The organism is Ornithinibacillus sp. 4-3, assembly GCF_040958695.1.
Taxonomy (GTDB): Bacteria; Bacillota; Bacilli; order Bacillales; family Amphibacillaceae; genus CALAMD01.
Genome location: NZ_CP162599.1, coordinates 3,056,583 through 3,287,268 on the forward strand (window position 1 = coordinate 3,056,583; position 230,686 = coordinate 3,287,268).

Annotated in this window: 200 protein-coding genes, 9 pseudogenes and 1 riboswitch (1 of these 210 running past the window's edge); of the genes and pseudogenes, 36 read left to right on the forward strand and 173 right to left on the reverse strand. The window is 37.0% G+C overall.

What is annotated here, in order from left to right:
- Positions 1-62 precede the first annotated feature (62 nt).
- From AB4Y30_RS14915 to AB4Y30_RS14935, 5 genes and pseudogenes are all read right to left on the reverse strand, one after another.
- Positions 63-863, reverse strand: a complete 801-nt coding sequence (locus AB4Y30_RS14915; RefSeq protein WP_368653006.1) for an alpha/beta hydrolase — start codon at positions 861-863, stop codon at positions 63-65.
- Positions 864-2,659: 1,796 nt separating this feature from the next.
- A pseudogene (locus AB4Y30_RS14920) lies at positions 2,660-3,539 on the reverse strand (GyrI-like domain-containing protein).
- Between the two features lie 143 nt (positions 3,540-3,682).
- A pseudogene (locus AB4Y30_RS14925) lies at positions 3,683-3,903 on the reverse strand (MBL fold metallo-hydrolase); the annotation flags it as partial.
- A 425-nt stretch (positions 3,904-4,328) separates the two neighbouring features.
- Entirely contained in the window at positions 4,329-4,550 is a 222-nt protein-coding gene (locus AB4Y30_RS14930; RefSeq protein WP_368653007.1) for a hypothetical protein, read from the reverse strand.
- 22 nt (positions 4,551-4,572) lie between these two features.
- The gene (locus AB4Y30_RS14935) at positions 4,573-5,286 is read right to left on the reverse strand and encodes a GAP family protein (protein WP_368653008.1); all 714 of its coding nucleotides are present in this window, start codon (positions 5,284-5,286) and stop codon (positions 4,573-4,575) included.
- Between the two features lie 101 nt (positions 5,287-5,387).
- Here AB4Y30_RS14935 and AB4Y30_RS14940 point away from each other — a divergent pair, with 101 nt between their 5' ends.
- A complete protein-coding gene (locus AB4Y30_RS14940; protein ID WP_368653009.1) occupies positions 5,388-5,981 on the forward strand; it encodes a TetR/AcrR family transcriptional regulator in 594 nt (197 codons plus the stop codon).
- A gap of 257 nt (positions 5,982-6,238) precedes the next feature.
- Here AB4Y30_RS14940 and AB4Y30_RS14945 read toward each other — a convergent pair whose 3' ends face one another.
- From AB4Y30_RS14945 to AB4Y30_RS14960, 4 genes are read right to left on the reverse strand one after another with little or no spacing between them, the layout of a single operon-like run.
- Entirely contained in the window at positions 6,239-7,807 is a 1,569-nt protein-coding gene (locus AB4Y30_RS14945) for a recombinase family protein (RefSeq protein WP_368653010.1), read from the reverse strand.
- Position 7,808: 1 nt separating this feature from the next.
- A complete protein-coding gene (locus tag AB4Y30_RS14950; RefSeq protein ID WP_368653011.1) occupies positions 7,809-8,225 on the reverse strand; it encodes a recombinase in 417 nt (138 codons plus the stop codon).
- Positions 8,225-9,787 (reverse strand): recombinase family protein, encoded by a 1,563-nt coding sequence (locus tag AB4Y30_RS14955; RefSeq protein ID WP_368653012.1) that lies wholly within the window; start codon positions 9,785-9,787, stop codon positions 8,225-8,227. The genes AB4Y30_RS14950 and AB4Y30_RS14955 overlap by 1 nt, the downstream gene beginning before the upstream one ends.
- A gap of 53 nt (positions 9,788-9,840) precedes the next feature.
- Positions 9,841-10,068, reverse strand: a complete 228-nt coding sequence (locus tag AB4Y30_RS14960) for an SHOCT domain-containing protein (protein ID WP_368653013.1) — start codon at positions 10,066-10,068, stop codon at positions 9,841-9,843.
- Between the two features lie 314 nt (positions 10,069-10,382).
- On the opposite strand from AB4Y30_RS14960, the gene AB4Y30_RS14965 reads away from it, so the two are divergent.
- From AB4Y30_RS14965 to AB4Y30_RS14980, 4 genes are all read left to right on the forward strand, one after another.
- A protein-coding gene (locus tag AB4Y30_RS14965) for an IS3 family transposase (RefSeq protein WP_368652526.1) occupies positions 10,383-11,716 on the forward strand; the annotation gives its coding sequence in 2 pieces (ribosomal slippage) (positions 10,383-10,767 and positions 10,767-11,716; 1,335 coding nt in all).
- A 305-nt stretch (positions 11,717-12,021) separates the two neighbouring features.
- Positions 12,022-12,516 carry a MarR family winged helix-turn-helix transcriptional regulator gene (locus tag AB4Y30_RS14970; protein ID WP_368653014.1) on the forward strand — a complete coding sequence of 165 codons (495 nt, stop codon included), beginning with the start codon at positions 12,022-12,024 and terminating at the stop codon, positions 12,514-12,516.
- The gene (locus AB4Y30_RS14975; protein ID WP_368653015.1) at positions 12,497-13,852 is read left to right on the forward strand and encodes a serine hydrolase domain-containing protein; all 1,356 of its coding nucleotides are present in this window, start codon (positions 12,497-12,499) and stop codon (positions 13,850-13,852) included. Before AB4Y30_RS14970 ends, AB4Y30_RS14975 begins: the two co-directional genes overlap by 20 nt.
- A gap of 100 nt (positions 13,853-13,952) precedes the next feature.
- Positions 13,953-14,381 carry a GNAT family N-acetyltransferase gene (locus AB4Y30_RS14980; RefSeq protein ID WP_368655238.1) on the forward strand — a complete coding sequence of 143 codons (429 nt, stop codon included), beginning with the start codon at positions 13,953-13,955 and terminating at the stop codon, positions 14,379-14,381.
- Here the strand turns inward: AB4Y30_RS14980 and AB4Y30_RS14985 are convergent.
- The 6 genes and pseudogenes from AB4Y30_RS14985 to AB4Y30_RS15010 all read right to left on the reverse strand — a co-directional run bounded on the left by AB4Y30_RS14985 (position 14,371) and on the right by AB4Y30_RS15010 (position 17,873).
- Positions 14,371-14,517: a conjugal transfer protein gene (locus tag AB4Y30_RS14985; RefSeq protein ID WP_306068122.1), complete on the reverse strand. Its 147-nt coding sequence runs from the start codon at positions 14,515-14,517 to the stop codon at positions 14,371-14,373. The two genes, AB4Y30_RS14980 and AB4Y30_RS14985, sit on opposite strands and share 11 nt — an antisense overlap.
- Before the next feature lie 364 nt (positions 14,518-14,881).
- Positions 14,882-14,977, reverse strand: a pseudogene (locus AB4Y30_RS14990) (helix-turn-helix domain-containing protein); the annotation flags it as partial.
- Between the two features lie 233 nt (positions 14,978-15,210).
- Positions 15,211-15,357 carry a hypothetical protein gene (locus tag AB4Y30_RS14995; protein WP_230199681.1) on the reverse strand — a complete coding sequence of 49 codons (147 nt, stop codon included), beginning with the start codon at positions 15,355-15,357 and terminating at the stop codon, positions 15,211-15,213.
- Between the two features lie 181 nt (positions 15,358-15,538).
- Complete coding sequence (locus AB4Y30_RS15000) at positions 15,539-17,152, reverse strand: IS66 family transposase (RefSeq protein ID WP_368653016.1); 1,614 nt, start codon at positions 17,150-17,152, stop codon at positions 15,539-15,541.
- A gap of 48 nt (positions 17,153-17,200) precedes the next feature.
- Positions 17,201-17,557, reverse strand: a complete 357-nt coding sequence (tnpB, locus tag AB4Y30_RS15005) for an IS66 family insertion sequence element accessory protein TnpB (protein ID WP_153951384.1) — start codon at positions 17,555-17,557, stop codon at positions 17,201-17,203.
- Entirely contained in the window at positions 17,547-17,873 is a 327-nt protein-coding gene (locus tag AB4Y30_RS15010) for an IS66 family insertion sequence element accessory protein TnpB (protein ID WP_220158449.1), read from the reverse strand. Before AB4Y30_RS15010 ends, tnpB begins: the two co-directional genes overlap by 11 nt.
- Positions 17,874-18,194: 321 nt before the next feature.
- Here AB4Y30_RS15010 and istA (AB4Y30_RS15015) point away from each other — a divergent pair, with 321 nt between their 5' ends.
- Both istA (AB4Y30_RS15015) and istB (AB4Y30_RS15020) read left to right on the forward strand, forming a co-directional pair.
- Positions 18,195-19,661, forward strand: coding sequence for an IS21 family transposase (gene istA / locus AB4Y30_RS15015; protein WP_368653017.1), 1,467 nt, complete (start codon positions 18,195-18,197; stop codon positions 19,659-19,661).
- Positions 19,654-20,376, forward strand: coding sequence for an IS21-like element helper ATPase IstB (gene istB / locus AB4Y30_RS15020; RefSeq protein ID WP_368653018.1), 723 nt, complete (start codon positions 19,654-19,656; stop codon positions 20,374-20,376). Before istA (AB4Y30_RS15015) ends, istB (AB4Y30_RS15020) begins: the two co-directional genes overlap by 8 nt.
- Positions 20,377-22,000: 1,624 nt before the next feature.
- On the opposite strand, the gene AB4Y30_RS15025 is transcribed toward istB (AB4Y30_RS15020), so the two are convergent.
- Both AB4Y30_RS15025 and AB4Y30_RS15030 read right to left on the reverse strand, forming a co-directional pair.
- Complete coding sequence (locus AB4Y30_RS15025; protein WP_368653019.1) at positions 22,001-23,026, reverse strand: sensor histidine kinase; 1,026 nt, start codon at positions 23,024-23,026, stop codon at positions 22,001-22,003.
- Entirely contained in the window at positions 23,023-23,694 is a 672-nt protein-coding gene (locus AB4Y30_RS15030; protein WP_095239542.1) for a response regulator transcription factor, read from the reverse strand. Before AB4Y30_RS15030 ends, AB4Y30_RS15025 begins: the two co-directional genes overlap by 4 nt.
- Before the next feature lie 206 nt (positions 23,695-23,900).
- On the opposite strand from AB4Y30_RS15030, the gene AB4Y30_RS15035 reads away from it, so the two are divergent.
- Both AB4Y30_RS15035 and AB4Y30_RS15040 read left to right on the forward strand, forming a co-directional pair.
- Positions 23,901-24,668, forward strand: a complete 768-nt coding sequence (locus tag AB4Y30_RS15035; RefSeq protein ID WP_238472604.1) for an ABC transporter ATP-binding protein — start codon at positions 23,901-23,903, stop codon at positions 24,666-24,668.
- A complete protein-coding gene (locus AB4Y30_RS15040; RefSeq protein WP_368653020.1) occupies positions 24,655-26,580 on the forward strand; it encodes an FtsX-like permease family protein in 1,926 nt (641 codons plus the stop codon). Before AB4Y30_RS15035 ends, AB4Y30_RS15040 begins: the two co-directional genes overlap by 14 nt.
- A 205-nt stretch (positions 26,581-26,785) precedes the next feature.
- Here AB4Y30_RS15040 and AB4Y30_RS15045 read toward each other — a convergent pair whose 3' ends face one another.
- The 39 genes and pseudogenes from AB4Y30_RS15045 to AB4Y30_RS15235 form a co-directional block, all read right to left on the reverse strand.
- Complete coding sequence (locus AB4Y30_RS15045) at positions 26,786-26,932, reverse strand: conjugal transfer protein (RefSeq protein ID WP_158323784.1); 147 nt, start codon at positions 26,930-26,932, stop codon at positions 26,786-26,788.
- 364 nt (positions 26,933-27,296) lie between these two features.
- Positions 27,297-27,551 carry a helix-turn-helix domain-containing protein gene (locus AB4Y30_RS15050; protein WP_336253398.1) on the reverse strand — a complete coding sequence of 85 codons (255 nt, stop codon included), beginning with the start codon at positions 27,549-27,551 and terminating at the stop codon, positions 27,297-27,299.
- Positions 27,535-27,972 carry an RNA polymerase sigma factor gene (locus AB4Y30_RS15055; RefSeq protein WP_368653021.1) on the reverse strand — a complete coding sequence of 146 codons (438 nt, stop codon included), beginning with the start codon at positions 27,970-27,972 and terminating at the stop codon, positions 27,535-27,537. Before AB4Y30_RS15055 ends, AB4Y30_RS15050 begins: the two co-directional genes overlap by 17 nt.
- Before the next feature lie 408 nt (positions 27,973-28,380).
- Positions 28,381-30,852 carry an isopeptide-forming domain-containing fimbrial protein gene (locus AB4Y30_RS15060; RefSeq protein WP_368653022.1) on the reverse strand — a complete coding sequence of 824 codons (2,472 nt, stop codon included), beginning with the start codon at positions 30,850-30,852 and terminating at the stop codon, positions 28,381-28,383.
- A gap of 128 nt (positions 30,853-30,980) precedes the next feature.
- Positions 30,981-31,931 carry a VanZ family protein gene (locus AB4Y30_RS15065; RefSeq protein WP_368653023.1) on the reverse strand — a complete coding sequence of 317 codons (951 nt, stop codon included), beginning with the start codon at positions 31,929-31,931 and terminating at the stop codon, positions 30,981-30,983.
- Positions 31,932-32,376: 445 nt separating this feature from the next.
- Complete coding sequence (locus tag AB4Y30_RS15070) at positions 32,377-33,291, reverse strand: NAD(P)/FAD-dependent oxidoreductase (protein WP_368653024.1); 915 nt, start codon at positions 33,289-33,291, stop codon at positions 32,377-32,379.
- A 237-nt stretch (positions 33,292-33,528) separates the two neighbouring features.
- A complete protein-coding gene (locus tag AB4Y30_RS15075; RefSeq protein WP_368653025.1) occupies positions 33,529-33,930 on the reverse strand; it encodes an RrF2 family transcriptional regulator in 402 nt (133 codons plus the stop codon).
- Positions 33,931-34,289: 359 nt separating this feature from the next.
- Positions 34,290-35,132 carry a metal ABC transporter permease gene (locus AB4Y30_RS15080; RefSeq protein WP_368653026.1) on the reverse strand — a complete coding sequence of 281 codons (843 nt, stop codon included), beginning with the start codon at positions 35,130-35,132 and terminating at the stop codon, positions 34,290-34,292.
- Entirely contained in the window at positions 35,078-35,785 is a 708-nt protein-coding gene (locus tag AB4Y30_RS15085) for a metal ABC transporter ATP-binding protein (RefSeq protein ID WP_368653027.1), read from the reverse strand. The genes AB4Y30_RS15080 and AB4Y30_RS15085 overlap by 55 nt, the downstream gene beginning before the upstream one ends.
- Positions 35,786-35,938: 153 nt before the next feature.
- The gene (locus tag AB4Y30_RS15090; protein WP_368653028.1) at positions 35,939-37,465 is read right to left on the reverse strand and encodes a metal ABC transporter solute-binding protein, Zn/Mn family; all 1,527 of its coding nucleotides are present in this window, start codon (positions 37,463-37,465) and stop codon (positions 35,939-35,941) included.
- Positions 37,466-38,092: 627 nt separating this feature from the next.
- Positions 38,093-39,073, reverse strand: coding sequence for a metal-binding protein ZinT (locus AB4Y30_RS15095; protein ID WP_368653029.1), 981 nt, complete (start codon positions 39,071-39,073; stop codon positions 38,093-38,095).
- A gap of 74 nt (positions 39,074-39,147) precedes the next feature.
- A pseudogene (gene rpmG / locus AB4Y30_RS15100) lies at positions 39,148-39,320 on the reverse strand (50S ribosomal protein L33).
- A 620-nt stretch (positions 39,321-39,940) separates the two neighbouring features.
- A complete protein-coding gene (gene tnpA / locus AB4Y30_RS15105; protein ID WP_368652045.1) occupies positions 39,941-40,411 on the reverse strand; it encodes an IS200/IS605 family transposase in 471 nt (156 codons plus the stop codon).
- Positions 40,412-40,601: 190 nt separating this feature from the next.
- Entirely contained in the window at positions 40,602-41,102 is a 501-nt protein-coding gene (locus AB4Y30_RS15110; RefSeq protein WP_368653030.1) for an antirestriction protein ArdA, read from the reverse strand.
- 192 nt (positions 41,103-41,294) lie between these two features.
- A complete protein-coding gene (locus AB4Y30_RS15115; protein ID WP_341165799.1) occupies positions 41,295-41,828 on the reverse strand; it encodes a dihydrofolate reductase family protein in 534 nt (177 codons plus the stop codon).
- Between the two features lie 120 nt (positions 41,829-41,948).
- On the reverse strand, positions 41,949-42,170 hold the full coding sequence (locus AB4Y30_RS15120; RefSeq protein ID WP_047185293.1) for a hypothetical protein: 222 nt from the start codon (positions 42,168-42,170) through the stop codon (positions 41,949-41,951).
- Positions 42,171-42,296: 126 nt separating this feature from the next.
- A complete protein-coding gene (gene mobT / locus AB4Y30_RS15125; RefSeq protein ID WP_368653031.1) occupies positions 42,297-43,484 on the reverse strand; it encodes a MobT family relaxase in 1,188 nt (395 codons plus the stop codon).
- 228 nt (positions 43,485-43,712) lie between these two features.
- A pseudogene (locus AB4Y30_RS15130) lies at positions 43,713-45,052 on the reverse strand (FtsK/SpoIIIE domain-containing protein).
- The gene (locus AB4Y30_RS15135; RefSeq protein ID WP_368653032.1) at positions 45,052-45,432 is read right to left on the reverse strand and encodes a YdcP family protein; all 381 of its coding nucleotides are present in this window, start codon (positions 45,430-45,432) and stop codon (positions 45,052-45,054) included. The pseudogene AB4Y30_RS15130 and the gene AB4Y30_RS15135 overlap by 1 nt, the downstream one beginning before the upstream one ends.
- 13 nt (positions 45,433-45,445) lie before the next feature.
- Positions 45,446-45,760 carry a YdcP family protein gene (locus AB4Y30_RS15140; RefSeq protein ID WP_368653033.1) on the reverse strand — a complete coding sequence of 105 codons (315 nt, stop codon included), beginning with the start codon at positions 45,758-45,760 and terminating at the stop codon, positions 45,446-45,448.
- A 369-nt stretch (positions 45,761-46,129) separates the two neighbouring features.
- Positions 46,130-47,191, reverse strand: coding sequence for a DNA cytosine methyltransferase (locus AB4Y30_RS15145; protein ID WP_368653034.1), 1,062 nt, complete (start codon positions 47,189-47,191; stop codon positions 46,130-46,132).
- 91 nt (positions 47,192-47,282) lie between these two features.
- Positions 47,283-48,002, reverse strand: a complete 720-nt coding sequence (istB, locus tag AB4Y30_RS15150) for an IS21-like element helper ATPase IstB (protein WP_003320558.1) — start codon at positions 48,000-48,002, stop codon at positions 47,283-47,285.
- On the reverse strand, positions 47,999-49,498 hold the full coding sequence (gene istA / locus AB4Y30_RS15155; protein WP_368652493.1) for an IS21 family transposase: 1,500 nt from the start codon (positions 49,496-49,498) through the stop codon (positions 47,999-48,001). Before istA (AB4Y30_RS15155) ends, istB (AB4Y30_RS15150) begins: the two co-directional genes overlap by 4 nt.
- Before the next feature lie 344 nt (positions 49,499-49,842).
- Entirely contained in the window at positions 49,843-50,577 is a 735-nt protein-coding gene (locus AB4Y30_RS15160) for a hypothetical protein (protein WP_368653035.1), read from the reverse strand.
- Positions 50,578-50,771: 194 nt separating this feature from the next.
- Positions 50,772-52,493 (reverse strand): ATP-binding protein, encoded by a 1,722-nt coding sequence (locus AB4Y30_RS15165; RefSeq protein WP_368653036.1) that lies wholly within the window; start codon positions 52,491-52,493, stop codon positions 50,772-50,774.
- Positions 52,486-53,655 (reverse strand): SIR2 family protein, encoded by a 1,170-nt coding sequence (locus AB4Y30_RS15170; protein ID WP_368653037.1) that lies wholly within the window; start codon positions 53,653-53,655, stop codon positions 52,486-52,488. Before AB4Y30_RS15170 ends, AB4Y30_RS15165 begins: the two co-directional genes overlap by 8 nt.
- A gap of 635 nt (positions 53,656-54,290) precedes the next feature.
- The gene (locus tag AB4Y30_RS15175) at positions 54,291-55,259 is read right to left on the reverse strand and encodes a D-alanyl-D-alanine carboxypeptidase family protein (protein ID WP_368653038.1); all 969 of its coding nucleotides are present in this window, start codon (positions 55,257-55,259) and stop codon (positions 54,291-54,293) included.
- A gap of 96 nt (positions 55,260-55,355) precedes the next feature.
- Positions 55,356-56,492, reverse strand: coding sequence for a vancomycin resistance histidine kinase VanS (gene vanS / locus AB4Y30_RS15180; protein WP_368653039.1), 1,137 nt, complete (start codon positions 56,490-56,492; stop codon positions 55,356-55,358).
- On the reverse strand, positions 56,482-57,180 hold the full coding sequence (gene vanR / locus AB4Y30_RS15185) for a VanR-ABDEGLN family response regulator transcription factor (RefSeq protein WP_033826681.1): 699 nt from the start codon (positions 57,178-57,180) through the stop codon (positions 56,482-56,484). Before vanR ends, vanS begins: the two co-directional genes overlap by 11 nt.
- An 18-nt stretch (positions 57,181-57,198) precedes the next feature.
- Complete coding sequence (locus tag AB4Y30_RS15190) at positions 57,199-57,441, reverse strand: single-stranded DNA-binding protein (protein WP_033826682.1); 243 nt, start codon at positions 57,439-57,441, stop codon at positions 57,199-57,201.
- Positions 57,442-57,582: 141 nt separating this feature from the next.
- Positions 57,583-59,148, reverse strand: coding sequence for a recombinase family protein (locus AB4Y30_RS15195; protein WP_368653040.1), 1,566 nt, complete (start codon positions 59,146-59,148; stop codon positions 57,583-57,585).
- Positions 59,138-59,602, reverse strand: a complete 465-nt coding sequence (locus AB4Y30_RS15200) for a recombinase family protein (protein ID WP_368653041.1) — start codon at positions 59,600-59,602, stop codon at positions 59,138-59,140. The genes AB4Y30_RS15195 and AB4Y30_RS15200 overlap by 11 nt, the downstream gene beginning before the upstream one ends.
- Complete coding sequence (locus AB4Y30_RS15205; protein WP_368653042.1) at positions 59,572-61,131, reverse strand: recombinase family protein; 1,560 nt, start codon at positions 61,129-61,131, stop codon at positions 59,572-59,574. Before AB4Y30_RS15205 ends, AB4Y30_RS15200 begins: the two co-directional genes overlap by 31 nt.
- A 61-nt stretch (positions 61,132-61,192) precedes the next feature.
- A complete protein-coding gene (locus AB4Y30_RS15210) occupies positions 61,193-61,432 on the reverse strand; it encodes an SHOCT domain-containing protein (protein ID WP_205835865.1) in 240 nt (79 codons plus the stop codon).
- Positions 61,433-61,611: 179 nt separating this feature from the next.
- The gene (locus AB4Y30_RS15215) at positions 61,612-62,136 is read right to left on the reverse strand and encodes an N-acetylmuramoyl-L-alanine amidase (protein WP_368653043.1); all 525 of its coding nucleotides are present in this window, start codon (positions 62,134-62,136) and stop codon (positions 61,612-61,614) included.
- 147 nt (positions 62,137-62,283) lie between these two features.
- Entirely contained in the window at positions 62,284-64,155 is a 1,872-nt protein-coding gene (locus AB4Y30_RS15220) for an S-layer homology domain-containing protein (protein WP_368653044.1), read from the reverse strand.
- 516 nt (positions 64,156-64,671) lie between these two features.
- Positions 64,672-65,649 (reverse strand): serine hydrolase domain-containing protein, encoded by a 978-nt coding sequence (locus tag AB4Y30_RS15225; RefSeq protein ID WP_368653045.1) that lies wholly within the window; start codon positions 65,647-65,649, stop codon positions 64,672-64,674.
- Between the two features lie 170 nt (positions 65,650-65,819).
- Entirely contained in the window at positions 65,820-69,854 is a 4,035-nt protein-coding gene (locus tag AB4Y30_RS15230) for an S-layer homology domain-containing protein (protein ID WP_368653046.1), read from the reverse strand.
- Positions 69,855-69,985: 131 nt separating this feature from the next.
- Positions 69,986-70,162, reverse strand: coding sequence for a hypothetical protein (locus AB4Y30_RS15235; protein ID WP_368653047.1), 177 nt, complete (start codon positions 70,160-70,162; stop codon positions 69,986-69,988).
- A 246-nt stretch (positions 70,163-70,408) separates the two neighbouring features.
- Here AB4Y30_RS15235 and AB4Y30_RS15240 point away from each other — a divergent pair, with 246 nt between their 5' ends.
- Positions 70,409-70,918 (forward strand): O-acetyl-ADP-ribose deacetylase, encoded by a 510-nt coding sequence (locus tag AB4Y30_RS15240; RefSeq protein WP_368653048.1) that lies wholly within the window; start codon positions 70,409-70,411, stop codon positions 70,916-70,918.
- A 52-nt stretch (positions 70,919-70,970) separates the two neighbouring features.
- Here AB4Y30_RS15240 and AB4Y30_RS15245 read toward each other — a convergent pair.
- The 31 genes and pseudogenes from AB4Y30_RS15245 to AB4Y30_RS15395 form a co-directional block, all read right to left on the reverse strand.
- Positions 70,971-71,699: pseudogene (locus tag AB4Y30_RS15245) on the reverse strand (tRNA dihydrouridine synthase); the annotation flags it as partial.
- Position 71,700: 1 nt separating this feature from the next.
- Positions 71,701-72,027, reverse strand: a pseudogene (locus AB4Y30_RS15250) (major tail protein); the annotation flags it as partial.
- A gap of 3 nt (positions 72,028-72,030) precedes the next feature.
- Positions 72,031-72,372 carry a hypothetical protein gene (locus AB4Y30_RS15255; RefSeq protein WP_169187901.1) on the reverse strand — a complete coding sequence of 114 codons (342 nt, stop codon included), beginning with the start codon at positions 72,370-72,372 and terminating at the stop codon, positions 72,031-72,033.
- Positions 72,369-72,800, reverse strand: coding sequence for an HK97-gp10 family putative phage morphogenesis protein (locus AB4Y30_RS15260; RefSeq protein ID WP_061129992.1), 432 nt, complete (start codon positions 72,798-72,800; stop codon positions 72,369-72,371). The genes AB4Y30_RS15255 and AB4Y30_RS15260 overlap by 4 nt, the downstream gene beginning before the upstream one ends.
- 5 nt (positions 72,801-72,805) lie before the next feature.
- Complete coding sequence (locus tag AB4Y30_RS15265; protein ID WP_368653049.1) at positions 72,806-73,141, reverse strand: head-tail adaptor protein; 336 nt, start codon at positions 73,139-73,141, stop codon at positions 72,806-72,808.
- A 1-nt stretch (position 73,142) separates the two neighbouring features.
- Entirely contained in the window at positions 73,143-73,463 is a 321-nt protein-coding gene (locus AB4Y30_RS15270; protein ID WP_018664393.1) for a head-tail connector protein, read from the reverse strand.
- A gap of 26 nt (positions 73,464-73,489) precedes the next feature.
- Positions 73,490-73,702 carry a head fiber protein gene (locus tag AB4Y30_RS15275; protein ID WP_100330407.1) on the reverse strand — a complete coding sequence of 71 codons (213 nt, stop codon included), beginning with the start codon at positions 73,700-73,702 and terminating at the stop codon, positions 73,490-73,492.
- 12 nt (positions 73,703-73,714) lie between these two features.
- Positions 73,715-74,908 (reverse strand): phage major capsid protein, encoded by a 1,194-nt coding sequence (locus AB4Y30_RS15280; protein ID WP_368653050.1) that lies wholly within the window; start codon positions 74,906-74,908, stop codon positions 73,715-73,717.
- Positions 74,909-74,927: 19 nt separating this feature from the next.
- On the reverse strand, positions 74,928-75,617 hold the full coding sequence (locus AB4Y30_RS15285) for a head maturation protease, ClpP-related (protein WP_368653051.1): 690 nt from the start codon (positions 75,615-75,617) through the stop codon (positions 74,928-74,930).
- The gene (locus AB4Y30_RS15290) at positions 75,618-76,862 is read right to left on the reverse strand and encodes a phage portal protein (RefSeq protein WP_368653052.1); all 1,245 of its coding nucleotides are present in this window, start codon (positions 76,860-76,862) and stop codon (positions 75,618-75,620) included.
- 51 nt (positions 76,863-76,913) lie between these two features.
- Complete coding sequence (locus AB4Y30_RS15295; RefSeq protein ID WP_368653053.1) at positions 76,914-78,518, reverse strand: terminase large subunit; 1,605 nt, start codon at positions 78,516-78,518, stop codon at positions 76,914-76,916.
- 88 nt (positions 78,519-78,606) lie between these two features.
- Positions 78,607-78,795 carry a DUF5049 domain-containing protein gene (locus AB4Y30_RS15300; RefSeq protein ID WP_012102988.1) on the reverse strand — a complete coding sequence of 63 codons (189 nt, stop codon included), beginning with the start codon at positions 78,793-78,795 and terminating at the stop codon, positions 78,607-78,609.
- Positions 78,788-79,246 (reverse strand): gamma-glutamylcyclotransferase family protein, encoded by a 459-nt coding sequence (locus AB4Y30_RS15305; protein ID WP_368653054.1) that lies wholly within the window; start codon positions 79,244-79,246, stop codon positions 78,788-78,790. The genes AB4Y30_RS15300 and AB4Y30_RS15305 overlap by 8 nt, the downstream gene beginning before the upstream one ends.
- Before the next feature lie 38 nt (positions 79,247-79,284).
- On the reverse strand, positions 79,285-80,184 hold the full coding sequence (locus AB4Y30_RS15310; RefSeq protein WP_368653055.1) for an amidoligase family protein: 900 nt from the start codon (positions 80,182-80,184) through the stop codon (positions 79,285-79,287).
- Positions 80,185-80,319: 135 nt separating this feature from the next.
- Positions 80,320-80,547 carry a DUF4314 domain-containing protein gene (locus AB4Y30_RS15315; protein ID WP_019155121.1) on the reverse strand — a complete coding sequence of 76 codons (228 nt, stop codon included), beginning with the start codon at positions 80,545-80,547 and terminating at the stop codon, positions 80,320-80,322.
- The gene (locus AB4Y30_RS15320) at positions 80,547-81,335 is read right to left on the reverse strand and encodes a virulence protein (RefSeq protein WP_368653056.1); all 789 of its coding nucleotides are present in this window, start codon (positions 81,333-81,335) and stop codon (positions 80,547-80,549) included. The genes AB4Y30_RS15315 and AB4Y30_RS15320 overlap by 1 nt, the downstream gene beginning before the upstream one ends.
- A gap of 101 nt (positions 81,336-81,436) precedes the next feature.
- Positions 81,437-82,678: a site-specific DNA-methyltransferase gene (locus tag AB4Y30_RS15325; protein WP_265446332.1), complete on the reverse strand. Its 1,242-nt coding sequence runs from the start codon at positions 82,676-82,678 to the stop codon at positions 81,437-81,439.
- Complete coding sequence (gene metK, locus AB4Y30_RS15330) at positions 82,653-83,834, reverse strand: methionine adenosyltransferase (protein WP_368653057.1); 1,182 nt, start codon at positions 83,832-83,834, stop codon at positions 82,653-82,655. Before metK ends, AB4Y30_RS15325 begins: the two co-directional genes overlap by 26 nt.
- Before the next feature lie 17 nt (positions 83,835-83,851).
- Entirely contained in the window at positions 83,852-84,403 is a 552-nt protein-coding gene (locus AB4Y30_RS15335; RefSeq protein WP_368653058.1) for a P27 family phage terminase small subunit, read from the reverse strand.
- A 111-nt stretch (positions 84,404-84,514) separates the two neighbouring features.
- Positions 84,515-84,874, reverse strand: coding sequence for an HNH endonuclease (locus AB4Y30_RS15340; protein ID WP_048718009.1), 360 nt, complete (start codon positions 84,872-84,874; stop codon positions 84,515-84,517).
- A gap of 154 nt (positions 84,875-85,028) precedes the next feature.
- Positions 85,029-85,439: a DUF1492 domain-containing protein gene (locus tag AB4Y30_RS15345; RefSeq protein ID WP_035150326.1), complete on the reverse strand. Its 411-nt coding sequence runs from the start codon at positions 85,437-85,439 to the stop codon at positions 85,029-85,031.
- Positions 85,436-85,654, reverse strand: a complete 219-nt coding sequence (locus AB4Y30_RS15350) for a hypothetical protein (protein ID WP_254904789.1) — start codon at positions 85,652-85,654, stop codon at positions 85,436-85,438. The genes AB4Y30_RS15345 and AB4Y30_RS15350 overlap by 4 nt, the downstream gene beginning before the upstream one ends.
- A pseudogene (locus tag AB4Y30_RS15355) lies at positions 85,654-87,019 on the reverse strand (SNF2-related protein). The gene AB4Y30_RS15350 and the pseudogene AB4Y30_RS15355 overlap by 1 nt, the downstream one beginning before the upstream one ends.
- A complete protein-coding gene (locus AB4Y30_RS15360) occupies positions 87,016-87,495 on the reverse strand; it encodes an HNH endonuclease signature motif containing protein (RefSeq protein ID WP_257415085.1) in 480 nt (159 codons plus the stop codon). The pseudogene AB4Y30_RS15355 and the gene AB4Y30_RS15360 overlap by 4 nt, the downstream one beginning before the upstream one ends.
- A complete protein-coding gene (locus AB4Y30_RS15365; protein ID WP_368653059.1) occupies positions 87,473-87,757 on the reverse strand; it encodes a VRR-NUC domain-containing protein in 285 nt (94 codons plus the stop codon). The genes AB4Y30_RS15360 and AB4Y30_RS15365 overlap by 23 nt, the downstream gene beginning before the upstream one ends.
- Before the next feature lie 219 nt (positions 87,758-87,976).
- A complete protein-coding gene (locus tag AB4Y30_RS15370) occupies positions 87,977-89,383 on the reverse strand; it encodes a VapE domain-containing protein (RefSeq protein ID WP_368653060.1) in 1,407 nt (468 codons plus the stop codon).
- A complete protein-coding gene (locus AB4Y30_RS15375) occupies positions 89,365-90,342 on the reverse strand; it encodes a virulence-associated E family protein (RefSeq protein ID WP_368653061.1) in 978 nt (325 codons plus the stop codon). The genes AB4Y30_RS15370 and AB4Y30_RS15375 overlap by 19 nt, the downstream gene beginning before the upstream one ends.
- Positions 90,339-90,773 (reverse strand): DUF4406 domain-containing protein, encoded by a 435-nt coding sequence (locus AB4Y30_RS15380; RefSeq protein ID WP_368653062.1) that lies wholly within the window; start codon positions 90,771-90,773, stop codon positions 90,339-90,341. The genes AB4Y30_RS15375 and AB4Y30_RS15380 overlap by 4 nt, the downstream gene beginning before the upstream one ends.
- Entirely contained in the window at positions 90,773-91,525 is a 753-nt protein-coding gene (locus tag AB4Y30_RS15385; RefSeq protein ID WP_341300543.1) for a phage antirepressor KilAC domain-containing protein, read from the reverse strand. The genes AB4Y30_RS15380 and AB4Y30_RS15385 overlap by 1 nt, the downstream gene beginning before the upstream one ends.
- A gap of 384 nt (positions 91,526-91,909) precedes the next feature.
- Entirely contained in the window at positions 91,910-92,128 is a 219-nt protein-coding gene (locus tag AB4Y30_RS15390) for a hypothetical protein (protein ID WP_368653063.1), read from the reverse strand.
- A 25-nt stretch (positions 92,129-92,153) separates the two neighbouring features.
- On the reverse strand, positions 92,154-92,867 hold the full coding sequence (locus AB4Y30_RS15395) for a GAP family protein (RefSeq protein WP_368653064.1): 714 nt from the start codon (positions 92,865-92,867) through the stop codon (positions 92,154-92,156).
- A 103-nt stretch (positions 92,868-92,970) separates the two neighbouring features.
- On the opposite strand from AB4Y30_RS15395, the gene AB4Y30_RS15400 reads away from it, so the two are divergent.
- The gene (locus AB4Y30_RS15400) at positions 92,971-93,570 is read left to right on the forward strand and encodes a TetR/AcrR family transcriptional regulator (RefSeq protein WP_368653065.1); all 600 of its coding nucleotides are present in this window, start codon (positions 92,971-92,973) and stop codon (positions 93,568-93,570) included.
- Between the two features lie 284 nt (positions 93,571-93,854).
- On the opposite strand, the gene AB4Y30_RS15405 is transcribed toward AB4Y30_RS15400, so the two are convergent.
- The 6 genes from AB4Y30_RS15405 to AB4Y30_RS15430 form a co-directional block, all read right to left on the reverse strand.
- Entirely contained in the window at positions 93,855-95,789 is a 1,935-nt protein-coding gene (locus tag AB4Y30_RS15405; protein ID WP_368653066.1) for a DNA polymerase, read from the reverse strand.
- A 71-nt stretch (positions 95,790-95,860) separates the two neighbouring features.
- Complete coding sequence (locus AB4Y30_RS15410) at positions 95,861-96,409, reverse strand: DUF2815 family protein (protein WP_368653067.1); 549 nt, start codon at positions 96,407-96,409, stop codon at positions 95,861-95,863.
- Positions 96,410-96,413: 4 nt separating this feature from the next.
- Positions 96,414-97,550 carry a DUF2800 domain-containing protein gene (locus tag AB4Y30_RS15415; RefSeq protein WP_368653068.1) on the reverse strand — a complete coding sequence of 379 codons (1,137 nt, stop codon included), beginning with the start codon at positions 97,548-97,550 and terminating at the stop codon, positions 96,414-96,416.
- Positions 97,543-97,866: a hypothetical protein gene (locus AB4Y30_RS15420; protein WP_000034851.1), complete on the reverse strand. Its 324-nt coding sequence runs from the start codon at positions 97,864-97,866 to the stop codon at positions 97,543-97,545. The genes AB4Y30_RS15415 and AB4Y30_RS15420 overlap by 8 nt, the downstream gene beginning before the upstream one ends.
- The gene (locus tag AB4Y30_RS15425) at positions 97,841-98,059 is read right to left on the reverse strand and encodes a hypothetical protein (RefSeq protein ID WP_000682242.1); all 219 of its coding nucleotides are present in this window, start codon (positions 98,057-98,059) and stop codon (positions 97,841-97,843) included. Before AB4Y30_RS15425 ends, AB4Y30_RS15420 begins: the two co-directional genes overlap by 26 nt.
- Positions 98,060-98,105: 46 nt before the next feature.
- Positions 98,106-98,660, reverse strand: a complete 555-nt coding sequence (locus AB4Y30_RS15430) for an ECF-type sigma factor (protein ID WP_368653069.1) — start codon at positions 98,658-98,660, stop codon at positions 98,106-98,108.
- 682 nt (positions 98,661-99,342) lie between these two features.
- On the opposite strand from AB4Y30_RS15430, the gene AB4Y30_RS15435 reads away from it, so the two are divergent.
- The 6 genes from AB4Y30_RS15435 (at position 99,343) to AB4Y30_RS15460 (ending at position 104,229) form a co-directional block, all read left to right on the forward strand.
- Positions 99,343-100,464 carry an ABC-three component system protein gene (locus tag AB4Y30_RS15435; protein WP_368653070.1) on the forward strand — a complete coding sequence of 374 codons (1,122 nt, stop codon included), beginning with the start codon at positions 99,343-99,345 and terminating at the stop codon, positions 100,462-100,464.
- A complete protein-coding gene (locus tag AB4Y30_RS15440; protein ID WP_368653071.1) occupies positions 100,439-100,681 on the forward strand; it encodes an ABC-three component system middle component 7 in 243 nt (80 codons plus the stop codon). The genes AB4Y30_RS15435 and AB4Y30_RS15440 overlap by 26 nt, the downstream gene beginning before the upstream one ends.
- On the forward strand, positions 100,656-102,293 hold the full coding sequence (locus AB4Y30_RS15445; RefSeq protein WP_368653072.1) for a DUF2326 domain-containing protein: 1,638 nt from the start codon (positions 100,656-100,658) through the stop codon (positions 102,291-102,293). The genes AB4Y30_RS15440 and AB4Y30_RS15445 overlap by 26 nt, the downstream gene beginning before the upstream one ends.
- A gap of 11 nt (positions 102,294-102,304) precedes the next feature.
- The gene (locus AB4Y30_RS15450) at positions 102,305-102,523 is read left to right on the forward strand and encodes a helix-turn-helix domain-containing protein (protein WP_368655239.1); all 219 of its coding nucleotides are present in this window, start codon (positions 102,305-102,307) and stop codon (positions 102,521-102,523) included.
- A gap of 409 nt (positions 102,524-102,932) precedes the next feature.
- Entirely contained in the window at positions 102,933-103,103 is a 171-nt protein-coding gene (locus AB4Y30_RS15455) for a helix-turn-helix domain-containing protein (protein ID WP_368653073.1), read from the forward strand.
- A gap of 52 nt (positions 103,104-103,155) precedes the next feature.
- Complete coding sequence (locus AB4Y30_RS15460) at positions 103,156-104,229, forward strand: hypothetical protein (RefSeq protein WP_368653074.1); 1,074 nt, start codon at positions 103,156-103,158, stop codon at positions 104,227-104,229.
- On the opposite strand, the gene AB4Y30_RS15465 is transcribed toward AB4Y30_RS15460, so the two are convergent.
- The 24 genes from AB4Y30_RS15465 to AB4Y30_RS15580 all read right to left on the reverse strand — a co-directional run bounded on the left by AB4Y30_RS15465 (position 104,206) and on the right by AB4Y30_RS15580 (position 136,452).
- A complete protein-coding gene (locus AB4Y30_RS15465; protein ID WP_368653075.1) occupies positions 104,206-105,588 on the reverse strand; it encodes a DNA cytosine methyltransferase in 1,383 nt (460 codons plus the stop codon). The genes AB4Y30_RS15460 and AB4Y30_RS15465 overlap by 24 nt on opposite strands.
- 682 nt (positions 105,589-106,270) lie before the next feature.
- Positions 106,271-107,653 carry a 23S rRNA (uracil(1939)-C(5))-methyltransferase RlmD gene (rlmD, locus tag AB4Y30_RS15470; protein WP_368653076.1) on the reverse strand — a complete coding sequence of 461 codons (1,383 nt, stop codon included), beginning with the start codon at positions 107,651-107,653 and terminating at the stop codon, positions 106,271-106,273.
- Positions 107,654-107,720: 67 nt separating this feature from the next.
- Entirely contained in the window at positions 107,721-108,644 is a 924-nt protein-coding gene (locus tag AB4Y30_RS15475) for a diacylglycerol kinase (protein ID WP_368653077.1), read from the reverse strand.
- Positions 108,645-108,809: 165 nt separating this feature from the next.
- Positions 108,810-110,237: an Asp-tRNA(Asn)/Glu-tRNA(Gln) amidotransferase subunit GatB gene (gene gatB / locus AB4Y30_RS15480; RefSeq protein WP_368653078.1), complete on the reverse strand. Its 1,428-nt coding sequence runs from the start codon at positions 110,235-110,237 to the stop codon at positions 108,810-108,812.
- Complete coding sequence (gene gatA, locus AB4Y30_RS15485; RefSeq protein ID WP_368653079.1) at positions 110,234-111,703, reverse strand: Asp-tRNA(Asn)/Glu-tRNA(Gln) amidotransferase subunit GatA; 1,470 nt, start codon at positions 111,701-111,703, stop codon at positions 110,234-110,236. The genes gatB and gatA overlap by 4 nt, the downstream gene beginning before the upstream one ends.
- Positions 111,704-111,716: 13 nt before the next feature.
- Positions 111,717-112,007, reverse strand: a complete 291-nt coding sequence (gene gatC / locus AB4Y30_RS15490; protein ID WP_368653080.1) for an Asp-tRNA(Asn)/Glu-tRNA(Gln) amidotransferase subunit GatC — start codon at positions 112,005-112,007, stop codon at positions 111,717-111,719.
- A gap of 289 nt (positions 112,008-112,296) precedes the next feature.
- Positions 112,297-113,913 (reverse strand): ABC transporter substrate-binding protein, encoded by a 1,617-nt coding sequence (locus AB4Y30_RS15495; protein ID WP_368653081.1) that lies wholly within the window; start codon positions 113,911-113,913, stop codon positions 112,297-112,299.
- Positions 113,914-114,430: 517 nt separating this feature from the next.
- Positions 114,431-115,651, reverse strand: a complete 1,221-nt coding sequence (locus AB4Y30_RS15500; protein WP_368653082.1) for a CamS family sex pheromone protein — start codon at positions 115,649-115,651, stop codon at positions 114,431-114,433.
- Positions 115,652-115,670: 19 nt separating this feature from the next.
- Positions 115,671-117,686 (reverse strand): NAD-dependent DNA ligase LigA, encoded by a 2,016-nt coding sequence (gene ligA, locus AB4Y30_RS15505; RefSeq protein WP_368653083.1) that lies wholly within the window; start codon positions 117,684-117,686, stop codon positions 115,671-115,673.
- A 15-nt stretch (positions 117,687-117,701) separates the two neighbouring features.
- Positions 117,702-119,924 carry a DNA helicase PcrA gene (gene pcrA, locus AB4Y30_RS15510; RefSeq protein ID WP_368653084.1) on the reverse strand — a complete coding sequence of 741 codons (2,223 nt, stop codon included), beginning with the start codon at positions 119,922-119,924 and terminating at the stop codon, positions 117,702-117,704.
- A 22-nt stretch (positions 119,925-119,946) separates the two neighbouring features.
- Complete coding sequence (locus AB4Y30_RS15515) at positions 119,947-120,621, reverse strand: heptaprenylglyceryl phosphate synthase (protein WP_368655240.1); 675 nt, start codon at positions 120,619-120,621, stop codon at positions 119,947-119,949.
- 156 nt (positions 120,622-120,777) lie between these two features.
- Positions 120,778-121,074, reverse strand: a complete 297-nt coding sequence (locus AB4Y30_RS15520; RefSeq protein WP_368653085.1) for a YerC/YecD family TrpR-related protein — start codon at positions 121,072-121,074, stop codon at positions 120,778-120,780.
- A gap of 308 nt (positions 121,075-121,382) precedes the next feature.
- A complete protein-coding gene (locus AB4Y30_RS15525) occupies positions 121,383-122,414 on the reverse strand; it encodes a DUF3048 domain-containing protein (protein ID WP_368653086.1) in 1,032 nt (343 codons plus the stop codon).
- Positions 122,415-122,629: 215 nt separating this feature from the next.
- The gene (gene purD, locus AB4Y30_RS15530; protein ID WP_368653087.1) at positions 122,630-123,883 is read right to left on the reverse strand and encodes a phosphoribosylamine--glycine ligase; all 1,254 of its coding nucleotides are present in this window, start codon (positions 123,881-123,883) and stop codon (positions 122,630-122,632) included.
- Positions 123,884-124,024: 141 nt separating this feature from the next.
- Entirely contained in the window at positions 124,025-125,557 is a 1,533-nt protein-coding gene (purH, locus tag AB4Y30_RS15535; protein ID WP_368653088.1) for a bifunctional phosphoribosylaminoimidazolecarboxamide formyltransferase/IMP cyclohydrolase, read from the reverse strand.
- Positions 125,558-125,578: 21 nt separating this feature from the next.
- Positions 125,579-126,142, reverse strand: a complete 564-nt coding sequence (gene purN / locus AB4Y30_RS15540; protein WP_368653089.1) for a phosphoribosylglycinamide formyltransferase — start codon at positions 126,140-126,142, stop codon at positions 125,579-125,581.
- On the reverse strand, positions 126,139-127,155 hold the full coding sequence (gene purM / locus AB4Y30_RS15545; protein ID WP_368653090.1) for a phosphoribosylformylglycinamidine cyclo-ligase: 1,017 nt from the start codon (positions 127,153-127,155) through the stop codon (positions 126,139-126,141). Before purM ends, purN begins: the two co-directional genes overlap by 4 nt.
- 314 nt (positions 127,156-127,469) lie before the next feature.
- Positions 127,470-128,849 carry an amidophosphoribosyltransferase gene (gene purF, locus AB4Y30_RS15550; RefSeq protein ID WP_368655241.1) on the reverse strand — a complete coding sequence of 460 codons (1,380 nt, stop codon included), beginning with the start codon at positions 128,847-128,849 and terminating at the stop codon, positions 127,470-127,472.
- Positions 128,846-131,074, reverse strand: a complete 2,229-nt coding sequence (purL, locus tag AB4Y30_RS15555) for a phosphoribosylformylglycinamidine synthase subunit PurL (protein ID WP_368653091.1) — start codon at positions 131,072-131,074, stop codon at positions 128,846-128,848. The genes purF and purL overlap by 4 nt, the downstream gene beginning before the upstream one ends.
- Before the next feature lie 75 nt (positions 131,075-131,149).
- Positions 131,150-132,283 carry a 5-(carboxyamino)imidazole ribonucleotide synthase gene (gene purK, locus AB4Y30_RS15560; protein ID WP_368653092.1) on the reverse strand — a complete coding sequence of 378 codons (1,134 nt, stop codon included), beginning with the start codon at positions 132,281-132,283 and terminating at the stop codon, positions 131,150-131,152.
- Complete coding sequence (purE, locus tag AB4Y30_RS15565) at positions 132,270-132,761, reverse strand: 5-(carboxyamino)imidazole ribonucleotide mutase (protein WP_368653093.1); 492 nt, start codon at positions 132,759-132,761, stop codon at positions 132,270-132,272. Before purE ends, purK begins: the two co-directional genes overlap by 14 nt.
- A gap of 541 nt (positions 132,762-133,302) precedes the next feature.
- Positions 133,303-133,704 (reverse strand): PaaI family thioesterase, encoded by a 402-nt coding sequence (locus tag AB4Y30_RS15570; RefSeq protein WP_368653094.1) that lies wholly within the window; start codon positions 133,702-133,704, stop codon positions 133,303-133,305.
- 14 nt (positions 133,705-133,718) lie between these two features.
- The gene (locus AB4Y30_RS15575) at positions 133,719-134,849 is read right to left on the reverse strand and encodes a DSD1 family PLP-dependent enzyme (RefSeq protein WP_368653095.1); all 1,131 of its coding nucleotides are present in this window, start codon (positions 134,847-134,849) and stop codon (positions 133,719-133,721) included.
- Positions 134,850-134,862: 13 nt separating this feature from the next.
- Positions 134,863-136,452, reverse strand: coding sequence for an amidohydrolase family protein (locus tag AB4Y30_RS15580; protein ID WP_368653096.1), 1,590 nt, complete (start codon positions 136,450-136,452; stop codon positions 134,863-134,865).
- Positions 136,453-136,631: 179 nt separating this feature from the next.
- Here AB4Y30_RS15580 and dat point away from each other — a divergent pair, with 179 nt between their 5' ends.
- The gene (gene dat, locus AB4Y30_RS15585) at positions 136,632-137,474 is read left to right on the forward strand and encodes a D-amino-acid transaminase (RefSeq protein WP_368653097.1); all 843 of its coding nucleotides are present in this window, start codon (positions 136,632-136,634) and stop codon (positions 137,472-137,474) included.
- A gap of 67 nt (positions 137,475-137,541) precedes the next feature.
- On the opposite strand, the gene AB4Y30_RS15590 is transcribed toward dat, so the two are convergent.
- Positions 137,542-138,222 (reverse strand): DUF2179 domain-containing protein, encoded by a 681-nt coding sequence (locus tag AB4Y30_RS15590; protein ID WP_368653098.1) that lies wholly within the window; start codon positions 138,220-138,222, stop codon positions 137,542-137,544.
- A gap of 190 nt (positions 138,223-138,412) precedes the next feature.
- Positions 138,413-138,868: a RidA family protein gene (locus AB4Y30_RS15595; RefSeq protein ID WP_368653099.1), complete on the reverse strand. Its 456-nt coding sequence runs from the start codon at positions 138,866-138,868 to the stop codon at positions 138,413-138,415.
- Between the two features lie 562 nt (positions 138,869-139,430).
- Here AB4Y30_RS15595 and AB4Y30_RS15600 point away from each other — a divergent pair.
- Positions 139,431-139,847, forward strand: a complete 417-nt coding sequence (locus AB4Y30_RS15600) for a YrvL family regulatory protein (RefSeq protein ID WP_368653100.1) — start codon at positions 139,431-139,433, stop codon at positions 139,845-139,847.
- A gap of 11 nt (positions 139,848-139,858) precedes the next feature.
- Positions 139,859-140,581 carry an AAA family ATPase gene (locus tag AB4Y30_RS15605; protein WP_368653101.1) on the forward strand — a complete coding sequence of 241 codons (723 nt, stop codon included), beginning with the start codon at positions 139,859-139,861 and terminating at the stop codon, positions 140,579-140,581.
- A 41-nt stretch (positions 140,582-140,622) separates the two neighbouring features.
- Here AB4Y30_RS15605 and argF read toward each other — a convergent pair whose 3' ends face one another.
- Positions 140,623-141,558, reverse strand: coding sequence for an ornithine carbamoyltransferase (argF, locus tag AB4Y30_RS15610; protein ID WP_368655242.1), 936 nt, complete (start codon positions 141,556-141,558; stop codon positions 140,623-140,625).
- Positions 141,559-142,163: 605 nt separating this feature from the next.
- Between argF and arr the strand changes: the two genes are divergently transcribed.
- Entirely contained in the window at positions 142,164-142,580 is a 417-nt protein-coding gene (arr, locus tag AB4Y30_RS15615; RefSeq protein ID WP_368653102.1) for an NAD(+)--rifampin ADP-ribosyltransferase, read from the forward strand.
- 198 nt (positions 142,581-142,778) lie between these two features.
- On the opposite strand, the gene AB4Y30_RS15620 is transcribed toward arr, so the two are convergent.
- Both AB4Y30_RS15620 and AB4Y30_RS15625 read right to left on the reverse strand, forming a co-directional pair.
- The gene (locus tag AB4Y30_RS15620) at positions 142,779-144,353 is read right to left on the reverse strand and encodes a M14 family metallocarboxypeptidase (RefSeq protein WP_368653103.1); all 1,575 of its coding nucleotides are present in this window, start codon (positions 144,351-144,353) and stop codon (positions 142,779-142,781) included.
- A gap of 35 nt (positions 144,354-144,388) precedes the next feature.
- Complete coding sequence (locus AB4Y30_RS15625; protein ID WP_368653104.1) at positions 144,389-145,147, reverse strand: hypothetical protein; 759 nt, start codon at positions 145,145-145,147, stop codon at positions 144,389-144,391.
- Positions 145,148-145,453: 306 nt separating this feature from the next.
- On the opposite strand from AB4Y30_RS15625, the gene AB4Y30_RS15630 reads away from it, so the two are divergent.
- Positions 145,454-146,101, forward strand: coding sequence for a TetR/AcrR family transcriptional regulator (locus tag AB4Y30_RS15630; RefSeq protein WP_368653105.1), 648 nt, complete (start codon positions 145,454-145,456; stop codon positions 146,099-146,101).
- Positions 146,088-146,747, forward strand: a complete 660-nt coding sequence (locus tag AB4Y30_RS15635) for an MBL fold metallo-hydrolase (protein ID WP_368653106.1) — start codon at positions 146,088-146,090, stop codon at positions 146,745-146,747. The genes AB4Y30_RS15630 and AB4Y30_RS15635 overlap by 14 nt, the downstream gene beginning before the upstream one ends.
- Before the next feature lie 58 nt (positions 146,748-146,805).
- On the opposite strand, the gene AB4Y30_RS15640 is transcribed toward AB4Y30_RS15635, so the two are convergent.
- The 12 genes from AB4Y30_RS15640 to AB4Y30_RS15695 form a co-directional block, all read right to left on the reverse strand.
- A complete protein-coding gene (locus AB4Y30_RS15640) occupies positions 146,806-148,149 on the reverse strand; it encodes an aspartate aminotransferase family protein (protein WP_368653107.1) in 1,344 nt (447 codons plus the stop codon).
- Between the two features lie 96 nt (positions 148,150-148,245).
- Entirely contained in the window at positions 148,246-149,709 is a 1,464-nt protein-coding gene (locus tag AB4Y30_RS15645; RefSeq protein ID WP_368653108.1) for a CoA-acylating methylmalonate-semialdehyde dehydrogenase, read from the reverse strand.
- 436 nt (positions 149,710-150,145) lie between these two features.
- Positions 150,146-151,711 (reverse strand): hydantoinase/oxoprolinase N-terminal domain-containing protein, encoded by a 1,566-nt coding sequence (locus AB4Y30_RS15650; protein ID WP_368653109.1) that lies wholly within the window; start codon positions 151,709-151,711, stop codon positions 150,146-150,148.
- Positions 151,711-152,805 carry a DUF917 domain-containing protein gene (locus AB4Y30_RS15655; protein ID WP_368653110.1) on the reverse strand — a complete coding sequence of 365 codons (1,095 nt, stop codon included), beginning with the start codon at positions 152,803-152,805 and terminating at the stop codon, positions 151,711-151,713. The genes AB4Y30_RS15650 and AB4Y30_RS15655 overlap by 1 nt, the downstream gene beginning before the upstream one ends.
- A 64-nt stretch (positions 152,806-152,869) precedes the next feature.
- Positions 152,870-154,459 (reverse strand): ABC transporter substrate-binding protein, encoded by a 1,590-nt coding sequence (locus tag AB4Y30_RS15660; protein WP_368653111.1) that lies wholly within the window; start codon positions 154,457-154,459, stop codon positions 152,870-152,872.
- A 330-nt stretch (positions 154,460-154,789) separates the two neighbouring features.
- The gene (locus AB4Y30_RS15665) at positions 154,790-156,391 is read right to left on the reverse strand and encodes an amidohydrolase (protein ID WP_368653112.1); all 1,602 of its coding nucleotides are present in this window, start codon (positions 156,389-156,391) and stop codon (positions 154,790-154,792) included.
- A gap of 132 nt (positions 156,392-156,523) precedes the next feature.
- Positions 156,524-157,582, reverse strand: a complete 1,059-nt coding sequence (locus AB4Y30_RS15670) for a C45 family autoproteolytic acyltransferase/hydolase (RefSeq protein ID WP_368653113.1) — start codon at positions 157,580-157,582, stop codon at positions 156,524-156,526.
- A gap of 74 nt (positions 157,583-157,656) precedes the next feature.
- Entirely contained in the window at positions 157,657-159,267 is a 1,611-nt protein-coding gene (locus AB4Y30_RS15675) for an amidohydrolase (protein WP_368653114.1), read from the reverse strand.
- Positions 159,268-159,489: 222 nt separating this feature from the next.
- Entirely contained in the window at positions 159,490-160,452 is a 963-nt protein-coding gene (locus tag AB4Y30_RS15680) for a P1 family peptidase (protein ID WP_368653115.1), read from the reverse strand.
- The gene (locus tag AB4Y30_RS15685) at positions 160,453-161,835 is read right to left on the reverse strand and encodes an amidase (RefSeq protein ID WP_368653116.1); all 1,383 of its coding nucleotides are present in this window, start codon (positions 161,833-161,835) and stop codon (positions 160,453-160,455) included.
- A gap of 216 nt (positions 161,836-162,051) precedes the next feature.
- Positions 162,052-162,174, reverse strand: a complete 123-nt coding sequence (locus AB4Y30_RS15690) for a hypothetical protein (RefSeq protein WP_368653117.1) — start codon at positions 162,172-162,174, stop codon at positions 162,052-162,054.
- Positions 162,171-163,601, reverse strand: a complete 1,431-nt coding sequence (locus tag AB4Y30_RS15695) for a hypothetical protein (protein ID WP_368653118.1) — start codon at positions 163,599-163,601, stop codon at positions 162,171-162,173. The genes AB4Y30_RS15690 and AB4Y30_RS15695 overlap by 4 nt, the downstream gene beginning before the upstream one ends.
- A 309-nt stretch (positions 163,602-163,910) precedes the next feature.
- Between AB4Y30_RS15695 and AB4Y30_RS15700 the strand changes: the two genes are divergently transcribed.
- Entirely contained in the window at positions 163,911-165,485 is a 1,575-nt protein-coding gene (locus AB4Y30_RS15700) for a PucR family transcriptional regulator (protein ID WP_368653119.1), read from the forward strand.
- A gap of 79 nt (positions 165,486-165,564) precedes the next feature.
- Positions 165,565-166,269 (forward strand): DUF1028 domain-containing protein, encoded by a 705-nt coding sequence (locus AB4Y30_RS15705; protein ID WP_368653120.1) that lies wholly within the window; start codon positions 165,565-165,567, stop codon positions 166,267-166,269.
- Between the two features lie 224 nt (positions 166,270-166,493).
- Here AB4Y30_RS15705 and AB4Y30_RS15710 read toward each other — a convergent pair whose 3' ends face one another.
- Positions 166,494-167,849: an amidohydrolase family protein gene (locus AB4Y30_RS15710; RefSeq protein ID WP_368653121.1), complete on the reverse strand. Its 1,356-nt coding sequence runs from the start codon at positions 167,847-167,849 to the stop codon at positions 166,494-166,496.
- A gap of 241 nt (positions 167,850-168,090) precedes the next feature.
- Here AB4Y30_RS15710 and AB4Y30_RS15715 point away from each other — a divergent pair, with 241 nt between their 5' ends.
- Entirely contained in the window at positions 168,091-169,677 is a 1,587-nt protein-coding gene (locus AB4Y30_RS15715) for an ABC transporter substrate-binding protein (RefSeq protein WP_368653122.1), read from the forward strand.
- A 54-nt stretch (positions 169,678-169,731) separates the two neighbouring features.
- Here the strand turns inward: AB4Y30_RS15715 and AB4Y30_RS15720 are convergent, their stop codons facing one another.
- The 7 genes from AB4Y30_RS15720 to AB4Y30_RS15750 form a co-directional block, all read right to left on the reverse strand.
- Entirely contained in the window at positions 169,732-170,397 is a 666-nt protein-coding gene (locus AB4Y30_RS15720) for an AroM family protein (protein ID WP_368653123.1), read from the reverse strand.
- Between the two features lie 2 nt (positions 170,398-170,399).
- Entirely contained in the window at positions 170,400-171,341 is a 942-nt protein-coding gene (locus AB4Y30_RS15725) for a DUF1177 domain-containing protein (protein WP_368653124.1), read from the reverse strand.
- Between the two features lie 19 nt (positions 171,342-171,360).
- The gene (locus AB4Y30_RS15730; RefSeq protein ID WP_368653125.1) at positions 171,361-171,999 is read right to left on the reverse strand and encodes an aspartate/glutamate racemase family protein; all 639 of its coding nucleotides are present in this window, start codon (positions 171,997-171,999) and stop codon (positions 171,361-171,363) included.
- Between the two features lie 26 nt (positions 172,000-172,025).
- A complete protein-coding gene (locus tag AB4Y30_RS15735) occupies positions 172,026-173,492 on the reverse strand; it encodes a M81 family metallopeptidase (RefSeq protein WP_368653126.1) in 1,467 nt (488 codons plus the stop codon).
- A 334-nt stretch (positions 173,493-173,826) separates the two neighbouring features.
- The gene (locus tag AB4Y30_RS15740; RefSeq protein WP_368653127.1) at positions 173,827-175,443 is read right to left on the reverse strand and encodes an ABC transporter substrate-binding protein; all 1,617 of its coding nucleotides are present in this window, start codon (positions 175,441-175,443) and stop codon (positions 173,827-173,829) included.
- A gap of 180 nt (positions 175,444-175,623) precedes the next feature.
- Entirely contained in the window at positions 175,624-177,198 is a 1,575-nt protein-coding gene (locus AB4Y30_RS15745; RefSeq protein ID WP_368653128.1) for a PucR family transcriptional regulator, read from the reverse strand.
- A 23-nt stretch (positions 177,199-177,221) separates the two neighbouring features.
- Entirely contained in the window at positions 177,222-178,262 is a 1,041-nt protein-coding gene (locus AB4Y30_RS15750) for an aromatic acid exporter family protein (RefSeq protein WP_368653129.1), read from the reverse strand.
- Between the two features lie 248 nt (positions 178,263-178,510).
- Between AB4Y30_RS15750 and ggt the strand changes: the two genes are divergently transcribed.
- The 4 genes from ggt to AB4Y30_RS15770 all read left to right on the forward strand — a co-directional run bounded on the left by ggt (position 178,511) and on the right by AB4Y30_RS15770 (position 184,193).
- Positions 178,511-180,334: a gamma-glutamyltransferase gene (gene ggt / locus AB4Y30_RS15755; protein WP_368653130.1), complete on the forward strand. Its 1,824-nt coding sequence runs from the start codon at positions 178,511-178,513 to the stop codon at positions 180,332-180,334.
- A 79-nt stretch (positions 180,335-180,413) separates the two neighbouring features.
- The gene (locus AB4Y30_RS15760) at positions 180,414-181,604 is read left to right on the forward strand and encodes a M20 family metallopeptidase (protein ID WP_368653131.1); all 1,191 of its coding nucleotides are present in this window, start codon (positions 180,414-180,416) and stop codon (positions 181,602-181,604) included.
- A gap of 79 nt (positions 181,605-181,683) precedes the next feature.
- Positions 181,684-182,874, forward strand: a complete 1,191-nt coding sequence (locus tag AB4Y30_RS15765; RefSeq protein ID WP_368653132.1) for a M20 family metallopeptidase — start codon at positions 181,684-181,686, stop codon at positions 182,872-182,874.
- Between the two features lie 71 nt (positions 182,875-182,945).
- Entirely contained in the window at positions 182,946-184,193 is a 1,248-nt protein-coding gene (locus tag AB4Y30_RS15770) for a M20 family metallopeptidase (RefSeq protein WP_368653133.1), read from the forward strand.
- A 61-nt stretch (positions 184,194-184,254) separates the two neighbouring features.
- Here the strand turns inward: AB4Y30_RS15770 and AB4Y30_RS15775 are convergent, their stop codons facing one another.
- The 11 genes from AB4Y30_RS15775 to AB4Y30_RS15825 all read right to left on the reverse strand — a co-directional run bounded on the left by AB4Y30_RS15775 (position 184,255) and on the right by AB4Y30_RS15825 (position 199,053).
- Entirely contained in the window at positions 184,255-184,938 is a 684-nt protein-coding gene (locus AB4Y30_RS15775) for a phosphoribosylaminoimidazolesuccinocarboxamide synthase (protein WP_368653134.1), read from the reverse strand.
- Between the two features lie 68 nt (positions 184,939-185,006).
- Complete coding sequence (locus tag AB4Y30_RS15780) at positions 185,007-185,711, reverse strand: DUF1028 domain-containing protein (RefSeq protein WP_368653135.1); 705 nt, start codon at positions 185,709-185,711, stop codon at positions 185,007-185,009.
- Positions 185,712-185,912: 201 nt separating this feature from the next.
- Positions 185,913-187,514 (reverse strand): ABC transporter substrate-binding protein, encoded by a 1,602-nt coding sequence (locus AB4Y30_RS15785; protein ID WP_368653136.1) that lies wholly within the window; start codon positions 187,512-187,514, stop codon positions 185,913-185,915.
- A gap of 205 nt (positions 187,515-187,719) precedes the next feature.
- A complete protein-coding gene (locus AB4Y30_RS15790) occupies positions 187,720-189,315 on the reverse strand; it encodes an ABC transporter substrate-binding protein (protein WP_368653137.1) in 1,596 nt (531 codons plus the stop codon).
- Between the two features lie 361 nt (positions 189,316-189,676).
- A riboswitch (SAM riboswitch) is annotated at positions 189,677-189,794 on the reverse strand.
- A 93-nt stretch (positions 189,795-189,887) separates the two neighbouring features.
- Entirely contained in the window at positions 189,888-191,477 is a 1,590-nt protein-coding gene (locus AB4Y30_RS15795) for an ABC transporter substrate-binding protein (RefSeq protein ID WP_368653138.1), read from the reverse strand.
- 261 nt (positions 191,478-191,738) lie between these two features.
- Positions 191,739-193,316 carry an ABC transporter substrate-binding protein gene (locus AB4Y30_RS15800; RefSeq protein WP_368653139.1) on the reverse strand — a complete coding sequence of 526 codons (1,578 nt, stop codon included), beginning with the start codon at positions 193,314-193,316 and terminating at the stop codon, positions 191,739-191,741.
- Between the two features lie 57 nt (positions 193,317-193,373).
- Positions 193,374-194,954 carry an ABC transporter substrate-binding protein gene (locus tag AB4Y30_RS15805; RefSeq protein WP_368653140.1) on the reverse strand — a complete coding sequence of 527 codons (1,581 nt, stop codon included), beginning with the start codon at positions 194,952-194,954 and terminating at the stop codon, positions 193,374-193,376.
- A gap of 282 nt (positions 194,955-195,236) precedes the next feature.
- The gene (locus tag AB4Y30_RS15810; protein ID WP_368653141.1) at positions 195,237-195,830 is read right to left on the reverse strand and encodes a cysteine dioxygenase; all 594 of its coding nucleotides are present in this window, start codon (positions 195,828-195,830) and stop codon (positions 195,237-195,239) included.
- A 150-nt stretch (positions 195,831-195,980) separates the two neighbouring features.
- Positions 195,981-196,667: a GntR family transcriptional regulator gene (locus AB4Y30_RS15815; protein WP_368653142.1), complete on the reverse strand. Its 687-nt coding sequence runs from the start codon at positions 196,665-196,667 to the stop codon at positions 195,981-195,983.
- A gap of 368 nt (positions 196,668-197,035) precedes the next feature.
- Complete coding sequence (locus AB4Y30_RS15820; protein ID WP_368653143.1) at positions 197,036-197,848, reverse strand: VOC family protein; 813 nt, start codon at positions 197,846-197,848, stop codon at positions 197,036-197,038.
- Between the two features lie 41 nt (positions 197,849-197,889).
- Positions 197,890-199,053 carry an NAD(P)/FAD-dependent oxidoreductase gene (locus AB4Y30_RS15825; protein WP_368653144.1) on the reverse strand — a complete coding sequence of 388 codons (1,164 nt, stop codon included), beginning with the start codon at positions 199,051-199,053 and terminating at the stop codon, positions 197,890-197,892.
- A 174-nt stretch (positions 199,054-199,227) separates the two neighbouring features.
- Here AB4Y30_RS15825 and AB4Y30_RS15830 point away from each other — a divergent pair, with 174 nt between their 5' ends.
- Positions 199,228-200,703 carry a M81 family metallopeptidase gene (locus AB4Y30_RS15830; RefSeq protein WP_368653145.1) on the forward strand — a complete coding sequence of 492 codons (1,476 nt, stop codon included), beginning with the start codon at positions 199,228-199,230 and terminating at the stop codon, positions 200,701-200,703.
- Between the two features lie 26 nt (positions 200,704-200,729).
- On the opposite strand, the gene AB4Y30_RS15835 is transcribed toward AB4Y30_RS15830, so the two are convergent.
- From AB4Y30_RS15835 to AB4Y30_RS15865, 7 genes are all read right to left on the reverse strand, one after another.
- Positions 200,730-201,119, reverse strand: coding sequence for an SLAP domain-containing protein (locus AB4Y30_RS15835; protein WP_368653146.1), 390 nt, complete (start codon positions 201,117-201,119; stop codon positions 200,730-200,732).
- 82 nt (positions 201,120-201,201) lie between these two features.
- Entirely contained in the window at positions 201,202-202,011 is an 810-nt protein-coding gene (locus AB4Y30_RS15840) for a VOC family protein (protein ID WP_368653147.1), read from the reverse strand.
- Between the two features lie 17 nt (positions 202,012-202,028).
- Entirely contained in the window at positions 202,029-203,450 is a 1,422-nt protein-coding gene (locus AB4Y30_RS15845; protein ID WP_368653148.1) for an amidohydrolase, read from the reverse strand.
- Positions 203,451-203,541: 91 nt separating this feature from the next.
- Positions 203,542-205,116 (reverse strand): ABC transporter substrate-binding protein, encoded by a 1,575-nt coding sequence (locus tag AB4Y30_RS15850; protein WP_368653149.1) that lies wholly within the window; start codon positions 205,114-205,116, stop codon positions 203,542-203,544.
- A gap of 196 nt (positions 205,117-205,312) precedes the next feature.
- Positions 205,313-206,893: an ABC transporter substrate-binding protein gene (locus AB4Y30_RS15855; RefSeq protein ID WP_368653150.1), complete on the reverse strand. Its 1,581-nt coding sequence runs from the start codon at positions 206,891-206,893 to the stop codon at positions 205,313-205,315.
- A gap of 32 nt (positions 206,894-206,925) precedes the next feature.
- Complete coding sequence (locus tag AB4Y30_RS15860) at positions 206,926-208,647, reverse strand: thiamine pyrophosphate-binding protein (protein ID WP_368653151.1); 1,722 nt, start codon at positions 208,645-208,647, stop codon at positions 206,926-206,928.
- Positions 208,648-209,182: 535 nt separating this feature from the next.
- Positions 209,183-210,262 carry a M42 family metallopeptidase gene (locus AB4Y30_RS15865; RefSeq protein ID WP_368653152.1) on the reverse strand — a complete coding sequence of 360 codons (1,080 nt, stop codon included), beginning with the start codon at positions 210,260-210,262 and terminating at the stop codon, positions 209,183-209,185.
- Between the two features lie 409 nt (positions 210,263-210,671).
- Here AB4Y30_RS15865 and AB4Y30_RS15870 point away from each other — a divergent pair, with 409 nt between their 5' ends.
- Positions 210,672-212,075, forward strand: coding sequence for a LysM peptidoglycan-binding domain-containing protein (locus AB4Y30_RS15870; protein ID WP_368653153.1), 1,404 nt, complete (start codon positions 210,672-210,674; stop codon positions 212,073-212,075).
- 131 nt (positions 212,076-212,206) lie between these two features.
- On the opposite strand, the gene tnpA (AB4Y30_RS15875) is transcribed toward AB4Y30_RS15870, so the two are convergent.
- The 5 genes from tnpA (AB4Y30_RS15875) to AB4Y30_RS15895 all read right to left on the reverse strand — a co-directional run bounded on the left by tnpA (AB4Y30_RS15875) (position 212,207) and on the right by AB4Y30_RS15895 (position 214,831).
- Entirely contained in the window at positions 212,207-212,677 is a 471-nt protein-coding gene (tnpA, locus tag AB4Y30_RS15875; RefSeq protein WP_368652045.1) for an IS200/IS605 family transposase, read from the reverse strand.
- Positions 212,678-212,866: 189 nt separating this feature from the next.
- Complete coding sequence (solA, locus tag AB4Y30_RS15880; RefSeq protein WP_368653154.1) at positions 212,867-214,009, reverse strand: N-methyl-L-tryptophan oxidase; 1,143 nt, start codon at positions 214,007-214,009, stop codon at positions 212,867-212,869.
- A 145-nt stretch (positions 214,010-214,154) separates the two neighbouring features.
- Positions 214,155-214,289, reverse strand: coding sequence for a YvrJ family protein (locus AB4Y30_RS15885; protein ID WP_368653155.1), 135 nt, complete (start codon positions 214,287-214,289; stop codon positions 214,155-214,157).
- A 66-nt stretch (positions 214,290-214,355) separates the two neighbouring features.
- Complete coding sequence (locus tag AB4Y30_RS15890) at positions 214,356-214,571, reverse strand: DUF2922 domain-containing protein (RefSeq protein ID WP_368653156.1); 216 nt, start codon at positions 214,569-214,571, stop codon at positions 214,356-214,358.
- Positions 214,572-214,606: 35 nt separating this feature from the next.
- Positions 214,607-214,831 (reverse strand): DUF1659 domain-containing protein, encoded by a 225-nt coding sequence (locus AB4Y30_RS15895; RefSeq protein ID WP_368653157.1) that lies wholly within the window; start codon positions 214,829-214,831, stop codon positions 214,607-214,609.
- Positions 214,832-215,063: 232 nt separating this feature from the next.
- Here AB4Y30_RS15895 and AB4Y30_RS15900 point away from each other — a divergent pair, with 232 nt between their 5' ends.
- The gene (locus AB4Y30_RS15900) at positions 215,064-216,083 is read left to right on the forward strand and encodes an LCP family protein (RefSeq protein ID WP_368653158.1); all 1,020 of its coding nucleotides are present in this window, start codon (positions 215,064-215,066) and stop codon (positions 216,081-216,083) included.
- A gap of 70 nt (positions 216,084-216,153) precedes the next feature.
- Positions 216,154-216,861, forward strand: coding sequence for a DNA alkylation repair protein (locus AB4Y30_RS15905; protein ID WP_368655243.1), 708 nt, complete (start codon positions 216,154-216,156; stop codon positions 216,859-216,861).
- Between the two features lie 91 nt (positions 216,862-216,952).
- Here the strand turns inward: AB4Y30_RS15905 and AB4Y30_RS15910 are convergent, their stop codons facing one another.
- A complete protein-coding gene (locus AB4Y30_RS15910) occupies positions 216,953-217,249 on the reverse strand; it encodes a hypothetical protein (protein ID WP_368653159.1) in 297 nt (98 codons plus the stop codon).
- A 989-nt stretch (positions 217,250-218,238) separates the two neighbouring features.
- On the opposite strand from AB4Y30_RS15910, the gene AB4Y30_RS15915 reads away from it, so the two are divergent.
- Positions 218,239-218,661 (forward strand): helix-turn-helix domain-containing protein, encoded by a 423-nt coding sequence (locus AB4Y30_RS15915; RefSeq protein WP_368653160.1) that lies wholly within the window; start codon positions 218,239-218,241, stop codon positions 218,659-218,661.
- 12 nt (positions 218,662-218,673) lie between these two features.
- Positions 218,674-219,090, forward strand: a complete 417-nt coding sequence (locus tag AB4Y30_RS15920; RefSeq protein ID WP_368653161.1) for an ImmA/IrrE family metallo-endopeptidase — start codon at positions 218,674-218,676, stop codon at positions 219,088-219,090.
- Between the two features lie 163 nt (positions 219,091-219,253).
- Here AB4Y30_RS15920 and AB4Y30_RS15925 read toward each other — a convergent pair whose 3' ends face one another.
- The 7 genes and pseudogenes from AB4Y30_RS15925 to AB4Y30_RS15955 form a co-directional block, all read right to left on the reverse strand.
- On the reverse strand, positions 219,254-220,186 hold the full coding sequence (locus AB4Y30_RS15925; RefSeq protein ID WP_368653162.1) for an aldo/keto reductase: 933 nt from the start codon (positions 220,184-220,186) through the stop codon (positions 219,254-219,256).
- Between the two features lie 139 nt (positions 220,187-220,325).
- Positions 220,326-221,663, reverse strand: coding sequence for a teichoic acids export ABC transporter ATP-binding subunit TagH (tagH, locus tag AB4Y30_RS15930; protein WP_368653163.1), 1,338 nt, complete (start codon positions 221,661-221,663; stop codon positions 220,326-220,328).
- Between the two features lie 13 nt (positions 221,664-221,676).
- Positions 221,677-222,498, reverse strand: coding sequence for an ABC transporter permease (locus AB4Y30_RS15935; RefSeq protein ID WP_368653164.1), 822 nt, complete (start codon positions 222,496-222,498; stop codon positions 221,677-221,679).
- 29 nt (positions 222,499-222,527) lie between these two features.
- A complete protein-coding gene (locus AB4Y30_RS15940; RefSeq protein WP_368653165.1) occupies positions 222,528-224,042 on the reverse strand; it encodes a glycosyltransferase in 1,515 nt (504 codons plus the stop codon).
- A gap of 31 nt (positions 224,043-224,073) precedes the next feature.
- Positions 224,074-225,186, reverse strand: a pseudogene (locus AB4Y30_RS15945) (CDP-glycerol glycerophosphotransferase family protein); the annotation flags it as partial.
- A 92-nt stretch (positions 225,187-225,278) separates the two neighbouring features.
- Positions 225,279-227,402, reverse strand: coding sequence for a CDP-glycerol glycerophosphotransferase family protein (locus AB4Y30_RS15950; protein ID WP_368653166.1), 2,124 nt, complete (start codon positions 227,400-227,402; stop codon positions 225,279-225,281).
- A 207-nt stretch (positions 227,403-227,609) separates the two neighbouring features.
- A protein-coding gene (locus AB4Y30_RS15955; protein WP_368653167.1) for a GW dipeptide domain-containing protein crosses the window boundary here: on the reverse strand, positions 227,610-230,686 show its 3' portion. It continues 136 nt past the right edge of the window; only the last 3,077 of its 3,213 coding nucleotides appear in the window; the start codon falls outside the window, past its right edge; the stop codon is at positions 227,610-227,612.

Genomic DNA, 230,686 nt, shown 5'->3' on the forward strand with positions numbered 1-230,686 from the left:
TTAACATCGAAAAAACCATCTAGGTTACTTCTATCACACCATTTCGCACTATTAAGTCTTTTTTATGCCAGGTGCTTGGACAACCACTCCTTAATAAGTGGTAAAACGTAATCGGGCTGCATTGCTTTAGTATGATCCATTTCTTCACCTTGTAAAACCTCAACATCCCATCCTAATTGCCCTAACTCTTTTTTATTTCTTTCAATTAATCCAACAATATCTACGGTTACCCCTCCAAAATTATCACCATAAACAATGGTATCTTTTTCACCAACAAAGGAAAGTCTTGGTATGGTCAATAGGATTTGAATTGATTGATCATTAAAATTAACTAAGTTCTGATACAGCGTAACAAATTGCTTTGTCTGACCTGGATTCATTTTAATCTCAACATTTTCCCAATCAAATTCATCTGGTGTTTTATTTTCTGAATCAGTAAAATTAGAGTAATCATATGTGTTTTGATTACTTATAGATTGCTCGTAAGTTTTATTTGTTACAACTAACATTTCCTCATATGGGCCATCTAACGGAGGAAATCCTCCCATTATTAAACTTTCAAGGCGATCTGTTCTAATTGCCAATTGTAAACCTGAAAGAGCCAACCAAGAATACCCATAGTAACTAAAGTGGTCAACACCCATTTCATCTGCAATCAATAGAAAGTCCCTCACAATATTTTCGGGTGTAAGATGGTCGGGATTTGGATTACGTAAAAGGTGTCCTTCATAATCAAAATACAAAACCTTAAATTCATCTGATAGTCCATTAACAAAACGTTCCCCTAATTGAGGATCAACACCCCACATTTTGAGATTTTCAGCTTCACAACCGTAAACTGATTCCTTTGCTATTGGCAACATGATAACATTACATCTTCTTTTCCAACTAATCCTACTTCAATTTCTGTGCCATTAGATAACTTCACATTTTTAATTTCATTCAATTAAATCACTCCTAAACCTTTATTACTTCTATCATATAACATTCATGCAACATTTCGATTTCACGTTTGTTTATGCCTATATCATGCGTTTTCTGATTTGTTATGTTAATGTATCACTTGAATGTTTTACTTTAATTATTGGAAGGCAGGAATGAAAGTAAGATGATCTATTCCCCAAAGCAAATTGCAGAACATCTAAATGTCAGCACCACCACCTGTTGAGTCTAGTTTAGCAGTTACACAGTAAGCAATGGGCAAGATTTCAGGAAGTCAAGTGTATTGGGCAGGTATGAAAAAATCGGCTTCCTAATGAGGGAAACCAGTGAAAATATTGGATGGGCTAAAATGGGTGAAATCATGATTGTTTGCGAAAATATATGAAGACTCGTAAGTAGTAACACGCAGTCTCTAGTAGCTTATTCGAAGCGAGAGGCTACTCTATTACAAGTTTTATATAAAGAAACCACCCTTAGCTTTTGGTCTAGCGATTCGGCGTGATTTTCTTTTTTTATTAACTCATTCTTCTATTCTGTTGCCTTCCCAACTGTATCAATCCGAAGGGCTGGGATCCCTTCCGATGTTTTTTCAAAATTATTTCAATTACTTTCTCCACATTCATTCTTGATTTCCCCAAAAAAACTTGGAAATTATATGGATCGGACCCTATATCAGTATTTTCCTCCCGGTAGTATAGCGTTACAGTAATTCTACTATTCCTCCATCTTATATCCCAGGTTCCATATTGTGGATGAAGTATTACAAACCAAACTAAATTCTTCTCCCTACTATGTGTCCGTGTTTTATACATCACCGAAAACCCCCACCCAAACCCCGCATTCCTTCGTCCAAGTTAAAATAATGTTTTCCGACCGAACCCCAATTTCCATCCTTTTTTGGTTCAAAAATGCCCCTTTTTCACCTGTTTTTCACGTGTTTTGTTCACGTTTTTTCAGAGTCATAATAATCTTCTCCCAAAATGTTGCATAAGTGTGCCAAAATAATACTCTCCTCCGAAATCCACCACCCCAAACCCGCATTCCTTCGTCCGAGTTATAATAATGTTTTCCGCCAGACCCTCGTTTTTCATCCTTTTTCGGTTCAAAAACGCCCCTTTTCCGCCTCTTTTTCACGTGTTTTGTTCACGTTTTTTCAGAGTTAGAATAAAGTTCACCGATATTGGAGAGAAGAGATATTGGAGAAAAGAAGTTGGGAATGAAGAAGAAACTATTGGAAAAGCCGTTGGAATGATCTTGGGTAGTTCTTCGAGCTGTTATGAATAGATTATTGGATAAAGTGAGGAACCACAAGGGATAGAGGAGAAAAGAAGCTGGGAAAGAAGAGATGGTTTGGTGGTTTTAGGCTTGAAAAAATCCCGGAATCCTATTGAGGAAAACCGGGATTGTATTGAGTTAAACATGAGAATCGGAAATGTTTATTGTAATTGAAACAAGAAAAATTAGATTGAAAATCGGAAAAGTATATTATCTGTCGGTGATGTTTATTTTAGTTAGACAGTTTCTCTTTGTAGCAACGATACACACTCCACATGGGACGAGTTGATAGAATTGATGTATTTGCGTTTTTTAGCAAAACGGTCGTATACGGGAACATGTCGACTGTTTTGCATGTATGTGGGAACATGTCTACCAATCGTACCGTTTACGAAAAGGGCACTCTTGCTAGGAGTGCCCTCAATCATAAAAATCGGTGTAATTAATAGTCTTTTTTCTTTACCGGAATCCAGATTTCGCTTCGATACTTTGGATTTCCAGTGTCTGGACTCTCGTTCCACAAAATTTCTGGGCCTTCAACTAACTCATAACTTGAAGACGGAAACCACTCTGAGTATATTCTACCCCATACATTTTGAAGTGTCTCTGGGAATGGTCCAATCGATTCAAATACTGCCCAGGTACAAGCATCAATTTTTTAATACATCAAATTCTGCTGTTTCATCACCTGAAGTTGCTACCCCGATGTAATGATCCAACTCGCCCTTTTCTTCCATTCTTCCTTCTGAAAAATTAGTGGAAGCACTAATAATACCCATTGGTTCTACATTTGAGATTGCTTTTAATTGTTTAATAACCTCCGGTGTTAAAAATTCGGTCATTTGTGCAATCTCTTGATTGACACCTTCAAAAATAATTGGGACTCTCTTCTTAAATCCTACTAACTTAAAAGGCCCTTTCTCAACAATACGATAGTTCATTTCGCATCCTCCTTTAATTGATAATTGAAAGGTCATTCGTGGATAAGCTTTTAATTGTGTATTCTCACTCCTTGCCTCAGAAGGGAGAATACCATGCAGGGAATGAAAAGCACGGGAAAATGAATCAGCCGAATTATAGCCATATTTGACGGCTACATCAATTATTCTCAAATCCTTATCTTTCAAATCAATTGCAGCCAACGACAGTCTTCTTCTCCGAATATATTCTGATAAACTTATGCCTGCTAAAAATGAAAACATCCGCTTAAAATGATACTCTGAACAGTAAGCGATTTTAGATACTTCACTATAGTCAATTTCCTCTGTTAAGTTCTCTTCAATATATCCCAATGCATTATTCATACTTCTTAAAGAATCCATTGAACAACCTCCTTTCATCATCAACATTATCAAAGGGTGCGTTTTTCTATCCGACAATCTGTGCACAATATAGTCGAGTCTGTTTTAAAGGCAGTACCAGGTACGCAAACAATTCTGAATTGTGTCTGTATCTGGTACTACTAATTATATAAAGAACCAATATGATCGTCATCATAGTGAGTAATGATAATACTCTTTAAATCAATCATTTTATACTCATTTTTATAATTTCACTTTCAATTGAGGGTAGAAAATTGACATAACCAGTATCTACTAATAGCAACTTATTATTTGAAACAATTAAGCTAGGGATCCTATTGTGGAAAACCCGAATAATAGTTGAATTTTTTATAATCGTTTCAATTTAGGCCTACTACCATTTTTTAAAAACTTCAACGCCCAATGGAAAAAGTGCGTTGCAGGCCCAGTTAATGAAATAATCGTTGTCATATTTGTTCCTTTTAGCACCCCTAACGCTTACAAGCGGCTAACTGATCTGGGAAAAAGAAATTAAATCTTATTCTCAGCAAAGCGAAAATAACTAATCGGATGGGAACTACAATTTAAGAGATTCCCGAGCCATCTTTCTGGAATGATTTCTGAACTCCTTGTAATGTTTTTTCTCTTGATTCATTTTCTCACTTCTCATACAGCAAACTTGCTTCACTTTTATCATGACATCACCATTACATTTCTAGTCTAACATTGGCTACTAATAACGCTTAGACAAACATTTTTTACCTAAGTGTTCAATTTTTGTTACGATAAGCTGTGAATAGAGATAATTCTTTATTTACCATCTCTAGATGGACTTGACTTTTTCATGGATAATAAACCAATTACTCCACCAATAGCAATTAATAAAATGTCTATCGCAATTTCCCAACCTTGAAACGCATCAATATAATTCACTAAAAACCAGCTTTTTCCACCATTTGTCAAATGATTGATCAAACCTCCTACTCCTTGGATTAGGAAAAGTAAACTCATTCCACTAATAATTTCTTTCATATCAAACACCTCGTTAATTTTTTTAATGTAAAATACCTCTAATACCAATATTAAAAAATACAGCTCCTACTACACCTATTGCTACTAATAGTGAAGAAATCGGTGCTTCATTTAACTTTGTTTTTATTTTGTCCAAAAAATGCTGCAACTTATCTTTAAAAACAATACTAATCCCTATCAATAATAGAGAAGGAAGCACCATTACAAGATTATAGCCAATTATTACGACTATAGATGAAATCGAAGGGATTGACAGATGATTTAATAAAAAAATCGAATAGAAATAAGGCAATGCTGTTATAAATTCAATAAGAAACACAATAACCCCTAAAATAATAATTCCCTTTATTGTTGTCTGTCTAGGAATCCATGACGTAAGACGTTCTATTGTGTTCTCTTTTGGTTTTATGAAGCTAACTAAAACAAGAAGTGTTCCTGTAACAGTATAGAACCAATTGATAAAATCAAATTTAGATAAACTGTTAATCAATCCCAATAATGTATCTCCACCAAAGTACAGTAATAAACCAATCATAAAATAACCTAACTGAATAACAACTAAAAATACCAATAGACGGGAAGCTAGCTGATTAGGTTGTGTAAGTAATAAATAGCCCGTAATAGCCAGCACACCAGGACTTAATATATCAATTAAGGCACAAATGGAAATGATAAGTAGAGCTACGGACATATCTATTGATGAAGAAGGCATCATAGCTTCAATGATCTCAATCAAATCATTAGTCCCCCTTTTTAAATTGTGATATCATCTAAATAACACACTGTGCTAAAAAGATAATAACACACTGTGCTAAGAAAGGGAAGTGATATTTATCTATGTCAAAATTTGTTAATCATAACAAGAAACGAAAGTTAATTGCTGAAGCTGCATGGAATATTATTGAGAATGAAGGTATTGAGAAAGTATCCATACGAAGAGTCGCAGCTGAAGCAGGAATGTCCCCTGGTGCGTTAAGACATTATTTTTCAACGAAAGATGAAATGCTACTGTTTATTATCGAATACTTCATAGAAGAAGGAAAAAAGCGTTCTGATCAGAAAAATTGGTCAAAAAATCCATTACAGGCAGTTGAGGAAGTGTTACTGGAGCTTGTTCCAATCGACGAAGAAAAGAAAATTGAAGCTAATGTTTGGTGGATTTTTGCCCTCCGTTCCCTAACGAGTGATGTATTAAAAGAGAAGAAAGACGAAATGACTAATGGTACATATGATTTAGCAAATTCAATGATTAAGATATTAACTCTAAAAGGTATATTATCAGATTCAGTTAATGCTGATTTAGAAAGCAGTCGGTTATCTGCATTAATTGAAGGGCTGTCATTCCATGCTTTGATAAGACCTGATATTTATACCCCTGAAAAGGTGAAGGAAGTAATCAATTATCATTTAAAAACAATCTGTAATAAATAAACAGTACTCGGAAGTAGATAATTCATTCTCATTAGATTATCTACTTCCACCCTTATGGATATTAATATCGATTTCCTAAAATTGAAAAACCTTATTGAAAAGATATTGAAAAACACATAAAAATATTCGGTATCCTAATTAAAAAAACCAGAGTAATTGTTGAGTTTTATACTAAAATGGCAAATCTGTATTATGAAAAGCATTGGTGGTGGAATTAACAAAAGATTATTTTAACTAACACTCGTTGGGTATTCATATTATACTTCTTTGATAATTTCAATTCCTGACTTAAATTCAATCGTTAATTGTCTTTCATAAATCGTTATCTTTTCAATCAATCGCCTTACCAGTAAATCATCGTACATTTCAAGTCGCTGCGGTTGTCCTTTTAAAAACTTTGTCATTTCTTCAATCCGCTGCCTGAGACCTTCTCTTGCTGCATTTTTCATCATGACTTCCTGTTTCAGTTCCCGCAATCGGTATATTTCTTCTGCCACATCATCATAATCTTCTTTTGAATTTGCAAGCCTGAGAAGTTCCATTTGAAGTTCTTCTAACTTATCGTCAATATCAGTTGTTGGTTTATCCGCATTTTCATTCAAAACTGTTTCAATATTTTCTATTAATATATTCAAATAGTTATCCTTGTTTCTCAACACTTCATTGATAGCTTGTACTATTGCTTGGTGTAGTTCATCTTCTCTGATTGTTTCTGCATTGCAAAGATGTGTTTTTCTTTCTAGCCTGCTAACACATCGCCATACAATAGATCTGTATCCTCGGTTATTCCAATGTACCCTTCGGAAAACATCTTCACATTCTTTACAAAAAACAATACTCGACAAAGCATACTTGCTGCTATACACTCGTTTCTTTCCAGTTTTTCCGTTTCGGATATTTGCCCTTCGCATCATTTCTTCTTGAACTTGTAAATAAATCTCCCTTGGAATGATGGCTTCGTGGTTATTTTCTACATAATATTGTGGAACATGACCGTTATTTACAACACGTTTTTTTGTTAAAAAATCTACGGTATATGTTTTTTGAAGCAATGCATCTCCGATATACTTTTCATTTTGGAGAATTTTTTTAATCGACTCTGGCCGCCACTTGGATCGTTTAGCTGCGGTAAGTATTTCGTCCGCTTCAAGTCCTCGTGCGATTTGAACTAAACTGGCACCTTCTAAATATTCCCTGTAAATCCTTTTGACAATTTTCGCTTGTTCTGGATTAATGACTAGTTTGTTGTTTTCGTCTTTTGTATAGCCTAGAAAGCGATTATGGTTCACTTGCACCTCACCTTGCTGGTATCGGTATTGTATGCCAAGTTTTACGTTTTGGCTAAGTGACTGACTTTCTTGTTGTGCTAGGGATGCCATGATGGTGAGCATAATTTCACCTTTTGCATCCATTGTATTGATGTTTTCTTTTTCAAAAAACACAGGTATTTCTTTATCCTTAAGCTGTCTAATGTATTTCAAACAGTCCAGCGTGTTTCTCGCAAAACGACTGATGGACTTTGTAATGATCATGTCGATTTTTCCATTCATGCTATCTTCAATCATTTTATTAAACTGTTCACGCTTTTTTGTGTTTGTTCCAGATATTCCATCGTCCGCATAAATGCCTGCCAACTCCCATTCAGGATTGTTCTGAATATAGGTAGTGTAGTGTTCCACTTGAACTTCATAACTAGTTGCTTGTTCTTCGCTATCTGTTGATACCCGACAATAAGCTGCTACTTTTAATTTTTCCTTTTCCTCTGCATCAACATCCCTCGTTCTTCTCCTAGCCGGGATAACTGTGACACTTCTTGCTAAGGTCATTTTAAGTCACCTCTTCTTTTATTAAGCTATATACATATTCTGCTTGTTTAATGGGATTGTCGTATTTGTTCTCCACTTTTCCGATTGTGAATGTAAAATTAGGTGTAAATGTTTCTTCCGCTTTTGTTCTATTTAATCGTCCTAGTTTTTTCGCCCGTTTAAACCTTTCTTCTTTCAACTGTTCAAATTGCTCTTTTGATATTAATCCAGGGAATATTGCATTCCCTAGATACCTTTCATTTGTTAATATTCTAGTAATTACGCCATGTGATCGATTAATGCCAGAATCCCTTGCTGCATTAGCTAAAGATTTACCAGATAAGTATGACTGAATTAAAAGCTTAAATTGCTCAGCTTCTATGGCATGAATTTCAATTTTGCCGTCTACTATTTCATATCCAAAGGGTGTGTGTGCCATCAGCGTTCAATCCTTTCTCTAAGTGTAATGCCACATTTCAAATGAAATCCTATCTCATTAGGCGAATACACGATTACCTTTCTTACAATATCTTGAAAGGTTTCTTCATCAAATGTGGCTATGAAATTTACTTGTTTAAAGTATTTAATGAGCCGCTTCACTTCATTTAGCTGATTTGAACCATCATTTATTGAATATAGTAACTGGTCTCTTTCTTCTTTTAGTCTCATATGCCGATGGGTCAATTCGATTTTCTGTTCATTAAAAATTGCTGGTTCTAAAAACCCTTTTGTCATTAATTGAATTAATATATTAAGTTCATCTTGTGTAACTTCGAGTTGTTCTTCTATTTCGGTAATTATTTGATAGTTTTCATCTTGATTTGACGTTTCTAGTTGTTTGGATAGTGGGATTAATACATAACTATAACCAAACTTTAGTTTATTCATCATCGTAATAAAGGCTTGATGAATACGTTCTTCCCTTATAAAAAGCATCGAACATTCATCTTTATTTTTGACATGTGTTGAACAGCACCAGGCAATATATTTTTTATGGGTAGAAGTATGAATCCTTCTTTTAAATGTATCGCCACATTCCGCACATTTAATCTTTCCTGAAAAAGGATAGCGATTTAAATATTTTCTACTTCCGACTGCTACATTCTTTTGGCTTGCTTGATATTCTAACATTCGATTAGCCGCTTCAAAATCAGCATGTGTGATAATCGCTTCATGATGATTTTCAATTAGGTATTGATCCAGTTCACCTTGATTTACCTTTCGATTAAAATGCTCATCAGTAAAGGTTTTTTGAAGCAACACATCTCCAGTGTACTTTTCGTTCTTAACTATTCCGCGAATCGTGGTTCCCGTCCAATTGCCATCTCGCTTTGTTGGAATCCCTTCTTCGTTTAACTGCCTGGCAATTCGTTCTGTTCCCACTCCTTTAAGCACACTATTGAATATCCGCTTGACTACTTGTGCTTGTTCTTCATTTACAACCACCCTTTCATCAATATAATCGTAACCGTATGGCGGGTACGATAACTTGTAAGTCCCTCGTTTAAATCTTTGTCTAATCGACCATTTACTATTTTCGGAAAGTGACACTGATTCATTTTCTGCTAGACTACTTAAGATTGAAAGCATAAGTTCACTTTCCATCGAATTTGTATTAATATTTTCTTTTTCAAAATAAATGTGTACACCTAAATCCATCAATTTTCTGACTAACTCTAAGCAGTCAATTGTGTTTCTCGCAAATCGACTAATTGATTTCGTTAAAATGAAGTCAATCTTTCCTTTTTCACAGTCAGATATTAATCGAAGCAATCCTGGTCGTATATCCTTTTTGGTCCCTGTGATGCCTTCATCACTATAAATATCAACGAGCTGCCATTCATCATTCTCTTCGATAAAAGTTTTGTAGTGTCGTCTTTGAGCCTCTAAGCTAATCAGCTGTTCCTCGTTCGATGTTGACACTCGTATATAGGCAGCGACCTTTTGTGTCGGGTTTACTGCTGAAGATTTTGTCACATCAAGTGTTGTTATCTTTCTCATTTACTCAACCTCCCTTCTTGTACGTGACATATTAGCGTTACAACCTTGTTATATCAAGGTTTATTGCACATTAAAGGGCCTAATAAGGGGTTGAATTTTTGACGATTTAATTTGTTTATTTGATTGAATTCTTCTTGTGTAATGAGATTGTTTTTAAGAAGTTTCATGAGCAATTCTTCCACCTGATAAAAATTGAGTTCATTTTGTAACTGGGCATGACTTATTTCGTGTTTGTTTTTCACTTCACCTGTATTATTTGTTGAAAGTTGTTTTACTCGCATATAGATTCCTCCTAAAAGTCTTCTACCTATATGCGAAAATAAGGGGGTAATCGAACCCTCTTATTAAAAATTTTTATGTATCTATGAGTTAAGTATAATGAAATTAGATTATTCAACAAAGGGGTCATATTGTTGAATAACTCTTTACAGGTAAAGTCGTATTTAGCTATTAAAATGGTAATGGCATCGGTGAGCAAAGAAAAGTCCGCCAAGGGTTTATTAAAATGTACCCTATAAGATAGACACTTTAAAAAGTCTCTCTTATGGGGTACTTTTATTTATAATGAAAGAAATTGCGAATGGGGCGGATGAAAATGTCGAAAATATTATTTACAGATCAAGAACAGTACTTATTGATGAAACATCCTTATGTAAAAGCGGTTAGTAAAAAGGCAATTACATACACGGATGAATTTAAAGCAATAGCTGTTAAAGAATATGGAGAAGGAAAATTTCCTCGTCAAATATTTGAAGATGCAGGATTTGATATTGAAATCGTTGGGATTGAACGCGCTAAATCGGCTTTAAAAAGATGGCGTACTGCCTATCAAGAAAAGGGTTTGGAAGGGCTTGAGGATTCACGTAACTCTTCTTCAAGACGTCTTCTTGCGCGTGAATTAAGTATAGAAGAAAAGTATGCTCGATTAGAAGCACAAAACGCATTATTACGCGCAGAAAATGAATTACTAAAAAAGATCGATCTAGCAGAAAGGTTGTTGATAAAGGAAAAGAAAAACTAACTGCGGAACAGAAATTTCAGTTAGTCCAATTCGTCATTGAAAAATACGGTTTAAATCGAATGGTGAGGTATCTTTGTGAATTAGTTGGCGTCTCTAGATCAGGTTATTATCGTTATTTTTCAGAAGAAGCACAACTGAATAGACAAGCACGAGATAAAGCAGATGAAGAAGTAAAGGCAATCATTTTAAAAGCGTTCAATTTCCGCCGTCGTAAGAAAGGTGCACGTCAAATCAAAATGACATTAGAACATCAGTATCACATTACCTATAACTTGAAACGCATTCGTCGTATCATGAAAAAGTTTCAAATTATTTGTCCCATTCGAAAAGCCAATCCTTATCGAAGAATCGCGAAAGCAACGAAAGAACATAGAACACTACCGAACCTATTAAACCGTGAATTTAAACAAGGAATCGCTAGAAAAGTATTATTGACAGACATTACCTACTTGAGTTATGGAAAAGGAAAACGTGCTTACTTATCCACTATCAAAGATGCCGAAACCAATGAAATTTTAGCCTATGAAACATCTGATAGAATCACCCTAGATATTGCATTAAATACAGTCAAGAAGTTAAAAAACAGTAAGATAAAGTTGGCTGAAGACGCATTCATTCACTCAGATCAAGGAGTTCACTATACGAACCCCCATTTTCAAAAGAAGGTGAAGGTAATGGGGCTAGGTCAGTCAATGTCCCGCCGTGGAAACTGTTGGGACAATGCCCCTCAAGAATCATTCTTTGGGCATTTTAAAGATGAAACAGACTTTAAATCGTGTGAAACATTAGAAGAGGTAAAAAGAGAGATTAAGAGTTATATGATTTATTACAATCATTATCGAGGTCAATGGAACTTAAAAAAGATGACGCCTGCACAATACAGTCATCATCTTCTTCAAGTTACTTAATTCCCTAGAGTCTTTTTAAAAATGTCCTTTACAAAGGGTACACTTTATATCGGATGTTATCCAACTATGGCGGACTTTTTCATCTGATTTTTTCTTTAATACTGGTATTGTGAATACAGAACTCTATAAATAACCTTATGGATGAAGAAGGAATTGATAAATATTTATTTCCCAGAACTGTTATGGTCATTGACTTTGTTGTTGGAACAACGAAAACGGTTGAATTTATATAATTTGTTAATCTTGACCTATATTAAATTTAACTTTATAATTAAGTTAACTTTATAGTAAAGGAGAATTAGTATATGAAGATAAATGAGGATAAATTATTTGAACTCGTTACTGAAATAAATGAGATGCATTATACAATGAATAAAATCATCATAAAAGAATATCAATCTTTACTTGATGATGATCTTACTAATAATCAAACAATTCTAATGGATATTGTTAAAGATTACGAAAAAATTTCTATTGGAGAGATTGCTCGACTAATGAAAATAACATCTAGTGCTGTTGGACAGATTGTTAATAAACTCGAAGATGAAAATTATTTAATGAGGACGATTAATCCAAAAAACAGACGCGAAATACTTGTGCAACTAGCAGATAAAGGAACCCGATATTTTGAAAAGGAAGAAAAAATAAATCGTGAAATTATTAATCGTTTTTACTCACAAATGGAATGGAGTGAAATGGAAGAACTCAAAAGAATTCTCACAAAGCTAACTAAAATTGTAGAAAAAAAATGTACAATACAAGATTGGGAGGAAACTAATCATGACCAACACAAAAGCTAACCTAGAAAGATTATTCGTGGATATTAAAAAAAGAGAATTATTTAATGGCACAGTTCTTGTCGCTAAAAAAGGCGAGATTTTATACGAAGGAGCTTTCGGTGATGCAGATTTGTCAACAAATCGTCCATTAACATCACGATCTGTTTTCAACCTTGCATCTGTTTCAAAGCCAATTACAGCAACCGCAATATTGTTACTCGTTCAGGAAGATAAACTAAGTCTTGATGATCCTGTGCAGAAATGGATACCTAATCTTCCTTATGAGGGCATTACAATTCGACATTTACTTAACCATACGAGCGGACTCCCTGATTATTTAGATCTATTTGAGATGTACTGGGATAAAGCGAAAATCGCTGACAATGACGACTTACTTAGGTATTTAATCAAATACAAACCTGAGCGTCTCTTTGCACCAAATGAGCGTGTTGAATATAGCAATACTGGCTATATTTTACTCGCAATCATTGTCGAGCGTGTAACTGACATGGATTTTGCCGATTTTTTACAAGAGAACATTTTTAAACTACTTAATATGATTCACACTCAAGCCATTGGCGTTAGAAAAGAGAATATCGAAATTGCTGATTATGCATACGGTTATGTCTACGATGTATATGCAGGCGAGTATGTTTTGGCAGATGATTTTGAGGAGTCAAAAATGGTTACCTATTTAGATGGAATGCTTGGTGACGGTGGTGTTCAATCAACTGTTAGGGATCTCTATCTTTATGAGCGTGCTCTAAGCACGGGTAATTTAATCAATGATGAATTACTAAAAGAAGCTTATACACCAGCGGTGACAGAAACCGAAACACCATTTAAATATGGTTTTGGTTGGATCTTGGAGGATGATAAGGAAAAAGGTCAAATCATTTGGCATAGTGGTGGTTGGCCAGGTTATGCAACAAGCCTTAGACGCTTCATCGATCGTGATATTGTCGTTATTGCACTAAGAAATAAAGAACAAGATTTCGATTTTGAACAACAAGTCTTACATGCAATCGAGCAAGCTGCTTTCGATGAACCTTATGAACTTGCTGAGGAAAAACCTCCTTTAGAACGTGCTCAAGTTATTCCAGTAGATGTTTTAAAACGTCTTGTCGGTGATTATGCACTAACAGAACATCCTGATTTAATCATTCATGTTTTATTAGAAAACAACAGACTTTTTATCAAGATGCCTGGTTCAATGAAACTCGAATTACACGCTAAGTCAGAAAAAAAATTCTTCTTAAGAGGATTATCAATAGATGTTGATTTTACAGCGGAAGACGGTAAGGTATTAGTAAAGATTATTGATGGTAATGAAGTGCAAACAGCAGAGCGTCAGTAATTAACAGAGGATAAATGGAGTTTTAAACATACAGATTACAACGAAACGACTACTTATTCGGCAGTTCAAGCAAGAAGATTTCCCCTTCGTTTACGCATACATCTCAGATGAGAAAACGATGTACTATCTACCAAAGGACACCTTCACTGAGGACGATACAATAAAGTTTATTGAAAAACACAGTTGTGGCAATCCCGAAGCTTATCCTGTCGTCCTCCTAGGAACAAATGAAGTCATCGGTCATATCATCTTCGAAAAATATTTTGGCAAGCATACGTATGAGATTGGCTGGGTATTCAACAAAATGTTTCATGGCAATGGTTATACCACAGAAGCTGCGGGAGCAATGATCGCTTATACATTTGAAACATTAAACTTACACCGCGTTGTTGCTACCTGTCAGCCTGAAAACACAGCCTCTTATCGTGTCATGGAGGAGATTGGTATGCGCCGTGAAGGATTTTTAAACAATGTATTCCCTATAAAGATACGTGGTGTATCGCCAATAGAAACACAATTCAGCCTGTAATATCAGAAATGATGCCATATTCTTTCATTAATTTATTTTTAACCATGTAATATTCTTTCTCAGTAATCAATTTACGGGTTAGCAGTTGTTTTAACATAGCAATTTGCATACTATAAAGAATCAAATTCTGTTTCAAAAAACACGCCCCCTTATAATTAATCAATTAAAAATCAGACGGCTGTTGGTACAGCTCCACGGGAATTTCACCCCTGCAAGTATTCCTTCCAGCCCTACTCATAGCTTGCGACGCTTTGAACGTTCGAACCATGACGGTAGAGGAGTATCATTATCCATACTGATGGGTTATCGCCAGCAATCCACCACGATTGCATTAGACTCATAGATAATCGCTCGTTTCTATCGAAAGTCATGGCGTATGAATCAAGTGGCTCATCATCAGTAGAACGTATCTGATTTTCGGTCTATACTGCACGGCGTTATCTTCCGTGCTTTCTTTGTCAAAGAACAATATATGTGAAAGGGAAAACTTAACCATGTAATTAAATCTTGAAAGCTAAAATGCCCTGCATAAGCTTCGAACGTAAACGATCATGTATGTTTACATCAATGCCCCAATACGTATTACCACGCTCATTGTTTTCCATAATAGTATTAATCATCCCATTCATCTGCATGCTTCTCAAAAAAGCGTCTTAACGGTTTAAAAGAACTCGTTCGCCTATACTGTACAGTACTACGTGAAATGTTGAACAATTGACCAATTTTTACATCAGAAAGATTAAAAAAGTAGTATAGTAGGATGATGATAATACGCTTCTAAACTAGCAAGCTATGCATCGCTTTTGCAAGAAGTGTAGGAGTAGTTCTCTTACCAGCTACTTGATTGTTCTTCTATTCCTTCTCCCTCGTAGTGTATGTCTAAGGTATAGAGCTGATTTTCTTCTTGCAGTGTTAAAATTGAAAATGTTATCCCCTTAGATAGCTGTTTCTGCCGTTCAGTACGAGAAGGCTCCATACACTCATCTCCCTTCGAAACTGTAAAGATGTGTGATGATTTCCCCTTTCATTATCTTCAACAATTTTTTTTGTAAAATGCCAAAAATCAGAGAAAAAGTTTTAAAAAATAACCCAACTGAATATTAAGTAAGCGTCAAATAGCCCCCACCTTTATGCATTAATGGTGGGGGCTTATATTATTAATTAGATAACTTATTAAAAGCTATGCAAGAAACAGGAAGTGTTGTAGACCAAGGCAGTAACTGGTCTAAGGCATTTTCATCTGTCGTATCCAAATTGGGAAGCTGCTCAAATAGGTAGCGAAGATAATAATATGGATTTAATCCATTTGCTATCGCTGTCTCTACAATGCTATAAATAACTGCGCTGGCTTGTGCACCTTGCGGTGAATTTGAAAAGAGCCAAGCTTTTCGACCAATCACAACGGGCTTGATCGAGCGTTCACTTCGATTATTATCTATCTCCAAACGTCCGTCCTCTAAAAAGGCCACTAATTTGTCCCATTGGTTTAGACAGTATGCAATGGCTTTTCCAAGTCCGCTTTTAGGTAATACTTTCTGTTCTTGTATTTTTAGCCATGACAAAAAAGCATCTAGCAGGGGTTTACTTTTTTCAAGGCGTTTCTGATGGCGTTCTTCAGGTTCTAATTCTTTTAACTGTCGCTCAATAGCGAAGAGTTGATTACAGAATTGTAGACCTTCCGTTGCCGTTACAGGCTTTAGATTATTGGCAGGCACGGCTTTCAGTACATCTGTGAATCCCCTTCGAGCATGTGCCCAACAGCCAACGAGGGTTACATCTTGCACTTTATGATAACCAGCGTATCCATCAACCTGTAAATATCCTTTAAACCCTTTAAGAAATTCTTTCGGGTTCTCTCCTGCTCGAGTTTCTTTATAATCATAAAGGATGATAGGAGGCCCTTCTTTTCCAGTGCGATACAGCCACAGATAGGATTGGGAAGTGGCCGATCTGCCAGGTTCACGAAGCACTTGAAGCGTGGTTTCATCGGCATGCAAAATATCAAGCATCAAAAGAAGGAGATGCATCCGGTCATACAGTATACTCAACCACCGTTCTGCACCAATTATCATCCAATTGGCGAAAGTTTGGCGAGAAAGATTGATACCCATTCTATTAAATTGTTTCTCTTGGCGATATAAAGGGAGGCCCTCTACGTATTTTTGAGTCATTATATGTGACAAGATAGAAGGAGATGCAAGGCTCCCCGAGATGGCCGGTTTCGGCATAGGGGCTGTTTTAATAGGTGTTTCAATCTCAACATGTTCACAACGACGGCAAGAATAAACATATTGAACATGCTTTACAACCTTCAATTCCGCAGGAATATAGACAATTTCTTGGCGTACTTCCGTACTCATTTCGTGCAGTGTTCCATTGCAGCACGAACAGACCTGATCCTCGGCGGATAAACGGTATTCAATCGTTTCCACAGGCAGGTTTTCTAACATCGCTTCGCGATGACCGCGTTTTTTTCGGCGGCGCTGATAGGTGATGGATTCTAAAACAGGTTCTGGTAAATCAGGATTTGCTTCTTTTTCAACCTCATTAAAAAGCTCTAATTGACCAGGGAGGGTTTTTTCGCTAGAAGCACCGAATCTCTTAAGCTGCAGAAGGCGAAACTGTTCTTCGAACCATTTTAATTTGGCCTCTAACTCACTTTGCTTTTTTAGCTTCGCCTCTAATTCTGCATTTTGCTTTTCCAGTGTTTCTAAGCGTTTTAGAAGTTCTTCAATTGTAGTAGTGGTGGGTAATGTCGCTGACTTATTCATAAAATTATTATACGATAAAAAAGCCCCATCTCTTCAAATTTTCATTATTTAAATTACTGTTCTTTCCATTACAACAGGATGGGCTTGTTTCTGTTCCAACGTAAGTCCATCAAGCAGCCATCGAAATTGGCGCGGACTAATTTTCAAAGGATCCGAACTATTATCGGATGGCCAATGAAATTTACCGCGCTCTAGCCGGCGATAATAAAGCCAAAAACCACTATGATCCCAAAATAAGATTTTTAATTTATCCCTATTTCGATTGCAGAAAACAAACAGATTTGAAGAAAATGGATCTAGGTCAAACCCCTCTTTCACAAGAATCACTAGCCCATCAATGGATTTTCTTAAGTCGGTACTACCTCGAGCGAGGTACACTTGGTTAATTGAAACTTCACTTAACATGTTTGAGCACCTTTACAACTTCCATTAAAAATGATGGATTAAATCCAGGTCTGACTTCTATAGAAGCCGAGCCAACTGTAATTTGTAATGATTCATTTAACGTTCTGGTAGATTCGTTCTCAATCGCTAATGAAACCCATTCTTGTTTTGATCTGGTTTTAGAGCTTTGATGTGAACCCCCAATTTTCCTTAACCAGTACTTAAGTTGATGAATGTTTACATTATTGGCATCACACCATTTTGCATGAGTCATTCCACTGGATTTTAAATCGGCAATTCGCTTTTCCCACTCTTCACGTAAATCAATTTTCGGCATAAAAAAACCCCCTCTATAAATAATTTTCCTGAGGTGATTATTGCATAGATTCTACGTTGTGCATATGTGGGGAAAGTTTTACGCTTACAATATTAACAGTTAGGTAGAATCATTTTTATTATTAAGAACCAAAACAAGAAATACTTTAAATGTCAAACTCTATTTTATTACAATTTGTTTAGTGCAAAATAAAAGTTAAGAGTATTGCAACAAAAATGTTAGAAGATTGTACAAAGAAAAAGGCTTGCCAGTCCCTTCGAAATACCCTACCGTTATTGGTGTCGAATCAATCAATGGTGGGAGGACGAAAGGATGCTAGCAATGCCTGAAATTAATCATATCAAAAAGTTAAGGAATATTAAATCACTGTCAATCAACGAAATTTCTAAACGGACTGGTTTTAGTTGGGTAACGGTAAAAAAATACGCTGATGAAGATCAAATACCCCAAGAAAAAAATATAGTAAGGAAAGGCATGATGTACGAAGATAAATGGGGAGAAATTGTAATCGATTGGTTAAGTGAAGATTATTCGCTAAAAAAGAAACTTAGACGGAACAACAAGAACATTTTTGAAGGATTAAAAAAGATGGGTTTTACTGGTTCTTATCGAACCATTTGCAATTTTATCAAGGAAGAATGGAAAGAAAAAATACTAGAAGATTCGGAAGGATTGAGAGAAGAATATGAAAGGTTAACTCATCCACCAGCTGAAGCACAAGTGGATTTTGGCGTTACAGAAGCCATCGCAGATGGCAAAACAAAAGATATCCATGTTTTGGTGATGAGTTTTCCTTACAGTAATGCAGGTTATGTCGTACCACTACCAGCCGAAAATCAAGAATGTTTTTTAGAAGGTCTGAAAGTACTTTTTAACCAAGCTGGATTTGTACCTAGGAAGCTCCGTTTAGATAATCTTTCAGCTGCAGTTGTAAAAGCAAGAGGACGTGGTCGAGAAACAGTCTTTAATGAAACATTTTTACATTTCGCAAATCATTACGGTTTTGAAGCACAAGCTTGCAACGCTAGGAAGGGAAATGAAAAGGGTCATGTAGAAAACAAGGTAGGATATATTCGCTATAATTTTTTCACACCGTCCCCTATCATGAAAGACTTCGCTCACTTACGTGATCGTTTATTTGAAAAGTGTAAAGAGGATCAACAACGGTCTCATTATATAAAAGGCTGTTTAATTACAGATTTATTTAAAGCAGAAAAGAAATATGGACTGGCATTGCCCGAATCTGAATATCCAGTTTTTAAACAAGCGATGACTTCTGCGAATAAATACGGAGAAGTGCGAATTGACGAAACGTTAGTCCATGTACCTAAAAGTTATCATTACGGTAAGTTACAACTCATTTTATATTGGAATACATACAAAGTTGTTTCCCTGAACGGCGAGCTACTTTCCAAAGGGCCTAGACCATACATGAATCAAGAAAGAGAAATCCCATGGCAAGCTATTCTAAAAAATTGGAGAAAAAAACCACGTTCAGTTGTATATTCAAGATATTTTTCATACTTACCAGGCCGCATTTCTTATTACTTGAACATAGATTCGATGAAACTAAGAAAAGAACGTATAGATTGGTTATTAAACTTGATTATTCATCATGATATGAGAGAAATAGATTTAAGGTTTTATGAATTATTACCCGAAGAGTCACTTTATAATAATCATTCTAGAGACTCAATAAAACATCCCTATGATGTAGATTGGAATATATATGATTCGTTAAGACCTACCGGTCAAACAGATGTGAATGAAGGTGCTCAGCATGACTGATAGGGTTAAAGAAAAATGTAAAGTTTTACGTTTAGCTTATATTGCCGATATATACGAGAAAATTAGCTTTGAGAATCCAGAGCAATATTTAGTAGATGTATTAACCCAAGAAATAGAGCTTAGAGAAATAGCAAAAGCAGAACGTTTAATAAAAAAGGCAAAATTTATGAATAAGAAAGAACTAACGGATTATCAATGGGATGATCAAATCCATTTTCCGCAAAATTTTAATAGAGACACTCTTGAATCCCTTAGTTTTATTAAAAGGGAAGAGAATATAATTCTAACAGGAGCACCAGGAACTGGAAAATCCCATTTAGCAACAGCATTGGGAAGAAAAGCTTGTAGAAATGGATATGAAGTTCGTTTTTACAGAGTAGCAGATTTAATTGAGATATTGGAGAAGTCGTGGACCGAAGGTCGATTTCAGACCTTCCGCAATCGCTTTCAAAAGGTTGATATGATTATTCTAGATGAGATGGGATACGTGCCATTTAGTAAAGATGGAGCTGAATTATTATTTCAATTAATTTCCGATTGGTATGAACGAAAAAGTCTCATCATCACATCAAATTTAGAATTTAGTCAGTGGAATAAAATATTTGTGGATGCACGTTTAACTGCGGCTTTAGTAGATCGAGTAATCCACCACGCACATATTTTGAGCTTTACTGGTGGTAGTTACCGTGTAAAATACGCTTTATCAAATCGTTAATCAAATTAAAAATAAGGGATGGCAAAGTTCTAAACTTTCCACTGCATTTTTCTAAACTTTTTGCTTGCAAAATACACAATTCACATAAAAACTAATCGAACATAATAATGAATAATACAAAAATAAAGTTTTTTTAAAATCATTTCTTATCTGTTAAACGTAATGAAACTTGAAAGGTCCAGCTAAATAAAATAGTAAGAACATAAAAATATAACCAAATAAAAATCTTAAATAAAGTATTTGAGCCTCAGTCGATTTTCAAAAGTCATAGCATATGCATGTTGAAACCATGGATAATATTTCCCATACTTGGAACTGGAGATAAAAAGAGGACATATAACTTTGATTTATCGTGGTATTAATAGAACCATTTTTGAAAAGTTCGATCAAAAAATAATAAAAACCTGTTATAGCTATTTTCAATTACTCATTTTTTTATCAATTAGTAATAATACTGTCAACATAACCACACTAAATACCACTATAAACAGAAATAACAAGTATAACGTCATCAATCCTTCAAATGTCTTATCAAACTCCAAAAGAGTAAAATCCGGATCATACATCGCACCCATGGAAATATATCTAGCAACTTCAAGATAAATAATATGAAAGATAATACTCATCCATAGTGTTCCTGCATACTTTCTATATAGCTGTAAAGCAATTCAAAAAGTGAAGAGCAATATAAAATAAACTATAGTAATTTCAATTAGCTCACTAAAGAATATTGGCTCCAATGCCATCACCATAATCGGCACACAGATGAAAATTAATGGTTGTAAATCAGCTAGATGATGAAACGAAATTTCTTATGTAACTCTTCAAATATTAATCCATGAATAAAGACTTCCTCTGGAAATGCCTCATAGATAAATGCTGTCACTGTATTGATTAAAACTGTAGTTAAAACACTTGCTGTTAAGTTTAACCTGACATTTTCAATGCCAATAAATAAAAAACTGTTAAAATACCTGATACAAGTAATGTAAAAGGTAACGTAATTACCACGATCAATTTAGATCGTGAATTTACACCCTTCAATCCTATTTTTAGACATGGATGGATTTTTACTTTTAAACATATAGAGTACCTTGTAAAAGCATACCTATTTGCGAACCATACCTAGAATTTCTATCAAATATGTCAAACATTACCGAATACAAAGAGAAATAATGAAACGGGTATAAAATACAAAAGTAACCGACTAATACTGAATTTCGACGAATCCAATTGAATGCTCCTTTTTTATTAATGTAATATTGATTTAAACTACGTATTAAGTCTATAGTTTCAGTTCACTTATTGTTTTTAAATTAAGATCGATCCTACTATCGACATCTACTGTTGGAAACAATTCACTAAACCTTATTTAATTTAATAGCTCTTATAAACAAAAAATCCGCCGGTCTTCTTCCATTCTAGCTCCAGATAATTGAATATTTTTTTACGTCTTTTATTACCTTATTTTTGGTTGCGTTAACCTTTTGTTACCCTAATTCACTTACTATTGACTATATTATTTAATATTTATTAAGCCTTACGATAAACATTATTCTACTCGAACACCTTTAATTTGATACTTATTTTCCGATTAACCAATTTCTTTAACCCACCATTATACTTATAGATGATAATAATTTCTGATTTTTGGAAAGTGGATGATGACCTTCGTATATTTCCCATCTTCTGAATGAATGGAAAGGTCATGTCCTAATTTAAGAGCCATTTCTTTTGCAAGGTAGAGACCTAAACCGGTAGATTTGGCATGACTTCTCCCAATAAATCCTGTAAATCCTTTTTCAAATACGCGGCTGATATCCTCTGGCTTAATTCCAATGCCTGTATCTTGAATCTGTAGCCGCTTTTCTTTTCGATCTTCCTCAAATTGTACGGAGATTTCCCCGCCTTCACCTGTATATTTTAAAGAATTTGAAAAAACTTGATCCATAATAAAACCAAGCCATTTACTGTCGGTATGGACAACCTGTTCAATATTGTCCATATGAAAACGAATTTGCTTGTTAATAAAAGATTTGGCATATTTCTTTACACTGTTTTTAGCGACTTGATCCAACACTACCTCGGAAATAAAATAATCTTTGGAAAAAGAATCAATGCGAGAATAATAAAGAGCCTGCTCTACGTAATTTTCTATTCTATCCAACTCATCTTCAAACTTGTCCACAAGGTATTCAACAGTTCTTCCATTACTGTTTTCCATAAGCAAGCGACCTGCCGCAATCGGAACCTTGACTTCATGAATCCAAGATGTAATAAAGTCTTGATGATCCATTTTTCCGTTATACAACTTTTGTAATTGATCGCCATGCACACTATTTACTTTTTTTAATAACTCAAGATATAACAGTTGTTCATCGTTTCGCGGTTTAGGCAGAGTTGCGAGAAATTCTTCATGATTACTTTCAACCAAATCATTTAATTCCCGATAAAATTCTCTATTGTAATAGTATTCGATGATTACGTATATAGCTACAATAAAAAAGATAACCATATTGGTATATACGATATTACTTACAGCGTTTCTGGAATCTGTGCTCACAATCATCATCAAAGAAACAAAGAACATAATGATCATGTTTAATATAAAGAAATTCCGTTTATCTTTTAAGTAATGAAAGAAATTCATTGAATTATATAACCTTGTCCTTTCTTAGTTGTAATAAAGTGTTCTTTTCCAAGTTCAACAAGTTTTTTACGCAGGCGAGCAATATTAACCGTCAATGTATTTTCGTCCACGAAATTTTCATTCTTCCAAAGGCTACGCATCATTTTCGTACGACTGACAATGATTCCTTTATTTTTCATAAGAATTTTTAAAATAAGAAATTCTGTTTTCGTGAGTTCCGATTTTCGATCTCCATGTAAGACCTCTCCGTTTTCAAGATTTAATATAATTCCATCATGTTCCATTGTCTGAGACTGTGTTTCCATATAGGAATACGTTCTGCGAAGGAGTGCATTAATTTTTGCAATCAATACATCCATATGGAAAGGTTTTTGAATATAATCATCTCCTCCCATGTTCATCGACATCACTATATCCATTGGTGTATCACGGGAAGAGAGAAAGATCATAGGGACCTTTGAAATTTCTCTGATTTTATTACACCAGTAAAATCCGTCAAACGATGGCAAATTGATATCCATGATGACTAGGTGAGGATCATGATTAAGAAATACCTGCATGATTTGGTCAAAGTCTTCAATCTTAACGGTTTCAAAACCCCACTTTTCTAATGTTTCCCCTACCATATCACGAATGGTCAAATCATCTTCCACAATCATGATTTTCATTCCTCTTCCCTCCAAACAATCATCCTTCTGTAACATCATATTAATTGAATATCGACCAATATACAAAGAAAACATAATGTTTAAAGATACTTTTTATCAATGTGACGAAAATGTAAGGTTACGAGATCAAGCTGTAAGTTTATATTAAGGTTTCCTATTGTACAATTAAATTGTAGAAAAAACAGCTCTGAATGGAGGATTTATATATGAATATTGTAGTCGAAGCAAAACAAATAAAAAAAGTCTATGGTGCAAAGGGAAATATATTTTCAGCTTTGGAGGATATAGACTTAACGGTCATGGAAGGTGAATTCGTCGGTATTATGGGACCCTCGGGTGCTGGTAAATCAACTTTACTAAATATATTGGCAACTATTGACGAGCCGACTACGGGTAACATCGTGGTTGACGGAATCAATTTGACAAAGATGAATGAAGAACAATTATCTGCCTTTCGCCGTGACAAACTTGGTTTCCTTTTCCAAGACTATAATTTATTAGATACTTTAACTGTGAAAGAAAATATTATCTTGCCGTTAGCCTTGGCAAAATTGAACATTAAAGAATTGGAACGAAGAGCAGATGAAGTGGCAGATAAATTTGGAATTCGCGACATTTTAAATAAGTACCCGTATCAAATTTCTGGTGGACAAAAGCAACGCACGGCAGCTTCTCGAGCGATTATTTCAAAGCCAAGCCTAATATTGGCAGATGAACCAACAGGTGCGTTGGATTCGAAATCAGCAACAGACTTGTTAGAAAGTTTAAAGGATCTAAATGAACAAGACAAGGCAACCATTTTAATGGTTACCCATGATGCTTATGCGGCAAGTTATTGTAATCGCGTCCTATTTATTAAAGACGGTAAAATCTTCACAGAACTTGTGAAAGGGAAAAGATCCCGCAAAGAATTTTTCAACAAGGTGTTGGATGTTCTATCCGCACTGGGGGGTGGAGCAAATGACGTTATTTAGTTTAGCAAGGAAAAATATTAAAGGTAATTTCAATAATTATTTTGTCTATTTTGTTACGCTCGTATTCAGCATGGTTATTTATTATACGTTCACTTCCTTGCAATATAGCGAAAAAATTCAGGAAAGCATTGAATTGTCGGATACAATGAGTTTCATGTTTGGGGTATCATCAATTATCTTAATTTTATTCGTAGCAATCTTTATTTTGTACTCCAATTCATTCTTCACAAGAAAAAGGAAGAAAGAAGTCGGATTGTACGCCATACTTGGTTTACGCAAGAAAACCATTGCAAAAATGTTGTTTTATGAAAATTTGATTATGGGAATCATTGCAATAGTTATTGGAATTATTCTTGGGACCTTACTTTCCAAATTATTTGCAATGATTTTAATAAAACTTACGGGTTCAATTGCCGAGATGGACTTCGGTATTTCCATTTTAGCGATTACCCAAACAGTCATAGTCTTTATGGTCATTATTTTATTCACTTCCGTTCAAGGTTACCGTTTGATTTATCGTTTTACATTAATCGAATTATTCTATGATGAGAAAAAAGGAGAACAAATTCCAAAGGTTTCACTTATTTCGGCTGTTATCGGAGTTATATTGCTTGTCGTTAGTTACTGGCTGATATTAAAACCATTTCCTGACGAATTTACTACGGAATATTTAATAAAAAATTATGGGATTGCTTTTGTTGCTCTCGTCATTGGCACCCAATTATTTTTTCGATCTGTAACGGTCTATTTATTAAGATTTTCACAAAAAAATAAGTCGCGTTATTACAGAGGAACTAGAATAATTGAAACATCTCGTTTACTGTTTCGTATTAGAGGGAATGCACGTACCTTTACAGTCATTGCATTGTTGAGTGCTGCTACGATCTGTTTCTTAGGTGCAACTTACAGTGGGTATTACAGCAACGAAAAAAGAGCTAAGGAAGTTGTTCCGTTCAGCTATTCACATTTGTCAAAAGGTCCAGAAATTGATTCGCAGGTGGAGAGCATAATAAAAGCAGATCATCGACATCCAATAAAAGCCAAACTAGACATACCCGTCATTCAGGTAAAAGGAATACTCTCATTTCAACTGGATTATGACATAAATCCTGTGAAATTAATCTCAGAAAGTACATTTAATAAAGTAGCGAATGCTTTAAATAAGGATGAAACAGTCTCACTATCAGGAAATCAAGCAGCAGTAATCCAGCCAAGGTTTACTGAATATACGAAGTCGGTTTTTAAAGGAGAAAATATAACGATTCAATTGCCTCAAGGAAGCAGCGAACTGCCATTTGTCCATATGGTTGAAAGTAATGTGCTACCTTTCGATTATCCCGATTTCTTTCTCGTAGTCAGTAACGAAATGTTTGCCAAGATAGCCAAAAAAGAGGCACCATTAACTTATAAAGTGTATGAAGTGGAAAATGAAGTAACGGCACAAGCCACTTCAAGGAAAGTAAATAAACTGGTTGGAAACGATTTTCAAGTTTCTTCATCATTTTATACGGAGTATAAGCAAGGTAAAGAAGGAAACGCAATTACTCTCTTTATTTTTGGTTTTTTGGGACTTGTATTTTTAGCGGCAAGTGGAAGTATCATTTATTTCAAACAGTTAACAGAAGCGAATGAGGCGAAAGGACAATATGAAATCCTTAGAAAAATCGGTGTCAATAAAAAGGATATACGTAAATCAATCAAAAGACAGTCATTATTTGTGTTCGGATGGCCACTAACCGTAGGAATATTGCACAGTTGTGTGACATTGTACTTTACTAGCAACTTTATTTCTAATCTAATTGGAATCAATCTTATCTTCCCTATTCTAATGGCTATAGTCTTCTTTGTTATCATCTATGCAGTCTATTACGTATTAACTGTTAATACGTACAATCGCATTGTAAACAAATAAGAGCGAAACATCTCTCGAATGTTCGGTTCGAGAGGTGTTTTGTCATGTATTCCTTTGTTAAAAAAATCCTCATTACTCTGGAATCTAGACCGATTATATTATTGAAGTTCAAATTGAACATCCTTAAATCTTCTAACAACAAAAAATCGAATGATTGGAAATATGATAACTCCCATACAAAATGTATCGCCAATAGAAACACAATTCAGCCTGTAATATCAGAAATGATGTCATATTCTTTCATTAATTTATTTTTAACCATGTAATATTCTTTCTCAGTAATCAATTTACGGGTTAGCAGTTGTTTTAACATAGCAATTTGCATACTATAAGGAATCAAGTTCTGTTTCAAAAAAACACGCCCCCTTATAATTAATCAATTAAAATCAGACGGCTGTTGGTACAGCTCCACGGGAATTTCACCCCTGCAAGTATTCCTTCCAGCTCTACTCATAGCTTGCGACGCTTTGAACGTTCGAACCATGACGGTAGAGGAGTATCATTATCCATACTGATGGGTTATCGCCAGCAATCCACCACGATTGTATTAGACTCATAGATAATCGCTCGTTTCTATCGAAAGTCATGGCGTATGAATCAAGTAGCTCATCATCAGTAGAACGTATCTGATTTTCGGTCTATACTGCACGGTGTTATCTTCCGTGCTTTCTTTGTCAAAGAACAATATATGTGAAAGGGAAAACTTAACCATGTAATCAAATCTTGAAAGCTAAAATGCTATGCATAAGCTTCGAACGTAAACGATCATGTGTGTCTACATCAATGCCCCAATACGTATTACCACGCTCATCATAAAGTTTACGCATAGACAAACTTGCCATATAGCTTCCATAATGCAAAATAACGTAATTCATCGCTTCTGGATCACCCTTATTTGCAGCTAAAATAATTGGATACGGTAATAAGCCACATTCGTTGTCTTTTGTGTTAGCATCAATCATCCCAGTCATCTGCATGTTCCTCCAAAAATCGCTTTAACCTTTTGAAAGAGCTTGTCCGCCTATACTGAACGGTACTACGTGGAATATCGAGTAGTCCAGCTATTTCTACATCTGATTTGTCAAAAAAGTAGTATAATAGGACAGTCTTACGCTTTTCTTTTGGCAAAGTACGCAACGCTTCAGCAAGTAATTTCGGAGTGATTTTCTTTCCAGCCACTTGAAAACTTTGTCCTTCTTCTCCTTCATATTGCTTATCTAAGGTATAGAGTTGATTTTCTTCTTGTGGTGTGAGATCAGAAAATGTCATCTCCCTTGCTTGTTGTTGGCGCCTTTCGTTATAAGTATTGATTGCTTCATTCTTCAATACACGTTTACAAAAAGCATTGAATGCACAGCGAACTTGCCATTCGGCACGATCTGGTTCTATCATGCACTTCCTCTCCCTTCGCAACTGCAAAGGTGGGTGATGATTTCCCCTTTCATAACCTTCAACAAGATTTTTTATAAAATGCCAACAAATGAATAAAATCTTTATGAAATATTTATTAGACAAAAAAATAATTAAGGCACAAGTTGGATGCACATAAAAGTTTATACACGTTATTAAATAATGTATTAAACTATATTACAGTCGTTATATTCCTAGAAAACTTCAAACGATTACCCATGCATTTGGAACAAAGCCACCTTTTACTAGCTAAATTTTTTTTAAACTACACTCTGATTGAATTTCACATTATATTTAACCAAAAAAATACCCCTGAGATTAACTTGATCTCAAGGGCACACATCAATTGACTTGTTTCTTTAAAAAATTCACTATTTCTAAGCCTATGAGCTAGGCTTTCTTATGATTAAATCTGTAAGTCAATAATGCACCACCTAGTAGCAGTAATATCCCTACCAACATTATATTAAATATGTTTGTTGCTGTAGTAGGTAATTTATTACCAAATGTTTCTGGTGTTTCTGGTGTTTCTGGTGTTTCTGGAATTATCTCTACTGGTACTTCTGGTTCTTCCGGATTCTCTGGGTCTGTTGGATCTGTAACTGTCGCTACGTTCACAATCTCACCTGAGGCATCTTCCGATACTTTCGCTGTGAATGTTACTAGTGCTGTCTCTTCACCTTTTAATTCAGGGATTACTACTGTTAATGTATTACCATCAATTTCTGTTTCAACATCCTCACCGTTTAACTGAATCGTATCGTCTACTAGTGTTAATCCCTCTGGTAAGGCATCTGTGACTTCTAAACCTTTTAATGTTGAACCTTTTACCGTATTCGTAACTTCGATTGTGTATTCTAATTCATCACCTGGTTTTGCTTCATCTTTATTAACGAGCTTCTCCGCTGTGAACTCACCATCTGGAGTCACTTGTACTGGTACTTCTGGTACTTGTGGTTCATCTGGATTATCTGGATCTGTGACTGTCGCTACGTTCACAATCTCACCTGAGGCATCTTTCGATACGTTAGCTGTGAATGTTACTAGTGCTGTCTCTTCACCTTTTAATTCAGGGATTACTACTGTAAATGTATTACCATCAATTTCTGCTTCAACATCCTCGCCGTTTAACTGAATTGTTCCGTCTACTAATGTTAAGCCCTCTGGTAATGCATCTGTCACTTCTAAACCTTTTAATGTTGAACCTTTTACCGTATTCGTAACTTCGATTGTGTATTCTAAATCATCACCTGGTTTTGCTTCATCTTTATTAACGAGCTTCTCCGCTGTGAACTCACCATCTGGAGTCACTTGTACTGGTACTTCTGGTACTTGTGGTTCATCTGGATTATCTGGATCTGTGACTGTCGCTACGTTCACAATCTCACCTGAGGCATCTTTCGATACGTTAGCTGTGAATGTTACTAGTGCTGTCTCTTCACCTTTTAATTCAGGGATTACTACTGTAAATGTATTACCATCAATTTCCGCTTCAACATCTTCACCGTTTAACTGAATTGTTCCGTCTACTAATGTTAAGCCTTCTGGTAACGCATCAGTAACTTCTATATCCTTTAATACTGATCCTGCAACAGTGTTCGTAACGTTGATTGTGTATTCTAATTCTTCACCTGGTTTGGCTTCAGCTTTATTTACTAGCTTCTCAGATGTGAATTCACCTGGTATTATTTTAGCCTGATTTTTTATTACAAGTATGTGACCTTTATCGTCATTTCCTATAGTAAACTCATGTTTTTGATCTGGATCAAATTCTACATGATCAGGAGCAGATACTTCTGTAACATAATAATCTCCTGGTTCTAAATTTGGAAATTCGAATATACCATTTGATCCAGTTGTCAATTCTTCCCCACCTGGTACTGGCACTCCATCACTGGTATATAAATTAAAAGTTACACCTGGTAAGGGTGAAGTTTTACCATCCTTTTCTAATAACTTTATTAATCTAACAACACCTTTTCCTGGAAATACCTCCCCTCCCGCTGAAGGTGGTTTTACTTTACTTGTCTGTGTATCTTGAATTTCCTGACCATCCTTTGTATAGTTAGCAACGGCTGTGTTTTCTATTTCCGGGAAATACTTTCCTTCATCTGTTATCCGTGTTCTATAGTTTAATTCAAATCTCATATTGTCAGGTATACTATTTTTATGGAAAGTAAAAATAACCTCCATATCATTTACTATATTAACACTGACAATTCCCTGGGCTACCGCATTTTCTAATGACAATTGAGGTTGTGTTACTATATCCCCATCGTCATTCATTATCCATATTCTAAAAAAAGAACCTGATAAGAAATCATCGGGACGATACTGTCCCTCTCCTAAGATATCGTGTACAACAACATCACTTTCCAAACCACTATGATTATCATTCACTCGAATAAACCATCTTATTACTTCAGCATTAGAAGAAGCTATATCCCCAACTTTAGTAAATAATGGAGCTACAGTTCCATGAGGATTTCGATAAATTGTATATGATGCTTCAGGTGCATCGGTTCCTAAATTTGTTGTAAAATCCATAGAGTAATAAATGTTATCAGGATGCACCGGTAATGGAGCAGTCCTCACATCCATCTCTAGTAATCCACCCGTGATAAACTGATAGTTTTCTATTATTTCACTAAAGACAACTGTCACCTTTTTAAGATTATTAGATTCCACAATTGCATGACCAATTACTTGTCCATTCATATATATTTCCACAGGATTTTCCCTGTAAAATGCACTTAGATTATCAGGTAAAGTTAAGGTTATATAGTCACCTGGAAAAACTTTCATTTCATCCTTTGACGAAAATCTTACAGTCATTCTGGTGTTATTTCCTCCATTTATCACCTGAGGTTCAAAAGAGATACTATCCAGAAATTGGAGTTCATGTGGGTTAGGAAGAGGCCACCAAGCGCAAGCGCGGTAGCCTTAACCCCAACATTTGACATAGAACCATTTTTAATAAAACGTTTGGATCAATTCCAGAAATATTTCATTTCCTTAACCCCTGCATCCCAAAGCTTTACATTTCCCTTAACGATTATCGTAATCTTACTTGCACGTTCAAGTGGAATTTCAAACAGTTGTGGAAACAATTCCGGATAATTCAGTTGCTCCGTTCCAGAGCCGGATAATACCTCACGATCATCGACTAAAACTCGTATACTTCCATCACGATCCATTACGTCCGGTATTCCATAATAAAATGAAAACATAATCTCCTTCTCGGACGTATACGTGTAGGTTTCACTTCCTTTGCCTTTGGCGTCAAATACATTATATTCCGGTTCGACGTTTTGACCGCTAACTTTAAAGCTGTACGGTTTTGTTCCCGCTGTTGTCTGCCCGGAACTATCTTTCAGTTCATTCAAAGCGATAAAGGGACCTTCTGCTTTGGTGAACGTTTTCTCCACAATTCCGCAAATTGCTAATACCCCGATTAGAAGAACAATACACAAGATACCGGTAATGGCCATATTTAGCCAAAAGTTCTTTGTTCGATACCCCAGTTTGTACGCTCCGAATCCGATGCTTGCACCTAAAGAGTTTTGGATGGCATCGTTAATATCAAAGCTTCCGAGCAAAGTTAGTGCCTGTATGGTTTCGATCACGAGAATAGACAGGAAGAACAATGAAAAGAAACGAATAAACCTCACACGGAATAATAATGGAATCAAGATGCCGAATGGAATGAAGGCTGCTACATTTCCTAGATCTACGAAATCCATCAGAGTAGGATGCAGAAAATCAGAAATCTTTGGCAAATGGTAGAACTCAATCGGAAAAAAAATAAAGGTGGCCCCAGTCGTGCTGGCAGATGCACCTATTCTGCCGAAAGCGAAAAAAATAAAATATAGTATCAAAATAGTATAAAGAATAGTTACGGTAAAAATAACTGTACGTTTTTGCGGCAACTTGTCAGTCATATAAAAACACCTCTTGAAACAGTGTATCAAAAGTCATGTGTAAAATACATCGTATTGGAGAAAGTTGGATTACAAAAGAGGAGGACATTCAGACAGGATGATCCTCCGCACCGACGAAATATATTTATGGTCATTTCCGCAAATGTATGGACAGACTTTTAGGACCGTTTCACAGCGGCAAACCGTGCAGGAGTAACCCTGCCACCTTTTCGAAAGAGTGGATGGAACATAACTCACTGCGAGTATATAAGCCATAATCACTTTTCAAAAATTACCAGTGATGAAAATGCTCCCCAAAGGTAGAAGAAAATTTTTCTTTTTCATCTGTCTACCAATGAGGAGTATTAAATCACTTTCTTCAAGTAGCTTGGCCTTACAAAAGGGTCATTTACAAAGGGCACATGATAAATGTAACGTCCTCTTTATAGTATATTTAGAATTTGAATCAAATGTTGCTTTTCTGCCATTCTTCTTGATTTAATTCTCCGTTTATTGCGGCTGCGGATACAGCGCCTGAAGCAGCTGCCACAATAGATTGGTGCAAGTGTGTCGTTGCATCGCCGGCTGCATAAACACCAGGTACACTTGTTTTTCCAGACTCATCGACTTCAATGATTCCTGTATCCGATATACGGCAACCAAGTGCGACAGGCAATTCCGAACCAAGTACCAACTCTGATCGGAAGAAAATTCCTGTGCACGGAATTTCTGTTCCATCTTCAAGCTTAACATGGTTTACCATGCCCTCATTTGATTGGATGGAATGAATCGGCGTATTGAATACCGGGATATGATGTGCACGCAATTCTTCACGTTCTGCTTCACTCAATTCATCGGGACCATTTGTACAAACTACAATCCGCTTCGTCCACCCGGAAAGCAATGGGACAAAATGCATTAATGCCGCTCCTCTGTTTATGACAACTAATTGCTGATCCCTTAGTTCCCAGCCGTCACAATACGGGCATACAAATGCGCTCTTGCCATAGACTTCCGCCAACCCTCGTATGCCAAGATCGCGATCCTTCATTCCGATAGCAAACAACAGTTTTCGTGCGGCTATATTCAACCCTGAAGCAGTTTCCAACAAAAATTGGCCATCTGCCCCTTCTATCAACTCGACCGTATCTTCCAAATGGGAAACCGACGGATACGTGTGAAGCTGTTCTTTTGCAATGTTTCGAAAGTCATGCGGGCTAATGCCATCGCGGGTTAAAAAGGCATGAGCCTCCCTCGTCACTGCATTACGCGGTTGCCCCTCATCGATAATCAACGTCTTCTTCCTAGCCCGTCCCAGTATAAGTCCAGCACTTAAACCGGCAGGACCTCCACCAATAATCACAACATCAACTTCCTTCATGATTCACTACCTTTCTCTGATTCGTTTAACTTTAAAGATGTGCATGCGTTCAATAATTACTCTGTACATCTCATCTAACCAGTACTACTGAAAATATCCGTCATTCCGTTTATCCTATATTCTTACTCTTCTAAGGTGATTGCATTACATGTTGGCATCACCTCCTTACATAAAAGTTTCATTTCATCAAGGACTTTAAAGATACGTATTGTCTATAATTGGTCGAAAAAATATGTGCTAGAAAACGATGTTCGTTTCCTGCACAAGATCGGACATTTTTTTATTTCGTAAATGCTCTTCCATTTTTTCCTCTGCTGCCAATACGACTTTTTGAATCGGACAATCTGGTCCGTGATCGAAACTACAATCAAACAAGGAGGCCGATCCCTCAATCGCTTGAATAATGTCAAGAAATGAAATATCTTCCCAATTTCGTTTCAGTCTGTATCCACCATTCACTCCTGTTATAGATTCAATCATGCCAGCCTTTACTAGTTTGGTCAGGATCTTGGACAGATACGTTGGTGACACCTTTTGCTTCTCAGCAAGCAGCTGAACGCCAACAGGTTTTTCCGGAGTCGCTGCAGCAAGAAAAAGCATCGTATGTAGAGCATAATCAGTAGCCTTTGAAAACTTCATTCCTCATCACCCTAATTAAGGATTTTATTTATCTATAATAACTTGAATGTTGTTAAACGCCAAGCATCATGCATGGGCTATTTATTATAGCAGCTAGTCGAACTTCTTGAACATGCTCTAATCGTATGGCAATGCTTCTCTTATTTATTTTTCTGCAGACACATTTTATTGTTACTCTATGCCACGCAACTTACAGCTTATAACCTATCCTTCTTTCTTATAATAGCTTGTCTAGTTCTTTTTTTATTATATTTGATTGGAGGAAGGCTTCCATGATTTTCATACATTGAGAATTAAGTGGAGTTTTAAATTTAGTATTTGAAACGTAACTTCGATTTGGCTTTTCTCTTTATTTCATTCTAGCCTTGACTTTTATTAAATAGTTTAGCAAATTTCAAGTAATGTAACATGTACTTAGCAAGTGTGATGACTGCAAAAATCAACATTAAAATGATTGTGATGGAAGCGCCTGGCGGTGTACCCAATTCATAAGAAGCGACTAAACCGCTTAACATGCCAACAAGTGCAATGACCATTCCATTTAGTATGACACCGTAGAAGCTTTTGCTTAAACGAAGCGAGATCGCTGCGGGCAAAATGATAATGGCTGAGACAAGCAAAGCCCCGACAATCGGCATGATTACGGCTATTGTGACTCCTGTTAACACATTAAACAAAATCGACATCGCTTTAATAGGCAGGCCAGCTGTAAAAGCTGTTTCCTCATCAAATGTAAGAACATACATCGGTTTTCGATATATTAAATATAATAATCCGATCATGATCGTTAATCCTAGTAACATCCATATTTGTTCTTTGTTAATCGTAACGATGGAACCGAATAGAAATTGCGTTACACTTAATGTAGCTCCACCATCACTTATTTCCATCAGGACAAGCGCTGCTGCCATTCCGACAGACATTAATATGGCAATCGAAATTTCAGAATATGTGCGGTACATTTGCCGCAAAAGTTCAAGTAAAATTGCAATGACGATTACCATGAGAATATTGGTCCATGTCGGATTGATACCAATGAACAGACCTAGCGCTACCCCAGCTAACGAGACATGGGATAAAGTATCTGCCATTAGTGATTGTCTGCGCAATACTAAAAACAATCCTAATATTGGAGCGATGAATGAGATTAAAAATGAAGCTTGGAAAGCTCTTTGCATGAATCCATAGAAAAACATCTCCAAGGTGAGTTCTCCTTCCGTATCAACGCAATGTGTTTATTAGCGTAGTGACGAATCTCTTCATGATCGTGTGTAACCATTAAGATACCTTTGCCATGCTCTGTACTATGGTGCTTCAATAATTGATAAAATTCTTGACGTGAACGTACATCCATTCCAATTGTAGGTTCATCTAATATAAACAAATCTGGATCTGTTGAGAATACACGAGCAATTAATATCCGCTGCTTTTGTCCGCCTGATAATTCTCCTATCTTTTTATGACGCATCTCCCACATTCCCACTGATTCAAGGGAACGACGAACATGCTCTTTATCTTCTTGATCTAACCTTTTAAACCATTTGCCTCTTTGAAAACGCCCAGACTCCACCAGTTCTAGTACAGTGCTCGGAAAACCTGCATTAAAGGAAGCGACCTGCTGGGAAACATAGCCTACAACTAACTTTTCACCGATACGGTTTTTCGGTGAAAGTTGAACACTTCCTTTTGAAGGTTTGAGGAGGCCTAAAATATTTCGCAAAAGTGTTGTCTTCGCCGCACCATTTTCTCCCGTAAGCATTACAAAATCTCCTGGAGCTACTTCAAAAGAAATATTTTCTAGTACGGGTTGATCTTCATAATGAAAGGCAAGATTTTCCACTTTGACATAATGCATATTAAACAACCTCCCGCAAAAAAAGTTCGTTTTTCTTAAAATATCGCTGTTTTTCTTTCTATTAGTCCGTTTATTCTTTCTGCATAATCAAAATATGCAGCATATATAGCGTTCTATGAATTTTTTAATATCCACTCATCTATAATCAACATATTATTGAATACTTAACTGCAGAGATTTCAAGTTCTCACGCATTGCTTCTACATAGCCTAAATTTTTATCCTGCAATTCTTTCGATAATACTTCTAAATCATATAGTACTGCTGTCTCCGTTCCTGTTTCATTGGCGACAGTTTGGGCAATTGCTGAGTTAGCTCCTTGTTGATAATAGATAATTGGCACATTATATTCTTTTAATAAGTCGCCAATCTCTGCAATACGTGAAGGACTTGGTTCGATTTCTGTCGATAAGCCGCCAATCGCAATCTGCTCTAAATGATAACGCTTCGCAAGGTATCCAAATGCTTGGTGTTGTACGACAAACACCCGATGTTTTGCATCTTTAAATGCGGATTCATAATCTTTATGTAATTCTTGAAGTTCTTTTATAAATGATTCCGCATTTTGTTCGTAAATGTCTTTTCCGTCTGGATCCGCATGAATAAGTGCGTCACGGATCACCTTTACTTGCTCTTGTGCCAAAACGGGATCTAACCAAATATGAGGATCCTGATTGTCATGATTGTCAATGAGAACGGACACAGGCTCTGATTCAGCGTAAACATTATGGTCATGATCGTAAAGTACTGCTTTGACTTCAAAGCTTTCTTCAGACATTTTATACTCAAAATGGTCCGTTTCTTGACCAGTGACTACTTCCCATTCTTCATCATGGTTTTCGCGTGTAAACCAGTGCCAATTCTTAAAGTCCGTCTCTTCTTTAAGCTTAGCAACAAGTGTAACGACATCTCCTGTATGATAATGATCATTAAGCCCGATGATATCTACTGTTGCAGCTGTTTCTTCACTTCCATGTTCGTGGTCATGGTTTGGATCATGTCCGTCATGATTATCTATAACAATTTCTATTATTTCTGACTGTGCAACTTCATGATGGGCTTCATCATATAATACCGCTCGCACCTCAAAACTTTCTTCCATTGCTTCAGCATGGAATTCAGGTCCAAATTGATTGGGAACCGTTTTCCACTCTTCGTCAGAACCTTTTCTTGTATACCAATGCCAATGATCAGCATCTACATCTTCCTCTATTTCCGCAATTAACTGAATCCTGTCACCCGTATGATAATGGTCCTCAACACCTTTAATTGTTATCATTTCAGTAGCTTCATGATGATGAGGATGTCCGTGGTCATGATTGGCTAAATCAACACCATCCGCGGCACGAGCTATAACAAGATTATCGTTTTCTATTGTTTTGAGCAGGCTATTTACCCAATGCTCCATATCTTCACTACTATAAACAAACACGTCTGCTTCATTGACACGTGCCACGTCTTTAGCACTTGGTTCATAGTGGTGTGCATCTTGCCCATCAGAGACCATTAACGCTACGTCTGCCCGGTCCCCAGCTACTTGTTTCGTAAATTCATACATTGGATAAAATGATGCTATCACTGAAAGCTTATCAACTGATGTGCTTTCTTCATTTTGACAGCCGAAAAGAATCACACTAATCATTGAAATAAGTAAAATTGCAGCTAGGCAATTTCTTTTCATTTCTTTCTCTCCTTTTTCTGCATTAAAAATTTCTCTCCTTTTACTCCCTCTAACAATGAGATTCACTATTCAATGTGGTGGTGAGGAATACATCTTTTTCGCTTCTTATTTCCTGGACCCGCACAAAAAAATCACCAATGCAATCACTCGTAACCGTTCTTTCCTTTTTTTCATTTTTCGTTTATCAAAAAGACGAATCCAGCGATTGCTATCCGTGCCGCCATTGTAAAGGAACGCATCAAGCTTGGATGGAAGGGCACTTAAACAACGTTTGATTGTACGAACCATTTGAAGACGTTCAAAAAATGTAGAGTTACACTTCTTACAATGAGTTACGATATATTTTGACTAGAGTCTTTCCTTCTTTTGTTTCCCAGCTTTTGGTTAACAAAGAGGGTGGGGGAGTGTGTTTTTTGTCCTCTTTTTAGGAATTGATTCAACTCACCACCACATGCAGTATTGAGCCCGATAAATCTATAAAGATTTATTTTTTTCTAGATAATGAGAAGAATAGAAACAGACATTGTCGCTGATCCTATTTTTCACACCTTTATAGGCAAGCAAATGCCACTAATGTGCTGGCACTGTGCCTTCCTCATCTGGCATTACATAATAGTAGATGCCATACTAATGTGCTAACATATCACGCACGAGACTTTCTGCATCTAACTCTGCTGGATAATATGTTGGCCAATTCGTCACTTCTTCTAGTAGTTCATCTCGATCATCTCCCCAGTATAAATGGAAATGATTGGAGTCGACTGGGAAAATGTTATGATCGCTAAATTGAATATATTGCGGCATACCTTCTGTTCCATCTACTAATTTATAAATAAAGCGAACTCCTCGATTGCCTTTTTCATAAGTAAGGATTTCATATCCATCTGATTCGTACTTACCTGAGTATTCTTTGCCATTTTGGTAGAATGTTACTACATTATTCGCAATCTTGATGTGATCTACATCTGTTTCATATCCTGCTGTGTAATACTCTTTATACTCTTCAGCAGTCATATCTCCGTTTTTTGCTTTATGTTCAAACACAACATCTAAATCTCCAGATAAAAGATATGGATAAACAGACTGCCACTCTCCATCCCAATCCGATAATTCACGGTCTTTCACTTGCGCGTCTTCAAAATATCCTTGATAGATTTGTTTACTTGCTTCGTCATGTCCATGATGATCATCAATGACGATTTTAACTGGCTCTGATTGAACGATTGGTTCGTGATGATCATCAAACAAAACGACTTTTAGTTCTAAGCCATCAGTTGTTGCCTCGCCTATGAATGTTGCTGTTTCCTGACCAGAAACGACTTCCCATTCTTCACTTGCACTTTCTCTGCTATACCAGTGCCAATGTTCATGCTCTGATTCTTCATCTAATACCGCGGATAACTCAATCTTATCACCAGTATGATAATGGTGAGCGAGACCTTCAATTTTTATCCCAACAGGTGTCTCTTCATCATTCGAATGCTGAGCGTGTTCCTCATCATGAACTTCTTCTTCCCCTGTTACATGCTCTTCTTTCGTTCCTTGACACGCTGTTAAAACGAAACAAAGTAAAAACAAGCTGAATAAACGAATTAGCAGTTTCTTCATTTTCTCATCTCCAATTTTTTATTTTTATATAAAACATAAAACGTAATTGTTACGTTTTATACCTCATACTTATTTCAATCAATACATCTTTGTGTCAAGATTTTCGTTTCCCGATGTAGAGAATGTCTTTTCAAACGAGGACAAAATTTTTGTTAGCGCTACGGTCAAAATTTGTTCGCTTATTTTTTGCAGGAATATAATTTCTATCGCCTGTTTATGTAGAGGCTAAAGTAATTTTGACTCCCATAATTATCCCTCCCAAATCATTGATATGTTTCTTTGCTTACATATTGTTGCTTCAAAAAATAAAATTATTTCGTAAACTCGATGTATTGAATTACTTCGATAATATGCAATCGATGCTTAAGGATAAAACGTAATGATTACGATTTAAAAAAGTACTTCATAATTATAAAACGAAATCATTACGATTTGCAACTATTTTTTCTCACACCTAATAAATAATAGCAATTAGCTGATTTTTTAAGTGTGTTGTGGCAAATATGGCAATTCGAAAATCGCAATTTTAATTTTTCAACCTAAATGGACTTATAAAAATTCCAAAGTTCAGATGTTAAAAAGATGCTGTACAATGCCTTAAATGGCATTTATTTGTTCAGTTTGGTTCGAGATTTCCATACATTTTTTATCCATATCACAATTCCCGAAACGTTGATATTAATGGATTCCGGGGTGTTCAATACACTTAGCGTTTATCTGTATATGTCCCGAAAAATCAAAACCACCAGTGTGAACTGGTGGTTTGTTCTGCGGCTAGAAGCCTCTGTTACCGGCCTTGGCCTTAAAGGCCCACTGAATGGGTTTCCCTTTTGCACCACACTTACTCACTGATTCTAAAAGAATCTCTTATTTCTTTTTATTTTTCTTCCCTGTAAATGGATCAAATTCTTCGAATAAAGTTAATTGATCACTCATGTAGTCATCTTTAAGCTGATTTCTTATGTATTCTTGTATTTGATTTTTATTTCTTCCCACTGTATCTACAAAGTAGCCTCGACACCAGAATTTTCGATTACCGTATCTGTACTTTAAATTCGCGTGACGATCAAATATCATTAAGCTACTTTTTCCTTTTAAGTATCCCATGAAGGAAGATACACTTAATTTCGGTGGTATACTCACTAACATATGAATATGATCTCTACACGCATTTGCCTCGTGTATATCAACTTCTTTTCTTTCACAAAGCTCTCTTATAATTTCTCCAATACTTTGTTTGTATTTTCCATAAATCACTTGTCTTCTATATTTTGGAGCAAATACTATATGATACTTACATCTCCACTTTGTATGTGCTAAACTATTCTTGTCCTGCATAGGGCTTTGCCTCCTTCTTTGGTGAGTTTTGGTGGTCGGGAAACCAACCTTAGCTTACCATGAAGAGAGGCTTTTTTTGACCCCACGCTTGAAGCTCTTTAGAACCCCCGGCATAGCCAGGGGTTTTCTAAAATCATAAAAAGAAAACAGCCTGCATGTGCACAGACTGTTTCACAATTTTTATATTTACTTATCCAACATATTCAAATACACCATGTGACGTAACGAGAAAGTTTCCGTTTAATTCTAAATCTCTCCCAAGTGCTCGATAGTCAATATAGTTCTGTAAATTAGTAGGAACTTCCCCAAGCATGCCTGTTTCTTCCACATAATACCGAGCCACATCTTCCATATCTTCACAATCTGTATAACAGATAATATCATCTTGATTTTCTAGTAATTCTTCTAAACTATCAAACCAATAATTTTTAATTTCGGATAGCTCATGATAAATTGGCGATCCTTTCAATTCTTCTACCATCGCACATAACCGATTGATTTCAGAGATTGGTGTGTATTCATCAATTTCAAATGGCAACTCGTAATCATGCACGGCATACTCTTCATATTCGCTATTTAATCCGATACGCTCTTTTACGTCTTCCATATCAATCGGAGGCGTAAACCAAGCGCCAACCAATTCGCCCTCATTGTATTTTCCGAGGTTGGCAATGTAAACTTGCATGTCCATTAGTTTTCACATCCTTTTTATTAAAAATGGGCATAAAAAAACAGCTAACTGTTCATTGTAGCTGTTTTCATTTTCGTATTTTGATTTCACTAGAGCCAACAATTAATAAAAATATTTGTTGAATAAGATCTAAGAGATATCTGCGTTAAACTTTTATTAAACAATCGCACCCTTTAGTTGAAGAGTGTTCCATTAATTTTTGACATCGTAGTGTAGTTCAACAAATTGATTGAAATTCCTAGTTCCTTTCAACGAAAGATCCAATTGATAATCTCCCTCTTTAAATAATGGAATCCCTTTACCAAGTATTGTTGGAGCAACCGTTAAGATCAGTTCATTAACCAATTTTTCTTGTATAAATGACTGTAACAATTCTCCTCCACCAACAATCCATATGTTCTTTCCTTCTTGATTTTTCAATTTATGAATAAAATTAGTTACATCATCATTAACAAACCTTACATTTTCGGTATCTTCAACAACCGATCTTGTAAACACATAACATTCTTTGTTTTTATATGGGAACTCCTTTATATCTTGCTTCATTATCCAATCGTAAGTTCTTTTGCCCATTAAAACCGTATCGACCGTTTCATAAAACTCTGTAAATCCGTTATCTCCTTCACCTTCAACCTTAAATAACCATTCAAGAGATTCCTCTTTTGTAGCAATATATCCATCCAAACTTGAAGCAATAAATAATACTAAATTACGTTTTTTGCTCATCATTTTTCCCTTGCTTTTATTCCATTAACTGACCCGTTTGTTGAATAAACGACTCTTTTTCTAGTATTAATATTTCATACTATACAGTAAACACACATTTTTTTCTATAAATCACATTATCTAAGCTCCAATAATTCTGTTGAATAAGTTTAACAATACATCTTTCACTCCACTCGCATTAAAGACTAATCCCACCGCAATTAAGGCAACAATCAAAAAGCCAATCAGCTTAGAAAATTCACGCTTAAATCCTAAATAAATCCCGATAACAACAATTGCCATCAACACTAACGATTGTGCATTACTTAAAAACCAATTATAGAGATTTTGACCAAAATTCATTGTTTATTTCTCCTTTCATTCTCTAATACTTTGTCACTTGACGCATACATTCGATAACCCATAAAATAACACCGCCCATAATCGTAATAAAAATGTACTTTAATAACTTCATACAATCCCTCCAATCTATCGGTTAATGACTTCTTCTGTCGCAAGTGCTTGTTGCATCAATAATTGTTGGTGACGCTTAGTTAACTTTGCCTGGTCTAACATATCTTTAATCACAGTCGTTTGATTGATTTCATCGAGCTTCGTTGCTAATTTCCAAGTAGGAGCCACTTGTCGAGCCAACCATCTAAGTGTTTTATCAAATGTGTACGGTTCAGGTTTTGTTGTTAAAGTAATTTTTCTACTTACACCTAAATCCAGAAATCGTTTCCATTCTTTATTGATTTTCCAATGACTACGACGCTTTTTCTCATCCTTATCGACAAAACGAATATATCGGTTAATGATGGAAAACGCTGTTCGTCCAGCGTCTTCATAGGTCATTAAATCAACAATCGCGTGATACGCACGATCATTTTTTAAGCGTATTTCAAAGCGATTTTTCACTTTTGTATCTTCTAGTGATGCTCCATGCTTTACGTATTGTTCGTAATCCTTCTCGTAAGCACAGAAATATACGTCACTTTTTAACGAGCCAATATATAACGTATTTCCCATATCAGGCTTTTCTCGATTCTGTACAAGTTCACCCGAACGATAGCTTTTAAAGCTACGGAAAACAGAGATACATTCTTCCTTACGACATTTGTGTGTGAGAAACGGAATATCTAAGATGCTTGCCCTGTCATTGATCGCAAGGTCAATGCGTTTAAATACGCCACCAACACGAAATACGTCCATAAAAAAATCAAACCATGTTCGCTGTTGGGCTAGTAGAAAATTTTCAAATTGGCGACAACCTTTTCCTTTCAGTTCCAGTAAACAACCTTTATCTTCATCAGGTGAAACCATGACGACAATATCTCCAAACACATATTGTTCCATGTACGAGTAAAATGCGTAATCCTCATGCATCATATATTCCATTTTAAGTTTCAAAATTTCTTTAATGACAGGCTTCGGATTGGTCGTTATAAAACGAATCCGTACATAGTCAAACAAAATTTCCAAAGGTGCATCTGGATTAAATTGTTCTAAAACATTGAATAGAGCATTTTTTAATGTTGGAGTCGGAGTTACTTTTCCTGTTTCGATTTCACTGATATATTGTCTAGAAATCCCTACATGTACAGCCAATTTATTTTGTGATACGCCATATTCCACTCGTCTTTCCTTTAAACGTTGATACCAAGGCACTTGATTCATGTGCATTCCTCCAAACTAAAAAAAGATGTCAACTTTTTCGTTTGAGTTGACATCTTTGTGATATCCTTTAAACTATTGTGCCTACAGGTGTTAAGGCATTTCTCGGACAGTTTCCTATTGCTTTTCTACCCCCCTGTTAGAAACGGGGGGTTAAGGCGTGGCTGTCGCCACGCAGGCTTCGCCCAGCACGTCGGCTTTCGCTTCGCACGCCGCCGCACTGGGCAGCCTTTATGGAGCTAGTTTTTCTATCTCTTTTAAAAAGTCATGATCCTTTGGCACAAGTGGTGTGTAAAATTCAGTTATGACATTATCCCCTTTATCGACATAGCCACGTCCTTTGATCTGTTTTAAGAAAAATTGTTTTTGCACGTCGCTTCCAAACATCATGCCATATCCTAGTTCAGACATCCTTCCTAAAGCAACCCGAAAATTAAATTGATCTCGAATTCCATCGCCTAAATATTTTGCATCTGGCCGCTGACAGGCAAGAATTAAAAAGAAGCCTGCTTGCCGTCCCAACATAACAATCTGTTTTAATTTTGTTAATACGGCAGTACTTTCCTTAGAAGCAAGCATTTCCATAAATGCTACATATTCATCAAAAATTAAAAAGTGGGGAGATAAGCCTAAATACGCATAGTTTTCTCCTGTTTTATAATTAGGCATCTGTTTCATTTCTTCACTGCGAGCCATCATAGATTCATAAAACTCATCGATACAGGTTATCATGTCTTCCTTTTTGTAGTACACATCAGGCATAACGGTAGCTTAGTCCGCTAAATCAGCATTTTTTGGATCTAAAACATACAATTTTGCATCTGTTTTGAGCAGCGCTTCAATCAAGGTTAAAATAAAGTACGTCTTTCCGCCACCTGTTCCACCAGCAATCAACATATGTGGCAACTTATCATATTCCCAATAGAGGAATTTCATCAGTTTTAAGCTGCCATTTTGTACAGTAACTTCCTCAATCGAAATACGATTTGCAATCATATCATAAAAAAGGACATACTCTACATAAGAGTCATGTAATTCTTTTGATACCAATTCACAATACAGCCCACTTTCTAACTTGTTTTCAAGGTTCAGCAATTGATCTTGATATTTTCCGAGTGTGATTTCTACTTGAATACGAATCATCCCTTTTTCAAGGCGATAGTATTTTTAGGAAAATAACTGATTTTCTCTTTTGTTTTTCCATTTGGTATATCTTCAAAAAAACTATTGGATTGCACTTGTTTCATTTCATACCATCCGTTTTCCAAAATCATTTTTGCGAGCTTTTGACGATGAATGACTTGTTTGATCTTGTCATACCGATAGTGATAATAAGCAAAAGCACAACAAGCTACCAGCCCTAGACTAATTATTAGTGAAACTAATCCATACGCACCCATAAAGTGTGCTTGAAAGTCATCCAATTGCCATGTGGTCGAGAGTAAAAAGGATAGATGAAAAGGGAGAAAGAAAACGAGCCATACACTAACCAGCCCAAAGAATATAAATTGAAAGACGAGGGAACCATCTTTTTCTTTAATGCGTTTCCCTCGCCTTCGGAAGGTCTTCATTATTTATCCTTTGTTGGCGAAGCTTTTGAAGTGTTACTACCCGTTGTTCCTGTTTTTCCCCTTAAAACCAAATCATCTGCCTTCACATACCAATCGACATCAGCGCCACGAAAAGTCGCATTTGCAACGGTATCTGCGACAGGATTAATCAGTTCGACTTCCGCATTATAATCAAATTCCTTTAAAGGAACGGAAGCAGGTATGCTTACTTGAATCATGCGTCCTTGTTCACGAGACTTTAAATCATATGTGCGTTCCTTGACTTCAGAAGATACGGTACCATCTTCATTTTGAAGAAACACCTCTCGACGTAAGGCCGAAAATTTTAATAAACCAAATGTCTTTTCTTTATCAATCACGATTCCTTGTGCTAATCTCATCTTATTTTCCTCCTTATGCTTTGACCATATCGTCAGCATGTAAAATATAACTTGTGAAACCACGATCACCAATTTTATAACCTTCTGCGGTAATGCGAGGATTGATCAGTTTCACTTTTTCCTCATGTTCAAAAAACTTTTCTCCAGCATCTTGGGGGAGAATCACTTCAATATCATCTGCCCGTTGAATATCAGAATACAGATTGTAGCTTCGAGAAAGGGTGGTCATACGGCCATTAATTCGTCTCTGTTCAACTTTACCTTCACCAGCATATTCTAAATTTCCAAACGTTTTTTCCATGTTTGGAATGACATATTTTAATTCCATGATATAGCCCTCTTTTCTTGTTTTAATTTTTGATTATCTATTCAAATGGAAAGCAAGAGCAGAAGGGAGGGGAACGAGAATAATACATCTTCATGAATGAATCACTCCTATGCTTCTTGTAGTCGATAATCTACACGTCCATAAATGACACACCAAAATATAATCATCGTTTCTCCATTCTCATCACGTATCAACTTCCCACAAGGAAAGAATGGAAAATCTTCTATTTCAATTTCATTGATTACAAATGATCCTCAATCCATTCCATCACTTTTATTTCATTTTCTTCCAAAGAAATCACACTCCCCCTTGATTGAGACAATAAAAAAAGCATGACAGGTAGAATTTGTCATACCTTTGTTTGTTTATTTATAAAACTTCTGTAATACCAGCCATAATATATGCCGCACATGGTACCGCAATCGCATTTCCAATTGCTTTGTATCTAGCATAATCACTTATCGCTTCGTCTTTATACCCAAGAGATGTCCATCCCTCTGGTAATCCCATCAAACGTTCACATTCCAATGGAGTAAGTTGACGAATAAACCCTTCTTTTTCTTCTCCTTCGTACCAAAATGAAAAATAGTTTACGGAACCTGCGAGCAAAGTGGGAAAAGGGTCATTTGTCCGTCCAAAACTTGCATGGAAGCCTGTTTTATTTTTGTCTTTTGCGGTGCTTCGCATACGTCTTTCTTGAAAGGGTCGGACAACGGGTATTTTCCCCCTTGTTTTTGGAGCAAATATTCGACCAGTGCTGGTGGAGGACAGCCTGTCCTCTTCGCAAGACGTAAGAACCGATTGCAGATGGCGGGTTTTAAATAATATTTCTCTGGCACGTGTTCCTCCAAAATCTGCCACGAGGAAGATACGTCTTCTTCTTTGAGCGAGCGTGGGCTTTCCCCAATATCGGGCATCCAACACGCGCCAGCACAACTCAACATCCTTCCCTCGGACCATTCCGGCATTTGCCCAGACTCCAGAAGCAGGCATTGGAATATCGGTTTTTGTGAACGACTCCAGTACGGCTTTAAAATCCAGCCTGTTATTTGATAAAAAAGCTCCCATGACGTTTTCCCAAACAGCGATAACTGGATATGTTCCATTCGTTGCACACCTCATTTCCTCAATAATTCGTATAGCGTGATAAAACAAACTAGATTGACTTCCTGTAAGACCTTCTCGATTTCCGATATTGGATAAGTTCTGACAGGGTGAACCAAAGGTAATGATATGAACAGGTGGAATTTCTCTACCATCTATCTTTGTAATATCTCCGAGATGGAGCATGTTAGGGAAATGCCGTTTTGTAATAGAAATAGGTGCTTTCTCTACTTCACTTGCCCATATAGGAATAATTCCATAACGAGATGCAGCTAATGGAAAAACACCGATACCATCAAATAAACTTCCTAAAGTTAGTTCAATCATGTTTCACCTTCTATTCTCCATTTGCATGTATTTGGCAATTAAAAAATGTACCAAATGGCATTTAAATATGCATGCCACTTGTCACTTCAAATTATTGATGCAATAAAGACTCTTTATAACGAAAACTATCTCCTTTAAAAACAAGTAAATGAGAATGGTGAATCAGGCGGTCAATGACAGCTTCTGTTAGAATCGGGTCGCCAAAAACATGATTCCATTGACCGAATTGAAGATTGGTTGTAATCACTATACTTCGGTTTTCATAACACATAGAAATCACTTGAAATAAAAGCTCTGCTCCTTCTTTGTTTAACGGAATATAGCCGAGCTCATCAAGTATTAAAAGGTCTAGCTTTTCGATTTGTTTCATCAGCTTTGGTAGAGTGTTTTTCTGGTTTGCTTCAATTAGTTTATTAACCAAGCCTGCCACTGTATAGAACTTTACCTGGCTGCCAAATCTATGTATGGCATTTAAGGATAGTAATGTTGCCAAATAAGTCTTTCCTGTACCGACACCACCGTATAAAATAAGGTTTTCCCTCTCCTTAATAAAGTCACCATTAATGACAGCTGTACGTTCAATTCCTTGTGGAATTTGTATATGTTCCCATTGGAAAGGAGTAGAACCTGTCTTCGGTAGCTGAGCTTGACTTAGTAATAAATTAACTTTTCTTTCTTCTCGATTTTGGACTTCCTTTTCAAAAAGCTTTAATAGGTACTCTTCATTTGTTTCTGCTTCTATTTGATTAAAATTCTCTCTAATCCAACTTAACTTTAGTCGCTTTGCGTAGGCTTGTATTTGCTCGTTCATTCACTCGTACCCCCTTGAAAGAAAGCATCGTAATGAGAAAGCCCACGAGTTGCGCTAGGTACTGTTGGAACATTAAGACGAGGAGTAATCGCCTCATAAGATGTACCTTGATTTAGTAGAGAATAGAAACAATGCTTGATTTGATCCGCACTAGGATGACCATGTGAAGAAGCTAACTCTAATGCCTCATTCAATAAAGTAAAATCATCATTTTTTAAGAGCGTAGCTAAAAGACGTAAAACTTCTTTCTGCTCTTCTTCTGTACAATCTCTTAAAAAGTTGGACCATTCAAGGGGAAATTGGTCATATAAACTAGAATATTTAATTGCCTTTGGACGTTTTGATAGTAAGTGTAAATATGGTTGCCAGTTCATCGACCTTCTTTTTACTCCATATAAACGAGAATGCTTTACAATAACCTGACGTTCTTCGTTCAATACAATAATAGAGTTATAGGTTACACAAATATTTATGCGCTGCTTGGCAAATCTAGGCGACGTTGAATATTCCTTGTTATCGATGTTTATAATCCCGTATTTATCTGCCTTCACTTCCTGATAACGCACACATTCAAACTTCTTCTCAGGAAGGATAAGCCATTCCTTTTTGTCTTCCTTATATAACTCTGATTGAAGCGTTTCTTTTAAGTAGTGTGGACGATTTCGGTCTTCCTCTGCGCATTGCCAAAGTGTTTCATTAAATTGGTCGAGATCCACTATGGTGCACTCGGGTAATAAGAAGTTATTTCGAACATATTTCACCATTGCTTCAACGTGTCCTTTTTCATTCCCCTTCCCAGGATTACAAAATTCGTAACTGAACCCATAGTGTAAGACAAAACGTTCAAATGTATCAGTGAGTTCACGTTCACCCTTACCTTTTATCTTTTTCACAGCGGGGGATAAGTTATCGAATCGTATCGTTGTCGGCACACCACCCATATAGTGAAACATACGTTGTAGACCCTCTAGTAAACACTCAGTGTTTTCCGAAGGAAATACCTGAAACAGGAATGAATTACTGTACGGAAATGACATCACTAAATACGGTAGGTCTATTATCTCTGATTCATATAAGAAGGGTGCTGTACCAAAATCAACTTGTGCTGTTCCTGGTATGGATTCAAGAGGTAATGAAGCTCCTTCTATATATTCTTTTAGCTCTTTCTTCCTTCTTGAAACATAGTCACGAACTGTACGTGCAGAACCTTCGAAGCTATGAAACTTAACTAACTGCTCGTACATTCTTTTGGCAGTTCTATGATTCTTCTTTTTCTTTTTTAAGTCTTCTCGAATCCACTTATCTAAAATAGGCTTCACTGGATCCATCACTCTAGAGCTTCTTTTCTGTGGTTTTTTTACTGGAAACTCTTCTTGATTCGCATACTTAGAAACTGTACGAGGATCCAGCTCCATCTTTCTTGCCACACTGGAATAAGTTCCACCTTTTTGATTCACTTCATGTCTGATATAATCAATTTGTGCCACTGCTAACATCTCCTAATAGCCTCCTGTTAAACGTTGTTGGTCCAACGAGGAGTTTAAAGTTATTTTGAGAAGTTGACAAGTGGCTTTTTTAATTTGTGTAGGGCCCTCCGGGCCCTACACAAATTAACTGCCATTCCCTACATATTTAGTTTGCCATAAACAATTTGCATGCATAAAAAAAAGACACTCATTTTAATTGAACGTCTAAATACAATAGGTTTTATTAAGTTAAAAATTATTATTATATTTTATTTATAAAAATTTCAAACATGGTGATACTCTTAAAGTTAATCTACATAAGAACCTTTTAAAAAATAAATAGCTAACATCAATTTTTTCATGAATTACTAATGTTAAAAACTTATTATACAAAACAGAAACTCACAAATAGATATTTTAACACTAATATTGTGATCTTCATCAAAATAAACAAGATAACGATAGATTCCCTTTTGAACATCTATCCAATTCAAATAGATGCTTGATTCACCATTTTGAAAATTCAATCCCGATTCGATGCGATTAAAAACCCTTGATCCTACTTCTGGCATAATATCTACAGACGGAATCATGTTAAAGCTTTCTATTTGTTTTGCATTTAAATTAAATTTCCAATCATACCACAAAGTAGTTACTCCATCGACATCAACATAATCAAACTCAAACCCTGCATGACCTTTAGCTAATTTAATAATAATATTTTGAAATTTATCTTTATCAAACGAATAATAAATTTCCTGTTCTACTGTATTAATTTGTGAATCCAATAACTCTTTTAATTTTCTATCTCGTTTTAATGCTTTATCTATTTTCTCATTGAAAAATCTTGGGTCTAACTTTCTTCTGAATACATTAATATAGGATGCTACATAAGATTCATCAAAAGAAAATCCATTATTACATGGTTCACAAGCCGATATTGTAGGCAAATTATCTGGATAAGGTTCAATCATGAATGCTTTCGATGGAACATGATCTCTTGTTTCAGCAACATCTCCGCAATAAATACAATAATTTTCATCATTTTTATTCCATTCTGTAAACTTTCCTACTCTTCTATCCCCACCCAAACGTTTAAATTGTTGCATATTTTTCATCTCCCATGTTTTACTAATCTTAAGCATACTACCTTAACAATATCTCATGCTCTTTTTCGTTTCCTTTGACTAGATTCAGCAATATCTGTTGATTTTAATCGTTTTAATTATCGTCAAAATAGTATCGAACAAATGTTTTAACTTCAAATACTCTTGGGGAGTAGCCGTCGATAAAGCTATATCAATTAACTCATCTTTCTGAATACAGGAGTTTTTGAATCAGGTGGAATAACAGGTGGATTAACTTTTATACTAAGTGGCATAGAAAAATCTACACCTGTTAGAATAGCTTCACCTTCACCTAAAACTGGTAAAAAGTCTAGTATTGCAGCATTAGCGGATGAACACGCTTGTCTTACTGCTTCTTTGTCGTTGTAATTTATTAATCTATGAACTAAAAATGTTCCCATTTGACTTAAAGTTCCTAAAGGTATATCCCTTGGCATTTGTGTAGCTAGGCAGAGAAATAAGCCATATTTCCGACTCTCTTTTGCAATTTGATCAAATGCAGAGAGATTCTTAGTATCAAAATAGTCATCAACAATACTATTATTAAGAAATTGATGTGCTTCATCAATAAATAAAACAATAGGATCTTCCTTAAAAACCTTATCTCTAGCTTTGTTAAGTAAATATTTTCCTATTGCATTTGCTACAATTTCTCTAGCCTGAAATTCAAATCCAATATTTTCAAACCCTATTCTTAACAAAGTACTATCACTTGAAATAAATGAATTGATTCTATCAGTTAAGCTATCAGATGTTAATGAGTTATCAAAATTGAATATAGAATTAAATAAATCTGTCTTCATTAAGTTACCAATTCTAGTAATCATACTTAAACAATATCCAAAATCCTGTTCATTAATACGACCAAACAATTCCTTATTTTCCCAATCATTAGCCCAAATACATTCTTCACGAATTTGATGTTCTAATTTACTTATATCAAAATCAAGATATCCTGTTTCAATTTCTTTATATTTTAAATACACAAACCTCTCGAAATTCTTTATGTTTTTTCCACTTTTTATTAATAGGTCAGTATTAACAAATTCCTTTATATAATCATTATACTGATCTTCTTGATTTTCTTTATAAACTCTAACACATTTTAATGATCGTATTGCTTCTAATAATTTAGGTGCTTGAGTTTTTTCAGAAGGTTTAATCAAAAAAAATAAATCCTCAATCGTGAGATTTTTATATGAAAAATGTATGTCTTCCCCTAATATTAATGATTCAACAGTATCCAACTCAGATAAAGTAGAGTACTCACCAGTAGGATCTAATAATATTGCTTTCGTTCTGTTTTTAGAAATACCTTCAAGTAATTTAGATATAGTCCAACTTTTACCTCCACCAGTTGTTCCAACAACGGCACAGTGTCTACTAAACACTGATTGTTGAGAGACAACTACTTTCGTATCTTTATTGGAAGTCAGGCGTCCTAAATCTAAAAATAAAGTTTTATCAGATTTTTCTTTTTCTCCAAATCTCAAAACATATTTTTGAATGAATGAACTTGAACATACATAAACTTTTGAACCTATGCTCGGAAATGTATTGAAGGAATTATTAGCTTTATTACTTTCAAAGTAATCGAAAGACAATAATATTTCTATTTTTGCAGTTGGATGAAGATCTGAACTTCTAAAAGATTTATCACTAAGTGCTAATCGTTCTTTTTCCGGTAAATCAATTTCAGAGATTTTCCCAATAAAACCATGATTTTCTCCTTCTATTGTTACAAAGTTACCAACTAATCCCCCATTAAATTCTTCACCAGAAAAGAATGTTTTGCTCAATAAAGTTGAAGAAGGAAAATGTACTTTTACATATTGGGGATTTACATGATTAATATATCCAAGAAAATATTTGTTATCAAACGGATTACTATTAGTCAATTCCAATTCTCCTTTCTTCCGAGAGGTCATAAACATCAGATAATGGATAGTATTTTACAAAACTCTCAAATGTTTCATTAATTAAATTAATGTTTCCTGACTTTTCAGCTTTTTCTTTGAAGAATTTATACTGATCTTTTTCTTCATGAACATCAGGTGAGACAATAAGCATTGTAATACTTAAATTCACATTCAAAGCTTCTTTAATCATTGCTGTAATGTGGGCATCACCAAAACTAAATCCTATTATGATTAGTAGGGTATTCTTGCTTCTCGTTTCCTGTTGAAACCTTGACATCATTTCAAAAAAAGGTTGTCTATAGGAAGACTCATACTTAGTTGAACTAGGATAAATCATTAATGGTTTTTTAGTGTTATTTGTTTTGAATATCTTTCCATTACTCTCTTCCCAATCAATTGAGCCATGTGGCTTGTATAAATGAATAACATTAGAAACAAAATTTTCTTCAGATAATAATTTATGACTTGCACGTGAAACGATGTCATAATCAAAATATGCTCCATTAAACTGTCTTGGTGAACTAAATGAAAAACCATCTATAATAATATACCCCCTGTCGGAAGCGGCTTGTTCAAAAAGGGTGTCATAATTTAAAGTGAAAATTTTAGTTCTAGAATACTTTGTTTTTCGAGAGGTAAGTTTTTTTATAAATTCATGATGCGGTGCATTTTCAGGAATAATAATATGACAATTATTACGAATAATACTTTTTATTTCATTAATTGTAGAAGTAATTTTATTATCAGACGTAGAAATTTTTTGGTATAAATCGGCATGTGAAATAAAATCCTCTAAATTAGTATTTTCCTCGGACACATCTAAAAAGTTTATTTGATAAGCAAATTCTTTTATCTTCTGATAAGAAAGCGCTTCTTTCACTTCATTCCATAATCCAGTCATTAATTTGCCTTGATTAGTTTTACCAATATTATATGAGCTACCTGCACCTGTCAAAACAACTATATTTTCATATTGTTTAGCTAAAATATTTTGATAAGTATTACGCATTAATCTATTTGCGCAGTCTTCATTGCTTTCGTTCTCTTCTTTATCTTCTTCAGATAATATCTTACCATCTACATATACACCTTTTTCATCATAAGCGATTGTATTTACATTGGAAAAAAAGATTTTTTTCAATATTGTTCCTCCTAGAAGACTAATAGTCTATAGTAATTATATCACTCTTACAATAGGAGTACTAAATATTCCCATCAACATATCACATAGTCATAATTTATATGTGAAACATTTTAATCTTAAACTTTTTATATTATAAGTGGTATTGTAAACGAATTTTTAACCATTCTATTCTAGGTTAACAAATAATTTCGTTATATTTAATAACCAAGTTAAAAATCTAAGCTGATAAACATCCCATTGATTTTTTAACAAGTAAACGGCGACTGTAAATTTTCTTATCCTACAATCACCGTTAAAAGAGCTACTATTAAATATGAACTATCAAATAATAGTTTTATACTTTTTCTATTGTGTTCCCACACCCCAGATCAATTACCACTGAAACGGTAATGTGGTTTTTCAGTACTTTATTTCTCGTTTTTTCACCTTCTCCTACAAACACGAAATACTTGTAAAAGTGTTTAAAACTAAGGATTTCTATATAGTTTCTCTTTGTAGCAACGATACACACTCCACATGCAACGAGCGGGGTGGATTGATGTCTTTTACATTGTCGGTAGTCGGGAACAAGTCAAAGGCTCTTTTTGCACTATCGGTAGGCGGGAACAAATCAAAATCTTATGAAAAACTTATTATTTCCCAATACTATTGTATACAGCTAATGCATCAGTAATATTATACTGTTCAGAATGGATATCTCCTTTTGCACCAGCTGTAATCAATATATATTCTTGGTTACCCACTTTTGCAAGACTCGCAAGACACAGACCAGCTTCATCGGTATATCCAGTTTTCCCTCCTAAAATTTCTCCTCCAATAATGTTTTGATTGTTGAGTTTTTCAAACATGGTACTATAAAATGTTATCCCTTCAGGGTGCTTATTCGTGGGTTGTGTGGAATGTCGAGACGAAGTAAAAATCTCCCTGAAAGTTTTATTTTTCAAAGCGTAATTTAGAAGAATAGCCAAATCTTTGACTGTTGTGTAATGACTTTTATTGTGAAGTCCTGTGGTATTTTCAAAATGGGTGTTGTACATCCCTAGTTCTGCTGCCTTTTGATTCATCATCGTTACAAAGTCTTGCTCCGAACCAGCAATCTGATCCGCAAGACCAATACAAGCTTCTGCACCACTTGGAAGCATCACTCCGTATAAAAGGTCAATAGCTCTTACCTTCTCTCCTGGCTGGAAACCGGCCATAGAAGCATTGGCGCTATAAAGACCATTAAAGGTATTATGGGTTAGTTGTATTTCTTTCTGCAAATTTGTCAAATTTTCTATCGCAACAATAGCTGTCATCATTTTAGTTAACGAAGCAGGGTAGATCTTTTCTTCGCTACTTTTTTGCATCAGAATATTTTGATCTTCTAATCGGATTAGGATCGCATGGCTACTGTTTAGTTTATCGAGAGATATAGAAACAGAGGAATCGGGTTCTATATCTGCAGAGGGAACAAGCGATGTATTATCGTCATATTCTGTTTCAAACCTATGTTGGTTTCCTGGAGTAATGATGAATTTGAAAACAAAAACAGCAACTATCAATGAAAATATAACAAATACGCATATTCCAGTCTTTCTCTTTTTCACTTTTCGTACCACAATAAATCAACTCCTTATTCTGCGATGATAGTATTATTTAAACACAGGACAAGGAGCTATGTTGGAATTTCATCTTATGAATTTCTTAATATTTTCTTAAAGCAATGGAAGTTTTACTGTAAATATTGTATTTTCCGAATTGCTTTCTACAGAAATCGTCCCACCGTGAGCTGTGACAATTTCTTTTGCGATTGCCAAACCTAGCCCTGCTCCACCAGTATTTGTGGAACGAGCAGAATCTAATCGGTAAAATTTTTCAAAAATAGTATCAAGTTTTGTCTGTGGGATTGGATCTCCCTGATTCATAAACGTTATAACAATATTTTTATCCTGTTGCTCTGCAGAAATGTCAATGACACTATTTTCATCGCTATAGGCTATGGCATTTTTCAGAATATTATTGAACACACGGGCTAGTTTGTCTGCGTCTCCCCACAGAGTGAGTCCGTCAGGTACATTGACAGATACCTTCTTTCCCTGTGGAGTCAGCATCGGATAGAATTCATCTGCCATCTGCTGGAGCATGAACAGTAAATTTATTTTTTCTTTATTCAAAACAATAGTTTGAAGATTGAACCTTGTGATCTCAAAAAACTCATTGATAAGGTGTTCTAATCGATAAGCTTTTTCCAAGGTAATTCCGATATATTTTGCCTTCTGTTCAGGTGGCATATCAGGAGCCTCATCCAGTAGATTTAAGTATCCTATAACGGAGGTCAGAGGTGTCTTTATATCATGAGCCAAGTAAACGACCAAATCATTTTTGCGCTGCTCGGCATCAAGTGCAGCTTTTTTTTGTTTTTCCAAGTTGTTTTTTATCTGATTAATCTTAATTTCCATAAAATCCAATTCCGGTGATAATGTAATTTCATTATCGGATTCTTCAACAAGTTTATCCATTGCGTTAATTACTTCATCGAAATATTTAGTAAACCAAGAAATTGAAAATCTAAGCAAAATAACTAAGAATATGGTAATCACAATAAGTGTGATAATATCTTCATTATAAAGAAATGTATACCGATAAATTATTACAGCATCGCTTTCACTCAAGTAAAACTTATTCTTTAAAAATTCTACAATGCTCTCTCCAACACTGAGGTTGTCTTGAATTACAAAACGCAAGAAAATAACAGTTGCGACTGTGGCAAAAACAGTAAGGAGCATTCGAAAAAATATTTTCCCTTTTAATTTTGCATAATAATCCCTTCTCTTACCTCTGTTACTTTTCAATTTTATAGCCAACTCCCCATACCGTTTTTATATATTTTGGATGTTCCGCACTATCGCCCATTTTTTCTCTTAAATGCCGAATATGAACCATTACCGTATTATTGCTGTTACTAAAGTACTTGTCTCCCCATACCTTGCGAAACAATTCTTCAGAGCTTACCACTCGTCCTCGATTGGAACAAAGAACCCAAAGAATTGAAAACTCTGTAGGAGTGAGAGATAACTTTTTTTCATTCAGTGTACATTCATGGCTCTTTATGTCCAATACCAATCCGGAAAAAGCAATCAGGTGTTCTTCCTGCTTTTTCTCTGGAGAATTATATTTGGTAAATCTCCTGAGCTGCGCCTTTACACGAGCAACTAGTTCTAAAGGACGGAATGGTTTAGTGATATAGTCATCAGCACCTAATGTCAGTCCGGTAATCTTATCGATTTCTTCTTCTTTGGCTGTCAGCATGATAATTGGAAAATTATGCTTTTCCCTAATTTTCTGACATATAGTAAAACCGTCAATATCTGGTAGCATAACATCAAGTATCGCAAGCTCCAACTGTTTTGAATCAACACATCGTAACGCATCTTGACCGTTATAAAATTTGTAAACTGTAAAACCTTCATTTTTCAGATAAACTTCAATTAGATCTGCTATAGCTTGTTCATCGTCGACAACTAAAATATTGATACTCATAAATTTTTTCCCTTCTTTCTACTTGCCAATTGTCTTTTTATACCTCTGCTGATTAGATGAAGTCTTTTCAATAGCTTTTATATTACCTTCCATTTTATTTACGTAGTTTAAAAATAAAGTCCCAAGCAAAAGTCGATCCTTTCTGGGTATTCTATTCCATACATAACCCTTGAACAGGTCTTTAACAAGAAAGACTTCACCTTCATTCAAGTTTTCAGTTTCCTTAATAGCTTCTTCTAGTAGCTCATTAACATCACTCATGTTGTCATCTCCTTATCAATAACAATATAAACAACATTGTCAATAAGATTATATGCTTTTTACCAATTCCAGTCAATACGAAGAAAACCACCAATCAAGAGAATATATCTCCTGAATGGTGGTCATTCATGAAGGTTATGTTTATACATCTACTTCTACACCAGATTTAAATTCAATAGTTAGTTTACCATCATAGACCGTTATTTTCTCTATAAGTCTCCTTACTAGTTGCTCATCATACTCCTCAAGGAGGGTGGATTGTTCATTTAGGAATTTTTCCATATCTTCTAGCCTTTGCTTGGAGCCTTTTTTGCCAGCTTCTTCTGCTAAAGCCTTATGCCTTTCCTCTCTGAGCCTATAAATCTCATCGGCTATATCGTTATAATCTTCTTTGGAATTGGCCAGTCTCAAAAGGTCTTTTTGTAATTCCTCTAGCTTTTTATCTATCTCGGCGACAATATTATTGTCTGTTTCACTTATTACTGTTTCTATATTTTTCTTTAAAGTAACCAAAAGGTCATCTTTTTGTCCAAGTAGCTTATTAATTGCATCCACCGTAGCAAGACCTATCATATCCTCCAGCACGGTTCGGGAATGACAAGTTAACCCTGTATTCTCAAGTCTACTGACGCATCTCCAAACAATCGATTTTTTGCCTCTGTTATTCCAATGAACTCTACGGTATATTTCACCACACTCTCCGCAGAAGATAATTTGCGAAAATACATGATTTGAACTAAAGTTTCTTTTCTTTCCACTAGTACTTATATGTCCTCTACTTCTACGAACTAACTCTTCTTGTACCTGCATGAAAATTTCACGTGGGATAATGGCTTCATGGTTATTCTCTACATAATACTGAGGTACGATTCCGTTATTCACAACCCTCTTTTTTGTAAGAAAATCTACCGTATAAGTTTTTTGGAGCAATGCATCACCAATGTATTTTTCATTGCTTAATATTTTCCTTATAGTACTGGTATGCCACCTTTTTTTCCCCGCACCTGTAAGTATGCCATCAGCTTCAAGTCCTTTTTTGATTTTATCCATACTTGAGCCTTCAAGATACTCTCGGTAAATCCTTTTGACTATTTCAGCTTCCTCCGGCACAATTACTAATCGCTTATTTTCATCTTTGGTATATCCTAAAAACCTAGAACAATTGACCATTACCTCTCCCTGTTGGTATCGGTATTGATAGCCAAGCTTTACATTCTGGCTTAATGACTGGCTCTCTTGTTGCGCTAAGGATGCCATAATGGTAAGCATAATTTCACCTTTGGCATCCAGTGTATTGATATTTTCTTTCTCAAAATATACCGCAACATTTTTATCTTTAAGTTTTCTGATGTATTGTAGACAGTCCAAGGTATTTCTAGCAAATCGGCTTATTGATTTGGTAATAACCATATCAATTTTCCCAGCCATGCACTCATCAATCATTCGATTAAATTCGTCGCGATTTTTTGTATTTGTGCCGCTGATACCATCATCAGCAAAGATCCCTGCAAATTCCCACTCTGAATTCTTCTTGATAAACTCTGTATAGTGTTCAATCTGCACTTCGTAACTACTAGCCTGCTCATCACTATCTGTAGAAACTCTGCAATAAGCAGCGACCCGAAGTTTTGGTGTTTCATCTTCTTTTCGATTGTTGCCTACACGTTTTATTGCAGGTATAATCATTACATTTTTATTAACTGCCATCTTGCTGCACCTCACTTTCTATTAAGCTATATACAAATTCCGCTTGTGTAAAAGGATTTGTATACTTCTGAACTACTTGTCCTATGGTAAATTTCTTAGAAATAGTAGGTTTATCTTCTATCTTGGGTTCAAAGATTCTTCCTAGCTTTTTCGCTCTCTTTACCCTCTCTGCTTCTGCTCTTTCGTATGTCTCTTTATCAATGATGGCAGGGTAATAATCATCACCAAGATAACGTTCATTTCTTAGCATCCTTCCAGCAGTTCCATGATAAGCATCTATTCCAGCAGTCTTTGCCGCGACCGATAAGGAAAGGCCTGATAAGTAACCCTTATACAAATTCCTAACCTTTTCAGCTTTTTCTTCATCGATAACTGCTATTCCATTCTCTATCCTATAGCCATAAGGCGTATGCGCCACTTTTCTCACATCCTTTCCCTTAGTGTGATTCCACATTTCAGAACAAAACCTATCTCTACCCTTGAGAAAACGATAATTTTTTCAACATAATCATTGAAAAGTTGGTCGTTAAATGAATTTATCATTTTAGCCTTATTAGTAAACTTTATTAAGTTGCTTACTTCCTGCACCTTTGATAATTCTCCATTTAAAGCATGAATTAAAGCTTCTTTTTGCTCCATATAATTATCTGCTTCCATTTGCAGTTCATTGTTTTCTCTGTTAAAAAGGGCAGGTTCTAGATAACCCTTTGCCATAAGCTTTACAAGCAGTTCTCTCTGTTCTGCATTTTTTTCAATTTGCCTCTCTAATTCCTGAATTCTTGAAAGGTTATCTGAGTTGCTCATTCCACGCAAAGCATCTAATAGTGGTTGTAGAATAAGTTTTCTACCGAAAATCAGCTTGTTAATCATAGTAGCAAAGGCCTTCTTTATATCCTCATCTCGAATAAACTGCATTGAACATTCTGTTATCTGCTTTAAGTGTTTACTACAACACCAGGCTACATATTTTCTTGTGCCGGATGAATGAATTCGTCTTTTAAAGGTGCTACCACATTCCGAGCAAATAATTTTTCCGGAGAAAGAATACCGGTTTTGGTACTTATCATTACGCTTTTCTATTCCCTTTTCTTTTGCCCTTTGATTTAAGGCAGCCTCTACTGCTTCAAACACTTCATGGCTGATAATTGCCTCATGGTGATTTTCTATTAAATATCTGTTTTTCTCACCATAATTGGTGCGCTTATTAAAACGGGAATCTGTATAGGTTTTTTGCAGTATAACATCCCCGGTATATTTCTCATTTTTTAGAATTCCTCGAATTGTCGTAGCCGTCCAACGGCCGCCTCTTTTAGAGGGGATACCCTTTTGATTAAGATCATCTGCTATTTTCTGTGTACCCTTGCCTGATAATACTTCTGCGAAAATATACTTTACAATTTCAGCTTGCTCAGGATTTACCACCATTTGACCGTCAATGTTGTCATAACCATATGGTGGGTATGAAATCTTAAAAGTTCCGTTCTGAAATCTCTTTTGAATTGCCCACTTGTTATTTTCTGAAATGGAGATTGACTCACTTTCTGCAAGCCCGCTTAATATAGAAAGCATCAACTCACTTTCCATTGATTGGGTATTGATATTTTCTTTTTCGAAATAGATATAAATCCCTAGGTCCAACAGTTTACGAACCATCTCCAAACAATCCGTAGTGTTTCTCGCAAACCTACTAATGGACTTTGTAATAATTAAGTCAATCTTCTTATTTTCACAATCTGACAGCATTCTGAGAAGTTCCGTTCGGTTTTCTTTTTTGGTGCCACTAATTCCCTCATCATAATACAAGCCAACATACTCCCATTCTGGGTTTGCCTTTATGTAAGTCTCATAATGGGATTTTTGTGCTTGTAGACTTACTAACTGTTCATCACTACCCGTAGAAACACGACAGTATGCGGCCACTCGTAGTTTAGGTTTGATAATCGATGCAACCTTATTTCCTTCTATTTTCGTTATCTTTTTCATCGCCTCACCTCCTTCTTGGTAGGTCACATATTACCTCTGAAACCCTTATATATCAACGACTTCAGGGCATTATCTCTGCTAAAAAAGGAGAGAAAGTTTGGCGGTTGAGTGCGTCTATCTTGTTGAATTCTGCCTCCGTTATTAAACCTTTTTGAAGCATCTTTCTCAGCAATTTTTCTGCTTGGATATAATCAAACTCACGTTGTAACTGTTCCTGTGATACTCTCTTAAGTACGGTGGTGCTTTTGTCTACAACCTCATCCGAGATCTTAGTAACTTTTTTATCCTCGTGCTGATTCACTAAGAATCACCTCCTACCTAATAGCCGTGGGAACAGGTCGAAGTTGAGGATTTGTAAAATTTAATTTGAATCAGAGCATAAAAAAAGAGCCTGCAAGGGAAGAACCCCTACAGGCTAGATAATCTAACAGTTTAATATTTTATTCAGGAATCTCGATGATTTTTAACTCGCCCCATTTGTTAATCATACTTAATAAATGCATCCGTAAAGCCTGCCTTTTTAGCTTTAGCAAGCTGTGCCTCAGCATTTGCACTGTCAGAATAAGCACCGATCTGCACTCGATAATATTTCTTTTTCACAGAGTCTACTGGTTTATTTTCAGCACTTAATAGTTTCTTCACATCCGCTCGAAAGGTGTCCATGCTCTTCCCATGTTTAGGGAACCAGTGCATCACATCGCCATGGTTACTGGCAATGCCCTGTTTATAACCTTCGCTGTGACAGATGATATCTTTTTCACTAAACCCATAGAGTTTGCAAAGATATACACAAAGCTCCAAGGCTTCCTTGTAAACAGCAGAAAAATACGAGGCATCGGTCAAACCGTCCTCGCAAATTTCAAATCCAATATGAGAATTGTTTGCAGTTCCTCCAGCATGCCAACCTCGGTGATTCCAAGGCAATGTTTGATAGGTTGCAATGGAACCATCTGCTAATTTACCAATAAAGGCATGGACACATACTTGACGGCCTCTCTTTATCATTAATATTATTATACTTATACCCCTATATGTATTATATGGGGCTGGATATGCCGTGTCAATTCATCTTAACGAGCGAATGTTTTCTTAGTCTCCGCTAAAAACAATAAGGCCGATGAAGCTTAATACTCCATCAGCCTTATTGATCTATTAAGAATGGTCCTCGGATTCGACTAAAGTGTACACATTGAATGTTGTAAAGATATAGTTGTCGTCGACATATAGGATTTGCTCCCTTTCATATAGCGAGAAACTTTGATCATAATCTGCCGCTTTAATTTCGCTAAACTCTTTAAAATCTTTGGTCACATACAAGGTAGGCTCATGGGACATAACCTTCTTCATAAAATAGTAGCCCTTATAATAGATTGCTCGAGATGAATAAGAATGACCATTTGTGAACATGTCACTCGCTTCGAATGTTTCGCTTCTCCAGTTTATGCCGTCATCAGATACCACTATTTTGTCGCCATTTATGACATAATATTTGCCGTCATTTATAAAAATTCGATGCGCATGGAAATGAAAGTTCTCAAAATCTGTACGCGGATCAAAATAGACAAATTCCCAGTTGATCACGTCCGTTGAGCGGATGATCCCGAATCCAAAATAGTCTGATATGGTGTTATAATACGCCTTACCGTCGAAGGCTAATTTCTGGTCGCCAGTAGTGAGACTTGTGCCCTTGCCTAAGTAATTGTATCCCGGAGGTGTTACGTTACGAGGATCGGTAATCGTGTACTTCGTCTCGCTTGTGAAATCTTCTCCATTTGATGAGAAGAACGCCCTCATGCTATGTAACAGGACAATCAACCCATCTTTTTCAAAAAGGAAAATGTCCGGTGACCTGGAGGAGCCTCCAGTTCCAGGCTCATGGTATCCCGATATGACCTCCCAGTTTGACCCGTCCTTTGAAGCGGCCACGTTAATTTGATCAGTCCCTAATAAGTCAAATTCGTTTCGTCCGTTTCCTTCATACAGCTTTCGTTCACCATTCTCGTCGACATAGTACATCGTTGCCGAATTGCCCACGGGTGTAAAATCTCCCACTGCCATATACTTAGAACCGTCGTAAATTAGTTTGCTGAGACCGAAAACAGGAATAGGGCCTTGATCCTCCCAATTTACACCGTCGGTGGAGATGAACACATGCGGCACATGGTATCTTCCTACGTCCCCAAGTGCAATATATTTTTCTCCATCCCATATCAAATCATGGAATGGTTGTGTGTATGTTTGCGTTTCGCTGGATGCATGATAGACGATCTGATAGCGGACTTGCTCCAATTGAATATTGGGCTTCTGCAGCATTTCATAAATGGTCGGCTTCCCTTCGAATTTGGCGACTAAAGTGCTGATGTCGGGAGCCGTTTCTCTAGCTTGTAAATATCGGGCGAGCATAACAGCTGCTTCTGCTCTCGTTGCTAAACCATCAGCGCGAAATGATCCATCTGTCAAACCGTTAACGATGCCCGAACCACTAGCTAATGCGACATACGGTTTGTCCGCACTCGCCAGATGTATTCCATCTGTAAAAGGTAATTTTATATACTTCATTTGCTGCAGTTCATGCAATGCTTCTTGCCAAACTGAGTGTTCTGTAGCCAAAGCTCTGCTGATCATTTGGCTCATCTCTAATCTCGTAATCGCTGCATTCGGAGCATATCCATGGGGATATTCACTCGGTAGTATAACCCCTTTATCAACAAGCCCGCTAATGTACGATTGTGCCCAATGTCCTGCGATATCCGTGAAAGCTGGATTCTCGCTTGATACATCCATTAAGCTCCCTAATATTTTACTAAATTGTGCCCTTGAGATGCTTTCGTTCGGCTTAAATGTGCCATCAGGATACCCTGCAAGAGCACCTGTTTGGACGATGAGTTCGATGTCGGATTGCGCCCAATGTCCCTGAATATCCTGGAAATTCACTTCTTCGTCATTCGTCGAACCAGTAGCAATAACAGGATGTCCAATACATAATGCGAATAGGAGCATTCCGGTAATCAGTATTTTTTTCATTTTCCTCTCCTCTGTGTTGTGTTTTAAATCATTCGGCTCGGCTGATAGCGACCATTACAGGTCAATCGACATCATCTCCTCTAGTATAAAAATCCTAAAATGTTATTTCAACATTTTACATCGCTTCCAAGTTTCCTCCGCTGCAACCAATGACTTACTCACTCGCGACTTTATGTGCATCTCCCGGCTAATTACGCTCATTTACGCACCTCCGTCATTCGGTTCTTGTGTAATAACTGTAATAACGGAAGTAAAATTTCTCTTATTTGCTCATTTTGGGCGATTTCCGTGAAATAGCGGAAGTGGAATTTCCTCTATATCGGAAATTTCGGCCGAAATCGCAGTGAAATTGCCAAATTCCAGCTTATAGCGGAACTTTGGCTTCCCTTATTTCGCGTAAAACCGCTCTTTTCCTCGAATAGCGGAATTTTCTGTTCCGCTATTCGGCACGGGCATGGCTGGCGAGACACCGTCACCGAACACACCTCTCAACTAAACGTTTGACGATAATGCCGATTACGATAAGCTTGCTAGTGGCTCTATATGTTTTTGGATAAAGGCCACTCGATCAAACACTCGCGGTTTGAATGTGGAAGCAATGGACACAACCAAATCTATACTTTTATTCACGTAGATGATATTCCCGCCATCTCCCATTGCTGACACGATCCCCTTCTCCGCATCGTGAACCCACCACAGAAAACCATATTGCATAGAGATGAACTTTTCGCCACATGATTGTTTGGGAGAAAGCATGTGCGTGAACCATTCCTCAGACACAATCCTCTGTTGTTGATACATTCCATCATTCAGACACATTTGACCGATTTTTAACATTTCATCAGCGGATAGACATAACCCGAAGCCTGCTACCGCTGTCCCTTGCGGATCGCATAGCCAGACCTTATCTTTAGGACTCTTAGAAGTTATAAATTGGATATGTTCTTCTTTATTTTGCACGGTAATACCAGACCGTGGTTCGATACCTAATGGCTCAAATAAATATGTATTGGCAAAGTCAATTGTACTCATTGCGCTTGCACGAGTCAGGATCTCGCTTAATATATGAATGCCCAATGTCGTATAGTGAAATTGGCCAGTTACCCCTTTACGCCCTCCCAACAAATCCAAAACTTCCTGCGTCCAATCTTTAGATGAGCATACCTTCGTCCAAGGCTCCGACTTGAATTTGAATGGGGCCGTCATCGTAAGCAAATGATGCAGCGTTACTTCTTGGATCGTTTTTTCGCCCCGCTTCACCTTATATTCAGGGAAAAAATCTAAAATCCTCGTCTCAACGCTTTCCATGAGATTTTGATCTATTGCAATGCCAATCAACAATGAAATGATACTCTTGGTGACGGAAGCAACATGTAAGTGGTGTTCAGAGCTGTAATTATTCAAGGATTGTTTGTACAATACCCTGCCACCTTTACTGGCTACGATCTGACAAATGTTTGGATAGTTTTGTTTCACAATTTCATATAAATCCATATTTCACATAGTCCCCATTCTTGATTATTCTCTATGAAAATTGTCAAATGATGATATGTATAGCAAGACTATGTCAATATAAAAAAATTTGCAACCATGTGATGGCACCAAAAAAATCGAGGGTGCGAATGACTCGCATCCCCAGATTTGTAAGTATGGTAGTATAATCATCACGATTCAATAATGCTGATGATACGGAGCATGATCATGGCAGCTTCAGCACGGGTGGCAGACGCATTCGGAACGAACTGGTTATTCCCTCTGCCCTGAATAATCTCTTGCTTACGCATCGCTTCTACTGCGGCTTTCGCCCAGGAAGGGATGTCCTCATCATCCTCGAACCGGGTGTGCTCCACCGTCTCTTCGCTGAGACCGATCGCCCTGGCAATCATCACGGACATTTCCGTTCGCGTAATTTGCTGGTGCGCTCTGAAGCTTCCATCTCCATACCCTTGCACGATGCCGAGCTTCAATGCCTGTGCTATTGCCCGTTCTGCCCACGAGCCGATATGCTCGCGATCAACGAAGGCGAGTTCGGCTTCCTCTTCTTCCGGTCCCAGGAGACGCATCAGCATCACGAGAAATTCCGCACGGGTGATCGGATTGTCTGGCCGGAAGGTGCCGTCCGGATAACCGGATATAATCCCGCGAGCGGATAATTGTTGCATGGCTTCTTGCGCCCAGTGGTTTTCAATATCGGTGAGGTTCAGAGGCTGTAATTCCTCTTCATCCGCTTCGATCTCATCCGTCACATCTGGCTTATCCGATTCATCCGGCTTATTCGTCCGAATCGGGCTTATCGTCTTGCTATCATTGCTGCTTGGACTATATACGATTACGGTGCGTATGACCGGATCTGCTTCATTGCCGGCACGATCCGCAACCCGGTACTCCAATTGGTACGTGCCTGATAGATTTGAATTCACCACATCTCCGCTTACTACGATCGCCGCACTTAGGTCACCGTCCTGTTCATCCCAAGCGGTTGCCCCCGGATCTGTGAACACACCGCCCCTTGGAATCTGCATCCGGTCAAGACCAATCAATTGGATAACTGGCTTATCCCGGTCGATGTTTGTAATTTCCAAATATTCTACTGCTTCGTTTCCGGCATAATCTCGGACATACACCGACACCCAACCGTTATCCTTCATTTCAATCGGGTCTGACCCGAGCGTTTCTCCACTTGTTGCAAAATATTCGAGCGGATGCTGTCCGAAGTCATACTTCTGCACCTCAATCCCATGCTGTGCATAGACAGACACCGTCACCGACACCGAACTGTTCGTCGGATCAGTAGGCATGGCAGTTAGCGTAATGTCCGGCTTTTCTCTGAAAATATGAGAGACTGTAAACGATGCAACAGCTTGATTTCCAGCTTCATCAAGCGCGTAGATCGTGTAGGTACCGTTCATCTTTACGACGAAGGAGCCATCAAACGATGTGCCGCCCAAATCAAAATATTCTACTGGCTGCTCGCCGATCGTCCATCTCGTATCGACAATGCCACTTGACTGATCGTATACGGCTACAGTTACGGTTACATTCTGATTCGTCAGCTTATCCGGATTGAAAACAGCCGGCTCGATAATCGGCTTATCTTTATCGATGTTGCTCACCACATAAGTCGCTTCGTCACTCACATTACCTGCCTCATCGATCGATCGGGCGTACACGGTTCCGTTCTCACTCAGGACGACCGGGTCCTTATACTCCTGCCATGGTTCTTCTTCACTCATTCGGTATTGTCGCAAGTAGGCGTCCCCCGGGTAGACAATCGTGACGGTGACGTCTTGATTGGTCGGCCCTGAGTTATCAGGATGTAAGGTCGCAGATGCTGGTGGCGTGCGGTCGAATTTCACTTGCGATCCGTCCGCTGTCGTTGTAATTTGGGCACCGTCATGACCTGCCAAGTCTGTGTAATCGATCGTAAATGCTACAACGTCCTCAATCTCGGTTCCTTGCATCGTGTACGTCGCTTGGTAAGCATCAGAGCCCAAAGATGTGACAGCTGCTGGTTGCTCGGCGATGGTGACGACCGGCAAAGCAGCCAACGTCTCTGATGCTTTAAATGTCAGCGAGATCACATCGCCGACTTTCGCCCACTCACGGTTGTCATTGCTGGACGTGATCGAGACGTCAAAGACAGTCGGCGGCTCATGGTCAATATTATCGACGGTATATTCAGCAATACCACTTACATTTCCTGCTTCATCTACAGCTCGGGCATAGATGGTGCCGTTCTCATTCATTTCAATCGGCTGGACATACACCGTCCATGAAGCGTCATCCTCGATTCGATACTCACAATAATCTGCATCCCCTGGGCAACCGACCGTTACCTTAACGGTTTCTTTCGTGGGCACTGTAATATCGGCTGAAAGCGTTGGTGCAGATGGAGGATCACGGTCAATATTATCGACGGTATATTCAGCAATATCACTTACATTCCCTGCTTCATCCACAGCACGAGCATAGATGGTGCCGTTCTCGTTCATCTCTATCGGCTGGGCATACGCCGTCCATGAAACGTCATCCTCGGTTCGGTACTCACAATGGCTTACATCCTCTTCCTCTGGGCACACAATCGTTACCTTTACATTACTCTGTGTGGGCACCGTTATATCGGCTGAAAACGTTGGCTTGGCCGGAGGTGTCCGAACAAACCGAATCTCGAAGCCGTCGCTGGTTGAAGTCACCCCTAACCCCACGTTGCCAGCCAGATCGCGATAGTGAATGGTGAACTTGATAACTCCTTCCGGGTCTGTTTCCTGCATGGTGTATGTAGCCTGATACTCCAAGCCACCCATATCCGCAATGGTTGCCGTTTGTCCGGATATGGTCACCTGTGGTAGGCCACTAAGTGCTTCAGAAGCCTTGAACGTCAGCACAATCTCATCACCGACTTTTGCCAGCGCCGGGTTCAAGTTGCTCGAAGAGATATACACGTCTGATAACTCCGGAGGGTCTCTATCAATGGTGGTAATTGTCATAGATTCCACCGCATCATATCCGGCAGCGTCTTTGGCATATACGGTATAGTTACCGTTTTCGGTCACAACAAATGAGTTGCCCTCGATGTCATCTCCAGATCCAGTACGGAAGTAATGAATATCTCGAATTCCCATCGCCCAATTAAATTCTACGATGTCGCTTGCGTCCTTTACATTTACCGTTACTGTTACATTCGTATTTGATGGCGTCGATGGCACTTCAATATCGAATGTTGGTGGATCGACATCGATAACGGTCGCTTCCACCTGGCCACTTTCCGCCTTACCAGGCTGGGTAAAGGTCACATATACCTTGTCTTTCCAACGCAAGTCTTTGCTGACCGATACGGTCACCGTGCCCGGGCTGCTTCCGTTCTTATTTGAACCGATCAGCGTCGTGCCGTCGGCCGCATACACGTTGACTGTTATATAAGCCGGTACGTTCTGTACAGTTACTTCGTTGGTTGTTCCATTGGCTTCAATAATATTTGCTCCTGTCGGGTCACTCGTCACCGAGAGCACATACGGATTCGTATTGCTCCCCGTCCCTCCTCTGATTCTCACCGAATCTTTCAAATATAGAACAGGCTGAACTCCGATGGTAGAATTGTTTGCATTAGGAGTGTCGAACCCGCACCCAGCGCCTGAACTTCGCGTAGCAATAATTTGCACGGTATTATAATAGCTAGGTGTGCGCGTCCAAACAGCAGTGCTGCTCAACACTGGCTGAAAATTGGAGCACAATGAGTTATCCTTATGTGAAGGTAAACCCAGCTTTTGCGTAATTGAAAGAGGATATATATCACTGCCTCCTGCCGTGTCATATTCAGTGTTATATTTAGCCGGTTCCATACTACGAATTTGCCATTCTGTCTCCGCAATCAAATCCCGATCTTCCTCAGCAGTAATGATCTGATCAAATTCATCATTCAAAAATCCGAATATTTGGTTCGCATTCCTATTATCATTAAAGGTGTGCCATTGCCTTTTCTTATAAATGGAATCCATCATTAAGTATGGTTTTCCATCAACTACATCGACCACGATCCACTTTCTTCCGCCCATCTCCACATACTTGCGGACATGATCTGATGCATTGAATTCGATATTCATGCTTGCCTTGACCGATTCCACCGGCACGGCAAACAACGTCAATGCCAACACGCATAACAGCATGGCCGCAAGCTTGCCATCGAAAAATGTAACCTTCATCACTGTGATCCCCCTTAGTTGATATGATTCGCATGTCCTGGCAGGACACCATCACGAACGATCACTCCTCTTTTGAAATGCTGAGGAGCCGCTATTCTACTACTTAATTTATCGGCTAGCATCGGAAACCACTAGTTACTGCGGTCACATTTTTCACGAAATCCGATTCTTAATACGAATACTGGCTTCAATATGCATGATCTAGGTATTTCCCGAAGCTGCAAAAGGGTCTTCATTCCTTCCGGGAAGGATGTTTTATTTAATTGTGTCTGCATTCTTTTATTCATTTCTGACCATTGTTTATTCATGAAATTCATGCTTCCTTCCCATGCTATGAAACAATTCCATTTCTGAATACGTTGTTATATGAGGTTTTGTTATCCATTGAATTGTTTATTGTATTTCGCCGAGTTAACAGGATATCCTGCTGAAATTTGTCTGTTATGTATTTATCATTGATTGCAACTTTATCATCAGTTGCAAGTTAAATAGAGAGCAATATGTTTTCATGCTATGATGGAAATGTATTGAATTTATCATGCGGGGGAGTCGATATGCCATTAGAAATCATCCAAGGCGATATTACGAAGTTGCAAGTAGATGCCATCGTGAACGCGGCGAATTCGTCACTACTTGGTGGAGGAGGAGTGGACGGAGCCATCCACAGAGCAGCGGGGCCCGAACTCCTTGAAGAGTGCCGCAAACTGGGCGGCTGCGAGACTGGACACGCCAAGATCACCAAGGGGTACAGGCTGCCCGCTTCCTATGTGATTCATACCGTCGGCCCCGTGTGGCGCGGTGGAGATTACAACGAGGAAAAGTTGCTCCAGGACTGTTACCGCCATTCCCTCACATTGGCCCAAGAACGTCAACTTAGGAGCATCGCTTTCCCTCTGATTTCGGCTGGAGCTTACGGGTATCCCAAAGAGCAAGCATTAAAAACAGCCGTTGCAACGATTCGCGACTTCTTATCGAACCATGAGTTGAGCGTATACTTGGTTCTGTTCGATGAAGAGTCGATCGCGTTAGCAAGGGAGTTGTTTCCCTCTGAAATGAAACTGTGATGAAACTGTAGAAAATAATGCCCGCATCAGCTTACTCGTATAAATTTTTACCTTAATCCATCCATTGATGTGCAGAGGCGGCAAGCAATGCGCGCACTTCATCCGTTGACTTGGTGTTCATCAACTGATTTCTTAATTCACCAGCACCGCGAAAGCCTTTGACATATATTTTGAAGTGCCTTTGAAGTGATGAGAAAGAAAGCGGCAATTGTTCCGCATATTGATCATAAAGATCCAGGTGATAATTTAGAAGCTCCAAATATTCTTGCGGGCTATGTTCTTTCGGTTCTTGTTCGAAAGCGAACGGATTCTTAAATATCCCGCGGCCAATCATAATGCCATCAACACCGTACTTCTCCCAAAGCTCCAGACCTATTGTGCGGTCAGGAATGTCCCCATTAATAGTCAGGAGGGTGTCTGGTGCTACCTCATCACGTAATTTTTTAATCTCTGGAATCAGCTCCCAGTGCGCAGGAACTTGACTCATTTCCTTCCTAGTACGCAAATGTATAGACAGATTTGCAATATCCTGCTGGAGCAGATGCGTTAGCCAACTACGCCACTCATCAACGTCTGTGTATCCAAGTCTTGTTTTCACACTAACTGGCAGCCCGCCCGCTTTAGCCGCTTGGATAAGTTCTGCTGCTACATCTGGGTGTCGTATCAGGCCAGCACCTTTGCCCCTTGCTGCCACATTAGGAATTGGACAGCCCATATTGATATCTACGCCTTGAAAGCCCAGCTCCGCCATCCCGATACTCATTCGCCGGAAGAATTCGGGCTTGTGCACGAAACCCAACTGCAACGGGTGTACCCACGTTTTCACTGGCTGAGATTAATACTCCGTTATCATCTGTAGAAGCACCAGTTAAATCCGCTGCGACTGTCGGACCAATGTCGTCTACACCGAGAGTGAGAGTACCACTGTTAAAATCTTTCACAACCTCAGCCGCTCCGTCGTCAGCATACAGAATTGCTTCCACCAGTTCTACCGAGAGTTCAGCAGTGATGGCTTTTGCAAGTACAGAAGGTTGGGCATAAGTTTCCTCACCGTTAGTGTCCTCGGTTATTTTTGAATAGTACAGTCTATCAAGACCGATCGTTGCCATGTGTTATTCCTCCAATCTATAGTTTTTTGCCACATCGATGGCATAATGATGATATCCAGTATCATCCTCGTGACCGATATATCTTCGTTCGGTCAAAGTAAAATCTGCATTTATTAAAGCAGTTGTGAGCTGTCTTTTCTGCTCTAGGTAGTTATTTTTTGAGAACAGTGATATCCTCGCTTCCTGCACATCAAAGCCTGGACGGTTATCCGCATGAACTTCAAAAATATCCGAAAGAGGGAGAATCACGACATACTCATCTGGTGCCAAACCTGAAAAAACCCCAGTTTCCACGGGGAGCGGTATAGTGGAAACAAGGGTATTCAATTCCTCTAAAATATTCATATCTTCTCGATCTCCTCCTCCAGCTTGGCGACCATTGCGTTGATGCAAGGTTTCCTAGATGCATTCCTCGCAGGCTTTAGGAAGGGTTTTGCAGGCTGACCATGTTTGCCATATTCAATGATGCTGGCAAGTTTAGCATTGCTCTCACCATCAGATCGCGGCTCAGCAAAGCCAACTTTTACATTGAAGTTACCATTTCTATCCTGCTTTGCACTCGAGAGTCCTAATGAAGATAGCAACTCGCCAGTGCTTTTGGATGGATATTTCGTGCCCTTGCCAACCACCTTGCTCAAATTTCCCTTAACTTTATCCAGCACCACTTCACCGCCAACTTCCAAAACCTTAGGAAGAATCACATCGGTCTGGTCAGCTAATCGAGATACCTTTAAAAGGAATTCTTCTGGCATCTTTATATTCGCTTTTGCCATATCCATCACCTCACAGTTGGTTCTAGCTTTTCGGCTAAAACCTCGACATACATCCCTCGGTTTCTTACATCCTCAACACTTAAAATCTGATATCTACCATCATCACAGACGATGACCATTTCATTCGTCACCTTAAGTCCATAAATTTTCCTAAACCGAAACAAAGAAGTTGCAGATGAAAATGATGCCATATTCGTCCACCGCTCACTGCCATGACGATCTTCCTTGTAAGCAAGTACACTTGCGAGTATGTTGTCATCTTTTGTGGCGAAGCCTTCCTTATCCTTTGTGGGTATCGTGCAAATGATATCGATAAAGGTGTTCATCTTCCCAAAGCTCACACTAAACACCCCACTCTCGATCAAGTCGTAAAAGCAAGTTCACTGTATTCCATACTTGTTGTCCCGCCTGTACGCTATCAGCAAAGAAACCTGCCGTCGAGCCATCTCTACTTTCATAGAAATGACTCGACAACATGATCACTGCTTGTTCTGTTGTTGGAGGCATGGCATGGGTTTCATAATAGTCTTCAGGAACGTGCTGATAGCTCTGTGCATATGAGACTGCAGCAGTGATAAATCCGATAAGGAGGGCATCATCCTGATCATGCGTTAAAATTAAGTTCGCTTTAACTTTAGGCAAAAGATTATCTGCCACTGCCATACCACCAACCTCCTTTACGTTCCACCTTAGTCAGTCTCCATAAGCCCCACTGCTTTTAGTTTGGCAAGCAGAGCATTAAAGTCCGTAACTAAACCAGCAACATCGGTGGCTGTGCTGTCTGCTTGGTTTCCTGCAACAGGAAGCCCCGTAACCGAGGCTCCCTCTTTAATTTCTAAAACACCGCCAATTACAGTTTTTTCTCCGCCTTGTTCGGTATAGTTCTTCGTGTTATAACTCATAAAGCACCTCCGTTACGCCTTCTGTTGGAGTACCTTAACGGCCTCCGGCAAGATAAGCTTTCCATCAACACGCTGTGTAGCAATAAACCCTACTTGACCTGTGACAGCAAAGAGTTCATTTAATCGTTTGAATACTCGTCCTTGACGGTCTGCCACCCAGTAATAACTAAAATCACCGAATACCACAGTTTTTGCACCTGCTTCAGCAGTAGGTACATATGATGAGGTATACAGCGGGCGGTTAAGAATCGTATCAGGTGTTCCCGCTTGGATGGAAGGTTGCCATAGGTATTGCCCATTACCGTCTTTCAATTTACGAATAGCCTTTATAGTGGCATCGTTCATTACGAATACGGCCTTATTACGATAAGGTGCTTTCAAACTGTAGAATAAATCTAAAACCTCATCCAAAGTGATGGCAGTGGCACTTGCCGCAGTAACCCCAACTTGACCACCACCAGTAGCATTCAGAATTCCTGTTGGCTTTCCTGTACCGTCACCTATGAAGAAGGCTTCCTCCTCCTTGTTACCAATGCGACGGGCGAATTCTCTTGTGATGTAGCTTTCGAGATTAAACACGGAATCATTTAGCAGTTCCTCAGAGACTTTGATCATCGTTGCTAGTTTATAAGCACCAATCGATACTTGACCGAAGCTGTCATCACTCTCTGGTATAGCTCCCTCTTCATCGATCCAACTTGCAGTGCCTTTGCTTGCAACAACAGGAATCTTGCGGTCACCAGAAGATGTCGTGATTACATTGGCCAGTCTACGGAAAATATTTTCTTCCTCCAGAGCTTCTACTAGCGTACGTTCAAACTCATCTGGCACAAGGAATCCGCCTTCAGAATCAGTGCCAATCTTTAGAGCGTTCCTTACTTCATAGCTGACATTGTCACGCATCGCATTCCAGAAAGCTTTTTTGTATTCAGCACTTGCACGACCAGTCTTTTCTTCTCCAGTTCTAGTAGGTTCATTCATAATTGGGTTACTGGTTGCTTTCGACAGTTCCAAATCGATAGATGCTTGGCGTTCCAAACGTTCAATTTCCTTACCAAGAGCCACCACATCGGCTTCCATTTTTTCATAGGTTGTCGTGTCCTCAGCTGATAACAGTCCATCACCGCCACGTTTTGAATCAAGAAATGCCTTTGCTGCGTCCCATGCTTTAGCGCGTTTCTCGCGCAATTCAAGAATTTTACTCATTGTTATTTCCTCCTTTAAATTAGTGCGAAATTAAAGAAAGCCGCTTATCTAGCGACTCAATGGGTGTACCTGTTTTCTGTTTTGGTTGTTTTGGCAGTTTGCTGATAAGCGAGTTAGTAACTGCCATCCTGCTAAAGATAAGACTATCCGTCAAATCCGATGTTTCACTTTCCATGAACATAATCTTGTCTGCAAAACCAAGTTCAATGGCTTTATTTGCATTCATCCATGATTCTGCATCCATCAGATGAGAGAGTTTTGTTCGAGACAGACCCGTCTTTAACTCATAGGCATTAATAATGCTTTCCTTGACTTCATCCAATAGAGCCTTTGCTCGCAACATTTCCTCACTGTCACCAATAGCAATTGTTGAGGGGTTATGAATCATAAGCATAGATACAGGAGACATATATACATCTCCACCAGCCATTGCAATAACGGAAGCCGCACTTGCCGCAAGCCCATCAATCTTTACAGTGACTTTTCCGGTATACTCCATCAGCATGTTATAAATCTGAGCTGCTGCGAACACATCACCGCCAGGGGAATTAATCCACACCGTAATATCGCCGGTGCCTGCCAGCAATTCATCTTTAAAAATCTTAGGTGTAACCTCATCCCCCCACCACGTTTCTTCAGATATCACTCCATTTAAATAGAGGGTACGTTCTTCATCAGAATCTCGCACCCAGTTCCAAAACTTCCTCATTTACTGACCTCCTTCGGTTTTGGCAAACGCACCTGCGTCAGCCAGTTTTGTCATATTTCCGTTAACCAGATATAAATCGCCACCTTCCTCAGCTGGTATTCTGTTCATGTCCTCCAGTTCACGGATATCGTTGGCTGACATCCAGCCATTTTGACGACCTGTAGCGTAGCCATTCATACGACTTTGGTAATCACCACGAAGCAGACCGTCCAAATTGAACTTGATAAACAGTGAAGTTTTCTCAGAAGGCAAAATAAGCGATTGCTGGAGACTTTGTTCCCATCGCACCACCCACGGATCAAGGGTGTATTTTACAAACTCCAAAGACTGCTGTTCAATATTGGAGAAACTGGATTTCTCTAAATCTCCCACCATATGGGGCGGCACACGGAAAATTCTCGCAATCTCATTAATTTGAAACTTCCGTGTTTCTAGAAATTGAGCCTGTTCTGGAGGGATGCCGATGGCTTGAAACTTCATCCCCTCTTCCAACACAGCAATTTTGTGAGCATTGCCTGTGCCTTGGTAGGCACTATTCCAACTATCCTTGACCCTCTGTATATCTTTGATTACTCCTGGGTGTTCCAGCACACCTCCGGGATTAGCACCATTGGCAAAGAATGCCGCACCGTACTCTTCAGTAGCAAGTGACATACCGATTGCATTTTTCGCCATAGCAATTGGGCTATAGCCAATGAGTCCATCAAAACCTAAGCCAGGTATGTGTAGAACTTCATCTTTACGGAGTGTGACATAGCCACCTTTTGGGTTTAGGCCACTTTCATCAGTATCACGGTAATAGGTGTAGACCAGCTCACCATTAGTTGCTCGGCTAACTTCCATTTTGTTGGGGAGTAGGGGATAAAGAGCCACTGCCTGCCCACGACCATTTCTGACCACCTGTGCATAGGCATTTCCCCAAAGCAAAAGATGACTCATCAGTGTTTCTCGAAATACGAATGAAGTCATCTCTGAATTTGGTTCATCATGAAGAAGGTAATACAGCGGGTGGAAAGGAATCCTTTCTTTACCTCCATCAGAACGATATCTATATACATGAAGTGGCAGTCCGGCAATCGCTTCAGCTAGTATCCTTACGCAAGCATACACCGCTGTTGCCTGCATTGCAGTACGCTCATTCACTGTTTTGCTAGATGACGTACCACCAAATAGGAAGGAAAATGCACTGCCCACACGGTTTTGCGGTTTGTCTCTTGACCGAAACAGTCCTTTTATTAGATTCATAGGCGTCACCTCCGAATAAAAAACTAGCAATATTGTGTTAACTATTAAAGTTTAAAAGATAATCAAACCTCTCTCGTCATACACCGAATCTCCACTATTACCTGAGCCGCAACGGATGGCACGGTCAAGTGCCATGATAGTCGCTACCGCACCATCTATTTTTTCTGTGCTTTTTTCCTTGTCCGGCTTCACGTTGCCAGCCGGATCAGTTTTTATAAAGATGTTGTCCATCATCCAACGAAGTACTGGATGCCCACCGTGCGCTATTCTTTCTTCTAATGTCAATTTCATCAGTTCTTTGGTTGGTGGTGACATATCTTTAAAGCCTTGACCGAAGGGAACGACGGTAAAGCCTAATCCCTCAAGGTTCTGAACCATTTGAACAGCTCCCCATCGGTCAAAAGCAATCTCTCGAATGTTATACTTTTCTCCAAGTTCCTCAATAAACCGCTCAATGTAGCCGTAATGCACTACATTGCCTTCTGTGGTTAGAATATACCCTTGCTTCTCCCAAAGATCGTATTGCACATGGTCTCTTCGCACTCGGAGGTCAATGTTGTCCTCTGGCATCCAAAAATACGGAAGAACAATGTATTTATCTGTCTCATCCTCCGGTGGGAACACCAACACAAAGGCTGTAATGTCTGTTGTAGAAGATAGGTCAAGACCTCCATAGCATACCCGCCCTTCAAGACTTTCTGGTATAACTGGAAATGCACAGGCATCCCACTTTGCCATTGGCATCCATCGGACAGACTGTTTAACCCACTGATTCAAGCGCAATTGCCGGAAGCTATTTTCCTCAGCTGGGTTCTGCTTTGCACTTTCACAAGCAGCCCTTACCTTGTCAATCCCCACCGTAATTCCCAAGCTTGGATTTGCTTTCTTCCACACTTTTGGATCTGTCCAATCATCCTCTTCTTTGGCACCATAGATTACGGGATAAAAGGTAGGATCGTATTTTCTGCCCTCAATAATATCAACCGCTTTTTGGTGTGTTTCGTAGCAGATACTCTGAGTATCCGTCCCCGCAGTGGTGATAAGAAAATACAGCGGTTGGGTCCTTGCATCCCCAGATCCTTTCGTCATAACATCAAATAGTTTCCGATTTGGCTGAGTATGAAGTTCATCAAAAACAACACCATGTATATTGAAGCCGTGTTTGGAGTAGGCTTCAGCCGACAATACCTGATAGAAGCTGTTGGTCGGCAGGTACACCAATCGCTTAGTTGAAGCAAGCAACTTTACTCGTTTATTCAGCGCTGGACACATCCGCACCATATCGGCTGCTACTTCAAATACAATTGATGCCTGCTGGCGATCTGCGGCACAACCGTATACCTCTGCTCGTTCTTCACCATCTCCACAAGTGAGGAGAAGTGCGATTGCTGCTGCAAGCTCGCTTTTTCCCATCTTTTTAGGTATTTCTATATAAGCCGTGTTAAACTGACGGTATCCATTAGGTTTTAAGATACCGAATAAATCACGGACAATTTGCTCCTGCCAATCGATAAGTTCAAAAGGCTTGCCTGCCCATGAACCTTTCGTATGGGAGAGTGCTTCTATAAAAGCCACAGCGTAATCAGCAGCGTCCTTATCGTAATATGACCCTTCAGCTATAAAGGCGGTCGGCTTATATTTCTTCAGTTTCCGCATATACACCGCCCCTTTTATGGAAAAGGACATAAGAAAAGAGCCTCAATCCTATAGATGAAGCCCTTTTCTCTATCCTATTTAGATTTAGTTATTTCTTTATATCCACTTCACCCGTCAGTATGAAATGGGCATATTCTGCTTTATGGTCTATTAAATAGACTACCAATTCATAAAACCCTCGTTCATTTGCCTCATACTGTACTCGGTCCACATCAAACATATTTGTGACTCCACTTTCTCGGATGGAAAGGATTTGTTGCTTAATTATCTCATTCATTGGCTACCTCCTCCGATTCTATTGAATCAATTGTAGCTTTGCGCAGAATTTCCACATCGAAGCCCGCACTCTTATAGCCTTCTAAAATTGTACTGTAATAATAACAACTCGGCTGTCCAAGCGGTCTACCATCATTCATGATGTAGACCATCGCCTTGACGGTTTTGCTTCCCAACTTCACTTTTATTGTTTCCTTTCGATAAAGGAACGGCCATCCCTCGTAACGGTCAAGTGCCGCTTCATCGGTCGGTGTAATCTCCCAAACTAAAACTGGTACGTTGCCACCCTCAAAAGGCTCGATTGTCGCCACAGCACCCGCGTGTGCCCCTCTAAATAATAGGCGGTGGTCATTAATTTGGCTTGCTCCTACCACCTTCGCTGTGGGGCATCTGTCGGCCATTTGCTTTAGATTAAGGTTGGAGCCATAGGCAAGGTATAATTTATTCTTCATTGTAATCCTCCTTCTTAGCTTTGTGGGTTAGGGGCAGCTCAGGCCGCCCGAAACCGCCATGCAGCTGAACCCGAAAGTGCTGCTGTCAAATGTTCTCTGCAGTTTGCAAATTCATCCCCAATGAAACCAATCCGGTTTAGATAGGTTCTCATGGCAAATTTCTCGTTTTCCACCTGCGGTTTCTTTGCTGATGCGCACTTTTGTGTTAAGGCTTGGTGGTTGATGGCAAGTGCTAGAACAATGTAGCTTCTTATCTTTCCTGCATGAAGTTCGCTATTGAATCCTCTAAGTTCAACTGTATGGTTTCCGGTAAAAAAGCTGTGAAGGTTGAGGAAATGGTAGCGGCTGTTGTGGTAATGAGTGCTTCTACTCTCGCTGTAGCCCTCGTACCAAATGTCCTCAATTTGTCTCATGGTTTTAGGCTTTTTACGGTTTATCTTCTCAACCAAAATGCTATCCATCTTTTTGCAGTAATTCATTCTCTGCGGTGCAATCTGAAGTGCTTTATAAAATAAGTCGTTTTTGCTTGCAATGATATTTACAAAGTTTCGAATGCTTCGTGGGGTATGTTCAGCACCGTCTAGATGAATGTGAATTCCGCAAGATGTATTTGTAAAGGCTCCAGCTTTGCGAAGCTTTCTTACTAGTTCCTGCAAAGTTTCAATGTCCTCCCAGTATGTTAGGATTGGGCTAACCAGCTCAACACTATAATCTCTACCTGCAGCTACTTTTCTTCTACCTTCTTTTCTTTGGCAATTGATGCTCCCGTCGTACATAAACTTCCACACTCGACCATCTGGAGTTTTTACCTTCTTGGTGTCGTAGTATGTCCCGCCTTCACTGTAAATGCCTTGCAAAAACTCTGCAGCTACTTTAGCCGCCCTTTCCCTTGTAATCCCGGTAAATTCAATCTCAATCCCGAATTTTGCACTTAACATCGTGTCTCGCTCCTTTTAAAGTGTGTTTGTCCTTTCGGCATGTACATATATCACTCTAAAAGGCTTATATAGCAAGACAATTCTGCAATACAAATCTACATATTTACTGCCATATTGGGCTTAAAATGTGTATTTTTATTCTTCGATTTTCTTGCATAAATCCTCTCCAAAAACCACTCCAAGGGAACTGCCTGAATCCCAACTGACGTGGATAGTTCCCATATCATCAACACTAGTAACCGTACCTTTATCTCCTGGCTGAAGCTTGGTATAAGGGTCATTCATCTTAAGTAGCATGACACGAGTTCCTGGAGTGTAATAACTTCTAAGTTGCTTTAGCATTTCTGGATGAATGATATTCATTATTCACTCACCTCCTCATGCTTGGCACTTCCGCTTTTGAAGGCAGAGCTACCCGACAGTTTGGAGAGGAGAATTTTTCGTTCTGTTTTGTATTCTGGCCCGATAAAGCCAAGTCTTAGAAGTAAACAACGGAAAGCGTACTTTTCATTCTCCACTGATTTCTCGGTCGAGTTGACGCGGGTCTGCTTCTTTGCCATTTCACAAAGTGCTGTTACAAAGTGGGTATAAGCCTTAACCTCCTCTGCGGAGCACTCACTCTGGAACCAAGGGAAGGTTATAAATTCCTCATTTATGATAATGGGAATAGAGTCAGTATCAAGTGCTTTCTTTATAAGGGTTTCTTTGCTTTCTACCAATCCTTTTAGGTTACCAAGTGCAGTTTCGCTAAAACCCTCCCTCGGCATTTGAATAATCAAACTAATAGCTTCTTCGGTTTCATTTGATTCGCTGTATACGGGAGGTTCTTCGTAATCACTATTTGGACTTTCCCTACCCCCAAGAGCCGCTTCATTGGGAACTTGAATATTTTCAAGAACAGGCTCTGCTGCTGGAATTGGTGTGTCAAATTCTACTGTAACCGCCTTAAAGTCATGAAGGCCTAATAGATCATTAACCAGTTCAGAATTATCTGGTCCTCTGACTACCCCGTTTTTGTCAATGTTGTAGTCTGCCACCTCATATGCAAATGTAGGTGCTCCAAGATATCTTGCAGGAGCATTCAGTTTTTGGCTGATTGCATTGACTAGCTCTTTTCTTTTTGCTCCTGTGACATTATAGTTTATCTGCATTTTTTATACCGCCTTTCTATTTTCGGTACATACATATATCACTCTAAAGGCTGTTAATATCAAGTCATTTAGAGCATCTTTCTGTAGAAAATACTGTTCCATTAATCGGCGGTAGCAACGTCTGGCAGGTCACAATATCTTATTTTCGAACCATCTCTTAAAAGAAACACACCGTCTGAGTTTCCAACTTGCTCAATATACCTTTTCACAATAACATCACAGTACTTTTCATCCAGTTCAATGGTGTAACAGATTCTATCTGTCTGCTCACAGGCAATCAGTGTGCTTCCTGAACCACCAAAAGGATCAAGCACGATACAATTAGAAAGGCTTGAATTCAAAATAGGGTAGGCCACAAGTGCAACTGGCTTCATCGTAGGATGATCACTGTTTTTCTTCGGTTTCTCAAACTCCCAGATGGTGGTCTGCTTGCGGTCTGAATACCAGTTATGCTTACCTTTCTTTTTCCACCCAAAGAGAATAGGCTCATGCTGCCATTGATAAGGAGAGCGACCGAGAACAAGGGACTGCTTTTTCCATATACAAGTACCGGAAAGATAAAATCCTGCATCAGAGAATGCTCTTCTAAAATTGAGTCCTTCGGTATCCGCATGGAATACATAAATAGAAGCGTCCTTTGCCATCGCTGCTTCGGTGTTCTGAAATGCTGCAAGCAGGAAATCGTAGAACGCTTCGTTAGCCATATTGTCATTTTTGATTTTTCCAGCGGTGCCTTCATAGTTAACGTTATATGGAGGGTCCGTAACTACCAAATTAGCAGTTTTCCCATCCATCAAGACATCAAAGGTGTCTTTCTTTGTACTGTCTCCGCAGACTAATCGATGCTGCCCAAGTAGCCAAACATCCCCTAAATGCGAAACAGCGGGCTTTTTCAGCTCGCTGTCTACATCGAAATCATCTTCTTTTATATTATCCTTAAGGGAATTCTTGAAAAGATCGTCCAACTCTCCTGGGTCAAAACCTGTCAAAGACACATCAAAGTCTGAAGCATTTAAGTCCGTGATGAGAAGTGCTAATTTGTCTTTATCCCAATCACCACTTATTTTATTTAGTGCAATGTTCAGCGCCTTCTCCTTTTGCTCATCCATTTCAACAACTACGCATTCTATCTCATCCATGCCCATACTCAGCAGGATTTTCAAACGCTGATGACCTCCGATGACTCTGCCTGTGGTCTTATTCCATATTACGGGTTCTACATATCCAAACTCCTCAAGGGAGCGTTTTAGTTTCTCATATTCCGGATCACCCGGTTTTAAATCCTTTCTTGGGTTATATTCAGCGGGGATGAGTTGTTTAGTCTTTATCTTCTCTATCAACATACTTTTCCACCGCCTTTCTAAATTCACTATACTTATTTACATCCTCCCACGGGAATAGACAACTATTAAAGTGACCATAAACAGCTGTATCAGAGTAAATCACATACCTTAGACGCAACTTCTCTATGATTGCCGCAGGTCTTAAATTGAAAATCTCCTGTGCAGCAAGAGTTAATATTTCGTCAGAAACAATACCTGTGCCAAGGGTATTTACAGAAAAGGCTACAGGATTTGCCTTACCTATTGCATAGGATATACTAACTTCACATCTCTTTGCATAACCACACCAGACGATATGCTTTGCAATGTACCGAGCCATATAGGCACCGCTTCGATCAACTTTGGTGGGGTCTTTACCACTAAGTGCGCCACCTCCATGGGATGCAAGTCCTCCATAGGTATCAACCATAATTTTTCTACCAGTTAAGCCTGTATCGGCAGCGGGACCACCTTCGACAAATCTACCAGAGGGGTTAATGAGAAGTTCTGTTTCATCATCAAATGGGAAATCCTCAAAGCACTGCCATAGGACATTGTTAAGGATATCTGTCTTTAGTTCTTCCTGTGTTTTATTCTTATCATGCTGTACCGATATCACGATAGTCTTTATTCGCACTGGAGTGTCCCCTTCATATTCCACCGTCACCTGTGCTTTACCATCTGGGTGTATACCTTTTATCAGTTTCCCTTTTCGGCAATCATCCAGTCTCTTTACAATCCTGTGAGATAGTACAAGGGGTAGGGGAAGCATTTCTCCCGTTTCCTTTGTAGCATAGCCATACACAGTTCCTTGGTCTCCAGCACCTATCGAACCATACTGTTCGTTTATCCCATTTCTTACTTCCAGTGCAGTATCCACGCCAGTTGCAATATCTACACTTTGTTTGTGTACAAATACATAAATCAAGAATTTAAGAGGGTTGTATCCAACCTCTTTAAGGACATTCCTAACAATGTATCGGATGTCTATTTTCTCGCTGCAGGAGATTTCGCCCGCCACGATAATTTTCCCTTTGGTTGCCATTACCTCACAAGCGACACGTGATGCTTTGTCTTTACGTAAACATGCTTCTAAAATGCTATCTGCTATGATGTCGCATAGTTTATCAGGATGTCCAGCACATACACTTTCAGCTGTTAAATATCTTTTACTCATTACATATCTCCTCATCTTTATTTTCCTCTGCGGGCAGATAGCAGTCGCTCCATCACATCGTCCTGTGGGTTTAAACCAGAATACTCTGTAGCACAATTCTCTTTAACGATTTGATAAATCTCCATCCACAATCTGTTTGTCTGACTCATAAAGTTCTGACTCATAGCTACATAAGGACTTTGAATAGCATTGCCGGTAGTTGGATGCTTGGCAAGAAAGCCAAACTCAGTTATCGCCTCCTCACACTGTATCCATCTGGCCGCACTCATGGCATATCGTTCTAGAAGCTGTGGGAGCACCAAATGGGCACAGCCTCGCTCCTCAAGCCATTTCCAAGTAATTTCATAAATCTCGCTGGCTACTAGGGTTTTCCCGTCCTTTTGCACCGCTGAGAGCATGGCCCTTGGCTTTGGCATTTCCTGCCCCTTCAGGTCAGCAGTATTTTGGAACTCAACGACTTCAAGCTTTCTTTTACCAGGGTTTCCCTCTGCAATTTTGTCAGCAAGTGGTTTCTTCTTTTGACCGGAGCCTATACGGGCGCCGCCACGATTTGTTCCATCTTTGGCCATTCACTCACCTCTTTTCGTCGATGGGCCTATTACCCCGTTTGAAACCGCGAATTTTCACGCGTTACCCCACGCCCGTTGCACAATCAATAAGCTGTAGAGATTTAATTCCCCCTACCGGGTTCCCCAACGGTCTCCATCTTTTGCAGTGATGGTAGAGTGACAGGAAGTACAAAGGGACATCAGATTGCTTCTATCATGAGTTCCACCTCTTGCAAGAGGAAGAATGTGATGCACCTCGGTTGCTGGGGTCAGCTTTCCTTGCCGTTTACACTCCTCGCAAAGAGGATGAGCCGCAATGTAACGGTCACGTATTCTTTTCCATGCACGGCCATATCGCTTACGGGTTGCTGGATCGCGGTCATACTTTTCATACCGTGCGGCTTCTTTTTTAGCATGTTCTTCACAAAAACGTCTGTCAGTCAGCTCTGGACAACCAGGATAAGAGCATGGTCGCTTAGGTTTCCTTGGCATACTACACCTCCTTTTGCCCATAGAAAAAGCCCTCGCAGGAGAAATGCTCCCGTGAAGGCTACTGTTTATTAATATTCCATACTACCATTATATAGCTTTCACTACGGACAAACAGTGTCATCGTATGCCAACCTGTGCCAAAGTGTGCCAACTTTTATTTAGGCACCTTTAAATGCTGCAAGGCTGATGAGTGAAGTCTATGCACAGTTCTCATAGAAACATTAAGGTTGACACAGATTTCTTCCCAGTTAAGAAAGTTAATGTAGCGGTAGCGAAGAAGCAGCTTCTCATCTACGTTTTCCATCTGGTTAATCGCTTCACGAATATCTGACTTCAGCTTTATTAAACGTTCCACCTCTTGTTGTATCTGCTTCTCCAAATCTACTATTCTTATCACATATTTTTCAAAAGGTGGATCAGTACTTTTTGTTTTACTGACTTTTTCCTCAAGAACAGGAGATGAAACACTTCTTGAGAGTTCCCTTAGATTTTGCAACTCCTCTAGATCGGAATTAATCAGCTCATTTAAGCGATATGCTTGTTTCAAGAATTCCTTTGCCGTCATCGCACCACCTCCTCATGTAGCTTTTTAATTAGCATCTCAGGATCGAGGGATGTCAGGGTATTGAAATACCCGGAATGAAAGAAACGCTCAATCTCACGTTTCGTATATCTAGCAGAATCATTGCGAGGGTATTTTGCTAGTCTTTTCAAAGCAAAACGATAATCCTTGACCGCCTGTAAAATAATGGCATTTGCCAGTTTTTCAAATGCATCCATCATACTACATTCCTCGCTTTCCCCAGATTTGCTTTGACAGCGTTAATAAGATCGGACTGTGTCTTTTCCTTTTGTTTCAAGGCTCTCATCACATCTTCATCAATCGTGCCTTTAGTAATAATGTGATGGATAACCACCGTTTCATTTTGTCCTTGTCTCCAAAGTCTTGCATTTGTTTGCTGATAGAGCTCTAGACTCCAGGTAAGACCAAACCAAATAAGTGTTGAACCACCACTTTGTAAATTGAGACCGTGTCCTGCTGATGCAGGATGGATAACCGCCACAGAAATATCACCGTTGTTCCAGTCCTTGATATCCTTGGATGTTTTAATTTCTCTGACATTGAATTTTGCCTTAATACGCTCTAAATCGTGATTATACCAATAGGCAATAAGCACAGGTTTGCCGTTAGCACCTTCAATTAAATCCTCAAGAGCATCTAGCTTGCGGTCGTGGATAATATGAGAGTTTTTATCATCATCATAGATCGCACCATTTGCCATTTGCAGAAGTTTACCTGAAAGGACAGCTGCATTCATGGCATCTATTTCTTCATCAGCAAATTCAAGAACCATCTCTTCACGAAAGTGATCATATACGGATTGTTCTTTGTCATTTAGATACACAGGTACTTCATTGATCACGCACTCTGGCATTTTCAGAAAATCCACTGATTTCATGGAAATGGTGATATCCGAAATGAGCCGATATATGGCATCTTCAGCACCTGGCAATGGTTTATATGAAAATACGATTTGCTGATTGCGTTTATCTGGAGTAAAGAATGAATTGCGGTAGTGAGTTATGTATCTGCCGAGTCTTTTACCCATGTCGAGAATACGAAACTCTGCCCACAAATCCATCAAGCCGTTACTGGATGGAGTACCCGTAAGACCCACGATGCGTTTCGCTCTAGGTCTGACTTTTAGTAAACTCTTGAATCTTTTTGCTCCATAGGACTTAAAAGATGACAATTCATCAATGACCACCATGTCATAATTAAAAGGAATGCCACTTTTGTTTACCAACCAGTCCACATTTTCTCTATTTATAAGATAGACACTTGCAGGTTTTCTAAGAGCCGCCAATCGCTCCTGTTCTGTGCCGATGGCTACCGAAAACTCCAGTCCTTTTAAATGCTCCCATTTGTTTATCTCAGCTGGCCAAGTATCCCTTGCTACTCGAAGTGGGGCAATGACCAGAACCTTTCCAATTTCAAAACTATCAAGACATAAGTCAAATATAGCCGTTAGAGTAATGACAGTTTTGTCAACCCAAGCCCATATCCAAAAATAATGCAGAAACCGAATGATTTAAAATGTGGTCAATTGCGAATTTCTGATAATTGTGTGGTATGAACTTCATTGGGCATCACCCCCATTCCAAAAGACCCGTTCTCTCATGTGTAACTTTGCGTGTTCTGACTGCGATGGAAGCACCATTAGATTCTCTGGATCATTATTTCTTTTATTACCATCAACATGATGAACCACTTCTTCATCAGTCAGTGCTCTACCCAGTAGCTTTTCTGCAACAACCCGATGTTCATGAACACCAAAATATTTTGCATACGTAACTCCATTACCTGAACCTAACCGAGAATCACGTAGTTTTTGTCGTGTCTGTGGAGTCATTCTAGATGGATTTATTTCTTGATTAAGCTTAGAAAGATGTTCACTCATTTTTGTATAGTCCTTTAATTTCTTGTATCCTTCAGGGTTTCTTGTTTTGTTACTATAATCAGCTAGACATTTGCGGCAACAGAAATTAAAACGCTTTATTTGGGATGGGTAACGTGGTATTTCTATTCCACACCAGTCACAAGGAATTGTTAATTTCACCCAGTATCCCTCCAATCTGCTCAACATCATCAATGACATAGCAGGTAAAGCCTAACTTCTGTAATTGCTTTATTCTTCTAATCTGTAACAGGCGAGGTTTCTTTCCGGGAGCCTTTAATTCCACAAAAGCCATCTTCCCATATGGTAAAAGCACTAGGCGGTCTGGCATCCCATCTAAACCCGGACTAACAAACTTCGCAGCAATGCCTCCCATCTTTTTTACCTCAGCCACCAGTTTCTTTTCTATATATTTTTCAAGCATAAATACCTCCCATATAAAAAGGCTCGGAACAAGAAAACAACTTTGACCCAATTTTCCTATACGCGCGTGTATACGTGTATGCACAGGCTACTATTACTTCTTTTTACTATTTATAAATAAATAGGATACTTCTTGTTCCACTTGTTCCGAACCGTTGATTTTCCTTATCATTACTAACTTTAGGGAAAGAACCAGGATGGGAACAATGTAAGGTACAACTTAGCGTTGTTCCTCGACTCGGGAATAAGCTCGTTGCTTTCCGTAGACAGGAAACGTCACAACACCATTCTTGTTCCCAGTGTACTTGTTCCACTCACTGATCTTTCTCATAATGGCACCGATGGCATAGGAATCTGAAGGCTTTAGCATTGATGCCTCTTTACCAAAACACTCACACCAAATTTCCATATTGCAGACAAGGGTTCTTTGTACTGTTCCAACCCGGGTGCCGCCGCCAAATTCGCTACCGCCAAGGAAATTTCTACGCTCGTACAAAGACATCGTGTCCCAATCATCCGGCAAGAGCGTATCCAAGTAAGTACGAACTAGTCCTTCTCGTTCATCTGTTTCCATGGCATCTGCCTGTTCACTAGTTGCCATGGATACATCATCACCTTCAAGGTAGAGTTTTTCTCCATTCTCATAAAGCACTAGAGCCTCTGCCCAAATCTGCTGTACTTCCTCTTTGGTCATCTGCCAAGCTTTCTTTTTACTGTTTCCGCTAATACGGACTGGCCAGAATCTGCGGTTGCCTGTAATATCCCGAAGAAATCCGCTTTCTGCATTGGTAGAACCTACAATTACGCATTGACGGGGATGGCTTTCCACGTTGACACCATAACTGGCACGGTACTTATCATCAGCCCTCGAAATAAAGGACTTCACAATCTCCACATCCGTCTTACGCATTCCTGCAAGCTCACCGAGTTCCAACAACCAATATCCTTGAAGTTTTTCAGCACCTGATTTATCTTTCATGTCCGTAATGGTCAAACTGTCTGAAAACCAATCTCCGGCAAGCTTAGCAAAGAAGGTTGATTTACCGATGCCTTGAGGACCATTTAAGATAAGAACACTATCAAACTTTGTGCCTGGTCTATAAATACGGGCTACCGCTGCAACCATCGTTTTGCGAATAATTGCCTTTGTGTAGGAATTATCTGTTGCACCGAAATAATCAATGAGTAGATTTTCTACTCGACTAATACCATCCCATTTTGGCAGTGAGTCGAGATACTCCTTAACAGGGTGGTAGGCTCGTTCTGACGCTACAGCTAACACAGCATCTTTGGTCTTGGTAGGGGAATAGACTCCGTATTTACTGCTTAAGTACACCTTAAGAAGCGCGTTATCCGAATCATTCCAACCAGCCTTGATCTGTTCCCAAGGCAGACCACCTTTGGCATCGATCCCATCACGGTGGCAATTGAAAGCGATATGTTGTAATTCCTCATCATGCCGAATAATCAAGACAATGTTATCCAATGTGTCTTTTATCCGACCTTGCTTATCCAGTTCCAAACCTGTCTGCCAATCCTCAGCACTAAACTCCTCTTCAGCCTGAGCCTGTCTCTCCTTTGCGAACTCAGCTTTTACCGCTTCATCTTTTATAGCAAACTCGCACATTGCACAAAAGACGGCATCCTGCCAGGAGCCGTAGTAGTGGAAGCTCTATCATCTAAAGAGCCGAATTTATGAATACGAACGAGATCAAAAGCATTAAGAAGCAGGCCGCTTGCTGGGTCAGTAGCATGGTGGCTGTATGCAAATTTATCATCATAGATAATCACACCCGCACTACTGTCAGCTGGAATATAGTCATATCGACCTTCCATAGCAGATGGTTCATAAACTGCACCTAAAAATTTATCGATTGCTTCACGAACGGAATAGGAGCGACAGAAAGTTCCTACCACACCTTCCTTTGAAAGCGGATCTGCTTGATCTTTAAGACTGCGATTAATAACTTCAGACTGCCTGCTTGATACGGGCCAAGTTGATGTATCTCGCCAGTTTTCATATTTTGAAAGATAAACATCCGGGTCAAGTAATGCTCCATCCTGCTCTTCGTAGACAAATTCACCATTAGAGGAAGTAGATGGCCAATACATAAGGCGATGAGCTTCATATGTCGTATCATCGAAAAGGTCAATACCGATTTCTTTTGCCACCATACGTCCAACGGCTGCATATTCTTCTTCACTGATCTCACGAGCAAGTGGAACGATAAGCCTGAGTCTCGGATTTTCCGGTGTATGCTTATGAGTGGAGTAAACGCAATATTTGAAATCGAAAAGCATACTGATTTGTTCCCAGATATCCGGTCTACCGTAATCCATATCAAGGGTAAGCAAAGAACGGCAGAGAACATTGCCCTTCTTTCGTCTTCCTTCTTTTAAATGTCCTCCGACAAAGCCACCAACATCTTTGATATCATCTTGCTGACCTTTTTTAAGTTTCCGATATTCTTCTACCGTTTCTGTGGTACGTTGGGTTGTCTTTACACGGGAGCAAAAATCCTCCCAGGAGATATCTTTGTTTTTCCATTTCCTGTCCATCCGGCTGTTGCCCACTGCAATTTTCATAAACTTTCGACCTCCTCATGCTCCGGACTAAAATATCTGACAGTTTGTCTGCGTTTCTTGGCTATTTCAATCTCCCTTGCCATACCGCTTGAGATGGTATTGCCTAGCACCCAGACTTCCGAGCATTTGCCCATGAGTACGATATCCATGAATATGGCAAGCTCCCTTTCCTCTGGGTTTTCATCATTCATAAACTGCGGAAACATAAGGTGGGGAGCAATCGGAATACAATTACTTTCCAAGGCAAACCTGCAAAAGCTACGAGCCTTTTTAACATTTTCTTCTACATCACCTGAATAAGGAGAACAGATATATATAAGCGGCTTAAAGGCAGATTTTTTCTCTGCCTTTTCCTTTCTCATTATGTTGGTCAGTGCTTCATGGGGAGTTGGGTCATGGTATCCTTCATGATTGAATTTGTTAATTCCCATTACGCACCCTCCATTTCTATCTGAGGCAAAATACCGTCTGCCTTCATAAGTTCGTAAATGAAGAGTCTGCCTTTTTGAGTCCAGTATGTATGGACCTTTGTATGCTGTTGCCCGTTACTGCCAAGGTAGCTATGAGTCTTAGTGCTGGTGTAACCTTTTTCCGCATACTTCTGATATAAAAGCCAAATGCCGCCTTGTTTAAATTGGATGCCCTTTTTATTGAGATAGCGGTTCATCCAAATAGCTGACTTACCGTAATCTTTGGCGATTGCTGATGTGGAAATGAGGTCTTTGCAATTTAAAACCACATCGTAATAAGACACTTTCGGTTTCATTTCTGCAATTTGCTGATTCTGAACAGCAACCGTACCTTCAAGCACTTTATTTTGTTTCCTTAGTTGAGTTAGCTGTTGATTGGCAATCTGAAGTGCCCTTGCCATGATTGCTTCTGGGGAATTCCATCTTCTTTCTATTTCAAGAAAGTATTGACGGCACTCTTTCCCTTTTGGAGTTCGTTGTATCATGCATAGCTCTTTTGCCATGTCGATTGTTAACTGATGGTCTATAGCTGGTCTTCCACCTGTACTTTCCGACAGAAATGTCGAAAAGTCCGCCCCTTCCTCAAATCCGTACTCACACATTCTTGGAAACCATTTATCATAAGGTGTTTTTACTTCCAAGGCTTCATGTAAATCACGACCGAGTACGGTTGGTCGTTGATTTTCATAATTGATTTTTACTAATTCGTCCATACGAATTACCTCCTGCAATATAGTCAGAGGAAAGTTCCTCTACCTAATAGCCACAGGAGGTAATGATTGTTGAGGATTTTGAAAAAATAAATTATACATCCGGATTTTTGTTCGAAATTTGTGTATGTAAAATAGATTTAAAAGCTGATTCAGTAATTTTCTACTTTTACAAACGGACTAGATTGATGAACAAAAAATGGTAACGTAAACTGTAATAGGCCTATAGGATTTGGAGCTAATAAGAGAAGAGGAAAACAATCATTTTGGTATCATATTTTATCTATGACCTGGATGAGTAAGGTTGGTAGAGCCTCGAGGAGAATCAATTAAAATAAAAAATACAGAGCGAGAAATTCTCACTCTGTATTTTTTATTTTACATCATTCACTTATTGCTTTTACTTGATGTTATTTTACGAGTGGCTAAAGCTATGATTCCACCAACTGCAATAAATACAATGTCCAAAACGATTTCAAACCCTTGAAACGCATCAATATAATTTACTAAAAACCAACTTTTTCCTCCATTAGTCAAATGATTGATTAATCCTCCTACTCCCTGAATAATAAAAAGTAGGCTGAGTCCACTGATAATTTCTTTCATGATGAACACCTCTTTAATATTTTTTCTAATTTAATATGCCTCTAAGACCGATATTAAAAAAAACTGCACCTATGACTCCTGTCGCTACCAAGAGTGAAGAGATTGGAGCTTCATTTAATTTTGACCTCATTTTAACAAGAATTTGTTGCAATCTTTCTTTAAATATAATATTAACCCCTAACAGTAATAGAGAAGGAAGCACCATTACTAGATTGTATCCAATTATTATTAAGATAGCAGGTGTAGTCTCAATTGTTTGATGATTCATTAAAAAGATTGAATAAAAGTAAGGCAATGCCGTTACAAATTCAATTAGGAAAACAATGATTCCTAGTATAATCATCCCTTTAATTGTTGTATTTTTGGGGATAAATGAAATTAAACGTTTTTTTGTAGTCTCTTTTGGTTTACTGAAGCTTATTAGAACAAGAACTGCTCCAAGTAGGATATAAAACCAATTGATAAAGTCAAACTGAGACAATTGTTCTATTCTCTTCAATAATGAATTTCCACCAAAGTAGAGTAATAAACCCGTGATGAAATAGCCTAACTGCGTGATGAATAAAAACACAAATAAACGAGAAGATAACTGATTCGGTTGTGTCAGTAATAAATAGGCTGTTACAGTCAGTACACCGGGACTTAAAATATCAATTAAAGCACACAAAGAAATAATCATTAATGCTGAAGAAATGTCTAATGATGAAGAAGGCATCAATGCTTCAATAGTTTCGATCAAACAAACTAGTCCTCCTTTAAATGTTGTGGTATTATCTATTTAACACATCGTGCTACAAAAAGATAATAACACACTGCGCTAAATAAAGGAAGTGATTTTTATAATGCCAAAAATTGTTGATCATGATGAAAAGCGCAAACAAATTGCTGAGGCTGCATGGAATATTATTAGAAAAGAAGGGGTTGAGAAAGCGTCTATACGAAGAGTTGCAGCTGAGGCAGGGATGTCTTCTGGTGCGTTAAGACATTATTTTTCAACTCAAGATGAAATGTTATTATTTATTATGAATTACTACTTAGAAGAAGGGAAAAAACGTTCTCACAATAAAGAATGGTCAGAAAACCCAGTGCAGGCAGTAGAAGAAGTTTTATTAGAGCTAGTACCAATAGATGAAGAAAAGAAAATTGAAACGAGTGTTTGGTGGATTCTTGCATTACGTTCACTTACAAGTGATACAATAAAGGACAAAAAAGATGAAATAACGGACGGTACATATGAATTAGCAAATTCAATGATTGAAATCTTAGCTCTAAAAGGCGTATTATCAGATTCAATGAATGCAGAATTAGAAAAGAGTAGGTTAACGGCATTAATAGAGGGATTGTCGATTCATGCTTTATTAAGACCTGATGTATACTCTCCAGAAAAGGTGAAGGAAGTTATTCGTTATCATTTAGAGACACTCTGCAATAAAATCAATTAAGCTAATCGGTCGATGTATCAATTATTGTCCCATGTGTTTTTAATAGATTTAGTCTTACCCCTTGATTTATTATTAACTTTATAGAGAGAGGAGTCAAAATCGGTTCTTTCACTATATTTCTTCAAGATTCGAATTTTAACCCTTTATTCCACAAAAATGGAGCGTTTATTAAACAAACAAGATAGCACGTACCGGTCATAAAATAAGTGCTATCCTGTTTTCATTATTTAAAAATTGAAGGTCTTTTAACCTCCTCCCACACGATTATCCGATTACCAATTAATTTAATCTTTTTGATAAAACTGACACTCATAACCATCAGCACTAAGCAACAGGCCATTTGCCCATGTTGGTATCTTAGCCATCTGTTCACAGATAGCGGAAAGTGACGTCCCCATATCTGCCTCGATGATAATTTCATCGTGTACATGAGCCACAATGGAACAATTCTTTAATGTCTGCATGGCATGACACAAAATGTCACGACTGATTGCTTGAACAATATTCTCTACAAATTTGGGACCGTAGCTTTCGATTCTTTCCCATTTCTTCGTTCCACCGACCCCTTCATAAGTAACCGACTCACCGCCAAACATATTCTCTCCCATACGAGGTTTCACATAGGCAAGCCGTCTGCCAGAAGGAAGAACAATAAAGAGCATCCCTCTTTGATAGATAAATTTAATGCCGTGTGTCTCTGTGGGAGTTTTTTGCTTCACACAAGTTTTTACTGCTCGGTCTACTTTCCACCAGAGTTTTGTAATATTGGGATTGGACCGCCTCCAGGCTGTTACAAGGGGTTGCAGTTCCTCTTCTTCAATTCCCATCTCCAAAGCACCCATTGATTTTAAAGCTCCAACAGAGCCTCCGTAACCGAGAGCAAGTTCAGCAATTTTTCCCTTCTGACGAAGGTGGCCATTCACACCATGCTTTTCAACAGGTACATTAAACATCTGAGAGGCACTGGCACAGTAGATGTCTCCGCCGTTTTGGAATACACCCATTCTCCATTTTTCACCTGCAAGCCAAGCAATGACGCGAGCCTCAATTGCTGAAAAATCTGCCACAATGAACTTCATACCTTCTCGTGGTATAAAAGCAGTGCGGATAAGTTCCGACAGTACCTCTGGGATAGAATCATAGAGCAAAGTAAGTGCATCAAAATTTCCACTTCGAACTAAAGCACGAGCCTGTTCCAAATCAGACATATGATTTTGGGGGAGATTTTGTAACTGAATCAGCCTGCCAGAGAATCTACCGGTTCTATTGGCTCCGTAAAACTGAAACATTCCTCTTGCACGACCGTCACTACATACCGCATTCTCCATTGCAGTGTATTTTTTCACCGATGATTTCGCAAGCTGCTGACGAAGTTCCAAAACAGTGCCTAGTGGTTCAGGTGCTGTCTTTAACATCTCAGCAACCGCTTTTTTACCAAGGGTATCTGTTTCTAGCCCGTTATCGGCAAGCCAGTCTTTCATTTGTTGTACAGAATTTGGATTCTCCAAATTGGTTATATCCTGCATTAAAGCCATTAGCTTTTCACGGGAATGTTCATCTATTGCAACAGCCTGTTTTACGAAAGTCATGTCAATGGCAATGCCACGATCATTGATTTCCTGGTCGAGATGATATTCCTCCCAGATGTTCTCAGGCATCGGAAACTTAGATAATTTCTGTTGTATAAACATCTCGGCTTCCACATCACGAAGGTTATATGCTTTAAACCGCTCCCATTTATCCATGTCATGTTCTGGCAGATTACGAACTCGACCACCATTTGATTTAGTAGGGGAGCAAGGTGTACAGAAATATTTAATGAGGTCTTTACCCTCTGTTAACTTTTGTTTCTCCAAACCTAGAACTGCACCAACTCCCTCCAAAGAAAGAGGTAATCCCATATATGCCGACCATATCATGGAACATTTCCAGGATGCAGGATCAAGATAATCTGCCAGGTTAAGCCATTTTGATAGACACACACGCTCAAACATTGCATTGAAAGCCCACTTGGTAACGGAATCATCCATAAGTGCGTTTATGATTTCATCGGGGATTTCCTCCCCACTGGCAAGGTCAACCACCTGTACTTCACCGCCATCCACCGAATACCCAAATAGTAGAATTTCAAAATCATCACTCTCTGCATAACGGTAAACTCCAGACTTTTGAAGGTTGGCACTACTAAATGTTTCAATATCAATAGAAATAGAATTCATGTAAACCGCCCTTTCCAATGCAAACGAGGTGGCAGAAGAACAACCTCCACCACCTCGTCTGTATTTATTCCTTATGCCAGAAAATCATCATCTTCAATAGTTGTGAAATCATCAGCCGCATTGCTTCTTCCGCCTAAAGGCTCCCCATCTCTTATCTTTTGGATGTTGCCAAGACCACAAGCTACACCCTTATTGCCATTAGAGTTAAAAGCATAGAAATTCAGGGATACTCTTGCATAACAACCACTGTAAACCTCGTCGCGATCCAAGATAGGTCTGACTGCTTTATCTACTATTTGGGGTGGAGTCTTGCTGTTGGCATTTACAAAGTAATGTCCTTTGTAAGCCTCGTCATCACGTTCTACGTCACCATCTCGAAGTGGCAGTTTGATAGCAGCCTTATTCGGCTTTTTACCACCAAACTTTGCAAGGCCCTCTTCAATGGCTGCATCTACTGCTGCATTGATAGCATTGATAGTTTCCTTATCTGTTTTGGGAATCAATACGGATACGCTGTACTTTTCCGCTCCGCCATTGATGGATACCGGCTCCCAGCCGTGAAAGTAGCTAAGACGTGTGTTGACGCTTGTAACAACCTTCGTTCTGTTTTGATTATTCATATTCCTATTCCTCCGTTATCTCGTTAAATTCGTTTTTTACGTTTGATATATTCATAGCCTGCCGCTTATCCGAAAGTGGAACCAGCGTTGGCTTACCTGGTGGTTTATGTATGAGACCACCGAGGATTTCTTGAAATTTCGACTTACCCATCAGCTTCTGCATTTCCGTAAGGGTAATGAGACTCTGACGGTAAATATCTTTATAGCCGTTTGCCTTGGCTGCTTCAGCCACAGCCTCTTCGTCCTTATATTTACGGATAGACCTACCCTCAACTACCTTAAAACCGTGCCACTCTTTCCCGTGATTAACGGCGGCATCCGTAGCATAAGAAATGATTTCATTTGCCCACTTTGTAAGGTCGGACAATTTAGAGAGAACTTCCTCAATTTCAGAATCTGTAAGCAGGGGTGGCAGTTTAAATTCCATCTGTGCTAATTTCAGCTTTTCTTCTGCTCTTGCACGGCATTTAACAGCCGCTCGGCAGAATGTACACCATTCACCTGGAAGGTAGTCACCTTCGCCTTCATAGGCCTTTTTCGCCTTTGGCTTCAGCTCGTTTTCTGCCCAGTCTTTTAATTCCTTTACCGGGATTGTCCATGTACTGACATTTTCCCTGCGGGGTTGGAAGATGGTCATGGAAACCTCCTCGATATCATACAGGCTATCGTAGATTTCCAAAGCACCAAGGGCATACAATTTCATCTGCGGATTATCCACCGCATCTACTAACACACCCATGCCATACTTAAAATCGATAATATGAAGCTTTTTATCGCCAATGATGATGCAGTCACCAGTTCCGAACCCCTGTGGTACATAGCAGGAAAAATCAAGACGTTGTTCAATAAGTATTAACGGGTCCGTACAGCTTTGTTTTGCCAGTTCAAACTGCTCCATTACAAATTCCACATAAGCATCGCTGTGTTCTTCCATCTCATCGTTGTTATAAGTTGAAACAGGACGCTTACTTCTCATGTGAAGTGCTTTTTTAAGTTTATGTTCACAAAGAGCATGGGCGGCGGTGCCTTCAGCAGCTGCATTGGATTCGTTATTTTCAAATTCTAGTTCCAATCTTGCAGATGGAAGGCAATTCAGCCACCTATGGGACCCCGATGCGGAAAGTACTGCGTGATCACTCATTCCCTAGTACCTCCGCATCTTTCAACATATCTGCATAATGTTTCGGGTCAACTTCGCTTAATTTAGAGCCACCGTATTTTTGGATGATTTCTCTCACTTGGGCAGTAAGACCGGCTTGACTCTTTTCAGCGAGTTTTGCTCTTACTTCCTCTAGAGTGATCTCCTTTTTCTTTGGCGCAGGTTCTTTTACAGGTGAAGTCGGCTCTTTTGCTTCGACAGGTTCATTGCCCGCCATTGCATCGGCAACCGCTTGTATGCTGTCTGCCAAAGAGCGCATATCTGAAACCACATCAAGAAGTAGTTTGATTTTGCTCATGGTTTAATCCTCCCTCCTTAATCTCACTAATGGCGAGTTCCTGTACGGTGTCACCCGGAACAAGGATAGTCAGTTTCTGCTTATCACCAAGTAAGAAACGGAGGAAACGCTCCCTTATGGTGACATTACGACAGGAAACAATCCCGCCAGATTGTGGAGTTTTTGAAACACTGATTTTTAAGTTGTGTTTCATGTTCTTCACCTCTTTCCGAGAGCGTTTATTTGCTGCCCTCTATCTATTAGCCGTGGCAAGAGGGGAAAGTTGAGGATTCTGGAAAAACTTTTTTGAAATTCTTCTTAGCTGTATCTAAACGGTGTGAAATGGCACTTTTACTAACACCCTCACGCTCTGCATACTCTGTTACAGAAACACCATCTAGGAATATAGCAATCAGTAACTCTGCTTGTTTCTCCTTGAGGGTCTTACGGATAATTTCACAGAGGTATTCATACTCTTCTTGTTTCTCACGAGTCACTTCATCGGTGTTATCAGGATATAACTCAATCGTATTTTCCTTTATGTTTTTACCTTCATTGTCATCAGTAGCTTTTGAATATCCCCTTTTTCCATTTAGCTTCTTAGGCGGGGTAGTTGCAGCTGAATGACGATCAAGCTTATGCCAATTATTGTACTCTGGCTTGTTGAAACGCTCGTCCATAATTTCCTGTAGCGACCGTCGAGTCACCGTTTCCTTATCTTCGGCACAGGATAGCCTATCCTCATAGTCCATATCAATCATTACAGTGCAGTCCTCGTCTGGTACCTCCAAATAGGTAGGTTTGTTGTCGTACATAATTCTAATTTTCATTTTGCATCCTTTCCGTCCCGGCATTGGGCGGTAGAATGCAAAAAGAGCCTGTGGTGAAGATGGCCACAGACTCCGCTTGTCCTAAATATGGGCACACGAAATTACGGTGGGTGCATCTTCATTCCTAACATGGGCGTGTTTCCATGTTCAGAACTCTTATGCATTCCGCCGTCCGTATGCGCACTAGGACATTGAGATTGTTTTTTTGAGCGATAACCGCTCTGGATAAATCCCCCTGGGGGGAGAATAGGCAGGCTGATTATTCAAATCTGTCGCTACCTGTCAATTAAAATAAAAAACTACTTCTTTTTGCTGGGTTTTGTTTGACTTAATGCACTACCAGCAACCGACTTGGAATTTTTGCTATAACGTCTGTCACTAAGAATCTTGCTTGCTTTTGATGCAACCTTTTTAGACGTTTGACGTGTATTACGCTTGACCATTTGGTTTCACTCCTTTCACGATTTAAATTCGAACATTCACTTTCGTAAATAGAATGTATATTTTCGCAAATATTCGTGATAGAATATTTTTGTCATCTCTTTTACTAAATGATGCTGAAATAAATCCTATCTACATAATAAAAAATCCCACCTTTCGAACTGGGTACATCCCAGGTCGAAGGCGGGTACAAAACGGGACAACTATCTTGAAAGGAGTTAAGGTAATGGAATTTAAAGATTTTTTCACCCTAATGAAACCTGTGCTAGGTAAAGAAAGAGCAAATTCTAAGTTGGTTCGAAATCTAGTAGCAATGATTACCAAAACTGATAGTGATGTTGACCCTTCTCAAAATCAGTCGGATGATACATTGAAATCTTATTCAAATGGAAGAAGACCTTTGTCCCCGGAATATGCTCGAGGGATAATTGCAGAGGTTGAATTTCAAAATTTCGTTGATTCTGTAAATTCAAATGATGAAGTTGTTATTGAGAGATTGTCAGATAGCTTTAAACAGTATGATTCAACTGTAACTCCCGATGTTGTTGGTACAGTCGCAGGGGAAATTTTCTTGGATATTCTTTATAAAGCTGCTGGAGAGAATGTTAATAAGCAAAAATCCATAGTCCCTTCAAAGTATTATTTAAGGCACAGATATGGGAATCAGTTACTAGTTGAAAATAAAGGTAGTTGTTCTTATAAGGGATGTGGAAAACCTCTTGTTTTAAGCAACAATGAATCCACTCAAGCATACTTTGATGTGGTTATGATAAATAACGATGATGGTGAACAAATTGATAATCTTATTGCTCTTTGCCCTGAATGTGCAGGAAAATATCTATTATCACACTCAGAAGAAGATCAAGAGGAGTTACATGATTTAAAAGCTACTATGCATGAACTTTTATTGACTCGGAAATCACTAACTGATATTAAAATCGAGGAATCTGTATCTGAGATATTAGAAATTATATGTGAAACTGATCCCAAAGAAATTACCAATCTAAGTTACGAACCTAAATCAGTAAGAGATAAGATTTACAAGAAAAACTATCTGCTATTCAGAAGTAATATTGCTAACGTAACACAGTACTATCCATTCATCGAAACACAGTTTAAATCTTTTTCTAGAGAAAAAAAGATGAATTATGAACGGCTTTCTATGCAGATAAGATCTGCTTATTTAACAGCAGCAGAAAAAACAAGTCTACAAGACGAAATTTACACATCTCTAGTTGAGTGGCTTATGGACGTCACAAGAAAGCCTAGAGTATCTTGTGAAATTGTTATTTCGTTTTTTGTACAGAAATGTGAGGTATTCGATGCTCCTACCAAACAAACTATTTAGCTATAAAGAAAGCACCTTATCTAAATTTCCAATACTTATTAAGTGCTTGATTAATAGACCTTACTCGGTAGAGGAATTATATAACACAAATAAAAGTCTGTTTTTAGATATAGAAGATTATACAGAAACGTTGTGCTGTCTTTACGCATTAAGAAAAATTAAACTCGATGAAGAAAGGGGAGTGATTGTCCATGCTGAAGAAGATTCAGTGCGATAAATTCATTTCCAAAGGGCAAATGCGTCCACCGATAGAATTTAAGAAAGGTCTTAATACTATTCTTGGAGGGGTGAATGCCAATAACTCCATTGGCAAGACAACTCTGCTACTGATTATTGATTTTGCATATGGTGGAAACTCCTACCTTGATAGCGATGCTGTAAACCAAGTGGGACTTCATACGATTAATTTTGAATTTAAATTCAATGGTACATCCTATTTCTTTTCTAGAAGTACAACACAGAGGTCTACAGTCAATAAATGTGACGAGCAATTTAATTTTGTTGAAGAAATTAACATTAAAGAGTTTTTGAATTTTCTACAAGAACAATATGGTATTGATTTTTATGGAAGTTCATTTAGGGAGTTAATTAGTCGCTATTTTAGAATCTATGGAAAAAATAACCATGATGAAAGAAAGCCTCTACATAGCAATCCAAAAGAAAAAAATGTAGTAGCAATTACTGCATTAGAAAAGTTATTTGATTCATTTGAAGTTGTTGAATCGTATCGAACAGAACTCAAAAAAGTATCTGATAAACTTGATGCTCTTAAAAAAGCCAAAAAGCAAGATGTTATATCTTACGGCTCTATCACCACAAAGAAACGTTATAACGAAAATCTTAATGAATTAGAAAAATTGAATGAAGATTTGAAGAATCTCGCAAGCTCTAATAACTCTAATTATGTAAGTCTTGATTTAGAACAGGCTAATCAAATAAGCCAGATTAAGACCCAATTGAGTGTTTTGATGAGAAATAGAACGTCAACTAAAACGCAATTAAGTCTTGTTGAAGATAATCTCTCTTCAAACCCAGAGATCCATCACGGACCATATGAAGAGTTAGAACAATTCTTTCCAGGAGTTAATATTCGCAAGCTGTCTGAAATCGAATCATTTCATGAGAAACTAAGTGAAATATTGATGACTGAGTATGAGCAGCAGAAAAACGAACTTAGCAAAACTCTTGAACAACTAAATAAAGAAATAGATAATCTAAAGAATCAGCTTTCTAAGCATGGAGAGCCAGCAAACTATTCAACGACCTACTTAAATAAGTATAAAAATTTAAACCTTGCAATCGAAAGGCTAGTAGCACAAAATCGAGATTATCTTTTAGTTGAGGAATTAAATGTTTCAAAGAAGGATGTAAAAGAACAACTTCAGAAAGTCGAAGAAGCTGAATTACGTAGAATTGAGAGTAGTATTAATGAACAAATGGTGCGTTTTAACGATAGAATCTACGAGAAAAAAAGGAAAGCACCTGTACTAGATTTAGACAGTGGTACAACCTATGAATTCTATACTCCTGATGATAGCGGTACCGGAACTTCCTATAAAAGTCTTATTGTATATGATCTAAGTGTTTTAGAAACGACTATGCTACCTGCACTAGCACACGATTCGCTTCTGTTTAAAAACATTGGTGATGAACCACTAAATAAGATAGTTCAGCTATACACAGAGTTTGACAAACAAATATTCATTGCTTTTGACAAAGACGAATCTTACTCAGAGGAAACTAGTCAAATCCTTAATAGCACAGCTGTCATTCGACTAAATGAAAACGGCGATGAACTATTTGGGCGCTCATGGAATATCAAGGAGTGAAAATTATGGGTATCAGTCTAAGCTACAACCGATTATGGAAACTGTTGATAGATCGAAGAATGACTAAACAAGATCTTCGAAAAATCACAGGTCTAAGCTCTGCTCCAATTGCTAAGTTAGGCAAAGGCCAGAATGTTAATACCGATGTATTAATTAGAATATGCAATGCATTAGACTGTGATTTACACGACATTGTAGAAACTGTTCATGATGAAAAAGTTGATACTTAGAAACTAAAAGTTCGGTATTACCTAATAAGCATGTTGCTTCCAAATAAATAAAAAAATGGACACTCTATTCTTTTATTATAACGGGTTTCTTTATATCATTAGATATGGGATTTGCAAGAAACTCAGTCTTTTTTATGTAGGAGGGGCATTATTGCAGTAAAAGAATCAAAAATATATAAGCTTATCTTTTCTACAATACGAAGAAAATAAATTACTGAGCATCACTCTTATGCGGGAGTGCCTAATTTATGGCGAGACGATGGGGCTATACAGTGAGAGACTCCATCTAATAGAGATACAGGTAGATTTCAGTTTTCACACGACAAATAGTATTATTAATAAGAGCTTAGTTGTGAAGTTAGATAAAGATGCTTATTCGGTTTCCAAGGGGACAGAAAGGAGACTCCTAATGAGGATTCAATACAATAAGTTATGGAAAGTACTTATTGATAAAGATATGAAGAAGAAAGATTTACAGAATGCTGCGTCATTCAGTTCTTATACTATCGCTAAATTAAAGAAAAATGAGCCTATTAGTATGAAAATATTTGTGAAAACCTCTACATCCTTAGATGTGTAGATTAGAGGATTTATTTGAGACATTTGCAAAATTAAAAGGAAGGGGTATTTACATGGATAAACAAGGTTTTTGCTCTTTTGTTAATTCTATCACTAAACAACTTGAAAAAATGCATACTATTGAAAATGACTCCAGATTTTCTAGAAAGACATCTCCTACTGATTTTGAAAAATTAGTAGTGGATGCATCAAAGATAGTTATGGAGACAGATAAGATTGCTTGTAAAATAGACTACACCGAGGGAGGGCATGCCTTTCCTGATATTGTTTACACTTTTGATGATAAGATATCTTACGGCATAGAAGTAAAGAGTTCGACTCAAGCCAATGCATCTGAAACTTCTTGGATTATCTTAGGAAATAGCATTTTAGGTAGCACAAGAATTGATGTGGATGATCTGTATATCGTTTTTATAAAAGTTGGCAATAATGGTTGTTTTATAAAGAGTGCTCGCTATGAAGATTCTGTCTCAGATGTTGCTGTTACACATAGCCCTAGATATAAACTAGATTTAAATCAGTCAGCAGACCAATCTTTTTTCTCAAAAAGTGGCATATCCTACGATAAAATAAAGAACTCTGAAAATCCAATAGGTTTAGTAACCGACTATTTTAAAGACAAAGGATTAACTGCTTGGTGGATTGCAGAAAGCACCCCTGCCGTCATCAAAAATTGGAACGAATTAACCTTGGATGAAAAGAAGGAGATTCTCTCGAAATCTTTAATTCTATTTCCAGAAATCATATATTCAAGAAGCTCAGAAAAATATAAGAGACTTTCAAAATGGCTAGTGGCAAACTATAGTGTTGTTGATTCTAGTCTACGGGACAAATTCACTGCTGGTGGGAGAGCCACATTGACAAGCAATGGAGAGGTTTTCAATAATCTTCCAAAAATATTTGAAACCTTCCAGAACCTGTCTGATCAATTTATAGTTGAAATAAAAAACGTATCATCAGAAGACATAGAGGAATTTTGGAATTCATATAATCTTCAAAATGATACACTTGATAACAGATTGACTTATTGGTTAGATGTTGTTGCTCGTGGTTTCAGTACCGATAGTAGAGTTGATACCTACATAAAATTTATCAACAATGTATTATCCGAAGTATATAGGCCATAAATCTTCAAGACGCTTAGCAATATGAAACGCCATTAATGGTGGAACAGCATTACCAATCATTTTATAAGCACTTGTTGCAGATACCCCCCCACGCCCTGGTCTTATAAATTGATAATTATCAGGAAATGATTGTATACGAGCACATTCCCTAATTGTTAAGCGTCTTTGCTTTTTCCCTTTGGAAAGCTCATCAAAATGCATCCCACCATTTTCTTTTGAAAGCCTTCTAAATTCAATATTCCCGTGGTGTTCAGATCTGATTGTGGGTGCAATCCCACTTAAATCAACTTCAACTTGCCCCTGGCAATGTTTACCCATAAATTTAGCTTTTGAGTACCTTTGTTGGTCAATATCGGAAGACTCTTCTGGTTCATCTAAGTCGCTTAATATTTCCTTAACCGTTACATAAGGCAATAGTCCTGCTTCACCTGAATTATTATGTGTTTTTAATGGATAAGGATCTAACTCAGGATAATCATGTATATTTTCCAACTTTTCTAGAATTCCTGGCTTCAAATCCTTTTTTCTAACCCCGATGAAAATAACCCTTTCCCTACTTTGAGAAACTCCATAGTCAGCTGCTAACAAGACTCTTGTTGGAAATACGTAATAACCTCCTTCAGATATACTTGAAAAGTCCGACTCTATTATCTGCTTAATATCTCCTAAATTAGTTAATCCCTTAACATTTTCCGCCACAAAAACTTTTGGTTGGGTGATAGATATAACTTCTCTCATCCACATGTATAATTGTCCCCTGCTCTCTTCCGTAGGGTCATCAACATCAAGCTTTCCACCATTATGGGAGCTTTCCGAATTAAATCCCAGCCTTTTACCTGCTATTGAAAAATCTTGGCAAGGGAAGCCTCCTGTCACTACATCAATATTGTCTGGGAATACTTTAATTTGATTCTTTTGATGCAGCTTTACAAGATCTACTATACTATCTAAACAATAGACAGGCTTCTTATCAGCAAAAAACTCTGACCATGCAATTTGTGTTGCTGGAACAATGTCATTTGCAAAGACAGTTGTAAATCTTGTCTTGGGTAGTCTAATGAACTTATCGTTTACTTCTTCAACATTCCAATCATTATTTATTCGAGGATTATATTGTTGTTTGAAAATATCGAAATGCCCTTCAAAGCCCAAATCCATACCTCCGCAGCCAGAAAACAATGAAAGTATGCGTAGTTCTTTTAACTTTTTATCATAGGGTTTCTGAGCATTCTTTGGGACTAGCCATACCCCACTCTGTTTAACTACTCCATCTATCTGTAACTGACGACAATAATACTGGACTTGTCTTTCCGAAACTTTCCATTCTTCAGCTTTCTCTTTAACTGAAACATATTCCAAAACGCTCACCCTTTCGTTCAAACGAAATATAACTCAATTATACTTCGTTCGAACGAAATGTCAAGTTTAATAGAAACATTTGTTCTTTTGTGTTTTATTTTCTACTTGTCTCTCATTTCGCACCAATGGCGGCACAAAAATAAGTCACATCACTATCACTCTATCCTAAACCGAATGCATCCTTTAAAAATTACATTGTACAAAACGATGCAACAGAGAATTATGCTATACGCTATTAAATTGTTCAACACTATTTGAACTACCTAGACAGATACCCACACGTTTTTCTTGCTTTGGTGGTGTTGGTGGAATGAAATGTACTTTTGGATTAACAGTTATATTACACCTCCGTGAAATAATAATAGGAGCAAACCAAAATTTGTTGAGTCACATAAATATACTTTTTAAATACGATCCGATTAATCGACTATTCAGCATACCAAAAATAACCCCTATGATGAGTAGGCTATTTATTATATTTAATTAATTACATCTATTCTATCTCCACAACCCCATGAAGTTATCTAATCTGTCAACTCAACCCTACGCACTTTATAACAGTCGATATGTTTCCTCAATAAATAAAAATAAGGATTTTCAAGGTTAAAAGGTACTGCCAGAAATCAGGCAGAAAATCCTCCAACCTTGGAAATCCTTTATTTATCAGTGCTTTGAATAGCCCCTATTTCTCCACCCGTGACATCAAGACAACACACTCAACATGTGTCGTCTGCGGAAACATATCTACTGGTTGTACTTCTTTTGTTTTATAGCCGCCATCTTCTAAAATACGTAAATCGCGGGCTAAGGTTGCTGGATTACAGGATACATAGACAATACGCTTTGGTTTCATCGAAAGCATAGCTTGTAATAGAGCTTCGTCACAGCCTTTTCTTGGAGGATCTACAACGATAACGCTTGGTTTGAGGCCTTCTTTCGTCCATTGGGGCATAACTTTCTCAGCGCTACCTACGACAAATTCTACATTATCCATTCCGTTTAGCTCTGCATTTTTCTTTGCATCTGCAATTGCTTCTGGGACAATCTCTACACCGTATACTTTTTTTGCTTTTTGAGCGAGGAATAGAGAAATAGTACCGATTCCACAATAAGCATCTATCACGACATCGTCTTCTTGAATATCTGCATAAGCTAATGCTTGTTCATATAACACTTCTGTTTGTAGTGGGTTTACTTGGTAAAAAGAGCGGGCAGAAATACCAAATTTAAGGCCATTTATTTCATCAAAAATATATTCCGAACCCCATAAAACATTTGTTTCATCTCCAAAGATTACATTCGTACGTTTAGGATTAATATTTTGAACAATGGATTTTACATTTGGTAATGCTGTAACAAGTGCTTCAATCAATTTATCCTTTTGTGGTAGTTTCTTTGATCGTGTAATAAGCACAATCATTGCTTCTTTTGTTACTTTCGCGCGTCGCACCATAATATGACGGAGTATACCTCGATGCTCGGCTTCATCATAGGCAGTAAGCTCAAATTGATTGGCTATTTCTCTTACTTTTGCTACAAGTGCATCATTATCTTTTTCCGTAATCAAACAATTATCTTTGTAATCGATAATATGATGGCTACGGGATTGATAAAATCCAGTAATAAGTTGCCCGTCCTGTTCTCCAACTGGGACCTGAACTTTATTACGATAACGCCATGGATCTGCCATTCCCTTTGTCAAATGAACAGGGACGTCTGGTAGGTGCGCTATTTTTTTCATCACATTGCGTACTTGATTTTGTTTCATTTCTAGCTGTAAATCATAGCTCATATGCTGAAGCTGACAGCCACCACAACGCAGAAATACCGGACAAGGAGCATCCGTACGATGAGTACTGGGCTTATGAATAGCTAATAATTTTCCATAGCTGAAGTTTCTATTTACTTTCAAAACCTTAATATCTACTTTTTCACCTGGTAGTGCATAGGGGATAAATATTGGGTAGCCATCTACTTTACCAACACCGCTTCCCTCTGCCGTTAAATCTTCTATCGATAAGATTAAGGTTTCATTCTTTTTTACAGGTGCTTGTCTCTTCACCATGAATTATCTTCCTTTATATTAATTTACTTTTTTTCTTACCTGAAAAAAAGAGATAGCCATATTGCAGCTATCTTGTTTGGTTGTTATTCTTCTGTTCGTTAATAAATTCTTGTGGAACCATAAATTCAATATGCTGCTGTAAATTTCTAAATTCACCTGGTAATTGTCCACCATATTCACCATCTATATTCATTTGCATATCATCTGTCGGTGTGACTTTAATATGTTTCGCTTGTGTATAAATAACACTTTTATCATTAAGATGTGCTCCACGTAATGCAGATGTTGCCACACGAATAAAATCAGCCAAATGGCTTTTTAATAAAATAATCACATCAAAATAGCCATCATCTAGCTTAGCATTTGGTGCTAGCTTTTCAAAACCGCCAACAGAGTTTGAATTGGAGATTAAAAAAAGCATGATATCTTCTTCGATCACGCGATCATCTAGTTCAATAATAGTATGCACTGGTTTAATAGATGGCAGCATTTCAATTCCTTTTATGTAATAAGCCAGTTGTCCAATCATTGTCTTTAATTTACTTGGTACATCATATGTTAATTCTGTTAGCTTTCCGCCACCAGCAATATTAATAAAGTATTGATCATTTGCTGCACCAACATCTAAATGCATTGAATTTCCATTAGTAATAACCTCTACAGCTTTCATAATATCAAGTGGGATATGTAATGCACGAGCAAAGTCATTTGTTGTACCTGCTGGAATAATACCTAATTTCGGGCGGTATGGTTTTTCAGCAATTCCATTGACGACTTCATTAATCGTTCCATCTCCACCTGCGGCAATAACGAGATCGTATTTTCTTTCAACAGCAATTCTCGCTGCAATTGTCGCATCCCCTTCAGAGGTTGTTGCATGGGCAGAAGTTTCATAGCCTATCTGTTCTAACTGTTGTAATATCTCAGCTATGTTCTTCTTTATTAGCTCTCGCCCAGCAGTAGGGTTATAAATGATACGTGCTTTTCTCAACTGTGGTACCTCCAATAGCCATATAGCAAGAAGCTGAGACAAAAGTAATGATTACCTAGCCTATTTCCAAACACATATAAAGCGAATATCGGCTACGCTTTATTTACATATGGGTTGGTTTTTCAAACTAAGATCTTCTTTTGTCGCAGCCTCTCTTACTGGCGCTTATCGTTTTTCTATTTCTTCTACAAGAAGCTTATTAACCATTGGTGGGTTTGCTTGTCCTTTAGTCGCTTTCATGACCTGACCAACTAGGAAGCCAAGCGCACGACCTTTACCGTCTTTATAATCATTAATAGATTGTTCATTTTCATCAAGTACTTTACTGATGATTTCACGTAATTGTCCTTCATCAGAAATTTGTACAAGACCTTGTTTCTTCACAAACTCTTCTGGATCTCCGCCATTCTCTACTAATTCGGCAAAAACTTGTTTAGCAATTTTAGATGAGATAGTTCCATCTGCAATTAGCTTAATCATTTTCGCTAAACCTTCTGGAGTAATAGCTAATTCATCAAGTTCCTTTTGATGCTTGTTCATATACCCAGAGATATCACCCATTAACCAGTTAGATGCTTGTTTCACATCTGCGCCAAGGGCAATTGTATCTTGGAAGAAGTCAGATAATGCTTTTGAGCTTGTTAAAACGCCTGCATCATATTCTGGTAAGTTAAGCTCTTCTATATAACGTTTTTTACGTGCATCTGGAAGTTCTGGAATTTCTGCACGAATACGCTCTTTCCATGCATCGTCAATATACACAAGTGGTAAGTCTGGCTCAATAAATGCACGATAATCATCTGAGTCATCTTTCACACGCATTAATGTTGTTTTCTTCGTCTTTTCATCATAACGACGAGTTTCTTGTTGCACTACTCCACCTGATTCTAAAACTTTAGCCTGACGTTTTTCCTCAGATTCTAATGCTAAACGAATATAGTTAAAAGAGTTTAAGTTTTTAATTTCTGTTTTTGTACCAAATTCTTTTTGACCAACTGGACGGATGGAAATATTCCCATCACAACGAAGTGAGCCTTCTTCCATACGACAATCGGAAACGCCTGTATATTGAACAATATTCTTTAGTTTTTCTAAGAAAGCATAAGCTTCTTCAGGCGAATTAATATCTGGCTCTGTTACAATCTCAATTAATGGTGTCCCTTGACGGTTAAAGTCGACAAGTGAACCATTAGCTGTATGCGATAATTTACCTGCATCTTCTTCTAAATGAATACGGTGAATTCCGATGCGTTTTGTCTTACCATCTACTTCAATATCGACCCAACCATTTGCTCCGACTGGCTTATCACCTTGGGAAAGCTGATATGCTTTCGGATTATCAGGATAATAGTAGCTCTTACGCACAAAATTCGGTTCTGTCGCAATTTCACAGTTTAAAGCCATAGATGCTTTCATTGCGTAATTAAGTGCCTCTTCATTAATACGTGGAAGCGTTCCTGGATATGCTAGGTCTACGATACCAATATTTGTATTTGGAGCTGCACCAAATCCGTTCGGGCTGGAGCTAAATACTTTAGCATTTGTTTTTAATTCAACGTGTACTTCTAGTCCTATAATTGTTTCAAAACTCATTTGCTTGCACCCTCCAATACCGGACGTTTTTTATGATGATTTGTTGCTTGTTCATATGCATATGCAGCACGATAAATTGTTGATTCATCAAAATGCTTTCCGATAATTTGTAAGCCAAGTGGCATGCCTTCTTCTGTAAATCCACAAGGTAAAGAGATTCCTGGTACTCCTGCGATATTTACTGGTACCGTTAATAGGTCACCTGCTTCAATTTCTTTTATATTACGATTCTTCTCACCTAATTTAAATGCAGCTGCTGGAGTTGTAGGTCCAACAATTACATCATAGTCAGCAAATACTTTATCGAAATCTTGACGAATTAGCGTTCTTACTTTCTGTGCTTTTTCAAAGTATGCTTCAAAGCTTCCAGCACTTAATATATGTGAGCCTAATAAAATACGGCGTTTTGCTTCCTCACCAAAACCTTCACCACGAGTATGTTTCATCATATCAATCATATTCTCTATATTATCTGATCGATAACCGTAACGCACGCCGTCATAACGTGCTAAAGATGTAGATGCTTCGGCAGCCATAATCATTGAATAAACAGCTGCAGCATATTTCGCATGTGGTAGGGATACTTTATCAATTTTCGCACCAAGAAGTTCATACATTTGTAATGCATTCATAACTGTTTCTTTCACATCAGATGAAATACCTTCCATGAAAAATTCTTCTGGTACCGCAATTTTCATTCCTTTGATATCACCTTTTAATACATCTGTATAAGATGGGATAGAATGACTTGCTGTTGTATGATCCATCTTGTCATGTCCTGCAATAATTTCTAGAATACGTGCATTATCTTCTACATTTTTCGTAATTGGTCCAACAACATCTAAAGATGCTGACATTTGCACGGCACCGTGGCGGGAAACTAAGCCGTAGGTTGGCTTCATTCCAACAACTCCACAATAGGAGGCTGGTTGACGTACAGAACCACCTGTGTCTGTACCTAATGCAAATAATACTTCTCCTGCTGCTACTGCTGCTGCAGAACCACCACTAGATCCACCTGGTATACACTCTGTATTCCATGGATTACGTGTTTTTTGATAATAGGACGTTTCTGTAGTAGATCCCATCGCAAACTCGTCCAAGTTTAATTTGCCAAGCATAATACTTTTTTCATTATTTAATCTTTCTACTACTGTTGCATCATAAAGAGGATCATTAAAGTTTTCTAAAATCTTACTTCCACAGGTTGTGCGAACCCCTTTTGATACAATATTATCTTTAATACCGACTGGGATAGCGAATAACTTCTCACCATTTGAACCAGCTTCATCTAATTCTTTTGCTTTCTGACGAGCATTTTCCTCATCCAAAGTGATAAATGCTTGTACTTGGTCCTCTACCTCATCAATACGTTTATAAGCCATATCAACAACATCTGTTGCTGAAAGCTCTTTTTTATGTAACTTTTCTTCTAATTCTTTAATGGTATATCCCGAAAACGACATGCCAGCTTCCTCCTTAGTCCATTATGGATGGTACTTTAAAATGTCCGTCTTGTTGTTCCGGAGCATTTTGTAATGCTTCTTCTTGCGAAATTGTATATTCAGGCGTATCATCACGCATTACATTTTGTAGAACAATTCCATGGGTTGTTGGCTCAACATCATCAGTATTCACTTCATTTAAAAATTGAGCATATTCAAGTGAAGCGTTTATTTTTTCTGTGTACTTGTCCACTTCTTCTTCTGAGAGTGCTAATCTAACAAGGTCAGCAATTTTGATTACTTGTTCTTTTGATACTTTATCCATTCTCTCACACCTCCAAATACGTTCTAGATGTATATTCCCTATTATTCCTGCTCATAATACACATCTTTGTATTTTTTCTTTCAAAACTATCTACACTATTATCTTCTATAACATCCTTTATCATATCAGAAATGCTATCATATAGGCAAATTTGCGCTTAGTTACTAATAAAAAAACTTTTATTTTTTTGAACATAGAAAGAATATTTTGCCATTTTTTATATTCAAATAATTCAAAAGCAAAAAGAGCCGCAATATCAATCATTGCGACTCTAACATCTTAAAATATGTTATTCATTCACAGAAGTATTCCAAAATACTGCTCCTAAAGGAACTTCTAAACCTTCTACTTTATCTGTAATACCATAAAGTGTATTTCCTCCACCTAAATTAATAATTGGTAGGTAATCCCATGCATATTCCTGTAATTCATCCCACAGCTGATGTGCCTGATCTAAATCGGTAGAACTCTCGATTTCTTTTAACATACCGGTAATTTTTTCATCATTTACTCCACCAGCCCATGTCGGACTCAGCATTAATAATTGCGGCGGTGTACTCGTCATGGAAATTCCCATTACTTCAATATCCCATTCTGCTGTTTTCGATTCCATTTCATCTAAGGTTGGCCAGTCATAAACATCTAGACGTGAGTTAATCCCTACGTTGGTCAACTGTTCATTGACTACGACCCCTATTTGGTACATATATTCATAATCACGTGTTGCCATAATAACTACTTCTTCTCCATCATACCCATAATCCTCAAGCATTTGCTTTGCTTTTTCCGGATCATTGATATTAAAATTCTCATTTCCAGCTGAGCTTGCCCACTCTAAAACATCTTTATGCATATAACTAGAATCTAACCAATAAAAATCTGGACTAGCAAAAGCTGCTAACATAATTTCTTCATAGTCTAAAGCCGTATTGATAATCTTACGGAATTCTTTATCTCCTGCCATACGTTCTACGTTATTTAACTTTAAAATCGTATTAGACCCTGGAACAAGAACTGGTTCTACTCCATCCGTATTTTGTAAAATATCATAGTTATCAGCTGGAATACTATAAGCAAAATCATATTCTCCAGACTGTAAACCTGCTAATCGGGTAGAACTATCTGGTACAAGGTGGAAGTAAATATCTTCTACTAATGCTTCCCGGCGTCCCCATAGTCCATCTGGCTCTTCATCACGCATTTGATAATCATCATATTTCGTTAAATGAATAAATGCATCTGTTCTCCATTCCTCTAATTTGAATGGCCCTGTACCAATAATTTCGTCCACACCCTCTGCTGGTGCATTTTCAACAATTTCTTTCGGCATAATTGCTGGTGCATTTTTTGAGGTTGCCATCGTGTCAATAGTTAATGCCGAAGGAGTAGCTAATTCTAAATGAACCGTATAATCACCATCTGCAGTCCATTCTGCACCATCAAAAATAGATCCAGATAAATTCGTTACCTCTAACCAACGCTTCATCGAAGCAATAACATCTTCTGAAGTCATTTCTTCTCCATTGTGAAATTTAATGCCTTCTCTTAAATGGAAGGTATAACTTTTACTATCCTCACTAACTTCATAGGATTCTGCCAACATTGGTTGTGGCTTCAATTCTGCATCTGTTGTTATTAAACTCTCAAAAATTAAACGGGATACATCACGTGTAGCTGTCGCTGAGTTTTTTGGTTGGTCTAATGTCGGCGGTGTTGCATCCAGTGCAATATTTAGCACGGATTTCTTTTTTGTTTCTTCCTCTTCATTATCCTCGTTGTCTTCATTAGCTGTCTGACCATCGCCACCTGAGCTATTATTATTTGAATCATTACTACATCCAACAATTACAATAAGGGCTAAAAACATAATTAATATAAGTTTCCATGTTGATTTTGGTAAATTCATAAAAATCCCCTTCCTAAAAATAGGCTTTTTTTATCTCATCTTACAACTACTAATAAAATCCCCCTTAATTAATCTCCCCCTCAAAGGTCAATATTTTGAAATAGATGAAGTTCATTTCTCTATCACATTTTTATTAGAACTCATCTCTTAAAACACGATAGATATAACGATTATTCAATTTCAAAAAAATATTTCCGAATAAGATTAGTATGAAATAAATGCTAAAACAAATTATTTATATATGAATAATTATTCACTTATTTTTATAATTATACTTTCATTTACTTTTATGTCAATAGTAAATTTGAAAATATAAAGCCTAAATATTTTCCTCTAAGTAAAAAAGAATAGCGAAGATGAGAGACATGCTTTCTATCCCCCTATCCCCGCTATTCATTAATGCTAACGAAGCTTCATTTACCCTGTAAAATACGCATTCCAGAAAACTCATAAACATAAAATAACAAGATCCCAAATGGAGGTCTTACTTTCATTTGGGATCTTGTTCTATACATGATTAATGAAAGACATGAACAGTTGGTTCTTCTTGGCCTGCTTCTCGATAAATAAAGCTTTCAACCTGATTACTTGATGTTATTTTTATCTCCAGGTCGAAGCTATCAGAGAAATTTTTCAGAACAACGCCATAAACATATTGCGTAAAACCAATAATCTCTCCTGCACTATAAAATTCGAGTGGGATTTCTATCGTTAATTTTCTTAAATTATCATCAACATAAAAACCTTGCCCAATATAACCTACATAATTTGGAAAGTACTCTGCAATATCTTGCCCAAAGCTCTGTAACACTTCCGAATCATCTACATGATCTTCTTTCGCTTCATCGGATGGGAATAAAACATTTTTCTCGTTTACATCTTCCCAGCCTTCTATTTGGTTTTCATTTCCAGAAACGGTTGTCATTGCGATAAAATTACCTGGTATTGGCGAACCTTGCTCCTGTTCTTTATACAAGGCAATCATAATTGGTATGTTCTCTAATCCTTCCATTGCCCGAACACGTTCCAAAACAGTTTGGGCAATCTCTTTCCCTTGACTCATTACTTCATTATCTGGAAGTTTTTCATATAAATAAGGACCGCCTGTCTCTGTTTGAAAGCGATATACAGATTTTAATGCAATTGCTAATGAAATTCCCCGTAAGGTAATCGAATCATCATCTTTTTTCTCTAGAAAGTTATGTTCAAGGATGTGTGATACATACCGTGGATTACCTCTTTGCTCATCTTCATCTTGATTATTTTCAATCGGTGGATTCAATCCTGCTTGTAACTCTGCACGAATAGCATCTTCATTCACTGTTCTTTGCTCTCGTTTTAGCCTAGAAATTTCATTATCTACTGCTTGTTCTAACTGTTCTTCTGTGAGCTGTCTTCCTAACCATTGGTAAATTAAGGATTCTCCTAAATTTTGCCCTTCTTCAAAATAGTACTGTTCTGGGTCAAATACACTTGTTGATAAACGACGCAGCCCTGTTTCTATCTCGTTAATATCCATTCGGTTTGTCATTTGATTAACGATGACACCACGTGCCCGACTTGGACGATATGGTAAAATCATGCGATAATTTTCTTCTGACAACTTATAGTTAGGGACAATAGAAACTTCCTGGTCTGTGCCATCTTCTGTTTGTAAAATATCATTTTCAGGTTTCTGTATACAGCTTGTAAGCATCAGGAGTGCGCCAAGTAGCAATATACATATCTTCTTTTTCAATTTATCTCCACTCCATTTGTTACTCGTTTTCTATTTCTTCTAAAGCATTCCTTAAGTCTGTTTCATCCCAAATTGTGATTCCAAGTTGCACAGCTTTATCATATTTCGATCCTGCTGCTTCCCCTGCGATAACAATATCTGTCTTCTTACTTACACTTCCTGTTACACTGCCTCCAAGTTCTTCAATAAGCTGCTTTGCTTCAGGTCGTGTGTAAATTTCCATTTTACCAGTAAGTACGATTGTTTTTCCAGCAAATGGTGATTCTATTTTTTCCGTCGCTTGCTTAGGCCCTGTGTAAACCATATTTACTCCTAATTGCTGCAGGTCATCTACTAATGCAATAACCTTTTCTTCTGCAAAAAATTGAATGACGGATTCAGCCATCTTATCGCCAATTTCATCAATGCTTACTAAATCTTCATAGGTTGCTTTCTGTAAGGCTTCTATACTTTCAAAACGCATTGCTAAAATCCTAGCTGCCTTTGCTCCAATATGCCGGATACCTAGGCCAAATAATAAACGCTCTAATGAATTTTGCTTGGAAGCTTGGATTGCATTCAATAAATTATTAGCAGATTTCTCTCCCATTCTCTCTAATTCAACTAGCTGCTCCTGTGTTAAGCGATACAAATCAGCAAATGTCTTTACTAAGCTCTCGTTGAATAACTGTTCTACAACTTTTTCCCCTAATCCATCTATATTCATTGCATTACGAGAAACAAAATGAATTAAGCCCTCTACTAATTGAGCAGGGCAATTTGGATTAATACAGCGTAAAGCTACCTCGTCGTCGATTCGAACAAGCTCACTATCACATGCCGGACAATGCGTTGGCATATGAATCTCTTGCTCTTCTCCCGTACGCTTCTCCTCTACTACACGCATGACTTTAGGAATGATATCTCCAGCTTTCTGAATAACCACTGTATCTCCCAATCTGAAATCATGCTCACGGATAAAGTCTTCATTATGAAGTGTTGCGCGCTGCACAGTTGATCCATCAACAAGTACTGGTTCAAGAATAGCTGTTGGTGTAATTACCCCCGTACGTCCTACACTTAATTCTACATCATGTAAAATAGTAATCGCTTCTTGAGCTGGGAATTTATGAGCAATTGCCCATCTTGGATTTCGTGCAGTGAATCCCAATGCTTCTTGTTGAGCTAAATTATCCACTTTAATAACAATTCCATCAATATCATAAGCTAAATTTGGACGCTCTGTTGTCCAATAGCTAACATAATCGATCACTTCTTCAATCGTGGAACAGGCTTTCCAATGGGGATTGACCTTAAAGCCTTGTTCTTGCATATACGTTAAATGTTCACTATGTGTAGCTAATTCTGGCCCTTGCCATTCTCCATAGCCATACAAGAATAAATCTAAATTACGACTTGCAGCAATTCTCGGGTCTAGCTGTCTGAGCGAGCCAGCCGCTGCATTTCTCGGATTAGCAAACAAGCTTTGCTCATCTGCTTTTCGTTGTTCATTGAGTTTTAGAAAAGAAGCTTGTGGCATAAACGCTTCTCCTCGAACTTCAATTCTCCCACGTTCTTTAATCGTTAGAGGCAGACTTCGGATTGTCCGTAAGTTTAACGTAATATCCTCGCCAATCGTTCCATCCCCTCGTGTTGCACCACGTACAAATTTTCCATCTTCATATATTAGTGAAATAGCTAAACCGTCAATTTTTAATTCACAAATATATGTGACATCTTCTCCCACTTGCTGGACAACTCGACGATGGAAAGATCGCAGATTATCTTCATTAAAAGCATTGTCCAGGCTTAACATTGGCACTAGATGCTCTACTTTTGTAAACGTTTCTCTTGGTGTTACTCCTACTCTTTGCGTCGGTGAATCTGCTGTAATTAATTCAGGGAAATTAGCTTCTATTTCTTTTAATTCGTTCATTTTCTTATCATATTCTGCATCTGGTACAGACGGATTGTCTAAAACGTAATACTCATACTCATACTTGGTTAATAGTTCTGTTAATTCCTCTATTTTCAGTCTTGCTTCTTGAATATCCATGGGGAGAAACACCTCCTATTGCTTTGTAATGGGTGCAAATTTAGCTAATAACCGCTTAATACCAGTTGGTGCAGGGAATGCGATATCTAACTCCATATCGTCACCGTCCCCTTTCACTCGGACAACGGTACCTACTCCCCATACATTATGTTTTACTTTATCTCCTGGATTCCATGCTTTTGTTTCTGCTCCTGATGCTGATTCTATTTTTCTTGATTTACGCTTTACGACTGGTTTCGTTTTTTCCAATGTTTGATTGTAAAATCCAGAGCTTGTTGTTTCTTGCTTTTCTATGCCTTCTAGCAAATCTTCCGGAATTTCACGGATAAAACGGCTAATTGGATTGTAATTGGTACGTCCATAGATTGTCCGCATTTTCGCATGTGTTATGTAAAGCTCTCGCTCTGCTCGTGTAATTCCCACATAGGCAAGACGACGTTCTTCTTCCATTTCTTCATCATCCATTAAGGAGCGACTATGCGGAAATACATTTTCTTCCATTCCAATTAAGAAAACAACCGGAAATTCTAACCCTTTTGCCGCATGTAAAGTCATCAATGTGATTTTATCCTGATTGTCTGGGTCTTCTTCATCTACTGCATCGATATCAGCAATTAATGCTAAGTCCGTTAAAAAAGCAATTAATGTTTTATCTTCTTCATTGGCTTTTTCAAAATTGCTCGTTACCGTCTTAAATTCTTCTAAGTTTTCCAAGCGGCTATCTGCTTCAAGTGACTGCTCATTAACTAGCATTTCTTCATATCCAGAACGCTCTAGCACCTCATCAACCATATCTGTCGCTGATAAAAACTCTTGTTGCTTACGAAGCGAATCAATCAGCATATTGAATTTAGCCAATGCTTCTGCCGCCCTTCTCGGCACTCCAGTAAAATCAACTTCTTTTACTGCTTCATATAAGGAAATATCATGTGCAACTGCATAAGCACGTAATCGGTCAATGGATGTTTTTCCTATCCCACGTTTCGGTTCATTTGCTACACGCTCATAGCTTAAATCATCATTAGGATTAGTAATCAAACGTAAATAAGATACTAAATCTTTAATTTCCTTGCGCTCATAGAACTTCATCCCACCAACCATTTGATAATCAATTCCTGACTTTATCAATGTATCCTCTACTGCACGGGATTGAGCATTTGTGCGGTACAGCACAGCAATTTCATTAGGCTGATATTTCTTTTGACGAATAAGCTCTTGAATGGTTTCAGCAATAAAATAAGCTTCATCTCTCTCTGTTTCTCCTTGATAGTACTGAATCTTATTCCCTTGCTTATTTTCAGTCCATAAATTCTTTGGCTTACGTCCTTTATTATGGTCAATGACTTCATTTGCAGCAGATAGAATTGATTTTGTTGAACGGTAATTTTGTTCAAGCAAAATAACTGTTGCTTGCGGATAATCCTTCTCAAACGTCAATATATTAGCGATATTTGCACCACGCCAGCGATAAATAGATTGATCTGAATCTCCAACTACACAGAGATTTTGGTATTTTTTCGCAAGTTGCTTTACTAAGTAATATTGCGCATGATTCGTATCTTGATACTCATCTACATGAATATATTGAAATCTTCTTTGATAATATTGTAAAACCTCAGGAACACGATCAAATAATTGAATAGTCTTCATAATCAAATCATCAAAATCCATTGATTGATTCTTTAACAGCAATTTCTGATAAGCTTCATAAATTTGTGCGACTTGGCGATCATAAAAGTTTCCAACCGTTTCACTGAATTCCTCTGGTGTAATTAGTTCGTTTTTTGCACTACTAATCTGCCCTAACATCGCACGAGGGTCAAAGTTTTTCGGATCTATATTTAAATTTCTTAAGACTTGTTTTATGACTGTTAATTGATCACTACTATCTAAAATCGTGAAGTTACGATCCATCCCAATTCGATCAATATCTCGACGAAGGATGCGCACACACATGGAATGAAAGGTAGATACCCAAATTTGATCCCCTTCAGGTCCAATTAATTTATTTACACGCTCTTTCATTTCCCTTGCTGCTTTATTTGTAAAAGTAATCGCTAAAATATTGCGAGAACCTACTTCTTTTTCTGTTAATAAATAGGCGATTCGGTGTGTAAGTACTCTTGTCTTCCCACTACCTGCTCCTGCCATGATAAGCAAGGGCCCTTCTGTATGTTGTACAGCTTCACGCTGTTCTTTATTTAAACCACTGAGTAAGCCATCCTTTGTTTGACTCACTAGTTACACCACCTTATTTTCATTATTTTACCGCAGTAACTGTTTCTAATGCCTTCACAAAATCATCATAGATAATGTTCCCAACAATAATCACGTCGGCATGCTTCTTCATTTCCCGTGCCTTATCATGATTAACAATTCCACCGCCATAAAATAATAATGTTTGCTTTAATTCAGCCTTTACTTGTGCTACAAGTTCCGGATCTCCATACATTCCACTATATTCTATATAAAAAATCGGCAAGCTAAAGAAATGCTCTGCCATGTAGGCATATGCTATTACATCCTCTTGATCAGGGCGTTTGCAATTTGTCTTTTTAAACGCTTTACAATCCTCATTTAGGATACAATATCCTTCAACAAGCAATGGAAGTCCCCAGTCTAGAAATGGCTTATAATGCTTAATTGCTTTATGTTGAATATCCATCATCCATTTCTTTTCTGTACTATTCATAACCATTGGAATGAAATAATAATCGAAGCCAGGTACAATAGCATCCATTGTGGACACCTCAAGTAAACAAGGTAACGCATATGCTTGAACCTTTTCAAGTAAGCTCTCTACCTTGTCATATGTCACACCATCTGTACCACCTATGATTATTGCATCTGTTCCTGATTGACATAATTGATCTATCTCATCATCAGATAATTCTTTCGCAGGATCAAGCTTAAAAATATGCTTCCAAGATTTCATCATTGGCTCCAATTGAACTTTCCTCCATCATTTATTTCCATTCTATTATTATAACAGAAAAACAACTAATATTTTTTAAAATGCAATCTGAAAATCGCCACTGTATCTATGTACAGTGGCGACATTAAAAAATAATTATATTTTCTTTTTCAGGTGTTATTTTGCATCCGGCAAGCGCCCTAATACAAGCTCATATCCACCGCTACCATAATCAATACATCTGCGCACTCGGGAAATTGTTGCAGTAGAGGCCTTCGTTTCTTTTTCGATATCATTGTATGTACGACCTTCTGTTAACAATTTAGCCACTTGAAATCGCTGTTTTAATGAATTAATTTCATTCATTGTTGCCAAGTCATCAAAAAACTTATAGCAATCTTCTCTTGTCTCTAAAGATAAAATAGCATCAAATAATTGGTCTAATTGTTCATCACGTAGCTTATCAATTTGCAAAACGAACGCCTCCTATTATTTTTAATACGTGTTCAAAAAGGACGATAAAAAGCACCAAGTAGTTCAAGGTGACATCATTTTTACGAACGGACTTACGCGTGTGGTGGTGACTTCTGTGTTGTTCTCGTGACGTAGGCGGTTATAACAGAAGTTCCTCTATGCTTTTAAATACGTGAGTATCGTAAAAATGGTATCAACGACTTGCGCGTGTGTGATGACTTCGACGTTCGACACAGGACGCGAGAGGAACTTAGTCGAAGTTCCTCTTTTCGATGTGTCATTTTGTTGGACTTTTTGAACATCCTCTTTTAATTATTTATTTGGACAGATTGATCCATGCCTGGGCTTGTTGGAACAATATTAATCCATGTTTTCCCTGGCGTAAATCCTACTGTTTCTCCATCTTTCACAGGAATAATGTACCCATTTTCATTTTTCCATTCTAATGTCTCTACTTTTCCTTTGCGAATAAGTAATGCATTTCCTCCTGAAGTAATATCAACAGCACGACGCCCCTCATCATCAATAACTTCATGCTCTGTTTCTACAATAAAAATATTATCTGTCAAAATTGGTTCTTCTGTATCTAACTCAATAAATTGTTCTCCTCCCATGTATCGTGTATATTTTTCCAGTGTTTCATCATAACGGTATTCAACAAGATCTCCAGCTGCATTTGAATAGGCGATTTCTACACTTGCGGCTGCTTCTCCAGATATTTCCTCTCCTTCTGCTACAAAAGGAAGTGGGGCTATATCTGTATTGATAGTATATCCTTCTGCTTCAGCCTCATCGTAAACGGCTTTCATTTGCAAATAAGAATTATGTGGTGCTTTACGGAAGGATTCACGTTTAAATAAAACTCCATCATTATCATGGAATCCACCATCAATGTAATCAATACCACGATCTTTAATCATCTGACTGACAAATTTCGCGGCACCATGATGAATATAGATAGCATCATAGCCTTGTGCAAGTTCAAAATAATATTCACGTGCACTTCGCACAGGACCTACTACTTCCGGTAAATCACTTTGATAGATAGCAAGAAACCTAGTAATACTTGCTTCAGATAGAATTTCAAAAACGATATCTGCATTCGATAAACCAGTTTGTGGACGTGCTTGAATTTGATTATTAACCATTACACTAATTGGGCGATTAGTAATTTCGCCCTCTACTGGCAAACCAGTTAATGGGGCAATATTTGTTGCTGTTTCTTCGGATTGTTCTGGTTCATTTGATTCATCTGGTTCAGATTCTTCTACTTTGTTTTTAGAACAAGCAGTAAGTAATACTACCATTAGAAGTACTAGTATCGCATATTTTCTTTTCATCAGTACATCTCCTAGTTTTGCATTTTAATCTTCTTCTTTTTATCGTTTTTACAATGATATCACTTTAAAGTACAAAAGTCTTTATTTAATAGAAAAAGTTTATCTTTGTTGTTGGTGTAAAACTACTTTTCGAGATCTCGACATAAGAAATCCGATGAGGGAAGTTTTTATCTCTCATCGGACTTTTGATTAAATTTCTTATCTTAAAAGGTTATTTATAAACTCGATTTACCAATATCTTTACGGTAAAAGAACGCTTCATTAGCATCATATGCTTTTAAATATTCATATACTGCTTCTGACGCTTTTTGTAAATCCTTTCCTACAGAACCAACTAATAGCACGCGTCCTCCATTAGATACGATTCCTTCATTTGTTTGCTTTGTTCCTGCCTGAATAACAAAACAATCTTCTGTATCTTCTACTGCGGGTAAAGGCACCTCTTTATTATAAGTTCCTGGATAACCAGTAGAAGCAAGCACAACACCTAAACATGCTTCCTTCTTCCACTTTAACTTCGGATCATTTCCAGCTACAACATCCTCCATTACTTGAATCAATTCATTTTCAAGTAATGGTAGAACAACCTGTGTTTCTGGATCACCAAAACGAGTATTAAATTCGATTACTTTTGGACCTTCAGCAGTTTGCATTAATCCAGCATATAAAATACCCGTAAATGAACGGCCTTCAGCAACTAAGCCATCAGCTGCTTTTTGTAGAATTTCTTTTGTTGCATAAGCAATAATATCATCTGTAATGTCAGGCACAGGAGCAAAAGCACCCATTCCACCAGTATTTGGTCCTTCATCATTATCATAGGCACGTTTATGATCTCGAGCTGGAGTCATTGGATATACTTGATGGCCATTAACAAATGCCATTAATGAAAATTCGACACCTGCAAGAAATTCTTCAATAACTATTGTCGAACCAGCACTCGCAAAACGTTTCTCCACCATCATGTCATCAATTGCTTGGATTGCGTCTTCCTTTGTTTCGGCAACAACTACTCCTTTACCTTCTGCTAGGCCATCTGCTTTAATTACAATTGGTGCACCTTGTTCTTCGATGTATCTCTTTGCCGCCTCTGCTTCTGTAAATGTTTGATAGGAGGCAGTTGGAATTTGATATTTCTCCATAAAATCTTTAGCAAAGCTCTTACTTCCTTCAAGTAAAGCAGCTTCCTCTGTTGGTGCAAAAATAGCTAGGCCTTCTTTCGTAAAACGATTAGCAATTCCAGCATTCAATGGATTTTCTGGTCCAACTACAGTGAAATCCACTGCATTTTCTTTAGCAAAGTTTATTAAAGCGTCGATGTCCATTTCATTAATTTCAACACATGTTGCATGTTGTTCCATGCCACCATTTCCAGGTGCTACAAAAATATTCTCAATGCGTTCGCTTTTTTTCAGTTGCATAACGATTGCATGCTCGCGGCCACCGCGGCCAACTACAAGTACATTCATCTTCTAAAACACCCTTTTTTTGATTGATAAGAGCAATTCGCTCCGGAAAAATTCTTACAAACTTTTATTAGTTATGTATTCAGCTTATCCTACTGTGAAAAAAGGGCTTATCGAATTTCGACAAGCCTTTCCCATAAAAAATCAATGTTTGAAATGGCGCATTCCTGTATGTACCATTGCAATCCCAGCTTCATTACAAGCGTCAATGGAAGCTTGATCTTGTTTGGATCCACCTGGTTGAATAATTGCTGTCACACCCGCTTTGGCAGCTGCTTCTACGGTATCTGGCATTGGGAAAAATGCATCAGATGCTAGCACGCTACCTTTTGCCTGTTCTCCCGCTTGATTAATTGCAATTTTTGCTGCACCTATACGATTCATCTGTCCAGCACCAATTCCAATGGTCTGATTACCTTTTGCTAAAACAATCGCATTTGATTTCACGTGTTTTACAGCTTTCCAAGCAAATAATAAATCTACTAATTCTTCTTCCGTTGGCTGACGTTTTGTCGAGCAGGTTAATTGTTCTTCTGTAACCTCACCATCATCACTATGCTGGATAAGCACGCCACCTTTTACAGTAACGAATTTATAATAATCTTTATTATCTTTGTCCATTGTTAATTCAAGTAAGCGAATGTTCTTTTTCACAGTCAAAATATCCAATGCTTCTTGTGTGAAGCCTGGTGCAAGCACAATTTCGATAAATAGCTCACTAATTTGAGCAGCAGTTTCTTTGTCCACTTCACGGTTGCAAGCAATAATTCCACCAAAAATAGATATTGGATCTGCATCATAGGCACGCTTAAATGCTGTGCTAATCGATTCACCAGAACCAATTCCACATGGGTTCATATGCTTAACCGCAACAACTGTTGGAGTATCATATTCTGTTACCATTTCTAAAGCTGCATTGGCATCTTGAATATTATTATAGGATAGTTCTTTTCCGTGTAATTGCTTCGCTGTTGCTAAGCTCATACCCTTCTCTTGTGGATCTTTATAAAATGCAGCTTGCTGATGTGGGTTTTCACCATAGCGTAAGGATTGGACCTTTTCATAGGTTACTGTATAAGCTTCTGGGAATTCTTCTTCTGTCACACCCATAAAATAACGCGCAATCATTGCATCATAATTTGCTGTATGACGGAAAACCTTTGCAGCTAATTCCATTCTTTTCTTTTCATCTAGTTTATTAGCTTCTAAATCAGCAAGTACTTGATTATAATCAGTAGGATCTACAACAACTGTAACATCTGCAAAGTTCTTTGCGGATGCGCGCAACATTGTTGGGCCACCAATATCAATGTTTTCAATGATTTCTTCATGTGTTACGTCTGTTTTAGCCAATGTTTCTTTAAACGGATATAAATTTACAACAACCATATCAATTGGATCAATTTCATTTGCTTTTAATTGTTCTACATGACTTGCTTCACTACGCTTTGCAAGTAGTCCACCATGAACTTTTGGATGTAATGTTTTTACACGCCCATCTAAAATTTCTGGGAAACCTGTTACTTCATCTACAGCAATAGCTGGAACGCCAGCATCTTGAAGCAATTTTAATGTTCCTCCGGTAGAAATAATCTCAAAATTTAACTCTACTAATCCTTTAGCAAATTCTTCAATACCTGTTTTATTCGAAACACTGATTAAAGCTCTCTTCGTCATTCAAGCTCTCTCCTCATTTACTTACTTCGTCGTTAATTGTCTAATAACACGCGGATATAATTGATGCTCTACTTGATGGATGCGATTTTTTAACGTATCTAATGTATCGTCTTCTTTCACCAATACTTTTTCCTGAGCAATAATTGGCCCTGTATCAATGCCTTCATCTACATAATGTATCGTAACTCCTGTTTCTTTTACTCCAGCACGAAAAGCATCACCGATCGCATCTTTGCCTGGAAAATCAGGGAGTAAAGAAGGATGGATATTAATAATTCTTCCTTCATATGCATTTAAAAATGTTGGCCCTACAATACGCATATAGCCAGCCAGGAAGACCCATTCGATATTTTCTGCTTGTAGCTTTTCGACAATTTCTTGCTCATAGACTGCCTTTGATTCATATGTCTTCGCATCAAAAACAAATGTCGACACATGAAAGGCTTCGGCTTTTTTGATTACTGTAGCGCCTGGTTTGTCGCATACGAGTAATGTAATATCACAATTTAATTCACCAGCATTCATGATTGCTTCAAAATTACTACCTGTTCCAGAAGCAAACACTGCGGCACGAGCTCTTGTCATGACGTAAACTGCACTCCTTCATTTGTGGTGATCTTTCCAATGATGGAGGCATCTTCCCCATTCTCTTTAAGGATTGCTAGAGCTTCCTCTGCGTCTTCTTCTTTTACAACTACTGCCATTCCAACACCCATGTTGAAAGTGCCATACATATCTTGTTTTGGAATTTCCCCTTTAGCTTGAACAAAGGAAATGATTTCTGGTACTTCCCATGTCCCTTCTGTAATTTCTACACCCAAGCCTTCTGGTAAAATTCTTGGTAAATTCTCATAAAATCCACCACCAGTTATGTGGGAGATCCCGTTAATTGCTACCTTTTCTAAAAGCGCATGGATTGGCTTCACATAAATTTTCGTCGGTGTAAGTAAAAGCTCGCCAAGTGGTTTAGATAATCCATCATATTGCTTCGTTAAATCAAGATCCTCCACAATTTTGCGAACAAGGGAGTAACCATTTGAATGAATTCCACTAGATGGGAGTCCAATCACAACATCTCCTGCTGCTACAGCTTTCCCTGTAATTAATGCCGATTTCTCCGCAATTCCTACTGTAAATCCGGCTAAATCATACTCTTCTTCTGCGTACATTCCAGGCATTTCTGCAGTTTCTCCACCAACTAAAGCGGCTTCCGACTGCACACACCCTTCTGAAACACCTGCAACGATTTGTTCAATAACAGCGGGATTATTCTTTCCACAACCAATATAATCTAAGAAAAATAACGGTTTTGCCCCTTGTGCAACAATGTCATTTACACACATTGCTACTAAATCAATTCCAATTGTGTCATGCTTATCCAGTTCAAATGCTAATTTTAGCTTGGTTCCTACTCCGTCAGTACCTGAGACTAATACGGGCTCTTTGTAGTTTAAAGATGAAAGATCAAATAAACCTGCAAATGAACCTAATCCACCAATTACTTCTGGGCGCATTGTTTTAGCAACATGTTTTTTCATACGTTCAACAGCTTCATAGCCTGCTTCTACATCTACGCCTGCTTTTTTATACATCGACATATTCCATCTCGCTCCTAGTGTATAATAATCTCTTATTTATTTTCATAGAGAAGGGACAATAGTAGTTTTTGAACCATTATCTGCACGTCGTAAATGTACTTCGTTTTATCTACAGATTGTTCATTTTTATACTAACCACTTCTTCTATCACAGCCTCTTCCTTTGTCCCATACTTTCTTTATCCCAATAAGTAAAACGAAGGTTCAGTTGGAGTTGAGAGCTTCAGCTGAACCTAGTCTGTTTTACTTTATAGAGTAAGAAAGTATAAAAATTGCGCAAAGTACTGCTAATTCAAAGCTAGCGTTGTCTAGCTCTTATTCATGCATTTCTGCTAGTTTTTCGCCTTCTTCTGCGGGAAAGTCTCCTTCAAAGCAATGGCAAATTCCTTGATTAATTGTTTCTTCAGTAACGATCGCATTTTCTAATCCTTCTTGACTTAGGAATTCTAAGCTATCTGCACCGATGATTTCTCGGATTTCTTCTATGGAGTGTTTAGCTGCAATTAATTCTTTTTTCGTCGTTACATCTACTCCACAATAGCAGCGATTCTCCATTGGTGGGGATGCAATACGAACATGTACTTCTTTTGCTCCTGCTTCTTTTAATAACCCAACAATACGTCGACAAGTCGTTCCACGAACAATCGAATCATCAATCATCACAACACGCTTCCCATCAACAATTCCACGAACAGGTGATAATTTAATTTTCACCCCTTGCTCCCTAAGTTCTTGTGATGGCTGGATAAATGTACGTCCAACATAACGATTTTTAATAATTCCCATCTCATAAGGAATACCTGATTGCTCTGCATATCCAATAGCAGCAGAAATACTCGAGTCTGGAACCCCTGTTACTACATCCGCTTCAACTGGTGCTTCCTTCGCTAACTCAATTCCTGAACGTTTACGAGCTGCATGGACATTCACTGTATTTAAATCTGTATCTGGACGAGAATAATAAATATATTCCATTGCACAAATTTTACGTGGTTCTCTTAAATTAAATCGAGTTGTTTTAACACCTTCGTCACTAATTGTCACAAGCTCTCCTGGTAAAATCTCACGAACAAAGTTAGCTCCAACAATGTTAAAGGCACAAGTTTCTGATGCTACTACATAAGCATCACCAAGTTTTCCTAAAGAGAGCGGACGAATACCACGAGGATCTAAAGCAATAAATAATTTATCATCTGTTAAGATCATAAATGCATAAGCGCCAACTACCTGCTTTAACGCATCAATAACTGAATCCTCATTAACAGCTCGTCCTTTTCTTTTAATTAAATGAGCAAGTACCTCAGGAGTGGAGTTTGTCTGTAAAATACTTCCCTCTGTCTCTAATTCCTTAATAAGCTCCTGTGTATTTTTAATATTTCCTTTATGTGCTACTGCCATGTTTCCAGAGAAAGAACGGAATAGAAGGGGTTGTACATTATCAACCTCTACCCCATTCTTACTCATATTCAACACATGACCAATTGCCGCATGACCTGGAAATTTTGAAAAATCAACTCGTTTAAATACATCATTAACTAACCCAGTATCTTTATGAAGTTTTAATGTTTTTCCATCATTAACGATTAATCCAGCACCGTCTTGACCACGGTGTTGGAGTGCATGAAGGCCATAATAAGTTATTTCCGCCGCTTTTGGATGTCCCCAAATACCAAACACAATACATTCCTCATTTATTTATCTGATTTTAGTAAAGCTGCTGGGATAGCTTCTTCCCAAAGCTTTCTAAGTTCTTCTACTTGTTCCGAAACAACCAGCTCACTATCTACATTAATATTTAATGCTTGTTCTGCTGTTACACGTCCGATTTCTATTGCTCCTTCTACGAGGGTAGCAAATTTTTCTTTATTCTCTTCTTTTACTGTAACAATAAAACGTGATTGTGATTCACTAAATAATGCTGCTGTTGCGTCACCTGTTAATGTAACTTCTGCTCCAAGATCTTTTGTGACAATAGATTCTACTAAAGTAACAGCAACTCCACCTTCAGCAACATCTTGTGCTGATTCAACAACACCATGCTTAATTGCTTCTAATAATGCCTTTTGACGACTAAATTCTACATCTAGATCAATAGAAGGAGCTTGTCCCTCATATTTATTTAGTAATAAATTTTGTAGCTCACTTCCACCAAACTCGGCTTTCGTCTCACCAATTAAGAAAATTGCGTCTCCTGCTGCTTGGAAAGAGTTTGGCGTAATATGTTCTAGTGATTCATGTAATCCAACCATTCCAATAATTGGTGTTGGGAAGATAGGGACATTATTTGCTTGGTTATACATAGATACATTCCCACTAATTACAGGAAGTCCCATCACCTTACATGCTTCGCTGATACCATCGATACTTTTATCCATTTGCCAGAAAATCTCTTCATTTGTCGGATTACCATAATTTAATCCATCTGTAACTCCTAATGGACGAGCTCCGGAACAAACGATGTTACGTGCTGCTTCTGCAATAGCAATCTTTCCACCAGTTTCTGGATCTAAATAAATATAACGAGAATTACAATCTGCAGTAATTGCAATTGCTTTATCTTGATCACCAATTTGTACTACTGCAGCTCCTGCACCTGGTCCAGCAATGGTATTCCCTCTTGCTTCCGAATCAAATTGCTCATAAATCCATTTCTTGCTAGCAATCGTTGGCTGTTGCAATAATTGCTTTAATGTTTCACCATAATTATCAACTTGAGGTGCATAAGGAGCCATTTCTTGGTAAGGCTTGAAATAAGATGCCTCTTTTGTCGGTAAATAATAAACTGGAGCTTTTTCATCTAAAGCATCAGCTGGAATATTAGCCATTACCTCCCCTTGATGCTTAATGCGAAATACTTGCTCTTCAATTACTTCTCCTACAACACAAGCAAATACATCATGCTTCTTAAAAATATCTAAAATTTCTTGTTCTTGTCCTTTTTTCACTACAAGTAACATACGCTCTTGTGTTTCAGATAACATCATTTCATATGCTGTCATATCTTCTTCTGCTTGAGGAACGAAGTCTAAGTTTAATTCCATTCCTGTGCCTGCCTTGCTTGCCATTTCACTACCTGAAGATGTTAAGCCAGCTGCACCCATATCCTGCATCCCAACTAATGCGTCAGAATGAATAGTTTCTAAGCATGCTTCAATTAAACGTTTCTCTAAAATTGGATCTCCTGCTGCCGGTTTTGCATCTTCATTATCCTTATCATCCGAAGAATGTGTAGCTCCATGAATTCCGTCACGTCCAGTAGCTGCACCTGCATAAATTACTGTATTTCCTACACCAGCTGCAATTCCTTTTTGGATATCATCATGATTTAATAAACCAACAACCATTGCATTTACAAGTGGTGTTCCTTCATAACAATTATCAAATTGAACTTCTCCACCAACAGATGGTACGCCTACTTGATTACCATAATCAGCCATTCCACGAACTACTTCTTTAAATAGATAATTCGTACGTTCTGAACCTAAATTACCAAATCGTAGCGAATTCAATGCTGCTATCGGACGAGCTCCCATCGAAAAGACGTCACGTAGGATTCCACCAATACCTGTTGCTGCACCTTCGTATGGATTAATACGAGATGGGCTATTGTGACTTTCCATTTTGAAAACAACTGCTTGGTTATCTCCAATATCAATAACACCTGCTCCTTCACCAGGACCAACTAATACTTGTGGTGCTTCGTTAGGGAATTTTCTTAATAATGGTTTAGATGATTTATAGCTACAATGTTCTGACCACATAACGGAGAAAATTCCTGTTTCAGTGTAGTTTGGGTGACGGCCCATTACCTCTTTAGCTAATGCATATTCCTCATCTGTTAATCCCATTTCTTTGTACAACTTTTCGCTTTCGATTTGTTCTGGTTTCACGTTTTTCACGCTGGATTTCTCCCTTCTCATTTTCCAAAAATTAAAATAGGTTCATGCTAGTGCATCTATATTAATGAAGCTTTATTGCAAATGTTTTTATTCTACTTAAGCTTGATCATTTTCCTCATATGCTGCTACTTGCTTAGCTACTTTTTCAGCAGTGTCGGCGATAAATGTAATATGTCCCATCTTACGCTTTTCTTTTGCCTCTGCTTTCCCGTAAAGATGTACATGTCCATTTTCGGATGTTTGCATATGATTAAGTACATCCTCCATATGCTCTCCTAGAATATTTACCATGACAGATGGTTGCAATAATTCAATTGGTGTTAGTGGTAAGCCACAAATTGCACGGATATGCTGTCCAAATTGAGAAATATTACATCCTTCTATTGTATAATGCCCTGAATTATGTGGTCGTGGAGCCATTTCATTTAAATAAATATCATCCTTATAAACGAACATTTCAATGGCAAATGTCCCAACAATATTCATTTTTTCTCCAAGTAGCTTTGCTGCTTCCATTGCTTTTTCTTGTACAACTGTACTGATAGCTGCTGGAACTGTTGTTTTATATAAAATATGATCTCGATGTTCATTTTCAGCTATTGGAAAATATGCTATTTCACCTGTTTGTGAACGAGAAAATACAACTGATACTTCTTTATCAAATCTAATCCATTGCTCGATAATACATGGATGATGAGCGTCAGCAAATTTAATTGCATCTTCTATATCTGCTACGGATTCAATTTTCAACTGACCTTTTCCGTCATATCCGCCACGACAAGTTTTAATCACTGCTGGAAGATTAAATTCTGTTAATGCTTGTGCACATTCTCCCCCATTATGAACAATAGCAAATTGAGGGATTGGCAAATTCAAATCTTTCATAATTGTTTTTTCTTTTTCACGATTTTGTGTGATTTCTAGTGCATAAGCACCTTGAGGCAGCTTTCCTTTTTCTTCTATATACGTTGCTGCTGTTAAATCCACGTTTTCAAATTCATATGTAACTACATCACTAATTTCTGTTAGTTCCTTAATTGCGTCCATATCATCGTATGCTGCGACAACATGATGATCTGCTATTTGAGCAGTGGGACAATCTGGCGTTGGATCTAGCACAGCAATTTTGTAACCCATATACCTTGCAGCAATTGCCATCATTCGGCCAAGCTGTCCTCCACCAATAATTCCAATCGTTTGACCAGGAAGTGTTACTTTAATATTCGGCAAGGTTGTCCCTCATTTCTTCTACTTTAGTTTGCATATTTCTTCGATATTCTTGAAGATTTTCTGCAATTCCTGTATCGAAAGCTCCAAGAATTTGTGCTGCAAATAATCCAGCATTCGTTGCTCCAGCTTTACCGATTGCCATGGTTGCAGTCGGGACCCCACCAGGCATCTGTACAATAGATAATAAAGAATCAAGTCCATTTAATGCTCGGCTTTGTACAGGAACGCCAATAACAGGCAAAGTTGTCTGTGATGCCACCATGCCTGGTAAGTGTGCTGCTCCACCTGCGCCTGCGATAATTACTTTTAATCCTCTTTCGCGAGCAGACTTTGCATATTGAAACATTTCATCTGGTGTACGATGTGCAGAAATAACATCTTTTTCATAAGTAATTCCTAATTCGTCAAGAACGTCACATGCGTGCTTCATCGTCTCCCAATCAGAAATACTTCCCATAATAATGCCAACCGCTGTCATACAATCCCTCTTTCTTCAAAAATATTCAATTTTATTATCAAGTTTAAAATATAATCATTTCTTTATCAGCTAGTCGAAAAAAGTAAAACTTTGGTTTATCTATTCCCTTTTGCCTCTCATTTTAATCCTGAAAAAGACAAACAAGGTTGTTATTAAATCCGTGTTCAAAAAGGACGATAAAAAGGACCAAGAAGTTCAAGGCGGCGTAGCTTTGAGTAACGGAACGTATGTTTTTAGATACGTGAGTAACGGAAAAGCAAGCCAACGCAGAAATTCGCCATGTCATTTTTATTGGGCTTTTTGAACATCCTCTTTAAGAAAACAACCTACGTTTTAACTGATATATAGCATAACAAAATTTGAAGAATACTGTCAATAAAACATCGAACATTTTTATTCATTTTAATATTAATGTTCGGTTTTTGCTGTTTTTTGTTCAAATTTCTTCACACAAAATTCATAAAACAGGAATTACTTGCTTAAAACTATAACTAAATTCGTACATAAAATCTGTTTACATAAAAGCACAAAGTTCAACCGTTTATTTACGAATCATTTTAAAAGTTGCCGTACTATGTGCAAGCAATTTATTAGTCTCATCATATAATTTGCCTTCTACCAACGCAGTCGAGCGAGTTCGATGCACAATATTCGCTTCTGCATAAACCTTGCCATTCGTTACTGAGCTTAAAAATTGAACATTCATCTGCAAAGTTACTGATCCATCCATACCGATTGTTCTTGAGGTTAATCCCATCGTTGAATCAAGTATGGTCGCATAGATACCACCATGAAGCGTTCCATTAACATTTAGTAATGAAGGATGAATATTTAACTCTGTTTTTGCTGTTCCTTCTTTTATTTCAATAATATGTATCCCTAAAAACTGCCAAAAAGTACTTTCATTAAATTCTCTTTCTAACCTTTTTAATCGTTCTTCCATAACTTCACTTCCTTTTAATACTTCCCACCGATTTCCCAAATATCTTCAACGATACCATTTCGTACACACATAAAACGTTGATATAAATTCACTGTTGGATCACAATGTGGAGCAATCACTTCTACACGATCGCCAAGCTGGATAGAAACCTCTGCTTCATTAAAGCTTAATCTTCCATGCTCATCCCCTGAGAATTGAAAATCAATTTTCTGATTCCCTTTAATTCGTGGATTAAATGTTCGATCTGTTGCCATCGCCTTTAATCCAGCATCAATGGTTGCAATACCAGAATGATTTTTGCTTACAACTGTAGCTAGTACAGTCAATGCATTATCAAAATCATCATATTCTGCTTTTTCTTTACCACCAATTAAATGATAATCCGTATCCATGAAAATATAAGAGCCTACTTGAAGCTCTGTCATCACACCAAAGGTCGGATCAATATTATATGTCCCTGTACTTCCACCAGTCATAATCTCTACTGGATAGCCCATTTCTTTAAGCTTTAAAAAGGTTTCCATTCCTGGTGTCATTGCTTCCTTTGAATGACGATAACGCTCTTGATACCCATGAATATGTGCTGATTTACCGCTATAGCATTGGACTCCACATAACTGGATATGTGATTGCTTCATAATACAATCCGCCAATGCAATCGTTGCTGCTCCAGCAGCAACTCCTGTACGATTTAGATTTGGGTCAATATCAATAAGTACATTTAATTTTACGTTCGATTGACAAGCCACTTCATTCAATTGTTCTACATGTAATGCATTATCTACTACTGTTAGAAGGCTTGGTTGTTTTTGAGTCAATGCTACAAGCCTTTGGATTTTCTCACGCCCAGCCATTGGTGATGTAATTAAAACCCCTTCCACTCCTGCATCTACCATTGCTGTTGCTTCTTGAATGGTTGCTGTACAAATACCCACAGCCCCAGCAGCTAATTGTCTACGAGCAATCTCTGGGGATTTATGCGCCTTTGAATGAGGACGAATATAAATCCCAACTTGTTTTGCATGCTCACTCATTTTCGTAATATTTTTTTCGAATAAATCTAAATCCAATAATAGAGATGGCGTTGGTAGTTCCTCAACGCTTTTCCCTAGATACTCCCGTCTATATTGTTCGATAGATGTCATGTGATGCCCCCTCCTAAGCTAGGTCTTGAAGACGAATAACTTTTCCTGATGTTGTACCTGTATACTCATTCTGCTTAATGGTTATTTCTCCATTAACAATAACGTACTCTATTCCAATTGGAGCTTGCATAGGATCTTCATAAGTTGCTTGATCTGTAACTGTTTTAGGATCAAAGATAACAATATCTGCCCAATAATTTTCACGTAGTAAACCACGGTCATGTAATCGCAAAAATTGTGCAGGTGCCGCTGTCATTTTTCGAATTGCTTCTGCTAAGGTAAATACCCCTTCTTCACGTGCATACTTCCCAAGCACTCGTGGAAATGTTCCACTCACTCGTGGATGTGGACGTCCACCAAATATTCCGTCTGAACCTACCATTTGTAGCTCATGCTTCATTCCATAAATAATATCTTCTTCAAATCCCCATTCCACAATCATTGTCACTGCTGCATCTTCTTCAATTAATAAATCAAACATGGCATCAAAAGGATCTTGTTTACGCAGCTCAGCCACTTCGTACATTGTTTTTCCTTCTAAAACTTTATTCGCTTCCGTAGCAACAAAATTTATAGTAATCTTCTTCCATTCATTTTCATCTTTAAAATTCTTATAACCACGTGAAACATCATAATCTGCTTTCACTTGAGCCCGTGCTTTTGGATCCTTTAAACGCTCTAACATTTTCCCGGTGCCACCTGCATGCATCCAAGCTGGTAATATGGATAGCAGAACTGTTGAACCATGCACATAAGGATATTGATCAAATGTCACTTCAATACCTTCTTCACGTGCTTCCATCATCTTATTTAAAAATATTTCGTATTTATCACGATTTCCTTCGCCCGCTACTTTAAAATGTGAAATATGCAAACGTACACCAGATTGTCTAGCAACATCAACTACTTCATCTAAAGCTTCTAGACATGTATCGTCTTCATTACGAATATGCACAACAAGTGATCCATGATATTTCGCTGATCCTTTACAAATCTCAATTAGTTCATCTTTATCTGAATATAAATTCGGCGTATATTCAAGCCCTGTCGATAAGCCAACAGCACCTTGACGCATTCCTTCTTCCACAAGCAAACGCATTTGCTCCATCTCTTCCTTTGTTGCAATACGTTCCTCAAATCCCATAACTAAAGAACGCACAGCACCATGTGGCACTAAGTAAAGCGCATTACAAGGGATAGATGATTTTTCTAAAAAAGCTAAGTACTCTGCAATTGACTCCCATGGCCAATCACCAATATCTCCGTTTAACGCTTTTAGTTGTTGCTGCCATAATGGACGAGTCTTATCAGAAACAGGTGCTACAGATATCCCATCTTGGCCAAGTAATTCTGTTGTCACCCCTTGCCTCAACTTTACTTTTTGCATCTCTGGCTTTGTGCAAAGTAAATCTGAATGGGAATGTGCATCAATAAAACCAGGAGATACAGCAAGATTCTTAGCATCGATAATTTGTGTTGCTTCTGCGTCGCCTAAGTGCCCAATCTTTTTTATTTTTCCATCCTTTATTCCTAAGTCAAGCTGTGTTGCTGGATTCCCTGTTCCATCATAAATTTGTCCATTTTTAATAATTAAATCGTACATAAAAAAAGAACACCTTCCTTAAATTTTAATAGAAAAATCCTTAATCCAACTTAATTTTACTGAACATTTCTTATTCACTATAATCTTCCAACTAGCGTTGCTATTCCTTCTTCTCTATTATACAATAAAAATCAATAACGGTAGTTAATGGAAAGAGATTTCATTTAAACTTTTGAGGGGTGAAGTGCTTGGTTATTTATTACAAAAATGGCTTTATGGAAAGAGAAAATGCAAAAGTTGATATCGAAGATCGTGGTTATCAATTTGGAGATGGAATTTATGAAGTAGTCCGAGTCTATAATGGAAAGTTCTTTACATTAGATGAGCATTTAGCGCGCTTTGTACGCAGTGCAACAGAATTACATATCAAGCTTCCTTTTACTGTAGAAGCATTAACAAACTTATTAGAGCAGCTAGTTGAAAAAAATGAATTAATCAACGGTTATGTATATATCCAGTTAACTCGAGGCGCAGCTGATCGTATCCATAATTATGCTGATAACTTAGAGCCAGTATTGACGATGTATTCAACCGTACGTGAAAGAGCCTTATCAGATATAGAAAACGGTGTTGACGTATATTTACATGAAGATATTCGCTGGTTGCGCTGTGATATTAAAAGCTTGAATTTACTTCCAAATACCTTAGCAAATACTGCAGCTAAAAATAAAGGTGGTCATGAAGCAATTTTACATCGTGGGGAAATTGTTACAGAAGCCAGCGCAAGTAATATTTTTATCGTAAAAAATAATGAGTTAGTTACACACCCTGCTAATAATCTTATTTTAAATGGAATTACTCGTGGGAAAATATTGCAAATAGCGGAGGATTTGAAGATTCCTGTAAAAGAAGAAGCTTTTACAATTGAAGAATTATTCGCTGCGGATGAAGCATTTATAACGAATACTGGTGTTGAAATTGGACCAATTAACCATGTGGATGATAAAGCGATTGGCACTGGGAAGCCTGGGCCTGTTACTCGTAAATTACAGAAAGCTTTTGAAGCATTATTACCAAGTTAAAAATCAAGTTATTTAATGAAGTATCCTAGGTAAATTTAGGATACTTCATTTTTTACGAGAGAAATGCCTAATCATTCTCCTTATCCTTATTAACTTGCTCCACTTGATTTGTGTCATCTGTTTCTAATGCTTCTTTATGTTCAACTGGTTCGCTACTTTGTGGTGGTTTATTTTCTTCCGGCTTCTTATTTTTATTCTTAAATAATCTTCCAGCACGAACTTGTTTGACCACAAAACCACCGCGGATTTGTTTTGGTTCATATGAAATAATAAATGCTTTTGGATCAATTTCTTTAATCGACTGATATAGCTTCAATTCATATTTTCTCGGAGTTAAAATTTGCATTGATAATCGATCACCTTCCATCCCATATGAGGACCAACTTGTCACACCATATCCTTTATCGCGTAGCTTACGTGTAAACGCAAGATCTGGATTAGCTGAAACCACATTTACAGTAATATAGCCAAGCGCTAGTTTTTCTTCAATGATTGAACCAACAATAATTCCGATTCCAAACCCTATTGCATAAGCAATTAAATTTTGAATTTGATCTAAATTATCTAATACTAAACCAAGTCCTAAAATATAAACAACAATCTCAACCATACTAACAAGGGCAGCTAAATACCGTCGTCCCTTTAATGTTAAAATCATTCGCATTGTTGAAAACGTAACATATACAATATTAATGATAAGAATAATTAAGACCATTCCATATACATTACTTAATAAACTGCTAAGCATTATGCATCTCCTTTAAAAATCCCAATCGGGAAACTAATGTACTACTTATGTTTCCTTCTTCTGCCGTCATTAAACGGTTAATTTTATGCAAAAGAAAATAGAGGATAGCTAAATTAACTATTTTATACCTCTATTTTCCTGTAAAAACCTACTTAACAATTATTTATTTTTTCAAATTTCCTTTTACATTCTATATTTCAACAATAATCTCCACTTCTACAGATGCATTATTCGGTAACGCATTGGAACCAATTGCAGCACGAGCATGTTTTCCTTTTTCTCCAAATACCGCGTGTAATAAGTCAGATGCTCCATTCATTACTGCTGGCTGATCATAAAAATCATCAGCACTTTGTACAAAACCAAGTACTTTTACTATTTTCTTAATCTTATCTAGATCTCCTAGATGATCCTTTAAAACAGATAAGCAACGGATCATACATTGTTCTGCTGCTTTTTGTCCTTCTTCAACAGAAACCTCAGAGCCTAATTTTCCAGTTGAAACAAGCACTCCATCCTTTGCACAAACTTGACCAGAAGTATAAAGAAGATTTCCTGTTTGGTTGACCGGTACAAATTTATTAGCTGATGGCTGCGCTTCCTCTAGAGTAATGTTCAATTCCTTTAATCTCGCTTCAACAGACATTTTATCAACTCTCCTTATCGATTTCTTATTCTCACTTATTTTATCATAATATTATTAAAATTGCTTTTTATGAAAATCGCTCTAATCTCTAAAATCAAATATAGGTAAAATTAAGTTTATCAACACTTGTAAGGAGATTATGATAATGAGATAGTTGCTTATTTATGAAATAATCTCCTAATACATAGAATATCTAATTGATAGATTTTTAAAGCTATTTCACTATAAGCAGTTGGTAAAACAGTATATGAATAGATGACAACAAACATTAGAGAAAAATTTAAAGAACAAATTTATGCAAAACATTTATACTTTTTTAATCTCTGAAAAAACTTTGAAGTTTAATTACTAAGAAGTTATTGAAGATCTATTAAATTATGCATTGTTAGGAATCATTTATTTAGAAAGTTAATTGGTGAAGCATTTACCGTTTTAGCAAAAGTTTTATAGATGATACAAAGCCAATAAAAGTGCACAAAACAGGTTGATTCACTACACTTTTCGTTTAAATTCAAATATGCTACAGTTAAATACTAATACATCAAAGAAGGCTTGGCTTATTATGAAAAAAAATATTATCAGTAAATTTTCCATTGGCTTATTAGTTATCTTTATCCTTACAATCTTTGTAGGGATTATATTTCTAGCATTTATGGGGTTCTTCAAGTTAACAGATGTAATCTATGAATCTTATACATCATTATTTTTATTCGTTTTATTATTTATTGGGATTAGTCTTATTTTGGAAGGCGTCTCCAAATTAGTCATTTGGGCTTCTACACCAAAAGTAGAAAGTAAGCTGTCTAGTTTTATCCGACGCATGGTGATTGACTCCTTTTGCACATGGTTAGCGCTATACACTGCTGATGAATTTATGACGTCCATTCATGTTCCATTACATATAGAAATTATTATTAGTGTACTTCTCTTTTTATTAGAAGAAATTTTTGATGATCGATACAAAAAGAAGAAAAAGTAGGACGTGATCATTTGTTTTTGAAAAAGATTACTTTATTACGTGACAAAGTTCCTTCTTATCAAAAATATCCTTTTACCATTCCTTCCATTCATCATTTAGGGGAACTGAAAATAACAAAGCCAATTACTTTTTTTGTTGGAGAAAATGGTTCAGGGAAATCAACTTTACTTGAAGCAATCGCAGATAAATGTGGCTTTCATACAGCAGGTGGCGGGCGTAATAACGTATATGAGGTGCATGAGGCAGATGCGGCACTTGGAGACTTTATCCGATTATCCTGGATGCCTAAAATAACAAATGGTTTTTTCCTCCGTGCAGAAACTTTTTATCATTTTGCTTCTTATCTAGATGAAATAGAAGGTGCTGATAGCTTAAAGCATTATGGTGGAAAATCATTACATCATCAATCACATGGGGAATCTTTTCTCTCGTTATTCAAAAATCGCTTTGGCAAAAAGGCAATTTATTTATTAGATGAACCTGAGGCTGCTTTATCACCGCAGCGCCAGCTTACATTTTTAAGAATCCTTCATGACTTAACTAAAGAAAAGGATTGCCAATTCATCATTGCTACACATTCACCAATCTTACTAGGTTTTCCTGATGCAGCTTTAATTGAATTTACGGAAGAAGGATTAAAAGAGACATTATATCAAGACACTAGTCATTATATAATTACTAAATACTTCTTGGAAAATCGAACTCAATATTTAGCAGAAATATTAAAAGATTAGAAGTAAGGAATTTATTGTTCCTCGCTTCTAATCTTTTCCCTTTACATAATGGAAGCTAAAATTGCCTTTTGTGCATGTAATCTATTTTCTGCTTCATCAAACACTACAGAGTTTGGTCCATCAATTATTGCTGCCGTAACTTCTTCTTCACGGTGAGCTGGCAAGCAATGGAAGAAGGAATAATCATCTTTTGCATGAAGAACTAAGGCTTCATTCACCTGATAATCTGCAAAATCCTTTAAACGCTTCTCATTCTCGTCCTCCCAGCCCATACTCGTCCACACATCTGTATAAATCACATCTGCATCTTTACATGCTGCCACTACATCATGTGTTTGCTCAATTTTTGCTCCTGATTTCCCTGCTAGCTCCTGCGCTTTGGCAAAAATCGACTGATCTACTTCATAACCTTTTGGTGTTGTAATAACACAATCCATTCCCATAATTGCACTTCCAATCATTAAGGAATGTGCCATATTATTCCCATCGCCAATATAGGTTAATTTCTTTCCTTCAAAGCTTCCCTTCTTCTCATAAATAGTCATTAAATCAGCAAGCACTTGGCATGGATGATATTCATTTGTTAATCCATTAATAACTGGAACTGTTGCATTCTCTGCTAGCTCTTCGATAATAGAATGTGCAAACGTACGAACCATCATGCCATCCACATAACGAGAAAGAACCTTTGCCGTATCTGCAATTGTTTCTCCTCTACCCATCTGCAGATCATCTTTACTTAAAAATAATGCATGCCCCCCAAGCTGAAACATTCCGGCTTCAAAAGATACACGCGTTCTTGTAGAAGATTTCTCAAAAATCATCCCTAATGTTTTTCCTTCTAATAAACGATGGGGAATGCCGAGCTTTTGCTTTTCCTTTAAATCAATTGCTAACTCAATAAGATACATTAACTCTTCTTTTGAGTAATCCGCTAATGTTAAAAAATCATTTCCTTGTAAATCGTATAATTTCATTTTCAGTTGCTTTACAGTTGTCAAAAAATCACTTCCCTTTTTTATTTTTATACAATTTTCATTATGTTTATGCATTATTATGCAAATTAGTGTTAGGTTTATTCCATCTTATTTTGATTATTCACATGAATTATTTTGAATAAATTAATGATATTTTTCTATTATATAGTGCATAAAAATAAAATCAAGGGTATATTTATAATTTTTTAAATTATTTCATCTGTTTTATCACTTATTTATGTAGTATAAATATACAAAACCTATTTCAGCATTTATTTTCTGGAAAGAAAAATATCCATTAGCTGAATTAATCAGCCAATGGATATTTAATCATAAATTATTCATTATAAATGGGTATTCGCATACGACAAAAAAACCGTCAGCTTAGAACATCTGGTTTAACTTTTAGTCACTTTTTAAATACAAAGCTTGATAACAGACCAAAAAAGCTGGGCAATCAAAGTCTAAAAAAAGTAATTATTGCCCGATATCATTGCCTCTACTTATATTGTATTATAAATTCGAAATAATTTATAGACTTATATATTTATAATTCCTGCACTATAATTTTATACATAAATTTAAGAATATGGGGAGAGATCAGTATGAATGAAAAAAAAGAGCTCTTAGATAGCGGCCCGTTTTTCCATGGTACTAAAGCAGAACTAAAAATTGGAGACTTATTAGAATCACAACACTTGTCTAATTACCAAGATAAAAAAGCTAACTATATATATTTTACTGCAACATTAGATGCTGCTAAATGGGGTGCTGAATTAGCAAAAGCTAATTCAAAAGAAAGAATTTATATTGTAGAACCATTAGGTGATTTTGAAAATGATCCAAACTTAACTGACAAAAGATTTCCTGGAAATCCCACACGTTCTTATAGATCTAAATCTCCTTTGAAAATTGTTGCTGAATTGAGTTCATGGGAAAGGCATTCTGACGAAGCAATAAATCATATGCTTACCTCTTTAAAAAAGTTACGTGAACAAGGTAAAGCTGTAATATACGATTAATTCTTAAAAGCTATAACGTCATGATTTGAGAAAACGAAAATCAATTATAAAGACAAACTGATTTTCGTTTTCCTTACTAAAGTTTACCTAAGAGGTAAAGCTTCACATCTTTTTTACAAGCAACGCTATTTTATTTTAAATTGACATTTGGTGAGATTCATAGAAGTTCTTCTTATCCTGTTATTTCATAAATCTCTTTTACAATGTATGTGTTTCTCCTAAATAGCGATATATTGGTACCTCTTCCCCAGCTTCAACATGGAAGTAATTTTTACTAACAAAGCTGTATGATGATTCTGGCTCTAATGCTAATGCAATTAAGCTCCCTGCTCGCTGTGCACAGCTAATAACATAGCTTCCTTTCGGGAATCTTACCTCACGTTCAACTATTTCTGTTTCGATATTTAATTGCTCACATTTCCCACTAATTTTATGGACATCATAGCATTCTACAGTTAAAACCTCTTCTTCAACAAGACGATCTACTACCACACCTTGCATCACTAACCTTTCAATAAGCCATTGATAGGCAGGCGGCAAAAGATAAGCATTAGGTAATTTCCGTTCTAAAGTTGGAACAGCTTCTGTTTCATCATAGTAGGTTACTGGGATCTCTATGACATCACCTGTTGCAATATCTACCGCTTCTACTGTAAGTCCTTCCATTTCTTGTGCTTCACTTTGCAATACAATAGAACGATTTTCTTCTCCATGTGCCGCTTGATCCACCAGTTCTAGCTTCGCTTCTGCTATTAATGTTTTGATTTCAGCTGCATATTTCTTAGTTGTACGTAAAATACTTGTATGTGTAATGACCTGGCTGGTAACACGACGTAAAAAGTTTTCACGACCAATGCTAATTCCAAGTGATTCTGTTAGGAAACAAAAGCTTGGTTTCAGAGCAAACGCGTTACGCCCTATCCCTATATCTCCACCACCTTCATGAACAACGACCTCGTTATTCTCTGTATGACTAACCGTGAAATAAGTACCATTGGAAATGCCTTCTGCATCTAAAGCGCTAAACACATCCGGTAAGAACCATTCATCAGATTTCAAACGAATTTCAGCTGGAATATTTAAATTTTTCCCTGATAAAATAAGTAAATCATGATATTTTAAAGCCCCTTCTTTTCCTACATGAGGGTAAGCAATATCCGCATCATATTCATGGGCATCAATTACTACTTCTGCTTCAAAACGATTATACGCTTGATGTAGTGCCTGTAATTCTGGCATTTCAAGCTGAACATGATCACGATTACCATTAATTCGCAAAGGCGATTTCTGTTCATGGTAGAACACACTATCTGGATTAATTCGAGGCACGACAACTACATTGACATAAGGTAATATTTCCTCACCTAATGCTTCCTTAGCCAGTTGATGAATAATAACAAGAGCTGATTCCCCTGAAGCCGGTTCGTGTCCATGTACATTCGCCTGTAACCAAACTGTTGGCTTGTCCTTCATTTCCTCTTCATCTTTATTTGTCGTAAAGATAACCATTGGAATTTCTCGACCTTCTAGTGAATTTCCAATAATTTCAAGCTGCATATGCTCTGTATCTGCTGATAGTTCATATAAAAATTTCATCAGCTCTTCTTGTGTAGTAAAATGACCTTCCTCACGAGTGAAGGCTGGTGTTGGATAAGTAATATTTAATTTTGGAAAACGCGCTTTTACTTGCTGAGGTAAAGTATACGATTGGTAAAAGTATGGTGAAAAGTTCTTATTTAATTGTCCTGCTGCGTGAATATTTTTCTTAGACATATATAGTTTCCTCCTCAGATATCATTCTAAATTATTTATTCTTCTTTCTTTTTCTCTATGGATAATTCCTGCTTAGCCTGTTCTATCGTAGAGTTGATGAATTCCAGCGCTGAATACTTATGCTTAACATCCGGTTTCATGATAACTGGAGGTGAATCAAGAAAGCGGAGAGAAATTGTTGTTCGTGTGCTCTGTTCTTCCTTGCTAACTGCTTCTGATATAGAAGTCTTATCCAGCGGAATAAGAATAGACAGCCATTCAACCCTGCCTTGTTTATCACATTTTAATTCACAGGTAAGCGTTTTTGTAGATAATCCAACAACATTGTCCTCTAAGGCCTGTGTTGCTTGAATACATGTAGAGGCTGGTTGCTTGGCAATATATTGCTCCATATTAATTGATAATCGGAAATAAGCGGGTTCCAGGACTGTTGCTTGTTCTATTCCTTGTAACCAGAATAAAGGCGCTAAGTGAGAAGCATCCCAGCCTGAACTCCCTGTTTCAAAAGCTGTCCATTGTTTATCTTGATTATCCACTTCCATCAGATGATAGATAACACCTTGGTGAAAAAGCGAAAGAATTTCATTAGTACCTATTTGTTCTTTTCCATCTATTTCGGCATCAGAAAATTCAAATGTATCTTTACTCGTATATGATATATTTTGAAAATCAACAGCTCCATAACTTCGACTAAGTACACCTTCTGCTTTTGTTTCCACTTTAAAAAGTGCGCCTGGCTGGTTCAAGGTCAGGTTAATTGATTCACGTATTTTCATTAAATCCACTTCAGACATTACTTACATCTCCTGTCCTTTTAGCAAATTCTTTCATAAGCTTTTCATATATTTTTATACTCATCATCACTACATTTTTCTTTCTGTTTATGTAAAAATTCCGACTCTTAGACTTATTCCCTTAATCAAACTCTAGCTTTATAGATAATACAGGGCCATTCTTAAATACTATATTCATATTATAGCATTATTACATATAATACTAAATTTCATGAAATCCATTGCAATTACTAACCAATGGTTATATACTATGAATATAACCATTGGTTAGTACAAATTTTAAATATATTAAGAGGAGCTTTTTTAATGGTGATCAAGAAAGAGCAACGTGCTCAAGAAACAAAAAATTTGATTTTAAAGGCAGCTGGCAAGCTTTTTTCGATAAAAGGGTATGATGCTGTAACGATGAGAGAAATTGCAAAAGAAGCCGGCTGTTCTCATACAACCATTTATTTATATTTCAAAGATAAAGAAGCTCTATTACATCAACTGGCAATGCCTACCTTGCAAAAGCTGTATACACAGCTAAGTGCGCTCTTAAAATCCGAGGAAGCAACCTCCCTAGATAAACTTAAAAATATTAGTCATGTATATATCATCTTTGGTTTAGAAAATCAAAACATGTATTCTGTTTTAATTAACGCCAAGTCGTCAAAGGTAGATGAAGCACAGCCAGAATTGGAAATAAATAAACTTCGAATTAAGTTGTTTGAAATGTTAATGGAAGCATTACAACATTGTCTATCTATTCCAAAAGGAGAACAATTACTAACTTACACACGGATTTTTTATTATCACTTAAACGGGATATTAACTACCTATTCCTATATGCATGAGTCCTTAGACACTTTGCTAGATAGGCTAACACCAACCTTTGATCTTTCTATAGAAATATTAATTGCGGGATTTAGAAAAAATACCGAAGAAAGAAGCGAATACAATGAAAGCAACTAGGATTTCAGAACATATTTGGAGCTTAAAAATCTGGCTTCTTATTCCTATACATGTATGGATTATAGTTGATAAAGATGGAGTTACGCTCATTGATGCAGGAATTTCAACGATGGCAAAACCGATTATGAATTTTATTAGAAAGCTCGATGCTGGTCCATTGCAAAGCATTTTATTAACTCATGGTCATTCTGATCATACAGGCTCTATCAATAAATTATTATCCAAAACAAAAGTTCCTGTTTATGCACATCAAAAAGAAATTCCTTACATGGCAGGTAATCTTCCTTATCCAAGAAGGAAAAAGGCAGTTAAAACTGTAGCAAAAGATGTTGTTCAACCATTAGGAACGAATACAGATGGAAGTCTAAAACAAATTGCTGGCCTTACTCCTTATCTCACACCAGGCCATTCTCCAGGACATGTTGCTTATTATCATGAGCTAGATCAAGTATTACTTGCAGGTGATCTTTTTACTTCTAAAAAAGGAAAACTGCGAAAGCCTATGGCCATGTTCACTGCAGATATGGATGAAGCAATAAGAAGCAGTGCTATTGTAGAACAGCTAAATCCAATAATGCTCGAGGTTTGTCATGGAAATACTGTTTATGATCCAGCAAGTCAAATGAAGGCATATTTAAGTTCGTAGCATAAAAAAACTCCAATAAGATAGCTATGGCTATCTTATTGGAGTTAAATATATTTCTTTAGATTTGTGCAAATGCTTCTTTAACAACTTTAACGACGAAATCAATTTCTTCTTCATTAATATTTAATGGCGGAGAAAGGGCAAAAATATTATTGAATCCATCTACGGTATCCATATTACTTCCTACAAGCACACCATTTTCCTTACAATAACCAACTACTTTTGCAAGCTTATCAACTTTTGCTGGTTCTTTTGTTTCTTTATCCTCTACTAGCTCGATACCAACTAATAATCCTTTTCCACGAATATGTCCTACATGTGGATGATTATTTAAGTCTGCTAGTTTTTCTAAAAGTTTCTCTCCCATTTCCTTAGAGCGATCAATTAAGCCTTCTTCTTCATAAATTTCTAAGTTTCTAAGTGCCAGGGCACACGCAGCAGCATTTCCTCCAAATGTATTTACATGACGGAAATGGTCATAGTTTTCCGTTCCTTGGAATGCTTCATAAATTTCACGACGAACCGCAGTAACAGATAATGGTAGATAACCACTTGTAATTCCTTTTGCCATTGTTACAATATCAGGCTGTACCCCATAATTTTGGAATCCAAATTTCTTTCCAGTTCTACCAAATCCACAAATTACTTCATCCGCAATTAACAATGCGCCATGCTTTTCGCAAATTTCCTTCACGCGTGGCATATAGCTTTCATGTGGAACAATAACTCCTCCACCTGTAATAATCGGCTCCATAATCACTGCCGCAACTGTTTCAGATAGCTCATAATTCATCACACGATCAATCTCATCAGCAGTAGCTATACTTTGCTCCTCTAACGTTCCTTGATACGGGCTACGATAAATATCAGGTGGTGTTACATGTAAAAATCCAGGTGCAAGTGGTTCATATTGAATTTTACGCTGTGCTTGACCAGTTGCAGCTAGTGCCCCCATTGTATTCCCATGATAAGCACGGTAACGAGCAATAAACTTATGGCGTCCAGGCTCTCCACGGTGTGCATGATATTGACGAGCAAGCTTGAAAGCTACCTCATTTGCTTCAGATCCACTGTTTGAATAGAACAGCACATAATCATCTTCTAGCCATTCATTCAACTTTTCGCCAAGCTTAATTGCTGGGATATTAGACTGTGTCATTGGATAATATGGCATTGTTTTTAATTGTTCATAAGCAGCCTCTGCTAGCTCATCACGACCATAACCTGCGTTCACACACCATAACCCAGCCATTGCATCTAAATATTTTTTACCAGTAACATCTGTTAACCAAACGCCATCCGCTTTCTCCACCACGATAGATGATCCGTCTGGGTTATAGCGACGCATCGCATGCCATATATATTTTTTATCTTTCTCCAATATGTCTTTATGATCTCCCATTTTTCTCGCCCCTTTAACTTTTTTGAATATTTATAAAGTAAAATTTGCGGAAAAGAGAGGAGAGACCCGTTTAAAGTCCTCTCCCTCTTTCCTGTATTACAAACGTGATGTAATCATTTTCTTACGTGTATAGAAATTCACGCCGTCTTTACCATTTGCATGTAAATCACCATAGAATGAATCCTTCCAACCAGAGAATGGGAAGAATGCCATTGGAGCCGGAACACCTAAATTAACTCCTAGCATACCTGCATCAATTGTTTCCCTGAAGGTACGGATTGCACTTGCATTTGTCGTAAAGAGGCATGCACCATTTGCAAAATTAGATTCATTTGTCAGTTCGATTGCATCTTCTAATGTTTCTACACGTACAACAGATAATACTGGAGCAAAAATTTCTTCCTGCCAGATTTTCATATCTGTTTTAACATTATCGAAAATAGTTGGTCCAACGAAATAGCCTTCGTCATCACTTTCTTTATCTTTACGTCCATCCCGAACTAAAGTTGCTCCTTCTTCAATTCCTGTTTCAATATAACCTAATGTTTTATCTTTATGAGAATCACGGATAACTGGTCCTAAGAAAATACCATCTTCTAAACCATTACCGATTTTAATATCATCTGCCGCTTTATTTAATTTCTCAACAAGCTTCTCTGCAACATCACCTACTGCCACGACTACCGAACATGCCATACAACGCTCTCCTGCTGAACCATATGCAGCACTAATAATTTGATTCACTGCTTCATCTAACTCTGCATCTGGAAGAACGATAGAATGGTTTTTTGCTCCAGAAAGAGCTTGGACACGCTTGCCTTGTTTTGCAGCATTTTCATATACGTATTTTGCAACAGGCTGAGAACCAACAAAAGAAATAGCTCTTACATCCTTGTGCTCAATTAATCCATTAACAACATCATGAGCACCATGAACGATATTGAACACACCTGCTGGTAAACCTGCTTCTACTAAAAGCTCAGCTAAACGATTTGCAAGTAATGGTGTCCGCTCAGATGGCTTTAATACAAATGTATTACCACAAGCAATTGCTAATGGGAACATCCAGCATGGAACCATCATCGGGAAGTTAAATGGTGTAATACCACCCACTACTCCAATTGGATAACGGAACATTTGTGATTCTATATTAGTTGCAATTGTTGATAGATTATCTCCCATCATCAAGGTTGGCGCACCACATGCAAATTCCACACATTCAATGCCACGTTGTACCTCTCCGTAGGATTCAGAAAATGCTTTCCCATTTTCGATAGTAATTAGACGAGCTAGCTCATCCTGATGATCGATTAATAATTGTTGATATTTAAAAAGAATACGTGCTCTTCTTGGCACTGCTGTGTTGCTCCAAGATGTATATGCTTCTTTAGCAACCGCGACAGCGTCATCCAAATCTTCTCTTGTAGAGATAGGTACCTGACATAAAATTTCTTCTGTTGCTGGGTTTGGCACAGCATCATACTGCGAGGTGCGTGGTTCCACCCATTCTCCATTAATAAAATTCTTTAGTTTTTCTCCTGCTGCTGAAACTCCACTCACAGTTAAAACCTCCTCGAAACAAAATTTATTTTTAGGATAGAAATTACAATGTTTTAGATTGGTTATTATCGAATATAAATTGTCAAAATACCCGCTCCGGAAATATACTCCGCTTTCCATGGGCGGCTAGAGAGCCTCCTCGTGCTTGCGCACTCCGGGGTCTCACCTAGGCCTTCCTCCCATAGGAGTCTACGCATATTTCCTACGCTTTATTTTAATATCATTCGATTTTCAAACTAAAATCTTAATTTTATCTTAGCTTCTTTCCTACCCTCTAGCTTTTTAACAAAAAAACATATATCAAGCACTCCATCATCCCCATAAAAGCGCTATCATACATTTCCCCCATTATACCATTTGTAAAAGATTGCAGACTAGACAAAATGTTAAATGTAAAAAGAAAGTGAATACACAAAATGTCTTAGCATAGAACTGTTTATTCGATCCCCTTTAAATCCCCAGCTGCTTTAACACGAATTCGAGTTGCATTTCCTGGCAAATAGGCAAGCGGTACATCTTCTATATCAACTATTACAAGACGATCTGGATCTGCGCCAGCGGTTATTGCTTCTTGCTTAGCCATCTCTTTAGCTAATTCGACTGCCTTCTCTCTTCCTATGTCTTCTAATACATATATCTTTTCTATTTGCCCACTTACTTGGGCAATAGCTGATCCAATTGCATTTGCTACTCCTGAATGTTCCGGACGAATAACTTTTGACGCACCTTCTAATTTTTCTGGTAATAAGATGCTTCCTCCACCCACAAGTATCACTGGCACTGGATCTGCACTAGTTTTCATTCTGTCAATTGCTTCTTCTACTAACTCTACCATGCTCTGATAGATTTCATTTAAAACTTCCTGATTCATATGGGAAACCTTCGCAGGATCACCTAGTTGTGCTTTTCCTAGTCCTACTACGACATCTGTTGCAGTTAAAGTGGTTCCACCAAATATTAAGCTTTCTTTGGATAAATTATAACCAACACTATCTGGACCAATTGTAAAACTTCCATCGTCTTTTATACGAATAATCGTTCCTCCACCAAGACCAATGGAAAAGAGATCTGGCATCCTAAAATTAGTCCGTGCACCTCCAAGCTCTACTGCTATCGAAGATTCTCTTGGAAATGATTGCACTAATACACCAACATCAGAAGTAGTTCCGCCTACATCAACCACAATTGCATCAGAAAGATCGCTTAAGTAGGATGCTCCTCTAAGTGAATTCGTTGGTCCACATGCAACGGTAAATATTGGATATTTCACAGCGTATTCTACGGACATTAATGTTCCATCATTTTGTCCAAAAAATACTTTAGCTTGAATTCCTTCATTATGTAATGCTTTAACAAATCCATCTGCAGCTGTTTTAGCAACATCAATAACAGCCGCATTAAGAATCGTCGCATTTTCTCTTTCCAATAAACCAACAGAGCCGATTTCCGATGAAATAGAAATGGAAATTTCCTCTCCAAGTATCTTTCGCATAATTTCATATGCTTTATTTTCATGTGCTTGTGAAACAGGAGAGAACACTGAGGTAATTGCAATTGAATCTACTTTTCCTTTCACTTGCTCTGCTATTTCATATAAATGTTCTTCATCTAAATCAACAATTTCCCTACCGTCAAATTCGTGGCCACCTCGAACAATAAATGTGTATTTGCCAAGTGATTCCGAAAGATCCTGAGCCACACCAACTAATGGTTTAACTGCCAATGTTGCTGGAGCACCAATACGTATAATCGCTATTTTATTCAATCTTTTTCTTTCAACAATTGCATTAGTGCAGTGAGTCGTTCCAAGCATGGCATATTTTATCTTCTCTCTAGCTATTCCAGAGTCATTTACTACTTTTTTCAAAGCTTCATTGATACCTGTCGCTACATCGTCAGTTGTAGGTGACTTTGTTGTTGCTATTATTGTATTATCTTTGTCTAAAATAACTGCATCTGTATGGGTGCCCCCAACATCAATTCCTAAACGATATATTCCCATTATGATTCAGCTCCTTTCTTCATCAGCTCTTCAACCGGCACATAATCAACATCATAGCCAAAGTATTTTGGACCTACTGTAGCAATTCCTTTCTCTGTTCTCCATTTCGGATTGCAAGGCATACCAATTACAACACATCTAGCCCCATATTTGATTGCTTCAGTAGTAATAGGAAGAGCTGTTTCAGCATCAAGAACTGCTATTAAATCAGGTGTCACACATAATAATTCTTGTCCTTTTTTAGCGATTAAATGTTCATTTTGGAATCTAACTTCAAGTGTTTCCCCTCGATATGCATGAATCCCTTCAAACATTGCTAAACCTCTCGTAAAACCTGTTTCCGTTTTTCGATCAATATCACTTACTTTTCCATGAAATAATTCGAAACCATTTGTTACTTTTAATACTTCTTTTATCGGATCCACACCATTCTCCTTAGCAAGTCTAATGGCCTTTCCTATATCTTCCTCTAATTGCAAAATACTTCTAATCCCGCTCTTTTTAATGTCTTTTCCAGTCATTGGATATATAGCTGTTGTTGCTCTTCCACCCATTTGAATCGTAGCACTTCGAGCGAGTCTTTCCGTCCAAACATTATCAACCGTATTCAATATAATTGAATTTCCCCGCTCATCCGCAAGAGCCATTGGCGTTGTAGAAACACCATCTAAGTGGAAGGTAACCATTTGTAACTCCGGAAAAGCTCTCCCCATTCCATCCACATCAACAACAGGTAAGCCTAGTTTCGCCCCTAATATTAAAGGCAGCATAGAATTCATTCCACCTGCTTCGATTGGCATTGTTGCATAAATCTTCTGTCCTAAATATGACTCCAAGCTTTCAAATGCTGCCTGTGCTTCATCACCACTAGGAAGCTTTTCTGCTGAAACTGTCGGGGCTCCCATTCCCGCTGAAGGTACAACTAATACTTCATCAGGCACTTCATCTACATCTAATAAGGTAATTTCTCCATAATCCTTAACAGCTTGTATTGCCATTAATTTTCCTACATATGGATTACCTCCACCGCCAGTTCCAAGTATTGCTGCTCCAACAGCAATATCTTCAATTTCTTGTTCACCTATTTTTCTCATTGCTTGATTACCTCCTTGAAGTATTTTCAATTCAAATTTCCAGCATTTCGACCGGATCTGAAATTTATTCCTCATTTACCTTAGTATTCCATAAAGGCATCATAATTGGCCGATCCATTACTTGAAGCCCTTCTATACTACTTTTAGCTGCCATAATAATTGGAACCGAACCAAATTGAGTAAACGGAACATACTCTGTCCAAGCATATCCTTGTAATTCGTCCCACTTTTCCTTCCCTTCACTTAAGGAATCAGAACTTATAATTTCTTCTAGTAAACCAGCAATCTTTGTATCATCTGTCCATCCCGGCCAATTTGGCGCAAGAGAAACAAGTGTGGATGGAACAGCCGGATAATTTATCCCAGCAGTTACGATGTCCCAATAATCCGGATCATCCCGTCTCTCAATATGTGCAGCCCAATCAAACACCTCTAGATTTACATTCATTCCCAATTGATTTAATTGTTCCTGCACAATCACGGCAATATCATAGTGATAAGGTATATCTCGATTGGACAATAATGTAATTTCTTCTCCATTATACCCTGCCTCTTCTAGCAATTGTTTTGCCTTTTCCGTATTATTTTGGTTAAATCCCTCTTGACCAGCCTCACTATACCAATTTACAACCTTCTCATTCATATAACTTGAACCAAATCCATAAAGCTCCTCACTAGCAAATGCTCCTAGCATAATATCCGATGCATTCAACGCTGCATTAACAGCTTGTCTCATTTTAACATCCGAAAATAATCCCTCTTTTTTATTATAAACGAGATTCATTGTACCGAAATAGGCACTATACACATTAAAATTCGGATCGTTTTTCACCTGGTCATAATGGTCAAAAGCAATACTATACGCGATATCAAATTCTCCTGTCTGAAGCCCTGTTAATAAAGTAGATGGATCCTGTGTTTTATAAAAATATAAATCCTTCACTAGTGCTTCTTTTTTCCCTGCTAAACCATCGGCAGGAGAGTCATCAAAAGTATAATCATCAAACCTTGCAAGATGGACATATTGATCTTGTAGCCAATCTACAAATTGAAATGGCCCAGTTCCAACATATTCTTTTACAAAATCGTCACCCGCATCTTCAATAATTTCTTTTGGCATGATTGCAGGGAAAAAATCTTGCCCAGCAAGAAGATCCAATAAATCCAATCTTGGATTTTGTAATTGTAAAACGACTGTATAGTCATCCTGAGTTTCAAATGCTGCATCATGGAGATGCTCCTGTGCAATCGTTGATCTTTCCTTCCATCTGTTCATAGAAGCAAGAACATCCTCTGCTTTCATCTCTTTTCCATTATGGAATTGTACTCCTTCTCGTAATTTAAATGTATATGTTTTTCCATCTTCACTCTTTTCTACAGATTCAGCTAACATTGGAACTGGTTGATAATCTGCATTAAGCGTAATCAGCGTTTCATAAATATGAATAGCTACATCTCGTGTAAGCGCATCTCCAGTTGTATGTACATCAAGTGTTGTTGGTTGAGAAGTGATAGCTATTTTTAATTCAGCATCCGTATTTTCAGCCACTTGTGTTTCATCATTTTCTTTTGTTGAATCATTTGATTGACTACATCCTAAAATAGACAAAAGTATTATTGCCATGATGAATATCAATATATTTCTACCGTTCATTTTAAACACCCTCCTAGTTAGTTGAATAATGTTGCTGGGTATTGCACTACAAATTTTGTATCCTTATAGTTCTTTTAACATCCTTTCCTAGTTGTTTTGATCTTGGATACATTTGTATAAACTACTGCAAATTAACATCCTATAATTACATTTGTTCATTCTATTTTATATAATATGAAAAGTCAATAAATTCAAAATAATAACTTTCTATGATCGGAAAAGGGATAATAATATTAAAAATAAGTTCCGTTGAAACAAAAAATAACCCCAAATTAATGGAGTTATTTTTATCTTCACTTATATTTAACAGTTAAAAATGTTCAATTTTCTCTAACGCTGATAAACAACTTCACCGTCAATAATTGTACATTCTACTTGAATGTCTAGTATTTCATCTGTTTTTGCATTTAAGATAGAACGGTCTAAAATAACTAAATCTGCTAGTTTACCAACTTCTAAACTACCTTTCATATCTTCATCAAATGAAGCATACGCAGAATTAATCGTATACATACGCAATGCTTCTGTTAGATTGATTTTCTGATTTGGCCCAACCTCTTGTCCCGTTTGTGATTTACGAACTAGCGCACTATGAATACCGCGCATTGGCGCAAAGTCTGTTACAGGACTGTCTGATGTAATCGCTGCTGGGATTCCAGCTTCTAAGTAATCTTTCAATGGAAACATATGGTTTGTACGCTCGCCATAGTTCTTTAAATAGCCGTCCCCATATTCATATAAGAAAGCCGGATTTGGTGTAGGAACAACTCCTTGGGCTTTCATTCTTTCGATTAAATCTGGTGTTGCAACTCCAGCATGCTCAATTCGATGTCTTGCGTTTGGACGTGGACATTCTTCATTCGCCTTCTCAATTGTGCTTAATATCATGTCAATTGCCGCATCTCCTTGGGCATGTACAGTAATTTGCCATCCTTGTTTATGTGCCTCCACAAAAAGACCGTCTACTAAATCTTGCTCATAATAACGGACACCATAATCATTAGGATCACTTGTATATGGCTCTTTTGTCCAAATCGTTGGACCACTACTACTACCGTCCAAGAAAAGTTTTACAGGACCTATTTTAAAGTATTCATTTCCTAACCCTGTATAAATTCCTGATTGAAGCATCTTCTCAACAAGCGCTTCTCCATTCACCGCTGAACCAATCATTGTATATAAACGTGGCTTTAAGTTTCGAGTTAAAGATGCTCTTTGCAATGCTCGTAAATTAGCAGGACTAGAAATAGATGCATCATGAATCGTTGTAATTCCTTTTTCAATTAATAAATCAGAAGCAATAGCTAGTGCACGATCAAATTCTTCCTCTGTTAATGCTGACTTTTTAGCAATTGGCGCTCCTGCTGTTTCAATTAAGACACCTGTTAATTCACCGTTTTCATCTTTGACAATAATACCTCCTTCAGGATCAGGAGTATCTTTAGTGATACCTGCTAATTCTAAAGCAAGCGTATTTACCATCTTAATATGTCCGCAAGCACGAGTAACCACAATAGGATGATCTGTTGAAACAGAATCTAGCTCTTCTTTTGTCGGATAACGCTTTTCTGTCATTTTCTGGTCATTATAGCCCCAAGCACGAATCCAGCTACCTTTGGCTTCTTTCTCTGCCGCTTTTCTTAAATCCATTAATAAATCTTCAATAGAAACAATGTGCTCTTCTTTACAGGAAACGGATAATGTATTTAGACCAATTGTTGTAACATGCAGATGGGCATCAATTAATCCAGGCATCAATGTTCTTCCTGCTAAATCAACAATCTCTGACTCATCCGTTTTCAAAGCTAATATCTCATCATTTGATCCAACAGCAATGATTTTATTCCCACAAATTGCTGCCGCTTCCTTTACTTCATTCTCTTCATTTACTGTGATGACTTCCCCATTGATAAATAACGTTTGTTTATCCATTTTGCATCTCCTTCATTTTTTCTTGCAGATTGATTGACTGTAAGATTTCATATTGAGATAGATTTATTTATCTAAGATAGAGCCTTTACTGCTGGAAGATTCACTCTATCTTATAGTTTTCATGAAATATCTTTAAGGACGCCCTTCTCCATAACCATGTTCACATGGATTTCCTTTTAACCATGTCAGCTTACGATCTGTTAAATTCATCGCAATACTAAAGACTGTTCTTGTTTGCATTTGAATAGGTTGTGTTGGATCTGGGTGACGACAAATTGAACTTGGATAGCCTTCATGATTAGCAAGCACATGAAAAAAGTCATCTGCTGTTAAATCTCGCTTATCAATTCCCTCCACCAACCTATCTATTGTTTCAAGGCGGGACGTAGAATCTGGGATTGGAGTTTCTTGAATAAGCTTTAACATATTTGCTGAGCATAAATGATTTGTATGTGTTAACATCCCATTCACTGTTTGAATCGTATCTGTTTGAATTGGAGAAACCTCCATACTCACCATTCCTTCTGCAGCTGAAGCAATCATAAAATGGGCAGGAGATGCCATTTGATTATGATCAACCTTTTTCACAGCTTCCTTTAAGGAAGTCGACTCTAAAATTGCACGAAGCCCAAGATGAATTGGCACTTTCACTCCCCATACATTAGTAATTAATGCATTAAGCCCAACCCCGACTCCGGCAGAATTACAACCAATTTTCCCAATGATTCCTGCTTCTGTAATCATTTCAATGATCGGCAATCCTTTCTGCTCGATTTGTAAATAAACAAGTGAGTCGATTTGCGATGCACGCCAATCCCAGTTTTGAGCAAGCCATGTCTTGGTTGTCTTAGGCTTGGACAAAGCAAATGTAGTACAACCATCTGGTGCATTCGTTAATGCAATTTCACTTCTTGCATTCAATGCTAAAATATCTTCAAATGTTACGCCAGCTCCCTTAGCAAGCCCTTCCATTTCATCTAAATAACGGGAATTGTATTTTTCAATTGCATCAAGATGCTGCTTCGCTTTTTCAATTGCTTGCTGCCATGTTATAAATGCTGTATCCTCAAACATTTTCGCATATGTCTGAATGCTCGTATGAATCTTTTCCTTTACTGCCTCACCATGCTGAAATCCAATTTCGTACGGTGTTCCCTTTAAGATTATTTTCTTTTCATTCTCCATTCCCATATTTGCCATCCCCTTTCTTCTAGTTCATTTTCCACCTGTTAGTGGAGCTAATCTATATTTTCGCATCTATTACTTTATGATTCGCGCTGGTAAACAATTTCCCCACCAATCATTGTATATGCTACTTGAACATCCAATAGTTCTTCTGTTTCAACCTCCAGTAATGCACGATCAAAAATAACTAAATCAGCTAGCTTGCCAACTTCAATACTTCCTTTTATCTCTTCATCAAATGAAGCATGTGCTGCATTTATCGTATACATACGAATTGCATCCATTAAATCGATACTTTGGTTAGCACCTACTTCTTGACCATCAAAGGCTTTACGAGTTAGCGCAGCATGAATTCCCCGCATTGGTGCAAAATCTGTCACCGGGCTATCTGACGTAATTGCCGCTGGAATTTCAGCTTCTAAATAATCTTTCAGCGGAAACATATGGTTCGTTCTTTCTCCATAGTTCTTCAAATACCCATCTCCAAATTCATATAGAAAAGCTGGATTTGGTGTTGGAATAATTCCTTGCTTCTTCATTCTTTCAATCAAATCAGGTGTCGCAATTCCTGCATGTTCAATACGGTGTCTTGCATTAGGACGCGGGCATACTTCATTTGCTTTTTCGATTGTATTTAAAATCATATCAATTGCGGCATCGCCTTGCGCATGCACAGTGATTTGCCAGCCTTGCTTATGAGCTTCCACAAATAATTTATCAACAAATTCCTGCTCATAATAATGAACTCCGTAATTGTTCGGATCACTTGTGTAAGGCTCTTTTGTCCATATTGTCGGTCCACTGCTACTGCCATCTAAGAAAAGCTTCACAGGTCCTATCTTGTATTTTTCATTTCCTAAGCCTGTATAGATGCCAGCATCAAGCATACGTTCAACAATTATTTCCGCATTATTCAAAGCTCCAACCATTGCATAAACACGCGGTTTTAAAAGCCCCTCTAATGCAGCTTTTTGTAGTGCACGCATATTTCTTGGTCCAAAGCTTGTCGCATCATGAATAGAAGTTATCCCTTTTTCTACTAATAAATCCGAAGCAATTGCATGTGCTTTATCTAATTCCTCATCTGAAAAAGAAGCTAGTGCTAATAGATTCATATGAGCATTTTCAATTAATAAACCTGTCAAATCTCCCTGCTCATTCTTCTCATAAATACCTCCTTCTGGGTTAGGTGTGTTTTTATCAATACCAGCCAGTTGAAGTGTATATGAATTTGCTACAGAGATATGCGTGCATGTTCTGACAACCAAAATGGGATGTTCCTTAGAAATAGCGTCTAATTCTTCGATGGTTGGATAACGCTTTTCTGCAATTTTTGATTCATTAAACCCCCAAGCACGAATCCATTCTCCTTTTGGAGTGTTCTCTTTTGCCTTCCTTAAATCAGTTAAAATATCTTCTATGGAATGAATATGTTCTGCTTTACAAGAGACAGATAAAGTATTTGTTCCAATCGTTGTCACATGAAGATGTGCATCGATTAGTCCGGGAGTTAGTGTTTTACCAGCTAAATCAATTACTTCTGCTTCTCCATCTTCATTTAAAGCTAAAACTTCCTCTGTTGTACCAACTGCTAAAATCTTATCTCCTTTCACCGCAACCGCTTCTACTACATCATTGTTAGCGTTTACAGTAACAACCTCACCATTAATAAATAATTTAACTTTCTCCAATGCATCACACCTCAAATACTTTTACAATATAAAGTTGAAATATTTTTACTTTTTATATTAATTTAATTTTGCACCTTCTCCCTCGCTTCCGTCAAGTTTTACTTATGCGAAATAAGAAGGAAAGCCTATATGCGAATAAGCAAGGAATTAGTATCTTTTCACAGAAAAAATAGTTGAGATAGCATGCAAATGCAAACTGCTCAACTATTAAAAATATCGTCTCTATAACAAGTCCTGATATGCTGGCAATCCAGCTACCCCTTTAGCTGCTTTTGTTGCTTCAATAACTGCTTCTGCCATAACATCCGCCGCTAATGTACCAACAAGGTCTGCAGATGCTTCCATTTCCCCTGTTGCTAATGAAAATATTGTATCTCCATCTCTTGATGTATGAATGGGATAGATGGTTTTCGCTAAACCATTATGCGCCATTTCAGCCACCTTTGTCGCCTTAGGTTTTGTTAAAATTGCATTAGTTGCCACTACCCCAATTGTCGTATTTGTATTTGCTGGAGCCATAATCCCTTCATTCTCTAGCATCCATTCCATACTGCTACGAATTTTCCCATTATCGTCACGGGTACCTGCAAGTATTTCTCCTGTGGATGGATCCCGCACTTCTCCCACTGGATTTACTGCTACAATTGCAGCAACTACCAGTCCATTTGGGAATACTTTAGAAACAGAACCTAGACCACCTTTCATGGCACGATGAAATTCAGCAACCTTTCCTATTGTTGCTCCACATCCTGCGCCTACATTCCCTAATGGAAACACACCACGTTTTGCATTTTTTGCTGCTTCATAACCCATTTGCTTGTCTGGACGTATAGTCCCATCTCCGATTCCTAAATCAAAAATAATTGCACCTGCTACTAACGGCAAAGTGAGACCACCAAAAGAACTACCTAACTTTTGTTCTTCTAAATATTGCACCACACCACTAGCTGTTTCTAAACCGTAAATACTTCCGCCAGATAGGATAATTCCATGCACTTCTTCTAAGGAATGAATTGGATGAAGTCCATCTGTTCCAATCGTTCCTGGTGCGGATCCACGTACATCTACTCCACAAACTGCACCATTTTCTATAATTAAAGCTGTACATCCTGTCAATGCTTGATGATTTTCCGCGTGACCTACTTTTATACCTGGTACATCTGTAATATTATTAAATATTGTCATTTATAGATTCTCCTCTAATAATTTGGGTCTTTGATGTATTAAATTCATTTTCTCGACTGCATAGGCAGTATTTAATACAGTTGCCTCCTCAAAGTAAGCTCCAATAATTTGTAAACCTACAGGCATTCCTTCAGATAAACCACATGGAATTGAAATAGCTGGTAAGCCAGTAATGTTTGAAAAATTAGTAAAACGAAGAAGTCCGTCAAATAAACTTACTTCTTTTCCAGCTAATTGAATCCTGCTTTCGCCAATGACTGGAGGAATAACTGCCAAGGTGGGGGAAATAATGACATCAATTTCTTTAAATAATGCTTTGCATTCCTCTTCCAAGTATTTCTTTATCTCTAAGGCATGTAAATAATCAACAACAGTTGGGAGATCTTCCTTTATTTCGTCTTGAATATCTTTGCCAAAGTCAGTAGGACGCTGCATCCGATTTTCCTGATGCAGTCCAGCAAATTCAGAACGTAAAATAACAGATTGTGCCCATTTCAATTTATCAATAGATGGTAAATCAAAAGTTGTTAACTCTGCGCCTTCCTTTACTAAGTGCTCAATAACACCATGTACTATCGATTCAATTTCTGGGTTTACTTGATCAAAGAAGAAGTCTTCATGAATCCCTATCTTCAATCCTTTTACATCACCCGAAAGTCCCTGTGTAAACGTTCCTTGCCCTGTTTCTGCAATAATATCAAGCATTAGCGCCGCATCTTTTACCGTCTTTGTCATAGGTCCAATATGATCAAGTGTGGATGCTAATGGAAAACTTCCAGCATTGCTGACACGACCATATGTCGGTTTTAATCCAACAATGCCACAGGCTGAAGCAGGAATACGAATGGAACCTCCAGTATCTGTGCCTAATGCCGCAAATGCCATATGTGCAGCAACAGCAGCGCCTGAGCCACCACTAGATCCTCCTGGAATACGCCCTAAATCCCATGGATTATGTACTGCTCCATAATGTGGATTATTATTCGTAATACTCCAAGCATACTCATGCATATTAAGCTTTCCAGTAAAAATAGCTCCTCCATCCCTTAACTTTTCAATCACCTTCGCATCATGATCTGGTACAAAGTGTTGATGAATTTTCGAACCAATCGTTGAAATATTCTCTTTAATATAGATATTATCCTTTATTCCAATTGGAATTCCGTGATATTTTCCACGATAAACGCCATTCAGAATTTCCTGTTCTGCTTTTTCTGCTGCTTCCTCAGCTTCTTTGCGAGTAATTGTGATATAAGCATTTACTTTATCATTAAATTTTTCTGCATGGTCTAACACTAACTTTGTTAATTCTACTGGAGAAATTTCTTTATTTTCTATGGATGAAGCTATTTCTTCAATAGATTTAAATAAAACATCTTTCATTTGAACATCTCCTGACTTCTAAAATAACGGACAAAGAAGGATGCTAGTTTAGCTAACATCCCTTTTAAAAAATTATCATCGTAATCTATGCAAAACGAACTTCATTTGTATTAGCCTGTTAAAGAAACTATATCATAGATAAAAAAAGCTTTTTCATCTTAATCGAATGAATCTAACTACTAGTAGAAGTGCCATCTATTACTAAATAAAGATAGTTCACCAAATCTGTTTCTGCTTCAATTCATAAATAAAATAAGCAAATATTGTAATCATTAACACACCTGAAACAATAATACTTCCCCAAACCATTAACTTAAAAAACAGTAACGAGACAATCATTTTGCACTCTCCTTTTCATCTAAGCCTACTCTAATTAGTTTCTGCCAATTGAAATCTGAAGGTGCTACTAATGTTCCTAACCAACAGATTAGGAAGGATAACCAACCGCTTACAACAACTCCTTGTAAGCTACCTACTGTATAATAGGTGATATAACCGCCTATTATAGCAAATATCGCTGCGTAAAATGCAGCATTTATATTAAGCTTTTTCCAGAAAAGCCCGAATACAATTGGGAAGATAAGTGCTGCATTCATGACTCCTAAGAAAATAAGCATTTGGAGCATAGAAGTAAATTTTGGTAGACTAACAAGTAAACCGACAATTCCAATTGTAATTGTTGCTATCTTCGCAAAAGCCAATTGTTGTTTCCCTGTTGCCTTAGGCTTCATTTTCAAGTAAACATCATTTAAAACTAACGAAACAATCGCATTTAATAGAGCCGCAATTGTTGAAGCAAGCGCCGCCCATACTCCTATTAGAAATGCCCAGGATGCGAATTCTCCTCCATAAACCTGTGCAATAAATGGTGCTACTTGGTTTACTTCTTTAGGTGCTTGACCAGTTCCAAGCGCAACAAAAGCAAGAGTTGCTACCGCTAACGGAACAAAACACCAGCCAATTCCAGATAAAGTAAAGATACTAAATACCCTATCTCGACGAATAGCATAGGCCCTTTGCCAGAATGTATTATCCATAAATACCTCTCCGATTCCAAGCACTGGAGCAGCAAATAAAAATAATAAACCAGCTGGTGCTAATAAATCGAGAGAGCCAAGATCTAATTCTTTCATTCCATTATAGACAGGTGCAACACCCGTAGTAAAATATACTAATGGCGGTACAACTACTATAACAATTAGAATTAACATTACTTGAATAAAGGCTAAACCTGTCACAGAAGAAAATCCACCCATAGAAGCATATACAATTACAATTGCAAAAGTTAATATAACCGCAAGCTCGTAAGGCACCTCAAAAATTTGCTCTAATAATAAACCTCCACCAATCCCTTGAGTCATTAAAAAACCAAACACCCAAATAAAAGACATTGCAATAAAAAAATAATAGTTCTTATGATCAAATCTATGTTTAAAGAAATCTCCAACTGTTCGCCCATTAGGAAGCACTTCATGAATTCGTTTCGCTAATGGTGCGAACGCCATAACAGCAATTCCACCTAATGCTGCATAACCAATGGCTCCTAAAACACCATCATTGTAAGCAGCTTCTGGACCTGCCATTACCGTATTACCTGTAATCCAAAAGGCAAGTAATGAAGTTGTTCCAAAAGCTACTCCTAGCTTCCCTCTTCCACTAACATACTGGTCAACCGAAGACACCTTTCGAGAAATAAACCAACTTGTAATAATAAATATTGCACCTAAAATTAAAATAATAATTACATTTGTCCAAGGAATTTGCATTTACTTTTTGTCACTCCTCTTCTCCACGTCACCATACAAACCCAAATATGGTCCATAAGATACTACTACTGTAATAGCTAAGATGGTTACACTAGCAATAAGCCAAAATGTCACTCCTTCTCCCTCCTATTCTATTAATTTAAAATAATTAATAAGCGGAACTATTTAGCCAATTGATAATCATTAGACAAAATGTTAAAATGTCTTCGAACTTCTTTAAAATAAAAAAAATTAACAAATAAAACAATCGTTTCTCTAAAGTTCATCGTTTGCTAATAAGTAAATTACAATGAATAGAAAGGGATTATTATGGAATTAAAAGTAAAGGATATTTTGCATCGTCCCCATTTTGAAAACGCTGAAGTAATTACTGGCAAAAAAGGTTTAGATAAAACCATTAATTGGGTTCATGTGGTTGAAATAAATAAATTTGGTCATCTTTTGCATGGGCAAGAAATGATTCTGACTACTGGTATTAGTTGGGTTCATGACCGTACAAAATCCCTTGATTATCTAGAACAATTGATTGATAATAATGCATCTGTTCTATGCATTGAATTAACTGGTGATAAAAAAGATTTGCCTAATGAAATGCTAGAATTAGCAGAGGAACATCATTTTCCAATTATTTTATTTCATAAAGAAGTTAAATTTATTGATATTACTAAGGATATTCATAAATTATTATTAAATTACCAAGAAAATATCTGGCTAGATTTAGAAAATCTTTATAGAACGATGCATCAAAATTTAGTTTCCAATGGACCAATTGAAGAATTCATTCGTATTTTGCACCAGGGAACGAGAAAACAAATTGCTTTAATCCAGCATCAAGAGCAAGAGTGGTTTTTTCCTATCCCATCCGCTAAACAAAGAATACAATGGCTTCAAGAAATAGAGATACATGCTTATTTTTCAATCCCAATCTACTTTTTAAATGATGTCATTGCCACACTATATATTATTGAAGATGTAGAACAAATCACTGTATTCGATCAGTTTGCTGCAAATCGATGTAGTGAATTTCTAACACAATACTTTTGGAAATTCCATCAACAAATTGAAATTCAACAAGCTAAAAAGAACGAATGGTTAACAGAGGCAATAGCTGGTAACCTATCTCGAGATAACATTTTAGATTCTATTCACCAAATCGTACCACAAGCAAAAGCTGATAATATGATCATTGGCGTCGTACCACAGAACAACCAGGTATTAACAAAGAGAGCAAATGATAGTTTTCTTACTGGCACGTTAATGACCATTCGTTCCATTTTTGAAAATCACGGTTTTTATTTAATTGCAACTCGTATGAGAGAACACCATTGCTATGTTTTATTACTATTAAACCAACTTGAACCTACCACACTATATAAACGTATTACGAAATCACAGCAACTTTTCAAACAAGCAAACTCGATGATTTTCAGCCAAGATCTCATGAAATGGATTAGCTTCGGAAAGGTAATTCAAAATCCTGAACACATTCCTCAATCCTTCCAAACGGCAATGTCTACATTAAAATACCAAGAGGATATTGCATCATTGGAGGAACCTTTTTATTATCAATTGACAACATATCGTTTAATTGATCAAATGAAGAACAGGAAAGAATTAGATTCTATTATCAATGATTATCTCGGTCCACTATTACAATATGATAAAAATAAAGGAACAGAACTACTAAAAACTTTACAGATCTATTTTAAAAACTTCGGTGCTAAAAATGAAACTGCAAAAGATTTATTTATCGTAAGGCAAACATTATATCATCGCTTAGATAAAATTGAAGAAATTCTTGGGGAGGATTATTTAGAACAACATAAAAGAGTAATGATTGAATTCGCAATGTATGCATTAGACTATTTAGCAAAAACAAAATAATCTATGAATCTATTTCATCGTAGAAAACCTACTACTATGCTATTATACAAATAAGCAAAAAACGAAGGAGTGTTATTAAATGACTTTTTCAATTACTGCAAAATGCGAAAAAACTGGGCAATTTGGTGTTGCAGTTTCCACCGCAGTTCCTGGTGTTGGTGGACTATGTCCATTTGCGAAAGCAGGTGTTGGTGCGATCGCATCACAATCATTTGTTAACCCATATATCGGAATTAATGGCCTGAAATATTTGGAGCAAGGCCTTTCTGCACAAGAAGTAGCAGATAAAGTGTTAGCAGAGGATCCTTTACCTGAACAGCGCCAATTTTCTATTGTTGATAAAGATGGAAATGCTATTTCTTACTCAGGTGATCAATGTGACACATGGTATGGGCATAAAACAGGAGAAAATTATGCAGTAGCAGGGAATATGCTAGTGGATGAAAACACAGTAGCAGCTGCAGCTAAGGCATTTGAAAAAAACGCAGATTTGACGCTTTCTGATCGTTTGCTTTGTGCATTAGAAGCAGGGCAAGCTGCTGGTGGCGATAAACGCGGTAGACAATCCGCTGCATTATACGTTGTGCATGAAGAAGATTATGCTTTCTGTGACTTACGTGTGGATGAACATATAGATCCTGTAAAAGAATTACGCCGTGTGTATGAGGTAGCTCAAGAACAGTTAGCACCACTTGTTGCTATGCTACCTACAAAGAAGCATCCAGCTGGGAGATTTGATTTCGATCATTCTAGAGAGCTTGGACTTTTACAAGATGATAAATAATAATGAACGAAAAGCGCAAGTCGCGCCCTTACAGGCTAGGTACACGACGTAACGACCTAAAGGGACGTGTTTCCTTTATCTCGGTTGCGCCACTCCAATCTCTACGTTTTTCGACGCATAGGCTATCTCTGAATAAGAATAAATTTGGTGCAAAACTTTTATACTTCCTTATCTCCCCAAAAAGCTTCTGATTAACATATTACTGATAATCAGAAGCTTTTTTTCTAGTCATTTTTATAAGAAAACATCGGGAGATGGCCAATTCCTAGATTCCGTAATGTTCCAAACTTGCTTACTAATCTCCCTGCACCATTTCCACTTCGGATAATACGGTTTTCAAAAGCTACTAAATTTCCGTTTACAATAGTATATGTTGCCATTTTATCCCGTCTATCAATAATTGTCACATTAGCTAATGCTCCCACACCCAAATGCCCTACTTTTTCACTCCACCAAGGATTTTTTGTTATCTGTGTCATTAGTTCAGCAACATTTGCTGTCATCGTTGCAATCGAATCTTGCAAAGAAAGAATCCCAGCTTCCACAATTTCTAATAGTGCCGGAATATTATCACGTGTATCACCAAATCCTTTCATTGTTGCTGCACTTTGCCCATCCGAATTTAAAATTTTTACAACACCAGCTTCTAAGGCGTCATAAGCAACTTGCTGCGAAGCCTTAGTCATTAATAAACCATCACGATTCCCTAATCCTGGACGAAGCATAGAAGTAACAAATTCTGCAGAGACGTTTTCAAGCTTACATAATTCCATCACTGTTTTCATTGCATTTACTGGATCTCCATGTGTTCCACCACCTGGTGCTGTCGCATGTGCTAGATGAAGTTTTCTTCCTTTTGACAGTTCAACGATACGGTTCGCGTGCTCTGGACACTGGGTATGTGACATAAACATTAAATTAGCTTTGGAAGTAATCTCATATATAGCATCAATTTTTTCATCTGGCATAATATAATGTCCCATATGATCTTTCAACCCAATAATAAACGGAGAATTTAAATAGGCAAAAACATTTCGTGTCATTTTCTGCGCTGCGGTCTCTTCCGCAAGCTCACCCTTAAACAAAGCAATTAATTCTTCTACATCTAACATGGTTCCCAAAATATTAGGGGCACCAAGTAGCAATCCTATATTCAGCGGTATTCCGCGATCCACCTCAGCTGCTAAGAGAGAGGGTGCCATAAAGGTATTTCCTGCCCCTGGAGAAAATGCCATTGTAACCCCATCCTGTGCCGCTTCAAAAATCGGTTGAACAGAGGTTTCAAATAAATCTCCTAAATGTAAATGTGCATCAATTAATCCAGGAACAACAAGTAACCCATCACAGGGGATAATTACATCTCCCTTTTCTTCTGGAATGACATCAGAAACTTCCACGATTTCATCTGCGATAATAGCAATATCCGTTTCCATTTCTTTTTGATTATATGGATCAACTACCATTCCACCCTTTAATATCATTCTTCCGGAAAGTACTCTTTCTCCATGTGGATCTTTGACTATATTATTTTTCACATGAGCAATCGAATCTAAGAAGTTTTGTTGATATGCTTGATACATAACCTTCCCCTCCAATAGAGTTATTACAATATGCTTCCTTTAAATCTACGCCAGAAAATATGATAGATATTACAAGAATATTTTTCGAATAATTTAATTTACCGTTTTCAGAATATCGTAGCAATTAGCATGATTCAATATTGACAACGCTTTCATGATTCGTATATTATTAAAATGCTATCATAAGTGTCAAAATCCGTTTCAAACTAGCATGTTAACACACATCAGGGAGGAATTCAGAATGAAAAAAACATTTTTGGCAATCTTTGCGGTTTTTGCTTTGTTTATCGTTGGTTGTAGTCAGAGCTCTAACACAGACGAGCAAGATAATAATGATGAGAAGGAGCAGGAACAAGAGGTACAAGCTGGTGGAGAATTAAAAATTGCAGTTAGTGCACAACCGCCTACATTAGATGGACATCTTTCTACAGCAATTATCATGATGGAAATTGGTAGGAATATTTTCGAAACATTAGTAGCTCTTGATGAAAATCTAGTACCACAGCCATTACTAGCAGAATCGATAGATCGAAGCGACGATGGATTGACTTACACATTTAACCTTCGCGAAGGAGTACTTTTCCATAATGGAGAAGAAATGAAAGCAGAAGATGTAGTCGCATCAATGAACAGATGGCTTGAGAACTCTCCTTTGTCAGATACAATCGGGAATGATGCATTCCAAGAGACAGATGAATATACAGTTACTGTAGAATTAGATGAACCTGTTTCCGACTTACTCGATATCATGGCTGGATTAGGACGAGGTCAATATACACCAATAATGCCAAAAGAAATCGTTGAATCAGCAACAGAATCAGGTGTTAGTGAATACATCGGTACAGGACCATTCAAATTTACTGAATGGAGACAAGACCAGTATATTCATTTAGAAAAATTTGAAGATTATCAGTCAATAGATAGTGCAGCAAGCGCGATAAGCGGTAAAAGAGAGGCACTTGTAGATGATGTATATTATTATTTTGTTGCAGATGATTCTACTCGTTTAGCTGGAATCCAAACTGGCGAATATGATGTAGCCGACAATATGCCATTTGATAGCTATGATCAGCTACAATCAATGGATGGTGTTAATATGTATGTTGCTCCATCAGGCACTCAAAATATCATCTATAATAAAAAAGAAGGTATTATGTCAGATGCAAAATTGCGCCAAGCAGTAAATGCTGCTTTAAATACAGAAGCAATTATGCTTGCAAGCTTTGCAAATGAAAATTTATATGAGCTTGAGCACGGTTATATGAGTACAGATCAAACGAGCTGGGCAAGCTCTGCTGGAAGTGAATCTTATAATCAAAATGATATAGAAAAGGCAAAACAGCTAGCGGAAGAAGCTGGATATAACGGAGAAGAAATCATTATCATGACAACTAGTGATTATGATTACATGTACAACACAGCAGTTGTTGCTCAAGAACAGCTTAAAAGTGCAGGCTTCAATGCAAAATTAGATGTTTATGATTGGGCTACTTCAATTGATCGTCGTAACGATCCTGCAAACTGGGATATCTTTGTTACATCCACTGCATTCGTTACATCACCTTCTCAGTTATTAGCTTTAGATCCAAACTGGGGCGGTTGGACAAGCGATCCACAAATTACAGAATTGATGGAGCAAATTCGTTTATCTACTACGCAGGAAGATGCAGATGAGCATTGGGACACACTACAAGGATACTTATGGGATGAATATTTACCAATGACCATTGTTGGACACCATCACCGTATCGTTGCAGCTCGTGACCATGTAAAAGGTCTTGAAGTATTCCCTGGAGCTATTCCTTGGAATACGTCGGTTGATAAATAAAATGACAAAAAACGAAGCCTATTTTTAAAATAGGCTTCGTTTTTCAATGACCTCTTATAAATACTCCGCAGCAATACGAGCTACAAGCGTTCTTGGTAAAATAACTGGTAACCCGCTTCCTTTGATGGCTTCTTCCTTATGCTGCTCATTATAGCCAATACAATCTAAGACAATCATCGCTGCTCCTCGTTCCTTCAAGCGTTTAGCAGCTCCAATAACATCACTTTCTTCATATGGTGTTGCTGCTTCGGCAATGACTTCAAAGTGCTTCCATTTCTTTATTAATGAATCTTTTTGTTCCGCAAGTGGTATGATGATACCCAATTTCCCTTGACTCATTACTGCTTGAACAGTACTATTTAAAATTTTGTCTGGATAAAGTATTGGTTTAGTAGATTTTAAATCTGGAAAATCTCCTGTACATAGCATAATTACAACAGATACTTCACGTTCTAGCTGGGCTAATTCCTCTTGTAATAAAGGCATTAATTTAGATTTACTAATTTTTACTTGTTTTCCGTTTCGCATTCGAGAAACATAAGTGGTGTCTCCAGGAATTGGTGCAACTTGCTCAACTTCATCATCCGTAAAACGATCTAAGCCACCTGCTTCTTGAATCAGCACATCATCTCCCAAAATGCCTTGTACAGATGGAGTGACATCTACACGTGGAGATTGTCCAATTGTCAGTACACCTATCGTCTTTTTATTTTCTCCCACTGTTACTCATTTCCTTTGCCTAAAGTTTGTAAATGCTTCATAGAACCATATAGCTTTTCCAAACGTGCAAATTCTTCTACATCATAAAATTCAAAGTTACCTAGTGTATACTCTTTTGCAACTTCAATTGCATATCGAACAGCTTGAGCAACATCTACTTCATGACTTGCTCCAGTTCCACAGCCCGGAACAGCAGTTTTTGCTGTAATTGCTACACCAACTACTGGTGCATCTGTTGCAACTGCTGGCTGCAGGATACTATTCAAATGATATACATCATTTCCATAAGGTGTAATATCCTGGGTAGTTACTGTAAAGGTTACTGGTAATTCACCTGTTGTCATTTCCATAATTCGTATTAAATCATCTGAGAATTTTAATACCCAACCTGATTTAACTGTTGGAGAAATTGCAATACCACGGTGGTTAACAATTCGATTCCCCTTTGTAGTATCGATAGAAATAATCGCATCCATTTCTGGTAATACCTCATAATGATTCATTTCTAAAATATCTACTGGAGAGCCCATAAAATCAACAGGCTCATGTGGTTCTGTTGGTGCATTTGGACAAATATGTGTGGTGATATATACATCTCCTGGTAGACGATCTCCCTTTTCTGTCATATTTGCTAGCTTTAATGCAGTAGATACTGCTGCTGCCGCTCCATCTCCATCTGATACAAAACCTATTCTAGATGGACGAGCTCCTAATCCTCCAAGTCGACCAACAATACCTAGGGAAGGTGCATTACCTCCAGTAAGCTTTCCATTAGTTCCTTTGACTACTACTTTGATAAAGTCTGTTGAACCTTCTGCCCCTGCTACTGTTTGATAAGAAGCCTCCACATGTTCAAAACCTTTAAATAAATCAACTACCATTTTCCCACTTGCACTTGCATCATCTAATAATTCCATTGCTTCCATTGTATATTTCAAAGACATAATTATTTATCTCCTTCATTTAATTTATTCCGATTAACTGATATCCTATCGCTTGTGCTTCCACGAGATCAATGATAGGTATGTTTATACGATTTTTCAAATAATCTTTTAGATGGATTGTCGAAAATCCAGTACAAGCAAATAAAATAACATCCGCACCAGACTCAACAACATCCTTAATTACATGATACAAATCTTCTTTCGCATTCTTCGAGAACAAATCAGTTGTTTTCCGGATGTTTGGTGAAAAAGAATATGAATAGAACTTTTCTCCAAGTTCGTGCACCATATTAGGAGGTGCAATATCTCTAATCCCAATAACTCCAACTTTTCTACCAACCATACTTGCCGCATGAACACCGCAAACCCCAGCACTTATTACTGGTATATCAATTGCTTGTCTTGTCTCTTCTAATGCTGGATCCGCCGCGCAACTAATTGTTATAGCACGTACCTCATGTTGCTTGGATATTTGCTCCGCAGTTTCAACAATTTTCGGTATCGCTATCCTTTCAGATTCATCGTCAAAAATTCCATTCGGTTGATTTAGAATACATTGAGTAATCGATTTTACATCAGCATACGCATGCATCATTTTTGCATGTTCGTATAGCACGTCATCGTTATCGGTTGTTAATACTCTGATTATTCCTAGCATATTTTTTATCTCCTATACTAATAATTTTAAAAATGTACACCCTCATCCATTGGATACATTGGCCGATTTATTCTTTGATAATTAATCTTTTTAAGATTAGAAGAGCTGAGTCCACGTGATTCTACAGTAATAATTCTCGCACTGATTTGCTCATATGCAGCCCTAAAATGTTGAGAAGATTTTAAAGCTACTATCTTATACTCCGAAACATCGATTCCGTGAAGTAGAAAAATTTGCTCATCAAAAACTTGTTCTTTTTTGGAACAAACAATAATATCAACTCCACCTACTTGAAGTCGAGCAGATTTTCCATTATCCACTTTCATTCCTGCCAACATGGGAGTTGTATAATTAAATCGTCCATCTGACAGCGACTTTACATATGCTTTTATTATTAATGGATCTCCGTGATATTTATCTGTTTTTCCTCCCAATTTCACATCGATAAATGAACCGGGTCCTACTTCATGCGCAATTTGTGCAACCTCAGGATCACAAATACAACCAAAACAAGCATTTGTTAATTTCTTATCTAACATCGCTTTTAATAAATATGTACCGTCTCCAGGTGCTCCTCCGCCTGGATTATCTGATGTTTCATTAAGAACAATTGGATTTCCCTTTATTTTTAAAGCTGCTTCTATTCCTTCTGCTGGACTTAAGTAGTTCGTTGCAAATTTATCACGTTTTTCCCAAATCTTTTGTGCAATTGTTTTTGCAATGTTTTCTGCTAAAACGGAATCATCATTAGTAATAGTCAGGACTGACACACCGGCATGTGGTATATCAGATTGGGTAAAACCGTGAAAGAAAGTACAATCAACCACTGCATCATTTTTTTCTTGTTCCCAACAAAGTTCATTAATATCTTTTGCGGGTGACAGGTTAGTGGTTGAAGCAGGAATCATTAACGGTAATTTTTTGAGACTCATAACTGGTTTTAAATGGCCCTCTAGCATTTGTTTGATCATATCAATCGCTTCTTGTCCTCTCTCATAGCCATCTATATGTGGGTAAAAGTTAACCCCAAGAAGTACGTCTGCATATTGGACCATTTTATCTGTAACGTTTGCATGCAAATCTAACGTGGCAACAATAGGAACATTTCCTGCAATCTCTCTTACCGCTTCTAAAACATTTCCCTCTAGGTCGTCAATTCCTTCTGCAACACCTGCGCCATGTAAACCTAAGCAGATAGCGTCATATTTTTTAGCATCTTTAATAGTTTTCAAAAGATTATTAAGCATCAGATCATATGTAGCTTTTGTTATTGTCCCTGATGGTGTAGCGTTTGCAGAAAACAAAGGAATTACATCAAAATCATAATGTTCTGCTTGGTCAATCATTCCTCCAAGATAAAAACGAACACCTTTATGAGTTTTAATAATATCGTCTCCATATGACCATTCCATTGCTTTGAACAAATCTACTGTTGTTTTTATATTGGAAAAGGTATTCGTCTCATGAAAAATTTGACCTACTAAAATTTTCATAAATGGTTCCTCCTATTATTGAAAACAGACGAAGTCATAATCAAATTTTATTATCTATTAAGCTACCTTTAGAACTTGGAGTATGTTATTCCGCTTAACTTTTGCCAGCCTTGGGCAATCTGTAGCTTATTCAACCTAATACTTAACGAGTTTATGCCAATCCTCCGCCCCATTCAATAAACTTCAGCTTTAACTGCTGAACGAGTACTTGAAGAGTATACTCCCTATAAAATGCATTAGTCATACTCCTCAGGGGAAAGTTTTTGTTTTCCTATTTTAATAAATAATAAGCTTACCTAACCCCATTATAAAATGACGGGGTTAGGTGCTTTAATTATTTATTTATACTTGTATTCCATAATGGCATCATAATTGGACGGTCCATCACAACAAGATTTTCTACATTTTTATTCGCAGCAATGATAACTGGTACTGCACCAAATTGTGTAAATGGCACATATTCTGTCCAAGAATAAGCCTGCAATTCATCCCAAATTGCTTTTCCTTCTGTTAAATCCATTGTTTTACCAATTTCAGACATCATTTCAGAAATCTTCGGATCATCTGTCCATCCAGGCCAATCACTTCTTAATGTCGGAATTTGCGTCGGTGTTGTTGAATAGTTAAATCCTGCTGTTAATAAATCCCAGTTTCCTGGCTCACCACGTTTTTCAACATGAGTTGCCCAATCATATACATCAATAGATACATTCATACCGATCTGTTTTAATTGTTCTTGCACAATAACAGCAATATTATAATGATATTCAATATCACGGCTTGTTAATAAGGTTAATTCTTCTCCGTTATAACCTGCTTCTTCTAAAAGCTGTTTAGCTTTTTCAACATCCGCCTGATTATATCCTTCTTCTCCTGCCTCACTATACCAATTAGCAACATCTTGGTTCATATAGCTATGACCCATTCGATATAATTCTTCATTTGCAAAGGCACCTAACATTGCGTCACTAGCATTTAGTGCAGCATTTACTGCTTGTCTCATTTTCACATCTTGAAAAGGTCCTTCTTTTTTATTGTATACAAGATTCATTGTTCCAAAATATGCACTGTAAACATTTAAATTCTCATCATTTTTTACTTGCTCATAATTATCGAATGCAACACTAAAGGCAATATCAAACTCTCCTGTTTGCACCCCTGTTAATAATGTAGATGTATCCTTCGTGATATAAAAATAAAGATCCTCTACAAGTGCTGCTTTCTTCCCTGCTAGACCACTTGCTGGTTCATCTACTGCAACATAATCTGTAAATGCCGTTAAATGAATGTATTGATCCTGTCGCCATTCTTCAAATTTAAATGGACCTGTTCCAATATATTCATTTACTCCGCTGCTGCCTGCTTCATCAATAACTTCTTTAGGCATAATTGCTGGATATTGTCCTTGTCCGGCTAATAAATCTAATATATCTGATTGTGGACTTGGTATAGTCATTACAAATGTATATTCATCTGGAGCTTCAAAAGTAGCTTCCTGTAATGCTGCTAAGGCTGTGCCTGCAACTTCCTTCCATCTATTCATAGAAGCTAAAACATCCTCAGAAGTCATTTCACTTCCATTATGGAATTTTACTCCTTCACGTAATTTAAATGTAAATTCTGTTCCTTCATCATTCGCTTCAACCGATTCCGCCAACATAGGAACTGGTTTATTTTCCTCATCTAATGTCAATAAGGTTTCATAGATATTTATACTAATATCTCGTACAATTGCTTCTGTTGTCATTGGAGCATCTAATGTGGTTGGTTGCGACATAATACCAACCTTTAATTCACCTTTTGGTTCTGAGTCAGTAGCTCCGGAACCGGTGTTTTCTGATGAATTAGGTTGATCCGTTCCTTCCTGCTCTCCTTCCGCATCTTCATTATTGCTACAAGCAGCAATAACGAGAATGAACGCTAGCATCATGAACAGAAAAATTTTCTTCATTGCCTTCATCTCCCCATTTTTTTAATTCTCTAAGAATCAATAGATAATTGAACGATACTTAACTTCATTATAAATCTTTAGAATTTTCTAGTATATGGGCAAAACGTGACAATTTAAGACAAGCTTATTTCCCAAATAGGAAATAAGCTCTTTTCTGCGTTTCAAATATTGACTTCCTGTTCACTTTGTTAAATTCCATATCTTCAAACAAAACTGTAAAACAAATAATGTTTCAGCATCATTTAAGTCCATTTGAAGCTCTTGTTGAATCCGTTGCAGACGATAATTAATTGTTCTTCTATTTACAAATAACCTTTGCGCAGTATGAGAAACATTCCTATTCTCTTCCATATACACATTTAATGTTTCTAATAAATGATGATCCACATTTAATAATGGAGTTAATAATCCTTCAGCGTATTGCCTCACATTTTCCTGTCTGCTTAAAGGAAGTAAAAACATATAAATACCAAGCTCGTGATAAGAAACTACTGGTTTATCAGGGAAAAGGCTTGTACCAATTGATAATGTCTTCTCTGTAAACTCCTTCTGTTTCTCTAAATCATCAAGGTTAGAAAAACGATTACTAATAGCAATACGCACATCAGCAATCATTGTTTTCGCAAAGGCTTTAGCTAATCTTTCTTCTATTGGCTGGGTTTCCAGCATATTTCCTTTAGCAACTGGAAGTAAAACAAAGACTTTCTCTCCATATTCAATAATGGAATACGATTGATTAGAAAATTTCTCCATACTATAGGCTAAATATTTACGATAAATACACATGTAATAAATAAAACTGGCATGCTCCTCTAAAATATGTCCATTTAAACCTCTTTCCAAATAAAGCAGAATATAGTGTGGAGCAGGATTTTTCTTTATATGAAATAATGTTAAATCCTGCAAACGTTGTTGTTGAATTTCATTTAATTCGCTCATCCAAGTGGTAAATATTTTGTTCTGTATCATTTTAATTGCTGTTGGATGAAATAAATGCTGTTCTTCATGACTTGAAGAAAGGAAATGAATATAAGCTACTTGACGGTTTTTCTCAATAAAAGGCAGGATAACACGATGACGCATACCTTTTTCTATATGATGAACAGCAGATGATTCCATCAATTCCATTCTCCATTTTTCCAATGTTTCTTCCGCTTTCTCATGATGAGGTTTAGAAAATAATAAAAAATCCTTTCGCCAATCATCACTTTGTACACGTCTCGAATGAACCAAAAGACGCCCATGCATGTCCTCTATAAAAATCGTACATTTCAATTTATCAGCTAAATCATTAATAAGCTCCTCCATATGCAGATAAGATTTAGCTTCTATTTCATAAAGTGGATGTGCAGATTTAGGTAAATGTGTAATTTCATTCATATGTAGTCGCGCATATAAAGGAGTTAAAATACTAATGTAAGATACCTCTTTAGGTAAAATAAATACAGGAATCTGATGCTCATCAGCTAATTGGATAAACTTTTCTGGCAATACATCTATAAAGCGACCCAGCTTTATCATAATACCAGCACCCTGTTTTTCAATAATATCTTTCATCACCTTTATCTGCGCTTCTACATTATCCTTCACAGAATAAAACGTCGTAATAAAGAAGGCACCCTCTGTCATCCAATTAGCCAGATCAGGTACCTCCATCACTTCAATAGATGTAATTTGTCTATGAAGTCCTTCTTTTCCTGCAATCACATAGGTTTTATATGACTTACCAATTTGTAATACATCTGAGACTCGCATCACAAAACAGCTCCTCTTCCCTACTAAAAATCCTTTTGTTGTTTGCGAACTAGCTTATCTAAATGCTCAAGTTCTACCATTAGCTTTACAATACTACTGGAAACAGGGAAAATATCAATCCATTTTTCGATTTCAGATTGTTGTAATTCATTAATTAAATCATTAATCGTTAAATTCATCACACTAAAGCTTTCTTTCTGCATTTCCTTTTGAACAGTGATTTTCCCTTCGTATGTCAGGATAATATTATCCTGATATTCCACAATACTTGCTACTAATTTCTTTACTAAAAAGGATTGATTTGTAGAAATAGCCTCTACTTTTTTTATTTTTTCATCTAGATTTTCTACTAAGTCAAATTGTAATTCAATAACTTTTAGCATTTGTTTAAACACAACTACATTGCGCAAGAATGCATAGCGCTTTCGAATCAGCATACTGCCCTTTTCATCATCAATCACTTGAAGATAATCTTGTACTGATTTAATATTCTTTTGTAATTCTTCTTCTTTCTTCTTTAATTCTTTTACTTTCATCATCTGATTAGGAATAACTCTTAATAAAAATCCAGTCTGTTCAAATGACTTCTTTATCTTTTCATAAATTAACTTTTGATGATTCGGTGGGAAGATTAACATATTCACTAAGAATGCCGCCGAAATCCCAATCACAATTAAAGAGAGACGATCGTATAAATAAATCAAATTGATGGTCCGTTCACCTGATAACATAATACTGGCAATCGTTAAGATCATAATATTCACCGATTGCTCCCAGCGCATCTTCATACTTAATGCGATTGCTAAAATCACCGTAATACCAATAGATACAGGATGCAAGCCTAATGTATAAGCTCCTGCTAAGGCAAATATAATACCGAGTATAGTAGATAGTGTTACTTCTTTTACATATTTTACGGAACGCATGATAGATGGCTGCATAGCTACCACCGCAGTAATAACAGAAACAATTCCTAATTCAATGTTATATGATTCAGTTACTAATATTGCTAAAGCAACTGCTAATCCTGTTTTCATCATTCGTGGCCCGATATTAAAATTCATAACTCATCTATCTCCCTCATACTTTCTTCACTACTTATTATATTATGTTTATTCTTTTCCTATTATCATATCATGGAAACATTATTTTTATTGTCTTTTTGAATACGGCACTCTAAATAAAATTAAGAAAATTTGTAAGCCTTTTCCATTTTTAGAAAACTCATAATTTGCTATAATAAATGACAATTGTATGAATTAACCTCCGTGCTTATTTTAGTGCGGAAAAATATTATTGGGGGAACTTAAATATGCACACCTTTCATGGCGGAGCTGTCGCAAGCGAAAGCCCAGAAGCTGCTCAAGCAGCTATTGATATTATGAACAAAGGAGGAAATGCTGTTGACGCTGCTGTTGCTGCCGTTGCAGTCCAAGGCGTAACACGACCATTTTCAGGAGGAATTGGTGGTGGTGGATTCATTAATATTTATTTAGCGGAAGAAAATCGTCATCTAATCTTAGACCATCATACATTAACATCAGCAGCATTCGGTCCAGAAGCTTATGTATATCCAAAAACTGGTGAAATTTATCCAATGGATGTACGAATTTCATCTGGTATGGCTACAGCTGTTCCTGGTGCTCCAAAAGGCTGGGAAGAAGCAGTAGAGAAATATGGAAATTTAACATTAGCTGAAGTATTACAGCCAGCAATTGAGGTTGCCGAAAATGGTTTTACAGCAACTCCTAACCTTATTCGTGAAATCAGTGAAAATGCAACACGCTTCCGTTTATTCCCAGAAACTGCGAAGCTTTATTTAGATGAAGATGGTAATGTACCTGAGGTTGGTACATTGATTAGAAATCCAGATATGGCTAAAACATATCGACTTGTTGCTGAACATGGGAGTAAGGTCTTTTACGAAGGTGAAATTGCTGAAGCCATTATAAAAACTGTTACACAACCGCCCGTTAGCGAAAATCCTGATTTTGCTGCAATAGATGAGGATTGGAAGGAAGAATACGGAGTGATTGCTGGAAATATGACATTAGAGGACTTAAAAAATTATGAAACATTAACCTATAAACCTCTTAAAACGACCTATCGTGGTTACGATTTGTATCAAACTCGCTCTGTATCAAGTGGCGGTATTACGATTGGCCTTGCACTTAATATATTAGAACAGTATGACCTGAAAAACATGCCAAGAACAAAAGCAATGCATTACTATATTGAAGCAATGCGCCATGCTTTTGCAGATAGAACTGCTTATGTTGGAGATCCAAAGCATGTTGCAACACCGGAAAAAGGGCTTGGTGATAAGGCATATGCAGTGGAACGCAGGCAGCTTATAAAGGATAATATTGCTTCTACAGCACCAGTTGCACCAGGAGATCCTTGGCCATTTGATGAAGCCATAAAAGCAGAAGAAAATGAGCAGCAAGCTACTTATAAAATAGCCGGTACAGAAACTCCTGAAAAAGAAAATAAACGCCCTGAACAATGTACCATTCATTTAACAGTTTCAGATAAAGATGGAAATGTTGTTAGCTTTACAAATACCATTTTGTTTATTGGTGGAAACGGGATGGTTGTACCTGGATATGGATTTTTGCTAAATGATATGTTATTACGTGTCATTCCTATGAATCCACCTACTCATCCGGATTATCCAAGACCAAATATGAGACCATTAAGTAATATGTCTCCAACTATCGTATTAAAGGATGGTAAGCCTGTTATCGCATTAGGAAGTCCAGGCGCTGAAACAATTGTATCTACAGTACTTCAAACAATTGTTAATTATATAGACTTTGATATGAGCTTCCCTGATGCGATTGCTACACCACGTCTTACAGAATTAAATCATGAGGATGGGCATACTCGCTATGAAAGCCTTTTTGAAGGACAGTATCAAAATCCAGATGGTTCAGATTTAATTGAAGAATTAAGGAAAATGGGACATCAATTATTAGCTGATCCGAAAAAACAAGGTACTGGATCTGTCACAGCAATCGAATTTTTCCCAGATGGGAAAGTACTTGCAGTTGGGGAACCAATTCGTCGCGGTGGTGGGACAGCTCTTGTCCAGCATCCTACAAAAGAATCAACTCAGTCTCATCTCGCAGAGTAAGTAAAGCTTCAATCCGTAGAAAAGAGAATTCTATGGATTGAAGCTCTATATTATATATTAATCAAAAGGGGATAGTATAGTGGATATCAAAGCATTACATACAGATTTAGAAGAACTTTTTCCAAAAATGGTAGAGATTCGTCGTGATTTACATCGTCATCCTGAGCTAGCTTATCAGGAAGTTCGCACAGCAAAAATCATTGCAGATTATTTAGAGAATCTCGGTATTGAGGTTCGCACAAAAGTAGGGGGCAATGGAGTTGTTGGTACACTTAAAGGTGGAAAGCCTGGTAAGACTGTAGCTATCCGCGCCGACTTTGACGCATTACCAATTCAGGATGAAAAGGATGTAGAATATAAATCTACCATTCCAAATGTTATGCATGCTTGTGGACATGATGGACATACAGCAACACTTTTAGGTATTGCAACTGTCTTAGCGAAGCATCGTGATGAATTAGAAGGTACTGTCGTATTCCTACATCAACATGCTGAAGAGGCAATTGGTGGTGCTGCACCTATGATTGAAGATGGCTGTTTAGAAGGTGTAGATGTCGTATTTGGAACACATTTATCAAGCACAGAGTCTGTTGGAGGTATTTACATTCGCTCCGGTTATATGATGGCAGCAACTGACGGATTCGAAGTGACTATCAATGGTAAAGGAGGACATGGTGCATCTCCTCATGAAACAGTAGATCCACTTGTAATCGGAAGTCAGCTTGTTATGAACCTACAACAAATTGTCAGTCGTAATGTTGATCCGATTGAATCCGCTGTTTTAACAGTTGGCTCTTTCCATTCCGGAAAAGCGTCTAACGTCATTCCAGATACAGCAAAAATTACGGGTACTGTTCGAACTTATGTCCCTGAAATTCGTGATTTAATGGAGAAGCGTATCACCCAGCTTGCCAATACAGTTTGCCAAGGTAATGGTGCTACTTGTGAAATAAAATATCACCGAGGATATGACGCGGTATGGAACCATCCAGCAGAAACGACTTATATAGAAGATATCGCAGCAGAGGCCATCGGTGAAAATAATGTGATTGAATCCCCACCATTAATGGGCGGAGAGGACTTCGGATACTTTATGCAAAAAGTCCCTGGAACTTTCTTCTTCACCGGAGGAGCAATGGATGATGCAAACCTTGTGTTCCCACACCATCACCCACGCTTTGACTTTAACGAAGAAGCAATGAAAGTAGCAGGAAAAGTATTGTTATCTGCAGTAGCAAAAGCAAATGAAGCAGAGATCGGAAAGAAATAGAAATTTTTAGAAGATATTTACATTCATGGTTCCGCGCTCTACAATAATAGATAGGACTTATACAATAAGGAGAGATTTCATGGATATTAAACAATGGCATCAAGATTTAGAAGAACTTTTTCCAAAAATGGTAGAAATCCGTCGTGATCTACACCAACATCCTGAGCTTGCTTATCAAGAAGTTCGTACAGCAAAAATTATTGCAGATTATTTAGAAGACCTTGGTATTGAAGTACGTACGAAAGTTGGAGGTAATGGGGTCCTTGGAACAATTAAAGGAGGAAAACCTGGTAAAACTGTAGCTATTCGTGCAGATTTCGATGCTTTACCTATTCAAGATGAAAAAGATGTAGAATATAAATCTACTATTCCTAACAAGATGCATGCCTGTGGACATGATGGACATACAGCGACACTTTTAGGTGTTGCAACTGTCTTAGCGAAGCATCGTGATGACTTAGAAGGTAATGTTGTTCTCATTCATCAGCATGCAGAAGAAGATATCGGCGGCGCTGAGCCAATGATTGCAGATGGCTGCTTAGAAGGAGTAGACGTTGTATTTGGAACGCACCTCTCAAGCACGACGCCTCTTGGAGAAATATCTTGTAGTCCTGGTTATGTCATGGCTGCAACAGACTTTTTTGATATTGTAATTAACGGAAAAGGTGGACATGGTGCATCTCCGCATCAAACAGTTGACCCTATCGTTACAGCAAGTCAATTAGTCATGAATTTACAGCAAATCATTAGCCGTAATGTTGATCCGATTGAATCTGGCGTTGTAACTGTAGGTTCATTCCATTCCGGAGAAGCACCGAATGTTATTGCAGATAGTGCAAAAATCACTGGTACTGTTCGTACATACCTTCCAGAGGTTCGAGATTTAATTGAGAACCGTATTAGTCAAATTGCTAATGCAATTTGCGAAGGAAATGACGCTACTTGTGAAGTACAATATCATCGAGGCTATGATGCAGTATGGAATCATCCAGCAGAAACAAAATATCTTCAAGAGGTTGCTTCAGAAATTATTGGAGAAGAAAATGTTATTGAAGGACCACCTTCTATGGGTGGAGAAGACTATGGTTACTTCATGCAGAAGGTCCCTGGGACATTCTTCCATACGGGTGCAGCATTGAGTGATGCTAGCTTAGTTTACCCACATCATCACCCACGTTTTGACTTTGATGAAGATGCAATGAAGATAGCAGGAAAAATCCTATTATCTGCAGTTGCAAAAGTAAATGATGCAGACATCGGGAAAAAATAAGACACGAACAAAACGTCACCGGAAAATTTTTCCCTGACGTTTTTTATATATGGAAAGAAGGAGTTCAGTAGATGAATAAACTAGAAGAGAAGATTGTAAGTTATATAGAAGAACATGCTGATCAATTAATTGAGTTATGTAGTAAGCTTATCCAGTTTAATAGTGAAAATCCACCTGGTGATTCTAAACCAATCAGTAAATACATTGAATCCTTTTTAGAGCAAGAAAATATCTCGATGGATTGGTATGAAGCTGGAGAAAATATGTGGAATATCACCTCTACCATTGGTTCAAATCATGGGAAAACATTAATTTTCTGTGGTCATACAGATGTAGTTCCTGCTAGTGATTTAAGCCGCTGGGAATTCGATCCCTTTTCTGGGGAAGTAAAAGATGGATGGATTTTAGGTCGTGGAGCAAGTGATATGAAAGGTGGTCTTGCTGGATTAATTTTTGCTTTCTATGCGCTTAAACATTTAGATATTCCTCTAGATGGTAAGCTAATGTTAGCTATCGTTCCAGATGAAGAAACTGGCGGCGAGCTTGGAGTTCCATGGTTGTTAGAACGTTCTTTAATTGCTGGAGACGGTTGTATTATTGCCGAGCCTTCTTCCCCATTAAATCCAACGATTGGGCAAAAGGGTTCCTGTTGGTTTCGCTTAACTGTATCTGGCAATCAAGCACATGGTAGTCTTGCACCTTTGGCAGGAAAAAATGCGATTATTGATGCAATGAAAGCAATTGATACGATTAAAGAACTTTGGGATATGGATATTCGTGTTCCTGATGAAGTTCAATCTCTTATTAATATTTCTAAAGAATATATGAAGAACATGGAGAATACAGCTTATTATGAAGTATTAGAACGTATTACAGTTAATATTGGCGTAATCCAAGGTGGAACTAAATCCAATGTTGTACCAGATCAATGTATGGTAGAAGTGGATTGCCGCCTTCCTTTTGGTATCAGTAACGAAGAAGCATTAATGCATATACGTAGTAAACTTGATCAGCTTTCTATCGACTATACACTGGAGCCATTTGGATTTAAGAGTTCAGCTAATTATACCTCAGCAGAAGATCCTATCTGTCAGGCCGTAATGGCAAGTATTGAGGATATTACCAAAGAACACGCATATGGTGTAATGCAGTGGGCTAGTAGTGATGCACGCCACTTCCGTGATTATCAGATTCCTGTACTACAATATGGCCCTGCTTATTTACCAAGCATCCATAATTTTAACGAGAAAGTATTAGTAGAAGACGTCATACGTTGTGCAAAAGTATATGCATTGACTGCGTTAAAGTTTTTAACTTAATCCAATAAAACAAAGCTAGAACTAAGTATTCTAAAATACTCGGCTCTAGCTTTTTATTTAATTAACCTAACAGTAATTTAACCAAATCCAATGGCTCTACATACTTACCATCTTTATATACACGCATATTTCCTGCAGAAATTTCATCAATAAGAATAATTTCTCCTGTTTCTGCGTCACGACCAAATTCTAATTTAATATCATAAAGAACTAATCCCTTTTTAGCTAGTTCGTCTTTTACAATTGTAGAGATATCCTGTGTTAATTTCTTTAATACCTCATAATCTGCTTTAGGTAAAACATCTAACATATGTAATGCATCTGCAGAAATAGGCGGATCTTGACGTTCATCATCTTTAAGTGTAACTTCTACGAAAGCATCTAAATCTTGACCTTCTTCACAATACGCACCATAACGACGTAAGAAGCTACCAACTGCTTTAAAACGGCAAATAACTTCTAATCCTCGACCGAACACTTTTGCATTCTTTACTTGCATCGTTGCTTCTTCAATATTTGCTTCAATAAAATGTGTAGGGATGTTTTTTTCTGCAAGTTTACTAAAAAAGAATTCTGTCATACGTAAACCAGCTTTACCCATACCTTCAATCGTTAAACCAACAGTATTAGCACCTGGATCGAATACACCGTTCTCCCCTGTTACATCATCTTTAAATTGTAATAGGATATTTCCGTTTTCTAATTGGTATACGTTTTTTGTTTTTCCTTCATAGGTCAAATTCATCTTTGATTTCCCTTCCGCTTCTTTAGTAAATTCATTTTCTAGTATAAAGTGACACCCTTAAATGTCAACTACTTTTCTTCTTCAATTAAACCAACCTTTTCCATAGCTGCACGATCATTAATACCAGCTGGATTTTTCTTTGTTGGCATTAATTTCATACGAGGGACTAATTGCTCCTGTGCTAAAGTAAATATACGACGTAATTCTTGTACAGGATCTACATGCTCATCTACTCGCAAGTCCATATACGGATACTCTTCCTCGTTAACAACATATAATGCAGCGGATTGACGCCCACGTTTATCTCCGCCTGCCGCTTGAGCAGCTTCTAAAGATTTCAACAGACGTTCTGATAAATCCATATCTATATTTTCTTCAAATGTTTCTGCCATTGCTAATACGGTATCCTCACCAACCAGCATATTACCCATTGCTACATAATTTTTCCCTGTTCGATGTCCAAACCAACCAACACAATTCTCACCTGTATGTACAGCAACATTTCCTTTTGCATCTACTACACTAACCTGGCGTACATCAATTGCTGGATCTTGAGCTAACACATGCTGCAATGCTTCCTCAGCTGTCATTCCCTGCTCTAATGCTTTTAAACCATTAATTCCTAGATATGGATTACTTGATGCTTGAGATGTAACTGCGCCAACTCCTGCTTTTGCATATGGACAGCGACTACCAACACCAATTACCCTTGTAGAGATTGCAATACCAAATTGTCCTGTTTTCTCACATCTTGCCGTAATAGAAAAAGTCATTATATGCCTCCTCATCCTATGAACATCATACTTCTAAATATATTGTAACTTAGACTTCAATGGCTTACCATTACTTTTCAAAAACTTAAGAACTCTGCTCAAGCTTAGTAGTACTTCTCTCGCTTGTAGAGTAGTTGCCAAACAACCAAAAGATGCCAGGCTTTGCATCATCTAACATCTGCAAGCCTGACATCGATTATTTTATTTATTCACGGAAGTATTCCACGGAAGAGGTCCCGGATTTGTTTGTAACCCTTCTACATATTTCTGTGCGACAACAATACGTCCATGATGACCAAATAAGGTTGCTGGCACATACTCATCCCATAAAAATGCTTGTAATTCTTCCCAATGTGCTTTTGCTTCTTCTTGTGTAGTGGATAAACGAATTGCATCTTTTAATTCCGTAATTTTCGGATGATCTGTACCACCAAAGAAGTTTGGATCAAGTACTAATAACTGAGAAGGCGATGTAACAAATGCTGTTCCTGTAATAAACATATTCCATTTTGTTGTATCATCTAAATTCCCAATAACAGTTGCCCAATCATACACATCTAATTTTACATTGAAGCCAGCTGCTTCTAGCTGAGACTGTGTTACAATTGCCGCATTGTAATGGTAATCATAATCACGTGTAACCATTAAAACAATTTCTTCTCCATTATATCCTGCTTCTGCTAATAATTCTTTTGCACGCTCCGGGTTGTTCTGATTATAGGAGTCTGCACCAGCAGCCGTCGCCCAGCTCACTTGATCTGCACTTAAGAAACCATTGTCTAATGAATACATAGCTTCATTCACAAAGCTTGCTTGCATGATTTCTTCCATATTTAAAGCAGCATTCACCGCTTGACGCATTTTTTCATCTGCCATAAAACCTTCAATTTTATTATAAATTAAAGTATGCGTCCCTGAAGAACCTGGATAGATAGTTAAATCCGAATTATTATTTAATTGCTCATAACTATCATATGCCATATTGTCCGCAATATCATATTCCCCAGTTTGAATTCCTGCTAAACGAGTGGAATCATCCGGAACAAAATAGTAGTATAAATCATCCACTAGTACTTCACGTTTCCCTACCATCCCACTCGGTTCACCTTCAGGAGACACATATTCTTCAAATTTTGTTAATTTAATATATTGATCTTGTTTCCATTCATCAAACTGAAACGGCCCCGTACCTACATACTCTTCTACACCTTCTGCTGGCGCAGCCTCAATAATTTCTTTTGGCATAATTGGCGTATATTGCCCGCGCCCTAATCCTGCAATAATATCTAGTAAATCAGCCATTGGTTCTTCCATTTCGATAACTACTGTATATTCATCTTCCTCTTTAAAAGCATTTTCTTCTAAGATGTCTTTAATTGGTGAACGATCTAACCATCTGTTCATGGAAGCTACTACATCTTCTGCTTTCATTTCTTTTCCATTATGGAACTTCACACCTTGACGTAAATGGAATGTATATGTAGTTCCATCTTCGCTTCGATCAATCTTTTCTGCTAATAATGGCTTTGCTTCTAAATTCTCATCTAAAGCAACAAGTGATTCAAAAATATTTCTACTGATTTCCATTGAAACAATAGCAGTTGTTACATGCCCATCTAATGTCGGTGGTTGGGCATTAACCGCAATCTTTAATTCTCCACCTTGCTCTGCTGTTTCATTCACTTTATTTGAATCTTCATTGTTTTCATCTTTTGTTGTATTAGCGTCATTATCACTACATGCTACAACAAATAAAGAAAGTAGAAATAAAACAACTATTGCTTTAATTGCTTTCTTCCCCATTTTCTTAACTCCCCCTATTTTAATCTTGATCTATAAAAAGTATAAAAATTCCGAATTTTATATCCGGATTTTTTATATTCATCTAACGACTATAGATCTTTCCTTTGTTTAGAGCTTGGAAAAAGCCCCTATTCATCTTAAGCAATCGAATGATGCTTGTCAAATGAATAAGGGCTTTTATTCCATGCTTATTCTTTGTTCACTTTTATTCTATAGTTACGTTCCAGAAAATCGGTCCGGAAAATGCTTCAATTCCTTCTACATTCTTTTGAGAAGCGTATAATCCATGATATGCACCTAAAGTGGATACAGGTAGTAGCTCTTCCCATGCATATAACTGTAAATCATCCCAAATTTCTTTTGCTTCTTCAATTGTTGGTGCTAACTCCAGGGCGCGCATTTGCTCATGTACATGTTCATCTTCAATTCCTGCTGCCCATGTTGGACTTAACCCTAAAAATTGTGGTGGGGTACTAACTGTTGAGAAGCCCATAATATATAAATCCCATGTGTCTGCTTCATATTGGCGACTATTGATCGTTGGCCAATCCACAATTTCCAACTTCACATTTACACCAATTCTGGTTAATTGCTCTTGAATTACTACTGCCGTATTATAATGATGATCATAATCTCTTGTCGATAACAGGCGAAGTTCTTCCCCTTGGTAATCACTTTCTGCTAGTAATTCTTTTGCTTTTTCCTGATTATTGATATTGTAATATTCTTTACCAGCATCACTCTTCCAAGTAACCAAATTATCATCCATATAACCTGATTTTAATGTGTAAAGATCTGGATTTGGAAATGCTGCATTCATTATTTCTTCAGAGTCAATTGCTGTATTTAATGCCTGACGTAGTTTGAAGTCACTTACAGGCCCTTCTATTGTATTAAAGATTAAAAATTGCTCACCACTTGCTGTAATGTGTGCGTTTAGGTTTTCATCATTTGTAACTAATTCATAGCTATCATATGGAATACCATATGCAAAATCATATTCTCCAGATTGAAGACCAGCTAAACGAGTTGATGTATCAGGTACGATGTAAAAGTAAATATCATCTATTAATGCTTCTTTTTTCCCTGATAACCCATCCGCTTCTTTATCTACTGCTTGATACTCATCATATTTTGTGAAATGGATATATTGATCTTGTTTCCAGTCTTCAAATTTATAAGGTCCTGTTCCGATATATTCATTTACAAAGTCTTCACCAGCGTCCTCAACTACTTCTTTTGGCATAATTGCTGGAGCCTGCTTTGATGTAGCAATCGTATCTAATGTCAGTGAAGATGCTTCTTTAAGCTCTAAAACAACTGTATAATCATCTTCTGCTGTCCATGTTGCATCGCCAAAAATAGAACCTGTAATAGTTGATTTGGTTAACCATCTTTCCATAGAAGCAATAACATCTTCAGCAGTCATTTCTTTGCCATTATGGAATTTAATACCTTCTCTTAATTTAAATACATATGTTTTATTATCCTCTGTTTCAACAGATTCTGCTAACATTGGAACTGGCTTAAATTCTGCATCTGTTGTTAAAAGTGTTTCAAATATCAGTCTAGAAGTATCTCTGCCTGATGTTGATGTATTTGCCGGCTGATCTAAGTTAGGCGGTTGAGCATCTAATGCAATACGTAATCTATTTTCTGCAGCTTCTTCTTGGTTTGCTGCTTCACCTGAATCTTTTTCATTATCACTATCTGAATGACTATCCTTACTTTGTCCACATCCTACAGCAATAATTGCTACTGCAAGTAAAATAAAAAATAAACCTTTTCTAAATAAATTCATGTCTTATCCCTCCCGATTTATACCTAGAATTCACATTTGTTTACTAGGTTTTAAAGCTATGTAAAGCTTGATTTTACTGCTAATCCCTTTTCTGGAAGTCAAGAAAAGCGTAGAGCGCCCGTTTAAAAACGTAGAGATTGGAGTGGCACAACCGAGATAAAGGAAACACGGTGAGGTCACGAACCGATGTTGACTTATTGTAGGGCGTGACGCGAAATCTCTTAGTTTTTGGCGCTCGGAGCTAGACAGCGCTATCTCCGAATAAGAATTAATTTGTGCAAAACTTTATACCTTCTTACTCAACTAAAAAACCTCTTCCATCAAAGGAAGAGGCTATATCATGATAAATTATCCGCGCTCTTCCTTATCTTTCAAGCTTATTTGCTTGCTGGAATTGGCACCTTATCGAATACTTCTTAATTATTCGATGGTTGCTGCAGGATCGTAGGACCAGTTCCTCCCCTGACTCTTGATAAGGAATTATCTTTTTAAATTGTGAATTAATCATATATGAAGTCTATTATTATTGTCAAGCACTTAAATAATAGAATCATTTTTCTGAAAACTAATACCTATTCCCCAATTGTTACATTCCAAAAAATTGGACCTGAGAAGGTAATGATTCCTTCAACTTTATTACTTGATGCATATAAGCTATTATAACTTCCAAATGTCGTAACAGGCAGAAGCTCTTCCCATGCATAGCGTTGTAAATCTTCCCATATTTCTTGAGCTTCTTCTGTTGTCGGCGCTGTTTCTATAGCTTTCATATCTTCTACAACTTTCTCATCATTGACTCCACCAGCCCAAGTTGGACTTAATCCAAGGAATTGTGGTGGTGTACTTACCGTTGAGAAAGAAATTACATAGGCATCAAATGCATCAGTATCATCTTTAAGCTGTGTCACCGTTGGCCAATCATAAATTTCTAATGTCGCATTTATTCCAATTTGAGATAATTGATCATGGATGACAACTGCTGCATTATAATGATGATCATAATCACGAGTCGCTAAGATTTTAAATTCTTCGCCGTTGTAATCCATATCTTCCAACATCTGTTTTGCCTTTTCTGGATCATTGATATTATGATATTCCTCTCCAGCATCACTTGCCCAACTGACGATGTCTTCGTCCATATAACTGGAATGTAACCAAAACAGGTCTTCATTCGGATAAGCTGCCATCATAATTTCTTCAATATCTAGCGCTGTATTAATTACTTCACGCATTCTAACATCAGCAGCTGGCCCCTTCTCTTTGTTATAAGCTAATAATTGTACTCCAGTTACATCAAGATGAGTATTTATATTTTCATCACGATTAACTTGTTCATAGCTGTCATAAGGAACACCATAAGCAAAGTCGTATTCCCCTGTTTGTAAACCAGCTATACGTGTAGAGGCATCTGTAACAATATAGAAGTAAATATCATCCACTAAAGCCTCTTTCTTTCCAGCTAAACCATCTGCTGGCTCCTCTAAAGCACTATAATCATCAAATTTTGTAAAATGAATATATTGATCTTGTCTCCATTCTACAAATTGATAAGGGCCTGTTCCAATATATTCTGAAACCCCTTCAGCTGTCGCCGCTTCAACAACTTCTTTGGGCATAATTGCTGCTGCCTGTTTAGAAGATGCAATGGTATCTAAGGTCAGTGATGATGACTCCACTAATTCTAATACAACAGTGTAATTATCCTCCGCAGTCCAAGTTGCACCTTCAAAAATAGTTCCTGTAATTGCTGATTTCTCTAACCATCTTTCCATCGATGCAATCACATCTTCTGCAATCATTTCCTTACCATTATGAAATAAAACCCCTTCTCTTAGATGAAATACATAGGTCTTATTATCATCAGTCTCAACAGATTCTGCTAACATCGGAACAGCAGCATAATTGGAATCTGTTGTTAAAAGTGTTTCAAACATAAGTCTAGCTGTATCTCGAATTGCAGTTGGGGCAGCTGTCGGTTGATCCAAAGTTGGTGGTTGCCCATCTAGCGCAATTTTTAATACACTACCAGTATTTGCTTCATCATTGCTTGTTTCATCTGATTTATTTCCATCTACCTCTGATTCATTAGAGCTACAGCCTATAATAAAAAACACAATAGATGCTAGCATGACTAAGAATAGACTGCGTTTGGAAAATTTCATATTTGTACCCTCCTGTTGTCTTCAAAACTCATTATTCACATTAGTAAACTATGAATTAAAATTAAAAAATAAAATCGATCTCTAAACGAACGATTTAAAAGCCTATTTAATGATAAGAGCTGTGGCGGGGAATAAACTATAGACAATCCTAATCATTCCGCCACCGACAACTATTTTATTTTTTCTTAGATAGGAAAATATAAAAATTGTGCAATTAATGCTTATTCAAAGATAGCACTGTCTAACTTTGCACTTTTCTTATTATTCTACTAGCTTTGTATTCCAAAGAAATCCACCTTCGAATTCAGAGAAATCAACTACTTTATCTGTAGTAACAATGACATTACTATATTGTCCAAGGATAGAAATTGGTAAATAGTCTGCCCAGGCAAATTCTTGCAGTTCATCCCAATGCGACTTCGCTTCTTCCTGGTCTACTGCATCCTTAATGCCTGCTAGTAATTCATCAATTTTAGGATGTTCTGGCCAACCTACCCAATCATAGTTCAAGAATAATAAGCTTGAAGGGGTGACAGGAGTAGCAGTTCCATTAATATGCAAATCCCATAATTCTGGATCCTGGCGCATTTCTAATACGGTTGGCCAATCATAAAGCTCTAATTCCACATTGATTCCTACTTGTTCTAGTTGCTCCTGTAAAACGACAGATGCATTATAAATAAATTCGTAATCACGTGAAGTTAGGAGCGTGATTGGTTCTCCATTATAATCCGATTCTTCTAGTAACTGTTTTGCTTTCTCTGGATCAGCTTGATTATAGAACTCACTTCCATTATCGCTATACCAATTCGTTCGATCCTTCGTCATATATCCAGAATCAATTTCAAAAAGATCTTCATGCACGAATCCAGCCTGCATTATATCATCGGAATTAATCGCCGCATTGAGTGCATGCCTAAATTTCTGATCAGTCGCCGGTCCTTCCTTTTTGTTATACGACAGAATAAGGCTACCAAAATGGTAAGGACGGGTACTTAGTGCTTCATCTTGTAAAAGTTGCTCATATTGATCATTCGAAACATCATACACAATATCAAATTCTCCAGTTTGTAAACCGGCAAAGGTTGTGCTTGGATCCGGTACAATCATAAAATAAACATTGTTGATAAAGGCTTCTTTTTTACCACTAAACCCATCTGCAGGTGCATCTACTGCCACATAATCCTCAAACTTTTCTAAATGGATATACTGATCCTGACGCCACTCTTTAAACTGAAAAGGTCCGGTACCAATATACTCTGTGACTCCACTTGCTTCTGCTGTATCAACTATTTCTTTAGGCATGATCGCAGGAAATTGTACATGATCAGCCATAATTTCCAACACATCTGCAATCGGAGTTTCTAATTTTAAGAGAACCGTATAAGGATCCCCTTCTTCAAATACTGCGCCTTCTAATAATTTTCCACCTGCCGAGATGTCTAACCAACGATTCATCGATGCGACAACATCCTCAGCAACCATCTCTTTCCCATTATGAAATAACACACCTTCTCTTAAATGAAAGGTGTATGTCAGCCTATCATCACTTTGGTCAATTGTGTCTGCCAGCATGGGTACAGGTTGATACTCGGCATTTAATGTCACAAGCGTTTCAAAAATATTTCGAGCTACATGCGATGTTTTCGTCGCTGTGGACATCGGGGGATCAAGTGTTGGTGGCTGGATACTTATCGATACCCTAAGCTCCTCACTTTCACCGCTACCAGTATCCTCACCATTCGCTTGATTTGATTCATTCTCTGTACTTTGACAAGCGGCTAAAACCAACATCATAATCAACAGGCCAAGTACAGATTTAAACCTTGAAACTACCATTCTATAATTCCTCCTTGCAAACATCATTTTCATAAATTACATGAAACCTCATCTTTTCTATTCTTCTATTGTCACATTCCAAAACAACGGTCCAAGTGGCGATTCCAAACCTTGTACCTTATCACTTATCCCATACAATGTACTTGTTCCACCTAAATTAATAACCGGTAAGTAATCCCAGTTATACGCTTGTAAGTCTTCCCAAATTTCTCTTGATTCTTCAATGCTCGCTGCATTTTCAATCTCTTTTATTTGATCTGTAATATAATTATCTGCAATTCCACCTGCCCATGTCGGGCTCAATGATAAGAGCTGTGGCGGAGTACTGACCATAGATAATCCTAATGGGAAAATATCCCATAATGTAGGATCCGCTTGGCGCTCTGTCTTTGTTGGCCAGTCAAATACTTCTAATTTTGTATTCATTCCGATTCTCTGAAGCTGCTCTTCCAGTACTACAGCCATTGTATACATATATTCATAATCACGTGTTGCCATTATTTTAATTTCTTCACCATCATACCCAGCTTCTTCTAATAATTCTTTTGCTTTCTCTTGATTATTTTGATTAAAGTGCTCGCTGCCAGCATCGCTTTTCCAAAATGGTAAATCTACATGCATATAACTTGGATCTAACCAATAAAAGTCTTTATTTGGAAATGCAGCCATCATCACTTCATCATAATCTAATGCATAATTAATCGCTTTACGAATTGTTGGGTTTGAGACAATTCCTTCCGTTAAATTCAATTTAAAAATCATGTTAGATCCAGGGATTAAAATCGGGTCTATACCATCTGTGTTTTGCAATAACTCATAATTATCATAAGGAATATTATAAGCAAAATCATATTCTCCTGATTGTAAACCAGCCAAACGTGTAGAACTATCTGATACTAAATGAAAATAAATATTATCTACTAACGCTTCTTTCTTACCACCTAGACCAGTCGCTGGTAAATCTACTGCTTGGTATTCCTCATGCTTTGTAAAATGAATGTATTGATCCTGTCTCCACTCTTCTAATTGATAAGGACCTGTTCCAACATATTCCTCTATGCCTTCTGCTGGTGCCGCATCAACAATCTCTTTTGGCATAATTGCTGGTGCTGCTTTTGCAGTTGCTAATGTATTTAAGGTAAGCGATGAAGGGGAAGCTAATTCAAGTTCTACTGTATATTCATCTATTTCTGACCATGTTGCTGTTTTAAATAATTCTCCAGACACACTAGAAACCTCTGCCCAACGCTCCATTGATGCGATCACATCTTCTGCTTTCATTTCTTTTCCATTATGGAACTTAATTCCTTGTCTTAAATGAAAAATATAATTTTTATTATCTTCACTAATGTCAATTTTTTCAGCAAGCATCGGAATTGGTTCAAAATCTGCATCCGTTGTAACAAGCGTTTCAAACATCAGCATTCCTGTATCACGAGAAGTTGTTGCCGCAGTTCTCGGAATATCCATTGTTGCCGGCGTTGCATCCAACGCTATATTTAATACTGATTCTTCATTTGGATTTGCATTGTTACTTTCTATATCTTCAGTTTCACTGTCATCATTGTTCCCACAAGCAGTGAGACCTATCGTAATTAATAATAATATTATAAATACCGGTCTAAACAATTGCTTCACATCTAATTCCTCCCCTGTTTTTTTATGCTCTCTTATTTTGATAAAATCGAGTATACCATACTTTTCCGATAAAACAACTATGAATTGATTTCAAAATAATATTTTATTTATAAAATCATGTCTAATACACTAATTGAGAAAGGGTTACAATATATAATACTTAAGTTGTGAATTTGATTTAATTAATCATTTTTAATGGATACTTAAGAAAAAAACGGAAGCCTTTCATATAAAATAAGCCATAAAAAAACGGGTGGAGAATCTCCTACCCGTTTATGTTAATTAAATTGTGATTAACGATTCAGTTGTATAACCTACTGGATGGTCATGAACCGTATAAATATTATCTTCCTCAGTAGATTTAAATACTTTAAAATGACGAAGCTGTTTCCCATATACATGAATAGTAACAACTGTATCATTGCCTTCAGGCTGTAATATATGACAATCTGCTGGAGGCAAAAGCTCTCCTGTACTGAGTGCATTTAAATTCATCGTTCCAGAATAACTTAATTTCACCTTATTGTCTTCTGGATAAGATTCCATTTGTAAATAATTATGGATACGCATTCTTCCTGTTACAATACCTTCTACTCCCCATGTACCATCATGATCATGTAATCCTGTCCTCTGTCCTGGCTCCCATATTAAGGCAAGGATTTCAAATCGATCTTGAGGATCACGATATAAAGAATGACGTGCATACTGATTCTTATCAGATTGAAGCGCCTCGATAGGGATTGGATTTTCTGACTGAATGAACTTGCTGACATAACGCTCGGTTCTTTCCACCCTTTCACTATCTAATTCTGTCTCTTCAACAATTTGCGTGATATCATTAACTAGATCTTTAAGTGAATAATTTTTTTCGTCCATTATATATTCTCTCCCCTTATCCGCAATGCTTAAGATAACATTCTGAAGTAGTCTCATATGGCATTGAGTACTCTATAAATACTGACATCAGAAGTATCTTGTAGCAAAGCGATAAATTTAGTAATTATATTAGATATAAACCATTTCACTTTATTCAAAGCTTTTATAAGCTTTAACAGCCTTAATTACTTGATCCAGACTTGAAAGGATATGTTCTATCATGGCTAATTCAGCACCTACTTTATCCCCTTTAGCCATAAAATTAAAGATATGTTGATGTTCTTCTCCTGCCTTAAGAATTTTATCCAAGTTTGTCGTAGGAATTAAACGTCTATATCTGTGAATATGGTCGTTTAGTTGATATAAAATATTACTGACCGTCTTATTCCTACTCATGTTATATATATAAGTATGAAACTGACCACCATAATAGAGAATGTTATCAATTGCTCGATCTTTAGGGGTTTCCTTAATCATATGTATAATATTAGACAACTCCTGAAGGTCTTTATCAGTTGCATTTTCAGTAGCCTCTAAAATAGCAATCCCCTCTAATCTACTTCGAACATGAAAAATTTCACTAACTTCCTTAACAGATACAGGCGCGACTCTTAAACGTCCATTAACTTGTCTAACAACCAATGTTTCGAATTCAAGTCTTTGTAAAGCCTCTCGTAAAGGAGTACGACTAATCCCTAGCTCATTGGATATAGTCTCTTCAACAATTGGCTCACCTGGATGAAGTTGACCTTCAATAATTCTTTTTTTTATTTCAAAATAAGCGATATCTTTCGTGGAAATTCTTCTGTTTTGGGGATTACTGTTAACAATCCTCATAAGCATCCTCCATATATTAGTATAATTGTATACAATTATACTAATATACTAAAACCCAATTCGTCAATATTATTCAGATAATTCCCTGGAATAATATTATTCTGGCTAATAATCTTATTTGCTAAGACTCTAAGCTCCTTTACAGGCATTTACCATTCTATATTGTCCTGTATGAGAATTTTTCACTTTTTTTCATATTCATGATTAAACTTGAATACAAAACTTCTTTTATTTCCTCAATAAAATACACCCTATAAAATAGTCTTTTTTAATGACTACTTTATAGGGTGTTTTATTGTAGTGTAATTGAATGCCTGACTTCTTAGACATAGAAGCATACACTTTTATCTTAACAACTAAATCTACAACTATTTCTCTTCTAAATGATAACGTCCGCCTGAGATTTCGAAGTCTTTCGCTATGTTTCCTTTAAAATTCACCTGGAACGGTTTTTCTCCACGCTCTTTTAGGATATTAGCTACTAATCCTTCACCAATTGGTTCACAGAAAACAAGATTTCCTCCTGGTAACCCCAATGTGCGACATGTTGCTTGAAGTTTATCATCCACATATGCTTCGCCAATTTCAGGTAAGTCCAGCCATTCCGACCAATTCTTAATCACCTGATTCACATCATGTACCGCAAAATGCACATGCGAAAATTCCGCTTCTGTATCGTGTGGCGCAATTACTCCACGTTTTGTTAGATCCTCTCTTCTCTCAGCGTCTGATTCATTCCATTGAATAATATATGGAAGCTGGAGGTCTTCATCTTCTTTACCAATAAAAAGCAAATTCCATTCTAATAATGTACCATCTGGACGTTTTCTACTTAATGGAACTGGACCATTTACGGTTAAGCCTTTACTGCGAAAATGTTCAGCTGCTTGCTGAATATCTGAAGTTCGTACTACAAAACGTACAAAACCTTCATTATAATCACTTTCTATAATCGTCTCAATCATACTATGCCTAGGGTGGTTCATTTGTTCAAGGGTTTGTTTATCCGATGTACCGATAATTTCAATATAGCTTAAATCAAAATAAGTAAGTACATTAAAAGTTGGCCGATTTCCATGCTTTCCTCCCTCTACCGCATGGATACCCTCTTCTTTTAAATCTGCAATTGCTTGATGTGGGTCTTCCATATAATGAACAAGATGATCAAATTGAAAATCCATTTTATCTAGCCCTCCATTATGATTTATTTCATGTTAATTTTTTAAACTTGCTGCACCTTACAAAAACGATCTGGTGAAAAAGGTGACATATCCATAAAAGTTTCTTTGCCAGCGACAATTTCCGTAATAACTCTACCAGACACAGGCGCTAACGCAATTCCGTCTCCTTCATGTCCAGCACAAATATAGAGACCTGGAAGCTGACTTATTGCTCCAATAATAGGTAAGCCATCTGCCGTAAATGGACGAAATCCTATAAACGCGCGAATGATACGAGTATCGGCTAGCTTTGGGAAAGCTTGTGCCGCTGCTGTACTTATTGCCCGCACAATAGCATCTGATGTACCTTGTTTAAAGCCCACAAACTCTCTAGAACCACCTATTAATATATTACCACTGGCAACTTGACCAATGACTAAGCCTACACCTGCTGGATTATTTGGATCCACTTCATTTCCTTTACTCTTCGCTGCTATATAGGCACCACTTAAAATATTTGAATGAAGTGTTGGTGGTAATTTTTCCGTCACTAGAATATGTCCTCGTCTAGGAATGATTGGAAGCTCAACTCCTAAGTCTTCAACTAATGGCGCCGTCCATACCCCTGTCGTTAAGATTACTTTATCTGCATATATTTTTTCTTTGTTCACTTCTACACCAATAACACGATCTCCCTCTGTTAAAATGCGTGTTACCTTTGCTCCATAGCGAACCTCAGCACCAAGACGCTCTGCCGCGTTCACCAGTTCAAAGCTGGCCTTCATAGAGTTTACTTTTGCGTCATCCGCACACCATGTGGCTCCAAGTAAATGCTCCCCTAATTCCGGTTGCTTTGCGCGTACTTCCTTTGTTGATAGTGAATCTATTTTTATTCCAAACTGGCGGAGCTGATCAGCGTGTTTTTCGACCATTTCCTTTTCCAGTTCATTTTCCATAATAATTAACCCGCCGCCTTTTTTATATTCTATATCGGCACCGAGCTCTTCTTCTAATTGCTCGTACATTTTCGAGCTTTCTATTGCTAAATTTAAAGTTGGCCCTGGCTTTTTTGTCTGCAGTAAAATTCCTTGATCACATGCAGAAGACGTCCCTGCAGCAATGTAATCACTCTCTAATAAAATGACATCCATCCCTGCCTTTGCTCCATAATAAGCAGTTGACGCACCAATGATCCCACCACCAACTACAATAACACGTTGACTCATATTTACTCCTCCACTCATTCCAAATCCATATATTAATTATAATGATTTCATATCTCCAATAATAGTAAATACTACTATGCTAATTATATTCTGAATTTACAACAAATTATTTCTTCTCTACTTTCCCTTATAGTAGAATAGATAAAAAGCATACACAAGGAGGAATTTTTTAGCATGAAAATTTTAATCGGGCAGCTTATCCATGAAACGAATACCTTTTCCAATGTACCTACAGATATTGCAAAGTTTAAAGAATGGGACTTACACTATGGTACAGATGTAATTCAAAAACACCGTGGAGTTCGTTATTATTTAGGTGGTATGATTGCCGCATGTGAAGATAATGGTATAGAATATGTACCAACATTATCCGCAATGGCCCTCCCTGCTGGTCTTATTCCAGAAGAAACATATTTACGTCTTAAAAACGAGTTGTTAGATGCAATTAGAAGCCAAGAATCCTTTGATGCGATCGCTTTATCTTTGCATGGTGCTGGTGTAGTAGAAGGAATTGACGATATGGAAGGCGATTTACTCCAAGCAGTTCGATCAGAAGTCGGTAGTGATATACCTATTGTTGTCTCCCTTGATTTACATGCAAATTTAACAGAACAAATGGTTTCAAATGCAGATATTACGCTCGGGAATATTTTGTATCCACATGAGGATTGTTATGAAATTGGCTACGAAACTATTACACTATTGAAACAATATACAGAAAGTAGAATCAAGCCAGTTACCCATTTAATAAACTTACCATTGATTATGCCAACTTATACAACAGAACTCTCTCCAATGAAAGATTTAAATGATGCATGCGCACAGGCAGAACAAGATGAAAAGGTTTTAGACTGTACCATTTATCATGGATTCCCATATACAGACATTGAACAAATGGGAGTGAGTGTGCTTGTCACTACGAATGATGATCCGGAGTTAGCAGAGCACACTGCAAAACAGATTGCTAGAGAAATTTGGAATGTTAAAGAAGAGTTATTTGTTAATCACCCTTCACCAGAGGGAGGATTAAAGCTAGCATTAGCCCATGAAGGAAACTCAGTAATCCTCAATGAAACTTCTGACAACCCTGGTGCTGGAACACCTGGGGATGGAACATATTTACTACGTGCCATGCTTGAAGCAAAAATCGAGAAGTCTTGCTTCGGATTTATGTGTGATCCAGAAGTTGCCAATATCGCACATAAAGCTGGAGCTGGTACGTATATTGATGTCAATCTTGGCGGTAAAACAGATGACTTACACGGAGAATCTTTAAAAGTACATGCCTATGTAAAATCACTTACAGATGGAAAATTTATTCAATCTTCGCCTATGGGACGTGGAAATCAGGTTAATCTTGGAAAGTCTGCCCGCTTAATTATTAACGGAGTAGACGTACTTGTAACCTCGATTAACACACAAGTAAAAGATGAAGTGTTTTTCACACTGCATGGCATTGATATTTCTGAGTATAAGGTAGTTGGTTTAAAATCAAGCAGTCATTTCCGGGCAGGATTTAATCCGATTAGCTCAAAAATTATTACCGTTGATTCACCTGGATTATCAACACTTGATCTATCGGTATTTCAAATTACGAAGCCAAAAATGGAATGCTATCCATTTCATGAAGTAAATCAGCTACCATTTTAACTTATCAATCCTAGCTACAGCTGTGGCTAGGATTGATTTTCGATTTCCACTATCCATGCTGTGTTTTTTGACTTATCTTCTGTTAGCATGGATTCTTTTTGAAAAACAAATGACCATGGCTGCCAAGCATTAGCTTTTATTTGTAAATCCGTTGTGAAACTTTCTCTCGCAATGGGTTCTCCATCTTGCGCTAATACTTCAACATGCACCTTTTTCAAATGAATCATCCTGTCATAACCATTCCCAATCAAAACGGTTGCAACAATTGCCCCATTTTTCTTATACTTCCCACGAAACAAGATAATAGATAACATATCTTGTTCTATGATTTTCCCACTCGCAAATTGAAGAAGGCGTTCCCTTTCTAAATCTGTGACTTGTTCGTCCCATACTGGATGAAAATCAATATTTGCCATATCACTCACCTCTTTTTCACAGTTTATCATAACACGAAAGGCGCGATTCTAATTAAAATCGCGCCTGAAAATATATGCTTATTTATTTCTTCTCATATCTCCCATTTGCCAGCTCAAATAAACCCTTTTCTTTTCCACCTGATAGATTCACTTGGAAAATTTTTTCTCCACGAGTTGCCAATACAGATGAAACAATACCTTCATCGATTGGGCTACAAAACTGCAGATTTCCACCTGGGAGGCTTAGCTTACGACATCTTGCTTGCAAAGCATCATCAACAAAAGATTCACCTAGTTCTTCAAGCTTTAAAAGACGTATCCATTTCCTCACCGTTTCATCTACATCATGTACTGCTAATAATACTTCTTTTAATAGGTAGTCTTCTTCATGTGGAGCAATAATCCCCTTGCTTGTTAATTCGTCTTTTCTCTCTTCTTCTGCCTCATCCCATTGAATAATATAAGGCATTTCTAATGTAGCATCATCCGTGCCTACATATAATAATTGCCAAGTGACTTCTGATCCATCTGGACGTTTTCGCGCGCGCTTCATTGGCCCGTTTACTGTTAATCCTTCTGCCTTGAAATGCGCTGCCGCTCGCTTGATATCATTAGTGCTGACAACTAAACGAGAGAAGCCCTCTGCGAAATCATCATTAATAATGGATTGCATCAATGTATGTGGTAAATGGTTGATCTTCGTAAAAACTTCTTTATCTTCTACACCAAAAAACTCGATATAAGATAAATCAAAATAACTTAATATATTATAAGAACCTAAATCAGGATGCTTCCCACCCATCACAGCATGAATTCCTTGCTCTTTTAGAAAAGGTATTGCCTGCTTTGGTTCATTCATATAATGTACAACATGATCAAATGTAAAATGCATATAGGGCACCTCTCAACTTAATTCTTTGGTTCCACACCATCCGGAATTGGACAAGTATATGGATTTTGCTTTCTAAACAAATCAAACTCTTGCTTCACTGTAGCTAATGCTTTCTCATTTTCAAACAAACGAATACCTGTTAGTGCTAGCGCTTCTGCCGCTCTCAGCATTCCTTTATTCGCAAAGTCACTTAGTCCTTGTGCTGTCATTTGCCATGTATGTAACGCCGTACCAATGGCTGCTGTAGCAGTAGTAACCTTCGCTGTAGGAACGACCCAGCTCACATCTGATAAATCCGTTGAACCAAATAATATTTCCTCGGATTCTACATAAGGAGCGATAAAGTCCGTTAAATATTTCCCTTCTAAATCACTTCCATCTCCTGTATAACCGAATCCTTTCATTCCTTGTATGTATCCTTGTTGCTCAGCTTCTGTCAAAGTATTCCATACATCCTTTGCAAAATCATTATCTGCTTCTGTAATTTCCACAGTTTCAGTTTTCTCTAAACTGTTATATAATATCTTTTCTAAAGCACGATTTGGAATGTACTCCGAACAAGCATTATGGAAGTTAATCGACAATTCTGTTTCTGTCATTATTGCTGCACCTTCAGCAACCTTACAAACACGTTCATAAATATGTTGCACTTGAGTACTCTTTGGAGCACGAATCATATATAATACTTCAGCTGTATCTTGAACCACATTCGGCGAAACCCCACCTGTATCTGTCACCGCATAATGCATGCGCGCTTCTGATGTAATATGCTCTCTTAAATAATTAGCCCCAACATTCATAATCTCTACTGCGTCTAGTGCACTTCTTCCTAATTCAGGTGAGATTGCTGCATGAGAGGAAGTTCCTTTAAATTTAAATTTTACCTGACAATAAGCCAAGCTCGTTAGACTCATAATTCCATTTACTGAAGATGGATGCCAGGTTAACGCAGCATCTACTCCGTTAAACAAACCATCACGTACCATAAATGTTTTTCCAGATCCGCCTTCTTCTGCAGGACAACCAAAATATTTAACTGTTCCAGGTAGATTATTTTCTTGCAAGTATTTTTTTACTGCACAAGCAGCAGCAAATGCTCCTGTTCCTAATAAATTATGACCACAGGCATGTCCAGCTTTCTCTGATCTTTCATATGCTAAATTAAATGCTTCTTGATTCAATCCTGGTAATGCATCATATTCACCGATAAATCCGATAACTGGAGAGCCGCTTCCATATGTTGCTATAAACGCTGTTTCCATATTTGCCACATTGCGCTCCACTGTAAAACCAGCTTCCTCACATTGTTTTGCTAAATAATCAGAGGATATAAATTCCGCAAATTTTGTTTCTGGATTTTCAAAAATAAACTTACTAATGTCTTTAAACTTTTCCTGATTGTCATTTAGAAAATGCCTCACATCTTTTTGCGATGTCATCAAATCCCTCTTTTCTTAAACCAATATAGGATATAAGTCGCTCCCCTCAAGCTTGGAAAGCGACTTATATCTCTGACCTATTTCTAAAACTTTATTCTGTGACACTCACATTCCAAAAAATCGGACCTGAAAATGCTGTCATTCCTTCAACATTACTTCTTGCAGCATCAAAACGATTATTACCACCTAATTGAACAACTGGTAAAAGTTCTTCCCAAGCATAAAGCTGTAACTCATCCCAAAGTTCTTGAGCTTCTTCTAAAGTTGTTGCCGTTTCAATTTCTGACATTAAATCAGTAACTTTTGAATCGTCAAAGCCTGCACCCCATGTCGGACTTAAAACAACTAATTGTGGTGGAGTACTTACCGTTTGTGATGAAGAAACAAATATATCCCACTCATTTGTTGCATTTGACTGCATCTCTAATGCAGTTGGCCAATCGTAAATCTCTAAAGATGCATTCATACCAATATTCTTCAATTGCTCTTGCACAACTACTCCAATATTATATAAGTGATCATAATCTCTTGTCGTTAAAATTCTTACTTCTTCTCCATTATAACCAGCTTCTTCTAATATTTCTTGTGCTTTTTCAGGATCATTCTGATTATAATATTCACTTCCAGCTGTGCTAGCCCAATTCGTTAATGCGACATCCATATATCCTGAATCTAGCCAATATAAATCTGGATTATGAAAAGCCGCTAACATAATCTCTTCACTATCTAAAGCAGTATTAATTGCTTCACGTATTTTAAAATCTGATGCAACACCTTCTACTGTGTTAAAAGCAATTAAATCATTTGCAGAAGGTGAAATAACTGCTTGTAAATCTGGGTTTTCTAATAGTTCCTCATAGTAATCAAATGACAGACCATATGCAAAATCATATTCACCTGTCTGTAATCCTGCTAGACGTGTCGTTGTATCTTGAACAATATGGAAGTATAAGTCTTCAAACAATACTTCCTTCTTTCCAATTAGTCCATCCGCTTCTCCCTCAGCAGATTGGTAGTCAGCAAATTTTTTCAAATGAATATATTGATCTTGTCTCCATTCTTCAAATTGAAAAGGCCCTGTCCCAATGTATTCTTCGACACCTTCATCTGGAGCAGCTTCCACTATTTCTTTAGGCATAATTGCTGCAGATTGCTTAGATGAAGCCAAAGTATCTAAAGTTAATGCGGAAGGTTGTTTCAGTTCCAACACAACCTTATAATCATCTTCCGCTGTCCATGTTGCACCATCAAAAATATTTCCAGTAATCGAGGATTTTTCTAGCCAACGATTCATTGATGCTACAACATCCTCTGCCACCATTTCTTTATCATTATGAAACATTACACCTTCTCGCAAATGGAAAGTGTACACCTTACCATCATCACTCACTTCTATTTCTTCTGCTAATTGTGGCACAGCCTGATAATCAGAATCTGTTGATACCAATGTTTCAAAAATTAAACGGCCAATATCACGCGTTACTGATGCTGTACTAATTGGCTGATCGAGTGTTGGAGGCTGCGAGTTTAATGCGACATTAAAAACTTCCTTTTTCTCTTCACTTGGATTGCCGTTATTATCTTCTTCTGTATTTGAACTACAACCTACTAATGCGACTATACCTACCAGGAAAATTAATGTGACTATACACTTAAATTTTTTCATTTTTGTACGCTCCTAATTGTGATAATTTATGTGTAAAACAAATCTCAAAACAGTATATCATACATTTCCGACAAAATAACTATGAATTGCTTTTGTTTTATTTTTTTAGATAATGGTAGATATATTTTATGAATTGGCTTAAAAAACATGCAGTAGGTATCAAGAATACTCTCCCACTGCATGAAATATTATTTTATCAATTTTCGATCGTTGCATTCCAGAAGATTGGACCTGTTAATGTTTCGATTCCTTGCACCTTATTGTTAGCTCCATATAAATTATTATAACCGCCTAACATTGTTATAGGTAAATGCTCTTCCCAAGCATATTGTTGTAATTCCTCCCATAACACTTGTGCCTCTTCTAAGGTAGATGCATCTTCAATTTGATCTTTTAACCCTAAAATAGTTTCGTTTCTCTTTCCACCTGCAAACGATGGACTAATATACAATAGTTGCGAAGGTGTAGTTACTATGGATGAACCGATAACAGAAGCATCCCATTCAGTTGGTTGCTCTTGCTTCTCTAATAAAGTTGGCCAGTCATATATTTCTAATTTCACATTGACACCAATTGCTTTTAGTTGTTCTTCCATCACTACCGCAATATTATAAAATTGAGGATAATCTCTTGTTGTTAATACCCGTAATTCTTCGTTATTGTAATCAGATTCTTCTAATAATTGTTTAGCTTTATCTAGATCATGTTGGTTATAGAATTCTTTACCTGCATCAGTAGCCCAGTTAGTTACCGTTTTGGTCATATAACTCGGGTGCAGCCAGTATAAATCTTCATCAACAAATGCTGCAAACATCATTTGTTCTACATCATACGCAGCATTTAGTGCTTGTCTGAATTTTAGATTCGATGAAATTCCTTCATTTTCATTATATACAATTAATGTTTCCCCATAAGTATCAAATACCGGATAAACATTCGTCTCATTTTTCAATTGATCATAGCTATCAAATGGCACTGTATAAATAAGGTCATATTCACCTGTTTGTAAACCCGTATATCTCGTAGAAGAATCTGTTACGATATAAAGATAAATATCATCTATATTAGCAATTTTTTCTCCTGCTAAACCATCTGCAGGTTCATCTACAGGTTGATAATCTTCATTTTTTGTAAAGTGAATATACTGATCTTGTTTCCAATCTACGAACTTGTACGGGCCCGTACCAATATATTCTTTTACTCCATCAGCATCTGCTTCATCTACAATTTCTTTTGGCATAATTGCAGCTGCCATTTTTTGAGATGCCATTGTGTCTAGTACAAACACAGATGGAGATTCTAATTGAAGCACAACAGTATAATCACCATCAGCTTCCCAGGTTGCTCCCTCAAACATTGAACCAGTCACAGAAGATTTTTCTACCCATCTCTCCATGGAAGCGATTACATCTTCGGCCAGCATTTCATCACCATTATGAAATTTAACTCCCTCTCGTAATTTAAATGTATAAATCTTATTATCATCACTAACGTCTACAGATTCCGCTAACATCGGAACAGCCTTATACTCAGAATCTGTAGTAACCAATGTTTCATACATTAATCTCGCCGCATCACGTGTTACTGTCGCTGTACTTGTCGGTTGATCCAGTGTTGGAGGCTGCGTTGGTAAAGCAACCTTCAATACTGAATTCTCCGACTGATTTCCACTTTCTTCATTTTCATCTGTAGCTCCTGAAGGATTACTCGAACTACATCCAACCACCATTAATAATGCAGATATTAAAACTGCAAGGAACGGAATCAGTCTTTTCATTTCTATCTCCCCTATCAAATATAAGCCGATTCTTAATAAGTAAGTGCTTTACGATCTTTCGGATCAATCTTACTGTCTGTACGCCAATTTGTTACTGGAGGAACAATATCCGTAATCGGATCAATTAATGCATTTAAAAATACTGGACCATCTTGCTCTATTGCCCATTTAATTCCTTCTTCTAATTTTTCATCACTATCAATTGTTATACTCTTAATTCCAAACCCTTCTGCAATTTTTTCTCCATCAATTGCCGCGAAGTCTACCGCAATATATTTCTCATCATAATAAAGCTGATGAAGCTTTTTAATCCATCCATAACTATTATTTTGGAATAAGATGAACACGATTGATAGATTCAATCTTTTCGCTGTCTCTAATTCTCCAACAGACATTGCAAAGCTTCCATCTCCAAACAAAGAAAATACCTTTGAATCAGGACTAGCAACTTTAGCACCAATTGATGCAGAAAGCGCATAACCTAGGTTCCCATGTCCACGATCAAATACAACTGTTCTTCCTGCTTTTTTCGTCTTAAAGTTTGATGCCATGTATGGATTTTGTGTACCAGCATCCATAACGAAAACAGAATTATCATCTGCTTGCTTATCTAGTTGATCAACAATTTTCGCTGCATTCACAAAGTTTGTAGAAGCATTCACCTCTTCAGCAACACGCGCAAATTTTTCTTCCACACTTTTCTGGTACTGTGCTGTCCATGCTTGTAAATCCTGTTTGAAATCCTTACCAGAATTCTCCACACATTTATTTAGTTCTTTTAAGAACAAGTTGACATCACACATTAACGCTACTTCTGTTGGAATATTTAAATCAAGCATTTCTTCACTAATATCAACTTGAACAACCTTTGGATTACTTTTGAAAATTGTTTTTGCTACCGTTGTTACATTATTCAATTTCGAACCGAGGACTAGTATGAAATCAGATTCTTTAATAACGTCATTTGTTTCATCTGTTCCGCCGTTCACTCCAATTACACCTACTGCATGTGGTGAAGTTTCAGCTACACTTCCTTTTCCATTAATCGATGTAACAACAGGAATCGCATTGTCATTCATAAATTTCTCTAGCTCTTCATAAGCTTTTGATAAATGAACACCACCGCCAGCTAAAACAATCGGACGTTTTGCCTGAGCTAATAATTGGTATACCTTTTCAACTTCTTCCGCTGCCGGTGCATTTCTAAAGGAAATTTTACTAGTTGCCTGTAAATCTGCTGGCGCATAATCAAACTCCGCCTCATGGATATCTTCTGGAACAGAAATATGAATTGCTCCAGGTCTTCCACTTGTTGCAATACGAAAAGCCTTTTTAATCGTGTGTGGAACCTTCGAAGCTAATTTTAATGTCGTATTCCATTTAGTAACTGGTCTTAAGAAATCCTCTTGTCTTAGTTCTGTAAGTGCTCCTGTACCTTCACTGCTTCTAGAAATGTCTGAAGAGAAGCAAATAATAGGAATAGAAGATGAATTTGCTTCACTAAGTGCTGCTGCAACGTATAGTACCCCTCCACCACTTGGTACATCAACAACACCTGGTTTACCTGAAACTCTTGCATACGTATCTGCCATATAACCTGCATGACGCTCGTCACGACAAGAGATATATTTAATTTGATCTTTATATTTCTCAAACGCATTATGGAAAGTCATACTTGTATCACCCGGGATACCAAAAACTACCTCTACATTATTCGCAATCAATAATTCTACAATTGCATCTGCTGCTCTCATCATTCATTTCTCCTTTTATCCATTTTTTATTACAGACTAGCCACGCACCCTAAAATGTAGCTAACCAAAGTCTGACCGGTTTCATCCAATCAAATTTTCTGAATAATTAATGTTAATCTTAACCAAGCAAATTGATAAAGTCAATGACTTTTTACATTTTTACTTAAATAAATTAAGTATCACTTCATTTTTATAAAGTAAAAAAGCCATTTTGAAGCTGGGACAAAAGAATTTATTACTTAGCTAATCCAAACATAAATTGTGCAAATAACCGCTTCGGAAATATACTTCGCTTTCCATGGGCGGCTGGAGAGCCTCCTCGTGCTGTGCACTGCGGGGTCTCACCTAGGCCTTCCTACCACGACGGGCACGATGTCCTAGTGTCGGCGTTGGTCACAGGACGTGACCGACTTTAGCCGACGAGGAATCTACGTATATTTCCTACGCTTCACTTGAATATTGTTTGGATTTCAAGCTTAGTTTTCCTTTTGCCTCAGTCTCAAAACAGCTTACTTCATATTGCTTTCTTAGTTATTTACTTTACAAAATCCATATTTCCCCATTTATCTATGTTCTTCACAAGTGCTTCCAATAGTTTATAGGCAGTTTCGAAATCATTTAAGTCAGCTACCTCTACTGGAGAATGTGAATAGCGTCGAGCGATTACAATTGCTCCTGATAGCACCCCTTCTTTCACAAGATGAACTGCAGAAACATCTGAAGATCCATTCGCTGTTACGGACAACTGATATGGCAGATTTTCTTCTTTTGAGAAACGTACAAATAAATCTTTCATTTGATGTGCCATTATATTTCCATTTGCGGATTTTTGTCCTGCTGCTAACAGAGGAAAAACAGGGCCTTTCCCTATTTCTACTGGATAAGAATCTACATCTGGTGTATCTCCACATGCAATCGTATCAATAACAATTGCATAATCTGGATTGACCTTGTAAGTAGAAACTTTTGCTCCACGTAAGCCTACCTCTTCTTGTGCAGTAACTACTCCAACAAGCTTCCCACTAAAATTACGTTCTTGTAGATTTTTAAATAACTCAATTAATAATAAACAACAGCTTCTATTATCAATTGCCTTTCCACAAATTAAATCCGGGTTTGTAAAACGATCAATACCACTAATATATGTAACTGGATCACCAATGTTTATTCCCATTTCAATGACATCATCAAAAGATTTCGCACCAACATCTACATATAATTGATTCATTGGAGGTGCTGTGCGTTTTTCATCTGGCGCTTGATGATGCCCTGCCTTCACACCAACTACACCAAAATGCCCGTTAACTTCCACTTTACGCCCGATTAATAATGCTTCAGATACCCCACCAAGTCCTTCAATACGTAAGAATCCATCTTTTTCAATGGTGCTAACTAATGCACCAATTTCATCAGAGTGAGCACCTATCATAACGGTTGGACCAGGTTGATTACCTTCTAAATAAGCGTATAAGTTCCCCATATGATCAACTTCAACCTTATCAGCATGTGGTTTTATCAGCTCTACTAAACGCTTCACTACATGATATTCATGGCCTGGGGCTCCAGGAATTGCTGCTAATTCTTTCAAATCATTATAAAAGTTTTCTTTAAACAATATATTCATCTCCGTTCATTTTGGTGGGAATTTTTAGAATTTTCGTTTTTATTTTAATATAATTAGAAATACATGTCAATTTTCGATATACTTCTATATTTAACTTATCAAGCAAAATTAACCTGTCGTAAGGGTATAGAAAATGTTGAGATTCATTCATAGAATTATGCAGTTTATTACATTTATATTACAAAAAAGATATGCGCTCTAATATTTTTATGAAAAATGTTACAATAATCTTTATACATATATAGGTTAATTTAGATAAAAATGTCAAATCACATATAAATTTCATCATACTAAACAACATAGTCAACTCTATTACATTACTAACTTGTGGATAGTCTCAATATTAAGGGGAGGAAGAAAATTGGCAAAAAGAACTAAAAAGAGCAACAATAAGATTTTCATGTCTGTAACTGCCACTGCCGTTATTGCTTCAGCATTTGTAGCTGCTGATAAAGTAGATGCAGCAACACACAAAGTACAAAAAGGGGATACATTATGGAAGATTGCTAGACAACATGATACTACCGTTGCATCCCTAATGGATGTCAATAACCTAAATAGCGACTTAATTTTCCCGAACCAAGTACTAGAAACTAGTAAAGATAAAAAGACAACTGATAAGAAAACAACAAATAACCAAAGTAATAAATCTTCTAGTTCGTCAGCTCCATCAAAACCTGGTAATACATATACAGTTAAGGCTGGAGATACATTATCTGACATCGCATTTCAGCATAAAGTTTCTTTGAACGACTTAATGAAATGGAATAATTTACAAACAACATTAATTTTCCCTGGAAATGTATTTGTTGTAACCGATCCTGGCAAACCAAACACAGGAACATCTAATAAGTCAAATAATAACTCGTCTTCTAATCAGACAAGTAATAATAATTCATCTAGTAGCAATAAATCTACTAACAACAGCAGTTCAAACAAGAGCTCTTCTGGATCTTATACAGTGAAATCTGGAGATACGTTATCTGGAATCGCAGTACAGTATAAAACGACAGTTGCCAAGATTAAAGAGCAAAATAATTTATCTTCTGACTTTATTCTTACTGGTCAGACGCTACAAATTGGTGGAGGTGCGAATAACACATCTTCTAACAATAATTCATCTTCAAACAATAGCAGTTCTAATAATAGCTCTGCTAAGAAAGAAACACCTAGTAACAACAATTCTGGCTCCAATGCTAGTACTTCAGAATATGTAGTTAAATCTGGTGATTCACTTTCTAAGATCGCTTCAGAAAAAGGCACAACTGTTGCTAAATTAAAAGGATGGAATAATCTATCCTCTGATTTCTTACAAGTTGGTCAGAAGCTATCTATTGGTAAAGATGCAGATAATAATTCATCTTCTAGCAATTCAAGTTCAAATAGTAGTAATACCTCTAACAAGTCAGAGAATACTTCTTCTGGAGGTAGCACTGACTATAATGTTAATCAATTAATTGAAGTTGCTAAAAGTGTACAAGGTACGCCATATGTATGGGCTGGATCAGCTCCTGGTGGTTTCGATTGTAGTGGATTCATCTATTGGGCATATAATAATGCCGGTAAAGATATTTCACGCCTTTCCACAACCGGATATTATGATAGATCATACTATGTAAATAGTCCACAGGTTGGGGACCTAGTATTCTTTGAAAATACATATCGTAGCGGCATCTCTCATATGGGAATTTATGTAGGAAATAATTCATTTATCCATGCTGGAAGCTCTACTGGAGTAACCATTACTAGTCTGGATAACTCTTACTGGAAGGGTAAATTCGACGGATTTAAAAGATTTTATTAATCAAAACCACCAGTGTGAACTGGTGGTTTGTTCTGCGGCTAGAAGCCTCTGTTACCGGCCTTGGCCTTAAAGGCCCACTGAATGGGTTTCCCTTTTGCACCACACTTACTCACTGATTCTAAAAGAATCTCTTATTTCTTTTTATTTTTCTTCCCTGTAAATGGATCAAATTCTTCGAATAAAGTTAATTGATCACTCATGTAGTCATCTTTAAGCTGATTTCTTATGTATTCTTGTATTTGATTTTTATTTCTTCCCACTGTATCTACAAAGTAGCCTCGACACCAGAATTTTCGATTACCGTATCTGTACTTTAAATTCGCGTGACGATCAAATATCATTAAGCTACTTTTTCCTTTTAAGTATCCCATGAAGGAAGATACACTTAATTTCGGTGGTATACTCACTAACATATGAATATGATCTCTACACGCATTTGCCTCGTGTATATCAACTTCTTTTCTTTCACAAAGCTCTCTTATAATTTCTCCAATACTTTGTTTGTATTTTCCATAAATCACTTGTCTTCTATATTTTGGAGCAAATACTATATGATACTTACATCTCCACTTTGTATGTGCTAAACTATTCTTGTCCTGCATAGGGCTTTGCCTCCTTCTTTGGTGAGTTTTGGTGGTCGGGAAACCAACCTTAGCTTACCATGAAGAGAGGCTTTTTTTGACCCCACGCTTGAAGCTCTTTAGAACCCCCGGCATAGCCAGGGGTTTTCTAAAATCATAAAATAAAACAAACGCTTGGGAGCTATCCCAAGCGTTTTTCTATTAAATGCTTTATTTTAATATTGGTCGTTTAATAGAGAAAAGAGAAAGATCGTAAGGAGACTTCCCAGTCGTAACCATCTCAGATAATATTTCTCCAATAACACTTGCAAATTTGAATCCATGCCCTGAAAAGCCTCCAGCAATCGCAACATGCATATGTTCAGGATGATAATCGATAATAAAATGCTCATCTGGTGTTTTCGTATATAAGCAAGTAACACCTTCCATTAACTTCCCTGAGGCTTGTGGCATAAATGTATCAAGGAAAGTGCGTGTATCCTGCTCATCAGCTTCAACTTTTCCGTAGTCTACAACATTATACGTTTCGTCAAGCTCCTGCCCAATATCATGTCTTCCTGCTTTCATTCCAGAACCATCGATACGTGGAAATCCATAATATGTCCCTGTATCTGTTTGTGTTAAATAAATAGGAAATGTATCTGCATTATATAATTCTGGATCTGCATCGAAGAATCCATGTGTCTGTCTTAAAGGTTGTAGCTTCACATCAATTCCAAGCTTCGATAACAATGGCCCATTCCAAGCTCCTGCACTTAAAATTAGTTTTTTTCCTATATAAGTTTCTTTAGCTGTATGTACTGTAACAGTATCGTCTTCTATCTCAATATTTGTAACAGGAGAATGGCTCACTAAAGTTGCTCCATGCTTTAAAGCTCCTTCGCGATAGGCACGTATACAATTTGCACTGAATAATACACCTGATGTTGGTTCAAAACAACCATAATAGTTTTCTGGAACTGTTATGCCTGCCCATCGTTGATTGATATCATTTGCATCCAATACTTCTAGCGGCAGATTGTGTTCTGATGCACTAGCAATAGCTTCTTCAATAAATGTTGTTCCTTTTGGTCCAAATCCAAGTACACCCGTCTGCAAAAATAGGGGCATTTCTGTTTCTTCCTGTAATTTATCCCATAATTCTTTCGAACGAAGCGCTAAGGGAACATATTCTCTTCCTTCTCCATAAGCAAAACGGATAATTCGTGTATCCCCTGTATGACTTCCTTTATCATGTGGCGGATCATGAGAATCTATTAATAATGTATTTACTCCTTTTTTTGCTAAATAATAGCCAGCAGCCATTCCCATTGTCCCTGCTCCAACAATAATAACGTCAAATTGCTCCCCCATATGTATAACCTCTCTTCTACTATACTAGTTAACAGTCTATTCTATATTTTTCGATAAGACTATTATAGCACCTTTTACCTCCAATTCACTTTATCTCATAAAAAATGCTGACAAGATTTAACTGCCTAATCTCATCAGCATTTTTTTATTTAAGCTTTTCTGGCAAAGCATGGATAGAATCAATAAGTATATTCAGCTTTGCTTCAATACGGTGTAATAAATAAAACGTTACAACAATTGGAAAACCAACTTCCTTTAAGATCGATAACCATGTATCCACCGAAACACCCCTCTCTTGTGTAAAGAAAGCAGACCAGATTATTCAGCCTGGTCTGCTTTCTACTATTTAACCTAACTCAATTTCTTCAGTTGTTGTTTCTACTATACGAGCTCCTCTTTTTGAAACAATGTCTCCGCCATTTGAAGAAAGCGCATTTTGGGAAATTACCGTATCCATCACTTCATTTACTGTCGATCCATTAACTGGCTCTACCGGCTTATCAACCGTATATTTCACCATTTTGCCTTCCGCATTTTCAAAAATTAATTCTAATTTCTTCATGTTTTACCTCCTTTCTGAATAAATTAATAAACAACCTATTCTCGATAAAGATTGAAGCTGTCCTTACGTTCGATGTTATGAAGTGAAGATGCTTGTAGACTTGCTAAAGCTGCTCCTGTTTCAAACAATTGCTCTGTACTTGCAGCTTGCTTAACGTTGTTTAATGTTTTGTACTTATACATTGGATTACCTGTTTCAACGTTGTCCCCTTCAAAAAACACCAATCGAAGCTGTGTAGACGTCTTTTCTGCTACTGCCATATGTTCTTCCCTCCCTTCACTTCTATAATCGAACTCGCCTTCTAAATCGGGGTGTGATATAAATATTTTTTCTGACAAACTTCTTTCAAAGAACTTTTCACTTGCCAATATAAAGCTAGATATGAGAAAATAAAGGGTAGTTATATTTTCAATACATGTATGACATCACATTCTGCCTCTTCCTTTTAGGCAGATTTTATTTTGAGAATAATAATAAAGGAGTTTTAAACAAGTGCCAGATAAGAATTTAAATGTAATAAATAATAATCACGCTAAAAAAAGTAAACGTAAAAAACTGTTCCTTTTCCTATTACTTCCTTTCTTAATCTTAACTTCTGCTGTAGTTGCATATGGATATAATATTTATTCGACAGCACAGGAAAGTCTCGAAAACTCTTTCGAAGACGTGGAGCGTAAGCAAGAAGGAGTCTCTAATTTAAGAGCAGATACAGTCGACCCTGTGGAAGACAATGTCTCTATATTAATTATTGGTATCGATGAAAGTGAAGAACGTGAAAAGGAACAATATTACCGCTCTGATGCGCTGTTATTAGCCACATTCAATAAGAAAGAAAATAATATCAAACTATTAAGTATTCCAAGAGATTCACGTGTTTATGTTCCTGAAGTTGGCTATGAAACAAAGATAAATCATGCCCATTTCTATGGCGGACCAAAAGCAACGATTGAAACAGTGGAAGAATTTCTTAATGTTCCTGTAGATTACTATGTATCTATTAATTTTAAAGCATTTATGGATGTTATTGATGTCATTGGTGGAATTGATTTTAATGTTCCATATGATATTAGTGAAATTAACGCAAAAGGACAGCGTAATAAAGTGGTCATTGAAAAAGGCTACCAGCATTTAGATGGAGAACAGGCCTTAGCATTAGCTCGTACGAGAAAGCAAGATACTGACTTCAACCGTGGACAGCGCCAACAAGAAATTATTAAAACTGTCGCTAAGAAGCTAGCTTCCTCTTCTTCCGTACTTAAAATTGATGATATAATTGAAGCCGTAGGAAATAATATGAAAACTAATTTAACCTTTAATAATATTACTAGTTTCCTATCTTATGGAATGAGCACAAACCTATCCATTGAAACATTAAATCTATTAGGTGATGGTGGTAAAATGGATGATGGACTGTGGTATTACAATGTTGATGAAGAAAGTAGAAGCATTGCAGAGAAGGAATTGCGCAGACATTTAAACTTACCGGTAAATATTCCTGATCCAATACAATAAAGAGTTTGAAAGGGCGGCAAATACCGCTCTTTCTTTATATCAAATATTAGAAAGAAGGATTGCTAATATGTTGAATTTAGATACAGTCATGCAAGAACTAGAAGCACTCGGTAAAGAACGTACAAAGAAAATGTATATGTCTAACGGAGCACATGAACCACTCTTTGGTGTGGCTACAGGGGCAATGAAACCAATCGTAAAACAAATCAAAATAGATCAAGCACTAGCAGAAGAACTTTATGCGACAGGTAATTATGATGCCATGTACTTTGCAGGTGTTATCGCTGACCCGAAAGCAATGACGGAAGAGGATTATGACCGTTGGATCGATGCTGCATACTTTTATATGTTATCAGATTATGTAGTTGCAGTAACTTTATCGGAATCTGACATTGCACAAGATGTCGCTGATAAATGGATCGCAAGTGGTGATGAATTAAAAATGTCAGCAGGCTGGAGCTGCTACTGTTGGCTTCTAGGCAATCGTCCAGATGAACAATTTGCGGAAAGTAAGCTTGCCGAAATGTTAAATACCGTAAAGAATACAATTCATGAAGCTCCAGAACGAACAAAAGCATCCATGAATAATTTCCTTTATACTGTTGCCATCTCTTATGTACCACTTCATGAAAAAGCTGTTGAAACTGCTAAAGAAATAGGGATTGTAGAAATTAAACGAGAGAAAAAGAAAAACAGCCTTCTAAACGCTTATGAAAGCATCCAAAAAGATGTAGATAAAGGCAGAGTTGGTTTTAAACGTAAGTATGTTAGATGTTAGAAGAGGTTAGGGATAAAGGATGATGTTTAAGCATCATCCTTATCCTATTAACGTCAGAGGAATAACAATCAGTGCTTCTTGTACTAAATATTCATTTAATAAATCTACCACCCTTATCACTTTCCAGCCTATCTAATCTTTTATGTGCCGATTTTATATTTTCATCAATTCTTCCAAATTGTTCCTGCATGTGATCGATTTGTTTTTCGCTTGTCTTTATATCAATTTTAAGCCCATCAACATCTCTACTAATATATACTAGTTTAGCCAATATAGTAGCTTCTTCTTTCGCATTCTGAATAATATCTTTATCCCTATTTCTTACAAATGTTAAATACGTAATTAGCATTCCTAACGTCATGACTATAATTCCTACCACAACTTCCATATGATCAACTCCTTTTTAAAAAGCACCTCTAAATGTGCATTGAAACCATAAAGCCAGACTAAATATTAAACAGATAATTGGCAGGTTTATTCTCGGTATTCTACCGGACTCATTCCAGTCCATTTTACTTTTACTCACTTTTAATTGTAATATATATACTTCAATGACTTGTCTTATCTCCTTCGAATGATTCATACATCATACACTAATACATTTCTTGTTTCATTAAACCAAAGAAATTTTCATGGTCAGTTCCCTCTACGTGAAATACTTTGATAAATTCTATGATCCTTCAGTCGTTTACTGAATATCTTAATTTGATAACCCCAACCCTGATTGGTATAAACCATAGTCCGATAAAGGGGCAGGAACTTCCCAAAGTAACGCCCATGGAGATGAAAAGTTGCTTTCCTCATGGAAGTAATAAGCACCCATTTCAATTTTTCAAAAATTAAGTGGTGAGTAGTTCATATTGTATCTTCATCACTATTCTCCTAATAATGCTTTCAATCAAGCATCAGGTTCTGGTATAAGTACTAGTTGCTTCTTATAAATATCCTCTTATCATGCTATACTGGACTTGTGTATTTTCTTATACTCGTAATTGGTTGCCGCCTTTTACGAGTTTTTTTATTTGATTTGTATAAAAAATTTCTCTGCTCGCTAAACCTATATATTTCCAATACTACTTAACTTCAACAACATATTTTCACTCCTTTCTTTTTTCAAAGCTAACTAATTAGTCAAACGGATTGACTAAAACTAACGTATTTGTTAGTATAAATACATAATGAAATAAGACTTTAAAAAATCCTACAACTTAACATCGCAAACTATCTCTAAGATTATATTCACAATACCGAATTTTTTATTGTCTTTTTCACTAATCAAGTAACTTATGTACATGTTACTAACAAATATATTAGTTGTCAACAAAAAAACTAATATATTTGTTAGTTAAATTGTATATAGTCTTAAGGATGGTTGATATGACAACATTAGAACGTATAAAAGAATTATGTAAAGAACACGGCATTACAGTAAGTACCTTAGAAGCTAAACTAGATTTACCAAATAACACGATTTATCAATGGAAATCAAGAACACCCGGAACCGATAGATTACAAAAGGTTGCCGACCATTTTGGTGTATCTGTAGACTATTTACTTGGACGTACAGATAAAAAACGTTACTATGACTTAACAGAAAAAGATGAAGAGAATATTAAGAAACAGTTAAAAAAGGTAATTGATGGTGAAGATGTGGATACCGCATTTGCTGCTTTTGATGGAAGATTATTAGATGATTTAAGTAAAGAGGACAGGGAATTATTAATCAATTCATGGGCGAATACATTTAGACTAACAAGACGCATGGCAAAAGAAAAATTCACCCCTAAGAAATATAGATAAGGGAATGATTTTGTGACAATAAAAAAGAAGATTGAGCAATTAGTAAAAAAGTACGAAACTAATAACCCATTTAAAATAGCAAATGAATTAAACATAACAATTGTATATGAACCTTTAGGATCTATATCTGGTTATTACAGTAAATCCCATCGTTTTAAGGTAATCCATATAAACGAAAATCTGCCTTATGAAAAACAATTGTCCACCTGCGCCCATGAACTAGGACATGCAATCTTGCATCCAAATGAAAATACAGCTTTTCTAAAAGCAAACACCTATTATTCAACAGAAAAAATTGAAGTTGAGGCGAATATGTTTGCATTAGAACTTTTATTTGCCCAAAGAGGTGATTACACAGTAACTATAAAGGAAGCTACAGAGCAATATGGAGTGTCTGAACAGCTTTTTTATAAAAATTTTTACCCTTAAGAGGAACGTATGTTCTCTACCAAAAAAGAATTTCCTTTTAATGGAAGGCTTTACGCATTACCTCTATGATAGAGAGCATTTTATTTAACTAAAGAAAACAGGAATCCAGTTTCTCACTGAATTCCTGTTTTAAGCTGGGCCTGTACCTAGCATCTCACTCTTTTTATTCTACTGAAAATACCGATTCAATCGTTTCAATATCTTCAGCATCTAATTTTATATTTGCTGTTTCTAAATTATTTAATACTTGCTCTGTATTACGTGCACCTGGAATAATACTATCTACTCTATCTAAAGTTAAATAGAATGCTAATACAATCTGTGGAATACTCGCATTATGCTTCTTCGCAATATCACGAAGATAATCTACCTTCGCTGCATTTGTTGAAAAAACTTCCTCTTTAAATAATGGACGATGCTTATGACGATCTGGAATAGCAGAATCCTTCGTGTACTTACCAGATAATAATCCCGCTGCTAATGGGAAGTAAGGGATAAAAGAAATATCTTGTTCTTTCAAGTATGGGAAATACTCCTTCTGTGCAGAACGATCTAATAAATTATAGTTTCCTTGAACAACTTCCACATAGCCATCTTGGTTTGCTTCTTTTAATTGTTCTAAAGAGAAGTTAGATACCCCAATTGCACGAATTTTCCCCGCTTCTTTTAAACGTTGAAGCGCACCTACCGCTTCATATTTAGGCGTTTTATCATCCGGAAAGTGAATATAGTATAGATCAATATAATCCGTTTGTAATCGCTTCAAACTCTTCTCCACTTCATTTACCAAAAAGTCTGGAGAATTATCAAATTCATGCCCTTGATCCGTAATAATATGTGCACCCTTTGTCGCTACGATGATATCATTGCGCCAATTATTTTCCTTCAAAGTTTTCCCAATAATCTCTTCAGATTCTCCATTACCATATATAAATGCAGTATCAATAAAATTCAAGCCATTATTAATTCCTGCCTCGAGCACCTTTCCGCCATATTCCGTATTCGTTTCTTTATTTTCAGGCGCAACTTTATTCGCACCAAAACCAATTGGATGAATATGTAAGTCTGTACGTCCTAATTTCACTTTATCTACCATTTTATTCCACCTCTCTTATTTTATCACTGCTTCGATTATATCAATTTTCGGAGTTTTTTAAAAGTTTGGAGGAAGGATTAAAAAAACAGATAGAATGTATCTACTGAATGAAATACACTTTATCTGTTCAACTTACATCTTATTCTTCTATTGGATCTACAGCTGAATTGTGAACCCATACTTCTTTATCTTCTAATTTACCTTTATACCAGATGTTATTGCCGACAAAATCTGTTTCACTAACAATGAACTTTTGATTAGCATGTGATTTTAAATTTTTAAATATACAATTCTCTTTACCGCCCCATGGTCTATCAAAAGCCTTCCCATTACCGTTCATAATAAATTCTTTTTCATCAAAATCAACAATAATATGTTGATGTATAGACAAATTAGCTACATGCACCCAGCCAATTATTCCTTTAATTCCACTAGGTTCTTCACTTAATAAATAAAACAAATCCTCCTCATTTGAAGATTGTTTTCTAATATAGTAAACCTTATGTTTGTATGAATGAGAATTTACTGCTTCTGTTAGGTTAGAAGGTGATTTGTAAATAAATGATTCTCCACCTTTAAAATGACCAAGCATACTAACTGGTCTTTCTATAAAATCAGTCATCTTTTCCTTTGAATAATAATCATCGATATCCAAGTGATTTTGAATCGTTTCTCCACGTAATGCTTTTTGTTGATTTTCAAATGCTGCCTTCCGGTAATTTTCACGTTCATTTTTATTCATTACTTGCCATTTTTTTAAGAAATCCTCATATTTAGGGATTATTTCAGCCACTGGTCCATAATCCTTTACCATTCCAAACTCTAGCCAAAGAATTTTATCACAAAATTGCTTCATCTGACCAATAGAATGGCTAACAAAAATCATCGTTTTCCCTCTACCTTTAAATTCTCTCATTTTCTTAAGACTTTTTTCAGCAAAAGCCTTGTCCCCAACTGATAATGCTTCATCTATAATTAGGATTTCTGGATCTACATTCACAGAGATAGAAAACCCTAATCTAGATTTCATTCCACTCGAGTATGATTTGACTGGTTGATCAATAAACTTGCCTAGCTCAGAAAACTCAATAATTTTTTGTTCCAATTCTTTAATCTTTTTCCGACTGAAGCCTAGCATCAATAGCTTCAGCTCAATATTATCCCGACCTGTCAAATCATTTTTCAGACCTGCTGCAACTGCTATTAATGCTACTTCGCCATTAATTTCAACTGTTCCTGCTGTCTGGGGAACGATCCCAGAAATAATATTTGAAAGTGTGGATTTCCCTGACCCATTAATTCCAATAAAACCTACTACTTCACCATGTTCAGCTTCGAAGTCTACATTAGACAAAGCATAAAAAGATTCACCATATTCACTAGGACTGATTAAATCGAATAAGCGCTCCTTCATGCCACTATAAAGTTTATATTTTTTTGATACACCTTTTACTACTATTGCTTTTGTCAATCTCATCACAAACCTTTTATTATAAATAATCGATAAAGTGTTTTCTAAACTTCACATGTAAAGCAGCGCCTATGATAAACAGCACTAATACTAATCCCCAAAAGTATAAAGAATACTGCCAATGTGTAATAAAATACCATTCTGTTCCGAAAAATGCAGCTCGATAGCCCTCAATTAAATAATAAATTGGATTGAGCATCATGATTTTCATTATTGTTGGAAAATCGATTAATAAGGTAATTGGCCAAAGCACCCCAGATAAATACAACAACATACGAAGCGTAGCATTTAAAAACATATGGAAATCTCGAATTATTGTTGAAATAGTTGAAGTAATTAAAGATATTGCAAACAACAAACAAAAAGCAGCAAATAAAAAATATATAAACTGCAAATAATATATAGAGATAGAAAAACCTAAGAACTGCATCACAACCATTGATGATAATAATAGTACAAAATGTATATATAAATTCGACACAATAACAAAATTTGGAATAATACTCATTGAGAAATTCATTTTTGATAACATTCGTAATCGACTATAAATAGATTTTGACCCTTGTATAATTGACTGATAACAAAAAATCCACAGAAAAAAAGCTGCCAATAGCCAAGCAAAAAAGGGGATTTCTACCCCTCCGATGTCTATTGGCGCTCTATCTCGTATTGTTCCAAATACAAACCAATATATAAGCATTTGGATAGCTGGATTGATGATTTCCCATGCTGTACCTAAATAATTATTACGATTTTTATTTTTTATTTCATATAAAGAAAGTCTTCCAATTAAATAAAAGTGTTGGATTTGTTCCTTAGCTACCAATAATGCAGATTTCATTTAAAAACCTTCCCTAATTATAGATTGATTTACAATGATTCGATTAAATCAATCCAATTTTGCATATATTTTTTCTCACTAAATTTTTCTCGTACCTCAAGCGCATTCTTTGATAGTTTATCACGAAGTTCATCGTTTGTCATAATTGATATAATTCTTTCTGCTAATTGTTCTTGGTTCCCATTCTCTACTAAGAAACCATTGACATTATCTTCTATAATATCTCGTGGTCCGTATTTAAAATCATATGCAACAACAGGGGTGCCCATAGCCATACTTTCGGTAATAACCATTCCGAAGCCCTCACGGATTGATGTTAGTAAAGAACAGGCTGCTGAACTATAAGTTTCTTTAGGTTTAGAGGAAAAACCTTTTAGAAATACATTATTTTCTAATCCTAATTTTTTAATTAAATTTTGCAGCTCGTTCTCTGATGGTCCATAACCATAAATTTCAAGTTTTGCTTCTGGTATCTTTTGAACAACTTGTTTAAAAGCTTCAATAGATTCTGTTAATCGTTTATCTGGATGATATCTAGTCAAAGCAACAGCAACATTATTTCTTCTTTGAGTTGAAATTTTATTATTTTTAATGCTCAACGGTTCATGTGCATGTGGAATAACAGTAAAATAATCAGTTTTTCCTACTTTTGTAACAATATCCTTTTTTTGCTCTTTAGTAAGTAACACTACTTTATCGAATTGACCAATCTTTCTAAACAAATTTTCATAGGATTTATCAATATTTAAATAATTTTCATATGGCGATGCCAAGTGATTTGCATGAACAACAGCGACTTTCTTTATCGATTTATGTTTAACACTTAGGAGCATATTATCTAATCTTCTCATTTCTGAAAACACAATTGGATTTGCCATTGTTTTTAAAACTTTTCCTAACCATTTTTTTTGCATTTCATATAAAGTAGCAAAAGATTCCACTTTCCCTCCAAAATAGACAGAAAAGTTTTCCTTACGTTTAGGCTGATAGCCAATATCCACACTTAAAAAGCATTTTCCACTTTTATCAAAATACTGTTCAAAATGAATTTTTTTCGTATGCGCATTATAAAAGTTAATACGTGTTAAATATTCATCTTCATCATAATACTCTCTCTTTATTCTATTGCCAGCATCATCCATGTGATCTATTAAAATCAATCTTCCTAAATCATCGTAACGTTTATACTTTCTATAAAAACCTTCTTCATAATATCTATAGCCTGTAAACTCTTCTTGGTTTATCTGTACAACTTCAAAGCCCTTCTCATTTACTTTATGCTGAACTTGTTTTCTTAAAAATAACTTCTTATGATTGGCTTTATAATATTCAAAGAAATTTAAAACTTGAACCTTTTTATCCAAAACACCATTTTTGTATAAATTTGAAATAATATCATTATGGAATTGTTGGAATAAGATTGTGACAATATAAACTTTTTTATATTTTTGAGCTAACATATTAGCTCTTTTTATAGAAGCACGTGTTATTCCTCCACGTTCAAACTTCAAAGATCTCACTAATATTACAGGTGTCTTCTGCATTATAAAGTCTCCTTTTAACCCATATAGATTGCTATTTCTTTAACATCGTTTCTACAACTCTTTTAGCTGCATTACCATCCTCTAAGTTACAAAACTTTTCATAGAAACAGTTGTATCGGTTCCTGTATGTACTGATAACCTCATCAATACTCTTTACTTTTTCAATTACTTCCTTAGTAGTTCTAACTAAAGGTCCAGGGGACTCATTTTCAATATTGAAGTAAAATCCTCTTAATTTATCTCTGTACTCCTCTAAATCATAAACATAAAACAATATAGGTTTCATCAAATTTGCATAATCAAAGAAAACTGATGAGTAATCTGTAATAAGCAAATCCGATATTAAGTATAACTCTCTTATCTCTTCATATTTTGAAACATCATAAACAAACCCCTTAAAAGATGACAGTTCCAAGTTCTCAGCAACTAGATAATGTAATCTCAATAATACAATATATTCTTCGCCAAGCTCTTGCTTCATAGCCTCTAAATTTAATTGAATATCAAGTTTGTATTTGCCACTTCCATAAAATTGATTATCTCTCCAAGTTGGAGCATATAAAATAACTTTTTTATCTAAAGGCAGATTAATTGCTTTCTTAATCTTTTTTTTCTCATATATATCATTTTTATATTGAATTAAATAATCATTTCTCGGATAACCTGATTCAATAATAGCATTAGAATATTGAAATGCTCTTTTGAAAATTTCTGTAGAATATGCGTTAGGAGACACTAAAAAGTCCCATTTATTGGATTCAAATAAAAAGTCTTTTATATACGTATTAGTATTCGTACCATGCATATGCACTTCATTCATATCAGCGGCTAACTTTTTTAATGGGGTGCCATGCCATGTCTGCACATATATAGTATGTTTTGGTTTTGGTATCCACAAAGGCAATCGGCTATTTGACACCCAATATTTCGAACTATTCATAAGAAGTATCCATTTAAATGAAAAACGACGTACACATTGAATGTCTTTTTCTTTAAAATCTGAAAAAGAACTCTTATCCATACTCCAATAAAGTTTATACTCTGGATATTCTTTTTTGATATATTCATATATCGCCCTAGGATTATCACTGAATTGCTTTCCAAGGAAACTTTCAAAAACAATTTGTTTATTCCTTGTGGGCAAAAGATAACCTGTAATAAAAAAAAACAGTTTATATAGTTTTAACAAGAGATTTTTAATATGGTTAAACAATCAAATCACCAAGTTCAATTTATTTAATCTTTAAAAACAGTTTTCACTGTTTTTTCTGATGCGTTACCATCATCCCATTTACAGAAACGTTCATAAAACGCTTTATATTTTTCTTTATATTTATCATTTACCTCTTCAATGTTCTTGATAGAATTGATTACTTCATTAGAACTCATTAACAGTGGTCCGGGTACTTCATTTTCAATGTCTAAATAAAATCCTCTTAACTGATCTCTATACTTTTCCAAGTCATAAGTAAAGAACAGTATCGGTCGTTTTAAATTTGCATAATCAAAGAATACAGATGAATAATCAGTAATTAACATATCTGAAACTAAGTATAATTCTGCAATATCATCATATGTTGAAAAATCATATGCAAATCCCTCAATATCAGATATATCCATCTGATTAGCTATAAAATAATGCATTCTTAATAATACAATATAGTCATTACCTAACTGATTTTGCATATTTTTCAAATCTAACTTTAGTTCGAAACGATATTTCCCACGTGAAAAATAATCATCATCTCTCCATGTAGGAGCATATAAAACAATTTTTTTATCCCGTGGAAGATTCATTTTTTCCTTTATCTGTTGAATATGCTCATCTGTATTTTTTTGATATAAAATATCATTTCTTGGATATCCAAACTCTAACATTTCTTTATCAAATTTAAATGCTCGACGAAAAATATCTGATGAATATTGATTTGGTGAACTTAAATAATCCCATCTACGTGATTGTTGATAGAAATTCTCTTTATATTTTGGATCAGCAGAGTAAACATCATTCATATCAAAAACGAGCATTTTTAAAGGTGTCCCATGCCACGTTTGCAAATAGATATTCTCTTCTCGTTTGTCTAAATATTTTGGTAGACGAGAATTACTTACCCAATATTTTGCTCTAGCTACATAATAAAAATATTTTAAGCTAAAACGTTTTACTTGAATAGCATTACCTGGAATATTAGTTTTTTCATTAAAGCTCCATACAGCTTTATATCTATCATCATTTGTATTAACCAAATATTCATATATATATTTCGGACTATCAGAATAATTCTTCCCTAAGAAACTTTCGAAAAAGATTAAATCTTTTTTTAGTGGTAATTTCATAAAAACTCTTTTATATATGAAACGATATAATTTACTTCTTGATTTGTGTATACCTCGCATATCTCGAAGCAAATGGTGAGTTTCATGTATTTTTTTATACTTCTTTACCTTATTTTTGATTATTGGTTTTACTTCTCTTTTTAAAAACCAGTCATGTTTTTCAAGAATTTCAGGTTGCACTTTTGAAAGCACACTATTCAATTTTCCAAAATACTTATCAATATCTTTTGTTTGATGAAAATATGGAACCACTGTTTTTTTATAAAAATTTAATAAGTTTTTATCTAAAAAATCCTGTGCTAGAGGATCTTTATAAGCACTTTTTAAATCTTCATTTATTTTTAAGTATTCATCAATTTGTTGACTAATGTCATATTGCTTTAACGAAGGATTTGAGATCGGATCATTTCTTTTCCGTTTAAAATAAAGTGCTTCTCGTAGAAATTTCACATTTCCTACCACTAACAAAGCCGGTAACATAAAATATAAATCAGAAAATATTTTATGTTCCTCTGAAAAAAGTAATTTATTCTTTTTGATAAAGGAAAGCTTTATTAAATAGTTTGTAGCTGCTTCATTTTTTAATAATTTAAATCTATTATCTGTAAATAACTTAGGATTAAATAAGCCATCAAAAAGTACAACAAAACTATTATTTAAGTAAGTATTTTTCATCTTCCCTCTTATCATTGGTTCTTTACCAATGTGAGTAACTAGTAACTCTATTGTTTTAGGTGGTAAATAATCGTCACTATCCAAAAAATAAACGAAATCTCCTGTCGCCTTTGAAACCCCATAATTCCGTGCAGCTCCAGCACCTTTTCTGGTGTTAAAATGAAACGCTTTAATACGCTTATCCTTTTCTACAAATTCTTCTATTTTAATATCAGAACCATCATTACTATTATCATCAACTATTATAATTTCTAAGTTATTATATGATTGATTTAGTATCGAATTAAGACTCATATCTAAAAATTCAACTGTATTATACACAGGAATAATTACTGAAACAGTTTTCATAATCGCACTCCTTAAAATTTGAACATAATCTATTATAATTACCTTATACATAATACCATAACAGGATTAAAAATTTTATTATGTTAATAAAATTTAACAGGATTATCATACTTTGAATTGGTACAGTATTGTTAATATACCCACATAAAAACAAAAGTACACGAAAAGGATTGAGCAAAAAAATCCTCTTTCATGTACTTTATAATTTTATTTATATTTTACAATATCAAAATGTAATGTTGGATTATTTAATTGATTATACATATTCTTAATATTAGATATTTGCTTAATAGACCAAGCGATATCAGATGCATATTGGTGGGTCGAAGGCGCTACTGGATTCCAACGCATCTTATATAAGGTATTTTGTTTATAAGTACCGTGTATATATTTTTCACCTATAAACTTTGCTCCGCCTCTTATTGCAGTATCAGGAGTAAACCATCCTTCATTATATGCCCGTATTGCACCTGTATTTAACGCATTTCCATCTACTGCACCAATACCAAACATATTATAGGTCGTTTTAATATTAGTTAAGCTATTACGATTAGCATTTGTAACCCTCACTGGATTGCCATTACTATTTAATCCAACCTCAACCCCATTTGCAAGAGCAGAAGTTCCATGCCCCGTTTCAAGAATTGCATGTGATATCAGATAGACTTCATTTATATTTTCTGCTTTCGCTGCGTTAATAAATGCTTGTCCTCGATTGTTCAATACACCTTTTCCTGCTAATAATTTATTTAGTTCAGATGCAGGTACATTAACACTTGAATCTAAACGTAAATGTTGAAACTCATCATTTTTATTAGGATCAAGATATTCTCTAATATCTCCTGCTAAAGGTCTTAACCAAGTAGAACGGATCTGATGCCAACTATCACTAGGTTTATAATTTACAACATTCACTTCTTGCCTTTGGTTAAGTTGTGCAAATGCATGAAAAGTAGTTCCTTTTCCTTCTCGCACATTAACAATTGCTGTAGAAATAGCTTTCGTCCCTGTAACATCAGCGGAATGTACATAATATGTTTTATTATTTATATTAACAGAGTACCATAGACTATTTCCGCTTCCCGTATGTCCAGTAATAGAAATATTGTCACCTTGTTTTAATGTTGTTATTGTTTTACTAGAAACATTTGCCTGTTCTTTTATTTCAGCAGTATTACTATATATTGTTGCATCTCCAGTTAATCGTAAATAACTTCCACTAACATAGGATGATTTATTCCTAAATTTATCTGTCATGATTGGACTACTCACACTATTGGCATTGGTTTGTCTACTCAATGCTTCATTAAAACTGTAACGAGATTGAGTGTTTTCGTATAAGGGTGTTCTTTTTTCTTCTACATAGCTAGAATGTACCCATATTCTTTTCCCTTGAAAATCTCCACGATACCAAGTATTGTTTCCTACTTTTTCGGTTAGATGTACTTGGAAAACTTGTCCTTTATATTTAGTTAAGCTGGAAAATACGGTATCTTTATTGCCACCCCAAGCTTTGGAAGTCGCTTTTCCAGTACCTTTAATTGTAAAGATTTTCGATTGCTTATCTACGCTTGTATGTGGATGAGTACTGAGATCCTTCGCATTGACCCAACCAATGACACCTTTGGTGGCACTTGGCTCTGTACTTAGGAGATAAAAAGTGTCATTGCCTACCTTAGCTTGTCTTTTAATATAGTAAACTTTATTCTTGTAGGCATCTCCTGCATTAAAGGAAGCTCCATTTAATTCTTTGTAGACCTTTATGGTTCCAGCACGGAAGTGTCCTAATCTACTTGTTTTACTTTCTATTGCCTCTTCTACTTGACTAGCATGTACCCATATTCTTTTTCCTTGAAAATCTCCGCGGTACCAAGTATTGTTGCCTACTTTTTCTGTTAAATGAACTTGAAAGGCTTGCCCTTTATATTTGGTTAAGCTGGAAAACACGGTATCTTTACTTCCACCCCAAGCTTTAGAAGTTGCTTTTCCATTGCCTTTAAGCGTAAAATTTTTCTTTTGTTTGTCGACACCAGTATGTGGATGGGTACTAAGATCCTTCGCATTCACCCAACCAATGACACCTTTGGTGGCACTAGGTTCTGTACTTAGGAGATAAAAGGTGTCTTTGCCTACCTTAGCTTGTCTTTTAATATAGTAAACTTTATTCTTGTAGGCATCTCCCGCATTAAAGGAAGCTCCATTTAATTGCTTATACACCTTTTTGGTTCCAGCACGGAAATGGCCTAATCTACTTGTAGCGCTTTCTTTAGGTGCTTCTACATAATTAGCGTGCAGCCAAACTCTTTTCCCATCTAAATCTCCGCGATACCAAGTATTGTTTCCTACTTTTTCTGTTAGGTTTACTCGGAAGCTTTGCCCTTTATACTTATTCATATTTCCATAAACGGTATCCTTACTGCCGCCCCAAGCTTTGGTTGTAGCCTTTCCATTGCCTTTGATCGTCAGGACTTTTTGATGCTTATCGACTCCGGTATGCGTATGCGTACTAACATCTTTCGCATTCACCCAACCAACGACACCTTTGGTGGCACTAGGTTCTGTACTCATAAGATAAAAAGTATTATTGCCTACTTTGGCTTGCCTTTTAATATAGTAGACTTTATTTTTGTAAGCATCTCCTGCGTTAAAGGAAGCTCCATTTAACTGCTTATACACTTTGATCGTTCCAGCACGGAAATGACCGAGTCTACTTGTCTTACTTTCTTGAATGGAGGCACTTTGTGAGAAAGTCATGATATTCAAATTCGCAGGTTTGTTTTCTACTATTTCACTAGCCTCGTTTTCACTTTCTTCTGTGGATGGGTCAGACTCTGCCTCTTCTGCTTCTTCTACCACTTCTGGTTGTTGCTCCTCGAGGTCTTCTTCAACTGCTTCTGTTGATTGTTCCTCATTGTTCTCTTGTTCATCCTCTAACGGCTGTTCGTTTGCATCTTCTGATAAATTTTCTTCTGTATGTATGTCTTCATCAGCATCATTTTCTAGATCCTGATCAACATCTGATTCTTCAGCTTCAAAGAGCTTAGCTTCCCATTCTTCTAAGGAATAGATGTATTCATTTGGTATGTAACCTTCCATAACTTGTGGTGCTTCATCTGTTTCTAACACTTCATCCTCTTTTAAAATAAAGTGGATGAACGAAACTTCTTCCGTTTCACTCTTTTCGATAAAGAGTAAATCTACTTCGGAGGGATTCGGGATAGTGTGACTAATAGATTCTAGTAGTTCGTCTTCATAGACATGGATTTCCTCAGTTTCCTCATCTG

Bases quoted from the DNA above. Each gene is read 5' to 3' on its own strand.
- AB4Y30_RS15940 (WP_368653165.1), bottom strand. From the start codon at position 224,042: ATGCAGAAGACACCTGTAATATTAGTGAGATCTTTGAAGTTTGAACGT.
- AB4Y30_RS15815 (WP_368653142.1), bottom strand. From the start codon at position 196,667: ATGAGGATTGTTAACAGTAATCCCCAAAACAGAAGAATTTCCACGAAA.
- istB (WP_368653018.1), top strand. From the start codon at position 19,654: ATGACTGATAGGGTTAAAGAAAAATGTAAAGTTTTACGTTTAGCTTAT.
- AB4Y30_RS15160 (WP_368653035.1), bottom strand. From the start codon at position 50,577: ATGCAACAATTTAAACGTTTGGGTGGGGATAGAAGAGTAGGAAAGTTT.
- AB4Y30_RS15325 (WP_265446332.1), bottom strand. From the start codon at position 82,678: ATGTTGATAGAGAAGATAAAGACTAAACAACTCATCCCCGCTGAATAT.
- AB4Y30_RS15730 (WP_368653125.1), bottom strand. From the start codon at position 171,999: ATGCTAGGAATAATCAGAGTATTAACAACCGATAACGATGACGTGCTA.
- AB4Y30_RS15915 (WP_368653160.1), top strand. From the start codon at position 218,239: ATGACAACATTAGAACGTATAAAAGAATTATGTAAAGAACACGGCATT.
- AB4Y30_RS15455 (WP_368653073.1), top strand. From the start codon at position 102,933: ATGAGGATTCAATACAATAAGTTATGGAAAGTACTTATTGATAAAGAT.
- AB4Y30_RS15830 (WP_368653145.1), top strand. From the start codon at position 199,228: ATGAAAATTTTAATCGGGCAGCTTATCCATGAAACGAATACCTTTTCC.
- AB4Y30_RS15740 (WP_368653127.1), bottom strand. From the start codon at position 175,443: ATGAAGAAAATTTTTCTGTTCATGATGCTAGCGTTCATTCTCGTTATT.
- AB4Y30_RS15235 (WP_368653047.1), bottom strand. From the start codon at position 70,162: ATGAATAAACAATGGTCAGAAATGAATAAAAGAATGCAGACACAATTA.
- AB4Y30_RS15935 (WP_368653164.1), bottom strand. From the start codon at position 222,498: ATGAAATCTGCATTATTGGTAGCTAAGGAACAAATCCAACACTTTTAT.
- AB4Y30_RS15600 (WP_368653100.1), top strand. From the start codon at position 139,431: ATGAAAAAAAATATTATCAGTAAATTTTCCATTGGCTTATTAGTTATC.
- AB4Y30_RS15800 (WP_368653139.1), bottom strand. From the start codon at position 193,316: ATGGTAGTTTCAAGGTTTAAATCTGTACTTGGCCTGTTGATTATGATG.
- AB4Y30_RS15040 (WP_368653020.1), top strand. From the start codon at position 24,655: ATGACGTTATTTAGTTTAGCAAGGAAAAATATTAAAGGTAATTTCAAT.
- AB4Y30_RS15410 (WP_368653067.1), bottom strand. From the start codon at position 96,409: ATGAATAATCAAAACAGAACGAAGGTTGTTACAAGCGTCAACACACGT.
- metK (WP_368653057.1), bottom strand. From the start codon at position 83,834: ATGAGTAAAAGATATTTAACAGCTGAAAGTGTATGTGCTGGACATCCT.
- AB4Y30_RS15375 (WP_368653061.1), bottom strand. From the start codon at position 90,342: ATGAAAATTGCAGTGGGCAACAGCCGGATGGACAGGAAATGGAAAAAC.
- mobT (WP_368653031.1), bottom strand. From the start codon at position 43,484: ATGAATCAAGTGCCTTGGTATCAACGTTTAAAGGAAAGACGAGTGGAA.
- AB4Y30_RS15460 (WP_368653074.1), top strand. From the start codon at position 103,156: ATGGATAAACAAGGTTTTTGCTCTTTTGTTAATTCTATCACTAAACAA.
- AB4Y30_RS15420 (WP_000034851.1), bottom strand. From the start codon at position 97,866: ATGAGCAAAATCAAACTACTTCTTGATGTGGTTTCAGATATGCGCTCT.
- AB4Y30_RS15090 (WP_368653028.1), bottom strand. From the start codon at position 37,465: ATGAAAAGAAATTGCCTAGCTGCAATTTTACTTATTTCAATGATTAGT.
- AB4Y30_RS15780 (WP_368653135.1), bottom strand. From the start codon at position 185,711: ATGACTTTTTCTATTACGGCAAGATGTGAGAAAACAGGACAATTTGGT.
- AB4Y30_RS15010 (WP_220158449.1), bottom strand. From the start codon at position 17,873: ATGCCGAAAATTGATTTACGTGAAGAGTGGGAAAAGCGAATTGCCGAT.
- AB4Y30_RS15370 (WP_368653060.1), bottom strand. From the start codon at position 89,383: ATGTGCGAGTTTGCTATAAAAGATGAAGCGGTAAAAGCTGAGTTCGCA.
- AB4Y30_RS15035 (WP_238472604.1), top strand. From the start codon at position 23,901: ATGAATATTGTAGTCGAAGCAAAACAAATAAAAAAAGTCTATGGTGCA.
- AB4Y30_RS15000 (WP_368653016.1), bottom strand. From the start codon at position 17,152: ATGAATAAGTCAGCGACATTACCCACCACTACTACAATTGAAGAACTT.
- AB4Y30_RS15390 (WP_368653063.1), bottom strand. From the start codon at position 92,128: ATGAAAGAAATTATCAGTGGACTCAGCCTACTTTTTATTATTCAGGGA.
- AB4Y30_RS15380 (WP_368653062.1), bottom strand. From the start codon at position 90,773: ATGGGAATTAACAAATTCAATCATGAAGGATACCATGACCCAACTCCC.
- AB4Y30_RS15640 (WP_368653107.1), bottom strand. From the start codon at position 148,149: ATGGGAGATCATAAAGACATATTGGAGAAAGATAAAAAATATATATGG.
- rlmD (WP_368653076.1), bottom strand. From the start codon at position 107,653: ATGGTGAAGAGACAAGCACCTGTAAAAAAGAATGAAACCTTAATCTTA.
- AB4Y30_RS14955 (WP_368653012.1), bottom strand. From the start codon at position 9,787: ATGAGAAAGATAACAACACTTGATGTGACAAAATCTTCAGCAGTAAAC.
- istB (WP_003320558.1), bottom strand. From the start codon at position 48,002: ATGAACGAGCAAATACAAGCCTACGCAAAGCGACTAAAGTTAAGTTGG.
- AB4Y30_RS15575 (WP_368653095.1), bottom strand. From the start codon at position 134,849: ATGACATCTATCGAACAATATAGACGGGAGTATCTAGGGAAAAGCGTT.
- AB4Y30_RS15110 (WP_368653030.1), bottom strand. From the start codon at position 41,102: ATGGACATGCAAGTTTACATTGCCAACCTCGGAAAATACAATGAGGGC.
- AB4Y30_RS15425 (WP_000682242.1), bottom strand. From the start codon at position 98,059: ATGAAACACAACTTAAAAATCAGTGTTTCAAAAACTCCACAATCTGGC.
- AB4Y30_RS15405 (WP_368653066.1), bottom strand. From the start codon at position 95,789: ATGAATTCTATTTCTATTGATATTGAAACATTTAGTAGTGCCAACCTT.
- AB4Y30_RS15400 (WP_368653065.1), top strand. From the start codon at position 92,971: ATGCCAAAAATTGTTGATCATGATGAAAAGCGCAAACAAATTGCTGAG.
- AB4Y30_RS15725 (WP_368653124.1), bottom strand. From the start codon at position 171,341: ATGTCTTTGAAATATACAATGGAAGCAATGGAATTATTAGATGATGCA.
- AB4Y30_RS15135 (WP_368653032.1), bottom strand. From the start codon at position 45,432: ATGAGATTAGCACAAGGAATCGTGATTGATAAAGAAAAGACATTTGGT.
- AB4Y30_RS15820 (WP_368653143.1), bottom strand. From the start codon at position 197,848: ATGGATTTTCAATTTGATCATCTTGTTCATTATATGGAAGACCCACAT.
- AB4Y30_RS15845 (WP_368653148.1), bottom strand. From the start codon at position 203,450: ATGACATCGCAAAAAGATGTGAGGCATTTTCTAAATGACAATCAGGAA.
- AB4Y30_RS15345 (WP_035150326.1), bottom strand. From the start codon at position 85,439: ATGACGGCAAAGGAATTCTTGAAACAAGCATATCGCTTAAATGAGCTG.
- AB4Y30_RS15190 (WP_033826682.1), bottom strand. From the start codon at position 57,441: ATGAGTGATGTTAATGAGCTACTAGAAGAAGCTATTAAGGAAACTGAA.
- AB4Y30_RS15715 (WP_368653122.1), top strand. From the start codon at position 168,091: ATGAAAAAAACATTTTTGGCAATCTTTGCGGTTTTTGCTTTGTTTATC.
- AB4Y30_RS15445 (WP_368653072.1), top strand. From the start codon at position 100,656: ATGCTGAAGAAGATTCAGTGCGATAAATTCATTTCCAAAGGGCAAATG.
- AB4Y30_RS15295 (WP_368653053.1), bottom strand. From the start codon at position 78,518: ATGCGGAAACTGAAGAAATATAAGCCGACCGCCTTTATAGCTGAAGGG.
- AB4Y30_RS15785 (WP_368653136.1), bottom strand. From the start codon at position 187,514: ATGGGGAAGAAAGCAATTAAAGCAATAGTTGTTTTATTTCTACTTTCT.
- AB4Y30_RS15435 (WP_368653070.1), top strand. From the start codon at position 99,343: ATGGAATTTAAAGATTTTTTCACCCTAATGAAACCTGTGCTAGGTAAA.
- AB4Y30_RS15225 (WP_368653045.1), bottom strand. From the start codon at position 65,649: ATGGATTTATATGAAATTGTGAAACAAAACTATCCAAACATTTGTCAG.
- AB4Y30_RS15775 (WP_368653134.1), bottom strand. From the start codon at position 184,938: ATGAATTTGACCTATGAAGGAAAAACAAAAAACGTATACCAATTAGAA.
- AB4Y30_RS15310 (WP_368653055.1), bottom strand. From the start codon at position 80,184: ATGTTAAGTGCAAAATTCGGGATTGAGATTGAATTTACCGGGATTACA.
- AB4Y30_RS15145 (WP_368653034.1), bottom strand. From the start codon at position 47,191: ATGATTGAACTAACTTTAGGAAGTTTATTTGATGGTATCGGTGTTTTT.
- AB4Y30_RS15280 (WP_368653050.1), bottom strand. From the start codon at position 74,908: ATGAGTAAAATTCTTGAATTGCGCGAGAAACGCGCTAAAGCATGGGAC.
- AB4Y30_RS14945 (WP_368653010.1), bottom strand. From the start codon at position 7,807: ATGACCTTAGCAAGAAGTGTCACAGTTATCCCGGCTAGGAGAAGAACG.
- AB4Y30_RS15385 (WP_341300543.1), bottom strand. From the start codon at position 91,525: ATGGACGAATTAGTAAAAATCAATTATGAAAATCAACGACCAACCGTA.
- AB4Y30_RS15030 (WP_095239542.1), bottom strand. From the start codon at position 23,694: ATGAAAATCATGATTGTGGAAGATGATTTGACCATTCGTGATATGGTA.
- AB4Y30_RS14970 (WP_368653014.1), top strand. From the start codon at position 12,022: ATGAAGATAAATGAGGATAAATTATTTGAACTCGTTACTGAAATAAAT.
- tnpB (WP_153951384.1), bottom strand. From the start codon at position 17,557: ATGTTAAGTGAAGTTTCAATTAACCAAGTGTACCTCGCTCGAGGTAGT.
- AB4Y30_RS15195 (WP_368653040.1), bottom strand. From the start codon at position 59,148: ATGGCAGTTAATAAAAATGTAATGATTATACCTGCAATAAAACGTGTA.
- purN (WP_368653089.1), bottom strand. From the start codon at position 126,142: ATGACAAGAGCTCGTGCCGCAGTGTTTGCTTCTGGAACAGGTAGTAAT.
- AB4Y30_RS15690 (WP_368653117.1), bottom strand. From the start codon at position 162,174: ATGATTGTCTCGTTACTGTTTTTTAAGTTAATGGTTTGGGGAAGTATT.
- AB4Y30_RS15260 (WP_061129992.1), bottom strand. From the start codon at position 72,800: ATGGCAAAAGCGAATATAAAGATGCCAGAAGAATTCCTTTTAAAGGTA.
- AB4Y30_RS15670 (WP_368653113.1), bottom strand. From the start codon at position 157,582: ATGGGAATGGAGAATGAAAAGAAAATAATCTTAAAGGGAACACCGTAC.
- AB4Y30_RS15075 (WP_368653025.1), bottom strand. From the start codon at position 33,930: ATGAAGTTTTCAAAGGCTACTGATTATGCTCTACATACGATGCTTTTT.
- AB4Y30_RS15215 (WP_368653043.1), bottom strand. From the start codon at position 62,136: ATGATAAAGAGAGGCCGTCAAGTATGTGTCCATGCCTTTATTGGTAAA.
- AB4Y30_RS15200 (WP_368653041.1), bottom strand. From the start codon at position 59,602: ATGTGGAATCACACTAAGGGAAAGGATGTGAGAAAAGTGGCGCATACG.
- purM (WP_368653090.1), bottom strand. From the start codon at position 127,155: ATGTCGATGTATAAAAAAGCAGGCGTAGATGTAGAAGCAGGCTATGAA.
- argF (WP_368655242.1), bottom strand. From the start codon at position 141,558: ATGAAATTATACGATTTACAAGGAAATGATTTTTTAACATTAGCGGAT.
- purD (WP_368653087.1), bottom strand. From the start codon at position 123,883: ATGAATGTACTTGTAGTTGGCCGCGGTGGCCGCGAGCATGCAATCGTT.
- AB4Y30_RS15495 (WP_368653081.1), bottom strand. From the start codon at position 113,913: ATGAATTTACCAAAATCAACATGGAAACTTATATTAATTATGTTTTTA.
- AB4Y30_RS14950 (WP_368653011.1), bottom strand. From the start codon at position 8,225: ATGGCACACACACCCTTTGGATATGAAATAGTAGACGGCAAAATTGAA.
- AB4Y30_RS15275 (WP_100330407.1), bottom strand. From the start codon at position 73,702: ATGAGTTATAACACGAAGAACTATACCGAACAAGGCGGAGAAAAAACT.
- AB4Y30_RS15305 (WP_368653054.1), bottom strand. From the start codon at position 79,246: ATGAAGAATAAATTATACCTTGCCTATGGCTCCAACCTTAATCTAAAG.
- AB4Y30_RS15525 (WP_368653086.1), bottom strand. From the start codon at position 122,414: ATGAAAAGAAAATATGCGATACTAGTACTTCTAATGGTAGTATTACTT.
- AB4Y30_RS15515 (WP_368655240.1), bottom strand. From the start codon at position 120,621: ATGAAATCTTGGAAGCATATTTTTAAGCTTGATCCTGCGAAAGAATTA.
- AB4Y30_RS15770 (WP_368653133.1), top strand. From the start codon at position 182,946: ATGAATAAACTAGAAGAGAAGATTGTAAGTTATATAGAAGAACATGCT.
- AB4Y30_RS15620 (WP_368653103.1), bottom strand. From the start codon at position 144,353: ATGTCTAAGAAAAATATTCACGCAGCAGGACAATTAAATAAGAACTTT.
- AB4Y30_RS15285 (WP_368653051.1), bottom strand. From the start codon at position 75,617: ATGAGGAAGTTTTGGAACTGGGTGCGAGATTCTGATGAAGAACGTACC.
- AB4Y30_RS15810 (WP_368653141.1), bottom strand. From the start codon at position 195,830: ATGGACGAAAAAAATTATTCACTTAAAGATCTAGTTAATGATATCACG.
- AB4Y30_RS15240 (WP_368653048.1), top strand. From the start codon at position 70,409: ATGCCATTAGAAATCATCCAAGGCGATATTACGAAGTTGCAAGTAGAT.
- purE (WP_368653093.1), bottom strand. From the start codon at position 132,761: ATGACAGCGGTTGGCATTATTATGGGAAGTATTTCTGATTGGGAGACG.
- AB4Y30_RS15140 (WP_368653033.1), bottom strand. From the start codon at position 45,760: ATGGAATTAAAATATGTCATTCCAAACATGGAAAAAACGTTTGGAAAT.
- AB4Y30_RS15070 (WP_368653024.1), bottom strand. From the start codon at position 33,291: ATGAAGGAAGTTGATGTTGTGATTATTGGTGGAGGTCCTGCCGGTTTA.
- AB4Y30_RS15580 (WP_368653096.1), bottom strand. From the start codon at position 136,452: ATGTACGATTTAATTATTAAAAATGGACAAATTTATGATGGAACAGGG.
- AB4Y30_RS15890 (WP_368653156.1), bottom strand. From the start codon at position 214,571: ATGAAGAAATTAGAATTAATTTTTGAAAATGCGGAAGGCAAAATGGTG.
- tnpA (WP_368652045.1), bottom strand. From the start codon at position 212,677: ATGCAGGACAAGAATAGTTTAGCACATACAAAGTGGAGATGTAAGTAT.
- solA (WP_368653154.1), bottom strand. From the start codon at position 214,009: ATGGGGGAGCAATTTGACGTTATTATTGTTGGAGCAGGGACAATGGGA.
- AB4Y30_RS15745 (WP_368653128.1), bottom strand. From the start codon at position 177,198: ATGCGAGTCTCAGATGTATTACAAATTGGTAAGTCATATAAAACCTAT.
- AB4Y30_RS15630 (WP_368653105.1), top strand. From the start codon at position 145,454: ATGGTGATCAAGAAAGAGCAACGTGCTCAAGAAACAAAAAATTTGATT.
- AB4Y30_RS15095 (WP_368653029.1), bottom strand. From the start codon at position 39,073: ATGAAGAAACTGCTAATTCGTTTATTCAGCTTGTTTTTACTTTGTTTC.
- AB4Y30_RS15680 (WP_368653115.1), bottom strand. From the start codon at position 160,452: ATGACAATATTTAATAATATTACAGATGTACCAGGTATAAAAGTAGGT.
- AB4Y30_RS15220 (WP_368653044.1), bottom strand. From the start codon at position 64,155: ATGAAAAAAATACTGATTACCGGAATGCTCCTATTCGCATTATGTATT.
- gatB (WP_368653078.1), bottom strand. From the start codon at position 110,237: ATGAGTTTTGAAACAATTATAGGACTAGAAGTACACGTTGAATTAAAA.
- gatA (WP_368653079.1), bottom strand. From the start codon at position 111,703: ATGTCGTTTTCGGGATATACCATTAAAGAATTAGAAGAAAAGTTACAT.
- ggt (WP_368653130.1), top strand. From the start codon at position 178,511: ATGCACACCTTTCATGGCGGAGCTGTCGCAAGCGAAAGCCCAGAAGCT.
- AB4Y30_RS15300 (WP_012102988.1), bottom strand. From the start codon at position 78,795: ATGAATGAGATAATTAAGCAACAAATCCTTTCCATCCGAGAAAGTGGA.
- AB4Y30_RS14915 (WP_368653006.1), bottom strand. From the start codon at position 863: ATGTTGCCAATAGCAAAGGAATCAGTTTACGGTTGTGAAGCTGAAAAT.
- AB4Y30_RS15925 (WP_368653162.1), bottom strand. From the start codon at position 220,186: ATGGTAGATAAAGTGAAATTAGGACGTACAGACTTACATATTCATCCA.
- AB4Y30_RS15735 (WP_368653126.1), bottom strand. From the start codon at position 173,492: ATGAAAATTTTAGTAGGTCAAATTTTTCATGAGACGAATACCTTTTCC.
- AB4Y30_RS15835 (WP_368653146.1), bottom strand. From the start codon at position 201,119: ATGGCAAATATTGATTTTCATCCAGTATGGGACGAACAAGTCACAGAT.
- AB4Y30_RS15870 (WP_368653153.1), top strand. From the start codon at position 210,672: ATGTCTGTAACTGCCACTGCCGTTATTGCTTCAGCATTTGTAGCTGCT.
- AB4Y30_RS15910 (WP_368653159.1), bottom strand. From the start codon at position 217,249: ATGGAAGTTGTGGTAGGAATTATAGTCATGACGTTAGGAATGCTAATT.
- AB4Y30_RS15695 (WP_368653118.1), bottom strand. From the start codon at position 163,601: ATGCAAATTCCTTGGACAAATGTAATTATTATTTTAATTTTAGGTGCA.
- vanR (WP_033826681.1), bottom strand. From the start codon at position 57,180: ATGAGTATCAATATTTTAGTTGTCGACGATGAACAAGCTATAGCAGAT.
- AB4Y30_RS15340 (WP_048718009.1), bottom strand. From the start codon at position 84,874: ATGCCAAGGAAACCTAAGCGACCATGCTCTTATCCTGGTTGTCCAGAG.
- gatC (WP_368653080.1), bottom strand. From the start codon at position 112,007: ATGGATAAAGTATCAAAAGAACAAGTAATCAAAATTGCTGACCTTGTT.
- AB4Y30_RS15850 (WP_368653149.1), bottom strand. From the start codon at position 205,116: ATGAAAAAATTTAAGTGTATAGTCACATTAATTTTCCTGGTAGGTATA.
- AB4Y30_RS15230 (WP_368653046.1), bottom strand. From the start codon at position 69,854: ATGAAGGTTACATTTTTCGATGGCAAGCTTGCGGCCATGCTGTTATGC.
- AB4Y30_RS15855 (WP_368653150.1), bottom strand. From the start codon at position 206,893: ATGAAAAGACTGATTCCGTTCCTTGCAGTTTTAATATCTGCATTATTA.
- AB4Y30_RS15895 (WP_368653157.1), bottom strand. From the start codon at position 214,831: ATGGCAGTAGCAGAAAAGACGTCTACACAGCTTCGATTGGTGTTTTTT.
- tagH (WP_368653163.1), bottom strand. From the start codon at position 221,663: ATGAGATTGACAAAAGCAATAGTAGTAAAAGGTGTATCAAAAAAATAT.
- AB4Y30_RS14975 (WP_368653015.1), top strand. From the start codon at position 12,497: ATGACCAACACAAAAGCTAACCTAGAAAGATTATTCGTGGATATTAAA.
- AB4Y30_RS15685 (WP_368653116.1), bottom strand. From the start codon at position 161,835: ATGAAAGATGTTTTATTTAAATCTATTGAAGAAATAGCTTCATCCATA.
- AB4Y30_RS15290 (WP_368653052.1), bottom strand. From the start codon at position 76,862: ATGAATCTAATAAAAGGACTGTTTCGGTCAAGAGACAAACCGCAAAAC.
- ligA (WP_368653083.1), bottom strand. From the start codon at position 117,686: ATGGATATTCAAGAAGCAAGACTGAAAATAGAGGAATTAACAGAACTA.
- AB4Y30_RS15120 (WP_047185293.1), bottom strand. From the start codon at position 42,170: ATGAATTTTGGTCAAAATCTCTATAATTGGTTTTTAAGTAATGCACAA.
- AB4Y30_RS15765 (WP_368653132.1), top strand. From the start codon at position 181,684: ATGGATATTAAACAATGGCATCAAGATTTAGAAGAACTTTTTCCAAAA.
- AB4Y30_RS15440 (WP_368653071.1), top strand. From the start codon at position 100,439: ATGCTCCTACCAAACAAACTATTTAGCTATAAAGAAAGCACCTTATCT.
- istA (WP_368652493.1), bottom strand. From the start codon at position 49,498: ATGTTAGCAGTGGCACAAATTGATTATATCAGACATGAAGTGAATCAA.
- AB4Y30_RS14930 (WP_368653007.1), bottom strand. From the start codon at position 4,550: ATGAAAGAAATTATTAGTGGAATGAGTTTACTTTTCCTAATCCAAGGA.
- AB4Y30_RS15415 (WP_368653068.1), bottom strand. From the start codon at position 97,550: ATGAGTGATCACGCAGTACTTTCCGCATCGGGGTCCCATAGGTGGCTG.
- AB4Y30_RS15650 (WP_368653109.1), bottom strand. From the start codon at position 151,711: ATGGGAATATATCGTTTAGGAATTGATGTTGGGGGCACCCATACAGAT.
- purH (WP_368653088.1), bottom strand. From the start codon at position 125,557: ATGACGAAGAGAGCTTTAATCAGTGTTTCGAATAAAACAGGTATTGAA.
- AB4Y30_RS15255 (WP_169187901.1), bottom strand. From the start codon at position 72,372: ATGAATATTTTAGAGGAATTGAATACCCTTGTTTCCACTATACCGCTC.
- AB4Y30_RS15950 (WP_368653166.1), bottom strand. From the start codon at position 227,402: ATGAAAACTGTTTCAGTAATTATTCCTGTGTATAATACAGTTGAATTT.
- AB4Y30_RS15570 (WP_368653094.1), bottom strand. From the start codon at position 133,704: ATGGAAGAACGATTAAAAAGGTTAGAAAGAGAATTTAATGAAAGTACT.
- AB4Y30_RS15430 (WP_368653069.1), bottom strand. From the start codon at position 98,660: ATGTACGACAACAAACCTACCTATTTGGAGGTACCAGACGAGGACTGC.
- AB4Y30_RS15335 (WP_368653058.1), bottom strand. From the start codon at position 84,403: ATGGCCAAAGATGGAACAAATCGTGGCGGCGCCCGTATAGGCTCCGGT.
- arr (WP_368653102.1), top strand. From the start codon at position 142,164: ATGAATGAAAAAAAAGAGCTCTTAGATAGCGGCCCGTTTTTCCATGGT.
- AB4Y30_RS15665 (WP_368653112.1), bottom strand. From the start codon at position 156,391: ATGGATAAACAAACGTTATTTATCAATGGGGAAGTCATCACAGTAAAT.
- AB4Y30_RS15205 (WP_368653042.1), bottom strand. From the start codon at position 61,131: ATGAAAAAGATAACGAAAATAGAAGGAAATAAGGTTGCATCGATTATC.
- AB4Y30_RS15635 (WP_368653106.1), top strand. From the start codon at position 146,088: ATGAAAGCAACTAGGATTTCAGAACATATTTGGAGCTTAAAAATCTGG.
- AB4Y30_RS15365 (WP_368653059.1), bottom strand. From the start codon at position 87,757: ATGCTTGAAAAATATATAGAAAAGAAACTGGTGGCTGAGGTAAAAAAG.
- AB4Y30_RS15710 (WP_368653121.1), bottom strand. From the start codon at position 167,849: ATGTATCAAGCATATCAACAAAACTTCTTAGATTCGATTGCTCATGTG.
- AB4Y30_RS15825 (WP_368653144.1), bottom strand. From the start codon at position 199,053: ATGAGTCAACGTGTTATTGTAGTTGGTGGTGGGATCATTGGTGCGTCA.
- AB4Y30_RS15050 (WP_336253398.1), bottom strand. From the start codon at position 27,551: ATGACTGGGATGATTGATGCTAACACAAAAGACAACGAATGTGGCTTA.
- purL (WP_368653091.1), bottom strand. From the start codon at position 131,074: ATGAGAAGGGAGAAATCCAGCGTGAAAAACGTGAAACCAGAACAAATC.
- AB4Y30_RS15270 (WP_018664393.1), bottom strand. From the start codon at position 73,463: ATGGCAGTGGCAGATAATCTTTTGCCTAAAGTTAAAGCGAACTTAATT.
- AB4Y30_RS15115 (WP_341165799.1), bottom strand. From the start codon at position 41,828: ATGAGCAAAAAACGTAATTTAGTATTATTTATTGCTTCAAGTTTGGAT.
- AB4Y30_RS15085 (WP_368653027.1), bottom strand. From the start codon at position 35,785: ATGCATTATGTCAAAGTGGAAAATCTTGCCTTTCATTATGAAGATCAA.
- AB4Y30_RS15705 (WP_368653120.1), top strand. From the start codon at position 165,565: ATGACTTTTTCAATTACTGCAAAATGCGAAAAAACTGGGCAATTTGGT.
- AB4Y30_RS14960 (WP_368653013.1), bottom strand. From the start codon at position 10,068: ATGCGAGTAAAACAACTTTCAACAAATAATACAGGTGAAGTGAAAAAC.
- AB4Y30_RS15655 (WP_368653110.1), bottom strand. From the start codon at position 152,805: ATGAGAAAAATAGGTGAACAAGAAATTGAAGATATTGCTGTTGGAGCA.
- AB4Y30_RS15795 (WP_368653138.1), bottom strand. From the start codon at position 191,477: ATGAAATTTTCCAAACGCAGTCTATTCTTAGTCATGCTAGCATCTATT.
- AB4Y30_RS15625 (WP_368653104.1), bottom strand. From the start codon at position 145,147: ATGTCTGAAGTGGATTTAATGAAAATACGTGAATCAATTAACCTGACC.
- AB4Y30_RS15790 (WP_368653137.1), bottom strand. From the start codon at position 189,315: ATGAATTTATTTAGAAAAGGTTTATTTTTTATTTTACTTGCAGTAGCA.
- AB4Y30_RS15590 (WP_368653098.1), bottom strand. From the start codon at position 138,222: ATGCTTAGCAGTTTATTAAGTAATGTATATGGAATGGTCTTAATTATT.
- AB4Y30_RS15315 (WP_019155121.1), bottom strand. From the start codon at position 80,547: ATGAATATCATTCATCCAGAAATGCTAAAGCAACTTAGAAGTTATTAC.
- istA (WP_368653017.1), top strand. From the start codon at position 18,195: ATGCCTGAAATTAATCATATCAAAAAGTTAAGGAATATTAAATCACTG.
- AB4Y30_RS15065 (WP_368653023.1), bottom strand. From the start codon at position 31,931: ATGACTGACAAGTTGCCGCAAAAACGTACAGTTATTTTTACCGTAACT.
- AB4Y30_RS14940 (WP_368653009.1), top strand. From the start codon at position 5,388: ATGTCAAAATTTGTTAATCATAACAAGAAACGAAAGTTAATTGCTGAA.
- AB4Y30_RS15660 (WP_368653111.1), bottom strand. From the start codon at position 154,459: ATGAACGGTAGAAATATATTGATATTCATCATGGCAATAATACTTTTG.
- AB4Y30_RS15595 (WP_368653099.1), bottom strand. From the start codon at position 138,868: ATGTCTGTTGAAGCGAGATTAAAGGAATTGAACATTACTCTAGAGGAA.
- AB4Y30_RS15350 (WP_254904789.1), bottom strand. From the start codon at position 85,654: ATGGATGCATTTGAAAAACTGGCAAATGCCATTATTTTACAGGCGGTC.
- AB4Y30_RS15750 (WP_368653129.1), bottom strand. From the start codon at position 178,262: ATGAATTTTAATATCGGGCCACGAATGATGAAAACAGGATTAGCAGTT.
- tnpA (WP_368652045.1), bottom strand. From the start codon at position 40,411: ATGCAGGACAAGAATAGTTTAGCACATACAAAGTGGAGATGTAAGTAT.
- AB4Y30_RS15025 (WP_368653019.1), bottom strand. From the start codon at position 23,026: ATGAATTTCTTTCATTACTTAAAAGATAAACGGAATTTCTTTATATTA.
- AB4Y30_RS14995 (WP_230199681.1), bottom strand. From the start codon at position 15,357: ATGGAGCCTTCTCGTACTGAACGGCAGAAACAGCTATCTAAGGGGATA.
- AB4Y30_RS15320 (WP_368653056.1), bottom strand. From the start codon at position 81,335: ATGCAGATAAACTATAATGTCACAGGAGCAAAAAGAAAAGAGCTAGTC.
- AB4Y30_RS15840 (WP_368653147.1), bottom strand. From the start codon at position 202,011: ATGCATTTTACATTTGATCATGTTGTACATTATATGAATGAACCAAAG.
- AB4Y30_RS15055 (WP_368653021.1), bottom strand. From the start codon at position 27,972: ATGATAGAACCAGATCGTGCCGAATGGCAAGTTCGCTGTGCATTCAAT.
- AB4Y30_RS15860 (WP_368653151.1), bottom strand. From the start codon at position 208,647: ATGAGAGCAGCAGATGCAATTGTAGAATTATTGATTGCGAATAATGTA.
- AB4Y30_RS15700 (WP_368653119.1), top strand. From the start codon at position 163,911: ATGGAATTAAAAGTAAAGGATATTTTGCATCGTCCCCATTTTGAAAAC.